This window comes from Streptomyces filamentosus, from assembly GCF_014654895.1.
In the GTDB taxonomy this organism is placed as follows: Bacteria; Actinomycetota; Actinomycetes; order Streptomycetales; family Streptomycetaceae; genus Streptomyces; species Streptomyces filamentosus.
The window spans coordinates 1,991,515-2,214,880 of record NZ_BNBE01000001.1; the positions used below are offsets into that span (position 1 = coordinate 1,991,515).

Genomic DNA, 223,366 nt, shown 5'->3' on the forward strand with positions numbered 1-223,366 from the left:
TTCGGGGTGCCGTCGACGAGGTCCTTGGCCTCCTTGAGGCCCAGGGAGGTGAGCTCGCGCACGACCTTGATGACCTGGATCTTCTTGTCGCCGGCACCCTCGAGGATGACGTCGAACTCGTCCTGCTCCTCGGCGGCACCGGCAGCGTCGCCACCACCGGCGGCGGGGGCGGCAACGGCGACGGCCGCGGCGGCGGTGACGTCGAACTTCTCCTCGAAGGCCTTCACGAACTCGGAGAGCTCGATGAGGGTCATCTCCTCGAACTGGGCGAGGAGGTCGTCCTGAGAGAGCTTCGCCATGATGGGCGATCCTTCCACTAATTCGGCAGGTGCCGATGTGTCTGTAGAGGCGGGCGTAACGGCCCGCTACGACCCGCGCGCTAGGCGGCGCGGATCAATGCGCGAGCCGAATTACTCGGCACCGCCCTGCTCGGCCTGCTTGGCACGGAGCGCGTCCACGGTGCGGACGAGCTTCGACGGCAGAGCCTGGAAGAGCTGAGCAGCCTGAGACTGCTTGCCCTTGAAGGCGCCGGCCAGCTTGCTGAGCAGAACCTCGCGGGACTCGAGGTCCGCAAGCTTCTTGATGTCGTCGGCGGAGAGAGCCTTACCGTCAAGGACACCGGCCTTGATGATGAGGTTCGGGTTCTCCTTGGCGAAGTCACGCAGGGCCTTCGCCGACTCCACCGGGTCACCGGTGACGAAGGCGACCGCGGTCGGACCAGCGAAGTGCTCGTCCAGTGCGGTGATCCCGGCCTCGTTGGCCGCAATCTTGGTCAGCGTGTTCTTCACCACGGCGTACTGGGCGTTCTCACCGAGCGAGCGGCGCAGCGTCTTGAGCTGCGCGACGGTGAGACCCCGGTACTCGGTCAGCACGGCGGCGTTGGAGCTCTGGAACGCGTCCTTGAGCTCGGCCACCGATGCAGCCTTGTTGGGCGTCGGCATAGTGCGTTCGCCTCCTTCCGGGTGATGAGGACCGCTCAGAAGGGGCTGAACAAACAAAACGCCCCGGCGCAGGCGCACGGGGCGTAGCTCGACCGGGCGAGAACGTCCGGGAACTTTCCACAGTCACCTGCGCGGGTCGTCCGTCGTCAACGGATCCTTCGGCCACCGCACCCGGTAAGGGCACAGCAACGACCAGCGGTCTTTGGCTTCTGTGGAAGAGTACGTGATGGCCTGGGCCAGGGGCAAATCAGCCTTCGGCGCCCGCTTCGGACAGGCCCTTCATCATCTCCATGAAGTCCACGGTCTCCCCGGCCGGCGGGGCCTGGACGGCGGCCTTGGAGCCGTAGTCCGAGTAGAAGGCGGTCAGCTTCATCGCGCCCTGGGGCATCTTCATGTCGACGATCATCTTGGCCGGGAAGCCGTTCCCGTCGACCCAGACCTCGGTGTCGTAGCCCTTCACGCCGGTCTTCTCGATGCTCGCGGTGAAGGCCTTGCGCTGCTCCGCCGTCATGCCGGGGAACGACTTCTCGTTCTTGAGCACCTCGTCCATGGAGACGGAGCCCTTGTAGTGCTCGGTGTCGACGCCCTCGACCTTCTCCGGGCCGACGTGCTTGATGCCCGGGGACTCCAGGAGGATCGCGAGCTGCTGCGCGGGGTCCTGGTTGGTGCCGCTCATGCCCTGGGTCAGCTGCTGGAGGGAGGCGTCGCCGGACTCCTCCGCGAGCCCCGCCAGGTCCATCTTCATCCAGCGCTTGCCGTCCATCTGCGCGGCCTGCTTGGCGCCCATGTCCATGTACATGACCTGGTCCAGCATGACCATGCGCATCTCCGAGGGCCCGCCGGCGGCCTCCGCCGCGGCGAAGGCGCCGCCGGACATGGTGACGTCCATGACGGTCGGGTCCCAGCCCTGCACGCCCGTCATGGTGGTGGTCCCGGCGCCGATGCCGGCGCCCGCGCCCTCCACCTCCATCGTCATCCTGAACTTCGCGGACTTCGCGGCGGAGGTCTTCTCGTAGGCCGCCGTGAGGGCCTGGGTGACGTCCCCGACGCCGTCGGCGGCCTTGCCGCCCGCCGCCTTGTCACCGCAGCCGGAGAGGCCCGCGGCGAGGGCCACGGCGGTGAGCGCGACGCCCGCGCGCTTACGGGTCGACTTGTTCATAGGTGTTCCCCACCCTCTGCTCTTCGTCTTTGCGATCCCTTGAACCGTATCGGACGGCCACGACAGCGAGGACGCGAAAAAAGCCGCCCCCCGTTCCTCCGGAGAGGAACGGGGGGCGGCTTCGGGACTGACTGCTACCGAGCCGGAAGGGCTCAGACCGCGGCCGGGTCCTCCTCGACGAGGAGGTTGCGGGTGCGGTTGCCGTCAACCGGGATGCCGGGGCCCATCGTGGTGCTGATGGCGGCCTTCTTGATGTAGCGGCCCTTGGCGGCGGACGGCTTCAGACGGAGGATCTCCTCCAGGGCCGCGCCGTAGTTCTCCACCAGCTGCGCGTCCTCGAACGAGGTCTTGCCGATGATGAAGTGCAGGTTCGAGTGCTTGTCGACGCGGAACTCGATCTTGCCGCCCTTGATGTCGTTGACAGCCTTGGCGACATCGGGGGTGACGGTGCCGGTCTTCGGGTTCGGCATGAGACCACGCGGACCGAGCACGCGGCCGAGGCGGCCGACCTTGCCCATGAGGTCCGGGGTGGCCACGACGGCGTCGAACTCGTTCAGGCGCTGGCCCTTGGCGATCTCGTCGATCAGCTCGTCGGAACCGACGATGTCGGCGCCCGCGGCGACCGCGGCCTCGGCACGCTCACCGGTCGCGAAGACCAGGACCCGGGCGGTCTTGCCGGTGCCGTGCGGGAGGTTCACGGTGCCACGGACCATCTGGTCGGCCTTGCGCGGGTCGACACCCAGGCGGAAGGCGACCTCGACGGTGCCGTCGAACTTCGTGGTGGAGGTCTCCTTGGCGAGACGGACGGCCTCGAGGGGAGCGTAGAGCTTCTCCCGGTCGATCTTGGCGTCCGCAGCGCGGAGGGACTTGCTGCGCTTCACTTCTGCTCCTGGTTGCGTTTTCACCATGCGGCTGTCGCCGCGTGGCGGGTGTGGAGTCGTGGTGCGGACCAGCGCTTGGCCCTACCACTGAGGTCACGAGGGGGGGTGATCAGCCCTCGACCGTGATGCCCATGGAACGGGCGGTGCCGGCGATGATCTTCGACGCGGCGTCCAGGTCGTTCGCGTTGAGGTCGGGCATCTTGGTGGTGGCGATCTCGCGGACCTGCGCCTCGGTGATCTTGGCGACCTTGGTCTTGTGCGGCTCGCCGGAGCCCTTCTCCACGCCCGCGGCCTTGAGGATCATCTTGGCGGCCGGCGGGGTCTTGGTGATGAAGGTGAAGGAACGGTCTTCGTAGACCGTGATCTCCACCGGGATCACCCAGCCACGCTGCGACTCGGTCGCGGCGTTGTAGGCCTTGCAGAACTCCATGATGTTGACGCCGTGCTGGCCGAGCGCGGGGCCGACCGGCGGGGCCGGGTTGGCCGCACCGGCGTTGATCTGGAGCTTGATGAGCCCCGTGACCTTCTTCTTCTTGGGAGGCATTGCTCTCTCCGGGTCCTAGTGAGAGTTTTCAGCCGATCCATCCGGTCATCCGGATGGAGGCATACCGCACAACGATAACGGGTATGGTCGTGCGTCCAAAAACCGAGCAGGTCAGAGGGGCTGTGACAGCCCCTCTGACCTGTTCGGAAACTCGGTGACGATCTAGCGAACGACCGGGGAGTCGGTCAGTTCTTCTGGATCTGGTCGAAGCTGAGCTCGACCGGGGTCTCGCGGCCGAAGATCTCGACGAGGCCCTTGACCTTCTTCGAGTCCGGGTTGATCTCGTTGATCGTGGCCTGGAGGGTGGCGAAGGGGCCGTCGGTGACGGTGACCGAGTCGCCGACCTCGAAGTCGAGGACCTGGACCTCCAGCTTGCGGGCCGGAGCCGGCTTGCCCTCGGCCTCGGCGGCCTCGCGGGCAGCCTTCTCCTCGGCCTCGGGGGCGAGCATCTTGACGATCTCGTCCAGGGTCAGCGGGTACGGGTCGTAGGCGTTGCCCACGAAGCCGGTGACGCCGGGGGTGTTGCGGACGACGCCCCAGGACTCGTTCGTCAGGTCCATGCGGACGAGGACGTAGCCGGGGAGCTTGTTCTGCTTGACGTTCTTCCGCTCGCCGCCCTTGATCTGGACGATCTCTTCCTCGGGCACCTCGGCCTGGTAGATGAAGTCCTCGACGTTGAGCGAGACGGCGCGCTGCTCCAGGTTGGCCTTCACGCGCTTCTCGTAGCCCGCGTAGGTGTGGATGACGTACCACTCGCCGGGCAGGGTGCGCAGTTCCTCGCGGAGGGCGGCGACGGGGTCGACCGGGGCGGCCGGCTCGGCCTCCTCCTCGGTCTCCTCGGCCTCGGCGTCGGTCTCCTCGGCCTCGTCCTCACCGGCCTCGACGTCCTCGTCGTCCGAGAGCTCGGACTCGTCGTCCTCGTCCTCGACGACGGCGTCCTCGTCCGCCGCGGCGTCCGCAGCCTCCGCCTGGTCCTCGTCCTCGTCGGCGGCCTCGACGATGTCCAGCTCGTCCTCGACGGACTCGGACTCGAAGGCGTCGTTCAGGTTCGCGTCAGACACGGTGGCTGCTTCTTCCTGCGATACAGATGGGGTGGAACAAAAAGTCAGCCGAAGACGTACTTGACTGCTTCCTGGAAGCCATAGTCAATCACGGTGACCAGGCCGATCATCACGACCACGAAGACGATCACGACAGTGGTGTACGAGGTGAGCTGGCTGCGCGTGGGCCAGACGACCTTGCGGAGCTCCGCGATGATCTGCCGGTAGAAGAGGGCGAGACGGCCCAGGGGGCCCTTCTTCCCGCGCTTGCCGCCCTTGCGGCCCTTCTTCTTCGACTCGGTCGAAGCGTCTTCGGCATCAGGCATGTCGATGGAGCCAACGGCGTCCGTCACGATCTCTCACCTGATTCCGGGTCGTGGCCGTGCCGCGCCCGGGTGGAGCCGCACGACAATGCAATGAAGACGTACATGCGCACACAACCTGGCGGTGTGTGTAGCAGGGCCGGAGGGACTTGAACCCCCAACCGCCGGTTTTGGAGACCGGTGCTCTACCAATTGAGCTACGACCCTTCGTGGCGTCCCCAACCTACCTCATCGGTGATGCGGTCGGTGCGGGCCAACGAGGAGTGAGTGTACGTGACCTTGGGGCCTCCCGTCGAACACGAACCGTGCCGACCTGCCCGCGGACCGCTCCGCGACCGGTATCGACCGCTCCTGTCCGCTCCCTGAAACCTGTGTGCCGAGCCGGGAAACGGTCTGGGACGATGGCCGCATGAGCGCTGCCACCCCTCCCACCGAGCGTCGGGTCTCCGCCCGGATCGGTGCGATCTCCGAGTCCGCCACCCTCGCCGTCGACGCCAAGGCCAAGGCCCTCAAGGCCGCCGGCCGCCCGGTGATCGGTTTCGGTGCGGGAGAGCCCGACTTCCCGACCCCGGACTACATCGTCGACGCGGCCGTCGAGGCCTGCAAGAACCCCAAGTTCCACCGCTACACCCCGGCCGGCGGCCTGCCCGAGCTGAAGGCCGCGATCGCCGCCAAGACGCTCCGCGACTCCGGCTACGAGGTCGACGCCTCCCAGGTCCTGGTGACCAACGGCGGCAAGCAGGCGATCTACGAGGCGTTCGCCGCGATCCTCGACCCGGGCGACGAGGTCATCGTCCCGGCTCCGTACTGGACCACCTACCCGGAGTCGATCCGCCTCGCCGGCGGCGTCCCGGTGGAGGTCGTGGCGGACGAGACCACCGGCTACCGGGTCTCCGTGGAGCAGCTGGAGGCGGCCCGCACCGAGCGGACCAAGGTCGTCCTCTTCGTCTCCCCCTCGAACCCGACCGGCGCCGTCTACAGCGAGGCCGACGCCGAGGCGATCGGCCGCTGGGCCGTCGAGCACGGCCTGTGGGTCCTCACGGACGAGATCTACGAGCACCTGGTCTACGGCGACGCGAAGTTCACCTCGCTGCCGGCGATCGTGCCCGAGCTGCGCGACAAGTGCATCGTCGTGAACGGCGTCGCGAAGACGTACGCGATGACCGGCTGGCGCGTCGGGTGGATCGTGGGCCCGAAGGACGTGGTGAAGGCCGCGACGAACCTCCAGTCGCACGCCACCTCGAACGTCTCCAACGTGGCGCAGGTCGCCGCGCTGGCCGCCGTCTCCGGGAACCTGGACGCGGTCGCCGAGATGCGCACCGCCTTCGACCGCCGCCGCCAGACGATCGTGCGGATGCTCAACGAGATCGAGGGCGTCTACTGCCCGACCCCCGAGGGCGCGTTCTACGCGTACCCGTCGGTGAAGGGGCTGCTCGGCAAGGAGATCCGCGGCAAGCGCCCGCAGAGCTCCGTCGAGCTGGCCGCGCTGATCCTGGACGAGGCCGAGGTCGCGGTCGTCCCGGGCGAGGCCTTCGGCACGCCGGGCTACCTGCGCCTGTCGTACGCGCTGGGCGACGAGGACCTGGTGGAGGGCGTGTCCCGGATCCAGAAGCTGCTGGCCGAGGCCCGCGACTGATCCCTCCGCGTCCCTTCGCGCAAGAACGGGCCCCGGTTCCGAGGAACCGGGGCCCGTTCTTGCGTTCGGGCGGGTATCGATCGGGGAATCGCCGTGCATACCGCCATTCGGGTAAGGCAGGATCGGGCGATGGAGCACCCCCGCGATCTCACCCTGTTGCCCAAGGCCCATCTGCACCTGCACTTCACCGGTTCGATGCGGCCCTCGACCCTCCTCGAACTGGCCGACAAGTACGGGGTGCACCTGCCGGACGCGCTGAAGGGCGGGACGCCTCCGCAGCTGCGGGCGACCGACGAGCGCGGCTGGTTCCGCTTCCAGCGGCTGTACGACATCGCCCGCTCCTGCCTGCGCGCCCCGGAGGACATCCGGCGGCTGGTGCGGGAGGCGGCGCAGGAGGACGTGCGGGACGGTTCCGGGTGGCTGGAGATCCAGGTCGACCCCACCTCGTACGCGCCGCACCTGGGCGGTCTGATCCCGGCCCTGGAGATCATCCTGGACGCGGTGGACGCGGCCTCCCGGGAGACCGGGCTCGGGATGCGCGTCCTGGTCGCGGCGAACCGCATGAAGCACCCGCTGGAGGCCCGCACGCTGGCCCGGCTCGCCGTGCGGTACGCGGAGCGGGGCGTGGTGGGCTTCGGGCTCTCCAACGACGAGCGCCGGGGCATGGCCCGCGACTTCGACCGGGCCTTCGCGATCGCCCGCGAGGGCGGTCTCCTGGCGGCCCCGCACGGCGGCGAGCTGACCGGCCCCTCCTCGGTCCGGGACTGCCTGGACGACCTGCGGGCGGCCCGCGTGGGGCACGGCGTGCGGGCGGCGGAGGACGAGCGGCTGCTGCGGAAGCTCGCCGAGCGGGGCGTGATCTGCGAGGTGTGCCCCGCGTCGAACGTGGCCCTGGGCGTCTACGAGAAGCACGAGGACGTCCCCCTGCGCACCCTGTTCGAGGCGGGCGTCCCGATGGCCCTGGGCGCCGACGACCCCCTCCTCTTCGGCTCCCGCCTCGCCGCCCAGTACGAGATCGCCCGCCGCCACCACGGCTTCACGGACGCGGAACTGGCGGAGCTGGCCCGGCAGTCGGTCAGGGGCTCCGCGGCCCCGGAGGGCGTACGGGCGAAGCTGCTGTCCGGGATCGACGACTGGCTGGCTAGCTGAGGCCCCTCATCAGGGTGCGGGCGATCGCCTCCGCGAAGGCGTCCGGCGACTGCGGGGGCTCCCCCTCCGGGGTCGTCCCGTAGGCGAAGGCCCGCTGGACGCAGGCGCCGAGGAGGAGGGCGGCGGCGGCCCGCGGGTCGGCGTCGGGGCCGATGCGGCCGCGGTGCTGCTCGGCCGCGAGGTAGGCGGTGAGGCCCTCGATGGGCTTGTGCGGCCCGGCGTCCAGTTCCCGCATGCCGGCGTCGTGGCGCGCCTTGAGCCGGGGTTCGGCGTACAGCGAGGCGGCGATCGGGAAGGTCTGCTCGTAGAAGAGGGCGGCCCGGCGGGCGATCTCGGTGAGGTTCTCCTCGACGGTGCGGTCGCCGGGGTCGTCGGCGAGCGTCTCCAGGAGGCCGCCGAGCCGCGGGAGCCGTTCCGTGAGGACGGTGAGGAAGAGCTGTTCCTTGCTGTCGAAGTGCTTGTAGAGCGCGGCCTCCGAGCAGCCCGCCGCCCTGGCGATCTCCTTGGTGGTGGTGCGGGCGAGGCCCAGGGTGCCCATGAGGTCACGCGCGGCGTCGACGATCCGGGCCCGGGTCGGCTTCTGTTCCATGCACCCTCCACACAGGCTTGACGTGTGAGTGAGTATCCACCCACCCTGGGGTGAGTGAGTACTCACCCACCCGGGAGGCTGCGTCATGAAGCTCACCGTCTTCGGTGCGACCGGCGGCATCGGTCAGGAGATCGTCCGGCAGGCCCTGGGGGCCGGCCACGAGGTGACGGCGGTCGTGCGGGACCCCGCGCGCCTCGCGGTGGCCGGGGAACGCCTGGTGGTCCACCGCGCCGACCTCGGCGACGCCGAGGCCCTGCGCCCCGCGGTCGCCGGCCGGGACGCGGTGCTCTCGGGCCTGGGCGCCCGCAGCAGGGCGGACGCGGCCGGCGGCATCGCCGCCCGGCTGACCCGCCCGGTGCTGGCCGCGATGGAGGCCGAGGGCGTGCGGCGGCTCGTCGTGGTCAGCGCGGCCCCCGTGGGACCGGCCGCGGCCGGCGAGGGGCTGCTCGACAAGGCCGTCCTCGCGGTGGTCGGCAGCGTCCTGAAGGACGTCTACGCCGACCTGCGGGTCATGGAGTCCGAGCTGGCCGCCGGCGCCGCCGACTGGACCTCCGTCCGCCCGCCCAGGCTGACGAACGGGCCGCTCACCGGCCGCTACCGCACGGTCGTCGGCGGCACCCCGCCCCGCGGCCGCACCCTGGCCCGCGCGGACGCGGCCCACGCGATGCTCGCGGCCCTCGACGACCCGTCGACGGTGCGGCAGGGCGTGGGCGTCGCCTACTGAGGGCGGGTCAGAGCCGGACGCCGATCGTCACCGGCTCGTTGACGAGGGTGACGCCGAAGGCGTCCCGGACGCCGGCGACGACCTCGCGGGCGAGGGCGAGGAGGTCCTCGGTGGTGGCCTCGCCGCGGTTCGTCAGGGCGAGGGTGTGCTTGGTGGAGATGCGGGCGGGACCGGAGCCGTACCCCTTGGTGAAGCCGGCCCTGTCGATGAGCCAGGCGGCGGAGGTCTTGGTGCGGCCCTCCCCCGCCGGGTAGGCGGGCGGCGCGACGTCGGGGCCGAGGCGGTCGGCCACGCGCGTGAGGAAGGTCTCGTACTCGGCCGCCGTGAGGATCGGGTTGGTGAAGAAGGAGCCCGCCGACCAGGTGTCGTGGTCCTCGGGGTCCAGGACCATGCCCTTGCCCGCGCGCAGCCGCAGGACGGTCTCGCGGGCCGTCGCGAGCGGCACCCGGTCGCCGGCCTCCACGCCGAGGGCGCGGGCGGTCTCCGGGTACGCGATCGGCGCCGACATCCCGCCCGCGTCCTCCAGCTCGAAGCGGACCCGCAGCACGACGTACCGCTCGGGGTGCTCCTTGAAGAGGCTGTGCCGGTACGAGAAGGCGCACCGGTCGTTCGTGAGGGTGACGGTCTCCTCGGCGCGGCGGTCGTACGCGACGACCTCGCTGATGGTGGCGGAGACGTCCTGCCCGTACGCGCCGACGTTCTGGATCGGGGTGGCACCGGCCGAACCGGGGATGCCGGCCAGGCACTCGACGCCCGCGAGCCCCGCCTCCACGGTCCGCGCGACCGCGTCCGTCCAGACCTCGCCCGCGGCGAGCTCCAGGCGGGTCCCGTCGAGGGAGAAGCCGGTGGTGGCGATGTGCAGGGCGGTGCCCTCGAAGCCCTTGTCCCCGATGACCAGGTTGGAGCCGCCGCCGATGACGAGCAGCGGGGTCCCGGAGGCGTCGGCCTCGCGGACCGCCGCGATCACCTCGTCGTCGGTGGTGGCCGTGACGAGCCGGGTGGCGGGACCGCCGAGCCGGAAGGTGGTCAGGGGGGCGAGGGGGGCGTCCTTGAGCTGCTGCACGGGCCCAAGAATACGTTTCACGCGCCGAACGAGACGTTCAGCGCGTGAAACGAAGCGGCTGTCACGCCAGCCGGACGACCGCCCGGCTCATCCCCAGCACCTTCTGCCCGGCGCTGGTGGCGGTCAGGTCGACGCGGACGAGGTTGTCGTCCAGCTTGGCGGCGACCTTGGCGGAGACCTCGATCACGGCGCCGACGCCGTCGTCCGGGACGACGACGGGCTTGGTGAAGCGGACGCCGTACTCGACGACGGCGGCGGGGTCGCCCGCCCAGTCGGTGACGACGCGGATCGCCTCGGCCATGGTGAACATGCCGTGGGCGATGACGTCGGGGAGACCGACCTCGACGGCGAACTTCTCGTTCCAGTGGATGGGGTTGAAGTCCCCGGAGGCGCCCGCGTACCGGACGAGGGTGGCGCGGGTCACGGGGAAGGTCTGCGCGGGCAGCTCGGTGCCGGCCTCGACCTCGGAGTAGGCGATCTTCGCGGTCATGGTCAGATCCCCTCGGGGGCGCGGGAGACGAGCTTGGTCCAGGCGGTGACGACGTGCTCGCCGGTCTCGTCGTGGACCTCGCCGCGGATGTCCAGGATGTCGTTGCCGGCCAGCGACTTGATCGCCTCGATGGTGGAGGTGACCGAGAGGCGGTCGCCGGCGCGGACGGGCCGGGTGTAGGCGAACTTCTGGTCGCCGTGGACGACGCGGCTGTAGTCGAGGCCGAGCTGCGGGTCCTCGATGACCTGTCCGGCGGCCTTGAACGTGATGGCGAACACGAAAGTCGGCGGGGCGATCACGTCGGGGTGGCCGAGTTCCTTGGCCGCCTCGGGGTCGGTGTACGCGGGATTCGCGTCGCCGACCGCCTCGGCGAATTCGCGGATCTTCTCGCGGCCGACCTCATAGGCCGGGGTGGGCGGATAGGTCCGGCCCACGAAGGACTGGTCGAGCGCCATGGCCTCGATACCTCCTGCTGGATCTTTTGCCGATAGTGCGGGCGTGCCGGGAAACGCCACGAGGCCGCCCCCTGGTGGGGACGGCCTCGTGAACGAGCCTGATTAGCGCGTCTCGCGGTGCGCGGTGTGCGAGTTGCAGCGGGGGCAGTGCTTCTTCATCTCAAGACGGTCCGGGTTGTTACGCCGGTTCTTCTTGGTGATGTAGTTCCGCTCCTTGCACTCCACGCAGGCCAGCGTGATCTTCGGGCGGACGTCGGTGGCAGCCACGTGAGTGCTCCTTGACGGACGGATGGGATGGATGAACGCATGAAAGAGTAGCCGATCGCAGGACCGACCCCACAATCGGCTACCGTGTGTAGCGGTGACCGGACTTGAACCGGTGACACAGCGATTATGAGCCGCTTGCTCTACCGACTGAGCTACACCGCTTTGATGTTGGTAGCCCCGCCCGGAGGCGGGATTCCCTTCACCAGAGCCCCAATACGGAATCGAACCGTAGACCTTCTCCTTACCATGGAGACGCTCTGCCGACTGAGCTATTGGGGCGAGCGAGGAAGACATTACACGGTCTCCGGCCCATCACCCAAATCCGTTTCGCGGGGGCCTCCGCCGGGGCCTCCCCGGGCGCCCCGTACGCCACTCGTGGACTCATCGGTACGACTATTGCGCTCCTCCTCGAAGGCGGCTCCGGGCGCCCCTAGGCTCTGCCCCACGCTGCGTGAACTCGATCTTGGTGAGCCGGTCGGCGAGCCGGTCGCGAGCCAGGAGGAGCACCGATGTCAGCCGACAGCAAGCAGCCCCGACAGCCCTCCGACGACGGCCGGGGCGCGGCCACCGAGGACGCGCACGCGCTCCTGCTGTCGAACGCGCGGCTGACGGACGGGCGGACCGTGGACGTCCGGCTGGGACGGGGCCGGATCGAGGCCGTCGGCACGGCGGGGAGCCTGAGCACCACGGGCGCCCGGGTGGACCTGACCGGCCACCTGCTGCTGCCCGCGCCGGCCGAGCCGCACGCGCACGCCGACACGGCGCTCTCCGCGGACGGCCCCGGCCCCGTCCCGTACGCCCCCGAGGAGGTGCAGCGGCGGGCCACGGAGGCCGCGCTGCTCCAGCTCGGGCACGGGGCGACGGCGCTGCGGGCGCACGTCGGGATCGGCGGGGTGCACGGGCTGGGGCCGCTGGGTGCGGTGCTCCGGGCCCGGCGCTCGCTGCGCGGCCTGGCGGACCTGACGGCGGTGGCGGTGCCGCGGCTGCTCACCGGGGCGGCGGGCGCGGACGGCCTGGCGATGCTGCGGGACGCGGTGAAGATGGGCGCCGGGGTGGTCGGCGGCCGGCCGGACCTGGACCCGGATCCGGCGGGGTACGTGGAGGCGGTCCTGGAGGTGGCGGCCGAGCACGGGGTGCCGGTGGACCTGCACACGGACGGCGGCGATCCGGCGCGCCTCGCGCGGCTCGCGGCGATGGCCGCGGGGCTGCGGCCCGGGGTGGCGGTCGGGCCGTGCGCGGGGCTCGGGCGGCTGCCGGAGGAGGTGGCGGGCCGGGCGGCGGAGCGGCTGGCGGCGGCCGGGGCGACGGTGGTGTGCCTGCCGCAGGGCGGCTGCGCGGGGACGGAGCTGCGGGGCACGGCGCCGGTGCGGCTGCTGCGGTCGGCGGGGGTGCGGCTCGCGGCGGGCGGCGGGGCGCTGCGGGACGCGGCGAATCCGGTGGGGCGGGGCGATCCGCTGGAGGCGGCCTTCCTGCTGGCCTCGCAGGAGGGGCTGGGGCCGGCCGAGGCGTACGGGGCGGTGTCCGCGCGGGCGCGGGAGGCGATGGGCCTTCCGGAGGTGCGGGTGGAGGCGGGTTTCCCGGCGGAGCTGCTGGCGGTGCGCGGGGAGCGCCTCGCGGGCGTGCTGTCGCTGGCGTACAGCCGGATCGTGGTGCACCGGGGGCGGGTGGTGGCGCGGACGAGCGCGGTGCGGGAGTACTGCGACTCGGCGGCGGCGCTGGACCTGCCGCGGCAGGCGCGGACCGATCCGGGAGGCCCGGCGGCCCGCTGAGCCGTACGGTCGGAGCATGCGCATCGTCATCGCTGGAGGACACGGTCGGATCGCCCTGCGCCTGGAGCGGCTGCTCTCGGCGGGCGGACACGAGGCGGTCGGGTTGATCCGCCGCCCGGAGCAGGCGGAGGACCTGCGGACGGCGGGGGCCGAACCCGTCGTGCTGGATCTGGAGTCGGCGTCGGTGGAGGAGGTCGCGGCGGCCCTGGAGGGCGCGGACGCGGCCGTCTTCGCGGCGGGCGCGGGCCCGGACAGCGGAGCGGCCAGGAAGGACACGGTGGACCGCGGGGCGGCGGTCCTGTTCGCGGACGCGGCGGAGCGGGCGGGGGTGCGGCGCTTCGTGGTCGTCTCGTCGATGGGCGCGGACGCGGACCGTCCGGGCGACGAGGTCTTCGACGCGTACCTGCGGGCGAAGGGCGCCGCGGACGACGCGGTGCGGGCCCGTACGGGCCTGGACTGGACGATCCTGCGCCCCGGGACGCTCCTCGACGACGCCGGCACGGGCCTGGTCCGGCTGGAGGCCCGTACGGGCCGCGGCACGGTCCCCCGGGACGACGTGGCGGCGGTCCTCGCCGAGCTGGTGGAGTCCCCGGGCACGGCCGGCCTGACCCTGGAGCTCGTCACGGGCCCGACGCCGGTGATGGTCGCGGCGAAGGACGTGGCCGGGAACTGACCCGCACGGGGAAAGGCCCCCGGAAACGAGTGAAGGTCCCCGGTGAGAACACCGGGGACCTTCTTCACGTGGCGACGCCAGGATTCGAACCTGGGTAGGCTAAGCCGACGGATTTACAGTCCGCTCCCATTGGCCACTCGGGCACATCGCCATGGGTTCGCTGCCCTGGCCCACCACTTTTCCGCGGTGTTCCCCGGCAACGAGGAAAACAATACCTGATCCCGGGGGGTGGTTCGCCACCGGATTGACCGGCGGGTGATCGGAGCCGGGGGCCGGGGCGCACCCCCTAGGCTTTGGGGGTACCCCACAGCATCCGAGCAAGGAGCCACGAGTCATGGCCGACTCCAGTTTCGACATCGTCTCCAAGGTCGAGCGGCAGGAGGTCGACAACGCCCTCAACCAGGCCGTGAAGGAGATCTCCCAGCGCTACGACTTCAAGGGGACCAACGCCTCGATCTCCTGGTCGGGCGAGAAGATCCTGATGCAGGCGAGCGGTGAGGAGCGCGTCAAGGCGATCCTCGACATCTTCCAGTCCAAGCTGATCAAGCGGGGCATCTCGCTGAAGTCGCTGGAGGTCGAGGGCGAGCCGCAGCTGTCCGGCAAGGAGTACAAGCTCTTCGCCTCGGTCCAGGAGGGCATCTCCCAGGAGAACGCCAAGAAGGTCGCGAAGGCCATCCGGGACGAGGGCCCCAAGGGCGTCAAGGCGCAGGTGCAGGGCGACGAGCTGCGGGTCAGCTCGAAGAGCCGGGACGACCTCCAGGCCGTGCAGGCGCTGCTCAAGGGCAAGGACTTCGACTTCGCGATCCAGTTCGTGAACTACCGCTGACCCTTCGCGGTCCGTCCACGCCCGTGTCCGAAAGCCGCCAGCGTCCGCCCCGGTGGGGCTCGCACACTGGGGGCATGGACGACATCACCGTGTACGCGTACGCCGACGGCCCCCTGGGCGAGATGCTGCTGACCGGGCGGCTCTCGGCGGGGGGCCGTGCCGTGCTCCGGTCGCTCTCGCTGCCCGGGCAGAAGGGCGGCGCGGCGGTCGGGGACGGCTGGGTGCGGGACCAGGGGGCCTTCGCGGAGGCCGCGGGGCAGCTGGAGGAGTACTTCGCCGGGCGGCGGGAGCGGTTCGGGCTGCCGCTGGACCGGGAGGCGGGGACGGAGTTCCAGCGGCGGGTGTGGGCGGCCCTGGAGGAGATCCCGTACGGGGCGACCGTCAGCTACGGGGAGATCGGGCGGCGGGTCGGGGTCGCCGGGGCCGGGGTGCGGGCGGTGGGCACCGCGATCGGGCGCAATCCGCTGCTCGTGGTGCGACCCTGTCACCGGGTGATCGGCGCGGACGGGACCCTGCGGGGGTACGCGGCCGGGCCGGAGCGCAAGCGGTCGCTGCTGGACCTGGAGGGGGCCCTGGCGTGACGGAGGGGCTGTTCCCGCGCGAGCGGGCGGAGCCGGCGCCCGGGGCGGTGCACGTGCCGGGCTGGCTGCCGCTCGGCCGGCAGCGGGAACTGGTCGCAGCCTGCCGGGAGTTCGGGCGCGGGCCGCTGGCGTACCGGCACACCGTGCTGCCCGGCGGGGGCGTGATGTCGGTGCGGTCGCTGTGCCTGGGCCGGACGTGGGTGCCGTACCGCTACCTCGACTCGGTCGTCGTCGAACTGCCGGAGTGGCTGGTCGCGTTGGGGCGGGCGGCGGTGGCGGAGGCGTACGGCTCCGACGGCGGTTTCGCGCCCGACACCGCGCTGGTGAACTTCTACGGCGACGGCGCCCGGATGGGCATGCACCAGGACAAGGAGGAGCGGTCCGGGGCGCCCGTGGTGTCGCTGAGCCTCGGCGACCGGTGCGTCTTCCGGCTGGGCAACTCCGAGGGGCGCGGGCGGCCGTGGACCGACGTGGAGCTGGCGTCCGGGGACCTGTTCGTCTTCGGCCGGGAGTCCCGCTGGGTGTACCACGGCGTGCCGAGGGTGTTTCCTGGGACGGCCGATCCGTCGCTCGGGCTCACCGGGCGGCTCAACATCACCCTGCGGGAGACGGGCCGACCGTGACCACACCACTGCGCCGGTCCCTCGGCGTCCCCGACGCCGTCGTCATCGGGCTCGGCGCCATGGTCGGCGCCGGGATCTTCGCCGCCCTCGCCCCGGCGGCGGGCGCGGCCGGGAGCGCCGCGGGGCTGCTGACCGCGCTCGGCGTCGCCGCGGTGGTGGCGTACTGCAACGCGATGGCCTCGGCCCGGCTCGCCGCGCTGTACCCGGAGTCCGGCGGGACCTATGTGTACGGTCGCGAACGCCTCGGTCCCTTCTGGGGGTACCTGGCGGGGTGGGCCTTCGTGGTGGGCAAGACGGCCTCCTGCGCGGCGATGGCGCTGACCGTGGGCGGCTATCTGTGGCCGGAGCGGGCGCACGCGGTGGCGGTGGCCGCGGTGGTGGCCCTGACGGCCGTGAACTACCGGGGCGTCCAGAAGTCGGCGCTGCTGTCCCGGGTGATCGTGGCGGGTGTCCTGGCGGTGCTCGCGGCGGTCGTCACGGTCTCCTTCGCGGGCGTCCCGGAAGGCGGCCCCGGGCTCGGCGGGGAGGTCGCGGCGGGCGGGGTGCTCCAGGCGGCGGGTTTGCTCTTCTTCGCGTTCGCGGGGTACGCGCGGATCGCGACGCTCGGCGAGGAGGTGCGCGATCCGGCCCGGACGATCCCCCGGGCGGTGCCGCTCGCGCTGGGGATCGCGCTCGTCGTCTACGCCCTCGTGGCGGTGGCCGTGCTGCTCGTCCTCGGGCCGCTCGCGCTCGCCCACTCCCCCGCGCCGCTCGCCGACGCGGTCCGGGCGGCGGGCTCATCCCGGCTGGTGCCGGTGGTGGCGGCGGGGGCCGCAGTGGCGGCGCTGGGCTCGCTGCTCTCGCTGGTCCTCGGGGTGTCCCGTACGACGCTGGCGATGGCCAGGGACGGGTACCTGCCCGCCGGTCTGGCCGCCGTCCACCCCCGCTTCCGGGTGCCGCACCGGGCGGAGCTGGCGGTGGGCGCGGTGGTGGCCGTGGCGGCGGCGACGGCGGACGTGCGGGGCGCCATCGGCTTCTCGTCCTTCGGGGTCCTCGTCTACTACGGGATCGCGAACGCCTCGGCGTGGACGCTGGGCCGCCGCCACCGGCCCCTGGCGGTGCTGGGGCTGGCCGGGTGCGGGGCGCTGGCGGCGGCGCTGCCGCTCGCCTCGGTGCTGGCCGGGGCGGGAGTGCTCGCGGTCGGGGTGGTGGCGTACGCGGTCAGTCGAGGACGACCCGCACCCCCGCGGCCCTGAGGCCGTCCACCCATTCCTGGAAGGTGGCCGGGCGGGGTTCGGCGAGGAGCGGGGTGACGCCGAGGCAGGCGCGGGCGACGTCGGCGTGGTGCCAGACGAGGGTGCGGCCGGACAGTTCCGCGCCGAGGGCCCGCGGGGTGTCGAAGGGATAGGCCAGGCCGGGGCCGTGGACGGCCTCGGTGACGGCGCAGACGAGGGCCTGGGCGTCGGTGACGTCCCGGCCGTCGATCTCGTAGGTGGCACCGGGGGCGGGTTCCGGCAGGTCGTGGGAGCGGCGGGCGGCCTGGCGCAGCCACGCGGCGCGGGCGGGGCCGGTGAAGCGGCGCCAGGTGCCGGGCCCGGGGGGCGTCCGGTGGCGGTGGAAGAGGTCCCAGACCTCGCGGGTCCCCGGCGGGATCAGGCCGGTGCGGGGGAAGGCGAGGGTGAGGTCGAGGAGGCCGCGGTGGAAGCGGGAGGCGCCGACGGCGGTGACCCGGCCGGCCTCCGCCTCGTGCTGGGCGCCGCCCGCCCGGTCGAGGACCTCGTAGCGGACGGGGCCGAAGCCCGTCGCGCCGGCGTCCAGGACGTCACGGAGCGCGCCGCGCGGGGAGCAGCCCAGGAAGGTGACCCGGCCGTGGGTGAGCTCCTCGGGGGGCTCGGGGGAGACCCGGACGAGGTTGCCGCAGGGGACCGCGCCCTGCGCGTCGTGGAGGCGGCGGGGCGGGCCCGCGGACTCGACGGTGACGACGTCGCCGCGGGCGCCGAGGACGCGGACGGCGGTGAGCCGCCAGGCGGCGTCGTGGGTGGCGACGTCGAGGGTGCCGAGCGGGGCGGTGCCCTCGACGATCGCCTGGGTGACGGCGCGGGCCAGTTCGCCGCGCGGTTCGCAGCCGCGCAGTTCGTGGCGGACGCGGGGCGGCGGGGCGGCGTCGCCGTAGAGGCCGCGGACGTCGTGGCAGAGGGCTACGGCGTGGCGGCCGTGGAGCAGGGCGTAGCGCGGGTTCTGCACGGGGGCGGCCGGGGTCAGAAGCCGGGCCGGCCGTACGCCTGGTCGGTGGGGACGATGTCCTTGCCGAGCGGCAGCAGCGAGACGGGGATGAGCTTGAAGTTCGCGATGCCGAGCGGGATGCCGATGATCGTGATGCACAGGGCGATGCCGGTGACGATGTGGCCGATGGCGAGCCACCAGCCGGCGAGGACCAGCCAGAGGACGTTGCCGACGCAGGAGGCGGCTCCTGCGCCGGGCTTGTCGACGACGGTGCGGCCGAAGGGCCAGAGGGCGTAGAGGCCGATGCGGAAGGCGGCGAGGCCGAAGGGGATGCCGATGATCGTGATGCAGAGCAGCACTCCGGCGAGGAGGTAGCCGAGGAACAGCCAGAAGCCGGAGAGCACGAGCCATATGACGTTGAGGACGGTCTTCACGGGCGGCGACCTGCCATCTCTTCGAGGCGAGCGATCCGCTCGGCCATGGGCGGGTGGGTCGAGAACATCTTGGAGAGTCCCCTGCCCGGGCGGAAGGGGTTCGCGATCATCATGTGGCTCGCGGTCTCGATCCGGGGCTCGGGCGGCAGCGGGAGCTGCTTGGTGCCGGCTTCGAGCTTCCTGAGGGCGCTCGCGAGGGCGAGCGGGTCGCCGGTGAGCTGGGCGCCGGAGGCGTCGGCCTCGTACTCGCGGGAGCGGGAGATGGCGAGCTGGATGATCGAGGCGGCGATCGGGCCCAGGATGACGATCAGCAGGTAGCCGAGGAGGCCGGGGCCCTCGTCGTCGTTGGAGCGGCCCACGGGGATCAGCCAGGCGAAGTTGACCAGGAACATCACGACGGAGGCGAGGGCTCCGGCGACCGAGGAGATGAGGATGTCCCGGTTGTAGACGTGGCTCAGCTCGTGGCCGATGACGCCGCGGAGCTCGCGCTCGTCGAGGATCGCGAGGATGCCCTCGGTGCAGCAGACGGCCGCGTTGCGCGGGTTGCGTCCGGTGGCGAAGGCGTTGGGCGCCTGGGTCGGCGAGATGTAGAGGCGGGGCATGGGCTGGCGGGCCTGCGTGGAGAGCTCCCGCACCATCCGGTAGAGGGCGGGGGCCTCGAATTCGCTGACGGGGCGGGCCCTCATGGCCCGCAGTGCCAGTTTGTCGCTGTTCCAGTACGCGTACGCGTTGGTGCCGATCGCGACGACGAGGCCGACGATCAGGCCCGTACGCCCGAAGAAGCTGCCGATGACGATGATGAGGGCCGAGAGCCCTCCGAGGAGTACGGCGGTCCTCAGCCCGTTGTGCCGGCGGTGCACGGTACGCCCTCCAAGTGGTGCGGCAGGGGAACCCTTTGCTTGGTCGTCCACGCGTCCAGTGGACCCTTCCGTACTGGTCAACGCCAGGCGGGAGGCTGCGGTTCCCCCGGCCGCACCGGGAGCATGTTGCGCCGTTCGGGTGATTTCCGGCCGGGTCAGCGGGCGGCGGGGACGGAGAGCTTCTCCAGCTCGGTGGCGACCGGCTCGACCTCGCTGGTGCAGTGGGCGCAGCGGGAGGCGATGGCCGGGATCTCGGTGAAGCAGCGGGGGCAGTCGCGCTTCTCGGCCTTGGGGTCGGCGGCCTCCTCCTTCGCGAACCGCGCCTGGACCTTGGCGAGCGGGGCGACGATCAGGAAGTAGAGGACGGCGGCGGTGATGAGGAACGCGATGGTGGCGGAGATCGCCAGGCCGTAGGGGAAGACGGTCTTGCCGACGTGGAACTGCGCGTCGTTGAAGTTGCCCACGGAGCCGGTGGCGAGACCGATGAGCGGGGTGATGAACGCCTTGCTGAAACCGGTGACGACGGCGGTGAACGCGGTGCCGACGGCCAGTCCGATGGCCATCGAGATGACGTTCCCGCGAAGTATGAAGTCCTTGAATCCGTTCAGCACGGGGTGTTGCTCCTAGGTCACGTGGGGGGTCAGAACAGTGCGGTCGTCGCGAAGCGGAGGGCGAACTGCGGGTAGCCCGACAGGACGGCTCCGGCGGCGGCGGTCAGCACGATCGCCAGGGTGACGGGCGCGGGGGCCCGGTGCCCGGCCTCCGGGGCCGCGTGTTCCGGCGTGCGGAACAGCAGGGCCGTCCACCGCAGGTAGTACGCGAGGCCGATGACGACGTTGACGCCCATGACCACGGCCAGCCAGCCGAGGCCCGCGTCGACGGCCGACGAGAAGACGGTCACCTTGGCGAAGAGGCCGATGATACCCGGGGGCAAACCGGCCAGATTCAGGAGGAAGAAGGCGAGCGCGAGGGCGGCGGCGGGGCCGGTCGCGTAGAGCCCGGTGTGGTCGGAGATCCGCTTGCCGGGGTGCGTGCGGGCGACGAGGGCGACGACCGCGAAGGCGCCGAGGTTCACGACGGCGTACATGAGGGCGTAGGCGACGGTGGCGCCGACCTGGCCGTCGCCGGAGTACGCGGCGGCGGCGATCGGCACCAGGAGGTAGCCGGCCTGGGCGACGGAGGACCAGGCGAGCAGCCGGACCGCGCTGCCCTCGCGGGCGGGGTCCTGCCGCAGGGCGGCGGCGTTGCCCGCGGTCATGGTGAGGGCGGCGAGGACGGCGAGGGCGGGGCCCCAGACGTCGGCGTACGAGGGGAAGGCGACGACCGTCACCAGGATGAGGCCGGTGAGGCCGACGGCCTTGCCGACGACCGACAGGTAGGCGGCGACGGGCAGCGGGGCGCCGGTGTAGGTGTCGGGGACCCAGAAGTGGAAGGGGACGGCGGCGATCTTGAAGGCGAAGCCGACGAGGGTGAGGGCGACGCCGGCCTCGGCGAGGGTCTGGAGCTGCCCGGGGACCTCGCCCTGGCGGGCGGCGATCTCGGTGAGGTGGAGGGTGCCGGTGGCGGCGTAGACGAAGCTCGCGCCGAGGAGGGTGACGGCGGTGGCGGTCACCGAGGAGAGGAAGAACTTGAGGGCGGCCTCGCCGGAGCGGCGGTCGCCGCGCTTGAGGCCGACGAGCGCGAAGGCGGGCAGCGAGGCGACCTCCAGGGCGACCACGAGGGTGGCGAGGTCGCGGGAGGCGGGCAGCAGGGCGGCTCCGGCGGCGGAGGACAGCAGCAGGAACCAGTACTCGCCGGCCGGGAGCTCCTTGCGGGTGGCGGGCAGCGAGAGCAGGGCGGTGAGGAGGGCGCCGCCGAGCACGAGGAGCTGGACGACCAGGGTGAAGTGGTCGGCGGTGTAGCTGCACCCGGCGGTCTGCGCGGCGCTGTCGGCCCGGGCGCCCGCGGTGAGGCAGAAGGTGGCGCGGTCTCCGGCGCGCAGCGGGAGGAGCAGGGCGAGGGCGGCGGCGAGGCCGCCGAGGGAGATCCAGCCGAGGAGCTGCTTGCGCTCCTGCGGGACGAAGAGGTCGGCGACGAGGACGCCGAGGGCGACCAGGGCGGTGAGGGTCGGGGGCGCGATCGTCGCCCAGTCGACGGACTGGACGAGCGAGGTGGTGGCCGACATCACTGGGTGCCTCCCGCGAGGAGCTGCTGGACGGCCGGGTCGGTGAGGCCGAGGAGGACCGCGGGCCAGAGTCCGGCGAGGACGGTGAGGGCGACGAGCGGGGTCCAGGCGGCCAGCTCGTACGGCTGGACGTCGGCGAGCTCCGGTTCCCCGGCGGGCCGGGGGCCGCCCATGCAGACGCGGCGGACCACGATCAGCAGGTACGCGGCGGTGAGCAGGGTGCCGAGGCCGCCGAGGGCCATGAAGACGAGGTACGCGGCCCGGTTCAGGCCCTCGGCCGGGTCGAAGGCGGCGAAGAGGGCGAGCATCTCGCCCCAGAAGCCGGCCAGGCCGGGCAGGCCCAGGGAGGCGACGGCGGCGAAGGCGAGGAGGGCGCCGAGGCGGGGGGCGCGGCCGTAGAGGGCGGCGCCGGTGGCCCCGGCGAGGGTGTCGAGGTCGGCGGTGCCGTAGCGGTCCTTGAGGGCGCCGACGAGGAAGAAGAGGAGGCCGGTGATGAGGCCGTGGGCGATGTTGGCGAAGAGCGCGCCGTTGACCCCGGTGGGGGTCAGGGTGGCGATGCCGAGGAGGACGAAGCCCATGTGGCCGACGGAGGAGTACGCGATGAGCCGCTTGAGGTCGCCCTTGGCGCCGGGCCGCGCGAGGGCGAGGCAGGCCAGCGAGCCGTAGACGATGCCGGCGGCGGCGAAGGCGGCCAGGTAGGGGGCGAGGGCGTGCATGCCGTCGGGGGCGACGGGCAGGGCGATGCGGACGAAGCCGTACGTGCCCATCTTGAGGAGCACGCCGGCGAGGAGGACCGAGCCGACCGTGGGGGCGGCGGTGTGGGCGTCCGGCAGCCAGGAGTGCAGCGGCCACATCGGGGTCTTCACGGCGAGCCCGAGGCCGATCGCGAGGACGGCGGTGACCTGGACCGAGGTGGTCAGGCCGCGGCCGCCCCGGTCGGCGAGCGCGACCATGTCGAAGGTGCCCGCCTTGATGCCGATGAGCAGCAGGCCCAGCAGCATGACCACGGAGCCGAGCAGGGTGTAGAGGACGAACTTCCCGGCGGCGGCCGTGCGGCCCTCGCCGCCCCAGCGGGCGATGAGGAAGTACATCGGGACGAGGACCATCTCGAAGGCGAGGAAGAACAGCACCAGGTCGAGGACGGCGAAGGTGGCGAGGGTGCCCGCCTCCAGGACGAGCAGCAGCGCGACGAACGCCTTCGGCGACGGGCCCGCTGGCGTCTTGAAGTAGCTGTACAGGGCGCAGAGGAAGGTCAGCAGCGCCGTCAGCACCAGGAGCGGCAGGGAGATCCCGTCGACGCCGAGGTGGATCCGCACGTCGAGGGCCCGGATCCAGCCGACGTCGGTGGTGGCCTGCATCCGCGAGGGGTGGTCGTGGTCGAAGCCCAGGGCGAGGACGACCGCCGCCAGGAGGACCACGCCGGTGACGGTGACGCCGTGCCGGAGCACGGCCTGCTCCGGGGACTTCCCCTTCAGGCCGGGCGGGGCGGGCAGGAGCGCGGCGGCGGCGCCGAGCAGCGGCCCGGCGACGACGATCACGAGCAGGGTCTGCATCACGGATTCGCTGATGTCGATCACGGCTGTCACGCTCCGGCGAAGGCGTTGGCGAGGGCGACGGCAGCGATCGCCAGGACGACGGAGCCGGCGAGCAGGGCGCTGAGGTAGGTCTGCACGTTGCCGGTCTGGGCGCGGCGGACGAGCCACCCGAGCCCCTTGGCGGTGCCCGCGGCACCGCGCACGTAGGTGTCGACGACCTCGCGGTCCAGGAAGCGGACCAGGGAGGCGGCGGCGAGCACCGGGCGGACGAAGGCCCTGGCGTAGAGGGCGTCCAGGCGGAAGCCGTCGGCGGCCGGGCCGTGCAGCGGCCCGAGGAGGGCGCGGCCGGGGTCGGCCGGGTCCTCGGCGGGGTGCGGCAGGTGCAGCGCCTCGGCCTCGACCAGGCCCGCGTCGGCGTCCGGGTGGGCGACGTGCGGGGCCGGGGCGGCGGGTACGGCCCGGGCGGCGAGGGTGCGCCAGACGGCGTAGGTGACGGCGCCGCCGGCGACGGCGAGGCCGGTGCCGAGGACGGCGGTGGTGAGGGTCGGGGTGAGCGGCTCGCCGTCGAACCAGTCGTCCAGGACGAAGGCGCCGAGGCCGAAGCCGAGGGACGGGACCGCGAGGACCCACAGGACGCTCGTCATGGCGATCGGCTGGCGGCCGTGGTCGGGGGCCTCGGCGCCCCGGCCGCGGAAGGCGCGCAGCCAGAGGCGGAGCGCGTACGCGGCGGTGAGGAGCGCGGTCAGCAGGCCCGCGGCGAGGACGGTCCAGCCGGCCCCGGCGGGGACGCCGGGCCGGTCGCCGAGCGCGGTGTGCTCGGCGGCGACGAGGACGGCCTCCTTGGAGAAGAAGCCGGCGAAGGGCGGGATCGCGGCGAGCGCGAGGAGGGCGACGGTCATCGTCCAGTACGCGTCGGGGATCCGCTTCGCCAGGCCGCCCGTCCGGGACATGGCGGTGAGCGAGTTGGTGCCGGCGGCGTGGATGACCGCGCCCGCGGCGAGGAAGAGCAGCGCCTTGAAGGCGGCGTGGGACAGGAGGTGGAAAAGGGCGGCGCCCCGGTCGCCGACGGCGAGCGCGCCCGCCATGTAGCCGAGCTGGCCGATCGTCGAGTAGGCGAGGACCCGCTTGATGTCGTCCTGGGCGAGCGCGGCGAGCGCCGAGCCGACCATGGTGACCGCCGCCGTCACGGCGAGCACGGTCAGCGCGGCGGCGGAGGCGGCGAACACCGGCAGGAGCCGGGCGACGAAGTAGATGCCGGCGGCGACCATGGTGGCCGCGTGGATGAGCGCGGAGACCGGCGTCGGGCCGGCCATGGCGTCGGGGAGCCAGGTGTGCAGCGGGAACTGCGCGGACTTGCCCGCGACGCCCGCGAGGAGCAGCAGCGCCACCACGGTGGGGTGGTCGAGGCCGCCGCTGGCGACGGTGGCGAGGATGCCGTCGATGCGGAAGGTGCCCGCGTCGGCGGCGAGCGCGAAGAGCCCGAAGAGGAAGGGCACGTCGCCGAGCTTGGTGACGAGGAACGCCTTCAGGGAGGCGGAGCGCGCCTCGGGGGTCTCCCAGTGGTGCCCGACGAGGAAGTACGAGCAGATGCCCATGATCTCCCAGCCGACCAGCAGGACCATCAGGTCGCCGGAGTAGACGACGAGGAGCATCGCGGCGGTGAAGAGGGAGACGAGGGCCGCGTACGAGGGGTAGCGCGGGTCGTCGCGGAGGTAGCCGGTCGAGTAGATCTGCACGCAGCTCGCGACCACGCCGACGAGGACGGCGACGAGCGCCGCGAAGCCGTCGATGTGGAGGCCCAGGGTGAGGGGGACGGAGCCGGTGGGGGTGAGCTCGGTGCTCGCCTCGATCACCGTGTTCCCGCCCTGGCGGACGGCGACGAGGACGGCGAGGACGGCGGCGGCGAGCGTCGGCAGGACGGCGAGCGGACGGACGAAGCCGGGGGCGGTGCGGCCGACCGCCAGGCCGGCGGCGGCACCGAGGAAGGGCAGGAGGGGGACGAGGACGGCGAGGGTCGTGGTGGTCACGCGGCGGCCTCGGCCTTCTCGTCGGTGCCCCGCGGGGCCTCCGCCGTGTCGCGGAGGCGGTCGACGTCGGCCGTGCCCCGGTTGCGGTACACCATCAGGACGATGGCGAGGCCGATGCCGATCTCGGCGGCGGCGACGGCGATGGTGAAGAGGGTGAGGGCCTGGCCGGCGTGGAGGGCGTCGCGGAGCCAGACGTCGAAGGCGACCAGGTTGAGGTTGACGGCGTTGAGCATCAGCTCGAGCGACATCAGGACCAGGATCGCGTTGCGGCGGGCGAGGACGCCGTACAGGCCGACGCAGAACAGGAGCGCGGCGAGGACGGCGGGGTAGGCGAGGTGCATCAGTCCCGCTCCCCTTCCGGCTTCTTGCGGGACAGGACGATGGCGCCGACCAGGGCGGCGAGCAGCAGCACGGAGAGCGCCTCGAAGGGCAGCACCCAGTGCCGGAAGAGGATCTCGCCGGTCACCCCGGTGGTGCCCCGCGCGGGCCCGTCCAGCTCGATCCAGGTGGTGCGGAAGGCGTCGGCGACCACCCAGACGAGGGCCGCGGCGGCGGCGGTCGCCACGGCGAGGGCGACCGGCCGGTTGGCCGAGTCGGCGTCCGGGGAGCGGCCGATGGGGGCCTTGGTGAGCATGAGGCCGAAGAGGAGGAGGACGACGACCGAGCCGACGTAGATCAGGACCTGGACCCAGGCGATGAACTCGGCGGTCAGGAGGAGGTACTCGACGGCCAGTCCGCCGAGCGCGACCACCAGCCACAGGGCGGCGTGCACCAGCTGCTTCGTGGTGACGGAGACGACGGCGGCGCCGAGGGTGACGAGGCCGACGAGGAGGAAGGCGACCTCGACGCCGGAGGGCGAGAGGAAGCCGGGGCTCTGGGCGGTCTGGGCCGCCTGGGCTGCCAGGTTCACTGCGGGCCCTCCTGCTGCTGGGCGGCCTGGGCCGCCGCGGTGGCGGCCTTCTCGGCGGCCTTGCGGGCGGCGGCGATCTCCTTGGGCTCCTCGGCCGCCGGGTCGAGCGCGGGCGGCTCGGGGACGGTCCACATCCACTCGCGGAGCTTGTCGCGCTCGTGGGTCAGCTCGTGGATGTCGGTCTCGGCGTACTCGAACTCCGGCGACCAGAAGAGGGCGTCGAAGGGGCACACCTCGATGCAGATCCCGCAGTACATGCAGAGGGAGAAGTCGATGGCGAAGCGGTCGAGGACGTTGCGGCTGCGCTCGCGGCCGCCGGGGGCGGCGGCCGGGACGGTCTCCTTGTGGGAGTCGATGTAGATGCACCAGTCGGGGCACTCGCGGGCGCACAGCATGCAGACCGTGCAGTTCTCCTCGAACAGCGCGATCACCCCGCGCGAGCGGGGCGGCAGCTCGGGCTGCGCGTCCGGGTACTGCGCGGTGACCGACGTGCGGGTCATCGTGCGGAGGGTGACGGCGAGGCCCTTGGCGAGGCCGGAGCCGGGGATCTTCGGGGACATCTAGCTGATCGCCACCTTCACGATGCCGGTGAGCGCGATCTGCGCGAGGGCGAGCGGGACGAGGGTCGTCCAGGCGAGCTTCTGGAGCTGGTCCTCGCGCAGGCGCGGGTAGGAGACCCGCAGCCAGATCACGACGAAGGCCAGGGCCGCCGTCTTCAGGAGGGTCCAGACCCAGCCGAGGCCGTCCGCGCCCCAGGGGCCGTGCCAGCCGCCGAGGAAGAGGACGGTGGTGAGGCCGCAGAGGACGACGATGCCCGCGTACTCGGCGAGCAGGAAGAGCGCGAAGCGGAGGCCGGTGTACTCGGTGTACGCGCCGAAGATGATCTCCGAGTCGGCCACCGGCATGTCGAACGGGGGCCGCTGGAGCTCGGCGAGGCCCGCGACGAAGAAGACGAGCGCGCCGACGATCTGCCACGGCACCCACCACCACTCGAAGGCGTCGAGGACGCCGGTGAGGGAGACGGTGCCGGCCGCCATCGCGACGGACGCGGCGGCGAGCAGCATCGGCAGCTCGTAGGCGAGCAGCTGGGCGGCCGTGCGCAGACCGCCGAGCAGCGAGAACTTGTTCGCGGACGCCCAGCCGGCCATCAGGCTGCCGAGGACGCCGACGCCCATGACGGCGAGCGCGAAGAAGATCCCCGCGTCGACGACCGCGCCCACGGAGCCGGGTGCGACCGGGATCGCGACGAGGACGAGGAGGTACGGGAGGAGGGCGACGGCCGGCGCGAGCTGGAAGACCCGCCGGTCCGCGTCCTTCGGGACGACGTCCTCCTTCTGCGCGAACTTCACGCCGTCCGCGACGAGCTGGGCCCAGCCGTGGAAGCCGCCGGCGTACATGGGCCCGAGGCGGCCCTGCATGTGGGCCATGACCTTGTGCTCGGTCTGTCCGACGACGAGCGGCAGCACGAGGAACGCGACGAAGACGAGCAGCAACCGGACGGCGACGTCGAGTGCGTCGTTCACGCGGGATCGCCTCCGGCGGGGTCGGGGTGGGTGTCGGGGTCGGGTCCGGGGTGGGTGCCGGGGTCCCGGTCGGGCTCGGCGCCGGGCTCGGGCGCGGCGGGTTTCGCGTCCGGTACGGGGTCGGTGCCGGGTTTCGCGTCCGGCGCGGGGCCGTCCGCCGGGGGCTCGTCCTCGGGCGCGGCCGGTTCCGGGGTCTCGTCGAACGCAGGGCGGGCGTGGTGCCAGGGGGCGTCCGAGCTGCGGGTGCGCGGGGGCGGCGCGGGGGCCGCGGGCGTCCCGCCGTCCGGGGCCGCCTGGCTCGCGGAGCCCTGGCTCGCGGAGCGCATGCGGCGCGGGGCGGCGGGGGCCGCCGACGCCTCGGGGGCCGCCGGGGTCGCCGGGGGCGGCGGGGTCTGGCTCGCGGAGCCTTCCGAGGCGGAGCGGGTGCGGCGGGGCGGGCGGGCGCCGGGGGCCGGGGGCTCCTGGGACGCCGGGGTCTCCGGGGCCGTCTGGCTCGCCGAGCCCTGGGAGGCGGAGCGGGTGCGGCGCGGTGAGGCGGCGGCGGCTTCCGGGGTTCCGGGGGAGGCCGGGGTCTCGGGGGAGGCCGGGGGCGTCTGGCTCGCCGAGCCCTCGGAGACGGAGCGGGTGCGGCGGGGCGGGGCCGCCGGGGCGTCCTGGCCCGCGGAGCCTTCCGCCGCCGTGCGGGTGCGGCGGGGGCGGTCGGCGGCGCCGCGGGTGGGGCGCTCGGGGGCCGGGGGGAGCTGGCCCTTGAGGGGGCCCCACTCGTTGGGGTCGGGGACGCCGGGCGGGAGCATCTGGCGGCGCTTGGGGCCGCCGTCGTGGGACTCGCCCGGCTCCTTCGCGCCGGGCCACGCCTTGGCGACGCGGGCGGCGAGGACGAAGTCCTTGCGGAGGGGGTGGCCCTCGAAGTTCTCGGGGAGGAGCAGGGGGGTGAGGTTCGGGTGGCCCTCGAAGGCCACGCCGAACATCTCGTGCGTCTCGCGCTCGTGCCAGGCCGCGCCCGGGTAGACGGGGATGGCGGTCGGCAGCGACGGGGCCCCGTGGGGGACCGTCGTGCGGAGCAGGAGGCGGCGGGGGGCGCCGTCGCCGACGGCCGCGACGTGGGCGCAGACCAGGAAGCCGGTGCCGGGCTCGTCGACGGCGCTCAGCCAGTCGAAGTAGGTGCACCCGAGGGTGTCGCGGGCCGTGCGGAGCGCGTCGGTCCAGGCGGCCGGCGGGACGTCGACGGTCAGGAGGTCGTACGCGTGCCCGGCGGTGGCCTCCGGGCCGAAGACGTCCGTCACCGCGTCCGGGAGGGTCGCGTACAGGTCGTCGGCGCTCATGCCTCGGCTCCCGGGGGCGTGACGAGGGGGCTGGTCAGCTGGGCGACGGTCGCGCCGGAGCCGTACCGCTCGCCCAGGTTCTCGCGGGCGATCTTCTCCTGGAGCTTGAGGATGCCCTGGAGGAGCGCCTCGGGGCGGGGCGGGCAGCCGGGGACGTACACGTCGACGGGGATGATCTGGTCGACGCCCTTGGTGACGGAGTACGAGTCCCAGTACGGGCCGCCGCAGTTGGAGCAGGCGCCGAAGGAGATCACGTACTTCGGCTCGGGCATCTGCTCGTAGAGCCGCTTCACCGCCGGGGCCATCTTGTCCGTCACCGTGCCGGAGACGATCATCAGGTCGGCCTGGCGGGGGCCGGGCGCGAAGGGGATCACGCCGAGCCGGATGAAGTCGTGGCGGGCCATCGACGCGGCGATGAACTCGATCGCGCAGCAGGCGAGGCCGAAGTTGAAGACCCACAGGCTGTAGCGGCGGCCCCAGTTGAGGACCACCTTCATGGGTTCGGGGGCCAGCCGGGAGAGCGTCCCGAGCTTCGGGGCGGGCAGGGGCACGGCGCCCCCTTCGGGTGTTACGCCCATGTCAGGACGCCCTTCTTGTACGCGTAGAGCAGCCCGACGGCCAGGAAGCCGAGGAAGACGAACATCTCGACGAGGGTGGTGGCGCCGTAGCCGGGCGCGGCGAAGACCGTCGCCCAGGGGAAGAGGAAGACGGAGTCCACGGCGAAGATCACGTAGAGGAAGGCGTAGACGTAGTAGCGGACCTGGGTGTGGGCCCAGCCCTCCCCCACCGGGTCGACGCCGCACTCGTAGGTGAGGAGCTTCTCCGGGGTCGGCACGACGGGCCGGAGCAGCCGCCCGGCTCCGAAGGCGACCGCCACGAAGAGGACGCCGACGACGGCGAGCAGGCCGACGACGGAGTACGTATCGAAATGGTCCGCCGCGATTACGGTCGGTGCGCGCACGTCCGCCCCTCGGTCCCTCGCTGCCGTTTTTACGGACGCGAGTCTAGGCCCTGCCCCAGGCCCGGCTAAAAGGAGCGTAAGCAGGCGCGGGTGGGGTTATCCCCCGGGCCCGACACCCACCTCCCCCATGGCCCCGAGGGGGTGGGGGACGGCAGGCTGGGGACATGACCGCCGATCACCGCCTCGCCCCCTCCTCCCGCACGGGGGAGCCCCGCACGGGCCTCCGTGCGGACCCCCCGGGGGACTCCCCCGACGTGCTCGCGCCCGCTTCGGCTTCCGCTTCGGCTTCGGCTTCCGCGCCCGCGCGGCGGCGGACCGCGTACGGGAAGGAGACCTGGGGGGAGATCGCCTTCCTCCTGCTCGACCTGCCCGCCGCCCTCGTGGGCTTCGTCTACGCGGTGACCACCGTGTCCGTCGGCGCCGCCCTGTCCGTCACCGTGATCGGCCTGCCGCTGCTGGCGGCCGGGCTCGCGGGGGTGCGCGGGATCGGCCGGTCCGAGCGGGCGCGGGCGCGGCGGCTGCTCGACCTGGACGTCGCCGAGCCCTCGCGGCTGCCGCGCGCGGGCGGGGCGCTGCCCTGGCTGTGGACGCGGCTGACGGACCCGGTGGCCTGGCGGACCCAGCTGTACGGGCTGATCCGGCTGCCGTGGGGCGTGTTCGCCTTCTCCGTGACGCTGGTGTCCCTGGTGGCGCTGTGGCCGGTGCTGCCGTTCATCGCGCGGGGCCTGGCGGCGGCCGACCGGGCCATGGTGCGGGGGCTGCTCTCGCCCTCGGACGAGCTGGAGCGGCGGATCGTCGAGCTGGAGTCGGACCGGGGCGTGGTCGTGGACACGGCGGCGGCGGACCTGCGGCGGATCGAGCGGGACCTGCACGACGGGGCGCAGGCGCGGCTCGTGGCGCTCGCGATGGGCCTGGGCCTGGCGAAGGAGAAGCTGCACGAGGACCCGGAGGCGGCGGCGGCGATGGTCGCGGAGGCGCACGGCGAGGTGAAGCTGGCCCTCCAGGAGCTGCGGGACCTGGCGCGGGGCATCCACCCGGCGGTGCTGACCGACCGGGGGCTCGACGCGGCCCTGTCCTCGCTGGCGGGCCGGTGCACGGTGCCGGTGGCGGTGTCGGTGGACCTGGGCGAGCGGCCCGCGGAGGCGATCGAGGGGATCGCGTACTTCACCGTCTCGGAGCTGCTCCAGAACGTGTCCAAGCACGCGCGGGCGCGGACCGCGTCGGTGGAGGTGTGGCGGACGGAGGACCGGCTGCTGCTCCAGGTCCGGGACGACGGGCGGGGCGGGGCGCGGCTCGACGGCTCCGGGACGGGCCTCGCGGGGCTCGCGGAGCGGCTCGGCGCGGTCGACGGACTGCTGGTGGTGGACTCCCCCGAGGGCGGTCCGACGACGATCACGGCGGAGCTGCCGTGGCGGGCGCGGCCGGCCTGAGGCGGGCTGAGGAAAGGCGGGAGGGCCCGTCCCCGGACCTGTGTCCGGGGACGGGCCCTCCGTCGTGCACGGGGGCCCGGGGCGGCGGAGGGCGGGGCGGCGCGCGGGGTGGCGCGGGGCGGGGGCGGGCGCGCTGACGCGGCGCGGGCGCGGGGCGACGCGGCGCGGGCGCGGGGCGACGCGGCGCGGGCGCGGGGCGACGCGGCGCGGGCGCGGGGTGGGGTTATCCCCCCTCGGGAGACGCCGACCCGCCTCATGGTGCCGAGGGGGGTCCGGGCGGAAACCTGGGGTCGTACGCACCGGAACCCCGACCTGCGAAGGACGCCCCCGATGGATTCGCCGCTCGTTCCCTCCGCGCTCCGCGCCCCCTTCCAGGGGCGCACCTGGCGGGCCTTCCTCTTCACGCTGGTGGGGCTGCCGCTGAGCGTGCTCGCGTTCTCGCTCGCCGTGTCGCTGACCTCTCTCGGGGTCGGGCTGCTGATCACCTTCCTGGGGATCCCGGTGCTGGCCGTGTCGCTGGCCGTGTCCCGGGGGCTCGGGGCGGTGGAGCGGGCCCGGGTGCGGGGGCTGCTGGGCGTGGACGTGCCGGCTCCCGCGCCGGTGCGGGGGCGGACCGGCGGGGCGTTCTCGTGGATGACGGCGATGCTGCGGAGCGGGGCCTCGTGGCGGCACCTGCTGTACGCGTTCGCGCACTTCCCGTGGGCGGTGTTCTCGTTCTCGGTGTCGGTGTCCTTCTTCACGTGGGGCTGGGGGCTGTTCACGTATCCGGTGTGGCGGTGGGTCTTCCCGGCGTACCTCGGGCAGGACGGGATCCAGCTGTACGGGGACGAGACCCGCGCCCTGTACGTCGACTCGCCCTTCGAGGTGGGCGCCGCCTGTCTGGTGGGGCTGGTCTTCGTGCTGCTGTGGCCGCCGCTGCTGCGGGGGCTGACGGCGGTGGACCGGCTGCTGGTGACGGGGCTGCTCGGGCCGGGGCGGCTCGCGCGGCGGGTGACGGAGCTGGAGTCGGACCGGGGCGTGGCCGTGGACACGGCGGCGGCGGACCTGCGGCGGATCGAGCGGGAGCTGCACGACGGGCCGCAGGCGCGGCTGGCGTCGCTGGCGATGGACCTGGGGCTCGCGAAGGAGAAGCTGGCCGGGGACCCGGAGGCGGCGGCGGTGCTGGTGGACGAGGCGCACGGCGAGGTGAAGCTGGCACTGAAGGAGCTGCGGGACCTGGCTCGGGGCATCCACCCGGCGGTGCTGACCGACCGGGGGCTCGACGCGGCCCTGTCGTCGGTGGCGGGCCGGTCCGCGGTGCCGGTGGCGGTGACGGTGGACCTGCCGGGGCGGCCGGTGGCGGCGATCGAGGGCCTGGCCTACTTCACGGTGGTGGAGCTGCTGCGGAACGTGTCGGAGCACGCGCGGGCGCGGCGGGCCTCGGTGGACGTGTGGCGGTCGGAGGACCGGCTGATGCTCCAGGTCCGGGACGACGGCGCGGGCGGCGCGGACCCGGCGCGGGGCCGGGGTCTCGCGGGGCTCGCGGAGCGGCTGCGGTCGGTGGACGGGGTGCTGGCGGTGGATTCGCCGGAGGGCGGTCCGACGACGGTGACGGCCGAGCTGCCCTGGCGTGCCTGAGGCGCCCCGTCTCCTCCGGGGGCTTTCCTGCGATGCTGGCCGGGCGCGGCCGGCCGGGTCGCGCGAAGGCCGAGGAGCAGGGACGTGGGGGTCGTGGACGTGGGCGTGGAAGAGGCGGCGGGCCGGGTGCGCGTGGTGATCGCCGAGGATTCGGTGCTGTTGCGGGAGGGGCTGACCCGGCTGCTGACGGACCGGGGGCACGAGGTCGTCGCCGGGGTCGGGGACGGCGAGGCGCTGGTGAAGACGGTGGCCGAGCTGGCGGACGCGGGGGCCCTGCCCGACGTGGTGGTGGCGGACGTGCGGATGCCCCCGACGCACACGGACGAGGGGGTGCGGGCGGCGGTGCGGCTGCGCGCCGACCATCCGGGGCTGGGGGTGCTGGTGCTGTCGCAGTACGTGGAGGAGCAGTACGCCACCGAACTGCTGGCCGGTTCCACGCGGGGCGTGGGGTACCTGCTGAAGGACCGGGTGGCGGAGGTGCGCGAGTTCACCGAGGCGGTGGTCCGGGTGGCCGGGGGCGGTACGGCCCTGGACCCGGAGGTGGTGCAGCAGCTGCTGGGCCGGAGCCGGCAGCAGGACGTGCTGGCCCACCTGACGCCGCGCGAGCGGGAGGTCCTCGGTCTGATGGCCGAGGGGCGGACGAACTCGGCGATCGCGAAGCAGCTGGTGGTGAGCGACGGCGCCGTGGAGAAGCACATCGGCAACATCTTCCTGAAGCTGGGCCTCTCGCCGAGCGAGGGCGACCACCGGCGGGTGCTGGCGGTCCTGACGTATCTGCGCTCCTAGCGGGGGTACCGCCTCACCGACGGGAATCGCGGGCGGGGTCGCGGACCGGCCCGGATTCCGCCCCGGAACCTTGATTTTCTGACACTCTGTCAGATAGAGGCGTCCGGGGCCCCCGGCGGGTCCTAGGCTGGAAGAACGAGACGGAACAAGACATTCCGGAATGATCCAGTTGCGGACAGAACAGGACAGAGAAGGCCATAAGGGCGTCTCATTTCATGGCCCATCATGTGGGATTCCAGGGAAGATCCACCGCCCCGTCGTAGGGTGGGCCCAGAGTCCCGCTTGCCGCTAGGGAGGTCCAGTTCAGTGACCAGCCAGGTCAGTAGCGAGGCCGGCGAGGCCCTCCTCGGGGAGCAGCGCAGCGCCCCCGCGGAGGCCCGCCCCGGCGCCGAGAAGGAGGTCCGCCGCCTGGACCGGGTGATCATCCGGTTCGCGGGGGATTCCGGTGACGGCATGCAGCTCACGGGTGACCGGTTCACCTCGGAGACGGCGTCGTTCGGGAACGATCTGTCGACGCTGCCGAACTTCCCGGCCGAGATCCGGGCCCCCGCGGGCACCCTGCCGGGTGTGTCGTCGTTCCAGCTGCACTTCGCCGACCACGACATCCTGACCCCGGGCGACGCGCCGGACGTGCTGGTCGCGATGAACCCGGCCGCGCTGAAGGCGAACATCGCCGACGTGCCGCGCGGCGGCGAGATCATCGTGAACACCGACGAGTTCGCCAAGCGCGCCATGGCCAAGGTCGGCTACGCCACCTCGCCGCTGGAGGACGGGTCGCTGGACGGCTACCGGGTGCACCCGGTGCCGCTGACGACCCTGACGATCGAGGCGCTGAAGGAGTTCGGGCTGTCGAGGAAGGAGGCCGAGCGGAGCAAGAACATGTTCGCGCTCGGGCTGCTGTCCTGGATGTACCACCGGCCGACGGAGGGCACCGAGGCGTTCCTGCGGTCGAAGTTCGCGAAGAAGCCGCAGATCGCCGAGGCGAACGTGGCCGCTTTCCGGGCCGGCTGGAACTTCGGGGAGACCACCGAGGACTTCGCCGTCTCCTACGAGGTCGCCCCCGCGACCCGCGCCTTCCCCGCCGGCACGTACCGCAACATCTCGGGGAACCTGGCCCTGTCCTACGGCCTGATCGCCGCGGCGACCCAGGCGGGGCTGCCGCTCTACCTGGGCTCGTACCCGATCACCCCGGCCTCGGACATCCTGCACGAGCTCAGCCGGCACAAGAACTTCGGTGTGCGGACCTTCCAGGCCGAGGACGAGATCGCCGGCATCGGCGCGGCGCTCGGCGCGGCCTTCGGCGGCTCGCTGGCCGTGACGACGACCTCCGGCCCGGGTGTGGCGCTGAAGTCCGAGACGATCGGTCTGGCGGTCTCCCTGGAGCTGCCGCTGCTGGTCGTGGACATCCAGCGCGGCGGCCCGTCCACGGGCCTGCCGACCAAGACCGAGCAGGCCGACCTGCTCCAGGCGATGTACGGGCGCAACGGCGAGGCCCCGTTGCCGGTCGTCGCCCCGAAGACGCCGGCGGACTGCTTCGACGCCGCCCTGGAGGCGGCCCGGATCGCGCTGACATACCGCACGCCGGTCTTCCTGCTGTCCGACGGCTACCTCGCCAACGGCTCCGAGCCCTGGCGGATCCCCGAGACCGGCTCCCTGCCCGACCTGACCACCGCCTTCGCCACCGGCCCGAACCACACCCTGGCCGACGGCACCGAGGTCTTCTGGCCCTACAAGCGCGACCCCGAGACCCTCGCCCGCCCCTGGGCCGTCCCGGGCACGCCCGGCCTGGAGCACCGCATCGGCGGCATCGAGAAACAGGACGGCACCGGCAACATCTCCTACGACCCCGCCAACCACGACCTCATGGTCCGCACCCGCCAGGCCAAGATCGACGGCATCACCGTGCCCGACCTGGAGGTCGACGACCCGGACGGCGCGGACACCCTGGTCCTCGGCTGGGGCTCCACCTACGGGCCGATCACCGCCGCCGTGCGCCGCGTCCGCCGCGAGGGCGGCCACATCGCCCAGGCCCACCTGCGCCACCTCAACCCCTTCCCGAAGAACCTCGGCGAGGTCCTGGCGCGGTACGGGAAGGTCGTGGTCCCGGAGATGAACCTCGGCCAGCTCGCCACCCTCGTCCGGGCGCAGTACCTCGTCGACGCCCGCTCCCACACCCAGGTCAACGGCATGCCGTTCAAGGCCGAGCAGCTCGCCGCCGCCCTCAAGGAGGCCATCGATGAGTGAATCGCTCCTGAACCTCGTGCCGAAGGCCGAGGCCGTCCAGACGATGAAAGACTTCAAGTCCGACCAGGAAGTCCGCTGGTGCCCCGGCTGCGGCGACTACGCCGTCCTCGCCGCCGTCCAGGGCTTCATGCCCGAACTCGGCCTGGCGAAGGAGAACATCGTCTTCGTCTCCGGCATCGGCTGCTCCTCCCGCTTCCCGTACTACATGAACACCTACGGGATGCACTCCATCCACGGCCGCGCCCCCGCCATCGCCACCGGCCTCGCCACCTCCCGCCGCGACCTGTCGGTATGGGTGGTCACCGGCGACGGCGACGCCCTGTCCATCGGCGGCAACCACCTCATCCACGCCCTGCGCCGCAACGTCAACCTCAAGATCCTGCTCTTCAACAACCGGATCTACGGCCTCACCAAGGGCCAGTACTCCCCCACCTCCGAGGTCGGCAAGATCACCAAGTCGACCCCGATGGGCTCCCTCGACGCCCCCTTCAACCCCGTCTCCCTCGCGATCGGCGCCGAGGCCACCTTCGTCGCCCGCACGGTCGACTCCGACCGCAAACACCTCACCGAGGTACTGCGCCGGGCCGCCGAACACGACGGCACCGCGCTGGTGGAGATCTACCAGAACTGCAACATCTTCAACGACGGCGCCTTCGAAGCCCTCAAGGACAAGGACCAGGCCAAGGAGGCCGTGATCCGCCTGGAACACGGGCAGCCCATCCGCTTCGGCGCCGAGAACGACAAGGGCGTGGTCCGCGACCCGGCCACCGGCGACCTGGAGGTCGTCACCGTCACCCCCGACAACGAGGACCGGATCCTCGTCCACGACGCCCACACCCCCTCGCCCACGACCGCCTTCGCGCTGTCGCGCCTCGCCGACCCCGACACCCTCCACCACACCCCCATCGGCGTCTTCCGCTCGGTGGAACGCCCGGTCTACGACACGCTGATGGCCGACCAGCTCGACCACGCCGTCGAACAGCAGGGCGAGGGCGACCTCGGCCGGCTGCTCGCGGGCAACGACACCTGGACGGTGGTCGGCTGACCCGGTCGCAGGTCAGGGACGTCCGGGGGCGCGGCTGCTTCAGCCGCGCCCCTCGTCGTAGCGTGCGCGGGCCTCCTCGACGGCGGGGACGCGGGACTCGGTCCAGCGGGCGAGGGCCTCGACGCGCCGGGCGGCCTCCTCGCCGAGGGGGGTGAGGCTGTAGTCGACGCGGGGCGGGATGACGGGCTTGGCGTCGCGGTCGACGAAGCCGTCGCGCTCCAGGGTCTGGAGGGTCTGGGTGAGCATCTTCTCGCTGACGCCGCCGATCCTGCGGCGCAGCTCGCTGAAGCGGTAGCCGCGCTCCAGGAGGGCGATCAGGACGAGGACGCCCCAGCGGCTGGTGACGTGCTCCAGGACGAGGCGGGACGGGCAGAGGGCTCCGTCGGCGCCGGTCCCCGTCAGGAGGGGTTCCGCCGGGATCTCCGCGTTCACCTGGTTGCTTACCTTCACACCAGTACCTTACTTCAAAGTGGGTACTTTCTCCTGGTTAGCGCCCGACGTACGGTGAGTGCGTACCCGCCCCGCCCCCCCAGGGAGAAGGAAAGCCCCATGAGCATCGTCGTCACCGGAGCCACCGGACAGCTCGGCCGTCTCGTCGTCGACGCCCTCCTCGCCGACCCGGCCGTCCCCGCCGGGTCCGTCGCCGCCGTCGTGCGGGACAAGGAGAAGGCCGCCGACCTCGCGGACCGCGGCGTCGAGCTGCGGATCGCCGACTACGACCGGCCCGAGACGCTCGCCGGCGCCTTCGGGGCGGGCGACCGGGTGCTGCTGATCTCCGGCAGCGAGGTCGGACGGCGGGTGCCGCAGCACGCCGCGGTGATCGACGCGGCCAAGGCGGCGGGCGTGGCCCAGCTCGCGTACACCGGCGTCCTGGGCGGCCCGGACGCCGACTTCGACCTGGCCGCGGAGCACAAGGAGACCGAGGCGCTGATCCTCGCCTCCGGCCTGCCGCACACCTTCCTCCGCAACGGCTGGTACAGCGAGAACTACACGGCGAACCTCGCCCCCGTCCTCGCGCACGGCGCCGTCGTCGCCAACGCGGGCGAGGGCCGGGTGGCCTCCGCGACGCGCGCCGACTACGCGGCCGCCGCGGCGGCGGTGCTGACCGGCCCGCTCGACGAGCACACGGGCCGGGCGTACGAGCTGAGCGGCGACGAGGCGTGGTCGCTCGCCGAGTACGCGGCGGAGGTCGCCGCCCGCAGCGGCCGGGAGATCGTCTACACGAACGTGCCGGCCGCGGCCCACCTGGAGATCCTGACGGGCGCCGGGGTCCCGGAGCCCTTCGCCGCGATCCTCGTGGACGTGGACGAGGCGATCGCGCGGGGTTCGCTCGCGGTCCGGACCGGCGACCTGGCGCGGCTGATCGGCCGTCCGACCACCCCGATCGGCACCACGGTCGCCGAGGCCCTCGCCGCGGCCGGGTGACCCCTCCTCCAAGGTCATGACCGTATAGCGGTACACGCATGACAGCCGGCCCTGTGCGGCGCTACCTTCGTCGGGACAGCGCGGCGCAGGGCGGGAGGCTTTCATGGGCGGACGACCAGGGGAAGAGATCGGCACGACGGGGGGCGGCACCGGGGGGAGCGGCGGCGAGGGCCGCGCCGGCCTCCTGTACGGCTTCGCCGCCTACGGCATGTGGGGCCTGGTCCCGCTCTACTGGCCGCTGCTCAAGCCGGCGAGCGCGGGCGAGATCCTGGCCCACCGCATGGTGTGGTCGTTCGTCTTCGTCGGCCTCGCCCTGCTGGTGCTGCGGCGCTGGGGCTGGGTGAAGGAGCTCGCGGCCAGCCCGCGCAAGCTGGGCCTGCTGACCGTCGCCGCCGCCGTGATCACGGTCAACTGGGGCCTGTACATCTGGGCGGTCAACACCGGCCACGTCGTCGAGGCGTCCCTCGGCTACTTCATCAACCCCCTGGTCACGATCGCGCTCGGCGTCCTCGTCCTCAAGGAGCGGCTGCGCCCGGCCCAGTGGACGGCGGTCGGCATCGGCTTCGCGGCCGTGCTGGTCCTGGCCGTCGCCGCCGGCCGCCCGCCGTGGATCTCCCTCACCCTGGCGTTCTCCTTCGCGGTCTACGGCCTGGTGAAGAAGAAGGTGAACCTCGGCGGCCTGGAGTCGCTGGCGGCGGAGACGGCCGTGCAGTTCCTGCCCGCCCTCGCCTACCTGGTCCTGCTCGGCAGCCGGGGCACGCTCGCCTTCGGCACCGAGGGCGCCGGTCACATGGCCCTCCTGGCCTCGACCGGCATCGTCACGGCGATCCCGCTGGTCTGCTTCGGCGCGGCGGCGATCCGGGTGCCGCTCTCCACGCTGGGCCTGCTCCAGTACCTGGCGCCGACCTTCCAGTTCCTGCTGGGCGTCACGTACTTCCACGAGGCGATGCCGCCGGAGCGCTGGGCGGGCTTCTCGCTGGTCTGGCTGGCCCTGACGATCCTCACCTGGGACGCCCTGCGCACGGCCCGCCGCAACCGGACGGCCGTCGCCCGCGCGGCGAGGGAGGCCGCGGACCGGCTGGCGGAGGAGGGCGCCGCCGCCCCCGGGCCCGCTGCCGGATCGGCTGCCGGGCCCGCTTCCGCGCAGGAGCAGCGCGCCTGAGCCGTACCCCCGCGACCCCCGCACGAAAAGGCCGCGCCCGCGTGACGTCGCGGGCGCGGCCTACGTTTCCGGGGCCCCTGGAGTTCCCGGAGTTGACAGACTTCCTCAGGCGGGGCGCTTCCAGGTCTTCTCCACCGTGAACGGTCCGGTGGCGGAGGCCAGGCACGGGTCGATGTCGCTCTCCTCGCCGGCCGCGGTGCCGGTCTCGCAGAGCCGGCCGCCGCTCTCGCGCAGGTCGAGGCGGAAGCTGACGACGGCGCCGTCCTGCGCGAGGTCGTGGATGTGGGCGTCGATGTAGCCGAGGCCGTTCAGGGCCTTGCGGACGGTCGCCGGGGTGGGCTTCGCGACCTTCTGGAGCACTTCGAGGACGCGCTGCTCGTGCTGGACGCTCACGCACCACTCGCGGGTGTCCAGCTCCGTCTCGGGCCCGTCGAGGACGGGCTGGGAGGGCACGGAGCCGTCGGGGGCGACGCTCTGCTCCCCCTTCGGCGGGGCGGCCGGCGACGGCGGGGCGGCGGGCTTCTCGCCGGGCGGGGGACACGTCTGCGCGACCTTCGCGAGCATCGCCTCGTACGCGGCCTGGCCGGGCGGCGTCGTCGGCGCCGCGCTCGTCGGGGCGGCGCTCGTCGCGGCGTTCCCCGCGGACACGGTCGCCGGACCCTTCCCGCCCTGCTCGCCGCAGCCGACGAGGGCCAGGGAGGCGAGGGCGGCGGCCGCGAGGGCGAGGACGGGGCGGGCGAGCGGGCCGCGGAGCGCGGTGGTCTGTGTCATGCGTCCAGCTTCCCGGGAGGGACGGGCCGCCGCATGAGCACGCGTACTCATGCACACGTACTCAAGCACGCGCGGTCCGGTGGGGACGCGTGCGGAACGCACGGGGGAGCCCGCCGCCCGCTCCATGATCACATAAGCAATCTTCGCTGCTCAAAAGGGTACTTGCGCGGGAAGAGGATCTTGCTCTAGCGTCCACGCCGTTCGGTCCGGGGCTCGCATTTCTTCACGAGGGGGGAACTCGTGCGCAGAAGGAATGCGCTGTCCGTTTCGGCCTCGTCGCCCTTATTCCCGCCGTTCTCGCGGGAGTTGGCGTAACACGCACCAAGAACGGTGCTGACAGGGCGAGTTGAGGGCACACGCCCCCCTCCCGCCCGGCGAACCGCCGCGCGCCCACCGGCCCGCTCGCGCCCAGGCACGACGGTACGGGCACGGATCCCCATCCGCGCCCGGCCCCTCTTCCCTCGGCTCCTTCCCCGTCACCCCCTCCGGCCGGCCGCCCCCACACCTCCGGCCGGAGCCCTTACCGGTGCGTTCCCGCACCCGTACCCCTTTCCTGGAGCAGCAAGTGAAGAGACGCACAGGCGGCGTGGTCGCCGCCGTGGCGGCGGCCCTGGTGGCCACCGTCACCCCGATGGGCGCGGGCCCGCTGGCCGGATCGGCCGCCGCCGCGACGGGCACCGGCCCGGTGGCGGCCCCGCTGTTCGACCGGACGCAGGACGGCGGCACCGTCCGCGTCAACGTCGTCACCGACCAGCGGTCCACCCTGGCCTCCGTCGCCGAGGCGGGCCAGACCCTCGTCTCGTACGACGTCCTGCCGATGACCACCCTGCGGGTGGACCAGGCCGGCCTGGAGACGCTGAACACCACGCCGGGCGTCCTCAGCGTCACCGTCGACGAGGTGGCCCTGCCGACCCTGGACGAGTCGACCGTCAGGACCGGCGTCGACCGGACCGTCGCCGCCGGGAAGACCGGTGCGGGCGCCGCGGTCGCCGTCCTCGACACCGGCGTCGCCGTCAACCACCCCTTCCTGTCGGGCCGCGTGAAGGCCCAGGCGTGCTTCTCCGACAACGACCCCGTCGCCGGCACCAGCAGCCTGTGCCCCGACGGCTCCCCCGAGCAGCAGGGCCCGGGCAGCGCCGACGTCGAGAGCGGCCCGTGCGCCGCCGGTGACGTCAACTGCTCCCACGGCACCCACGTCGCCGGCATCGCCGCGGGCAACGGGGCGGGGCTCACGGGCGCGCCCCGGCACGGCGTCGCGCCCGGCGCGGACATCGTCGCCATCCAGGTCTTCTCCAAGTTCGAGACCGAGGCGTTCTGCGGCGTCGACTCGGCCCCCTGCCTGGGCAGCTACACCAGCTCCCAGATCAAGGCCCTGGAGCAGGTCCTCTCCCTGAAGAACTCGGGGATGAACATCGCCGCGGTCAACATGAGCCTCGGCGGCCAGACCACGGCCGTGGCCTGCGACCAGGACATCCGCAAGCCGGTCATCGACGCGCTGCGCTCCGCGGGCGTCGCCACCGTCATCGCCGCCGGCAACAACGGCGCCACCAACGCCGTCAGCAACCCCGGCTGCATCTCCTCCGCGATCACGGTCGGCTCGACCACCGACGAGGACCAGCTCTCCACCTTCTCCAACCGCGGCCCGCTGCTGGACCTCCTCGCCCCGGGCACGACGATCGTGTCCTCGGTGCCCGGCGGCCTCTACGCGCCGAAGAACGGCACCTCGATGGCCGCCCCGCACGTCGCCGGGGCCTTCGCCGTGCTGAAGCAGGCGTACCCGACCCTGACGGTCGACCAGCTGGAGGCGAAGCTGGAGGCCGACGGCACCCCGATCACGTACACGGGCGCCACCACTCCGCGGCTCCAGCTCGACAGGACCCTGCTCCCCTCCACGCCGAAGCCCGCCGTCCCCGGCGACATGACGGGCGACGGGAAGCCCGACATGGTCGCGATCGAGGACACCGGCAAGCTGTGGCTGTACCCCGGCCTGGGCAACGGCGGCCTCGGCGCGCGCATCCTGATCGGCAGCGGCGGCTGGAGCGGCGCCTCGGTGACGCACCGCGGCGACTGGACCGGCGACCGCAAGGAGGACGTCGTCGCGATCGTCGGCGGCGAGCTGTGGGTCTACCCGAACCGCGGTGACGGCACCCTCGGCGCCCGTCTCAAGCTCGCCACCCTGAACACGTCCACCCGCGTCACGGCCCCCGGCGACGTCAACAACGACGGCCACCCCGACCTGCTCACCACCTACGACGAGGGCCTCACCCTCTACACGGGCACGAGCGGCGCCGTGCCGGCCGTCTCCAGGCCGACCTTCGTCGGCTGGGGCTCCTGGTCCTCGATGCACCTCAGCTCCGCGGGCGACGCCGACAAGGACGGCACGATGGACCTGCTGGGCCGCGACCCCCGCGACGGCGAGCTGTGGCTCTTCAGCGGGCAGGGCGGCGGCATGTTCCACCCGGGCGCCCTGGTCGAGTACGGCCGCGGTTACTTCACGGCCAACCGGCCCCTGGTCACCGCCGCCGCCGACGCCGACCTGAACGGGGTCGCCGACTCGTGGGCCACCACGAACACCGGCACCCTGCTGTTCTACAAGGGCGGCAACAACATCCACGGCCCGATCGACGGCCCGTCCGTCGAGGTGGGCAACGGCGGCTGGCAGACGATCAAGTCCATCAGCTGACCCCGTCCCCGCCGACGGCCCAAGGCCGGTCCCGGACCCCGCACCCGGGGTCCGGGACCGGCCTCCCGCGTTCTCGCCCCCTACAGGCCGAGCAGCACCGCGTGGGCCGCGCCGGGCACCCCCGGGTCCCGCAGCGGCCGCAGGGCGAGCCGCATGAGGGCGAGGGCGTTGTCGTCACCGGCGATCCGGTTGGCGCTCAACTCCCCGCAGGACAGGCACTCGTGGACGAGCAGCCATTCGCCGTCGGGGCGGACGGAGACGCTGAGCGGCGCCATCCGTCCCCGGCAGGCGGCGGCCCGGTCGCCGGGCACCCGGCCGTCCACGTGCAGGCTGGCCAGGCAGGTGGGGCAGTGGTTGCGGTGGGCGGTGCCGGGTGCGGCGAGCGGGACGACGAGCCGGCAGCCGACGCACCGGAAGTCCTGCTCCCGGTGCCCGCTGCGCTGCCCGTGCAGCACGTCCTTGGGGCGCTGGGCCCGCCGGCCCCGGTCGTCCGCGCGCGTACGGCGGGCCATGTCACAGGTCCCCGAACGCTTCGAGCGGGAAGGGCGGCTGGGCCAGCGGCCGGACCGCCATCCGCATGAGGATGAGCCGGTTGTCGTCCTCCGCGACGGGGCTGGAGGTCAGTTCGTCGCAGCGCACGCAGCGGTGGACGACCGTCCAGTCGCCGGTGCGGAGCACGGCGATGGAGATCGGCGACATCCGCGCCCCGCACGTGCTGGGGCCGCCCTCGACGTGGTCGTGGACGTGCCGCGAGTGCAGGCAGGACGGGCAGTGGTTGCGCCGCTGTCCGCCGGCGGCGCGGGCGTGGACGGTGAGTCCGCACCACACGCAGGTGAAGGTGTCGATGAGGAAGTTGTCGGTCACCCGGAGGCTCCTTGCCGAGGAAGTGTCACTGGCAGCAGGAGTCGGCCGAGCGGGCCTCGCGGGGTCGGTGCCTAGGCGGCGGGGGCCGTGGAGTGAGGCGCGCTCGGCGCGGGCCGGGTCATAGAACACCCTCTCTGGGCGGGCCGGAGCCCGGAAATCGCATGGGGACGGACGGACGGGAAGGGGACGGGAAGGTCCCCGGGACAGAAGCTAGACATCCGCCCCGGGGCCCCGCCACTCCTTTTTCCCGGCCCCTCCCCCGTGGCGGTCCCGGGCGCCGGGGCTACGGCCGCCGGACCTCGAAGTGGAAGCAGCCGTACTCGACGGCCCGCACGTGCACGAGGGCCACGGCCGGGTCCGCGAAGGCCTCCGTCAGCGCCTCGTCGAAACCCTCCGCCGGGACGTCGGGCAGCTCCAGGAGCCGCCCGCCGACGATCCGGCCGTCCGCGTCGTAGCGGCGTACGGTCCGCAGGGCCCCGGCGCGCTCGAAGGGGTACGTCCCCGGTGCCGCGGGCTCCGGGCCGCCGCAGTCCTCGGCGTGCACGAAGACCGGCCCCACCTCGTCGTACGCCCCCGGCCGCGCGCCCGTGGCGGCGGCCCAGCGCCGCAGCGGGGCGTAGGAGACGAGGGCGATGCGGTCCCCGGCGCGGGCCGCCCGCAGGCAGCAGCGCAGGGGGCCGCCGTCCTCGGTGAGCGTGTACGGGACGCAGGGGCGGCCGGCGTCGTCGGTGCTCCGGAGCTCGGCGAGGGCGGCGGGCTCGATGGGCCGGGCCGTGAAGGCGTGGAGGTTCATGCCCCCACCCTCCGCCCGGCCCCGCCGTCGTGCTGGCGGGATCCGGACGGCGACCTGCCCCGCGTGCCGCGGGGGATCAGTCGAGGCAGAACTCGTTGCCCTCGATGTCCTGCATGTTGATGCAGGACTCGTTCTCCTCGTCGGCGACGAGCACCTCCAGGCACACCGCGCCGAGGGCGACCAGCCGGTCGCACTCGGCCCGGAGGACGGCGAGCCGCTCCTCGCCGACGAGCCCGGTGCCGGTCCGCACGTCGAGGTGGACCCGGTTCTTGACGACCTTGCCCTCGGGGACGCGCTGGAAGAGCAGGCGCGGGCCCTTGCCGGAGGGGTCGGAGCAGGGGAAGTAGCGGACCTGCCGGTCCTCCGGCAGCGACCGGTAGTGCTCCTCCCACGTCTCCGCGCCCTCGGGCACCGGCGGCAGCTCGTAACCGAGCACCTCGCACCAGAAGCGGGCGAGGCGGATCGGGTCCGCGCAGTCGATGGTGACCTGGAATTCCTTGATCGATGCCATCCGGGCACCGTAACAAAGCCCGCCCCGGCCCACCTCTCCTTAAAAAGAGGCGGGTTGGGGCGGGCGGTACGGGCTACCGCAGGCCCTGCACCGCGTAGAGCGCGCCGACGCCGGTGGCGAGGGCCGCGAGGAGGAGGCGGAGGGCGGTCTCGGGCAGGCGGGGCTGGAGGTGCGCGCCGAGGTAGCCGCCGGCGAGTCCCCCGGCGCCGCAGGACAGGCCGAGGAGCCAGTCGGGGGCGACGTCGCCGGCGGTGGTGAGGGACAGCAGGGCGTAGGTGGCGGCGCCCACGACGGAGGTCACGAAGGTGGCGGCGAGGGCGGCGGGCGCGACGGTCGCGACCGGGCTCCCCCGCCCCACGAGCACCGGCCCGAGGAGGGACCCGCCGCCGATCCCGTACACGCCTCCCGCGACGCCGACGGCCAGGGCCAGCGCCCTCGTGGCGCGGGGCGAGGGCGGGCGCGGGGCGCGGGCCGGTGCGGGGCGCAGGGTGCGCAGTCCCAGCCACAGCCCGAGCGGCAGCAGCAACGCGGCGACGAGCAGCCGGAAGACGCGCGGTCCGGGCACGGCGAAGACCCGGATCGCGGCGCCGAGGACGACGCCGGGCACGGTCCCGGCGACGAGCAGCCGGGTCAGCGGCCCGCCGAGCCGCCCGGCCCGCCAGTGCCGGAACAGGGCGCCGGGCCCGGCCACGACGTTGTACAGCAGGTTCGTCGGCGTGACGGCGGGGCTCGGCACGCCCAGCAGGCTGACCTGCACCGGCAGCAGGAAGACGGCGCCGGAGACCCCCACGGGCGCGGTGGCGACCGAGATCAGGAACCCGGCGGCGAACCCGCCCGCACCCGTCGCCCACGACCACTCCACGCCGCCGCCCCCTCGCCTCCGGCGGCCATGCTAGCGAGGGGCCCGCCCTCCGCGGCCGTACCGGCCCCGCGGCCTCCGCCCTCGCCACCGGCCTCTGTCGCCCCCGCCGGTCCCCTGCTAGCCCTGCTTGACGGCCGAGATGTCGAACTCCAGGACGACCTTGTCACCGACGAGGACGCCGCCGCCCTCCAGGGCCGCGTTCCAGGTCACGCCGAACTCCCTGCGGGAGATGGTCGTGGAGCCCTCCAGGCCGACGCGCAGGTTGCCGGAGGGGTCGACGGCGTTGCCGGTGTACTCGAAGTCGATGGAGACCGGCTTGGTGGTGTCCTTGACGGTCAGGTCGCCGGTGACGCGGTACATCTCGCCGGAGAGGGGCTCGACCGAGGTGCTGCGGAAGGTGATGTCGGGGAAGTTCGGGGCGTCGAGGAAGTCGTTGGTGCGCAGGTGCTGGTCGCGCTGCTCGACGCCGGTGGCGATGCTCTCGGTCTTGATGACCACCTGGACGGTGGAACGGGCCGGGTCGGCGCCGTCGAGCCGGGCCGTGCCCTCGAACCGGTGGAAGGCGCCGCGGACCTTCGTCACCATCGCGTGGCGGGCGACGAAGCCGATCCGGGTGTGGGCGGGGTCGAGGACGTAGTCGCCGGTGAGCTCGGCGAGACCGGCGGTCGTGCTCGTGGTCATGGTTCCTCCGGAGGACGGGATCCCGGCGGCGGCCCGCCCGGATCGTTCTTCCCGGCCACGCTAGGAGCCGGGCGCCGCCCGCCCCCGGGGACGCGCGTGGCGGCGCGGGGATTACACCCTGACCGGTGACCGTGGGGTGCCCTCGGGGCCCCGAGGGGACCCGGGGAGGCGCCCCGGGGGAACCTGGGGGGACCCGGGCCCGGCGTCCTTGTCACAGGCGGCGGATAGCCTCCGGGCATGAGCGACGACACGACGACCGGCACGACGTTCGACACGACGACCGAACCGGTGTGGGGGGCCCTGACGGCGACCCCCCTGGCCGAAGTGCGGCGCCGGGCGGCCGTCGTGGACGACCTGACCGGGATCACGCCGGTGACGGTGCCCGGGGCGCAGCGCCTGGCCTGGAACGACGGCGGCGGCCAGTCCGCCGTCTGGTACTTCGCGGAGGACGGCCGCGCGCTGCTGCTGACCTTCGACCACGAAGCGGATCTGAACCTGTACGGCGAGGACGAGTTCGGCCCCCAGGAGTCCTTCTACGGAGGCGTCCCCGACTCCCTCGTCGACCTGGTCCGCGACCGCCCCGAGAACTACGAGTCGCTGAACCTCACGGACCCCGACACCGGCCGGACGATCCACTACGCGGGCGGCGTCTTCTGGTACGACGGCACCCGCTGGCACGTGGCGGACGGCCTCGTCGCGTACTGCCGCGAGGAGGAGGTCGACCTCTTCGGGGAGTCCGGCTTCTCCTACTGCCTGGCCCCCTACCTCTTCGGGGAGGACTTCACCCCGGAGGCCCTGGCGGCGCTCCGCGAGAAGAACGGCCGCTACGAGAGCGACGAGCAGCGGGCCGAGGACCTGGCCGCCCTCCGCGAGGTCTTCGCCCGCCACACCGCCTAGGGAGGCGCCGGGACGGGCGCCGGGACGCCCGAAAACCCCTGTCCCACCCCCTGCCGATCCGTCTACGCTCCCCCCTCCGACCAGCACAGACGTTGAGGGACGCATGACGCAGCAGTTCACCGACCGCCGGGGCCGGGCCGTGGTGCTCGAAGAGATCACGGACGACAACTGGCGCGACGTCGCCGACGTCGCCCCCGCCGACGGGCAGCGCCGGTTCGTCGCCGCGCTCGCGGCGCGCTACCTCCTGCTCTCCCAGCGCGGCGGGGTGTGGACGTCCCTCGGCGTCCGGGCCGGTGAAGCCGTCGTGGGCCACGTCATGTGGGCGCACGACGACGAGGACGGCACGCACTGGATCGGCGGCATGGTGGTGGACGCGGCCGAACAGGGCACCGGGGTGGGCCGCGCCGCCCTGGGCGCGGTGGTCGCGCGCCTCTCGGCCCTGCCGGAGTGCCGGGAGATCCGCCTCTCCTGCCACCCGGACAACGCCTCCGCCGCCGCCCTCTACGCCTCCTTCGGCTTCCGCCCGACCGGCGACCACGAGGACGACGAGACCGTGATGGCACTGCCGGCGGTCTGACGGGCCCCGGCGCCGGTTTTCGTCTTGTCGTCGCCCCCGGCCGTCACTCCCCCGCCGTGAAGACGTGCTCGGCCGGCGGGCCGGTCAGGAGGCCGGGGCCCGCCGCGAGGGCCTCGGCGAGGTGGGGGCTGGAGAGGTGGGCCTCGTAGGCGGGCCGGTCCTCCCACTCCTCGAACACCAGCCACGCGGCGGGGTCCTCGGGGTGGACGTACGCCTGGTAGCTGATGTTGCCCGGCTCGGCCCGCGACGGCGCGACGAGGGACAGGGCCTGCGCGCGGACCTTCTCCTCGGCGCCGGGCGCGGCCTTGAGCAGGGCGATCGCGGTGACCTTGGGCATGTCGTGCTCCGTTCGTCGCGGGGTGGGCGGGGCACGCGTGCCCGTACGTCACAACGTGGCGTCACGCCGTCCCGATTCCCTTTCTCCTAGCCCCTGTTGACTCCCGCCCGCGGCGAGGGGAGCAATCGTGCCGCCGCCCCGCCTCACGCGGACGTGCGCGGAGGGGCGGGGCGGCGGGAGCGGGCCAGGGTCGATCCGCCGAGGAGCGTGGCGGCCAGTCCGAGCAGGAGGGCCATGCCGCCGCCGATCACCCCGTTGCCGGTGCCGGGGCCGCCGTCGGCGACGGCCAGGTTCAGCACGCCGACGACCACGGCGGCGGGCCCCGCCACCAGGGCCGCGAGGGCTCCCCGCCTCCCGTCGGCGCCCCGGCGGGCGCGGCGCAGGGCGATCGTCCCGGCGATCACGCCGGCCAGCGCCACCAGCGCGGCCGTGGTGCCCACGAGCCGCCCCGTGGTCAGTTCGTAGGCGTCGGCGGCGAACGTCTGGACCGACGCGTGCGCGGCCTGCACATGGCGGACGGACATGAGGTGCTCCTTCTCGTCGTACGGCTCCCGTTCCGGGACGTCGCACGATCCTGTCCGCCGGACCCGCCGCCGGTCGTCCCGCACGGGGAGGCACTTCGCGCTGCCGTCGGCGGCGTACCCGGCTACCGCGGACGCGGCAGGAACCGGCCGTGTACCGCGGACGCGGCAGGGGGCCGGTCGTCCTCGGGGCCGACTCGCCCCGGGCGGCGGCTGGTTAGGGTGCGCGCATGGAGAAACGACGGTTCGGCGCACCGGCCTCTGTCGCGGACTGGGGGGTCGCCGCGGGCGTGGCGGCGCTGGCGCTGGGCGACGGGTGGTCCGGGGCGCACCCGGGCGCGGGTCCCGGCCCGCTGGGCTACGCGTTGCTCGCGGCCGGCGGGCTCGCGCTGGCCGCGCGCCGCCGGGTCCCGGTCGTCGTCCTGGTCGTCACCGGCCTGTGCGCGGCGGGCCAACTGGCGGCCGGTGCCGACGTGCTCGCCGTCGCGTACCTGGTCGCGGTGTACGCCGCGGTGCGGGCCGGGCGCCGCGTCCTGGCGGCGGTGGCGTCCGCGGCCTTGCTGGTGGCCCTCCAGCTCACCGCCCTGGCCTTCCGCGACGGGCCCCTGGCCGAGGTCTCGGCGGAGGCGCGCGGCACCCTGGAGATCGCCTGGCTGATCGCCGCCTTCGCGGCGGGGGAGGCGGTGCGGCAGGCGGAGCGGCGGGCGGAGGAGGCGGAGCGCACCCGTGAGGAGACGGCGCGGCGCCGGGCCGACGAGGAGCGGCTGCACATCGCCCGGGAACTGCACGACTCGCTCACCCACCAGATCTCCGTCATCAAGGTGCAGTCCGAGGTCGCCGTGCACGTGGCCCGCCGGCGCGGCGAGCAGGTGCCCGAGGCGCTCCTGGCGATCCAGGAGGCCGGGCGGGAGGCGAGCCGTGAGCTGCGCGCGACCCTGGAGGCGCTGCGGGACGACGACGCGGCCCCGCCGCGCGGGCTCGCCGACGTGCCGGAGCTCGTGGAGCGGGCCGGCCGGGCCGGTCTGGAGGCGACGCTGACGGTCGGGGGGCGGCGGCAGGACGTGCCCGCCGCGGTGGGCCGGACCGCCTACCGGATCGTCCAGGAGTCCTTGACCAACGTCGTCCGGCACGCCGCCGCCACCACGGCCTCGGTCCGGATCGACTACCGTCCCGGCGCCCTCGCCCTCCGCATCGACGACGACGGCAGGGCCACGCCGGAGGCCGCTCCCGTGCCCGGCGTCGGGCTGCTCGGCATGCGCGAACGCGTCACCGCCCTCGGCGGCGTCCTGCGTGCCGAACCGCGTGGCGGGGGCGGCTTCACCGTCCGGGCCGAACTCCCCGTGGAGCGCGTCTCGTGATCCGTGTCCTGCTGGTGGACGACCAGCCCCTCATCCGCAGCGGGTTCCGCGCGCTCCTCGACCTGGAGGACGACATCGAGGTGGTGGCCGAGGCCGGCGACGGCGAGGAGGGCGTGGCGCTCGCCGGGGAGCACCTGCCGGACATCGCGCTCGTCGACATCCGGATGCCGGTCGTCGACGGCGTCGAGGCGACCCGGCGCATCGCCGCGGACCCCGCCCTGGCCGGGGTGCGCGTCGTCATCCTGACCAACCACGGCCTAGACGAGTACGTCTTCGACGCGCTGCGCGCGGGTGCCGCGGGCTTCCTCGTGAAGGACATCGTCCCGGACGACTTCCTGCACGCCGTCCGCGTGGCCGCGCGCGGCGACGCCCTGCTCGCCCCCTCGATCACCCGCAAGCTGATCGACAGGTACGTGTCCCAGCCCCTCTCCCCCGGCTCCGGCACGAGGCTGGAGGAGCTGACCGGCCGCGAACGCGAGGCCGTCGCCCTCGTCGCGCGGGGCCTGTCCAACGACGAGATCGCCGCCCGGATGGTGATCAGCCCGATGACCGCGAAGACCCACGTCAACCGCGCCATGACCAAGCTCCGGGTCCGCGACCGCGCCCAACTCGTGGTCCTCGCCTACGAGTCGGGCCTGGTCGTCCCGGGGGGCGCCTAGGTTCCGCCGCCGGACGTCACGCCCGCGCCGGCCGGACGGGGTCCCGCTCGGCCTCCGGCGGTTCGTGACGGCGCGACACGGCACCACGGTCCGCCGGCGGTGACCGTCCGAAGGCGCTGCCTAGTCGCCGGTCGTGCCGTCGAGGAGTTCGCGGAGGATGTCCAGGTGGCCGTTGTGGCGGGCCGTCTCCTCGGTGAGGTGGAGGAGGATCCAGCGCAGGTCGACGTGGCGGCCGTCGCGGACGGTTCGCACGGCCTTCCGGTCCAGGCCGGTCGCGGCGACCAGTTCGCGGTGGCGGGCGCTCTGCTCGGCGTACTCGTCGAGCAGCTGCGGGAGGGGGAAGTCGACGGCGACGCGCATCTCGCGGTCGGGGTCCTCCTCGGTCCACGGGCCGTGGTCCTCCTCCCCGAGGAAGACGACCCGGAACCAGTAGTACTCGACCCAGCGGAGGTGGTTGATCACCCCGCACAGCGTCATCAGCGGCGAACCCGGCAGGAGCGCCCTGCGCGCGTCCTCCGGGGAGACACCCTCGCACTTGGCGCGCGCGGTGCCCCGCGCGTAGTCGAGGAAGGTGGTGAGCTGGGTGCGCTCGTCCCATGCGGGCGGCGTGTCGTCGATTCTGGTCATCGCGCGCAGCATCCCCACCGGGCGCGTGCGCTGTCGAGGCATTTACCGGCGGCCCCGCGCGGGCGGCCGGCGCGACGCCCTCTGCTGGTCCCCGTGGCCCGGGGACCCCGTGCGCCCGTAACCATCCGAGCGCGGCCACGCCTGACGACCGCCGCGCCGGCCCTTGCGGGGGGGGCGGGCTCGCTACGCCTGGGCGGAGCCGTACGCGACGAATCCGGACCAGGCGGCGGGGCCGAAGGCGAGGCGGGGGCCGTCGGTGTTCTTGGAGTCACGGACGTGGACGGTGCCGGGAGTGGTGGCGATCTCGACGCAATCCGATTCACCGTTGCCGCTGTCGCTGTAGCTGCTCTTGAACCAGTCCAGCTCGGGCTTGCTGCTCATGTCTCTCCCAGCAGTCGTTCGATGAAGTCCCGCGACTCCGCTGGAGTGAGGGCCTTGGAGCGGATGATGCCATAGCGCAGGTCAAGGATTCGGAGTCGCTTGAGGTCAGAGACGGGGCGGCCTCCGAAGTCGCCGTCCATGCGCCCCGCTGCCGTGCCGTCCGCGAACTTCAAGAGCGCGATGCGCCCGCCATTTCCGGGGTGGTCCGCGCGCTCGGTGGGCATCACCTGGATCTCGACGTGGGGCAACTCACCCACCTCCAGCAAATGCTCAAGCTGACGACGTAGCACCATCTTCCCTCCGATAGGGCGTCGTAGCGACACCTCTTCCTGGATGAAGCTGAACTCGGGGGCCGGGTCCTTATCCAGCACCGCACGACGCGCCACTCGCGCAGCCAGGTACCTCTCCAGTTGCTCCGGCCTGAACGCGGGGCGCCACGTCTGCATGATCGCTCGCGCGAACTCGTCGGTCTGCAACAGGCCGTGAACGTTGAAATTCGAGTACATGCAGAACTCCACCGCCCGCCTCTCCATCTGTGCCAGGTCCCGGATCGGCTTCGGGTAACGGACCTCCGAGGTGTCCTCCTTCAGCCCCGCGACGAGTCCGTTCGCGCCCAGGACCTCGTCCGCGCGGTCCAGGAACTCGGGGCGCGGGATGCGGTCGCCCCGTTCCAGCTTGCGGATCATGTCCTCGCCATAGCCGGTCAGCTCGCCGAACTCCGCCGCGCTCAGACCCTTCGCCTCCCGCCAGGTCTTGAGCTGGCGCCCGACCGTGGCGAGGACGGCCCTTCCGGGTTCGTCGCCGGGGTCGACCTCCCAGCCCGCGTCCTCGACGACCACACCATCCACTTCGTCCACGCTCATGCGTGCCCACCTCCTCGTGGCGGCCCTCTACCCGAAGTGCGGTCCGAGACAGTCGAGACATGGCGGGACAGTCGCGAGACAGTAACCGTACGTAAGGGTGCGTTCGATGGGAATCGTAGGCAGACATCGCCACGCTGGTTCCCATGAACCCGGAAACCAGCCAACTGATGGCGACCGCACGCCATTTCAACCTCCAGCTCTCCTCGACGCCCCGTGGCGCGCGGCTCGCCCGGCTGCTCGCCGGGGAGCAGCTGCGTTCGTGGGGGCTGGGGGGCGTGACGGACACGGCGGAGCAGGTCGTGGCCGAGCTGACGAACAACGCGGTGACGCACGGGCACGTGCCGGGGCGTGACTTCCGGTTGCGGGTGATCGCGACGGGGTCGGCCCTGCGGATCGAGGTGACGGACACGCGGGGTGACCGCGAGCCGGTCGCGGGCGGCCGGGGGCGGGACGAGGAGGGCGGGCGGGGGCTCGTGATCGTGGGGGCGCTCGCGCGGAGCTGGGGGGTGCGGCCGGGGCCGGCGCCGCAGAAGACGGTGTGGGCGGAGCTGCCGCTGCCCTGAAGGACGGCGAGGCCGCACCGCGTCGCGGGAAACCGCGGCGCGGATGTCCGCGTCCCGGTTCTCCGCGTCGCGGTTCTCCGCGTCGCGGAATCCCGCGACGTAAAAGAGTGAAGACCTCCGGGAAGACCCCTCCCAACCCCTCCAGCCTCCCCCTCACGGGCCCGTCACCCGCTCGGGTGAATTGGTCCAACTGGGCTGGATTTGGGGGCGGTTGGCTGGCATATGCTCACGCTGAGTGCACGCCGCACTCCCCCAGACACATGTCGGCCCCCAGCCGGGACTCGCAATCCCGATCGGGGGGCCTGACCAACGAGGAAGAGGAACGCTTCCTGATGGCTTCGTCGCAGCTTAGTGCGCCCGCGCCCGCGTCCGGGCTTGTTCACGTCAACGTTCGGCTGACCCGCCGGTTCACCATGGTCTGCAACGATCTCGCCCAGTACCCCGAGATCTCCTACGAAGCCCTCGGCGTCGCCGTCCGCCTCCAGTCGCTGCCCGAGGGCGCCCCCGCCGGGGTCAAGGCCCTCGCGGCGAAGAGCCGAACGAGCGAGCTGAAGGTCGCCTCCGCCATGCGGGAACTGGAGGCCCACGGCCTCCTCCTCCGGACCCGGGAGCGGACGCCGGACGGGCGGTTCGTGTCGCGCACCGCCTCGTACAACCGGCCGAGGGCTGAGGTCGATCCCGTACGGGAGACCCCGCGAGGAGCCCTCCGGGAAGCCCCTCGGAAGCCTGAGCGGCAGCCCGTACGGGAGTCCGTACGGGAGCCTGCGCAGGAGGCTGTGCGGGAGGCCGTTCCGGAGGCCGCGCGGGAAGTCGTCCCGTACAGGGATCCGTACGAGGTCCCCTGCGAGGGCCCTTACGCGGGGCTGTCCGCCGATCCGTACGAGGTCCCCTACGGGGTGCCGTACGTGGACCCGTATCCGTACCCGGACCCTGTCCCGGCCCCGGACCCTGACCCGTACCAGGGCCCTGTCCCGGACCCGGAACCCGCCCCGGCTCCGGACCCGCACCCGGCCCTGGCCCCGGCCCCTGCCCCGTACGAAGTCCCGCAGGAAGCACCCCCCGAGCCCCGGGGAGCCGTGCCCGCCGAAGTCCTGCCGCCCCGGCACCCCATCGCCGTCGAGCTGCTCGCCGGGCTCCGGGTGCACGAACCCCGGCTGCTGCTGTCGGAGGCGGACGTGACGCGGCTGGCCCCCGCCGTGGTGGCGTGGTTCGACCGGGGGGTCGGACCGGAGGCCGTACGGCGGACGCTGTGCGGCTCGCTGCCCGGGGAGCTGACGCATCCGGCGGGACTGCTGGCCCGTCGGCTGAGGGACCTCCTGCCGCCGCAACTCCCGGCCGCACCGGCCGCCGCCGCGACCGCCGCCCCGCATCCGTTCCAGACGTGCGAGAGGTGCGACCGCGCCTTCCGGTCGCCGGAACCGGGGCACTGCGGCGACTGCCGATCGGAGGCGGGGGTGGGGGCGGAGGCAGGGGCGGTGAGAGCGGTGGCGGGAGGCGCCCCGGAGGGCGTAAATGCGTCGACAGCGGGACCCGGCTCCCGGCAGAGTCGCCGTCCATGACGAGCAGCGAGCTGTGGACCCGCGCGACCGCCGACCGCTACGACGCCGAGGAGACCGAGGCGTTCTCGGCCGCCGTCCTCGACCCGACCCTCGACTTTCTCGCGGAACTAGCCGGAGAAGGGCGGGCGTTGGAGTTCGCCATCGGCACCGGGCGGGTGGGCGTGCCGCTCCGGGGGCGTGGGGTGCCGGTGGCCGGCATCGAGCTGTCCGAGCACATGGCGGCGGTGCTGCGGCGCAAGGTCGGAGAGGACGAACTCCCCGTGACCATCGGGGACATGGCCATCACCGTCGTGCCGGGCGAGTTCACCCTGGTCTACCTCGTCTACAACACCATCACGAACCTGCTCACCCAGGACGAGCAGGTCGAGTGCTTCCGCAACGCCGCCCGGCACCTCGCGCCCGGCGGCCGGTTCGTCATCGAACTGCTCGTGCCGCCCCTGCGGTTCCTGCCGCCCGGCCAGGTCGCCGTGCCGTTCGACGTCTCGGACCGGCACCTCGGCTTCGACACCTTCGACCTGGTCGAACAGGTCCTCGTCTCCCACCACTTCACCCGTGTCGACGGGGACGGCGGGGCGGGCGGCGACGTCCGCTACCGGCGCGGGAACTCCCGGCACCGGTACGCCTGGCCCGCCGAGCTCGACCTCATGGCCCGGATCGCCGGGCTGGAGCTGGAACGGCGGGTCGCGGACTGGGACGGCAGCCCCTTCGGCCAGGACTCCCCGAAGCACGTCTCCGTGTGGCGCAAGCCGGTCTGACGCCGGTGACCGCCGGACGACATCCGTCCGGCGTCCGTCCGGCGTCCGTCAGGCGTCCGCCGGGAGCGCGGCGAGGCGGTCCACCAGCAGCTCCGTCCGCCGCGCGGCCTCGGCCCGCGGCAGGCGGCCCGCGCGGGTGAGGGTCGCCAGGCCGTGCAGGGACGCCCAGAAGACCTCGGTGAACAGGCCCGGGTCGACGCCGTCCCCGGCGACCTCCGCCAGGGTCTCCAGGAGGGCGGCGAACCCGTCCTTCAGGGGCTGGGGGGTGTCCTCGTGGGCGAACGGCAGGCCGCCGTCGAGCTGGAACATCGCGTCGTACACCGCCGGATGGCGGCCCGCGAAGTCGAGGTAGGCGTGCGCCAGGGCGGAGACGCGGGCGCGCGGGCCCTCCGCCGCCGGGGCCCCCGAGGTCGCCGCCCGCAGGGTGACGGCCAGCTCGGCGGCACCCTGGAGGGCGACGGCGCCGATGATCTCGCGCTTGCCCCGGAAGTGGCTGTAGAGGACGGGCTGGCTGTACTCGATGCGCTCGGCGAGCCGGCGGGTGGTGACCGCGTCCCAGCCCTGCTGCTCGGCGAGTTCCCGGGCCGTGGCCACGATGAGGCGCTCGCGGTCCGCCCGTTCGCGTTCCTTGCGTTCCTGTACCGACATGACTCGATGCTAGCACCGCTAGACAACCGAGCGGCAGAAGGTCTAGCGTTGCACCATCACCTAGCAACGCTAGATCCCAGGGGGTTCGTCATGGTCCACACGCTTCAGGTCCTCACCGTCGTGGTCGTCGGCGTGATGGTGGGGGTGGAGTTCTCCGTCGCCTTCGTCATGAACCGCATCTTCAAGGCCCTCCCCGAGGACAGCGGCCAGCTCGGCCGCGCCCACGGCGGCCGGATGCTCGGTGCCGTGATGCCCTTCTGGTACGTCGGCTCGCTCGTCCTCGTCGCGGCCTGGGCCGCCACCACCTGGCACGCCCCCGGCACCGGCCTCCTCGTCACCGCCGGCGCCCTCCTGCTCCTCAGCGTCGCCATGTCCGTCCTGCTGCTCGTCCCCATCAACAACCGCAGCAAGACCTGGACCCCCGAGAACCGCCCCGCCGACTGGAAGGACCAGTCCGACCGCTGGGACCGCTACCACTACGCCCGCGTCGCCGTCATCGTCGCCGCCTTCGCCTTCCTGGCGGCCGGACTCGCCGTCGCCTGACGACCCGCCCGGAGATCGTCGCCGAACTGCACGCCGCCGGAATCTCCGTGAACGTCCGGACGGTGAACGACCCCGCCCGCCGGCAGGCACTGACCGACCCCGGCGTCGACGGCATCATCACCGACCGCGCCACGGGGATGGCGGGCGCACCCCCCCTCCGCCGCACACGCGCCTCCGCGCTCGCGCACACGACGTCCCCCCTCGCCACGGCACCCCTCTCAAGTCCCTTGACCTCGACCAAAGTCGAGGTTCTACGGTCGTCACGTCCCCGTAGAAGACGAGCAGCAGGAGGAAGTCATGGCCGTGACGCTCAAGGAGTACCCGCGGGACGAGCTGGCCGCGCAGCCCATCGGCGCGTGGACCGGGCTCGCGCAGCGGCTGGTGGTCGGGGCGCTGCGGGAGCAGCTGGCGGTGGAGGGGCTCACGCAGCCGCACTGGTGGACGCTCAACCACGCCGCCGGGGCCCCGGGGCGGTGGACGCGGGCCGCACTGGTGGAGCGGCTGACGCCGTGGGACGAGCAGGGGACCGACTTCGACGCCGTCTTCGACGACCTCGTCGGCCGGGGCTGGCTCACGGAGGGCGCCGGGGAGACCGGCGGCATGACCTTGACCCCGGAGGGCGAGGCGGGGCGGCTGCGGGCCGCGGAGCGCAACGCGGGCGTGCACCGGAAGGTCCACGAGGGCGTCGACGCCGACGACTTCGTCACCACCGTCAACGTCCTGCGGCGCATCGTCGCCAACATGGGCGGCGACGGCGACCTGCCCCGCTGACACACCCGTCGTCTAACCTCTGCGGGTCGTCCGGAACCGGGCGGCGCGCGCGGAGGGAAGGAAGCCGATGACGGGCGCACGGCGGGCGAGGACCGCGGCACGGATCATGGTGCCGCTCGGGCTGGTGCTGGTGCTGGGCGGCGCCGGAACGTTCCTCGTGACCCACCGGGGGGTCACCGTCGCGGGCTCCTCGATGCAGCCGGCGTACCCGGCGGGCGCACGGCTCTTCGTGGAGCGCGTCGGGGGCGGCGAGGTGCGCGGGGGCGACGTCGTCCTGGTCCGCGTGCCCGAGCACTACGGGGAGCTGCCGGTCCTGCGGCGGGTCGCCGGGACGGGCGGCGACCACGTCGTCTCCGACGGGCACCGGGTCACGGTGAACGGGCGGGTCCTCGACGAGCCCTATGCGAAGGACGACCCCCTGGACCCGTCCGCGGAGCCGTACGACGTGCGGGTGCCGGAGGGGCGCCTCTTCCTCCTCGGGGATGACCGGGCGAACGCCAACGACTCGCGGGCCTTCCTCGACGACCACGCGGGCGGCGCCCCGGCCTCCGCCGTCCTCGGCCGCGTACGGGACGGCCTGCCGCCCTCCACGACGGCGGCCTGCTCCCTGGGAGCCGTCCTGACCGCGGGCGGCCTCGGGCTGGCGTACACGGCCCGGCGGCGGGCCCGGACGGCCGCCGGCCGGTAGGAGCCGCCGGCGGAGGGCCGGGGCAGCCCGCGCGCAGAGGCCTTCCACCCGCAGGGGAAAGGCTCAGGCGGGGGCGACCCGGTGCGCGAGCAGGCAGAAGACGTTGCCCTCCGGGTCCGCCAGGACGTGCCAGGGCTCCTCGCCGGTCTGCCCGACGTCCGCCGGCACCGCGCCGAGCGCCAGCAGCCGGGCCAGCTCCGCCTCCTGGCCTCGGTCGGTGGCGTTCACGTCGAAGTGCAGCCGGACCGGGCCCTTCGGGGGCTCCTGGTGGGGACTCAGGACGAGGACGGGTGACGGGCCGCCCGGCGGGCCGAGTTCGATGCTGCCGTCGACCTCCCGGCCCACCTCGGCGTATCCGAGGACCTCGCTCCAGAAGACGGCGAGCCGTTCCGGATCGGCGCATTCGAGGACCAACTCGCTGATGCGGCATGCCATGCCGGGCAGCGTACGACCCCGTCCCGGGCCCGGCCACCGCTTTCCCGGCGTGGTCCGGAAGACGCGGCCTAGCATCATGCCCATGGCAACTTTCGTGCACCTCGCGCCGGCCGCCCTGGCCGCGCGGATCCGGCGGAGCGGGATCCGGGCCCTCAGCCAGGGACGCGGCAGCGGGCTCGGGAGCGGGCGGGGCGTGTACCTGTTCCCCGTCCTCCCCTCGTACGCCCTGACCCACCAGTGGCTGCGGGAGCTGTCCCGCCGGAGCGGGCCGCGCGGGCTCGTCGCCGTGCACGTGCGGCTGCCGGACGGGGAGCCGGTCACCGCCGGACGGTACAGCGAGCGGGAGCCGGAGGAGAAGACGGCGGCCGACGCCGTGCGGCGCGTCCGGGGGCTCGGGGACAAGGCGCTCGGCTGGGAGGTCTTCCTGCCCCGCGCGGTCGCGCGGAGCGAGGTGCGGCAGGTGAGGGCCGTGCGGCAGGTCAGCGGATGGCGGTACTTCCCCGGGGCCCACGGGGTCACGCCGTGCGTCTGCTGCGTGCTGCCCGGCGAGTACGGCTCCCGGCGGCTGCGGGAGCGGCGGCCCCACCCGGAGGACGGGCCTCCGCCCGCCTCCCCCGTGCTGCTCTCGCGGATCGAGAAGGCCCAGGTCACGGGCGACACCGCGGCACTGGGCGAAGCGCTGCGCTGGTACCGGCTGCGGCGGCGCGGGCCGGTCGCCCGGCTCGCGCCCCTCGCCGGGCACGCCGATCCCGGGGTGCGGCGGCTGCTCGCCGGGGCGGTCGCCCGCTGGTCGACGCCCGGCGCCGACGGGATCCTGCGGGAGCTCGCGGGCGACCCCGTGCCCGGCGTGCGGCAGACCGTGGCCGAGTGCCTCGCCTACCGGCCGACCCCCGAGGCGGGCGACCTCCTCGCGGCCCTCGCCGCCGACCCCGACCCCGGCGTCCGGGAGGCCGTGGTGGAGGGCCTGGTCCACCGCGGGACCGACGAGGTCCGCCCGCTGCTCGCGGCCCTGGCGCGGGACCCCGACGCGGGCGTGCGGGAGGCCGTCGAACTGCTCACCCGGGAGTGACCGCGGGGGCCTCGTGAACCCCTACCGTCCGGTCTCCGAACTCCCGCGTCCTGAATGCGTCTTGACGTGACATCAGGTCTTCACCCACCATTCAGCACGCACTCGCACAGCTCCCCACGCCTCGCGCCACCCACGGCGCGAGGCGTCTCGCACGTTCCGTCCCCATCCCCGTTCGGAATCCGGAGCCCCCACATGAAACTCTCCGCGAGACTCTCCGCCCTGGCCGGATCCTCGGCCCTCGTCCTCGGCGCGCTCGCCGGGGCCGCGCCGGCCAGTGCCGCGCCCTCCGGGGCGGTCGCCGTCCCGGACATCGCGGTGGCCAACGTGAAGCAGCACCTGGCGGACCTCCAGTCCATCGCCACCGCCAACGGCGGCAACCGCGCGCACGGCCGGGCCGGTTACAAGGCGTCGATCGACTTCGTGAAGGCCAAGCTGGACGCGGCCGGGTTCACCACGTCCCTCCAGCAGTTCACCTCCGGCGGCGCCACCGGCTACAACCTGATAGCCGACTGGCCGGGCGGCGACCCGAACCAGGTCATCATGGCCGGCTCGCACCTGGACTCGGTCACCTCCGGCCCCGGCATCAACGACAACGGGTCCGGCTCCGCCGCCGTCCTGGAGGCCGCGCTCACCGTGGCCCGCACCGGCTACCAGCCCACCAAGCACCTGCGCTTCGGCTGGTGGGGCGCGGAGGAGCTGGGCCTCATCGGGTCGAAGTACTACGTGAACAACCTGCCCACCACCGAGCGGGCGAAGGTCAAGGGCTACCTCAACTTCGACATGATCGGCTCGCCGAACCCGGGCTACTTCGTCTACGACGACGACCCCACGATCGAGCAGACCTTCAAGAGCTACTTCGCCGGGCTCGGCATCCCCACCGAGATCGAGACCGAGGGCGACGGCCGCTCCGACCACGCCCCGTTCAAGAACGTCGGCATACCCGTCGGCGGCCTCTTCACCGGCGCCGACTACATCAAGACGGCGGCCCAGGCGCAGAAGTGGGGCGGCACCTCCGGCCAGGCCTTCGACCGCTGCTACCACTCGTCGTGCGACACGACGGCGAACATCAACGACACGGCCCTGGACCGCAACAGCGACGCCGTCGCCCACGCGATCTGGACCCTGTCCGGGACCGGCACGACCCCGCCCACCGGCACGGTCTTCGAGAACACCGCCGACGTCACCATCCCGGACTCCCCCGGCGCCGCGGTCACCTCGACGGTCAACGTCACCGGCATCACCGGCAACGCGCCCAGCAACCTCTCCGTCGGCGTGAACATCGTCCACACCTACATCGGCGACCTGGTCGTCGACCTCGTCGCCCCCGACGGCACGGTCTACAACCTGCACAACCGCACCGGCGGCAGCGCCGACAACATCGTCCAGACCTACACCGTGAACGCCTCCTCCGAGGTCGCCAACGGTGCCTGGAAGCTCCGCGCCCAGGACAAGGCGGGCGCCGACACCGGCTACATCAGCAACTTCAAGCTGACCTTCCCGTAAGCCCGCGGGAACACGAAGACCACCCCGGGTGGGCCGGTGACTTCCTCCCGACCCACCCGGGGTACCAACGCACCCGTTACTTCGCGGAGTTCGCCGCGTCCACCAGCGCCTGCGGGGTGACCGCACCGACGTAGACCTTGCCGTCGTCCGTCATCAGCGCGTTGACGATCTTCGTCTTGAAGACCGTGCCGGAGCCGAACTTCCCGCTGACCCGGTCGCCGAGCGCGTCCATGAAGCCCTGGGCCTCCTTCGGGACGTCCTCCGTCTTCGGCGCCGGGGCGCCGGAGTCGAAGGCGGCGATGGTGGTCCAGCCCTCGCCGATGATCTCGGGGCCGTTCGCGTCGCCGCCGCCGAGGCCGAAGTCGCCGAACGCCTTCTCCAGCTCCTCCGGGGACTTGCCGAACTCCTTCTCCAGGTCCTCCGGCGCGTCCTTCCCCGCCTCGTCGCCCTCGGTGACCTTCGCGCCCTCCGGGACGGTGAAGGCGAACTCGGAGGCGGCCGGCCTGCCGAAGTCGACCTTGGTGAAGCCCGCGTCGACGACCGGCTTGCCGCCGCTCGTGGAGGCGAGGGTGAACTTCAGCGGGGTGCCGGTGGCCGCGTCGACCGCGATGGTGACCGACTCGACCGTGGAGCCCTGCTGCTTCGGGGCGACGACCAGGCGGTACGCGTCGCGGCCCGCGACGTTCGCCGTGCCGTCGACCGTGATCGAGGTGGTGTCGCCGGCGGCCTTCAGGACCTCGTCGGCGAGCGCCTTCGGGGAGGCCGGGAGCTCCTCGTCCGGAGCCGGGACGCCCTTCTCCGCACCCGCGCCCTTCTCGTGGAAGACCTGGTTCGACGCGGAGTCGTACGCCCACACCTCGTCCCCGTCGTGGACGAGGCTGTACTGCTCCGCGCCGTCGAGCAGCGTCAGCTTCTGCCGCTCCGGGCCGTCGACCGCGATCTTGAGGGTGTGGGTGCCGGAGACCAGCTTGGAGAGCTGCGCGGACGGGTCCGCCGAGCCCTCGCCGGAGCCGGAGTCCCCGCCGCCCGTGCCGCCCGCGAGCCCGCCGAGGAGCCCGTCGAGGGCCGGCAGGCCGAGGTCCGTGGAGACCTTGAAGGTGCCGGACAGGGTCTGGGTGTCCGAGGCGGCGATCTTCTCGATGAGCTGCTGGGCCGTGATCTCCGGCAGGTCCGGGTCGCCGGAGGCGGCGAGCGCCGGGACCAGGCCGATGGTCGCGGCGGCGATCCCGGCCACCGCGACCGGGACGACGTACCGGCTCGTCTTTCGCTGTCCTGCCCGCTGTGCTGCCATGGTCTGCGATCCCTCCGTGCCCCTGTGGACTCTTTCCCTTGCGATGTCTCCATCTCACCAGGGCGGCGCCGCGGAATCGTCAGCCCCCGGGATCAACCTCGCGTACCCCTCCGGGATGACGTCCCCTAGGGACGGTCATCCGGGCGGGACCGGGGGGCGGGACTCGGCGGGCGGGGCCCCGGGGGCGGGACTCCGGTGGCGGGACCCCGAGGGGCGGGGCCCCGGGAGGTCGGAGCCCCGGGAGGCCGGGGTCCCGGGGCACGCCTCCCGGGAAGGGCTCAGCCCGCGCGGTGGACCACCGCGTCGCACAGCTCCTGGAGCGCCGACTTCGCGTAGCCGTCGGGCAGCGGCGCCAGCATGGCCCTGGCCTCCTCCGCGTACCGCACGGTGTCCCGGCGGGCCTGCTCCAGGGCGGGGTGGGCGCGGAGCCGGCGGAGCGCCTCGGCGTGCCGGGCGTCGTCGGTGAGGTCGCTGTCGACGAGGGCGACGAGCTCCAGGTCCTCGGGGCGGCCGTGGGCGGCCGCGGCGGCCCGCAGGCGCAGGACGGGGAGGGTGGGGACGCCCTCGCGGAGGTCGGTGCCGGGGGTCTTGCCGGACTCGTGGCCCTCGGAGGCGATGTCGAGGACGTCGTCGGCGAGCTGGAAGGCGACGCCGAGCCGCTCCCCGTACTGGGTGAGGATGTCGACGACGGACTCGTCGGCGCCGGACATCATGGCGCCGAAGCGGCAGGAGACGGCGACGAGGGAGCCGGTCTTGCCGCCGAGGACGTCGAGGTAGTGGTCGACGGGGTCGCGGCCGTCCACGGGACCGGCGGTCTCCAGGATCTGGCCGGTGACGAGCCGCTCGAACGCCTCGGCCTGGATCCGAACGGCCTCGGGGCCGAGGTCCGCGAGGGTGTGCGAGGCGCGGGCGAAGAGGAAGTCACCCGTGAGGACGGCGAGGGAGTTGCCCCAGCGGCTGTTCGCGCTGGGCACGCCCCGGCGCACGGCCGCCTCGTCCATGACGTCGTCGTGGTAGAGCGTGGCCAGGTGGGTGAGCTCCACGACGACGGCCGAGGGCACCACCCCGGGCGAGTAGGGGTCGCCGAACTGGGCGGCGAGCATCACGAGCAGCGGGCGGAACCGCTTGCCGCCGGCGAGCACCAGGTGCTGGGCGGCCTCCGTGATGAAGGGGACATCGCTCTTGGTGGCGTCGAGGAGGCCGGCCTCGACGGCCGCCAACCCGGTCTGGACATCGGCCTCGAGAGCCTGGTCCCGCACGCTAAGCCCGAACGGCCCGACGACGGTCACGAGGGGGTCTCCTGTCTGCTGACGCCTGCGGACGAGCACACGCTTCCGGTGGGGATCACGAGTAACACGTGGTCACGCGGTTTGTCGATGTGTCGCTGGGATTCACTCAAGCCAGCGTATCCGGTCACGTTTCGATCACCGTGGGCGCCTTCCCGTCGCCCCCGGTATGTTCGTGATCAGCTGATACGACATGGAGTGGCCGTTTTGTCTCGAACAGAGATCGACAACGAAGAAAGCGACGACGGAGGACGCGGCGACGGCACGCAGCCGCCCCCCGAGGACGACCGCGCCTTCCTCGGTCATCCGCGCGGCCTCCTCGCCCTCTCCGGCCTGGAGGTCTGGGAGCGGTTCTCCTTCCTCGGCATGCAGGCGATCCTCGTCCTGTACTTCGCCGCCTCCGTCGCCGACGGCGGCCTCGGCATGGACCCCGGGAACGCCGCCTCCGTCTCCGCCGCCTACGGCACCCTCGTCTACCTCGTCTCGGTGGCCGGCGGCTGGCTCGCCGACCGGATCCTCGGCTCCTACCGGGCGGTCCTGTGGGGCGGCGTCCTCATCGCCTGCGGCCACTACTCCATGGCGGTGCCCACCGCCGCCATGACCTGGGTCGGCCTCGGCCTGATCAGCGCCGGCACCGGCCTGCTCAAGCCCAACGTGGCCACCATGGTCGGCAAGCTCTACCGCACCGACGACGAGCGCCGCGACGCCGGCTTCGCGCTCTACTACATGGCGATCAACATCGGCGCCTTCGCCGGCCCCCTGATCACCGGCTGGCTCGCCGACCACAAGGGCTACCACTGGGGCTTCTCGGCCGCCGCCATCGGCATGACCTTCGGCCTGGTCCAGTACGTGGCCGGCCGCCGCCACCTGGCCGGGAAGCGGCACGCCGCCGAGTTCCCGCTCGCCCCCGACGCCCTGCGCCGCGCCGTCCTGTACATGATCGCCGGGGTGGTCGCCGCCGCCGCGCTCGGCGGGATCCTCGCCGCCGCCGGCTGGCTCACCCTGGGCCGCTTCGTCGACCTGCTCACCCTGGTCTCGGTGATCGCCCCGGTCGTCTACTTCTGGGTGATGTTCGCCAGCCCCCGCGTCACCCCCGGGGAACGCGGCCGCCTGAAGCCGTACGCCGTGCTCTTCCTGGCCTCGGTGGCGTTCAACTTCATCCTCTTCCAGGCGTACTCCACGATGATGCTCCTGGCCCAGTCCAACGCCCGGACCACCATCCTCGGCTTCGACTTCCCGCCCAGCTGGTACGCCTCCGCCCTCGGCGCCTTCGAGGTCGCCCTGGCGCCCGTGGTGGCCGCCGTCTGGGCCCGGATGGGCCCCCGCCAGCCGCACGCCTCCAACAAGATCGCCCTCGGCGTGATCCTCGGCGGCCTGTCCTTCCTCCTCATGGTCCTGCCGACCTCGGGCCACGCCGACGACACGTACCGGATGGCCGCCTGGTGGATCGTGGGCTCCTACCTGCTCCTCGGCCTCGGCGACGTGCTCCTGGAGACCTCCGGCATGTCCGCCACCAGCAAGCTCGCCCCCAAGGCATTCTCCAGCCAGACCATGTCGCTCTGGTTCCTCTCCCTCGCCCTCGCCAACGGCATCCAGGCCCAGACCGTGAAGCTCTACGACGACGTCTCCAAGCCCGCCTACTTCGGCGTCAACGGCGCCGTCGCCGTCGCCGTCGGCCTCGCCGTGATGGCCCTGGCGCCCTGGCTGCGCCGCACCATGCACCCCGTCCGCTGAACCACCGGGCCGCCGGACCCCCGGCCCACCCGAGCCCGACCGCACCGCGCCCGCCGTCCACCGAGGTGACCGACCGATGACGAAGATCCGCACCGACTTCCCGTACGAGACCCGCCGCGAGGACGTCCGCATCCCGATGCCGGACGGCACCCTCCTGTACGCGCGGGTGTGGCGGCCGGTCACCGACGAGCCCGTCCCCGCCCTCCTGGAGTACCTGCCCTACCGGCTCACCGACTGGACCGCGCCCCGCGACCAGCAGCGCCACCCCTGGTACGCGGGCCACGGCTACGCCTCCGTACGGGTCGACGTCCGCGGCCACGGCAACAGCGGCGGCCTGCCCGGCGACGAGTACGACGCCACCGAGCTCGCCGACGGCGTCGCCGTCGTCCACTGGCTCGCCGAGCAGCCCTGGTGCACCGGCAGGGTCGGCATGTTCGGCATCTCCTGGGGCGGCTTCAACAGCCTCCAGATCGCCGCCCTCGCCCCCGAACCCCTCAAGGCGGTCGTCACCGTCTGCTCCACCGACGACCGCTACGACAACGACGTCCACTACATGGGCGGCTCCGTCCTCGGCGTCGACATGCACGCCTGGGCCGCCACCATGCTCGCCTTCGTCTGCCGCCCCCCGGACCCCCGGTACGCGGGCGAGGAGTGGCGCGAGCTGTGGACCCGCCGCCTGGAGGCCGTCGAACCCTTCGTCCACACCTGGCTCTCCCACCAGACCCGGGACGACTACTGGAAGCACGGCAGCGTCTGCGAGGACTACTCCGCGATCCGGGCCGCCGTGCTCGCCGTCGGCGGCTGGCACGACCCGTACCGCGACACCGTCCTCCGGCTGGCCGAACACCTCCCCCCGGACCGCGTCCGCGGCATCATCGGCCCCTGGTCCCACCAGTACCCCGACCGCGGCCTGCCCCCGGGACCCGCCATCGGCTTCCTCCAGGAGACCCTGCGCTGGTGGGACCACCACCTGAAGGACGCCGACGACGACGTCATGGCCGAGCCGCTGCTCCGCTCCTGGATCAGCGAGTCCCACCCCCCGGCCACCGTCTACGCGGAGCTGCCCGGCCGCTGGGTCGCCGACCCGTCCTGGCCGTCCCCGAACGTCACCCCCGTCACGTACGGCTTCGGCGGCGAGCCCGTCGTCGTCGACTCGCCCCAGCAGACCGGCATCGACGCCGGCCGCTTCTTCCCCTTCGGCAACGACGCCGACCTGCCGCCCGACCAGCGCGACGAGGACGCCCACTCGGCCTGCTTCGACTTCGCCGTCCCCGAGGACGGCGGCCCGATCGAGATCCTCGGCCGCCCCTCGGTGACCCTCCGGCTGACCGCGGGTGCGCCCACCGGCCAGGTCGTCGCCCGGCTCTGCGACGTCGCCCCCGACGGCTCCTCCACCCTCGTCACCCGCGGCGCCCTGAACCTCTCCGCCCGCCACGGCCGCGACCGGACCGTGCCCGCGCGGACCGGCGAGCCCGAGGAGTGCGCCTTCGAGCTGAACGGCATCGGGCACGCCTTCCCGCCCGGCCACCGCGTCCGGCTCGCCGTGTCCTCCGCGTACTGGCCGTGGATCTGGCCCCAGCCCGACGCCGCCGGCTTCACCCTGGATCCCGCCGGCTCCTCCCTCACCCTCCCGGTCCGCGCCCACACGGACGACGCGATCTCCTTCGGGGAACCCGAGCAGGCCCCGCCGCTCGCCGTGTCCCACCCCGCGCCCCTGGACGAGGCCCGGCCCGAACGGCTCGTCCTCCGCGACGTCGCCAAGGGCGAGTGGACCCTCCAGGTCGACCCGAAGTACGGCGGCACCCGCGTCTACCCGGACGGCCTGGAGTTCACCGAGGACGCCGTCGAGACGTACACGATCGCCGAGGACGACCCGCTGTCGGCCCGCACCCGCTCCGAGTGGCACGTCCGGCTCCACCGGCCCGAGCTCGCCTGGGACGTCCGCGTCGAGACCCGCTCCGAGATCACCTGCGACGCCGACGCCTTCCACACCTCCGACGAGGTGGTGTGCACCGAGGGCGGCGAGGTCGTCTTCCACCGCACCTGGGAAAAGCGGATCCCCCGCACGGCGGGCTGAGCCCGGGCCGTACGGGGGATCACGGTGAGGATCAGGCGTTCGCCCTGCGGCGGCGGGCGGTGAACAGCGCGACCGCGCCGAGCACCAGGGCCGCGCCGGCGGCGGCGCCGATCTTCGGCAGCGCGTCGTTCGAACCGGTCGCGGCGAGCTCACCGCCGGTGCGCACCGCGGTGGCCGACGAGCCGCCCTGCTGGGTGGTCTGCGTGTTGCCGCCGGTGGCGGTGGCCGTGGGCGCCGGGGTGGGCGTGGTGGTCGACGGGGACGGCTCCGCGGTCGGCTCCTCCGTGGGCTCCTCCGACGGCTCCTCCGTGGGCTCGACGACGTCGAACTCGGCCTTGGCGTACTGCTGGCTGATGCCGCAGCTGCCGTCCTCGTTCTCGTACTCCCCGGTGCTGAAGGTGATGCCCTTGCCCGCCGGGGCGTCCTCGTCGACCGTCAGGCGCAGCGTGACCTCGGCCTTGCCGCCCTTGGCGATGCGGCCCAGCTCGACGGCCTCGTCCTGGAAGTCCAGCTCGGTCCACTCCGGGTTGGCGGCGGACTTCCAGTCGATGGAGAAGTACCGCTCGAGGCCCGGGTCCTCCTCGTCGAGGATGTCGTCCCACGACTCCGGCAGGTGCGCGGCGAAGACGTAGGAGCGCACCGAGTCGAGGTCGCGGTCCGAGGTGTTGCGCACGGTGAGCGAGAAGTCGGCGCTGGAGCCGATCGTGATCGTCTTCGGGCCGGTGAGCGTGGAGCGGACGGAGTCGTCCTCGACGCAGGAGCCCTCGTTCTCGTACGCCTCCAGGGCGGCCTCGGCGTCGGCGAGCTCCTGCTCGGCGAGCACGATCTTGGGGTCGAGCAGGCTGATCCGGCGGGCCAGCGCCACCCGGGCGTCGCTGAAGGCCGTGTCGGCGGCGTCGTGGCGCAGCTTGGCGGCGGCCTCGGCGGCGACGGCCTCGTCGGCCTTCGCCTTCGCCTCGGCGACGGCCTGCTCGGCGGCGGCCTTGTCCTCGGCGGTGGCCTCGGGGTCGGCGTTCAGCGCGTCGAGCTCCGCCTGGGCCTCGGCGAGCGTGGTGGCGGCGGCCTCGCGGGCGGCCTTGGCCTCGTCGTACGCCAGCTTGGCGGCGGCGTACTCGGTCTTCACGGCCTCGCCGACGTTGCCGGCCCTGAGGTCCTCGACGAGCGCCGCGCGCTCCTCCTTGAGGGCCTCCAGCTTCTCCTCGGCCGCCACGACGGCCTCGATCAGCTTCTCGTACTCGGCGAAGTCGTCGTCCTCAGGGCCGTCCTTGACGTCCTGGGCCGACGCGTCGGTCCTCGGCTTCGGGGTCTCCGCGAAGGCGGGACCGGCGGAGAGGAACACGACCGGGGTCGTGACGGCGACCGCCACGGCGGTCGCGAGGGTGCGGCGAATCTTCACGTACGGACCTTTTCCTGGTCAGGGAAGAAAAAGTGGGGGTGGCGCGCGCCTGCGGACTCCTTCACGCGGTACGACGCCGCCCTGATCGTATGGCCCGGGAGGAGTCCGTGACAGGGGCGTTTTCCCAGCTCGGACGGGGAGTCGCCGGCGCCCGGCGAACAAACCGCGCACGTCCGGACAGTTGCCCCCTTAGGCCCCGCTTTCTCTGTGATCCATGTCATCCTCGCCCGGCGGCCCGACCCGTAACGTGTCCCTCACCCATCATGTGAAAGCGAGGCACGCACCGATGTCCGAGCACAGCCCGCTCGACCTGGCCGAGGGCGACCCCTTCGGCCCGCACAACCTCCCGTACGGCGCCTTCTCCACCGCCGACGAGCCCGGACGCCGCCGGCTCGGCGTCCGGATCGGCGGGTACGTGCTGGACGCGGGGGCCGCGGCGCACGCGCTCGGCTCCCCCTACGCCTCCCTGCTCGCGCAGCCGGACCTCGGCGCGCTGCTCGCCGCGGGCCGGACCGCCTGGCGGGACGTCCGCCGGGCGCTGACCGCCTGGGTGACGGTCCCGGCACACCGCGCCGAGATCGAGCCGCTGCTGCACCCGCTGGACGCGGTGACGCTGCACCTGCCGTACCAGGTCGCCGACTACGTGGACTTCTACGCGAGCGAGCACCACGCCACCAACGTGGGCCACATCTTCCGCCCCGACGGCGAGCCGCTGACGCCCAACTGGAAGCACCTGCCCATCGGTTACCACGGGCGCGCGGGCACCGTCGTGGTCTCCGGCACCGACGTCGTGCGCCCCTCGGGCCAGCGGAAGGCGCCCGCCGACGCGGCGCCGGTCTTCGGCCCGTCGGTGAAGCTGGACATCGAGGCGGAGGTCGGCTTCCTCGTCGGCACCCCGTCCGAGCGGGGCCGCCCGGTGCCGCTGTCCGCCTACCGCGACCACGTCTTCGGCCTGACGCTGCTGAACGACTGGTCGGCGCGGGACGTGCAGGCGTGGGAGTACGTGCCGCTGGGCCCCTTCCTCGGCAAGTCCTTCCAGACCTCGGTGTCGGCCTGGGTGACGCCGCTGGAGGCCCTGGACGCGGCCCGCACCGCGCCGCCCGCCCGGGACCTCCCCCTGCTGCCGTACCTGGACGACGCGGCGGAGGAGGAGCCCGGCGGCTACGACGTGCGGATCACCGTCGAGATCAACGGCGAGGTCGTCTCCGAGCCGCCGTTCTCCACCATGTACTGGACGGCCGCGCAGCAGCTCGCCCACATGACGGTCAACGGCGCCTCCCTGCGCACCGGCGACCTCTACGGCTCCGGCACGGTCTCCGGCCCCGAGGTGAACCAGCGCGGCTCGCTCCTGGAGCTCACCTGGAACGGCCGCGACCCGCTCGAACTGGCCGGTGGCAAGCGGACGTTCCTGGAGGACGGCGACGAGGTCGTCCTCACGGCGTGGGCACCCGGCCCGGACGGCACCCGCGTGGGGCTCGGCGACGTCCGGGGCCGGATCGTCCCCGCTTCCTAGCCCACCCGCCAGAGGGCGGGGACGTTCGGCGGCTCCCAGCCGGTGATGGAGGTGTGGGCCTGGAGGCACACGTAGCCCACGCCTCCGTAGGTGACCCGGGCCCCCGCGGCGTACGCCCGTCCGGCGGCCCAGGTGCCGCCGGGCGGGGCGGTCGTCGTGGTGGCGGTCGGCGTCGGGCCGGGGTTCTGCGGCACGTCGATGACGAAGTCGAAGGCCGCCTCGCGGGCCCCGCCCGCGTCCCGGACGGTCATGAGGAGCCGCGGGTCGAAGATCGTGTCGGTGTTGTTCCGGGGCTCGTTCGGGAAGTACAGCTGCGTGGTGAGGATCGGCCGGCCCGGCGCCTGCACCTTCACGTGGATGTGGCGGGTCCGGCCCGGGTAGAGGCCGGGGACGATCGTGGAGAGCTTGAACGAGCCGTCGGTGCCGGTGAACTGGTGCCCGCGGAAGGTGTACCCGGCGTTGTCGTAGGCGCCGTTCACATCGGCCTGCCAGAAGTCCAGGAGGACCCCGGAGACCGGCCGGCAGGCCCGCCCGAACACGTACCCGCTGACGGTCAGGCGCGTGCCGGGGCCGTCCACCATGGCGCTGCGGAGCGGTGAGTTGGGCTTGAAGTAGGGGCCCTCCATCTGCGGCAGGGTCAGGTCGTCGCCGTCGTCGCACTCCGGCGTGAGGTCGAGCGGCGTGCCGCCGTCGGTGAGCGTGCGGGCGAGCGCGGGGACGCCCATCAGGGCGATGGGCGCGGCCACGCCGGCCGCGACCGCGGCCCGCAGCACCGTCTTGCGGCTGACGTGCCCCGTGCTGGTGGTGCTCTCGCTGTCCATGTGCCTGGCTCCTCAGGTGGGGTCTGGGATCGGCAACGAACCTAGGCCGGGCGGGAGTTCGGAGCGATGGACGGAGCAGGGCGGTCGTGGTGTTTTCGGAAGTCGCCAGGGCTGCGCCCCACCTCCCGCCGGAAGAAGCGGCAGAAGTACGCCGGGTCCTCGAAGCCCACCCGGGCGGCGACCTGCCGCACCGACAGGTCCGTGGCGACGAGCAGCCGCTGCGCCTCCTGCACCCGGGCCTCGCGCAGCAGCGCGGCCGGGGTGCGGCCGGTGGCGCCCCGCACCACCTCGTTCAGGTGCCCGGCGGACACCCCGAGCCGCCCCGCGCACTCCCGCACGGACAGGCCCTCGGCGGCGGCGGGCCCGGCGATCCGCAGGAACTCCCCGGCGACGCCCCGCACGGCGGGCCGGATCCCGGTCCCGGGCACCCGGGCGGCCCGCACCAGCAGCACGTGCAGCAGCGACCGCAGCACCCCGGCGAAGCCGTCGTCCCCGCTGCGGTACTCCTCGGCGAGCTCCTCCATCAGCGCGGAGGTCCGCGCGTGCGCGTCCGCGCCGAGGTCCGCCCAGGGCCGCTCCCCGAGCCGCCGCAGCAGCTCCTCGTCCCCCGCCCCGCCCACCAGGAACTCCGGCGTGAACAGCACCAGCGATCCTTCGAGCCCGCGCACCCCCTCCCACCGGTGCACCTGCCCCGGCAGGATCACGCCCAGCTGCGGCGGCCGCACCTCGTACCGCTCGGTGTCGATGACGTGGGTCCCCGTCCCCTCCACGACGTGCACGATCTCGTAGAAGGTGTGCCGGTGCGGGTACGAGGCCCGCGACATCGGCCCCATCGCGTCGAACCCCCCGGCCGCGAACGGCACCTGGTCCGGCAGCCGCAGCTCCAGCCGGTGCACCGGCGGCTCCCCGTCCCGCGGCACGGCACAAGGCACCCCCGGTAAGACCGTGCTGCCCCGCATGGAACCACCCTCCCAACTGGTCCAGACCATGAGGAGTGTCCACGATCCCACGCGGACCGCGCCCTGTCAGGAGGCCCACCGGGGCCCCGGCCGCTACAGCTCCCGGAACACCGGCGTGCGGAGGAAGTGCCCCGCCCCCGCCCACTCGTGGACGCAGGCCGCCAGGACCGCCGGGTCCGAGGCGTCCGTCAGGTCCCAGCCGCGCAGCCCCCCGTACAGCGCCGCCCGTTCGCCCCCTTCGACGAGGACCTGGCCGAACCCCCGGTGGACGAAGCGCACGTCGATCCCGTCCCCCTCCAGCACGACGGCCCGCCGCGAGGGCCGGAGCGCCGACCGCCCGGAGTACCGGAACGGCACCCCGTCGAACTCCCCGTCGACGCCGCGCCCCAGGCTCCACCGCGACCCGTACCCGCCGGCGCAGATCCGGAAGAGCACCATCCGGGTCTCCCCGCGCAGGTCGAGGGTCCAGCGCTCCGCGCCGTTGGCGATCTCCTCGGGGTCCCTGCCGACGCCCGGCCCCCGCGTGAGCGTCACCTCGCCCCGCGGGGTGTCCGCCCGCGCGTACACCGCTTCGCGCGCCGCGTACCGGTTCCACTGGTCCCGCGTCACCAGCCGGTGCAGGGTGAGCCCGGCCGTCGTCGCCCCGGCCGCCCGCGCGTCCTCCCGCGCGAGCGCGGCCCGCCGCGTCATCGTCCCGGCCTGTTCCCGGACCCGTGCGTTGGGGCGTCCGCCCCACCCTTCGTACCCGGCCAGCATCAGCAGCGTCATCTCCGTGCCGCCGCGCGTCGTGACGACCGGCACGTTCGCGTTCCACAGCCGGCCGCCCAGGCTTCCGGTCTCGACGGAGGCGACCTCGCTCCACGGCAGGAAGTCCCGCCGGGCGACGCCCCGGTACCGCAGGCCCCGGCCGTCGACCCGGACCCCGGCGAAGGGGGCGGTCAGCACGACCCACCCGCCCGCCGCCAGCAAGATGCCGGACAGGAACCGGTCACCCGTCCCCATCCCGGCCAGTCCCACCAGGGCGGTCCCCAGCCCCAGGACAGAGATCATCCAGTTCCACGGACTCCTCAGGAACACGGAACGTTCCACAGAGCTCCCCCTCCCCCGCTCGCTCCGCCTCCGGCGGACCCGCGCCCCCCGGCACGTCGCGGGCGATCGTAACCGCCACCGGCGCGCGCTCACCCCCCGTAGCCACTCCCCTGGTCGAGTTCCGGGTGCGCGGCGGGGGCGGGCGTTCGATGCTCCTCGCGGCGGGCTTCGGGGAGGAGCCGCCTTCGCAGCGGCGTCGGGGGCGCCTTCCCCTTCCGAAGGAGCAGATCAGTGATGTCCGCACGTCCCCGGGCCCTCAGGGCCGCCCTCGCCCTCGCCGCTTCCGTCGCGCTGTCCCTGGGGGCCGCCGCGCCGGCCGTCTCGGCGGCGCCCCGGACGCCCGCCGCGGGGGGTGAGCACGGGTGGCCGCATCCTGACCTGGCCACGTCGTACGAGGCGACGAAGAAGTACCGGTCCGAGGAGAAGGCGGTCGCCGACGGGTTCGCGCGGACCGAGGTGTGCGTCGAGGACACCAGCGGCGCGAACCTCGGCGGGATGGGCTACCACTACGTGAATCCGGCCAACATCGGGTCGACCGATCCGGCGCGGCCGGCGGCCGTGATCTACGCGGAGGAGCACGGGAGCGGGAAGCGGAGGCTGGTCGCCCTGGAGTGGGTCGTGCCGGACGCCGGGCAGCCGGTGCCGCGGGCCTTCGGCCGGGACTTCGACGGGCCGGAACCGATCCCGGGGCTCGGGGAGGTGTACTCGCTGCACGCCTGGATCCACGAGGAGAACCCGGCGGGGGTGTTCGCGCCGTACAACCCGCGGGTGCACTGCGGGCCCTGCCCGGAGAAGTAGCGGCGGGCACGCGGAAGGGCCCGGCTCGCCCCCGAGCCGGGCCCCGTCCGTGGTGGTTCAGCGCGCGAAGACGCTCGCCTGGCTCGCCAGGTCCAGGAAGTACTGGGGGGCGAGGCCGAGGACGAGGGTGACGACCACGCCCGCCGTGATGGCGAGGGTGGTGAGCGCCGAGGGCACGGCGACCGTGGGGCCGTCCGCCTTCGGCTCGCTGAAGAACATCAGCACGATCACCCGGATGTAGAAGAAGGCCGCCACCGCCGAGGCGATGACGCCGACGACCACGAGCACGCCCGCCCCGCCCTCCGCCGCCGCCTTGAAGACCGCGAACTTGCCGGAGAAGCCGGAGGTCAGCGGGATGCCGGCGAAGGCCAGGAGGAAGACCGCGAAGACGGCCGCGACCAGCGGCGAACGGCGTCCCAGTCCGGCCCACTTGGAGAGGTGGGTGGCCTCGCCGCCCGCGTCCCGGACCAGCGTGACGACGGCGAAGGCGCCGATCGTCACGAAGGAGTAGGCGCCCAGGTAGAAGAGGACGGACGAGATGCCGCTCGGGGTGGCGGCGATGACGCCCGCGAGCAGGAAGCCCGCGTGCGCGATCGACGAGTAGGCGAGCAGCCGCTTGATGTCGGTCTGGGTGATGGCGACGACCGCGCCGCCCAGCATGGTGACGATGGCGACGCCCCACATGACCGGGCGCCAGTCCCAGGTGAGGCCCGGCAGCACCACGTACAGCAGGCGGAGCAGCGCGCCGAAGGCGGCGACCTTGGTGGCGGCGGCCATGAAGCCGGTCACCGGGGTCGGGGCGCCCTGGTAGACGTCGGGGGTCCACATGTGGAAGGGGACGGCGCCGACCTTGAAGAGCAGGCCCATGAGGAGCAGCGCGAAGCCGATGAGCAGCAGCGCGTCGTTGCCCATGGTGCCGGCGAGCGCCGGGTTGACGGTGGTGACGGAGCCGTCGACGACGCCCGCGATCGTGGCGTACGAGACGGAGCCCGCGTAGCCGTAGAGCAGGGCGATCCCGAAGAGCAGGAAGGCCGAGGAGAAGGCGCCGAGCAGGAAGTACTTGACGGCCGCCTCCTGCGAGAGGAGCCGCTTGCGGCGGGCGAGGGCGCAGAGCAGGTACAGCGGGAGGGAGAAGACCTCCAGCGCGATGAAGAGGGTCAGGAGGTCGTTGGCGGCCGGGAAGACCAGCATGCCGGCGATCGCGAAGAGCGCGAGCGGGAAGACCTCGGTGGTGGTGAAGCCCGCCTTGACGGCGGCCTTCTCGTGGTCGCCGCCGGGGACGGCGGCCGCCTCGGCGGCGAAGGAGTCGACCTTGTGGCCGTGGTCGGCCGGGTCGAGCCTGCGCTCGGCGAAGGTGAGGACGGCGACGACCGAGGCGAGCAGGATCGTGCCCTGGAGGAAGAGCGCGGGGCCGTCGACGGCGATGGCGCCCATGGCCGCGATGCGGGCCTTGGTGGTGCCGTAGCCGCCGGCCGCGAGGCCGACGACGGCGGCGAACGCGGCGGCGAGGGCCGCCACGGTGAGGAAGACCTGGCTGAAGTAGCGTCCCTTGCGGGGCACGAAGGCCTCGACGAGGACGCCGACGACGGCCGCGCCGACCACGATCAGGACCGGGGCGAGCTGGGTGTACTCGATCTTCGGCGCCGGGATCTTGTTCAGCGGCTCGGCGGCCGTCGTCCACAGGCTGTGGACAGCGAGGGCGTTCACTTGGCCGCCTCCACCTTCTGGACGGTGACTTCGGGCTGGGGGTCCGTCCGCTGCACGTCCGACATCGTGTGCCGGACGGCCGGGTTCACCACGTCCGTCAGCGGCTTCGGGAAGACGCCGAGGAAGAGCAGGACGGCGATGAGCGGGACGACCACGGCGAGCTCGCGCGGCCGCAGGTCGGGCATCGACCGCACCTCCTCCTTCACCGGGCCGGTCATCGTCCGCTGGTAGAGGACGAGGACGTACAGCGCGGCGAGGACGATGCCGGTGGTGGCGACGACGCCGGCCGCCGGGTAGCGGGCGAAGGTCCCGACCAGGACCAGGAACTCGCTGACGAACGGCGCGAGTCCGGGCAGCGACAGCGTCGCGAGGCCGCCGATCAGGAAGGTGCCGGCGAGGACCGGCGCGACCTTCTGCACGCCGCCGTAGTCGGCGATGAGCCGCGAGCCGCGCCGGGAGATCAGGAAGCCGGCGACGAGCATCAGGGCGGCGGTGGAGATGCCGTGGTTGACCATGTACAGCGTGGCGCCGGACTGGCCCTGGCTGGTCATCGCGAAGATGCCCAGGACGATGAAGCCGAAGTGGGAGATCGACGCGTAGGCGACCAGGCGCTTGATGTCCCGCTGGCCGACCGCGAGCAGCGCCCCGTACACGATGCTGATCAGGGCGAGGACGACGATCGCGGGGGTGGCCCACTTCGACGCCTCGGGGAAGAGCCCGAGGCAGAAGCGGAGCATCGCGAAGGTGCCGACCTTGTCGACCACCGCCGTGATGAGGACGGCGACCGGGGCGGTCGCCTCCCCCATCGCGTTCGGCAGCCAGGTGTGCAGCGGCCACAGCGGCGCCTTCACCGCGAAGGCGAAGAAGAAGCCGAGGAACAGCCACTTCTCCGTCGAGCCCGCCATCTCCAGCGAGCCGTTCGCCCGCGCCTCGGCGATCTCGGTGAGCGAGAAGTTCCCCGCGACCACGTAGAGGCCGATGACGGCGGCCAGCATGATCAGGCCGCCGACCAGGTTGTAGAGCAGGAATTTGACCGCCGCGTATGAGCGCTGCGCCGCCGCGTTCTCGTCGGTGCCGCCGTGCGCGCGGTCGCCGAAGCCGCCGATGAGGAAGTACATCGGGATGAGCATGGCTTCGAAGAGGATGTAGAAGAGGAAGACGTCGGTGGCCTCGAAGGAGAGGATCACCATCGCCTCGACCATGAGGATCAGGGCGAAGAAGCCCTGGGTGGGGCGCCACCGCTTGGACTGCGTCTCCAGCGGGTCGGCGTCGTGCCAGCCGGCCAGGACGATGAAGGGGATCAGCAGCGCGGTCAGCGCGATCAGCGCGACCCCGATGCCGTCGACGCCGAGCTCGTAGCGGACGCCGAAGTCCCTGATCCAGGAGTGGGACTCGACGAGCTGGTAGCGGTCGCCGCCCGGTTCGAAGCGGGCGAAGACGACCGCGGCGAGCACGAGCGTGGCCAGCGAGACGAGCAGCGCCAGCCATTTGGCGGCGGTGCGGCGCCCGGCGGGCACGGCGGCGGTGAGGATCGCACCGACCGCCGGTACCGCTGCCGTCGCCGTAAGGAGCGGGAAGGACATGACAGTTACACCGCCCTCATCAGCAGGGTCGCGGCGATGAGGACCGCCGTACCGCCGAACATGGAGACCGCGTACGAGCGGACGTAGCCGTTCTGGAGCTTGCGGAGCCGGCCGGAGAGGCCGCCGACGCTCGCCGCCGTGCCGTTGACCACGCCGTCCACGAGGGTGTGGTCGACGTAGACCAGCGAGCGGGTCAGGTGGGTGCCGCCGGTGACGAAGACCGCGTGGTTGAAGTCGTCCTGGAGCAGGTCGCGGCGGGCGGCCCGGGTGAGCAGCGAGCCGCGCGGCGCGACCACCGGGACGGGGCGGCGCCCGTACTGGAGGTAGGCGAGGCCGACGCCGATCACCATGACGGCGACGGTGGCGGCGGTGACGGCGGCGGCGCTGATCGGCGCGTGGCCGTGCTCGAAGCCGGTGACGGGCTCCAGCCACTCGACGAAGCCGGTGAACTCGAAGACGGCGCCTCCGGCGACCGAGCCGACGGCGAGCAGCACCATCGGGATCACCATCGACTTCGGCGACTCGTGCGGGTGCGGCGGGTTGCCGTCGGCGTCGTCCTGCCAGCGCTTCTCGCCGAAGAAGGTCATCAGCATCACGCGCGTCATGTAGTACGCGGTGATGGCGGCGCCCAGCAGGGTGACCGCGCCGAGGATCCAGCCCTCGGTGCCGCCCTTCGCGAAGGCCGCCTCGATGATCTTGTCCTTGGAGAAGAAGCCGGACAGGCCCGGGAAGCCGATGATGGCGAGGTAGCCGAGGCCGAAGGTGACGAAGGTGAGCGGCATGTACTTCCGCAGGCCGCCGTACTTGCGCATGTCGACCTCGTCGTTCATGCCGTGCATGACCGAACCGGCGCCGAGGAACAGCCCGGCCTTGAAGAAGCCGTGGGTCACCAGGTGCATGATCGCGAAGACGTAGCCGATCGGGCCGAGGCCCGCCGCCAGGATCATGTAGCCGATCTGCGACATCGTCGACCCGGCGAGGGCCTTCTTGATGTCGTCCTTCGCGCAACCGACGATCGCACCGAAGAGCAGCGTGACCGCGCCGACGATGGTGACGACGAGCTGCGCGTCCGGCGCCGCGTCGAAGATGTCGGCGGAGCGGACGATCAGGTACACGCCGGCGGTGACCATCGTGGCCGCGTGGATGAGGGCCGAGACCGGGGTCGGGCCCTCCATCGCGTCGCCGAGCCAGGACTGGAGCGGCACCTGCGCCGACTTGCCGCAGGCCGCCAGGAGCAGCATCAGGCCGATCGCCGTCAGCTTGCCCTCGGAGGTCTCCCCCGCCGAGGCGAGGACGGGACCGAAGGCGAAGGTGCCGAAGGTGGTGAACATCAGCATGATCGCGATCGACAGGCCGATGTCGCCGACCCGGTTGACCAGGAACGCCTTCTTCGCGGCGGTGGCCGCGCTGGGCTTGTGCTGCCAGAAGCCGATGAGGAGGTACGAGGCGAGGCCGACGCCCTCCCAGCCGAAGTACAGCAGCAGGTAGTTGTCCGCGAGGACCAGCAGCAGCATCGCCGCGACGAACAGGTTCAGGTAGCCGAAGAAGCGGCGGCGCCGCTCGTCGTGCTCCATGTACCCGATCGAGTACACGTGGATGAGCGTGCCCACGCCGGTGATCAGCAGGACGAAGGTCATCGACAGCTGGTCGAGCTGGAAGGCGATGTCCGCCTGGAAGCCCTCCACGGGGATCCAGGAGAACAGGTGCTGGTGCATCGCCCGGTCCTCGGCGTCCTTGCCGAGCATGTCGGCGAAGAGGGCCAGGCCGACGGCGAAGGAGACGGCCGCGAGGAGCGTGCCGAGCCAGTGCCCGGCCCGGTCGAGCCGGCGGCCGCCGCACAGCAGGACGGCCGCGCCGAGCAGGGGTGCCCCGATGAGGAGCGCAATGAGATTTTCCACGGTCAGCCCCTCACAGCTTCATCAGGCTGGCGTCGTCGACCGAGGCCGAGTGGCGGGATCGGAAGACGGACACGATGATCGCGAGCCCGACGACGACCTCCGCGGCGGCGACGACCATCGTGAAGAAGGCGATGATCTGGCCGTCGAGGTTGCCGTGCATGCGGGAGAAGGTGACGAACGCGAGGTTGCAGGCGTTCAGCATGAGCTCCACGCACATGAAGACCACGATCGCGTTCCGCCGGATGAGCACCCCGACCGCGCCGATGGTGAACAACAGGGCGGCGAGGTAGAGGTAGTTGACGGGGTTCACCGGTTGGCCTCCTCTCCGTCACGAGCACCGTCACGAGCGTCGTCCCGGCCGCGGCCCAGCCGCTCCGCGGAACGCTGCTCCAGGGCCTTGAGGTCGGCGAGCGCCTCGCCCGACACGTCCCGCACCTGGCCCCGCTTGCGCAGGGTCGAGATGACGGTGAGCTCGGACGGGGTGCCGTCGGGCAGCAGGCCCGGCACGTCCACGGCGTTGTGCCGGGCGTAGACGCCGGGGGCGGGCAGCGGCGGCAGGTGCCTGCCCTCGCGCACGCGCTGCTCGGCCAGCTCCCGCTGGGTCCTGGCCCGCTCGGTGCGCTCCCGGTGGGTGAGGAGCATCGCGCCGACGGACGCGGTGATCAGCAGGGCGCCGGTGATCTCGAAGGCGAAGACGTACTTGGTGAAGATGAGGGCCGCCAGGCCCTCCACGTTGCCCCCGTGGGCCGTGTTCGCCGCGCCGAGGCCGGCGAACTCGGTCAGCGCCGCGTTCCCGATCCCGGCGAAGAGCAGGACGCCGAAGCCGAGGCCGCAGGCGGCGGCCCACCAGCGCTGGCCCTTGATGGTCTCCTTCAGGGAGTCCGCGGCCGTGACGCCGACCAGCATGACGACGAAGAGGAAGAGCATCATGATCGCGCCGGTGTAGACGACGATCTGCACGATGCCGAGGAAGTACGCGCCGTTGGCCAGGTAGAAGACCGCGAGGACGATCATCGTGCCGGCCAGGCACAGGGCGCTGTGCACGGCCTTCCTCATGAGGATGGTGCACAGCGCGCCGATCACGGCGACGGTGCCGAGCACCCAGAACTGGAACGCCTCGCCGGTGGAGGTGGCGTAGGCCGCGAGCGCGCTCATCGGCCGACCACCTTCCCCGACGCGGGCTCGTCCTCGCCGAAGGTGGACGCGCCCTCCTGCGGCTCCTCGCCCTTGGAGACGGCGACCTGGCGCTCGGTCCCGGGCGCGGCCTCGACGACCAGGCCCCGGTAGTAGTCCTGCTCGGTCATGCCGGGGAAGATCGCGTGCGGGGTGTCGACCATCCGCTCGTCGAGGCCCGCGAGGAGCTGCTCCTTGGTGTAGATCAGGTTCTCGCGGGAGGAGTCGGCCAGTTCGAACTCGTTGGTCATCGTCAGCGCGCGCGTGGGGCACGCCTCGATGCACAGCCCGCACAGGATGCAGCGGGCGTAGTTGATCTGGTAGACGCGGCCGTACCGCTCGCCGGGCGAGTAGCGCTCCTCGTCCGTGTTGTCCGCGCCCTCCACGTAGATGGCGTCGGCGGGACAGGCCCAGGCGCACAGCTCGCAGCCGACGCACTTCTCCAGGCCGTCCGGGTGGCGGTTGAGCTGGTGCCGGCCGTGGAAACGGGGCGCCGTCGTCTTCTTCTGCTCCGGGTACTGCTCGGTCAGCCGCTTCTTGAACATGGCCTTGAAGGTCACGCCGAAGCCGGCCACCGGATTCTGGAAGTCAGACACGATCCGTCCCCCTCTCATCACTCTCGGTAGCAGTATCGGGGCCACCACTGACAACGAGGTCCCGCTGGTGTCGGGGCCTGCGCCGGGGCACGGGCGGCAGGGACTGGCCGGGCTTGGGCGGTACGGGGAAGCCGCCGGCCATCGGGTCGAAGGTCTCCCGCTCGGCCGCGCCCGCCGCCTCCTCCTTCTTCCGGTCGCGGAAGAGGTCGGCGACGAAGGACAGGAGCAGCACCACGAGGACGGCACCGGCCACGTACAGGACGATGTTGGTGAAGGCGATGTTCTCGTTGCGCAGCGCCCGGACGGTGGCGACCAGCATCAGCCAGACCACGGAGACCGGGATGAGGACCTTCCAGCCGAGCTTCATCAGCTGGTCGTAGCGGACGCGGGGCAGGGTGCCGCGGAGCCAGATGAAGAAGAAGAGCAGCAGCTGCACCTTGAGGACGAACCACAGCATCGGCCACCAGCCGTGGTTGGCGCCCTCCCAGAAGGCGGAGACCGGGTACGGGGCCCGCCAGCCGCCCAGGAAGAGGGTCACCGACACCGCGGAGACCGTCACCATGTTCACGTACTCGGCGAGCATGAACATCGCGAACTTGATGGAGGAGTACTCGGTGTTGAAGCCGCCGACGAGGTCGCCCTCGGACTCCGGCATGTCGAAGGGGGCGCGGTTCGTCTCGCCGACCATCGTCACGATGTAGATGAGGAAGGAGACCGGCAGCAGCACGACGAACCAGCGGTCCTGCTGGGCCTCGACGATCGCCGAGGTCGACATCGAGCCGGAGTAGAGGAAGACCGAGGCGAAGGCCGCGCCCATGGCGATCTCGTACGAGATCATCTGCGCGCAGGAGCGCAGGCCGCCGAGGAGCGGGTACGTCGATCCCGAGGACCAGCCGGCGAGGACGATGCCGTAGATGCCGACGGAGGCGACCGCGAGGATGTACAGCATCGCGATCGGCAGGTCGGTGAGCTGCATCGTGGTGCGCTGGCCGAGGATCGACACCTCGTTGCCGGCCGGGCCGAAGGGGATCACCGCGATCGCCATGAAGGCGGGGATCGCGGCGACGATCGGGGCCAGGACGTAGACGACCTTGTCGGCCCGCTTGACGATCACGTCCTCCTTCAGCATCAGCTTGATGCCGTCCGCGAGGGACTGGAGGAGGCCCCAGGGGCCGTGCCGGTTGGGGCCGATGCGCAGCTGCATCCAGGCGACGACCTTGCGCTCCCACACGATGGAGAAGAGCACGGTCACCATCAGGAACGCGAAGCAGAAGACGGCCTTGATCACGACGAGCCACCAGGGGTCCGTCCCGAACATGGACAGGTCCTCGGCTGCGAGGAGCGTGTTCACGCCTGCACCTCCGTCTCCGTCGAGGGGGTCGCCGGGCCGATGCGGACCAGGTCGCCGGGGCGGGCGCCGGTGTCGGCGAGGACGCCCCGGCCGGTCGAGTTCAGCGGGAGCCAGACGACCCGGTCGGGCATCGCGGTGACCTGGAGGGGGAGGGCGACCGCGCCGGCCGGGCCGGTGACTTCGAGCAGGTCGCCGTCCTTGACGCCGGTGTCGGCGGCGGTGGCGGCGGAGAGCCGGGCGACCGCCGCGTGGCGGGTGCCGGCCAGGGCCTCGTCGCCCTCCTGGAGCCGGCCGAGGTCGAGGAGCAGCCGGTGTCCGGCGAGGACGGCCTCGCCGTCGCCGGGCCGGGGCGCCGGGATGGCGTGCGCGGTGGGCTCGGAGGCCCGCTCCTCGGTCCAGCGGCCGAGCCGGTCCAGCTCGCGCCGGGCCGCCTTCAGGTCGGGCAGGGCGAGGTGGGCGTCCATGGCGTCGGCGAGCATGTGGAGGACGCGCGCGTCGGACGGGGCGAGCGGGCGGGTCATCTGCTCGGGCTTGAGCGCGGCCTCGAACATCCGGACCCGGCCCTCCCAGTTGAGGAAGGTGCCCGCCTTCTCGGCGACGGCGGCGACCGGGAGGACGACGTCGGCGCGCTCGGTGACGGCGCCGGGGCGCAGTTCGAGGGAGACGACGAAGGCCGCGTCGAGGGCCTCGCGGGCCCGCACCGGGTCGGGCAGGTCGTCGACGTCGACGCCGCCGACGAGCAGCGCGTCGAGTTCGCCGCCCGCGGCGGCCTGGAGGATCTGGCCGGTGTCGCGGCCGTAGCGGTGCGGGAGTTCGCGGACGCCCCAGGCGGCGGCGACCTCCTCGCGGGCGCGGGGGTCGGTCGCGGGCCGGCCGCCGGGCAGCAGGCTCGGCAGCGCGCCGGCCTCGACCGCGCCGCGCTCGCCGGCCCGGCGCGGGATCCAGACGAGCTTCGCGCCGGTGGCGGCGGAGGCCCGCAGGGCGGCGGTGAGCGCGCCGGGCACCCCGGCGAGCCGTTCGCCGACCGCGAGGACGGCGCCGTCCTGGCGGAGTCCCTCGGCGGCGGCCCAGCCGGTGGAGTCGAGGCCGACGCGGGAGGTGAGGGCGTCGAGCCATTCGGTCTCGGTGCCGGGGGCGGCGGGCAGCAGGGTGCCGCCGGTCTTCTCCAGGCCGCGGGTGGCGTGGGAGGCGACGGCGTACGTCTTCTGCCCGTGCTTGCGCCACGCCTTGCGGAGCCGCAGGAAGACGCCGGGGGCCTCCTCCTCGGACTCCAGGCCGACGAGGAGCACCACCGGGGCGGCTTCGAGCGTCGTGTGCGTGAGCCCGCTGCCGTCGAGGTCGCGGCCGCGTCCGGCGACGTGGGAGGCGAGGAAGTCGGCCTCCTCGCCGGAGTGGACGCGGGCCCGGAAGTCGACGTCGTGGGTGTCGAGGGCGACCCGGGCGAACTTGGCGTACGCGTAGGCGTCCTCGACGGTGAGCCGGCCGCCGGCGAGGACGCCGGTGCGGCCGCGGACCAGGCCGCGGGCGGCGGCCTCCAGGGCCTCGGGCCAGGAGGCCGGTGCGAGGACGCCGTCGGCGCCCCGCACCAGGGGGGTCGTCAGGCGGTCGCGCTGCTGCGCGTACCGGAAGCCGAACCGGCCCTTGTCGCAGACCCACTCCTCGTTGACCTCGGGGTCGTTCTGCGCGAGGCGGCGCATGACCTTGCCGCGCCGGTGGTCGGTGCGGGTGGCGCAGCCGCCGGCGCAGTGCTCGCACACGCTCGGCGAGGACACCAGATCGAAGGGGCGGGAGCGGAAGCGGTACGCGGCCGAGGTCAGCGCGCCGACCGGGCAGATCTGGATGGTGTTGCCGGAGAAGTACGACTCGAAGGGGTCGCCCTCGCCGGTGCCGACCTGCTGGAGGGCGCCGCGCTCGACGAGTTCGATCATCGGGTCGCCGGCGACCTGGTTGGAGAAGCGGGTGCAGCGGGCGCAGAGCACGCACCGCTCGCGGTCGAGCAGCACCTGGGTGGAGATCGGGACCGGCTTCTCGTAGGTCCGCTTGACGCCCTCGAAGCGGGAGTCGGCCTGTCCGTGGGACATGGCCTGGTTCTGGAGCGGGCACTCGCCGCCCTTGTCGCAGACCGGGCAGTCCAGCGGGTGGTTGATGAGCAGCAGCTCCATCACGCCGTGCTGGGCCTTCTCGGCGACCTTCGAGGTCAGCTGCGACCGGACGACCATGCCGTCGGTGCAGGTGATGGTGCAGGAGGCCATCGGCTTGCGCTGGCCCTCGACCTCGACGATGCACTGGCGGCAGGCGCCGGCGGGGTCGAGGAGCGGGTGGTCGCAGAAGCGGGGGATCTCGATGCCGAGCTGTTCGGCGGCCCGGATGACCAGGGTCCCCTTGGGGACGGAGATCTCCGCGCCGTCGATGGTCAGCGTCACGAGGTCTTCCGGCGGCACGGCCGGAGAGCCGCCCCCCGCCGGGGTGGACTCGGTGACGGTCATGCGGTCACCTCCTTGTGGTTGTCCGCCCAGGCGGTCGACTTGGCCGGGTCGAAGGGGCAGCCCTTGCCCGTGATGTGCTGCTCGTACTCCTCGCGGAAGTACTTCAGCGAGGAGAAGATCGGCGAGGCGGCGCCGTCGCCGAGGGCGCAGAACGACTTGCCGTTGATGTTGTCGGCGATGTCGTTCAGCTTGTCGAGGTCGGACATGACGCCCTCGCCGGCCTCGATGTCGCGGAGCAGCTGGACGAGCCAGTAGGTGCCCTCGCGGCAGGGGGTGCACTTGCCGCAGGACTCGTGGGCGTAGAACTCGGTCCAGCGGGTGACGGCCCGGACGACGCAGGTGGTCTCGTCGAAGCACTGGAGGGCCTTGGTGCCGAGCATGGAGCCGGCGGCGCCGACGCCCTCGTAGTCCAGCGGCACGTCGAGGTGCTCGTCGGTGAACATGGGGGTGGAGGAGCCGCCGGGCGTCCAGAACTTGAGCCGGTGCCCGGGGCGCATGCCGCCGCTCATGTCGAGGAGCTGGCGCAGGGTGATGCCGAGGGGCGCCTCGTACTGGCCGGGCGAGGCGACGTGCCCGCTCAGCGAGTAGAGCGTGAAGCCCGGGGACTTCTCGCTGCCCATCGAGGTGAACCATTCCTTGCCGCGCTGGAGGATCGCGGGAACGGACGCGATGGACTCGACGTTGTTCACCACGGTGGGGCAGGCGTAGAGGCCGGCGACCGCGGGGAAGGGGGGCCGCAGCCGGGGCTGGCCGCGGCGGCCTTCGAGGGAGTCGAGGAGGGCGGTCTCCTCGCCGCAGATGTACGCGCCGGCGCCGGCGTGCACGGTGAGTTCGACGTCGAGCCCGCTGCCGAGGACGTTCTTGCCGAGGTAGCCGGCCTGGTACGCCTCGCGGACCGCCTCGTGGAGGCGGCGCAGGACGGGGACGACCTCGCCGCGCAGGTAGATGAAGGCGTGGCTGGAGCGGATCGCGTAGCAGGCGATCACGATGCCCTCGATCAGCGAGTGCGGGTTGGCGAAGAGGAGGGGGATGTCCTTGCAGGTGCCGGGCTCGGACTCGTCGGCGTTGACGACGAGGTAGTGCGGCTTGCCGTCGCCCTGCGGGATGAACTGCCACTTCATGCCGGTGGGGAAGCCGGCGCCGCCGCGTCCGCGGAGGCCGGAGTCCTTCACGTACGCGATGAGGTCGTCGGGGCTCATGGCGAGCGCGCGCCTGAGGCCCTGGTAGCCCTCGTGGCGTTCGTACGTCTCCAGGGTCCAGGAGTCGGGCTGGTCCCAGAAGGCGGAGAGCACCGGTGAGAGGAGCTTCTCGGGACTGCTGGAGTTGATCTCGGCGGCCAACGTCATCACTCTCCCTCCTGGCCGGCTGCCTCGCCGCGCGGGTGGACGATCCGGGTCTGCTGCGGGGTCTCGCCCTTGGCCAGGCGGAGGCCGACGAGGGAGGCGGGGCCCGCGCCGCCGGTGGCGGCGACGGCGCCGGGGCGCTCGTCGGGGAAGCCGGCGAGGATGCGGGCGGTCTCCTTGAAGGTGCACAGGGGGGCGCCGCGGGTGGGTTCGACGGTGCGGCCCTCGCGGAGGTCGTCGACCATCTTCCGGGCCGACTCGGGCGTCTGGTTGTCGAAGAACTCCCAGTTGACCATCACCACGGGGGCGTAGTCGCAGGCCGCGTTGCACTCGATGTGTTCGAGGGTGATCTTGCCGTCCTCGGTGGTGCCGTTGTTGCCGACGCCGAGGTGCTCCTTGAGCTCTTCGAAGATGGCGTCGCCGCCCATGACCGCGCAGAGGGTGTTGGTGCAGACGCCGACCTGGTAGTCGCCGGAGGGCTTGCGGCGGTACATCGTGTAGAAGGTGGCGACGGCGGTGACCTCGGCGGTGGTCAGGCCGAGGAGGTCGGCGCAGAACTGCATGCCGGTGCGGGTCACGTGGCCCTCCTCCGACTGCACGAGGTGCAGCATCGGCAGGAGCGCGGAGCGGGAGCCGGGGTAGCGGTCGATGATCGCCCTGGCATCCGCCTCCAGCCGGGCCCGGACGTCGTCCGGGTAGGCGGGGGCGGGGAGCTGGGGCATCCCGAGGCTGACGTTCCCGCCGGTCGGGGTCTGTGTCATCGGTCGACGCCTCCCATCACGGGGTCGATGGAGGCGACGGCGACGATGACGTCGGCGACCTGGCCGCCCTCGCACATCGCGGCCATGGCCTGGAGGTTGGTGAAGGACGGGTCGCGGAAGTGGACCCGGAAGGGGCGGGTGCCGCCGTCGGAGACCACGTGCACGCCGAGCTCGCCCTTGGGGGACTCGACGGCCGCGTACGCCTGGCCGGCCGGGACCCGGAAGCCCTCGGTGACCAGCTTGAAGTGGTGGATGAGGGCTTCCATCGAGGTGCCCATGATCTTCTTGATGTGGTCGAGGGAGTTGCCGAGGCCGTCGGTGCCGAGGGCGAGCTGCGCGGGCCAGGCGATCTTCTTGTCGCCGACCATGACCGGGCCGGGCTCCAGGCGGTCGAGGCACTGCTCGACGATCCGCAGCGACTGGCGCATCTCCTCCAGGCGGATGAGGAAGCGGCCGTAGGCGTCGCAGGTGTCGGCGGTGGGGACCTCGAAGTCGTAGTCCTCGTAGCCGCAGTACGGGTCGGACTTCCGCAGGTCGTGCGGGAGGCCCGCCGACCGGAGGATCGGTCCGGTGGCGCCGAGGGCCATGCAGCCGGTGAGGTCGAGGTGGCCGACGTCCTGCATGCGGGCCTTGAAGATGGGGTTGCCGGTGGCGAGCTTGTCGTACTCCGGCAGGTTCTTCTTCATGGTCTTCACGAACTCGCGCACGGCGTCGACGCCGCCGGGCGGGAGGTCCTGGGCGAGGCCGCCGGGCCGGATGTACGCGTGGTTCATGCGCAGGCCGGTGATCAGCTCGTACAGGTCCAGGATCATCTCGCGGTCCCGGAAGCCGTAGATCATGATCGTGGTGGCGCCGAGCTCCATGCCGCCGGTGGCGATGCACACCAGGTGCGAGGAGAGGCGGTTGAGCTCCATGAGCATGACCCGGATGACGCTGGCCCGGTCGGGGACGTCGTCGGTGATGCCGAGCAGCTTCTCCACGCCGAGGCAGTACGCCGTCTCGTTGTAGAACGAGGTGAGGTAGTCCATGCGCGTGACGAAGGTGGTGCCCTGCGTCCAGGTCCGGTATTCGAGGTTCTTCTCGATGCCGGTGTGGAGGTAGCCGATGCCGCAGCGGGCCTCGGTGACGGTCTCGCCGTCGATCTCCAGGATGAGCCGGAGCACGCCGTGGGTGGAGGGGTGCTGGGGGCCCATGTTGACGACGATCCGCTCGTCGTCGGCCTTGGCCGCCGACTGGACGACCTCGTCCCAGTCGCCGCCGGTGACCGTGTAGACGGCGCCCTCGGTCGTGTCGCGGGGGCTGGATGCTGTGCTGTTCACGAGTACGACCTCCGCTGGTCCGGAGCCGGGATCTGGGCGCCCTTGTACTCGACGGCGATGCCGCCGAGCGGGTAGTCCTTGCGCTGCGGGTGGCCCTGCCAGTCGTCCGGCATCATGATCCGGGTGAGGGCCTGGTGGCCTTCGAAGACGATCCCGAAGAAGTCGTACGCCTCGCGCTCGTGCCAGTCGTTCGTCGGGTAGACGGCGGTCAGCGACGGGATCCTCGGGTCGGCGTCCGGGGCCGAGACCTCCAGGCGGATCAGCCGGCCGTGGGTGAGCGAGCGCAGGTGGTAGACGGCGTGCAGCTCGCGGCCCTTGTCGCCCGGGTAGTGGACGCCGGAGACGCCGGTGCAGAGCTCGAAGCGGAGCGCCGGGTCGTCGCGCAGGGTGCGGGCCACGCGGACGAGGTGCTCGCGCTCGACGTGGAAGGTGAGCTCGCCGCGGTCGACGACCGTCTTCTCGATGGCGTTCTCGGGGACGAGTCCCTGCTCCTCCAGGGCGCCTTCGAGCTCGTCGGCGACCTCGTCGAACCAGCCGCCGTAGGGGCGGGCGGCGGGGCCGGGGAGGCGGATCGAGCGGACGAGGCCGCCGTAGCCGGAGGTGTCGCCGCCGTTGTTCGCGCCGAACATGCCGCGCTGGAGCCGGACCTCCTCCCCGTGCTCGCCGCGCTGACCGGGCAGGTTCTGCTCGCTCAGCTCCTTCTCGGGGTTCGGGGTTTCGTCGCTCACGGTGCCGTCCCGTTCCCTTCTCCGCCCGCGCGGCGCGATGGCGCGGCTTTCGTCGTCGGCTGCGGCCCGGTGGCCGCGCGTGCGTCGGTCACCGCAGCAGACCCTTCATCTCGATGGTCGGCAGCGCCTTGAGCGCGGCCTCCTCCGCCTCGCGGGCCGCCTCCTCGGCGTTCACGCCGAGCTTGGAGGTCTGGATCTTCTGGTGGAGCTTGAGGATCGCGTCCACCAGCATCTCCGGGCGGGGCGGGCAGCCGGGCAGGTAGATGTCGACCGGCACGATGTGGTCGACGCCCTGCACGATCGCGTAGTTGTTGAACATGCCGCCCGACGAGGCGCAGACGCCCATGGAGATGACCCACTTGGGGTTGGGCATCTGGTCGTAGACCTGCCGCAGGACGGGCGCCATCTTCTGGCTGACCCGGCCGGCGACGATCATGAGGTCGGCCTGCCGCGGCGAGCCGCGGAAGACCTCCATGCCGAAGCGGGCGAGGTCGTAGCGGCCGGCGCCGGTGGTCATCATCTCGATGGCGCAGCAGGCGAGGCCGAAGGTCGCGGGGAAGACGGACGCCTTCCGGACCCAGCCCGCGGCCTGCTCGACGGTGGTCAGCAGGAAGCCGCTGGGCAGCTTCTCTTCGAGTCCCATGGGTGCTCCTCAGCCCCTCAGTCCCATTCCAGGCCGCCGCGCCGCCACACGTACGCGTAGGCGACGAAGACGGTGAGCACGAAGAGCAGCATCTCCACGAGCCCGAAAAGCCCCAGGGCGTCGAAGGTGACGGCCCAGGGGTAGAGGAAGACGATCTCGATGTCGAAGACGATGAAGAGCATCGCCGTCAGGTAGTACTTGATGGGGAAGCGGCCGCCCCCGGCGGGAGTGGGCGTCGGCTCGATGCCGCACTCGTACGCTTCAAGTTTTGCCCTGTTGTACCGCTTTGGCCCGATTAGCGTGGCCATGACCACGGAGAAGATCGCAAACCCCGCACCCAGGGCACCGAGCACGAGGACGGGCGCGTACGCATTCACGCTCCTCGCTCCTTCCAGTCGTCCTTGACCGTTGGACCGCACTGTCGGGTCTCGGAAGATCGCTCTCATGTGAGGCAGTTCACAAGCCCGACGTCCGCGTATCTTAAGCCCGCCCCTCTGTGATCTGCGACACGGGGGTCGCCAACGGATTTGTGATCTCTGCCACCTGACGAAGGATCATGAAGTCGGATGAGCAGTGATCTTGTCGCGTGAAGCGCCCAGGTGATCACCAGGTGTGACATTCGGACCGGAAATCGCTGGTCGGAGAGGGTGTCGCACTATCAAGAGTTGGGCCCTACAAGCAAATTGGCAGTGGACGCGTGTGGGTGATAAAGACCCTCGGGTCGCCCGTCCGGGGGTCGGGCCGGACCGAAGTGGACGCCTCGACTCCGTGTGCACGCATTCACGAGATGGAGATGTGACCTGCGTCACGCTTTCGAGGGCCGAAAACAACCGGGCTTGGCCATCGGGCTCAAGAGGTGGTAAGTGCAGGGCAATTCGGGCATCTCAACGAAAATCCGTGATCAACGGCGGAATGACCCGTGCCCGTTTTGCCCGTTACGGCGTCAATAAGGGCGCCAAGGAAGCGGATTAGACGGTTCCGGTCGTAACTGTGGCGCAACCCACGTTTCTTGAAGGGAACCGCGAACCCCTGATAGCGGTTGTCCCATGTCCCACACCGCTCACATACCCAGCCACCGGAAGCCCCGCCGGAGCGCCTCGAAGCTCGCGCTCCGCGCCGGAGTTGCCGGTGGCGTCCTCGGCACCATCGCGGTGGCCGGTGCCGCCGGCCCGGCGAGCGCCGAACCGGTGACCGAGACCATCGAGATGCCCACGCTGGGCTCGCTCGGCACGGACCTCTCCAGTGCCGTGGCCGCCTCCGCCGAGGCGTCCCAGCAGGAGGCCCTCGACCAGAGCCTGGAGGCCCAGGAGGCCGCCGCCCTGGAGAAGGCCGCCAAGGAGGCCAAGAAGGCCAAGGCCGAGGCCGAGCGCAAGGCCGAGGCCGAGCGCGCCGAGAAGGCCCGCCAGGAGGCCGAGGCCAAGGCGGAGGCCGAGCGCGCCGCCGCCGAGGCCCGCGCCGAGGCCCAGGCCCGCGCCGCCCGCGACAGCGCCCGCACCCAGCTGGCCACCACGTCGGCGTCCTCGGACTCCGGCTCCGGCTCCGACGCGGGCTCCGGCTCGGGCTCCGGTTCCTCGGACGACGGCGGCTCCTCGGCCGGCTCCTCCTCCGAGTCGACCCAGGTCTCCTCCGGCACCGCCGCCTCCATCGTGGCCTTCGCCCGCGCCCAGGTCGGCGACGCGTACGTCACCGGCGGCACCGGCCCCAACTCGTGGGACTGCTCCGGCCTCGTCCAGGCCGCCTACGCCGCCGCGGGCATCGACCTGCCGCGCATCTCGTACCAGCAGTCGAGCATGGGCACCTCGGTCTCCCTGAGCAACCTCCAGCCCGGCGACGTCCTCTACTGGGGCAGCCGCAGCGGCTCGTACCACGTCGCCATCTACGTCGGCGGCGGCAAGTACGTCGGCGCGCAGAACTCCTCCACCGGCGTCGTCGAGCGCTCGCTCGACTGGGACCCGCCGTCGGGCGCCGTCCGGATCCTCTGATCCCGGACCCCGCAGCACCACACGAAGGGCCGTCACTCCTCGGGGGAGCGACGGCCCTTCGGGCGTGTGCGGGGGAGGCCGGTCAGGCCTTCGGGGCGACCTTCGAGAGGCCGTTGATGATGCGGTCCATCGCGTCGCCGCCGGTGGGGTCGGTGAGGTTGGCCAGCATCTTGAGGGTGAACTTCATCAGGACGGGGTGGGTGAGGCCGCGCTGGGTGGCGATCTTCATGACCTTCGGGTTGCCGATGAGCTTCACGAAGGCGCGGCCGAGCGTGTAGTAGCCGCCGTAGGTGTCCTTGAGGATCTTCGGGTAGTTGTGCAGGGCCAGTTCGCGCTGGGCGGGGGTGGCGCGGGCGTGGGCCTGCACGATGACGTCCGCGGCGAGCTGGCCGGACTCCATGGCGTACGCGATGCCCTCGCCGTTGAAGGGGTTCACCAGGCCGCCCGCGTCGCCCACCAGGAGCAGGCCCTTGGTGTAGTGCGGCTGGCGGTTGAACGCCATCGGGAGGGCCGCGCCGCGGATCGGCGTCGTCATGTTGTCCGGGGTGAAGCCCCAGTCCTCCGGCATCGAGGCGCACCACGCCTTCAGCACCTCGCGCCAGTCCAGCTCGCGGAAGGCGGAGGAGGAGTTCAGGATGCCGAGGCCGACGTTGGAGGTGCCGTCGCCCATGCCGAAGATCCAGCCGTAGCCGGGCAGGAGGCGGTCCTCCGCGCCGCGCTTGTCCCACAGCTCCAGCCACGACTCCAGGTAGTCGTCGTCGTGCCGGGGGGTGGTGAAGTACGTGCGGACCGCGACGCCCATCGGGCGGTCCTCGCGGCGGTGCAGGCCCATGGCGAGGGAGAGGCGGGTCGAGTTGCCGTCGGCGGCGACGACCAGCGGGGCGTGGAAGGTGACCTCGGTCTTCTCCTCGCCCAGCTTGGCGTGCACGCCGGTGATGCGGCCGGTGCGCTCGTCGACGACCGGGGCGCCGACGTTGCAGCGCTCGTACAGCCGGGCGCCGGCCTTCTGCGCCTGCCGGGCCAGCATCTCGTCGAAGTCGTCGCGCTTGCGGACCAGGCCGTAGTCCGGGTACGAGGCGAGGTCGGGCCAGTCGAGCTGGAGCCGGACGCCGCCGCCGATGATCCGCAGGCCCTTGTTCCGCAGCCAGCCGGCCTCTTCGGAGATGTCGATGCCCATGGAGACGAGCTGCTTGGTGGCGCGCGGGGTCAGGCCGTCGCCGCAGACCTTCTCGCGCGGGAACGCCGTCTTCTCCAGGAGCAGCACGTCGAGGCCGGCCTTGGCCAGGTAGTACGCGGTGGTGGAGCCGGCCGGACCCGCTCCGACGACGATCACATCAGCGCTGTGCTCGGAGAGGGGCTTCTCGGTCACGGCGAATCTCCCGAAAGGTCGGCGAAGAGGTCGTAGGGAAGTCTAGGGCGGGCGGCGCGGGGGGAGTCGGAGGGGCGCCCCCTGCCGGGCCGCGCCCCCGCCCCGCGGGCCCGCGCCCCCAGCGGGGCCCGCACGCGCTGCCGCCCGTCCCTGCCCGGGCTGCGCACGCGTCCCCGCCCTTTCGGTGCGGGGCCGTCGCCGTCGCCCCCTGCGGGGGCTCGCGCCTGCCTGCGGTGCGGGGCTGCGCCCGTCGTCCCTGTGGGCAGGCGTCCCGCAGGGCGGGACGGGTGGGCACAGGGACGGCGCCCGTAGCCGGGCCGAGGCTTTCCGGGCCTGGACCCGCACCCGATGCACGGTGCACTTGGGGTGCGGGTCCAGGCACATGTGCGGAGGCACCCGCGAAGGGTGCCGTTCCGTCGTGCCCACCCGTTCCGCCCCAGCGGAACGATTGCCCACAACGAAACGGCGGCGGCACCGCACCCGCGCGGGCGCCGGGCCCGGGCCCAGGGGTGGGCACCGCCCCAGCGGAACGATTACCCACAACGAAACGGCGGAGCCGCACCTCGTCGAGCGCGTGCCCACAACGAAACGGCGGCGGCACCGCACCCGCGCGGGCGCCGGGCCCAGGGGCGGGCGCCGCGCCTCGCGGGCGGTCGGCCGCGACGGGGCGGCGGAGGCTACGGCTTGAAGCCCCGGTGGAGGGCGACGATGCCGCCGGTGAGGTTGCGCCAGGCGACCTCGGACCAGCCGGCCTTCTGGAGGAGGGACGCGAGGGTGGGCTGGTCCGGCCAGGACCGAATGGACTCGGCGAGGTAGACGTACGCGTCGGGGTTGGAGGAGACGGCGCGGGCCACGGGGGGCAGCGCGCGCATCAGGTACTCCTCGTACACCGTCCGGAAGGGCGTCCAGGTGGCGTGCGAGAACTCGCAGATCACGACCCGGCCGCCGGGCTTCGTCACCCGGTACAGCTCGCGGAGCGCCCGCTCGGTGTCCTGGATGTTGCGCAGCCCGAAGGAGATGGTGACGGCGTCGAAGACGTCGTCCTTGAAGGGCAGCCGCATGCCGTCGCCCGCGGTGAAGGGCATCCACGGGTGCCGCTGCTTGCCGACCCGCAGCATGCCGAGCGAGAAGTCGCACGGGACGACGTACGCGCCCGCCCGCGCGAAGGGCTGCGAGGAGGTGGCCGTGCCGGCGGCCAGGTCGAGGACCTTCTGCGCGGGCCGCGCGTCCACCGCCTTGGCGACCTCCTTGCGCCAGCGCCGGTCCTGGCCGAGCGAGAGCACGTCGTTGGTCAGGTCGTAGTTGGCCGCCACGTCGTCGAACATGGAGGCGACTTCGTGCGGCTTTTTGTCCAGGTTGGCTCGGGTCACGGGACCCATTCAAGCAGCCGTCCGAATCTCTTCCCGTACCGCTTCAACCTTTCGGGGCCGGGCGTGCTCAAGGACGGTCGAGCACATGTCGTGACGGTGAGGGGAGAAGGGCGCGATGACGGTGACCACCGACGCCGGAACCGGCGGAGGCACGGTCGGCGAGGCCGATGTCGGGACGGATCCGGGGACGGACGCGGGCGGCGGCGCCGGGGGCGGGGCGGAGGGCGGGCCCGGGTTCGAGGAGTTCGCCCGGAGCGCCCAGCAGCGGCTGTACCGCACGGCGTACCTGCTCTGCGGCGACGCCGAGACCGCGCGGGACCTGACCCAGACGACGCTGGCCAAGCTGTACCAGCACTGGCGGCGGGCGGGTGCGGCCGAGCATCCGTACGCGTACGCCAAGACCGTCCTGACCCGTACCTTCCTGGCGGAGCGGCGGCGCCGGCTGCGGGACCTGCTGGTGCTGGGCCGGGCCGGGGGGACGGTCCCCGCGCCGGCCGCCGACCACGCCGACCTGCGGGTGACGCTGCTCGCCGCCCTCGCCGAACTGCCGCCCCGGGCGCGGGCGATGGTCGTGCTGCGCTACTGGGAGGACCAGAGCGTGGCCTCCGTGGCGGCGCTGCTGCGGTGCAGCGAGGCCACCGTCAAGAGCCAGTGCTCGCGCTCTCTCGCCCGACTCCGTACGCGCCTGGCCGACGCCGGGCTCCCGCTCGAAGGAAGCTGAGGTACGCCGTGGACACCGATGAGAACGTCCTGCTCCGCGAGGCCCTGGGCCGCGCCGCCGGGGACCTGCCGCCGCTGCCCGACCTCGTCCCGCTCGCGGTGCGCGAGGGCCGCGGGCGACGGGCCCGGAACCGCCTGGCGGTCGGCGCGGCCGCCTTCTCCGTGGTCACGGCGGGCGCCCTGGGGGTCGCGCTGCTGCCGGACGCCGGGCCGGAGGTCCCCGTGCCCGCGGCCTCCGCCGTCGACGGCGAGGGGGTGTCCCCCGCCGAGCGGGAACGGCGGGCGGACTTCCAGCGGAGGGTGGCGGCGCTGCTCGACGAGACGCTGCCCGCGTCGGTCACCGCCGTCCGGCCGGTGGAGGGGCAGGTGAGCGAGTACCGGATCGAGGCGGGCGGCAGTACCTTCCGCACGGTCGTGTCGGTGCGGAAGCAGAACGAGCGGTTCCTCGCGCACTGCGAGGAGAGCGCGGAGGCGCGGGCCCGCTGCGCGAGCGACGAGCTGCGGATGGGCTCGTACAGCAGCCTGGGCAACCGGGTGACCGTGGGGCACCTGTACCACCGGAGCGTGGTCACGCTGACCGTGTACGGCGGGGGGGCGGAGCCGCCGGTGCGGCTGGAGGACCTGTCCCGCGTCACCGGGGACCCGCGGTTCCTGGAGCTGGTGCGGGAGGCCGACGCACGTCCGATGGAGCCGCAGGAGCCGCCGCTCACCGCGTCCACGGTCGCTCCGGGGGACGTCGTCGACTTCGCCTCGGGGGAGGGTCAGCGCGCCCGGTAGACCAGTCGTCCGTCGATGACCGTGGCCACGCAGGTGGACGCGCCGCGGCGGACGAGGGCGGCCGGGTCGGGGACGTCGAAGACGGCGAAGCGGGCGGGGGCGCCGGGGGCGGGGCGCGGGAGGAGGACCAGGGGGGCCGGGGAGAGGGACGGGGGCCCCGGGAGCACGTCGGGGCGGTGGCCGGTGGCGAGGCCGGCGCGGCGGACGGCGTCCTGGGCGGCGCGGGTGCGGAGTTCGCCGGCGACGGCGACCGTGCCGTGGGCCAGCAGGCGCTGGACGCCGCGGCGGGCGCTCGCGCCGAGGCGGGCGGGGTCGGCGCGGAAGAGCTCGGCCGCGCGTTCGCCGGTGACCGGCGCGGTGCCGTACGTGTCGGCCTCGCGCGGGTCGGGGTGGTAGGTCAGCTCCAAGAGCTCGGGGCCGTACGGGTTGAGGAGGCCGGGCAGGAGGATGCCGGGCCAGCGGCGGAGGCGGGCGTCCTGGTGGGCCGCCGCCAGCTCCTCGTACGGGCCGACGGCGGCGATCCGCGCGCCGTCGACGAGGACGGCGGTCTCCGGCGACCCGTCGGCGGCGTGCAGGGTGAGCAAGGGGGGCCTCAGTTCGCGTCGAGGAGCTTCAGCTCGGGGTGGGCCGTGCCGCCCTCGATGGCGACGGAGGAGATGTGGGAGGCGACGCGGTCGTCGACCGGGTCGTTCGCCGGGTCCTCGTGGACGGCCAGGTGCTCGTAGGTGGTGGAGCGCTGGGCGGGGACGCGGCCGGCCTTGCGGATCAGGTCGATGATCTCCAGGCGGTTGGAGCGGTGCTTCGCTCCGGCGGAGGAGACGACGTTCTCCTCCAGCATGATCGAGCCGAGGTCGTCGGCGCCGTAGTGCAGGGAGAGCTGGCCGACCTCCTTGCCGGTGGTCAGCCAGGAGCCCTGGATGTGGGCGACGTTGTCGAGGAAGATCCGGGAGATCGCGATCATCCGCAGGTACTCGAAGAGGGTGGCCTGCGTGCGGCCCTTGAGGTGGTTGTTCTCGGGCTGGTACGTGTACGGGATGAAGGCCCGGAAGCCGCCCGTCCGGTCCTGGACGTCGCGGATCATGCGCAGGTGCTCGATGCGCTCGGCGTTGGTCTCGCCGGTGCCCATGAGCATGGTGGAGGTCGACTCGACGCCGAGGCCGTGGGCGATCTCCATGATCTCCAGCCAGCGCTCGCCGGACTCCTTGAGGGGGGCGATGGCCTTGCGGGGGCGCTCGGGGAGCAGCTCCGCGCCGGCGCCCGCGAAGGAGTCGAGGCCGGCCGCGTGGATGCGGGTGACGGCCTCCTCGACGGAGACCCCGGAGATGCGCGCCATGTGCTCGACCTCGGAGGCGCCGAGGGAGTGGATGACGAGCTGCGGGAACTCCTTCTTGATGGCCGAGAAGTGCCGCTCGTAGTACTCGACGCCGTAGTCCGGGTGGTGGCCGCCCTGGAACATGATCTGGGTGCCGCCGAGCTCGACGGTCTCCGCGCAGCGGCGCAGGATGTCGTCGAGGTCGCGGGTCCAGCCCTTCTCGGTGTCCTTCGGGGCGGCGTAGAAGGCGCAGAAGCGGCACGCCGTCACGCAGACGTTGGTGTAGTTGATGTTCCGCTCGATGATGTACGTCGCGATGTGCTCGGTACCGGCGTAGCGGCGGCGGCGCACGGCGTCGGCGGCGGCGCCCAGCGCGTGCAGGGGCGCGGAGCGGTACAGGTCGAGCGCCTCCTCGGGGGTGATGCGACCACCTGCGGCGGCACGGTCGAGAACAGACTGGAGGTCGGCCTTCTCGGTCACCGTTTCGTCCCTTTCGGAGGGTTGCTGACAGACCGGCCCAGCGTACGCCAGTGGCGGTGCGGGGCCGGGCCGGGGTCCGGGTCGGCGTGAATTTCCGATGAACGTTCAATTGCGCGATTCGCGCGAGGGGAACGGGACGGGAATGGGAGCGCGCGGCGCGGACCCCGTGGGCCGGGAAATGCGGGAGCGAATTGCCCGGGGCGCCGGCGGAAGGGCGGAAGGACGCCGCCGGGGGCGGCCGGGGGGCCTATTCCGCCGGGGGCAGCAGTTCGACCGTCACGTCCGCGGGAAATCCGGTCGTCGGGCCGGTGCGGCGGGCGAACTCGCGCACTCCGGCGAGTTGCTCGGGGCCGAAGCGGAAGTCGAGCGTGCGGAAGTACCGTTCCAGCAGTTCGGCGTCGAATGCCTCCCAGCGGGCGGCCTGCTCCGCCACCTTCGTGACCTCCTCCAGGGAGACGTCTCGGGAGGCGAGGAAGGCGCGGTGGACGTCGTGGACGGTCTCCGGCTCGCGCGCCAGGTAGTCCTTGCGGGCCGCCCAGACGGCGAAGACGAACGGCAGTCCCGTCCACTCCTTCCACATCAGCCCGAGGTCGTGGACCTGGAGCCCGAGCCGGGGCGCGTCGTGCAGCGAGGCCCGCAGGGCGGCGTCGCCGATGAGGACGGCCGCCTCCGCCTCCTGCATCATCAGGCCCAGGTCGGGCGGGCAGGTGAAGTAGGCCGGCTCGACCCCGTACCGCTCGCTGAGCAGCAGCTGGGCGAGCCGCACCGAGGTGCGGGAGGTGGAGCCGAGCGCGACGCGGGCGCCGTCCAGCTCCTCCAGGGGGCGCTGCGAGACGATCACGCAGGACATGACGGGGCCGTCGCAGCCGACCGCGATGTCGGGGAGGGCGACCAGCCCGTCGGCGTGCCGGAGGTACTCCACGAGGGTGATCGGACCGATGTCGAGGTCGCCGCGGACGAGCCGCTCGCTCAGCTTCTCCGGGGTGTCCTTGGTCAGCTCCAGGTCGAGGAGCGTCCCCGTCCTGGCGAGCCCCCAGTAGAGGGGCAGGCAGTTCAGGAACTGGATGTGGCCGACCCGGGGCCGGCTGCGCTGGTGCTCGTCGTTCGCATTGTCCACATCGCGAGGCTAGACCCGTCTTGCGCCGTGGACATCGCCGGGGCGCGGGTGCGGCGCGCCGTCGCGATAGGGCCGGGATCAAACATGGCGGCGACGTGATCTTTCCCTCTATCGCTGCGCGCGCACTGCGTGCTAGGCTCGTCGCAAGTTGCAGTTTGGTTTCCCTTGCAGTACAGAGCCTGCGGAGCATGTGACCCGCAGGCTTTTGTAGTTTTCAGACTTGTTTGCAGGTCCTGGAGCAGGGCGACCCTTTGGCCCATAGGAGGGCTCATGGCTACCGGAACCGTCAAGTGGTTCAACGCTGAAAAGGGCTTTGGCTTCATCGCCCAGGAAGGCGGCGGCCCGGATGTCTTCGTCCACTACTCCGCGATCAACGCGAACGGCTTCCGTTCCCTCGAGGAGAACCAGGCGGTGAGCTTCGACGTCACGCAGGGCCCGAAGGGTCCGCAGGCGGAGAACGTCACCACGATCTGAACGCCGTAGTGGCGATCGAGATCTTCTAGAGCAGTACCCAAGGAGCCCCGCTCCGTGCCGCCTGCCGGCACGAGCGGGGCTCCTGCCCGTTCCGCCCCGCCCCCGGGGAGGGGGCGGGGCGGCGGGTCAGCAGTTCGGGATCACGGTGCCGTTGTTGTCGCGGGCCTCGTCGTTGCCCCAGCGGGACAGGTAGTAGGCGGAGACGTACGCCCCGTAGCCGTTCTTGCCGGAGTAGACGGTGTCGAGGTCGGTGCGGAGCCACCAGTGGTTGTAGTTGCCGGAGGCGTCGCGGACCTCCTGGCCCCAGACCTTGCAGTAGACGTAGTTGGTGCCGGCGTTCAGGACGCCCTGGGCGTCGTTCGTGTTCGCGCCGGCGTAGCCGGTGGCGTTGGCGAAGGTGTCCACCCAGTACTTTCCGCCGCCTCCGCCCGAGCAGCCGTTGTCGCTGGTCAGGTGCTTGGAGCCGTAGGAGCCGGGGTAGGGCGCGAGGGAGGCGCCGTTGATCACGATGGACTGGCCGACGCCGTTGTAGAGCTGCTCGTAGTGGATGTGGGCGCCGGAGCTGTTGCCGGTGGAGCCGGTGGTGCCGATCTGCTGCCCCTGGGCGACGGCGGCGCCGTTCGCGACGGAGTAGGCGTTCAGGTGGAAGTAGTACGTCTTCCAGCCGCCGCCGTGCTCGATCACGATGTAGTTGCCCGCGCCGCTCGGCTGCGAGTAGCGGTAGGCGGTGCCGGAGGCGGAGGCCAGGACCGGGGTGCCCGCGGTGGCGCCGCCGTCGGAACGGACGAAGTCCAGGGCCTGGCGGACCTCGGCGGAGTGGTGGCTGTAGGTCCATTTCTGGCCACACGGGAACGGGGCCTTGAAGAGCGGCGCGGCGTGGGCGGTGCCGGCCGTCCCGAGGACCGTGAGGAGCCCGGCGAGCAGCGCGAGGAGCGCGCCGAGGGCGGGGACCCTGCGGGCGGCCCCGGCGGGTCCCCGCCCTCGGCGCGAGGAGCGCTTTCCGGCGGGGGTGCGGGGCGCGGGGGGTGTCGTACGCGGGCGGGGCATGCGTCCTCCGTGACGTGGGGGTGACAGGGGTGGCAGGGGTATACGCGCGTTGACCGACCACAGGGTGCCCGAAGAGCGGGCCGGGCAGTAGAGCGCCTTTCCCACACGTCTTCCGGCCCGCTTACGTACGCTGGACACATGACCGAACGGAAACCGCCCGGCGTGAGCTTCGAGTCCTTCGTCGACCGGCAGATCCGGAAGGCGTCCGAACGCGGGGAGTTCCGGAAGCTCTCCGGTTTCGGCAAGCCCCTGCCCGACGACACGGCGCCCTACGACCCGCTGTGGTGGGTCAAGCAGAAGATGCACCGGGAGGGCATGTCGGTGCTGCCGCCCGCCCTCCAGCTGCGCAAGGAGGCCGAGGACGCGGCCGGGGCGGTCGCCGCGGCCGTCTCGGAGAGCCAGGTCCGGCGGATCCTCGGCGAGATCAACACCAAGATCACCGAAGCCCTGCGCCGTCCGCCCGCGGGCCCGCCCCTGGGCCTCGTGCCCTTCGACGTCGAGGCGGAGCTGGCCCGCTGGCGGAAGGCGCGCGACCCCCAGGGGGCGTGATGGACAGCGCCGGACTGCTGCTGGACTCCTTCGGCCGGATCCGCGAGGCCGTGCACGGGGCCGTGGAGGGCCTCGGCGAGGACGCCCTCGCCGCCCGGATCGATCCGGACGCCAACTCGATCGCCTGGCTCGTCTGGCACCTCACCCGCATCCAGGACGACCACCTGGCGGGCGCCTTCGGCACGGAGCAGGTGTGGCGCGCCGGCGGCTGGCAGGCCCGCTTCGGCCTGCCCTTCCCGCCCGCCGCGACCGGCTACGGCCACACGTCCGCCCAGGTCGGGGCCGTACGGGCGGACGCCGGGCTGTTGCTCCGGTACCACGACGCCGTGCACGAGCGGACGGCCGCGCTGCTGGCGTCCGTCACGGACGCCGACCTCGACCGGGTCGTCGACACCTCCTGGGACCCGCCCGTGACGCTGGGCGTCCGGCTGGTGTCGGTGGTCGCGGAGGACCTCCAGCACGCGGGACAGGCGGCGTACGTGCGGGGAGTGCTGGAGCGGAGGGGGACGGCGGGCGGCTGAGCGCCGGCCCTCCTCACACGCGCCCGCCCTTCCCGCACGTGCCCGCCCTCCTCACACGTGCCCGCCCTCCTCACACGTGCCCGCCCCCTCACACGCACCCGTCCTTCCCGCACGTGCTTCCGGTCCTCGCGCAAGCACCCACAACTCGTACAACTGTCGTACCCGATCGGGAGTCTGACGGACGGTGGCCCGGTGGGGAGCCCGGCCGCCTTCGCCTCCGCGCTCCTCACGAACGGGAGAAACGTGAACCACCGCATCTCCGGGCGCCGGCTCGCCGCCGCCCTCCTCACCCTGGCCACGGTCACCGCGGTGACGGGCACGCTCGTCGCCGTCCCGGCCTCCGCCGCCCCCGCGGGCGCGAGCGCCGGGGAGCGGTGCGCACCGGCCGCGGGCAGGTCGCTGCCGGTCGGCGCGGAGGTCGTCGCCGCGGGCTCGTACGGCTTCCTGACGAGCTGCCGGGACGAGAACGGCGAGACGCGCCTGAGCCTGCACCGCACGGACGGCACGGTCACGCCGTACCTCGGGCAGCAGGCGTACGACACCGGTTCCGACTGGATCGTGACGGACAACCAGGGTTCGATCGGGGCCTACAACCCGGCGACCAACCAGTACTCGACCTCCTTCCCCGCCGGCGGCGAGATCGTCGGCGCCGCGCATGACGTCGTGTACGAGAGCCGGTCGGTGGGCGACGGCCCGGAACGCGAGCTGTACCAGGTGCAGCTCAGGAACGGCGTCCTCAACCGGACGAAGCTGACGGACACGTACGGCAGCGAGCGCGAGACCGGCCACAAGGTCCTCGGGTCGGGCACGGACGCGAACGGCCGGCCCGTCGCCTACCTCTCCACCCGCGGCCTCAGGGACGACCCCACGGGCGGGCGGCCGCTGACGTACGGCTGGAGCACCGTGGTCCCGGTCCCCCTGGGGTCGGTCGTCCCGGCGGAGGCCAAGAACCACAACACCGGCACCGACCTGGCGAACCTGTCGGGCGACGTGACCGAGAAGCACCGGGCGCTCGTGCTGCCGGACCAGACGGCCCCCGGCTACCGCCTCTACGCGACGCCGACCACCGGCACCGCCCGCAGGGACGTCCCGCTCACGAACGTCCCCGGCGTCCCCGTCCTCGCGGGCGTCGTCGGCGACACGGCCTTCTACGCCGCCAAGCGCGACCCGTACGGCGACCCGGCCGTCCTGACGCCGCTGTACGCGCTCGACCTGACGCAGGCCGCCCCGGTCCCCCGCAAGGTCATGGAGAACTTCTCCTCCGCCGCCCGCCCGGCCGACGGCACCCTCGTCGTGCGGGGCGCGACGGGCACCGCGGACGGCGTGTTCCGCATCGGCCGCAACGGCGACCTGACGCCCGAGCTCCTCGCCGACACCGGCGCGGTCGTGGCGCTGAAGGTGGTCTCCGCGTCCGTGCCGGGGTCGGTGAGCCTCCAGAAGCCGGGGACGACCGTGCCGTTCGCGGTCGCCCTGAACCGGCCGGGCGCCGCCGTGCAGCTGACCCTCACCCACCAGAGGACCGGGAAGAAGCTCGTCACGCAGATGAGCGCGCCCCTCGGCGGCGACGGCCGCCCCTCGTACTCCTGGAACGGGATCCTGGACGGGATCAGCGCCCCGAACGGCGCCTACTCCTGGCGGATCACCGCCACCGACGGGGCCCAGTCGGACACCGTCTCCGGGTCCCTCACCGTGTCCCGCACGGCCGACCTGCACGACTTCAACGACAACGGCTCCACCGACCTCCTCGCCCGGGACTCCGCGGGCGTGCTGTGGCGGGACGACCTGTACGACTGGCCGGTCGCCGGCCAGGTCAAGCCCGCCAAGCGGACGAGGATCGGCTCCGGCTGGAACGCGTACAAGCAGATCGAGGCCGCCGGAACCCTCGACGGCGGTGCCACCGGCGACCTGATCGCCGTCGACACCCAGGGCGTGCTCTGGTCCTACACCGGCAAGGGCGACGGCACCTTCGGGACCCGGGTGCGGGTCGGCGGCGGCTGGGGCTCCTACACCCAGCTCGCGGCCGGCTCGGACTGGCAGACGGCGGACCGCTCCTCGGACCTGTTCGCCGCCGACACCTCCGGTGTCCTCTGGTACCACCGCGCCACCGGCGACCCGGCCAAGCCGTACTTCCCCCGGGTCCGGGTGGGCGGCGGCTGGAACGCCTACAACCAGATCACCGCGGTCGGGAACATCGTGGGCGACGTGGGCGGCGAGCTGGTCGCCCGCGACAAGGACGGCGTCCTCTGGCTGTACCAGTCCGACGGCTTCCGCTTCCTGCCGCGCGTCCGCGTCGGCGGCGGCTGGAACGCCTTCACCCAGCTCGTCGGCGCCGGCGACCTCACCGGCGACGGCCGCCCCGACCTCGTCGCGTACGGCCCCGGCGGCACGTACGTCTACCGCGCGAACGGCACCGTGACCGGCGCCTTCACCCGGCAGACGACGACGCTGTACGCGGGCGAGGGCGGCAGGTTCACCAGCGTGTCCTGAACCCCGGCCCGACGGACCGGACCCCGACCTGACGAACTGGTTTCCGGACACGGAACTTCCGTACAACCCTGAACGGCCTCCGGGAGTCCTGTGATCGAGCGCGCGCAGACGCCTCGATCACAGGACTTCGGGAGGAATCCCCTTGAAGCATCACAGCCCCGCCCTCCACCGCCCCGCCCGCCGACGCCTCGCCGTGGCCGTCGTGGTCGCCCTCGCGGTGACGGCCGGCACGGCCGCGGCCACCGGGCCGGCGCTCGCCGCTCCGTACGCCCCCGCCTCCGGTGCGGCCACGGCCGCGGAGCAGACGGGGCCCTTCGTCATCGCCGCCGACGCGAACCTGCGCAGCGCGGGTTCGGGCGGTTTCGTGACCTCCGCCTTCCCGGAGACGGGGCCCACCACCTACCAGTGGAACCGGCCCTCCGACGGCACCGTGACCGTCCTGCCGTCCGCGGACCGCGCCCAGCCGGCCCCCATGGCGGCCGCCGAGGGCGAGCGCGTCGCGCGGCGCACGTCGGCCACCACCTACCGGATCCTGGACATGGCGGGCGGCGCGCCCGTCGACCTCGACGTCTCCGCCGGGGGCTCGGGCGGTGAGCTGTGGGAGTTCACCGGCGACACCCTCGTCATGCGGAAGTCCGACGGGAACGGCGCCACCGGCCTGCACCTCTTCTCCAAGCCCGGCGACACGACCGTGCACCGCGTGGTGACGGGCCTGCCCGCCGACACGAGGGTCGCACGGACGGCGTACTCCTCCGGCGAGCTCGCCGTGCAGTACCGGGGCACGGTCGGCGGCAGGACCGAGGAGCGCCTGGCCGTCGTCGACCTCGCGACCGCGAAGGTCGTCGAGGACCGGGCCGTGCCCGGCGTCTACCCGAACGCCACGATCGCGCTCACGCCCACCCACGTGGCCTGGGCCACGGGACGCGAGAACACCGACGTCGTCCTGACGACCGCCCTCCGGGACGGCTCCCAGCCGCCGGTGCGGCGCACCTCCCTGAGGCCCGCCGGCTCCTTCGTGAACCTGCGCCTGGTGGGCGACTGGCTCATGTACAGCAAGATGACGAGCGTGACGGGCCTGTCGGCCGTGTCCCTCAAGGACGGCACGACCCTCGAAGGGCTGCTCAAGAACCCGGGGCACTTCCAGGGCTCCGGCGACGAGCTGATGGTCCAGGGCTCCACGGCGAAGGGCGGTGTAGGCGTCTACCGGATCGCGCCCGGCGCCGACGGCCGGCCCGCCGCGACCCTGGTGGCGAACGTCGGCGCGACGACGCCGACCACGGTCGCGACCCAGCAGGCGCCCGCGACCGCCGACTTCCGCCGGGCCACCTCGACGGCGGCGCTGCGGTGGACGTACGGCCGCAGCGACCTGTGGGTGGACCTGCGGGTGACCCACAAGGCGACGGGCCGGAGCTGGAACACCTACCAGCAGATCCTCGGCACGGACACCGAGGCCGCCTTCGCCTGGGACGGCGCCTACTCCGACCGGTCGGCCGCCCTCAACGGCGACTACACGTGGAAGATGACCGCCTCGCCGCTCAGCGGGCTCGGCGGCACGGTCGAACGGACCGGCACCCTCCGGGTCGACAGCGGCGTGGCCGCGCACGGCTACTCCGACACCGGCACCGCCGACCTGCTCGTGCGGAACGAGTGGGGCCACCTCCTCTCGTACGACGTCCGGCAGTTCCTCGACCCCCGGTACGCCGGCTGGACGCAGCGGCCGCACGGCGCCGGCTGGTACATCTACGACCGGCTGCTGTCCGCCGGAAACCTGGACGCGACCCCGTACTCCGACGTCCTCGCCCGCGAGAAGTCGACCGGCGTGCTGTGGTTCTACTCGGGCAAGGGCACCACGCTCGCCACTCGGACCCAGGTCGGCCGCGGCTGGAACGCGTACACCACGCTGGCGGCGGGCTCGGACCTGACCGGCGACGGCCGTCCCGACCTGGTCGCCACCGACAAGGACGGCGTCCTGTGGCTGTACAAGGCCACCGGCGACGGCGCCAAGCCCTTCGCGGCGCGCAAGCGGATCGGCGGCGGCTGGGGCACGTACAACCTGCTCACCGCCCCCGGTGACATCGGCGGCGCGAAGACCGGCGACCTCCTCGCCCGCGACCGCGACGGCGTCCTGTGGCTCTACCTCGGCAAGGGCGACGGCACCTTCGCACCCCGCACCAAGGTCGGCGGCGGCTGGGGCGCCTTCACCCAGATCGTCAACATCGGCGACGCCGACCGCGACGGCCGCGCCGACCTGATCGCGGAGAGCGGCACGAAGCCGGACCCCTGGATCACCCTCTACAAGGGCACGGGGAACTGGAAGGCCCCCTTCGGCCCCGCCGACAACGTCGGCGTTCCGCCGTACGGGTCCGACGACGCCGTCAAGCCCCGCGCCCTGCCCTTCTGATCCCCTCCCCGCCACGGGGCCCTACCCCGGCCGCGGGACCGGTCCCGTGGGGTCCCCGCCGGTCAGCGGGACGGTCGCCCAGACCGTCTTGCCGACCGTGCGGGCCTTGACGCCCCAGGTGGTGGCGAGGGCGGCCACGAGCAGCAGTCCGTAGCCGCCCTCGTCGGGGCTCGGGACGGGTAACGGACGGCGCTCGGCGCGGGCGTCGGAGAGCTCGACGCGGAGGTGGTCGCCGTCGCACTCCATGCGGAGTTCGAAGTCCCGGCCGGGGACCCGGCCGTGCACGGCCGCGTTGTTCGCCAGTTCGGCCACCACCAGTTCCGCCGCCTCCGCCGCCGGCCCGGCGATCCCCCAGTCGCTCAACTGCTGCGCCGCCAGCAGACGGGCCAGGCGCGCGCCCCGGGGCGTGGGGCTCAGACGGAGCGCGAACTCCGGCGCGCATTCACTTGTCGGGGTGGTGATTTCCGGCTTCATGGCACCGAGAGTGGTGCCCCGGCCCTACGCTGACCAGCAACGACGCGACGACGCAGAGTGACGGTACGGGCACGCCAAAAGGGCGGTACGGATGTCGGGGAAGCAGCAGGAAGCACGGCCGGAGAAGCCTTCCGAGGCGGACGGAACGGCCCATTTGTTCAAGGCTCTGGGCAAGATCATCAAGGTGCTGAGGCAGAACGCCGGACTCAGCCAGGCCCAGCTCGCCGCCGAGACGCATTGCAGTGAGGACCTCATCTCCGCCATGGAGCGGGGGGTGCGGGTTCCGCAGCCGGACTTCCTGGTGCGGGCCGACGGGGTGCTGGAGGCGGGCGGCGTGCTGACCGCCGCCGTGGAGGACATGGAGCGGGCCCTCGCCCGGGCGCGCACCCGTCATCCGGACTGGTTCCAGAACTTCGCGAAGGAGGAGGCCAGGGCGCTCGCCGCGCACTACTACGCGGTGCAGGCGGTGCCGGGCATTCTCCAGACGCCCGCGTACGCACGGACGCTTTTCGAGCACCGTCGCCCCATGCTGGACGAGGCGACGATCGAGACCCGGATCGCCGACCGGATCTCGCGGCAGGCGCTCTTCGAGCGCTGGCCCGCACCGACCCTCACCTTCCTCCTGGAAGCGGCCGTCCTCCTTCGGCCGTTCGGGGGACCGGAGATCCACCGGGAGCAGTTGCGGCGCATCCTGGAGGTCGGCCAGCGCCGGACCGTCGAGCTCCAGATCCTGATGCTCGACAAGGACGATCACCCCTATCTGGACGGGGCTTTCACCCTGCTGACACCGCCGGGGCGGCGGGAGGTCGCATACACCGAGATCTACGGGCACGCGCGGCTCATCACCGACCCTGACGAGGTTCGCCTCTACTCCGAGCGTTATGGAATCCTGCGCTCACAGGCACTCACCAAACGGGAGTCCCTGACCTGGATCGAGAAACTGCTGGGAGAACGATGAGCACCGCGGATCTTGCCTGGTTCAAGAGCAGCTACAGCAGCTCCGAGGGCGGTGAGTGCATCGAGGTCGCTTACAACTGGCGCAAGTCGAGCTACAGCGGCCCCGAAGGCGGCAACTGCGTAGAGGTCGCCGCCCACCCCACCCTCGTCCACGTCCGCGACTCCAAGGTCCCGCACGGTCCCCAGCTCGCCGTCTCGCCCGCCTCCTGGGCGGCGTTCGTCGAGGACACCTCGCGGGCGTAGAAGAAGGATCACCCCCTCCGCAGGGCCTCCCTGAGCGTCGGCCAGGGGGGCTCTCCGGTTTCCAGGACGGTGAGGGCGAGGTCCAGGAGGTCCGGGGGGAGGGCGTCCTTGTGGGCGACCACGTCGAGGACGGGGACGAGGAGGACGGCGCCGGGGTCGAGGGGGGTGTCCAGGGTGCCGCGGGGGACGGGGAGGACCTCGATCCAGTCGTGGCCGTGCTCGTCGGTGACGGAGAGGGGGCCGAGGCGCAGCACGGGGTGCTGGAGGCCCAGGCGGATGCTGAAGGTGCGGCGGGAGGGCGGCCTGGGCTTGCGGTAGGCGTAGACGATGTCGCCGGGGGCGGGTCGCATGCCTTCCAGGGTCGGGCGGCGGGGTGGCGGAGGGAAGAACTCCGGGCGGCTTGCGGGGCCCTTCACGGAACCTTCAACCACAGGCCGGTAACAACGGCTTGACGCCGATTCAGATGTCGGTCGCCCTGGGCTACTGTGTGGCCCATGCAGGGGGAATTGGAAAACCACTCTAATCTCGCCGGCAGCGGGGCGACGCCGCTCGACGCGGACGACCCGCGCCGGATCGGCGCCTTCCGTCTGCTCGGCGTGCTCGGTTCCGGCGGGATGGGGCGCGTCTACCTGGGGGCCGTGCCCGGGACGTACGCCGCCGTGAAGCGGGTGCTGCCGACGCTCGCGGAGGACAGGGACTTCCTGGACCACTTCGGGCACGAGCTGGACAACCTGGCGCGACTGCCCGGCGGGGCCAGCACGAAGCTGCTGGCGAGCGACCGGCTGGCGAAACCGCCGTGGTTCGCGACCGAGTTCATCCCGGGCGTGACGCTCTCCGACGCGCTGCGGCTGACCGGCGGGCCGCTGGAGCCGGACGCGCTGTGGCGGCTGCTGCGGGAGGCGGCGGCGGGGCTGCGGGCCGTGCACGCGGCGGAGATGGTGCACCGGGACCTCAAGCCGTCGAACGTGATGCTGACCGGGAGCGGACTCTCCCTCATCGACTTCGGGGTGGCGCGGGCCGCCGACCAGAGCCGGCTGACGAAGACCGGCATGATCATCGGCACGCCCGCCTACATGGCCCCCGAACAGGCCGTCGCGGACAAGCGTTTGACCGGGGCGGCGGACGTCTTCGCGCTCGGCAGCCTCGTGCTGTACGCGGCGAACGGGCGGCCGCCGTTCGGCGACGGGTCCGGGCACGACCTGCTCTACCGGGTCGTGCACGGCGAGCCCGACTTCGGGCGGCTCACGGAGGCCGACCCCGACCTCGCCGACCTCGTCAGGACCTGCCTCTCCAAGGACCCCGACGACCGGCCGACCGCGACCGAACTCGTCGGCCACGCCGACGCGCGGGCCGCCGGGGTCGCCTGGCCGGAGCCCGTGGCCGCGCGGATCGCCGAACGGGCCGCCTTCGCGGCCGGCGCGCCGACCGCCGAGGCGCTGGCCGAGCTGGAGGCCGCCGACCCCTCGCAGGACGTGGCCACCGCCCCGCTGACCCCGCAGCCGCCCGCCGGGTCGGGGCCCGCGTACGCCCTCACCGGGAAGGCCGGAGGCCCCCCGGAGGAGAAGAAGCGGCGGAACCGGATCGTCGTCATGGCCGTGCCCGTCGTCCTCGCCACCGGCACGACGCTGACGCTGTCCCTGCTGCCCTTCGAGATCGGCAAGGCGAACGCGGGCGACCGGCCCTCCGCGTCCCCGACCGCCGCCCTCTCCCCCGGCGCCCGGCCCCCGTCGTCCGCCTCGGCGTCCCCCTCCCCGTCCACCTCCGGCACCAAGCCCACGACCAGGAAGCCCGCACCCTCGTCCGGCCCGGCCTCCGGCACCGCCGCGCCCCCGCAGGGCGGGCAGCCGCCCGCCGCACCCCCTCGGCCCGGGGACGGCAGCGGAGGCGGTGGCGGTGGCGGTGGCGGGACCGTGACCGGCGGAGGCGGTACGTCGGGCTCCGGCGGCGGCTCGTCGACCACGGGCGGCTCCGACTCGACGTCCGCCGGCGGCTCGTCGACCACCGGCGGTGGCTCGACGTCGACCGGCGGCTCGTCGTCCACCGGAGGCGGCTCGTCCTCCGGCGGCACCGCCCCGCGCCCCACCACGGCCGCCCCCCGCCCCACGACGGCGGCGCCCAAGCCGCCCGCCTCGGGCGGCGGTTCGGCGCCCTCGGGGACGTACGCGCTGGAGAACGGGAACACCGGCAACTGCCTCGTGGAGTACAAGCAGCCCTACGGCGCCGTCACCGTCCTCTCGATGGAGTGCGGCTCCAAACCGGAAGCCTCCGGCTACTCCTGGATCTACCGCGCCAACGCCGACGGCAGCTTCCGCCTGGTCAACAAGAAGTCCGGCAAGTGCCTCCAGCCCGGTCCCGGCGTCGCCGTCGAGACCGCCGCCTGCACCGGCACGAGCGCCCAGTCCTGGAAGGTCCACGCCACCACCTCGTCCGGCCGCCAGTTCGTGAACGTGAGCAGCGGCCAGTGCCTGACCTCCAACCCGGGCGCCGTCATGTCCTTCATGTGCGGAAACGCGTCCCCGTCCCAGCTCTGGCGCAACATCGGGGCGATCTAGCCGCCGGCCGGGGCCGCCGTGAACACCGGGACCGTCACCCCGTCCTCACCCTTCCGGAAGGCCGCCGCCAGGGGCATGCCGATGCGGAGGGCGGGCTCGGGGACGCCGACGACCTCGGTCATCATGCGGGGGCCCTCGGCGAGGTCGACGACGGCCGCGACGTAGGGGACGCGGGGGCCGAAGGGCGGGAGGTCGTTGCGGTGGACGACGGACCAGGTGTGGAGGGTGGCACGGCCGGTGGCCTCGGTCCACTCCACGTCCTCGCTCCAGCAGTGGGGGCAGAACTCGCGGGGGTAGTGGTGGGGGCGGGCGCAGGCCCGGCAGCGGCGGAGGAGGAGGCGGCCCTCGGCCGCCGCGTCCCAGTAGGGGCGGCTGAAGTCGTCGATGTCGGGGGTGGCCGTCACGTGAGGAGTCCGATCGCCGCGTCGAGGGACCAGGTCTGCCAGGACATCGCGAGGAGGGCGACGAGGGAGATCAGCGCCATCATCGCGTTCTGCCCCTGCTCGGCCCAGTCGTGGATCATGAGGACGAGGTAGAGGAGGTTGAGGAGGAGGCCGGCGGCCAGCGCCACGGGGGTGAGGAAGCCGGCGACCAGGCCGAGGCCGAGGGCCAGCTCGGCGTAGACGACGACGTACGCCATCAGCCTGGGGCGGGGGGCGACGATCGCGTCGAAGCCCCTCCTGACCTGGGGCCACCGGTGCCTGCCCGCCACCTCCGCCGCCCAGGCGATGCCGGTGCCGCGTTCGAACCAGCCCTTCTTGTCCTTGTGGCGCCAGCTCTCCAGCCACCACAGGCCGAGGCCGATGCGGAGGACGGCGAGCCATTCGGCGCCGGTGAGCCAGACGGTCTGCATGGGGCGGTCCTCCTCGAAGGAAGCCTGGATCTGACGGTACGTCAGTTCAGCGCACCCGGGGGCACTCCGCAAGGGCCCGCGCGACGTGACCGTTTCGCAACCGAACCCCCTCCCGGCCGAGACCCACTGCGTGTACACGTCATTACGCTCAGCATTCATGGTCACCACCCCCCAAGAGCCGGTGTACGTCATCGGCGCCGGCCCCGGCGGACTCGCGGTCGCCGCCACCCTGCGCGCCCGCGGCGTCCGTGCCGTCGTCCTGGAGAAGTCCGACGCCGTCGGCTCCTCCTGGCGCGGCCACTACGACCGGCTGCGGCTGCACACCACCCGCCGGCTCTCCGCCCTCCCCGGGCTGCGGATCCCCCGCGCGTACGGCCGCTGGGTCGCCCGCGCCGACCTGGTCCGCTACCTGGAGGCGTACGCCGAGAAGCACGAGCTGGACGTGGTCACGGGCGTCGAGGTGCACCGGATCGAGCGCGCGGAGGACGGCACCGGGAGCTGGGTGCTCCACGCCACCGGCGGCCGGCGGCTGACCGGCCGGGCCGTCGTCGTCGCCACCGGCTTCAACCACACCCCGTCCGTGCCCGCCTGGCCGGGACTCGACGGGTACGAGGGGGACCTCGTCCACGCGCGGGAGTACCGCAACCCGGAGCCGTACGCCGGGAAGGACGTGCTCGTCGTCGGCATCGGCAACACCGGCGCCGAGATCGCCGCCGACCTCGCGGAGGGCGGCGCCGCCCGGGTCCGGATCGCCGTCCGCACCGCCCCGCACATCCTGCGCCGCACCACGGCCGGCTGGCCCGCCCAGCGCAGCGGCATCCTCGTGCGGCGCCTCCCGGTCGGACTCGTGGACCTGCTCGGCCGGGGCCTCGCCCGCTTCGCCTCCCCCGACCTCTCCGCACACGGCCTGCCCCGCCCGGACACCGGCCTCGCCAGCCGCGTCCGCGAGGGCGCCATCGCCGTCCAGGACGTCGGCCTCGTCGCCGCCGTACGGGCCGGGAAGGTCGAGGTCGTCGCAGCCGTCGAGGCCCTGGAGGGGCGCGAGGTGGTCCTCGCCGACGGCAGCCGGATCGCCCCGGACGCCGTGATCGCCGCCACCGGCTACCGGCGGGCCCTCGAACCCCTCGTCGGCCACCTCGGCGTCCTCGACGACCGCGGCCGCCCCGCCGTGCGCGGGGCCCGCAGCCCCCGCGAGGCCCCGGGGCTCTACTTCACCGGCTTCACCAATCCGATCAGCGGCATGCTGCGGGAGCTGGCCCTGGACGCGGAGCGGATCGCCCGGCGGATCGCGCGCGCGAAGCCGTAGCCCCCGCGCGAAGCCGTGCCCCCGGGAGCCTTCCCGGCCGTGGACCCCGCCCCTCCCGGCGGGGTCTTCGCGCTTCCTCCGCTCCGCCCCATTCCTGACTGAGCGTCAGTTCTGTAATCTGACTAGGCGTCAGGTCACTTGTCCGGGACGCGTCCTGAACGGAAGGGCGGAGCGGAACGATGCTTGGATCTACTCACGGCACCTTCACCACCGGTCTGCGCGCCCGCGTGGAAGCCTGCGGGGAGCCGCCCCGCACCGCCGTCCACGGGCACGCCGCCGCACCCGGCGACCAGGACGTCAGCGGGCGGGCGCTGTACGCCGGGGTCCCCGACCTCGACCGGTTCTTCCGGCCCCGGTCCGTCGCCGTCGTCGGCGCCTCGGACACCGAGGGGCGGCCCAACACCGGGATCACCCGGCAGCTGCTCGCCTGGGCCGAGCGGGTCGGCGCCCGGCTGGTGCCCGTCCACCCGACCCGCACCGCCGTCTTCGGCACCGCCTGCGCCCGGTCCGTGAAGGAGCTCGGCGAGCCCGTGGACCTCGCCGTCCTGCTCGTCGCCGACCCGCTGCCCGTCATCGAGGAGCTGGGCGAGGCGGGGGTGCGCTTCGCCGTCGCCTTCGCCTCCGGCTTCGCCGAGACCGGCACCGACGGGGCCGCCGCGCAGGAACGCCTCGCCGAGGCCGTGCGCCGCACCGGCGTCCGGCTCCTCGGCCCCAACACCAACCTCAACGCCTTCGAGCGCTTCCGCGACGACCTCGACGGGCCCGCCGTCGCCCTCATCACCCAGTCGGGACACCAGGGCCGGCCCGTCTTCACCCTCCAGGAACTCGGCGTCCGGCTCTCCCACTGGGCGCCCACCGGCAACGAGGCCGACCTGGAGACCGCCGACTTCATCTCGTACTTCGCCTCCCTCCCCGAGGTCGGCGCCATCGCCGCGTACGTGGAGGGGCTCAAGGACGGCCGGTCCTTCCTGCTCGCCGCCGACCGCGCGGCCCGCGAGGGCGTGCCCGTCGTCGCCGTGAAGGTCGGCAGGACCGAGACCGGCGCCCGCACCGCCGCCTCCCACACCGGGAAGCTCACCGGCGCGGACCGGGTCGTGGACGCGGCCATGCGGCAGTTCGGCGTGATCCGCGTCGACGGGCTCGACCAGCTCCAGGACACCGCCGCCCTCCTCGCCCGCGCCCGCAGGCCGCTCGCGGACGGCGTCGTCGTCTACTCGATCTCCGGCGGCACCGGAGCCCACTTCGCCGACCTGGCGACCGCCGCCGGGCTGGACCTGCCCGTGCTCCCGCAGGCCAAGCAGGACGAACTCCACCAGTGGATCCCGGAGTACCTGCGCGTCGCCAACCCCGTCGACAACGGCGGCCACCCGGTCGGCGACTGGCGCGGCCGGAAGATCATCGACGCGATCCTCGCCGACCCGTCCGTCGGCGTCCTCATCTGTCCCATCACCGGCCCCTTCCCGCCCATGAGCGACAGGCTCGCCCAGGACCTGGTGGACGCCGCCGAGGCCACCGACAAGCTGGTGTGCGTGGTGTGGGGCTCCCCCGTCGGCACCGAGGACGCCTACCGCACCACCCTCCTCGGCTCCTCCCGCGTCGCCACCTTCCGGACCTTCGCCAACTGCATCGGCGCCGTGAAGGCGTACCTCGACCACCACCGCTTCACCACCGGCTACCGCTCCCCCTTCGACGAGGCCCCCCGCACCCCCTCCCCGTCCTTCCGCAAGGCCCAGGCGCTGATGCGGCCCGGGCAGCGGCTCAGCGAGCACGCGGCCAAGCAGCTGCTGCGCGCGTACGGCATCCGCGTCCCGCGCGAGCAGCTCGTCACCAGCGCGGCGGCGGCCGTCCGCGCCGCCGGGCTCGTCGGCTACCCCGTGGTGATGAAGGCGTCCGGCGGGCAGCTCGCCCACAAGACCGAGCTGGGCCTGGTCAAGGTCGGGCTGACCTCCGCGAGCCAGGTCCGCGACGCGTACCGCGACCTCACCGACATCGCCCGCTACGAACAGATCGACCTCGACGGGATCCTCGTCTGCCAGATGGTCGGCAGGGGCGTCGAGATGGTCGTCGGCGTGACCCGCGACGAACTCTTCGGCCCGACCGTCACCGTGGGCCTCGGCGGAGTGCTCGTCGAGGTCCTGAACGACACCGCCGTCCGCGTCCCGCCCTTCGGCGAGCGCGAGGCCCGCTCCATGCTGGACGAGCTCCGCGGCCGGGCCCTCCTCGACGGGGTGCGCGGCGCGCCGCCCGCCGACGTCGACGCGCTCGTCGAGGTCGTGCTCCGGGTCCAGCGGATGGCCCTCGAACTCGACGGCGACCTCGCCGAACTCGACATCAACCCGCTGATGGTGCTGCCGCGCGGGCAGGGCGCGGTGGCCCTCGACGCGCTGGCCGTCTGCCGATAGGAGCCCTCCCCGTGCCCGATGTCCTGCACTCCGTCGAGAACGGCGTCTCGTGGATCACCCTCAACCGGCCCGAGGCGATGAACGCGGTCACCTGGGACCAGCGGGAGCGGATCGTCGCCCTGCTGGCGGAGGCGTCCGCCGACGCGGCCGTGCGCTGCGTGGTGATCACCGCCACCGGGCGCGGCTTCTGCGCGGGCGCGGACCTGCGGGGCGCGCCCGCCGGCGGGGAGGGCGAGCGGGTGGCGGGGGACGTCTCCCGGATGATCCGGCGGGGCGCGCAGCGCTTCGTCACCGCCGTCCTGGACTGCGAGAAGCCCGTCGTCGCCGCGGTCAACGGCACGGCGGCGGGCATCGGCGCCCACCTGGCCTTCGCCTGCGACCTGGTGATCGCGGCGGAAGGGGCCCGCTTCGTGGAGGTGTTCGCCCGCCGGGGGCTCGTCCCGGACGGCGGCGGCGCGTACCTCCTGCCCCGGCTGATCGGGCCGCAGCGCGCCAAGGAGCTGATGTTCTTCGGCGACGCGGTCCCGGCGGCGGAGGCGAGGGAGATGGGCCTGGTCAACAGGGTCGTCCCCGCCGACGAGCTGGCGAAGACCGCCCGCGCGTGGGCCGAACGCCTCGCCCAGGGCCCCACCCGCGCCCTCGCCCTCACGAAACAGCTGGTCAACGCCTCCCTGGACGTCGACCGCGCCACCGCCCTCGCGGCCGAGGCCGTCGCCCAGGAGCTCAACATGACCACCCGGGACGCCCAGGAGGGCGTGGCGAGCTTCGTGGAGCGGCGGGAGGCGCGGTACGAGGGGCGGTGACGGGGGCGATATCCGGTCGGCGGCCGTCCTTCCCCGCCCTTAGAGTGTGGCCCGAACATGCCACACCGCTCCGGGGGGAACGGAAAAATGCCGAACTTCGCGCGCTCGCGCGGCAGATCCAGACGTCTGCACTCGATATCCACCAGAAACACGCTCCTCGTCCCCGTCCTGCTGGCGGCCCTCGCGGCCCCGCTGCTGCCGGCGGGAACGGCCCTGGCGGCGACCCCGCCGCCGGCCACGTCCTCGGCCTCCGCCACGCCGGAGGCCGTACGGGACGAGTCGACGTCCGCCGCGCCGCAGGCCGTACAGGACGAGCCGACGCCGGAGCCCACGGCCCCGGCCACGACGGCCCCGACGCCGGAGCCCACGACCGACCCGTCGCCGGAGCCCACGGCCCCGGAACCGACGCCCACCGCGACGGACCCGGCCGCCGGGCCCTGCCCCGTGCTGCCGCTCGCGCCGCTCGGCGACCCGGGCGACGCCGTCCGGGAGGTCTCCATCGAGGCGAACGGCACCGCGTGCTTCACGGTCACCGTCGAGACGGCCGGGACCCACCGCATCCTGATCGACGGCAGCCACGACACCTACCCGGGGCTGTACGCGGGTGAGGAGCGGGTCGCCTGCGAGGACTGGCAGTACAAGGACGCCTGGTGCGACCTGGCCGCCGGCAGCTACACCCTCAGGCTCACCAGCAACTCCTGGCAGCCCGCCACCAACCGGATCGCCGTCGTCCCGCTGACGGCCGGCGTCACGGGCCCCTGCCCCGCCGTCCCCGGCACCGGCTACGACACACCGCTGGTGAACGGCACGGGCGTCGGCCCGATGGGCGTCGTCTGCCACTCCTTCACCGCCGCTCCCGGCGAGCGGATCACGGTGGACCTCAAGCGGCAGACCTACGGCGACTCGTACGCCTGGATCTCCGACGCCACCGGCAAGCGGCTCTGCACGCAGTACAACCAGGACGGCTCCGAGGGCTGCGTGCTGCCCGGGGGCAGCACCGGCCACCGCGTCTACGCGGTCGTCGGCCCCCAGGAGGGCGGCGCCACCGCCGCCCCGTACACCCTGAAGGTCCGCCGCCTGTCGGACCCGGCGGGCTGCGTCACCGTCGCCCCCTCCGTCTACGGCACCCCGCCGGACCGGACCGGGCCCGCGAGCGGCTGCAAGACCTTCACGCCCACCACGACCGGCCGCCACGACGTGCGGTCCGTCTCCGCCGAGGGGTACCGCCAGAACGTCACCGTGTACGCGCAGGACGGCACCCACGCCTGCCGCTCCTACGACGACCTCTGCACGCTCACGGCGGGCACCGCGTACACCGTCCTCACCGACGACGCCGTCCAGTTCTTCACCCGCACCGCCACCGAGGGCTGCGTGGACGGGGTCGTGCCCGGCACCGTCCTGCGCGGCACCTTCTCCGGCCCCGGCGAGGCCGACTGCCTGAACCTGGCCCTGCCGCAGGGCGCGCACGTCGCCGTCCAGTCGGACGGCACCACGGACATCAAGGTGTACGACGCGGCCGGCGCCGAGCAGTGCCTGAACGCGACGAACCTCTGGGACGCCACCTGCGTGCTCGGCGGCACCGCCCCCTACCGGGCGGTCGTCACCGACGAGGACCCGTACGAGGGCGGCGACGGCTACGGCATCGTCGTCCACCGGACCGACGCGCCCTCCGACTGCCCCGTGTTCGGCGCGAGCGACTTCGGCCCGAACCCGGCCCGGACGGCCGTGCGGACCGGCGACGGCGTCTTCGCCGGCTGCCTGACGATCCCCGCGACCGCCCACTCCGCCAGGGAGCTGTTCCAGATCACGAAGGGCGCCGGCGGCCTGTCCGCCGAGGCCGTCGTCGTGGACGCCAAGGGCGAGGTCAGCTGTGAGATCCGCACCTACTACGGCACCTTCTCCACCTGCACGCTGACCCCGGGCCTCGCCCACACGGTCCTCGTCCAGGGCCGTGACCTGCCCGGCGAGACCCTGCTGACCCGGCACGACGTCACCGCCACCGCGCGCGGCTGCGTCACCACCGCGGCCGTGGCCGCGGGCGGCCCGTCCACCGGCGGCGTCCCGGGCGCGCCCGGCACCTTCCAGTGCCGCCGGGTGACCACCTCCGCCGCCGGGGACACCCTGCACCTGAACGTGCGGGACTCGGCGGACGCGGTCCGGGCGATCGCCTACGACGGCGAGGGCGACGCGGTCTGCGACTACTTCGCCAAGGGCTGTGCCGTCACCGGCTCCGCCGCCTACCAGGTGCTCCTCCAGGTCCCGGCGGGCGGCACCGCGCCGGCCGCCTACCGGCTCGACGCCGTCCGCATCGGCACGCCGGCCGGGCCCGCCCCGGAGTGCGCCAAGGTCCCGAACGTGGCCTACGGCACGGGTCCGCTCACCGGCACCCTCAGCGAGCAGCACAGCGCGCTGTGCTGGGCGCTGCCGACCGCCGAGGGCGACCGCTTCGACCTGCCCTTCACCCCCGCGGGCAGCTTCGAGACGATGCCCACCCCCCGGCTGTACGACCGGACCAGCCGGGTGAACCTCTGCTACGGCTCGTACAGCAGCGCGGGCGAGACCTACAACTGCTCGCTGTCCGGCTCCGGTTCCGTGAAGACCGCCAAGCCGACCACGCTCGTGATCGGCCTGCCGGAGAAGCCGGCGACGGCCTCGACGGCGGTGAAGGCCCAGCTCTCCTGCACCGCCGTGGTCTGCGGCACCGACGCCCGCTCGGTCGGCACCGTCGGCCCGGCCACGGTCGGCCGCGGGAAGATCACGATGACCGTCACCGGCAGCGCCCTGCACTCCTCCGCCAAGGTCGTCGTGCGGAGCGGCACCTTCCGGGCCGAGTCCACGACGCTGTCCGTCGCGGCGGACCGGCGCAGCATGACGGTCGCCCTGGACCTGACGAACGCGCCGCTGGGCTCGCTGAGCACGAGCGTGTACGCGTTCGGCGTGCAGTACCAGAAGCCGGACGTCACCGTCGTCGCCGCCCTGCGCAACACCGCCGCCGCGTCGGTCTCCGGGACGGCCGTCGTCGGCGGGAAGGTGACGGCGAAGCCGGGCACCTGGTCGCTGCCGGTGGACTCGCTGACGTACCAGTGGCGGGCGAACGGCACCGCCATCGCGGGGGCCACCGCCTCCACGTACACGATCCCGACCGCCCTCCAGGGCAAGTCGCTCTCCGTCGCGGTGGTCGCGCGGAAGGCCGGGCACCCGACGCTGACCTCGGTCAGCGGGTCCGTGGTCGTGAAGGGCGTCGCGCCGAAGGCGACGAGGGTGCCCGCGATCTCCGGGACCGTGCGGGTGGGGACGAAGGTGACGGCCGCGGTCGGCACCTGGTCGCCGGCCGCGACCTCGTACGCCTACCAGTGGAAGGCGAACAGCGTCGCGATCTCCGGCGCCACCGGCTCGGCGTACACGCCGGCCGCCGCCGTCCGGGGCAAGAAGCTGACCGTCACGGTCACCGCGCACCGCACCGGGCACCTCAGCGGTTCGGCGACGTCGGCCGGGATCACGGTCGCGACCGGGCTCGCCCCCAAGGCGACGACCCTGCCGTCCCTGTCGGGCACGGTCCGGGTCGGGCGGACGCTCACCCTGAACCGGGGCGTGTGGACGCCGGCGCCGACCTCGTACGCCTACCAGTGGTACGCGAACGGGCGGGCGATCAGCGGGGCCACCCGGACCACCTTCGTGATCACCAAGGCCCAGCGCGGGCAGCGGATCACCGTCAAGGTGACCGCCGTCCGGACCGGGCACGCCACCGGCTACGCCTGGACGAGGGCGACCGGCGCCGTCGCCGGTTAGTCCGCGCCGCCGCCTCCCCGGGTGTTCCCATCTGACGAAGCGTCAGTTTCAATGCTTCCATGATGGGACACGCGGGGATGGCGGCCACCGCCGTCCGACACCTGAGAGCGGCCGGAGCGCCCACGGCCGTCGAACCCCTCCCCCGGCCCGCGCTGCGGGCCGTGCAGGAGGACGAACGGGCGCCCGTCGACCCGGCGGAGTTCCGGCGCGTCCTCGGCCACTTCCCGAGCGGCGTCACCCTCGTCACCACCGTCGACGACACCGGCCCGACCGGCTTCGCCTGCCAGTCCTTCGCCTCGCTGTCGCTCGACCCCCCGCTGGTCGCCTTCATGGTCGCCCGCACCTCCACGACCTGGCCCCGCATCGCCGCCGCCGGAACCTTCTGCGTCAACGTCCTCGGCGCCGGACAGGGCCCGCTGTGCCGGGCGTTCGCCGTCAGCGGCGCCGACAAGTTCGCGGGCGTCGACTGGACCCCCGCGCCCGCCACCGGCGCGCCCCGCCTCGCCGGCGTCCCCGCCTGGATCGACTGCGCGATCACCGCCGTCCACACCGGGGGCGACCACCTGATCGTGGTGGGCCGGGTGGAGGCGCTGGGGGCGGAGGAGGAGGACGGCGAACCGCTGCTGTTCCACCGGGGGCGGTTCGGGAGGTTCAGCGACGGATGAGGACGCGGCGGCTGTCGGGGTGGCCCGGGGTGAAGGTCCAGTAGACCAGCTCGGGGGCGGCGGGAGATCCGCCGGCGTCCCAGAGCCAAGGGGTCGGGGACTCGCAGGTCGTGCTCAGGGACACCTGGTCGTGCCAACGGGGGCGGGTCTCCGTGAACGCCCAGTGGACCGCACCGTCCTCACACCGCTTCAGGACGGCGAAGCCGGGCTCCTCCTCCGCGGCGTATTCGATCCCCCGCACCTCCGCCGTCCCGTCCGCCCGCAGCGTCACCTCACCCCCCTGCCCGTCCTCGTAGGACCCCACCAGATCCGCCCTGGACGGCTTCGGCGGGTCCTCGGGCCCCAGCACCCGCGTGTACGTCCCGATTCCCGCCAGCGTCGCCGCCGCGGGCACCATCAGCGCCGCCCACAACAGCCACGGCTTCCCCCGCCCACTCCCCATGGCTCCATCATGCCCGGCGGCGGCGGATGACGAGGGCCATGAGGGCGGCGGCGGCGCAGAGGGCGCCGGAGGCGTACCAGACGGGGTCGTAGGAGCCGAAGACGTCGCGGGCGAGGCCGCCCGCGAAGGCGACGGCGGCGGCGCCGACCTGGTGGGAGGCGAGGACCCAGCCGAAGACGATCGCGGAGTCCTCGCCGTAGTGCTCGCGGCACAGGGCGATCGTGGGCGGGACGGTCGCGACCCAGTCGAGGCCGTAGAAGACGATGAAGAAGATCATCGGCGGGTGGACGGAGGGCGCGAGCAGCATCGGCAGGAAGAGGAGCGAGACGCCGCGCAGGGCGTAGTAGACGGCGAGGAGGCGGCGGGCCTCGAAGCGGTCGGTGAACCAGCCGGAGGCGATCGTGCCGACGACGTCGAAGACGCCGATGACGGCGAGGAGTCCGGCCGCCGCCGTGACGGGCATGCCGTGGTCGTGGGCGGCGGGCACGAAGTGGGTCTTGACCAGGCCGTTCGTGGAGGCGCCGCAGATCGCGAAGGTGCCGGCGAGGAGCCAGAAGGGGCCGGTGCGGGCGGCCTTGAGCAGGACGGTGACCGCGCGGCGGGCCGCGCCCGTGACGGGGGCGGGCTTCTCGGCGTACTCGCCGCCGTACGGGGCGAGGCCGACGTCCGCGGGGTGGTCGCGGAGCAGCAGCCAGACGAAGGGGACGACGGCGAGCGCGGAGAGGGCGACGGTCACCGCCGCCGGGCGCCAGCCGTGGTGCTCGACCAGCCAGGACAGGAGCGGCAGGAAGACGAGCTGGCCGGAGGCCCCGGCGGCCGTCAGGATGCCGGTGACGAGGCCGCGGCGGGCGGTGAACCAGCGGTTGGTGACGGTCGCGGCGAAGGCGAGGGCCATGGAGCCGCTGCCGAGGCCGACGAGGACGCCCCAGAAGAGGACGAGCTGCCAGGCGGCCGTCATCCAGACGGTGAGCAGCGAGCCGAGCGCGATGACGGAGAGGGCGGCGGCGACGACCCGGCGGATGCCGAAGCGGTCCATGAGGGCGGCGGCGAACGGCGCCGTGAGGCCGTAGAGGGCGAGGTTGACGGAGACGGCGAAGCCGATCGTGCCGCGCGACCAGTCGAACTCCTCGTGGAGGGGCTCGATGAGGAGGCCCGGGAGGGAGGCGAAGGCGGCGGCGCCGATGATCGTGACGAAGGTGACCGCGGCGACGGACCAGGCGCGGTGGAAGCGGGGGGTGCGGGCGGTCGGGCGGTCGGGGGCGGAGGGTCGGAGCTCCGTTGTCTGGGCCATGCCGTCGAGGATCCCGGCCGGGCCCCCCGCCCCACCATTGGCCCGAGTGTCAGCTTTCCAACGGATCGGGCCAACGGATCGGGCCAACGGATCGGGTCAGGAGAGGGACCGGATCTCCTGCGGCGCCCTCGGCAGGTCCCTGATCGGCCGGACCGACAGCAGCGCCGCCACCACCAGGACCGCGATCCCCGCCCCCGCGAGCAGCACCGCCTCCGGGCCGACGAGTCCGGCGACCGGGCCGGACAGGGCGCGGCCGACGCCCATCATCAGCAGGGATCCGGCCACGTCGTAGGCGTGCATCCGGTTCAGGGCCTCCTGCGGGACGTGCGTCTGGACCGCCGTGGACCACATGACCAGCCAGTACGCGAAGGCCGTGCCCGCCACGAACTGCCCGGCGGCCAGGGCGGGGACGGGCGCGCCGAGGCCGAGGAGGGCGAGGTTCACGGGGAGGCCGAGGAGGGCGACGGCGCCGGAGGCGAGGGGGCGGCGGGGGCGGATGCGGAGGGCGAGGAGGCCGCCGAGGGCGCTGCCCGCGCCGTTGACGGCCATCAGCGTGCCGTAGACGGCCGAGCCGTGGCCGCCGGTGACCAGGCTCGCGGTCAGCGGCACCATGGGGCCCGCGACCGTCAGGCCGTACACCGTCCAGATGGAGATGACCCCCCACAGCCAGCTCCGGGAGCGGAACTCACGCCAGCCCAGCGCGAGTTCGGATGCGAAGGAGCCGCGCTGCCGGCCGCCGGGCGGAGCGGGCGGGATCCGCATGAGGAGGAAGCAGACGGCGCTGACGGCGAAGGTGGCGGCGTTGGCGGCGAAGGCCGCGCCCGCGTTCCAGAGGGCGACGAGGAGGCCGGCGAGGGCGGGGCCCGCCATCGTCATCAGCGCCTCCACCACCCTGAGGACGGCGTTGGCGCGCTGCACGTCGGGGGCGATGCGGGGGATGGTGGAGGCGACGCCGGGCTGGAAGAGCGCGGCGCCGACGCCCGCGACGACGGAGAGGCCGTAGACGGCCCACAGCGGCGGGCTGCCGACCGCGAAGGCGACGGCGAGCAGGGCGGCGCCGGGGAGCCGCAGCAGGTCGGCGGTGATCATCATGCGGCGGGCGGTGAAGCGGTCGGCGAGGACGCCGCCGAAGAGGACGAAGACGGCGAAGGCGGCCGTCCACAGGCCGAGGGCGTAGCCGACGGCGGAGCCGGGGCGGCCGGCGCCGAGGAGTCCGGCGGCGAAGGCGACGGGGACCGTCCCCTCGCCGAGGACGGCGGCGGCCCGGGCGGTGAAGAAGAGCCGGAAGTTGCGGTTCCACAGGGTGGGGGGCTCGACCGGCACGGGAATCAGCGCCTCGGCCCCGGACTTGTACGTGTTGTCCGTCACGGACAGCCAGTGGTATCACCGGGTGGTCTGGACCACCAGTCATTTTCGCTCCGTCACGGCGGGGCTCCGCCTCGACGGGAGGAACACCGTGCCGCACCGCGTCGCCGTCCTCGCCCTGCCCGGTCTCCTCCCCTTCGAACTGGGCATTCCGCACCGGATCTTCGGCCGGGCCAGGGACGCGGCGGGCCGCCCGCTGTACGAGATCGTCACCTGCGCCGTGGCCGCCGGGCCGGTCCAGACCGACGCCGACTTCGCCGTGCACGTGGAGCACGGCCCGGAGGCGCTGGCCACCGCCGACACGGTCGTCGTCCCCGCCTCGTACGAGCTGGGCCCGGTGCACGAGGAGGGCAGGCTCCCGGACGACCTGGCCGCCGCGCTCGCCCGGATCCGGCCCGGCACCCGGCTGGTCGCGATCTGCACGGGCGGCTACGTGCTGGCCGCCGCCGGCCACCTCGACGGGCGCCCGGCCACCACGCACTGGGCGTCGGCCGAGCACTTCCAGCAGCTCTTCCCGAAGGTGCGGGTCGACGCCGACGTCCTCTTCGTCGACGACGGCGACGTCCTCACCTCGGCGGGCGTCGCCGCCGGGCTCGACCTGTGCCTGCACATCGTGCGCCGCGACCACGGGGCGGCCGTCGCCAACGACGTGGCCCGCCGCACCATCGTCCCGCCGCACCGGGACGGCGGGCAGGCGCAGTACATCGCCCGCCCGGTCCCGGACAGCGCCGCGCACACCACGACCGCCGCCCGCGCGTGGGCGCTGGCCCGGCTGCACGAGCCGATCCAGCTGCGGGACCTGGCCGAGCGGGAGGCGATGAGCGTCCGCACCTTCACCCGGCGCTTCCGCGACGAGGTCGGCATCAGCCCCGGCCAGTGGCTCACCCAGCAGCGGATCGAGCGGGCCCGGCACCTCCTGGAGACCAGCGACCTGCCGGTCGACCGGGTCGCCCAGGACTCCGGCTTCGGCACCGCCCAGTCCCTCCGGGTGCACCTGATGACCGCGATCGGCGTCACCCCGACCGCCTACCGCCGCACCTTCCGCACGGGCCCGCGCGTCTCCTGAACCTCCTGCCCGTCCTTCCCGTCCTCCCCGTGCGGGACGAGGCGCCGCTCGCCGAGGGCCGCGACGGCCACCAGCAGCAGCGTCAGGCCCGCCCCGCACAGGATCGCCGTCGACGGGGCGACCGCCTCCAGGAGGGCGCCCGCGAGGGTGCCGGACGCCGCGTAGCCCGCGCCGACGGCGGCGTACATCACCGAGTAGCCGGCGGCCAGCGCGGACGGCGGCAGCACCTGCCGCAGCGCCAGGTTCCGGGCCAGCATCGCCGGGGCCTGGAGCAGTCCGGCCGCGGCGAGCGCGACGCCGATGGCGGGGGCCCCGGGCAGCAGCGCCACCAGCACGACCCCGGTGGTCACCCCGAGGACGAGCAGGAGCGATTGCGCCGCGAGCGGTCCGGGCCAGGCGGAGCGGAGCCCGTACAGGAAGGATCCGGCGACCGAGCCGAGGGAGAAGCCGGCGAGGAGGGGGCCCGCCCAGCCGATGCCGATGCCGCGCTGTTCGAGGAGGGCGGGCAGGATCAGCTCGGCGAGCGCGAGGAGGCTCAGCGCCGCGGCGCCCAGGACGTACACCGGCCAGGCGGCGAGCAGCGCCCGGCGGGCGCTCGGGCCCCCCTCGCGGTCCTCCGCCGTCCAGCCCTCGGGCAGCAGCCACAGTCCCGTCATGCCGAGCGCCATCAGCCCGCCCGCCAGGAGGAGCGGCACGGCGGGTCCGGCGCCCAGCGCGAGACCGGTGGTGAGGGCGGGCGCGGCGGCCCAGAGGCCGAAGGTCAGCATGGATTCGAGGCTGAGCGCCTGGGTGACGGACCGCTCCGGCACCATGCCGGTGAGCAGCGCCCGCAGCCCGGCGGAGACGGCCACGGGCCCCGCCCCGGCGAGGAACGCGAGCCCGCCGAGGACCACCGGGTGCGCCCCGGACGCGAGGCCGAGCCCGGCGAAGGCCGCCGCCCCCACGGCCAGGCCCGCGACGAGCTGCGGGCGGGCCCGCTCGGCCCGCATCCGCAGGCCGAGGACGGGCGCGGCGACGATCTCCCCCACCACGTACACCCCGGCGAGCACCGCCCCGAGGGTGTAGCCGCCCGGCCGTTCCCGCACCAGGAAGACCAGCGCCAGCGGCGCCATGGCCACCGGCAGCCGGGCCGCGCCGGTGACGGCGCACCAGGTGAGGACGGGGCGGGTGGCCAGCTCGCGGTAGGACATGCGCATGACCGTAGCGGCGTACGGCTGCCGGGGACGAGCGGGTTCTAGAAGGTGAGGACGCCCCGCGCGACCTTCCCCGCCTCCGCGTCCTCGCGGGCGCGTGCGAAGTCCTCCACCGGGTAGGCGGCGGTGACGAGTTCGTCGAGGAGGAGCGCGCCCGTGCGGTACAGCTCGGCGTAGAGCGGGATGTCCTTCTGGGGGCGGGAGGAGCCGTAGCGGCAGCCGAGGATCGCCTTGTCGAGGAACATCGCCGCGGGCGGGAAGCTCGCCTCCGCCTTCGGCGCCGTCATGCCGAGGAGGACGGCCTGGCCGTGCCGGTCGAGGAGGTCGATCGCGGTCCGGACGAGGCCGGTGTGCCCGACGCACTCGAAGACGTGGTCGGCGCCGGTGGGCAGGATCTCCCGCACGCCCTCCGCCGAACCGAGGAAGTGGGTGGCGCCGAAGAGCCGGGCCGTCTCCTCCTTGGCCGGGTTGGTGTCCACGGCGACGATCGTCAGCGCGCCCGCGATCCGGGCGCCCTGGAGGACGTTGAGCCCGATGCCGCCGGTGCCGATGACGACGACGGTGTCGCCGCGGGCCACCTTCGCGCGGTTCAGCACGGCCCCGACGCCGGTGAGGACGCCGCAGCCGAGGAGCGCGGCGGAGGGGAAGGGCACGTCGGCGGGGATCTTCACGGCCTGCACGGCCTTCACGACGGTCCGCTCGGCGAAGGACGAGTTCGAGGCGAACTGGAAGAGCGGCTTCCCCTGCCGGGAGAACGGCCGTCCCGGCATGCCGATCGCCTTGCGGCACATGGTGGGCCGGCCGGCGTCGCAGTCCGCGCAGGCCCCGCAGTTGGCCAGCGTGGACAGGGCCACGTGGTCGCCCGCCGCGACGTGCGTCACGCCCTCCCCGACGGCCTCGACGACCCCGGCGCCCTCGTGCCCGAGCACGACCGGCGGCGGGAAGGGGATCGTCCCGTCGATGACGGACAGGTCGCTGTGGCAGAGCCCGGCGGCCCGGATCCCCACCAGCACCTCGCCGGGACCGGGGTCCCTCACCTCCAGATCCGCGACGACCTCGACGTTCTTCCCGTCGAACACCACACCCCGCACGACGACCCCTCCCTCTGCCTCTGCCTCTGCCGCCGGCCCGGCCTCCGGCCCCGGCTCTGCCTCTGGATCTGGTTCCGGCTCTGGTTCCGGCCCTGCCCCTGCCGCCGGCTCCGTGTCCGGATCTACCGGTTGGGCCGGTCGCCCGCGGCCGCCGCGCGGGCCATCTCCTCCAGGCGCGCCAGCATCGGCATCGGGTCCGTCCCGACCGTCCCCGGCAGGAAGTCCGCGATCCGCTCCGGCGTCCACGCGCCGCCCTCGGCGTAGCCGGCGCGCAGCTCCCGGGGCTGCGCCCAGACGGCGATCTTGGGCCCGGCGATCGTGTAGACCTGCCCGGTGATCGACTCGGCGCGGGCCCGCTCGCTGAGCAGGTAGACGACGAGGGCCGCCACGTCCTCGGGCTCGCCGATCTCCTTGAGCTCCATGGGCACGTTGGCCGACATCCGGGTCCTGGCCACGGGTGCGACCGCGTTGGCGGTGACGCCGTATTTGTGGAGGCCGAGGGCAGCGCTGCGGACGAGGGAGATGATCCCTCCCTTGGCCGCCGAGTAGTTGGCCTGGGCGACGGAGCCCTGGTGGTTGCCGCTGGTGAAGCCGATGAGGGTGCCCGCGCCCTGCTTGCGCATGACGGCGGACGCGGCGCGGAAGACGGTGAAGGTGCCCTTGAGGTGGGTGGCGACGACCGGGTCCCACTCCTCCTCGCCCATGTTGAAGAGCATCCGCTCGCGCAGGATGCCCGCGACGCAGACGACGCCGTCGATCCGGCCGTACGCGGCGAGCGCGGCGTCGACGACCCGCTGTCCGCCCGCCATGGTGGAGATGTCGTCGGCGACGGCGACGGCCTCGCCGCCCGCCGCCTCGATCTCCTTGACCACGGCGACCGCGACCTCGCTCGTCGGCTCGCCGCCCTCGATGGAGACGCCGTAGTCGTTGACGACGACCTTCGCGCCCTCGGCGGCGCAGGCGAGGGCGACGGCGCGGCCGATGCCGCGCCCCGCTCCCGTCACGGCGACGACCTTGCCCGCCAAGAAGTTCCCCATCTCCGGCCCCTTCCCGCAGTTTCTGACGGTCCGTTAGATTCTATGGGTCGTCAGATGCCGGAAGACAAGCCCCCGGAGGCCCCGATGTCCCTCCCCGCCGCTTTCCACGAGATCGCCGAGCGCGTGAACAACTGGGGCCGCTGGGGCCGGGAGGACGAGATCGGGACGCTGAACCTGATCACCGACGAGGTGGTGCGGGAGGCGGCGGCCGGCGTCCGCACCGGCCGCCGCGTGCCCCTCGCCCTGGAGCTGAAGCAGGACGGCGTGCAGACCGGGATGATCCCCGGCCGGGTGAACCCGCTGCACGTGATGGTGCAGGTCAACCAGGAGCTGTTCGGCCCCGGCACGGTCGCCACCAGCGACGACGCCGTGACCCTCGGCCTCCAGGCCGGCACCCACTGGGACGCCCTCACGCACGCCTCGCACTCCGGCCGGATCTACAACGGCCGCCCCGCCGACACCGTCACCCCGCACGGCCGCGCCGCCTTCAGCGGCATCCACACGGCCCGGCACGTCGTCAGCCGGGGCGTTCTGCTCGACGTGGCGGCGGCGAAGGGCGTGGACCGGCTGCCCGGCGGCCACGCGGTGACGCCGGAGGACCTGGACGAGGCGGCGGAGTTCGGGCGGGTGACGGTGCGGGCGGGCGACGTCGTCCTCGTGCGGACCGGGCAGATCGGGCTGTACCTGGCGGGGGACCGGCACGGGTACGCCTTCCCGTCGCCGGGGCTCTCGATCCGCACGCCCGAGTGGTTCCACGCGCGGGACGTCGCGGCCGTCGCCAACGACACGCTCACCTTCGAGATCTTCCCGCCGGAGGTCGAGGACCTGTGGCTGGGCGTGCACGCGCTCGACCTGGTCGAGATGGGGATGCTCCAGGGGCAGAACTGGAACCTGGAGGAGTTGTCCACAGCCTGTGCACAAGAAGGCCGGTACGCCTTCCTGCTGTCGGCGATGCCGGAGCCCTTCGTCGGCGGCACGGGGACGCCGGTGGCGCCGGTGGCGCTGTTCTAGGGCCGGGTTCCGGACTCCCGCCTTCCGGGCTTCGGGTTCCTGACCCCTGGTCCCAGGTCCCAGGTCCCTGGCCCCTGGCCCCCGGTTCCGGCCGGGGAGGGTTCATGGGTGGCGGCGCGCTCGCGCGCGCCCCGAGCACGGCGCGGACCGCCGCCACCCGGGCGCGACCCGCACCTGCCGAGGGCGCACGGCCCTCGGCTCCCCTCGCCGCGAATCGCTCACACCAGAGTGGGCAAAACGGAACGAACCGTCAACAGTGCACCCGGCCGGGTGATCCCAGCCCCTCGCCCGGCACCGGGCCGCCGGGCGCGCGGTCGACCTCGCACCAGATGCTCTTGCCGACCCCCTCGGGCTGCCAGCCCCAGCGGTCGGCGAGGCCGTCCACCAGTTCCAGGCCGCGCCCGTTGGTGTCCTCGCCCGCCGCGTGCCGGGGGCGGGGCGGCACGGCGCTGTTGTCGGCGACCTCGACCCGCACCCCGCCCTCCGCCGCGAAGAGCATCCGCAGGACGGCGGGACAGCCGGTGTGGACCACCGCGTTGGTGACCAGCTCGGAGATGAGCAGCACCAGCGTCTCCGCCAGCGGCTCGTCGGCCCCTATCCCGGAACCGGCCAGCCGTTTCCGGGCCCACCTCCGCGCACGCCCCACCTCCGCCGGGTCCGGCCCGACCTCCAACTGCACCTGAAGCACCTGCACCGTTCACACCATCCGAACCGGCGGACACACCTTTACGGAACGTGATTCCCTTGCGAGACAGCATGGTTGACGTACAGTCACCGCAACAAGCGCTTCGGGCATATTCCAGCGCGAAGGAGTACGCATGGTCCATACTGTGCGACGCACGCGGCGGGGAGTCGAACGCGGGGCGCGATCCGGGCTCACAAGCACTCGCATCCCACGGAGAGTACCGGAGCGGAGGGCCGACTCCGGCCCGTGACGGCCCTCCCAAGGACACAACACGATATCGACATTCCGCCCGTAATCGAACACGCTCAGTCACCAGTTCGGGGCGGCCGCCGTCCCGGTCCGGGCCCGGGACGGGAACTCAGAGTGCCGAAGCCACCTCCTCCGCCGCCTTCGCGCCCGGCAGCACCAGCGCGGCCCGCACCCAGGCCCGCTTCAGGTGCAGATGGACGTCCGCCTCCCAGGTGAAGCCCATCCCGCCGTGCACCTGGAGGCAGTCCCGGGCGTTCGCCACGGCCGCCTCGTCGGCGAGCAGCTTCGCCCCGGCGATCTCGACGCGGTCGGCGGTGACGGCGGCGGCCTGCACGGCGGCCCGCGCCACCTCGGTCCGCACCAGCATCCCCGCGCACAGGTGCTTCACCGCCTGGAACCCCCCGATCACCTGGCCGAACTGCTCCCGCCGCCCGGCGTGGGCGACGGCGGCGTCGGTGCACCAGGCGGCCGTGCCGACCTGCTCGGCGGCGGTGAGCAGCGCGGCTTCCACGGCTCCGGCCGACAACCGCCCGGTGCGGGGCGCCCGGTGCAGGGGCGTCAGCGGATCGACCGACCGCAGCGGTACGGCTCCGGCCGCGTCGCCCCGTACGACGTCGGCCGCGTCCAGCCAGGGGACCAGACCCTCGGGCGAGACCTCGGTCACCACCGTGAGGCCCTCCGCCGCACCCTCCACCGCCCCCGCCGCCAGGTGCGTGGCGACGAGCGGGCCGGGCAGCAGCGCCCGGCCCGCCTCCTCGAAGAGCAGGACCGCCTCCGGGAGGCCGAGCCCCACCCCGCCCTCCTCCTCCGGGAGCCGCAGCGCGAAGAACCCGGCCTCGCCGAGCTCCTTCCACAGTCCCCGGTCGACGCGCCCCGGCCCGTCCACGGCCGCCCGCAGGGCCTCGCGGCCGAAGCGCCCGGCGAGGAGTTCCCGTATCCCCCGCCTCAGGTCCCGCTGGTCCTCGTTCGGTCGGAAGTCCACGGCCCCGGTCACCGTCCCTTCGGGAGGCCGAGGATCCGCTCGGCGACGATGTTGCGCTGGATCTGGCTGGTGCCGGCCGCGATCGTGTACGAGAGGGACGAGAGCCGGTCGAGGTTCCACTCGCGGCCGAGGTCGAGGGCGTCGGGGCCGAGGACGTCGGCGGCGGCGTCGTACAGCTCCTGGCGCGCGTGGGAGTAGTCCAGTTTGAAGACGGAGCCGCCGGTGCCAGGGACGCCGCCGGTGGCCTGCGCCTCGCTGACGTTGCGCTGGGTGAGCCGCCACAGGGCCTGGAAGCGGGCAGCGAGCGCGCCGAGCCTGCGGCGGAGCGCGGGGTCGTCCCAGGTGCCGTTCTCCCGTGCGGTGCGGGCGAGTTCGCCGAGGAGGCGGCGGCAGGCGACGACCTCGCCGACGAAGGCGGTGCCGCGTTCGAACGACAGGGTGACCATGGTGACCCGCCAGCCGTCGTTCTCCTCCCCCACCCGGTGGGAGACCGGCACCCGCACCTCGTCGAGGAAGAGCTCGGCGAACTCGGTGGACCCGGCGAGGGTCCGCAGCGGGCGGACGGTCACCCCGGGGGCGTCCATCCGCAGCGCCAGCCAGCTGATCCCCCGGTGCCTGGGGGCCTCCGGGTCCGTCCGCACGAGGAGTTCGCACCAGTCGGCGACCTCGGCGTGCGAGGTCCAGATCTTCTGCCCGGTGACGACGTACGCGTCCCCGTCCCGCACGGCCCTGGTCCGCAGCGAGGCCAGGTCGGAGCCGGCGTCGGGCTCGCTGAAGCCCTGGCACCACACCTCGTCGCCGCGCAGCACCGGCTCCAGCCACCGCTCGCGCTGCTCCGGCGTGCCCTCGGCGGCGATGGTGGGCCCGGCGTGGAGGAGGCCGACGAAGTTGGCGCCGACGTAGGGCGCCCCCGCCCGCTCGGTCTCCTCCAGGAAGATCAGCCGCTGGGTGGGCGAGGCGTCCCAGTGGACGTGCCCGTACCCGGCGTCGTACAGGCGCCGCTGCCAGCCGCAGTCGTACGCCCGGCGGCCCGGCCAGTCGAGCGGGTCGGGCCTCGGCGGGAGGCCGGGCAGCTCGGCGGCGAGCCACTCCCGCAGCCGGGCCCGGAACTCCTCCTCCTCGGCGGTGTAGGAGAGGTCCATCAGACGATGCCGAGGTCGAGCATGCGGATGGCGTTGCCGCGCATCAGCTTGTAGACGGTCTCGTCGTCGAGGCCCCGGACGTGGTCGAGGGCGACCTCCTTGGTGTGCGGGAAGGTCGAGTCGACGTGCGGGTAGTCGGTCTCGAAGGTGGCGTTGTCCCGGCCGACGACGTCCAGCGAGGCGATGCCGTGCTTGTCGCGGAAGAAGCAGCAGAAGATCTGCCGGTAGTAGTACGTGGACGGCGGCTCGGGGATCAGGTCGCGGACCCCGCCCCAGGCCCGGTGCTCCTCCCAGACGTCGTCGGCGCGCTCCAGGGCGTACGGGATCCACCCCATCTGGCCCTCGCTGTAGGCGAGCTTCAGGCGGGGGAACTTCACCAGGACGCCGGAGAAGAGGAAGTCCATCATCGAGGCCATCGCGTTGTTGAAGCTGAGGCTGGCCTGGACGGCGGGCGGGGCGTCGGGGGACGCGGCGGGCATCTGGGAGCTCGACCCGATGTGCATGTTCACGACCGTGCCGGTCTCCTGGCAGACCGCGAAGAACGGGTCCCAGTGGCCGGAGTGGATCGACGGCAGGCCGAGGTGGGTGGGGATCTCGGAGAAGGTCACGGCCTTCACCCCGCGGGCGGCGTTGCGCCGGATCTCCGCCACCGCCAGGTCGATGTCCCACAGCGGGATGATGCAGAGCGGGATGAGCCGGCCGCCGCTGTCGCCGCACCACTCCTCGACCATCCAGTCGTTGTACGCGCGGACGCACGCGAGGGCGACCTCCTTGTCGTGCGCCTCGGCGAAGGTCTGCCCGCAGAAGCGCGGGAAGGTCGGGAAGCAGAGGGACGCCTCGACGTGGTTGAGGTCCATGTCGGCGAGGCGCGCCCCGGGGTCCCAGCAGCCGCGCCGCATCTCCTCGCGGGTGATGCCCTCCAGGGTCATGTCGTCCCGGTCGAAGCCGACGGCGGCGATGTTCCGCTTGTACGGGAACTTCAGGTCCTCGTAGATCCACCAGTCGGCGGGGGGACCGGCCGGGTCCATGGTGATCTGGTACTTGCCGCCGACGTAGGCGAGCTCCCCGATCCCGGCCGTGAGCGCCTTGGGGCCGCGGTCGCGGTACTTCGCGGGGAGCCAGGTGTCGAACAGGTGGGCGGGTTCGATCACGTGGTCGTCGACGCTGATGATGCGGGGGAGTTCGGTGGTGGCGTGGGCCGGCTCCGCGGTGGTGCGGGCCGGCTCGGGAGCGATCCGGGGCGGTTCGGGAGCGATGCGGGGCGGTTCGGAAGTGATCCGGGGCGGTTCGGTCATGACCCCTCCACGTTTCTGATGGATCGTCAGATCCTGGTGGGGTCAGGCTAACGGCGAGGGTCTGGACCGACAAGGACCGGCCCCCTACGCTCTCCGCACGAACTGACACACCGTCAGCAATGGAGGACCCGGTGACCGCCACCGAAACCGCACAGGCCCTGGCGCTGAGCGAGTCCCGCACCCTCTGGGAGCTCGTCGAACGGCGCGCCGCCCTCACCCCCGACCGGCCCGTCCTCCTCCAGGAGGACCGCGTCCTCACCTTCGGCGGACTGCGCGAGCGCGCCGAGCGCTGCGCCGCCGGGCTGCACGCCATGGGCGTCCGCCCCGGCACCGTCGTCGCCTGGCAGCTCCCGACCCGCATCGAGACGGCGGTGCTGTCCTTCGCGCTCGCCCGCCTCGGAGCCGTACAGACCCCCGTCATCCCCTTCTACCGCGACAAGGAGGTCGGCTTCGCGCTGCGCGAGGCCGGGGCCGAGTTCTTCGCCGTGCCCGGCGTCTGGCGCAGCTTCGACCACACCGCGATGGCCGGACGGCTCGGCGCGCGCGGCGTCTTCCCGGCGTACCTCCCCGAGGACCTCCCCGACGGCGACCCGGCCGTCCTCCCCCCGCCGCCCGCCTCCGGCACCGACGTCCGCTGGATCTACTGGACCTCCGGCACCACCTCCGACCCCAAGGGCGTCCTGCACACCGACCGCTCGCTCCTCGCCGGCGGCGCCTGCCTCGCCCACGCCCTGCGCCTCACCGCCGAGGACGTCGGCTCCATGGCCTTCCCGTACGCGCACATCGCCGGGCCCGACTACACGGTCATGCTGCTGCTGTACGGCTTCCCCGCCGTCATGCTCGAACAGTTCGCGCTGCCCGGCTCGCTCGCCGAGTACCGCCGCCACGGCGTCACCGTCGCCGGCGGCTCCACCGCCTTCTACTCGATGTTCCTCGCCGAACAGCGCAAGAACCCCGGCGAACCCGTCATCCCCACCCTGCGGCTGCTCGCCGGCGGCGGCGCCCCCAAACCGCCCGAGGTCTACCACGCCGTCCGCAAGGAGCTGGGCTGCCAGCTCACCCACGGCTACGGCATGACCGAGGTCCCCATGATCACCATGGGCGACCCCGAGGACACCGCCGAGAACCTCGCCGGCACCGAGGGCCGGCCGCCCGCCGGCATGGAGGTCCGCGTCACCGCCGACGGCGAGATACGGCTCCGCGGCGAAGCCGTCTGCCGCGGCTACCTCGACCCCGCGCAGACCGCCGCTGCCTTCGACGAGGACGGCTTCCTCGTCACCGGCGACCTCGGCCGCCTCACCCCCACCGGCCACCTCGTCCTCACCGGCCGGCTGAAGGACGTCATCATCCGCAAAGGGGAGAACATCTCGGCCAAGGAGATCGAGGACCTCCTCCACGAACACCCGGCCGTCGGCGACGCCGCCGTCATCGGCCTGCCCGACCCCGAACGCGGCGAACGGGTCTGCGCTGTCGTCGAACAGCCCCCGGGCGCCCCGCCGCTCACCCTGGAGGAGCTGACCGGCTTCCTGCGCGCGGCCGGGCTCTCCGTCCACAAGCTGCCGGAACAGCTGGAGGTCGTCGACGCCCTGCCGCGCAACGAGACGCTGCGGAAGGTGCTGAAGTACAAGCTCAGGGAGCGGTTCGGGGCGGGGGGCTGACGGCGGGGGCCAAGGGGGCGGGGGCCGTCGGGGCGGGCGCCACCGGGGCCGGGGCGGGTGCCGTCGTGGCGGGTGCGGGTGCCGTCGGGGCCGACGGCTGGGCGGGGATCGCGGGGCCGCGGCCCGCCAGGGACGAGGGCACGTCCTCGTACACCTCGAAGAGGCGGATCACGCCGAGCGCGGCGAAGACCCGCGTCACGTGGGCGTGGTCCGCGCCCGGCTCGGGGAGGACCAGGCGCAGCCGGCCGCCGCAGGAGCGCAGCAGCCGGCGGGCGGCGACCAGCACGCCGACCCCGCTGGAGTCGCAGAACACGACCCCGGACAGGTCGACGACGAGGTCGTGACGGCCCGCCGCCACGGCGTCGTGGACCCGCCGCCGTATCCGGGGGGAGGTCACCAGGTCGAGCTCACCGCGCAGGCGCAGCACCGTCCATCCGCCGCGGTCGTCCTCGTGGGCCTCGATCGTCGTCACGGACGGGCGCCTTCCCAGGGGCACCGCGGCGAAACCCCTCTCGCGCGGTATGACGCTTTCCTTACCATCCGCCCCCGCGTCAAGGGCGCACTTGTGGCAAACAGACGTGCGCCGCCCGCCCTCGCACTACTTTGGAGTTCCGGACGAGGTTTTCCGGCCGCTCGGAGCTCCGGATTTCCGGTCTTCCGGATCTCCGGCCCCCGGACGGGGACGGACGGCGGGCGGACGGCGACAGCAGGCGGGGCGCGACAGGGAAAGCGAGAGGGTGGGGCTCGGATGGCGAACGACACACCGCCGCGCTGGGACCGCAGGATGCAGCAGCGGCTCGCACGCGGCGAGGCCGCGGCCCTCGGCGAGCTGTACGACCGCTACGCCTCCCTGGTCCACAGCCTCGCCCACCGCGTCCTCGACGACGACCAGGCCGCCGACCAGATCACCCGCGAGGTCTTCGGCTACATCTGGGAGAACCCCGACGCGTACGACCCCCGGCAGGGCAACCTCCGCTCCTGGGTGGCCCGGCTGACCCAGCGGCAGGCCGTGCACCGGCTGCGGCAGACCGAGGCCACGGCCTACGCCGAGACCGGCGTCGGCTCCGCCGAGGAGCTGGAGGCGAAGGTGCGCCGGGCCTCCGCCGCCGCCCGCGCCGACTACATCGTCACCTCCATGCCGGCCCCGCTCCGCAAGGCGCTCGAACTGGCGTACTTCCAGCGGCGGGACTACCGCCAGACCGCCGCGGACCTGTCCATCAGCCCCGAGGAGGCCCGGCGCCGGCTGCGGCTCGGCCTCCAGCTTCTCTCCACGGCCAACACACGCCCCCTCGACGGCCCGCCGGGCGGCTACGGGCGGGCGCTGCGACCGGGGCGAACGGCGAGGACGACCACCTCGCACGCGCCCCCTGGATACCGGGCCCCCGGGAGGCCGCCGACGACCTGCCGGACCCCGCCGGCGCGCCGCCGCCCCCGGAGCTCTCCCACACGGTGCTCAAGTCCCTCCTCGGGGCTTGGGCACTGTCGGCGTGTTCGGGCGCGGAGACCCGGGCCGTCGAGGACCACCTGACGGGGTGCGCGCCCTGCGCCGACGAGGCGCTGCGGCTGCGGGACGCCGTCACGCTGCTCCACGAGGACCGGGACCTGGACCTCGACCCGCTGCTGCGGTCCCGGGTCCTGGAGAACTGCCTCGGCCGCCGCCCCGCCCGCATCCCCGTGCCCGCGTGGGCCGTCCCGTACGACGCCGAGACCGCCCGGCTCGACGCGCTGCTGCGGGACATCGGCGAGGCCGAGTGGCACGCGCCGGTCCGGCTCAAGTGGTACGAGGACGAGCGCACCGTGCGGCGGAAGTCCACCGTCGCCGGGGTGATCGGCCACCTCCTCGCCGTCGACGGCCTCGTGTCCGGCGCGCTCGGCCTGGAGGACCCGCTCGGCCCCGACGTGCCCGAACTGAACCCGACCGAACGCACCGAAGCCTTCTGGGAAGCGCTGGACCGGCCGCCGAACCGGACCCTGCGGGCGCCCTGGCGGGAGCAGAGCCACGCCCTCGTCCGGACCGTGTCCTTCGCCGGACGCGGCATCGCGAACCTCACCGTCACCTACGGCGACTTCGCCCTGCCCCTCAAGGACGCGCTCCTCGAAAGGGCCTTCGAGTGCTGGCTGCACGCGGACGACATCGCGAACGCGGTGGCCTATCCGTACGCCCCGCCGAGCGGACCGCACCTGCACGGCATGATCGACCTCGCCGCGCGGCTCCTGCCGGCCGCCGTCGCCCACCGCCGCCGCGCCGGCCTCGCGGGCCCGCCCCGAGGACTCGTCACCGCGGGCGCGCCCGGCCGCTCCCTGCACCTGGAGGTCGAGGGCGCCGGCGGCGGCCACTGGTACATCGCGCTCGACTCCCCCGCGGCCCTCGGCTCCCCCGACCACAGCGTCGCCCAGGTCGCCATGGACGGCGTCGAGTTCTGCCAGCTCGTCGCCGGCCACATCACCCCCGAAGAAGCCGCCGCCGGCCAGGACGGCGACCGGGAAGCCATCCGGGACGTCCTCGCAGCAGCAGCCTCCCTGAGCCGCCTGTGAGCGCTGCACCCGTCGTCCCTGTGGGCAGGCGTCCCGCAGGGCGGGACGGGTGGGCACAGGGACGGCGCCCCTAGCCGGGCCGAGGCTTTCCGGGCCTGGACCCGCACCCGATGCACGGTGCACTTGGGATGCGGGTCCAGGCACGTAAGCGGAGGCACCCGCAGAAGGTGCCGTTCCGTCGTGCCCACCCGTTCCGCCCCGGCGGAACGACTGCCCACAACGAAACGGCGGAGCCGCCCCTCGCGGAACGAACGCCCGCAGCGGAACGGCGACGGCCCCCGGAAGGGGTTACGCGAAGACGACCGTGCGGCGGCCGTTGAGGAGGATGCGGCGCTCGGCGTGCCACTTGACCGCGCGGGCCAGCGCCTGGCACTCCACGTCGCGCCCGATCGCGACGAGCTGGTCGGGCGTCACCTCGTGGCCCACCCGCTCGACCTCCTGCTCGATGATCGGCCCCTCGTCGAGGTCCGCCGTCACGTAGTGCGCCGTCGCCCCGATGAGCTTCACGCCGCGGGCGTGCGCCTGGTGGTAGGGCTTGGCGCCCTTGAAGCTCGGCAGGAAGGAGTGGTGGATGTTGATGATCCGCCCGGACAGCTGCTTGCAGAGGTCGTCGGAGAGGACCTGCATGTAGCGCGCGAGGACGACCAGCTCGACGTTCTCCCGCTCGACGAGCTCCAGCAGCTCCGCCTCCGCCGCCGCCTTGGTGTCCTTGGTGACGGGGATGTGCCGGAAGGGGATGTCGTACGAGGCGGCGAGCTCGGCGAAGTCGGTGTGGTTGGAGACGACGGCGACGATCTCGACCGGCAGCGCCCCGATGGAGGACCGGAAGAGGAGGTCGTTGAGGCAGTGGCCGAACTTCGAGACCATCAGCACGACCCGCATGCGCTCGTCGGCGCGGTGGATCTGCCAGTCCATCTGGAAGGAGTCGCCCACCGCCGCGAAGCTCGCCCGCAGCTTCTCCACGGTCACCGGCGCCTCGGCCGAGAAGTGGACCCGCATGAAGAAGAGACCCGTGTCACGGTCTCCGAACTGCTGACTGTCCTCGATGTTGCATCCCGTGATGAAGAGGTAGCTCGACACGGCGTGCACGATGCCCTGCTTGTCCGGGCACGAGATGGTGAGGACGTACTGGTCGGTCATCGGAACAGCGTGCCACACCGGGCCGCCCGGCCCGTACCGCCGTCCGTCCACCGGACCCCGCGCCGCACCCCGGCCCGGCCTCCGGCCCGGCCCCGGATCCTCACGCGCGCGTGAGGATCCGCAGGACGTCCAGGGAGCGCGGCGCCGCGTCGGGGTCGTCCCCGTCGGCGACGGCGAGGCGGACGTGCGCCTCGCGGGCCGCGTGGACGGCCTCGGGCCAGCCGGGGTGCTCCAGGTAGGCGGAGACGGGCGCGTCGGGCCCGACCTGGTGGAGGATCCGCAGCACCCGGAGGACGGCGAGGTCGACGAGCTGGGCCTCCGCGGAGTCCCGGAAGATCGCGCCGACGTACTTCTCGGCGGACCAGTTGTCGAGCCAGGTGTCCTCGACGAGCCGGTAGACGGCGTCGGTGACGTCTCCGTACCCCTCCTGTCCGGCGAGCCAGACGGAGTGGTGGAACCCGGGATCGGAGAGCATGTGCAGCGCCGAGCGCACGTTCGCGCGCCAGCGCCACCACGGCATGTCGTTGAGCGGCATGCCGCCCATGGTGGAGGAGCGACGGCCGCGACGGGAAGAGTTCGCGGAACCGGGACCGGGGGCGGGACTGGACATCGTCCGATCGTACGGTTCACCACCGACAAGCGGACCCACACCCTCCCCTTAGGCCCCCGGGCCCCTGTAATTCACCTCCAGGTCACCCTCCGTTGAACGGCACACACTCCCGCGTTACCCGAGTGCCGGAAGTGTTCGTGTCCATGACCGGTAGGCGACTGCTTTCACTCCTCGCGTCCGTCACCGCCGCGGCGGCCGGCGCGTCGCTCCTCACCGGGTGTGGCGTGCTCCCTGGTGCCACGGGGGGCTCCAGGGAGCCCGTCACGGTGATGACCTGGGCACCCGACCAGACCCGCGCGACCAACATGCCCGGCATGCCCGCGATGGCCCAGGCGTACGCCCGCTGGGTGAACGCCCAGGGCGGCATCGACGGCCACGAACTGCGCGTCCTCACCTGCAACGAACAGAACACCCCCGCCGGCGCCGCCGGCTGCGCGCGCCGCGCGGTCCACGAGGGCGCGGTCGCCGTCGTGGGCTCGTACAGCCAGAACGGCCGCGCCTTCATGGCGCCCCTCGAAGCGGCCGGCATCCCGTACATCGGCGGTTACGGCATCACCGAGGACGAGTTCACCAGCCCCCTCTCGTACCCCGTCAACGGCGGTGTGGCCTCGCTCGTCGCCGGGCACGGCATGCAGCTCGCCGAGTCCTGCCGGAAGGTGTCCCTGGTCCGTCCGGACACCCTCGCGGGCGACCAGCTGACCAAGCTCCTCGACTCGGGCCTGAAGCGGGCCAGCAAGCGCGGCGCCGTCGACATCCCGGCCGTCGAGGACGCCACCGAGTACACCGCCCAGGCCGCCCGCGCCAAGGAGAGGGCCGGTTCCGACGGCGGCTGCGTGGCCGCCGTGCTCGGCGAGCGCACCCAGACCTTCTTCGACTCCTTCAGGCGGCTCCCCGGCTCCTCCGGCGGCGCGCAGGCGGCCGACGAAGGCAGCGGTGGCGGCGAGGACGCGAACGGCTCGAAGGGCTCGAAGGCCGCGCGGGGCGTCCGGATCTCGTCCGTCCTCGGCAGTGTCGGCCAGCCCCTCATCGACCGCACCGGCGGCGCCCGCAGCCCCTTCGAGGGCGCGTACGTCACCGGCTGGTACCCGGAGGCCGACGACAAGAGCTGGGCCCCGATGCGGAAGGTCATCCAGGAACAGGCCTTCGCCGACAACCGCGTCGACCCGACCGACGCCGGCGTCCAGACCACCTGGATCGCCTACACGGTCTTCCGCCAGGTCGTCGAGTCCCTCCACACCGACAAGATCACCGCCGCCCGCCTCTCCGAAGCCCTCGACCGGGGCGCCCGCGTCGACACCGGCGGCCTCACCCCGCCGCTGCGCTGGATGTACGAGGACCTGCTCGGCGCCTCGGACTTCCCCCGGATCGTCAACCGCCAGGTGACCTTCCAGGTCGTCAGGAAGGGCCGCCTGGTGGCCCAGAAGCCGGGCTTCGTCGACGTGGGCGCGACGGTCGGCGCCGCCGGCTGACGGGATCCTGGATCCAGGATCCGCCATATCGGATCCAAGATCCGAAATCTTGGATCCCGGATCTTGGATCCCGGATCCAAGACCCGAAATCCTGGATCCCGTCCCCTACAGCTGGGTGGCGGACCGCTTCGACAGCCCGTACTTCTCGGCGGTCGGGTTCCACAACCCGGCCGCCTCCTTCTTCGCCTGGGTCGCCTCGACGCTCTTGTCGTTGGCGGCCTTGAGGCGGTTGGTGGTCTTGGCGTGGCCGCCCTTGCAGGCGTTCTTGGCCTTCATCTGGTCGGCCCAGCCGGCGTAGTGGTCGTCGGCCGCGGCGGACGCCTGCCACGCGCGGGTGAGGGCGGCGGTCAGCCCGCCGTGGTTCGGGAGCTTGTCGACGCCGAGCGACTGGAGCTTGGTCACCAGGCCCCGGCGCTGCTCGGCCGCGCCGCGCAGGTCGGCCGCGGCCTTGTCGAGGTTCTTGCACTGCTTGATCGACTCGACGGAGCTGATCACCGCGTCCCGGCTGTCGTTGCTGGTGGCGAGCAGCTTGTCCAGCTCCTTCGCCTGCGGCTCGGCCGGGTCGTCCTTCTTCTCCGGCGCCTCGGAGGCGCCCTCGCTCGGCGCCGGGGCCTGGGAGCTGGGGGCCGCGCTCGGGCCGGCCTGCTGCTCCTTCTTCTCGTCGCCGCCGCTGAGCAGGCCGCCGACGACGAGGCCGACGACCGCGCAGCCGACGACGACGGCCGCGATCAGCGCGACCGGCGACTTGCGGCGCGGCGCCTCGGGCTCGTCGTCGTAGTAGTAGCCGTCCTGCTGGGCACTGCCGGGCGCCTGGTAGCCGCCGCCCCCGCCCTGGTAGCCGTACTGCTGCGGGGGCTGGGGCTGCTGGTGCTGCGGGGGGTACGGGGCGGGGGCGGGCTGTCGGTACGCCGGCGGCGCGGGCTGCTGCTGGGGCGCCGAGTCCCGGAACAGGCTGTCGAACTCGGCGGGCGGCTGCGTCTGCCCGGGCACCGGACCGCCGGGCATCCCGCCACCGGACATGCCACCGCCGGACATGCCGCCGGGCATCCCACCGCCCGGCACCGGACCGCCGGGCACGGGGCCGCCCGGTACGGGGGCGATGTACTGGGTCGCGTCCGAGGCTCCGGCGGGCGCGGGCTGCTGCGGCAGCCGGCCGGTGCCCAGGAACTGCGTGTGGCCGCCGTCGCCGGGACCGGCCTGCGGCGGCACCGGCGCGATGTGCTGGGTCGCCTGCATGTCCGCGACCGGCGGCGGATAGCCGTACCCGGCGGGCGGGCCCACCGGCGGTATGTGCTGGGTGGCCTGCATGTCGGCAGCCCCGTGGGCGGCGACCGGCGGCGGGTAGCCGTACCCGGCCGGCGGACCGGCCGGCGGCATCGCTCCCGGGGCGGGCTGCGGCGGCACGGGGGGCAGGTACTGCGTGGCCTGGAAGTCACCGGCGGCCGGCGCCTCCGGGGGCAGCGGCTGGGCGGGCGGCAGCGGCTGCCCGCCCGGCTGGGGCTGGGCGCCGCCGGGCCCCCAGGCACCGCCCCACGCCTGCGCGCCCCCCTGCTCCGGACCCTGTCCGTTCTGCGTCACCGGGACTCCCACTGCTCTACCTACGGAACCGTCGGCTCACGCTACCGGGTACGTCCACGGCTCCGCACACACGTGTGAGCCCGCTAACACCCTCGGGCCGCGTCTTCCGGGCGGGTCCGGAAGACGCCGGGCCCTCCGGCCGTCCGCTCAGGCCGCCTGCACCTCCAGGCGCGCCTCGAACTCCCGGACCACCGCCTCGCCCGCGAAGGGCTCCAGGCGGTCCCTCAGGTCCTCCAGGTACTCCGCGCCCCGCGACGACCGCAGGGTGCCGAGCAGTTCCAGCGCGCGCGTGCCCGTCCGGCACGCCTCCTCGATCTCCCGCTGCTGCACCTGTGCCGCCGCGAGCAGCGCGAGTCCGATGGCCCGGCGCCGCACCCGGCCCTCCGGATGTCCCGCCAGGGCCTCCTCGGCCGCGAGGGCCGCCGCCTCCGCGCGCCCCAGGTCCCGGTAGCAGTGGGCCAGTTCGTCCGCGAGGTACGCCCCGTCGAAGTGGGCGATCCACACCGGGTCGTCGCCGGCCTCCGGGTCGGCCGCCTCCAGCGCGCGTACGGCCCGGCCCGCCGCGTACTCGAAGGCGGGCGAGTCCCCGACCAGCGCGTGCCCGCGCGCCTCCGCCGCCAGGAACATCGCCTCGGCCCGCGGCGGCACCCGGCCCCGCGTGCCCTCCTGCGCGGCCCGCGCCAACTGCGCGATCTCCCGCGGGTTCCCGAGCTCCGCCGCGAGGTGGCTCATCGACGCGGCCAGCACGTAGCCCCCGTACCCCCGGTCCCCGGCCGCCTGCGCGAGCCGCAGCGCCTGGATGTAGTACCGCTGGGCCAGGCCCGGTTCGCCGGTGTCCACCGCCATGTAGCCCGCCAGTTCGGTCAGTCGGGCCGCCGCCCCGAACAACTCCCGCCCCACGGCCTCCCGGTAGGAGCCCGACAGCATCCCGGACACCACGCCGTCGAGGTAGTGGACCACCACCGGGCGCACGTGCCCGCTGCCGAAGCGCCGGTCGAGCTCGACGAGGGCCGCCGTCGTCTCCCGTACGGCCGCCACGTCCGAGCGGCCCACCCGGGACCCGGTCGACCGCGCCACCTGCGCGTCCGCGCCGGTGATCAGCCAGTCCCTGGTGGGCTCCACCAGCGCGGAGGCGGCGACCGAGGAGCCGGTCAGGAAGTCGCGGCGCCCCACGTCGCTCCGGTACAGCTCGCAGACCTGCTCGATCGCGCCGGGCACGGTCGGTGCGAAGTGGAGGCCGACGCCCGCCGCCAGGTTCCGGCCGCCGGCCATCCCCACGTCCTCGATGGTCACCGCCCGCCCCAGCTTGCGGCCCAGGGCCTCGGCGATGACGCCGGGCGCCCGGCCGCGCGGCTGCTGGCCGCGCAGCCAGCGCGCCACCGACGTCTTGTCGTACCGCAGGTCGAGGCCGCGCTCCGCGCCGACCATGTTGACCCTGCGGGCGAGGCCCGCGTTGGAACACGCGGCCTCCTGGATGAGCGCCTGGAGCCGTTCGTTGGGCTGTCGTGGCACGAGTGGCCTGGCTGCCATGAGTGGAACCCCCAGACGGGAGAGGTACGGACACGGGTGGATCATTGCCCTGTGAATATCCGGTCAATGCCGATGTGAACACGCGAAACCGGACACGTCTGACCGTGACCGGCGCGCCCGTCCCCCGCCCCTTCCGTACCCCTCCCCGCTCGCCGCACCTCCGCGCGCCCCCGCGCGTGCACCCATGCGCCCCGCATGCAGGATCGATGCCTCACTCCCGGCGCCGCCGCGCCCGTAACCCCAGGTGACGGGCGCAGTTGTCTTGACCGTGGATGAGAGCATCGGAGTCACGACGGAAGCCGCACAGATCCCCAAGCAGCGGGGGGAGCAGCTGCTCGACAGCGCCGTGCGCTATGCGGAAGAGCGGCACTGGGACGTGTTCCCCGGGACCTGGCTGGAAGCCGTCGAAGGGCGGGAGCGGTGCTCCTGCGGCACCGACGACTGCCCCCTGCCGGGCGCTCACGCCATGAAACCCGACTGGGCGACGCTGGCGACCGGGAGCGCGGTCGGCGCCCGGCGCATGTGGTCGAAGCAGCCGAAGTCGTCGATCCTGCTCCCCACCGGCCGCACCTTCGACGCCATCGAGGTGCCCGAGGCGGCCGGTTTCCTCGCGCTGGCCCGCATGGAGCGCATGGAGCTGACGCTGGGTCCCGTGACCTGCACCCCGGACCGCCGGATGTTCTTCTTCGTGCTGCCGGGCGCCTCCGCGAAGGTCCCCGACCTGATCCGCAAGCTCGGCTGGGCCCCGGCCGCGCTCGACCTCGCCACGCGCGGGGAGGGGCATTACGTGGCGGCGCCGCCCACCCGGGTCGGCGGCCGGGGCGCGGTCCAGTGGGCCCGCCGCCCCACGCCCGCCAACCGCTGGCTGCCCGACGCGGAGGAGCTGATCAGCGCCCTGGCGTACGCGTGCGGGCGCGAGGCGGCGGAATCACGGGCCCGGCAGCAGTGAGCCCGGCGCCGCCGGGTCCGGCGTCCGTGGCCCGGGGCTTCGGGAGGTCTCCCCTTTAGGGTGGCCCGAAAGGCGCGAAGAGCGCCGTACGGGGACAACCGAAGGGTTGACGGACCATGCCTGACCAGGCATCTGACGGAATGTTCGACACCGCGGGCGCCGCGCCGGAGGATCCCGGCGCGGCGCCCGCGGTGCGCGTGGAGGGGCTGTGGAAGCGGTTCGGGCAGCAGATCGCGGTCCACGGGATCGATCTGGTGCTGCCCGCGGGGAAGTTCATCGGGCTCGTGGGGCCCAACGGCGCCGGCAAGACCACCACCCTGTCCATGGTGACCGGGCTGCTGCGGCCGGACTCGGGGCGGATCCTCGTCGCCGGGCACGACGTGTGGAGCGATCCGGAGTCGGTCGCCCGGGTGAAGGCGCGGATCGGCATCCTGCCGGAGGGGCTGCGGCTCTTCGAGCGGCTCTCGGGACGTGAACTCCTCGCGTACACCGGAAGGTTGCGGGGGCTGCCGGGGGCTGAGGTCGACAAGCGGGCCACCCAGCTCCTCGACGTGCTGGACCTGGCCGGTTCGCAGCACAAGCTGGTCGTCGACTACTCGACCGGCATGCGGAAGAAGATCGGTCTGGCGGCGGCACTGCTGCACAACCCGGACGTGCTCTTCCTCGACGAGCCCTTCGAGGGCGTCGACCCGGTGTCGGCGCAGACCATCCGGGGCGTCCTGGAGCGGTACACCGGCTCGGGCGCGACGGTCGTCTTCTCCAGCCACGTGATGGAGCTGGTGGAGTCGCTGTGCGACTGGGTCGCGGTGATGGCGGGCGGGCGGATCCGCGCCCAGGGTCCGCTGGCGGAGGTGAAGGGCTCGGCGGCCACCCTCCAGGAGGCGTTCCTGGAGCTGGTGGGCGCGGGCGACCGGGCGGCCGCGGGCGACTCGCTGGACTGGCTGGGCGGCGCCCGGGGTGAGCGCCCGTGAGCGCCGCGGCCGACGGGCCGTCGCTCACGCCGGTCTTCGTGCGCCTGAAGCTGTCGCTGATGCGGAACGGGCTGCGGCAGTCGGGCGGGCGGACGGTCGCCTTCGTCGCCTCCCTGGTCGTCGTGCTGCTGATCGCCGCCCTCATGGTGCTGGGTTTCCTGCTGCTGCGGGGGCACGGGGCGGCCGGGGCGGTGGCGGTGCTCACGGTCGGGGTCTTCGGCCTCGGCTGGGCGGTGATGCCGCTGTTCCTGCCGAGCGGCGACGAGACGATGGACCCCTCGCGGCTCGTGATGCTGCCGCTGCGGCCGCAGCCGCTGGTCCGGGCGCTGCTCGTGGCCTCCCTCGTCGGGATCGGGCCGCTGTTCACGCTCTGCCTCGCGGCCGGCGCCGTCACCGCCGTGGCGCACGGGGCGGCGGCGACGGTCTTCGCGGTGCTCGCGGTGCCGCTGGTGCTGCTGGTGTGCGTGGCGCTGTCGCGGGCCGTCGCGACGGCGAACGTGCGGCTGCTGACCTCCCGCAAGGGCCGGGACATGGCCCTGCTGAGCGGCCTGGTGATCGCGCTGGGCATCCAGGCGGTCAACTTCGGCGCCCAGGCGCTGGGCCGGGCCGAGGACCTGTCGGTGCTCGACACGGTGGCGTCCGTGGTGGGCTGGCTGCCGCCGGCCTCCGCGGTGGCTGCGGTGCGGTCGGCGGCGGACGGTGACGCGGTGGTCGCCGCGGCCCGGCTCGCCGTGTCCGTGGTGGCGCTCGTGGTGCTGCTGTGGTGGTGGCGGCGGAGCCTGGTGCGGCTGATGGTGGAGCCGGACGGTTCCACGGTCGGCGCGGCGCCGGAGTCCGTACGGGACCCGGCCGAGGGGCGCGGCCTGTTGGCCCGGCTGCTGCCCGGGGGCCGTACGGGCGCGGTGATGGAACGTTGCTTCCGCTATATCTGGCGCGACCCTAAGACGAAGGCCGCGTGGGTGTCGGCGCTGGCGGTCGGCGCGCTCGTGCCGATGTTCAACGCCTTCCAGGAAGCCGGTTCGGTCTACTGGGCGTGCTTCGCGTCGGGGATGCTGGGCGTGCAGATGTTCAACCAGTTCGGGCAGGACTCGTCGGCGTTCTGGATGGTGGCGCAGACCATCTCGACCCCGGCGGACGCGTACGCGGAACTGCGCGACCGGGCGTACGTGCTGATCGCGATCACCGTGCCCTTCACGGTCCTGGTGGCCGTGGCCACCGGCCTCGTCACGGGCGGCTGGTCCCAGCTCCCCGAGGTGTTCGGCCTGGCCTTCGCCCTGCTCGGCGCGATGCTGGCGCTGGGCGTCGTCGCGTCGGTGCGCTACCCGTATGCCGTCCCGCAGGACTCCCGGCGGAACGTGGCGCCCGGCCAGGGCGGCATGGCCGTCGCCGCGATCTTCGGCGGCATGTTCGGCGGCCCGCTGCTGTGCGCGCCGCTGATCGCCCTCCTGGTCTGGCTCCGCGTCGCCGGCCACCACGACCTGCTGTGGCTCCTGCTGCCGCTGGGCGTGACGTACGGCGCGCTGCTCCTGTGGGCCGCCCTGAAGGCCATGGCGGGCCCGATGCTGAAGCGGCTCCCGGAGATCCTGGCGGCGGTCAGCAAGGGCTGACCGCCGCCCCGGCCTGCCGGTGGGCCGGTGGGCCGACGAGTCGGCGGGTCGGCGGGTCGGCGGGTCGGGTCAGCGGAACTCGTGGGTGACGGTGATCGGCCCGACGAGGTGGGCGTTGAACGCGTCCAGCTCGTCGGCCGGCACCCACAGCTCCAGGATCGTCCGCCCGCCGGCCTGCCGCACCGGGTAACGGGCGAGGAAGGCGGAGTCGACCTCGAAGCGGGTGACGTAGCCGACGCCGCTGTGCTTCACGTTCCAGTCGCGGGCGATGCGGATCGCGTAGTCCTCGTTCAGGACCGGATAGAAGATCGGCTGCTCCGGCAGCCGCGCCGGCCAGGTCCGCCAGCCCGACTCCCGCACGAGCGCGAGCTCCTCGGGGCCGGTGGGGCGCCAGAGGGTCGTCGTCGCCGTCGCCGTCGGAGAGGTCTCGGTGCTGGTCATGTCGGAGACGGTAACGAGGCCGGCAAGACGGCTGCCAGAGGTTTTCCACAGCCCCTTGTCCACAGGGGTGCGGAGGGCGCGGCGGCAGCCGTAATCTCACGGCATGTCCCACCTCCTTCCTCCCGAAGTGGCCGCCTTCGTCGCCGACGCGGCCCGTCTTCCCCTGGCCGCGCTCCAGGACATCCGGCACGCCACGGCCGTGGCGGTCTCCTCCGGCGCCTACGACCTGAAGGCCGTCCCGAAGCTCGACGCGGCCCGCTTCTCCGCCCTCGACAAGCTGGTCCGGGACGCCTTCCTGCCGCGCGCGGAGGAGCTGAGAACCTCCCGGCCCGGCGGGGCCCTGTCCTCCGCCATCGGCCGGACCACGATGACCGCCCAGGCCGTCTGGAAGCGCGACCGCCTCACCCCCGAGCAGTACGCCATGCTCACCGACGCCTTCCCGCCCCACGGGGTCACCGTGCCGCCCCGGTAGGCGGACCCGCCGTTCAGAGCCGCTGCCGCAGCCAGGACGGAGCGGGGTTGGTGTGGTGGCGGCCGTCGACGAGGACGGTCGGGACGGTCTCGTTGCCGTCGTTCGCGGCGCGTACGGCTGCGGCGGCTTCGGGGTCGCGCCAGATGTCCACCCAGTGCGCCCGGTGCGCGCGGGAGCCGAGCCGGGTCCGCAGCCTCATGCAGTAGGCGCAGCCGGGCCGCCAGTAGACGACCGGCCGGCCGTCGGCGGCGCTGCGGCGCATGGCCTCGGCATGGGTGAGCGAACGGGGGAAGAGGAGAGGGGAGTTGACGAAGGCGAGGAGGAGGAAGGCGGCGAGGACGAGCAGGCCGGTGAGCGGGCTGCCGTCCGCCGCGCGACTCCCCCCGCCGAGCAGGCCGACGAGGATCAGGAGGACGGGGAGGAGCCAGGCTCGTATCACCGGGTCAGGGTAAGGGGTCGTGCCTGGCGGGCGGGCGGTTCGGGGAGGGGCGGGGCGGGGCGGGGCGGGGCGGGGGGGAACAGGCGGGCGGGCCGATCCGAGACGGTTCGGGACGGCCGGAGCCCCTGGTGACGGCCGCGTACGTCGCGCGACCGCAGGCCGAGGGCCGGGGGCGGGGCTTCACGAGGTGGCGGGCGCCGGGCCGTCGAGGGCCGACCAGGTGCGGTCGGGGTGGGCGGCGAAGGCGTCCGCGACGCGGGTGCGCCAGGTCGGGCGTTCGGGGCGCGGCGGCGGCTGGGCCCCCGGGGCGGCCTTCCGGGCGGTCTCGCGGCGGCAGGGAGCGCAATGGGTCTCGTCGCCGAGCGGGCGGAAGGCGTGCGGCTCCCCCGGCCCCGCGCAGTCGACGAGCGCGCCGGGTGCGGGGCGGGGGGCCTCCCCGAGCGGGGGTTCCGTCCGCTCCTGCGGGAGCTTCTCCGTCAGGCGGTGCCGGAGGAACCCCACCGCCGAGTGGACGCCGGTGCGGGGCAGGTGGGCCGTCAGCGCGTGCCGGAGGTCGTCGGGTGTGATCCCGCGCCTGAGCCATTCCGCCGCCATCGCGGCGAGCCCGCGCGCCTCGCGGACCCCGAGGAGCAGGTCGCGGTGTTCGCGGCGGAGGGAGAGCAGGAGGTGTTCGGCCTGGGCGAGCCGGGGGTCTGCGGGAGCGGGTGACTCGGCGGCAGTTGGCTCGGGGGCGGAGGACTCGGGGGCGGGTGATTTGGGGGCGGGTGGCACGGGTGCCTCACCCTCGTCCTCGCCCTCGCTCCCATCCCCGTTCTCCTTTTGCCGGGAGGGCGTTCGCGGGGGTTCTTCGGTGGGTGGGTGGGGGGTGTTCTTCTTCTCCCCGTCTTCTTCCTGGGGAGAGTCACCGGGCTCCGGTGGGGTCGGTCCGCCGACCATCGGTTCGCGCACGGTCGGTGACCGGTCGCCGTCGCGCACCCCCGCCGCCTCCTCGCGCCCGAGGGGGATGTTCGCGAGGAGCTGTTCGGTGATCCAGCGGCCCCTGTCGCCCTGCCACCGCCACTCGTGCAGATATCCGCACGCGGCGAGGCATTCCTTCGCCTTCTGGTACGCCCGGGGCTTCATGCCCAGGTCGACGGCGTGCTCACCCAGGGGTTTGGCGGTGGCCGCGCTCTCGGGGAGTCCCTGGACGTGGAGGACGAGGATCTTCGCGTCGCTCGTCAGCCGGCGGTTCCGGATGACACTGTGCGCGGCCTTCGTGTACGCCGAAACCGGCGCGATAGCATGCCGAAGCATTTCTGGTGGACCTCTGTCTTCCACTGGTGATGAAGGCCCTCGGTTAGGTGTTGGCGCACCGCCGGGGGCCGCTCCTTTTACGGAGCGTGACGTTTCCGTCACCGTAGCGCAGACTCCACCGCCCGATGCAACAACTCTCCCTCCACGAACGGATCTTCGAGCGTCGGGAGAGACCTCCAGCCCAGCGGCCACGTCGTCCCGCCGAACGCGGGGATCCCGACGTACGACTCGCTCCGGCCGCCCCCGTACAGCGCCCGCGTCGGCGCCGGCCACGAGAAGGCGGCGGCCGTGCCCGGTGCCAGCAGGAAGTAGACGTTCCGCTCCCGCGTGGCCTCCCGCACGATCGGCCCCGCCTGGAATCCCGTGAACGCCATGAGGTCGTACGCGACCTCCTCCCCCAGGTACCCGCCGATCCGCACGGCGTCGAAGTGCACGCCCGCGAGCCGTAGGGCGTGACCGGATGCGGGGACCCAGGAGGGGGCGGTGACAAGCGACTTGCTCAGATTCATGCGACCAGCTTTGTGGGCGTGGTCTGCTGTTTCCAGGGACACAGTGAGGTTGTGCAGGACTGTGCACTCGGGAAGGCGGGGTGTGAACGAGAAGACCGAACAGGGCGTCGGTGCCGCGAAAACCTTCGGGATGATGCTGCGGTTCTATCGCGAGCGGGCCAAGCTCTCTCAGGAGGCCGTGGGCAAGGCGACCGGCTATTCCAAGTCCCAGGTGGCCATGATCGAGCGTGGGCTGCGCCATCCGAAGGGCGAATTCGTGCCGATCGTGGATCCACTGCTGGGTGCACAAGGTGCACTGCTGAAGCTTGCGGAGCAAGTCGTCACGAGTGGTGTCGCGGCCTGGTTCGAGGACTATCTGGAGGAGGAGAAGAAAGCCGTCGGCATCCACAAGTACGACTGCCATCTGATCCCTGGGCTGCTCCAGACCCATGAGTATGCCCGGGCCGTCTTCCACAGCGCCGTCCCGCCCATGGAGGACGACGACATAGACGTGCATGTCGCGGCTCGGATCAAGCGACAGGAGTTGTTCTTCCGGAAGCCCGCCCCCTTGGTGACCTTCGTACTGGAGCAATCCGCCCTCACCAAGCCACTCGGCGGCCCCGAGGTGCTGCGGAAGAACCTGCTGCACGTACGCGAGTACGCGGATCTCCGCAACGTGAGCATCCAGGTCATGCCTGGCGGCCAGTGGACCCACGCCGGGCTGAGTGGCTCTTTCACGGTCCTGGAGACCAACGAGCACCGCGGCCGCCTCATCTATGTGGAGGGCCAGGTCGGACGATACTTTGTGACCGAACCGCCGGACGTGGCAGTCGTCGCCGCTCGCTACAGCGAGTTGAGGGCCCAGTCCCTCACCCCGGAGGACTCCGCACGACTCATCGAGAAGATGGCACAGGAACTGTGAGCACTGATCTCAAGTGGTTCAAGAGCAGCTACAGCAGCGAACAGGGCGGTGACTGCGTCGAGGTCGCCACCGGTGTGCACCTTGTGCACGTCCGGGACTCCAAGGACACCGCCCTGCCCTCCCTCTCCGTCTCGCCCTCCGCCTGGGACGCCTTTCTCCAGCGCGTGAAGTAGCCGGCGGGCAGCGCACAGGGCCTCCACCCCAGGTCGGGGTGGAGGCCCTTCTCGTGCGCGGTGGATCAGAAGTTGCCGTTCAGGTCGGCCCAGTCCGCGTAGGGGGCGGCGATGCCGGGCTGGAAGCCGGGCGTGGCCTTGCCGAGGTAGTCGGTCTCGACGCCGGCGCGGGTGATGGCGACGAGGTCGTTGTTGCCGTCCGCGCTGTAGTCGCCGTTCGCGAGGAAGGAGGACATGCCGCTCCAGCCGCCGCCGATGAGGACGCGGCTGCCGAGGGCGCTGGGCTTGCCCGGGTACAGGTACAGGCGGCCGGAGGACGTCTCGCGGCCGAGGAGGTCGGCCTTGCCGTCCTTGTTCATGTCGCCGAAGCCGATCAGGGCGTTCATGCCGTTCCAGCCGCCCGCGCCGATCAGCACGCGGCTGCCGAGGCCGGGGGTGGTGCCGCCCTTGCCCGGGTACATCCACAGCTTGCCGGTGGACTTCTCGACGGCGAGGAGGTCGGAGAGGCTGTCGCCGTTCATGTCGCCGAAGGCGGTGAGCTGGGTCATGGCGTTCCAGCCGCCCGCGCCGATCAGCAGACGGGTGCCGAAGCCGGGGGTGGTGCCCTTGCCCGGGTACAGCCACAGCTTGCCGGTGGCGCCCTCGCGGGCGATCACGTCCTCCTTGCCGTCGCCGGTGAAGTCACCGTGGCGGGTGAGGGCGCTCATGGCGTTCCAGCCGCCGGCGCCGATCAGCTTGCCGGTGCCGTCGCCGGGCAGGAACCACAGGCGGCCGGCCTTGTCGCGGGTGAGGACGTCCGCCGTCCTGTCGGCGTTGAAGTCGCCGAAGGAGGGGGCGGTGGCCTGCGGGTCGGCGTGCCACTCCGGGTACGCGTCGAGGCCGGTGCACTCGCGCTCGGTGGCGACGAGGCGCAGCGAGCTGACCGAGGTGCTGCCGGGGCCGCCCCACTCGGTGCCGGACGGGTTCGGGTCGATCTGCCAGACGTCGCCCGCGTAACCGTAGTTCGGGTCGTTGTGGAGGCAGGCGAACTTGTTGGTGCGGTTGGAGACCGAGCGGAACTGGTTGTCCCAGGCTCCGAGCGTCGCGACGCTCACGTTGGTCTTGTACATGGTGCCGGTGGCGTTGTCCGTCTTCCAGGCACAGAAGTAGCCCGACGGGCAGTCGCTCGCCGCCGCCTGGGCGGGCGCCGCGCCCGCGCCCAGGACGCCGAGCGTGGTGAGGCCGAGGGCCGTGGCCGTGGCGGCCAGGCGTCGGCGCAGAGTGGTGCGCATGTGCTGTGTTCCCTCCGAAATGAACGGCGCGGAGACGTCGGTGGGGGGATCGCTCGACGCGCCGTGGCACGGAAATGTACCCCGTCGCGGAGAGAGGTCCGCCAGGGGGGTGGGGGGAGGGAGGGAAGGGGGCGCCCCCGGTCCCTCCGGGGGCGCGGGGGAGGGAGCCGGGGGCGTCGGGGAGGTGTCAGAAGACGGTGTCCATGTCGTTCCAGGTGCGGTCCCGGCCATCCCAGTACCCGGGGTGGAAGGTGCCGTTCCCCTTGCCCAGGTAGACCATGAGGCAGCCGGAGTAGGAGCAGTCGGTGCTCCGGAAGGCGCTGTTGCTGAGGGCGATGAAGTCGTTGACGCCGTCGAGGCCGCTGTCGCCGACGCCGACGAGGCGCGCCATCGCGTTCCAGCCCCCGCCGAGGAGGACGCGGGAGCCGAGGGCGCCGGTCCTGCCGGGGTACAGGTACAGCTTGCCGGTGGCGGGGTGGCGGGCGAGGAGGTCGGCCTTGCCGTCGCCGGTGACGTCGCCGGGGGCGGTGAGGGCGTCCATGGCGGTCCAGCCGCCCGTGCCGATCAGCTTGCGCGCGCCGAAGGTGCCGGAGGTCGTACCGGTGCCCGGGTACAGCCACAGCTTGCCGGTGGACTTCTCGACGGCGAGGAGGTCGGCGCGGTTGTCGCCGGTCAGGTCGCCGAGGGCGGTGATGCGGGTGAGGGCGTTCCAGCCGCCGGTGCCGACGAGCCTGCGGGTGCCGAGCGTTCCGGAGGCCGTACCGGTGCCGGGGTAGAGCCACAGCTTGCCGGTGGACGCCTCGCGGGCGATCACGTCCTCCTTGCCGTCGCCGGTGAAGTCGCCGTGGCGGGTGAGCGCGTTCATCGCGTTCCAGCCGCCGCCGATCAGCTTGCCGGTGCCGTCGCCGGGCAGGAACCACAGGCGGCCGACCTCGTCGCGGGCGAGGAGGTCGGCCTCGTCGTCGCCATTGAGATTGGCGAAGGACGAACGGCCGGCCGGGTTCGGCTCCGCCTCCCACGTCGGGTACGCGGGGCCGTAGCACTCGCGCTCGGTCGGGACGAACTTCAGCGAGCTGACCGACTTGCCGATGTAGCCCCACTCGGTGCCGGCCGGGTCGGGCGCCTGCGAGCCGATGCTCCAGTACGAGGTTTTGTAGCCGGGCTCGTCGTACGCGCAGACCCACTGGGTGGTGCGGTTGGAGACGGCGTTGATCTGGCCGTCCCAGGCGCCGAGCGTCGACATGCTCCCGGTGAGCTTGAGCATCTCGCCGGTGGCGTGGTCGGTCTTCCAGGCGCAGAAGTAGCCCTTCGGGCAGTCGCTCGGGGCCGCCTGCGCCGGGGCGGCGGCCGGGCCGAGCGCGGTCAGGGCGGTGAGCGCGGTCAGGGCCGTGAGCACGGCGAGCCCGCGCGCGGCGGGCCGGACGGCCTGGGCCGCCGGGGCCCGGCTGTCGGCCTGGGTGTCGGCCTGGGCGTGGGCTCCGGCCCGGACGGTGGCGCGGGGCGCCGGACCGCGGCGGTGCGGTCGGAACAGCAGAGACATGTGTGGATTCCCCTCCGAGTACGGCGCGGAGCCGGGCCCCTGGGCCCTTCCTCTCGACACGCCGTGGGAGGGACCGTACCGCGTGGGGCGCGGGGGGCCCACAGGGGGCCCGCGAGAGGCCCGACCTGCGGCGATCGGCCCGGCCCGATGGCGGTCGGACCGGCCGGCGACGGTCGGGTCAGCCCGCGGTCGGGTCCGCGTCGCGCATGCCGGGGAAGCCGTAGCCCTCCGTCTCGTCCCAGTCGACGTCGAGGTCGTCCATGTGGACGTGCCACCGTGCGTCCGGCAGCGCCCGGCGCAGTTCGGTCACCGCGTCCAGGACGTGGACCATGACGGGCACCACCCGGTCCGGGTCGAAGGGCAGCTTCGTGGAGCCCGCCAGGATCCCGTCCGGTTCGCCGCCGCCGTCCCCGTAGAGGTGGAGGCTCTCCTCGTCCTCGTACGGGAACGCGGCCAGGTGCCCGGCGGCGACGCGCTCGACGGCCGCCGTCTCGGCCTCCGTCAGGGGGTACGGGCGGTGGGCGGAGTAGTACAGGGAGACGCTCATGGGACGGACGGTACGGGAGGGGTACGACAGCGGGCGGGGCGGCGAGGGGCGGCGCTCCGTGGGCGGCCCGGGAGTGTCAGGTGGTCAGGGCGCCGGTCAGGAAGGGGGTGACCGCTTCCGCCCACGCCTCCGGGTGGGTGTAGTGGAGGAGGTGACCGGCATCGGGGATCTCCGCGTACGCCCCGCGGGGGAGGACGCGGACCATCTCCTGGGCCTCGGCGCGGCCCAGTTCGCCGTCGAGGCCGCGGACGACCAGGGTGGGGCAGCGGACCTGGGCGAGGGAGTCCCAGTGGGCGTCGTGCACCCAGGTCTCGCGGGAGGTGAGCATCTGGGCGGGGTCGAAGACGGGGTGCCAGCCGTCCGGGCGCTCGGTCATCACCTCGGCGAAGAAGGCGCCCCGCGCCGGGTTCGGCGTCTCGACCCACGGGTCCTCCGCGCCGAACCAGCGGTGGACGGCCTCCGGCGACGGGAAGGGCGCGGGCCAGCCGGCGAACCAGTCCTGCCAGGCGCGCTGCGAGGCCGCGCCGAGCGCGGACGCCCGCATGTCGCAGATGACCAGGGCGCCGACCAGGTCCGGGCGTTCGGCGGCCAGCTGCCAGGCGGTGAGCGCGCCCATGGAGTGGCCGACGAGGGTGACGGGGGCGAGGCCGAGCCGTTCGACGACGGCCGCCGCGTCGGCCACGTACGCCTCGCGCGTGAACGGGCCGCCGGGCGGCTTCGCGGCGGCGCCGTGGCCGCGCTGGTCGAGCGCGATCACGCGGTGCCGGCCCGGGCCCTCCGCGAGGAGGCGCGCGGCGGGGGCCCAGTGGCCCGCGTGGCCCATCAGGCCGTGGAGCAGTAAGACCGGGGCGGTGTCCGCGGGCGCGGAGGAGTCGGAGGGCACGGAGGAGGGCACGGCGGGCGCGGGGGCCGCCGGGCGGTCCTCCGGGGCGGAGGGCTGGCGGGCGATGGCGACCGGCGGGCGCGCGGGCGTCCGGGCTCCGGGCCCGGCCCCCTCGCGGGGCCCGCCCTCGGCCGTGAAGTCCAAGGCCGCCAGCCGGATGCCGTCGGCTCCGGTGACGTCGAGTCGTCGCGCCATGTTCTGGCACCCCCTCTTTCCCGTCGAACCCCGCCAGACTATCGAACCCACATTCGAAAATGCGCTTCTGCCACCCAACACCCCTCGTTCGAGTGACAGGGCTCAAGGATTGACGAGCGCTGCCGAGGGGAGATCTTCAACGGGAGGCGGACCGCTCGGGGAAAACGGTCCGAGGGGACCGACCTTGAGAGCTCGGGGCTCCAGGTCGGAACAGGGGAGGACAGGCCCCGGCGCCACAGAGCGCCGGGGCCCTCTGTCTTCCGGGACGGCAACGGCCCACCGGGCGCCGCCGACTGACGGCCCGTCCGTCGGAGCGTCCGCCCCTCCGGACGAGTCGCCGCCGGACAAGTCGCCGCCGGAGTCGGATCCTGACGGGCCGTCGAAGCCGGATCCGGGCGGGTCGCCGGAGCCGGACCCCGGCGGCCGTCCGGGCGGGCTCCGGCCGGGTTCGTCCGTCGCATGCCCCTCCCCTCGCCGCCGCGTTCCGCCTCAGCGTGGCACGCCAAGGGCGCGGCCGTGGCCATTCCGGCGTAAATCGGGTCCCCCGGCGGACAGTCGAAGCGGTTCCGTGACCTTCCGGCCCTCCGGCCCTCCGGCCCCCGGGCCCATGCGGGGGCCCCGGGGGGCCCGAGGCGACCCGGGGGGGGTCGAGGCGACCCGGGGAGCCCGGGTCGCGGAGGGCCTGCACGAGCGCCCTCGCGCCCTACGCGCGGCGGTACGGGGCGGGGTACGGGCGCCGGCGCGCCTGCGGGGACAGGTGCGGGGGCGGGGGCAGGGACGGGCACGCACGCGGGTACGGGTCCGGGCGCGCCCGCAGGGACGGGCACGGGCACACCCGCAGGGACGGGCACGGTCGCGGCCGCAGTGGGACGCGTGGGGGCGGGGGCGCGTGCGATACGCCCCCGCCCCCACTCGTCCTACTGTCCGCCCGTATCGCCCTCAGCGCTTCGCGACGAAGACGTGCGCCGCGACCTCCGCGTCCAGCTCCGCCGCCTCGCCGCTGCTGCCGACGAGCACGCCGCCCGCCGACTCCGACACCGAGACGACCGAGCCGGGCTGCACGCCCGCGCGGCGCAGCGTGTACATGAGCTGGGCGTCCGTCTGGATCGGCTCGCCGATGCGGCGGACGACCACCGTCTTGCCCTCGCTCGCGTCCAGGTCCGCCAGCGACACCATCGAATCGTCGAGGAAGGACTCGGCCTCGGCCTTCTCGCCCAGCTCCTCAAGGCCCGGGATCGGGTTGCCGTACGGCGACTCCGTGGGGTGGCGCAGCAGCTCCAGGACGCGGCGCTCCACGGCCTCGCTCATCACGTGCTCCCAGCGGCACGCCTCCGCGTGGACCTGCTCCCACTCCAGGCCGATCACGTCGACGAGCAGGCACTCGGCGAGGCGGTGCTTGCGCATCACGCGGGTCGCGAGGCGGCGGCCCTCCTCGGTCAGCTCCAGGTGGCGGTCGCTCGCCACGGCGACCAGGCCGTCCCGCTCCATGCGGGCGACCGTCTGGCTCACCGTCGGGCCGCTCTGGTCGAGCCGCTCGGCGATGCGGGCGCGCATCGGGACCACGCCTTCCTCTTCCAGCTCCAGGATGGTGCGGAGATACATCTCCGTGGTGTCGATCAGTCCGGACATCCGTGCCCCTCGATGAAAGTCGTGCGCTGGCCCTGCACCAATTCTTGCGCATCGGGCCGACAAGCGGGCTTTCCCCGCCCCAGAGCGGGAGAAGTGAGGACACGGAGGCGGCGGGGGCAGTATTGACAGAGCAATGGTCCAGACCGCACCGTGATCGGCGACCTCGACGAGAAGGAGCTTCCTCACATGGGCGAGAACGCGGGCGAGAACACGGCCGGGAACGCCGGGAACACCGCCGCGAGCGCGGCGGAGAGCAAGCTGGCGGGACAGTTCTTCGACGCGGCGATCGGCCTGCTCCAGCAGGTCCGCGACGAGGACGCCGCCGAGATCGCCGCCGCGGGGACCGCCGTCGCGGAGGCCGTCGCGAACGGCAACCGGATCTTCACCTTCGGTGCCGGACACTCCTCGCTGCCCGCCCAGGACGTCGTCTACCGGGCCGGCGGCCTCGCCCTGATGAACCTGCTCGTCGTCCCCGGGGTCGTCGGCGTCGACGTCATGCCGGCGACGCTCGGCTCCGCCCTGGAGCGCGTCGACGGGCTCGCCGGGGCCGTCCTCGACTCCTCCCCCGCCGCCGCCGGGGACGTCCTCTTCGTCATCTCCCTCTCCGGCCGCAACGCCCTGCCGGTGGAGATGGCGATGAACGCCCGCGCGCTCGGCCTCACCGTCATCGGCGTCACCTCCGTGGCGTACGGGACGGAGACGAAGTCGCGGCACGTCTCGGGGACGTACCTGAAGGACCACTGCGACATCGTCCTCGACTCGAAGATCGCGGTCGGCGACGCGGAGCTCACCCACGAGGGCATCGAGGCGCCCTTCGCCCCCGCCTCCACCGTCGTCACCAGCGCCCTCATGCAGGCCACCATGGCCGCCGCCGCCGAGGAGCTGGTCCGGCGCGGGATCGAGCCGCCGCTGCTGCGCTCGGGGAACGTCGACGGCGGGCACGAGTGGAACGGCCGCGTGATGACCGAGTACGCGGACCGGATCTTCTACAAGCACTGACCCGCGCGGAGCACCGGCCCGCCCGGAGCACCGGCCCACGCGCGGGGGCCTGAAGAACGGGCCCCACGCGCGCGTGGAGGCCGGGCGCCGCTTTCCGGCCCTCACGCGCGTGGAGCGGGCCTTCCCCGGTCGCTCACGGGAGCGGCGGTACGTCCAGTGCCGCCGCCACGCGGGACGCGACCGTCTCCGCGTAGACGGCGTCCTGGCGGTCGAAGCCGCCGCGGGCCGCCGTCCGCAGGAAGGTGAGGACGCCGACCGTACGGCCCCGGGACCGCAGGGCCGTGCACAGGGCGTGCGCCGTGTCCACGGGCCAGTGCCGGGCCCCCGCCCACTCCGCCGCGTCCCGGCCCGCGCTCACCCGCACCGAGGCCGCCCGGTCCCACGCCTGGAGCGCCGGGTGCTCGGAGCCGTACCGCTGCGGGAAACCGCCGCCGAGGCCGCCGCCGTCCGGGGCGCCCGCCGGGGACGCGACCGCGCGGGACAGCCGCCGGTCGCCCGCCACCCGGTCCACCAGGCCGTGGTCCGCGAACCCGGCCAGCGCGAAGTCGAGCAGCACCGCCACCGCCTCCGCCGGATCCGCGTACTCCGCCGCCGCCAGGCCCGCCCGGTGCAGCTGGCTCCAGCGGAACCGGGTCCGGTCCGCCTCCCGCGCCGCCAGCCGCTCCGCCGTCACGTCCTGGAAGAGCCAGGCCACGCCCAGCGGCACCGGCTCCTCCGTCATCGGCGAGGCCAGCCGGACGAAACCGCTGCGCCAGCACCGGCGCCGCTCCCCCGCGCCCGGGGCGCCAGGAGGCGGCGGCAGCGTCACCCACAGGTCCGCCGGCTCCGGCGGGGCGCCCTCCGCGAGCACGTGCTGGAGCGCGCCCTCCAGCTCGTCCACGCCCCCGGCGACCACCTCGCCCAGCGGGCGGCCCAGCGGCGTCGTGCGGCCCGTGCCGATGGCCCTGGCGGCGTAGCCGTTGACCACCGCGGGGCGCAGGTCCGCGTCGATCAGGACGACGCCCCACGGGGCCTCGTCGAACAGGGCCTCGCTCAGGGCGATCGACCGCTCCAGGTCGATCTGCGCGTGCACCTCGCTGAAGGCGCAGTACACCCCGGCCGGGCGGCCGTCCGCGCCCCGCACCCCCGCCGACTGGCTGCGCACCAGGACCCGGCCGCCGTCCTTGCGGAGCAGCGCCAGCTCGTGCACCTGCCGTCCCGGCGTCCGCATCGCCGCCATGACACGGGCGAGGATCCCCTCCGCGTCGGCGCTCCGCGCCGCCCACCCGTCGAACCCCCGCCGCCCCACGGCCTCCGCCGCCGGCCAGCCGAGGATCCGCTCGGCCTCCCGGTTCCAGTGCGTGACCGTCCCGTCCGCGTCCAGCGCGCACAGCGCCGCGTCCATCCCGTCGAGCAGCGCGGCCAGCAGATCACCCCCCGGCACGGAAGCGGTGTCGCGCGCGGACCCCGTGAAGGCACTCACCTGGCACTCCCCCCGGTAACCCCCCTGTTGCAGGCCATTCAACTGGAACGTGACCCAGAACACACCACGTTCGGCGAAACGTTTTCAGGAAGGCCGGAGGACACCGGCTCCGGCCACGACGATGACGGAATGACGACCGCCCCCGCCGCCTTACGAGGTCTGGCCGCGAACCCGTCCCTCCCCTCCGACCTGCTGCCCGCACTCCTGGCCCGGACCCGGCGGGCCGCCCGCCACCCCGGCCTCCCCCGCCCGCTGATGGAGTCGGTCCTCCACGAGGCGGACGGGCGCACGGGCATCGAACTGGCCCGGAACCCCGCCCTCCACGACGATTTCCGGCCACGGCTCGCCACCCACCCCGACCCGTGGGTCCGCGCCGCGCCGGTCGACTTCTCCGGTCGGGACAATCGGGCCGGGGGACCCGTCAGGCCGGGGAGACGAAGCCCGATTCGTAGGCGGCGATGACGGCTTGGGTGCGGTCCCGGGCGCCGAGTTTGGCGAGGATGGCGCTGACGTGGGACTTCACGGTCTCCGTGCCGACGATGAGGCGGGAGGCGATCTCGGCGTTGGAGAGGCCGCGGGCCATCAGGCGGAGGACGTCCTCCTCGCGGTCGGTGAGGGCGGCGCGGGTGAGGGCCTCGCGGGCCTCGTTGGCGGGGCGGTCCTGGCCGTAGGCGGCGGCGAGGTCGCGTACGGCGGCGGGGAAGAGGAGCGAGTCGCCCTCGGCGACGAGGCGGACGGCGTGGACGATCTCGGCGGGGCGGGCGCGCTTGAGGAGGAAGCCGTCGGCGCCGGCGCGGAGGGCGCCGTAGACGTACTCGTCGTTCTCGAAGGTGGTGACGACGAGGATCTTGGGCGGGGAGTCGACCGTGCGGAGGACCGCCGACGTCGCCTCGATGCCGTCCATGAGGGGCATGCGGACGTCCATGGCCACCACGTCGGGGCGGAGGCTGCGGACGAGGGGGACGACGGCCGCGCCGTCCGCGGCCTCGCCGACCACCTCGATGTCCGGCTGGGCCTCCAGGACGGCGCGCAGACCGGCCCGGACGAGGGGTTCGTCGTCCACGAGAAGGATCTTGATCGGCATCGGGTCAGCGTAGTCAGCGCAGGGGGAGGGTCACGTCCACCCTCCACGCGCCGTCCTTCACGCCCGATCTGGCCTCGCCGCCGAGCAGGGCGGCGCGCTCGCGGATGCCGCGCAGGCCGCTGCCCGAGCCGGGGACGGCGGGCGGACGGCCCTCGGGCAGCGGGTTGACGACCAGGAGGCGGAGGCGGGAGCGGGCCGCCGTCACCCGGACGGTGACGGGGACCTGGCCCGCGTGCCGCAGCGCGTTCGTCAGGGCCTCCTGGAGCATGCGGTACGCCTCCCGGGAGACGGGGCCCGGCAGGTCCTCCACGGGGCCGGTGACCTCGGCCTCCACCTGCGCGCCGGAGGAGCGGGCGGAGTCGAGGAGGCGGGCCGCCTCGTCGAGGCCGGGGCTCGCGCCGCGCGGGCGGCCGGTCTCGCGGAGCAGCAGCAGGACCCGCTCCAGGTCCTCCAGGGCCGCCCGGCCGGTCTCCTCGATGACCGAGAGCGCCCGGTCGGTGAACTCGGGGTCCTTCGCCGCCCGCGCGGCGCCCGCCTGCACCACGGCCAGGGTGAGGGCGTGGCCCAGGGAGTCGTGGAGCTCGCGGGCGATCCTGTTCCGTTCGAGGAGGCGCTCCGTCTTCTCCTCCAGGGCCGTCATGCGCTCCTTCACCGAGGGCCCGAGGAGCCGGCGGGCGACCTTCTCGTCCAGCCGGCCGCCCGCGACGACCAGGGCGAGGAGGACGAGGAGCGGCAGCGGGGCCAGGAACGCCGTGCCCGGCCCCGCGGGCGGGGTCAGGGACCCCACCACGGGCTCCTCCACGGCCGTGTCGACGAGCACCAGCGCGCACTGGAGCAGCCAGATCGACACGATCCAGGCGACGAGGCCCGCCTCCATCCGGAAGACCAGCCACAGGGCCGTCCTGCCCCGGTCCGCCCAGGAGGCGGACGGGGCCGCCGAGACGCCGGTGACCGCGTCGACCAGGACCTTCCCGCCGCGCGCGCGGGCGTGCTTGCCGGGGAAGAGCATCAGGCGCGCCTGGAGGCCCTCGGCGCGGCGGGCCGAGGGGACCAGGGCGAGCGCCGCGACGACCGGGACGGGCAGCGCGGCCGCGATCAGCCAGTCGCCGAGCGTCGGCGAGGACAGTCCCGGATAGATCAGTCCGGCGGCGAGCGGCACGATCGCGCCGATCACCAGGTGCAGCCAGCGGGTGTACGTGACCGCCCTGACGAGGGGACGCAGGGAGCGCAGGAGCATCCCGTCATCCTCGCAGCGGGCGTCCTCGGGCGGCTCCCCCGCACGGGGGAGACGGTCCCCTCCCGCAGGGGATGGCCCGGGGCCGTCCGGCGGCCAGGCTTGAGCCATGACCAGCATCGACGTCAAGAACCTCACCAAGGAGTACGGCGGCAGGCGCCCGGCCCGGGCCGTGGACGAGCTGTCGTTCCGCGTCGAGCCGGGCCGCGTCACCGGCTTCCTCGGCCCCAACGGGGCGGGCAAGTCGACCACCATGCGGCTCGTCCTCGACCTCGACCGGCCGACGTCGGGCACCGCCACCGTCGGCGGCCGCCCGTACGTGACGCTGGACGATCCGCTGCGCACGGTCGGCGCCCTCCTCGACGCCCAGGCCGCGCACCCCTCGCGCACCGGCCGCGACCACCTCCGCGTCCTCGCGGCGAGCAACGGGCTGCCGGAGCGCCGGGTGGGCGAGGTGCTGGCGGAGACGGGCCTGGAGCCGGCCGCCCGCCGCCGGATCAAGGGCTATTCGCTGGGCATGCGGCAGCGGCTGGGCATCGCCGCGGCGCTCCTGGGCGACCCGGAGGTGCTGATGCTGGACGAGCCGGCGAACGGCCTGGACCCGGAGGGCATCGTCTGGATCCGGGGGCTGCTGCGCCGGCTGGCCGCCGAGGGGCGGACGGTCCTGGTCTCCAGCCACCTCATGAACGAGACGGCGACCTTCGCCGACCACCTGGTGGTCCTGGGCCGGGGCCGGCTCCTCGCGGACGTGCCGACGCGGGACTTCATCGAGGCCCACAGCAAGGCGCGGGTGCGGGTGCGCACCGGCGACCCGGTGCGGCTGCGGGCCACGCTCCTGGCGAAGGGGTGGTCGGTCGGCGACGCCGCGGACGCGGACGGCCGGTGGGTGGTGGAGGGCGCCCGTGCCGAGGAGATCGGCGCGGTCACCGCCCGCGAGGGCATCCCCGTCTTCGAGCTCGTCGACGAGCGCGCCTCGCTGGAGCAGGCGTATCTGGCCCTCACCGCGGAGGCCGCCGAGTTCACCGCCGCCGCTTCCCCCCTGGAGGTCTGACCGTGTCCACCACCGCCGTGCTCCGCTCCGAGTGGATCAAGATCCGGTCGATCCGGTCGGGCTTCGGCTCGCTGCTCGCCGTCCTCGTGGCCTCCGTGGCCGTCGCCCTGGCGGTCTTCCCCTCCATCGGGCAGCCGGAGGCGGCGACCGGCGAGATCGACCGCCTCTTCTGGCTCTACTACCCGATGAACTTCGTGCAGATCGCGGCGATCTCCTTCGGCGCCACCGCGGCCTCCTCCGAGTTCCTGAACGGCGCCCTGCGGAACTCCCTGGCGGCCGTGCCGAGACGGAACCTGCTCTTCGGGGCGAAGACGGCGGTCGTGGGGGCGGCGGCGCTCGCGGTGGGCGTGGTGGCGGGGTTCGTCATGTTCTTCACGGCGAACGCCTTCCTGGGGCCGTACGCCGTCGGGATCGGCGAGCCGGGCGCGCTGCGGTCCTGCTTCGGGGCCGGGCTCTACCTCGCGCTGATCACGCTGTTCTCGATGGGGCTGACCTTCCTGCTGCGCAGCGCGGTGGCGGTGCTGAGCATCCTGATCCCGTTCATCCTCATCGTGTCCTTCGTCATCGGCGGGGTCAGCGAGGGTGCCGCGACCTGGCTCCCGGACCGGGCCGGCCAGCAGATCCTCTTCCAGGAGCCGCTGGGGACCCTGGGCGCCTGGACGGGCATCGGGGTGACCGCGCTGTGGGCGGCGGCGGCGCTGCTCGCCGGGTGGTGGTCGCTGCGGCGGCGGGACGCCTGAGGGGCGCCGATTAAATCGCTTGTGGCGCTCCCGGGAGGTTCGTAGGGTGGGGATACACGCGAAAGGAGGTGATCCGAAAAAATGATTTCTTTTCGGACTCGTGAGGTGACTGCGGGCTAAGGCCTGCCGTCGCACGATGTGCACCTCGGCAGGCCCTCTGCCGAAACCCGAGCAGTCACCCGACCCGTGGGCCGCCGGCAAGTCCGGCCGGCTCCCGTCCGAACCTAGGCGGACGGGACCAGAGGCCCACGGGTCGTCTGCGTGTCGGGGCCCGGCGGCCGGCCGGGAGCTACGGCGCCAGCCGCTCCACCCGCCAGCCCGCGCCCGCGCCTCCACCGCCCCCACCGCCGGCTTCGCCCGCGCCTTCGCCGCCGCCCGCGTCTCCGTCCTCGCGGACGTACCGCAGCCGGTCGTGGAGGCGGTTCTCGTGGCCCTGCCAGAACTCGACCGTCTCGGGGACGACCCGGAAGCCGCCCCACTGCGGCGGCACCGGGACCTGCCCGGGGTCGGGGTGGCGGGCCGCCAGCTCCTCGTAGCGGGCCAGGAGCTCCTCGCGGGAGGCGATCACCGAGGACTGCTCGCTCGCCCAGGCGCCCAGCTGGGAGCCGTGGGGGCGGGTGCGGAAGTAGGCGGCGGTCTCCTCGCGGGAGGTGCGGGAGGCGCGGCCGGTGACGATGACCTGGCGGGCCAGCGGGTGCCAGGGGAAGAGCAGCGAGACGTACGGGTTCGCGGCCAGTTCGGTGCCCTTGCGGGAGCCGTAGTTGGTGAAGAAGACGAAACCGGCGCCGTCGTAGTGCTTGAGCAGGACCGTCCGGGACGAGGGGCGTCCGTCGGGGGTCGCGGTCGAGACGACCATCGCGTTCGGCTCGTGGATCGCCGGGCTGGCGGCGGTCTCCTTGAACCAGGACGCGAACTGCCGGATCGGATCGGGTGCGAGGTCGGCCGCGGTCAGTTCCTCGGTGCGGTACTGCTCGCGCATGTCGGCGGGGTCCAGGGCTTCGGTCACGGGGGCCATCCTGCCGCAGTGCCCCAGTGTGCCCGCGGCGGCGGGGCGCCAATCCTTCGTCGCCGGATCGGCGCAGTGTGCCGGATGTCACGCTTCCCCGCATCATCGGAACCGTACAGACTCATCGGCTGGATGGCTGTTGAGTCTCTCCAGCCCGCCGTTCGGTTGATCGATCATCGATAGAAGGAGCCGCCTGATGTCCGACTTCGTACCGGGCCTCGAAGGAGTCGTCGCGTTCGAGACCGAGATCGCCGAGCCCGACAAGGAAGGCGGCGCGCTGCGCTACCGCGGGGTCGACATCGAGGACCTCGTGGGTCACGTCTCCTTCGGCAACGTGTGGGGTCTGCTCGTCGACGGCGCCTTCAACCCGGGCCTGCCGGCCGCCGAGCCCTTCCCGATCCCGGTGCACTCCGGCGACATCCGGGTCGACGTGCAGTCCGCGCTCGCCATGCTCGCGCCGGTCTGGGGCCTCAAACCGCTCCTCGACATCTCCGCCGAGCAGGCCCGCGACGACCTGGCGCGCGCCGCCGTCATGGCCCTGTCGTACGTCGCGCAGTCGGCGCGCGGCCAGGGGCTGCCGATGGTGCCGCAGAGCGAGATCGACAAGGCCGACTCGGTCGTCGAGCGGTTCATGGTCCGCTGGCGCGGCGAGCCGGACCCGAAGCACGTCAAGGCCGTCGACGCCTACTGGACCTCGGCCGCCGAGCACGGCATGAACGCCTCCACCTTCACCGCCCGCGTCATCGCCTCCACCGGCGCCGACGTGGCCGCCTCGCTCTCCGGCGCGGTCGGCGCGATGTCCGGCCCGCTGCACGGCGGCGCGCCCTCCCGCGTCCTCGGCATGATCGAGGAGATCGAGCGGACCGGCGACGCCGTCGCGTACGTCAAGCAGGCCCTCGACAAGGGCGAGCGCCTGATGGGCTTCGGCCACCGCGTCTACCGCGCCGAGGACCCGCGCGCCCGCGTGCTGCGCCGCACCGCGAAGGAGCTGGACGCGCCGCGCTACGAGGTGGCCGCCGCGCTGGAGAAGGCCGCCCTGGAGGAGCTGCACAGCCGCCGCCCGGACCGGATCCTCGCGACGAACGTCGAGTTCTGGGCCGCCATCGTGCTGGACTTCGCCGAGGTCCCGGCGCACATGTTCACGTCGATGTTCAGCTGTGCCCGCACGGCCGGCTGGTCGGCGCACATCCTGGAGCAGAAGCGCACCGGCCGCCTGGTGCGCCCCTCCGCCCGCTACACGGGCCCCGGCCGCCGGGACCCGCGCGACATCGAGGGCTACGCCGACATCGTCGGCTGATCCCGCCGCAGCAGCAGGTCCGCGTGGTGGCGCGCCGCCACCAGCGGGTGGGCGCGGAGCTTGCCCTTCAGGGCGTTGCGGCCGTACTCGGCGAACAGCGGGTTCGCCGGGTCGGTCGTGACGCCGGGGGCGGTGGAGGCGTACGGGAAGTCCAGCGGGGCGATCCGGGCGTCGAGCCGCGGGTTGTAGAAGAACGGGACGGAGTAGCGCTCCGTCGCGCCGGGCGGGGAGACCACCCGGTGGTTGGTGGCGACGAGGTAGCCGTCGGTCGCGACTTCGAGGAGTTCGCCGAGGTTGACGACGAAGGCGCCGGGCAGCGGCGGCACGTCGTGGAAGTTCCCGTCCTCGCGCTGCACCTGGAGGCCGCCCACCTGGTCCTGGAGGAGCAGGGTGAGGAAGCCGTAGTCCTTGTGGGCGCCGACGCCCTGGTCGTCGCCCTCGCCGCTGCTGCCGGGGTAGCGGACCAGCTTGAGCTGCGGGTGGGCGCGGGGGCCGAAGATGTCGTCGTAGAAGTCGGGGGCCGCGCCGATGGAGGCGAGCAGTTCGTGGAGCAGCCGCTCGGCGACGCCGCTCAGCCGGTCGATCCAGTGCAGGGCGGCGGTGCGCAGCCCGGGGAGGGCCTCGGGCCACTGGTTGGGGCCGTCGAGCCACCAGTACGCGGGCTCCCAGGGGGCGGGGACGCGGGCGGGCAGCTCGGCGCCGATGTCGAGCTGGTCGCGCCAGTCGCGGGCACCCTGCGTGCGCTCGTCGCCGACCCGGGTGTAGCCGCGGAAGTGCGGCGAGTTCAGGTTGTCGAGGGCGCGCCGGTCCGCCTCGGGCAGGGCGAAGAAGGCCCGCATGGCGTCGGTGAGGGCCCGGGTCTCGGCCTCGGTCACGCCGTGCCCGACGAGCTGGAAGAAGCCGACGTCGTGGGCGGCGGAGTGCAGCTGGGCGTGGAGCAGCCGGCGGGCGTCGGGGCCGCGGTCGGCGGCGGAGAGGTCGACGATCGGGAGCTGCGAGGCGTACGAGGAGGAGACGGCGGGGGTGAGGGTGGGTGCGCTGAGGCTCATGGGTGCGTCCGCGGGTGTACGGGTCCCGGGGCGGCCGCCAGGGGTGGGGCGGGGGCCGCGGGTGCCGGTCGACGGGGGTCGTTGAGGGGACCCTGCGGGGCGTGGAAGGTGGCGCCTCGGGGGTCAGGCGGCGCGGCGACAGCTCATGCTCGTGACGCGGACGAAGTCCACGTGGCGGCGGCGTACGAGCAGGGGCATGGCACCAGAGTACTGCGGCCTCCCGACTTCGCCTGTGGTCCGCGTCACAGCGGATCGAGGGGGCCCGGGTCTGGTGGGCGGGGCGTCCGGTACGCGAAGATCGCCGCCTCGCATGTCGAGCACATGCCAATCATCTCGTCGCCGCGTCCCCGCGCAGGAGGATGTCCATGACCACCCGCAGCCTCACGGCCGCCGCAGCCGTCGCCCTGGCCGCCGCCGGAGCCCTCCTCCCCGCCCCCGGCGCCACCGCCGCCACCGGCCCCGCCGCCCCGCAGGGCCGGATCTTCATGGTCAACCCCGTGCAGTCCACCGGCGACCAGACCCTCGCCGACCACAAGGACGCGGCGGGCGACGTCCCCGCCTCCGCCTACGCCCTCGCCCCGCTGCGCAACCTCGACGGCAGCGGCGCCCTGTCCGGGAAGTGGGCCGTCGTCCGCTCCGAGACCGGCAAGCCCGCCACGGTCGCGCAGGCCGCCTCGTACGACCGCTCCCAGGACGGCTTCGAGCAGGTCATGGCGTACTTCTGGGTCAACGAGGGCCAGGAGTACCTCCAGGGCCTCGGCTTCGGCACCGAGCTGCCCGGCGCCAACGACCGCGTCCAGCCCGTCCGGCTCAACCAGTGGGGCTCCGACAACTCCTTCTTCACCGACAAGAAGGACGAGATCCGCTTCGGCAAGGGCGGCGTGGACGACGCCGAGGACGCCGAGGTGATCCTCCACGAGTACGGCCACGCCGTGCACGAGGCCCAGGTCCCCGGCTTCGGCTCCTCCGCCGAGGCCGGCTCGATCGGCGAGGCCTTCGGCGACTACCTCGCCGTCGCCGTCGGCGACCACGCGGCCCGGAAGTACGGCTGGCCCGTGAAGGCCGAGCAGGCGTGCGTCGGCGACTGGGACGCCACCTCCTACAGCGCCGCCCCGCACTGCCTGCGCCGCCTCGACGGCACCAAGACCTACGCCGACCGCGAGGGCGAGGTGCACGCCGACGGCGAGATCTGGTCCCGCGCCCTCTTCGACATCCGCGGCGCGCTCGGCGCCCGCACCGCCGACCGGATCATCGTCAACGCCCAGTTCGGCTTCGCCCCCGACACCTCCTTCGAGGCCGCCGCCCGCACCACCGCCGAGACCGCCCGCCGGATGTACGGCGCCGCCGCCGAGGCCGCCGTGCGGGACGCCTTCCGGGCCCGGGAGATCCCCGGCGTCTGACCCGAACTCCCCCGCCCGCCGGGGCCGTACGGCACAGTGGAAGGCGTGCTGATCACCGTCGCGGACGTCGAAGCCGCAGCCTCAAGCCTCACCGGACACGTCGTACGGACCCCGACCCTGCCCAGTCCCGGACTGACCGCGCTCCTCGGCGCCGACGTCACCGTCAAGCTGGAACTCCTCCAGCGCACCGGCTCCTTCAAGGCGCGCGGGGCGGTCGCAAAGCTGCTGGCCCTGGACGGGGCCGAGCGGGCGGCGGGGGTCGTCGCCGTCAGCGGCGGCAACCACGGCATCGCCCTCGCCGTCATGGCGGGGGCGCTCGGCGTGCGGGCGACCGTCGTCATGCCCCGCTCCGCCCCGGCCCGCGCCGTCGACACGGCGAAGGCCGCCGGGGCGGAGGTCCTCCTCGCCGACACCATGCCCGGCGCGTTCGCCCTCATGGAGGAGCTGCGGGCGGGCGGCCTCACCCTCGTCCACCCCTTCGACGACCCGCTCGTCATCGCCGCCCAGGGCACGGTCGGCCTGGAGCTCGCCGAGGACGCGGGCGAGCTGACCGACGTCCTCGTCAGCATCGGCGGCGGCGGTCTCGCCGCCGGCGTCGCCGCCGTCCTGCGCGCCCGCCGCCCCGGCGTCCGCGTCTGGGGCGTCGAGACGGAGGGCGCCCGGGCCATGACGGCGGCCCTCGCCGCGGGCGGGCCGGTGCCGGTCGAGCTGTCCTCCGTGGTGTCCACGCTGAGCGCGCCCACCGTCTCCGCGCTCACCCACGCGCACGTGGCGGAGCTGGTCGAGGACGTGCTGACGGTCACCGACGCGGAGGCCGTCCAGGGCACCCTGGACCTGGCCGAGCACGCCAAGGTGTGGGCCGAGCCCGCCGCCGGCTGCCTCCTGCCGGCCGCCCGCCGCGTCCTGGAACGGGTCGGCCCCGGCGCCCGGCTCGGCCTCGTCGTCTGCGGCGGCAACACCACCGTCGCCGACGTCACCGCCTGGGCGGACCGCTTCGGGCTGCGGACCTGACCCTCCCGGCCCCGGGTGCCCCGGCCGTCAGTCCTCCGCGAGGGCCTCGTCGATCAGCCGGGACCACTGGGCGACCACGCGGTCGCGGCGGGTGGTGTCGTCGGTGAGGAGGGTGGCGAGGCCCAGCCCGCGGGCCATGTCCAGGAGGCCCTGGACGGTCTCGCGGACACCGGGGCGGGACTCGTCGGCGCCGAGGAGCTCGACCGCGATGCGGTGCGACTCGCGGCCGACCCGGGCCTCCAGCTCGGTGACCCGGGCGCGGAGCTGCTCCTCGTTCGAGGCCGCCACCCACAGCTGGAGGGCGGCCCGGAAGAGGGGGCCGGTGAAGAGGCCGACGAGGGCGGCGACGGTCTGGGCCCGGTCGTCGGTGGGCAGCGCCCGCAGCGCCTGCGAGCGCTCCTCCGCCACGTACTCGACCGCCGCCGTGAACAGGTCCTCCCGGGTCGGGAAGTGGTGCTGGGCGGCGCCCCGCGACACCCCCGCCCGCTCCGCGACGACCGCCACCGTGGAGCCCGCCCAGCCGCGCTCGGCCAGGCAGGCCACGGCGGCCTCCAGGAGCCGCTGCCGGGTGGCGCGGCTCCTGTCCTGCTTGGGTGCGGTCACAACCGCCATTCGGGGTCCCGTCGTTCGAGGAAGGCCGTCATGCCCTCGCGCGCCTCGGCGGAGGCGAACAGGGTGGCCGATCGCCGGACCAGCTCCTCCGCGTCGCGCTCGAAGGTCTCCAGGACTCTAGCGGTGACCAGCCGTTTAGCCTCGCGCAGCCCCTGCGGCGAGCCCGCCCGCAGCCCGTCGAGGATCGCGTCGAGCTCGTCGTCGCCGGCCGTGACCAGGCCCATCGCGCGGGCCTCGGGGACGCCGAACCGCTCGCCCGTCAGGTAGTGGCGGGCCGCCGCGCGCGGCTCCAGGCGCGGCAGCAGCGTCAGCGAGATCACCGCGGGCGCCACCCCGATCCGCACCTCGGTGAGCGCGAAGTCCGCGCCCTCCCCCGCCACCACCACGTCACAGGCGCCGAGCAGCCCGAGCCCGCCCGCGCGGGCCCTGCCGCCCGCCCTGACGTGCCCGACCACCGGCTTCGGCAGCTCCACGACCTGCCGGAGCAGGTCGACGAAGGCGTACGGGCTCGGCGGGGCCTTCAGATCCGCGCCCGCGCTGAAGGTGGAGCCGGTGTGCGTCAGCACCACCGCCCGCACGGCCGGGTCCTTCCCCGCCCCGGCCAGCGCCTCCGACAGACCGGCGACGAGTCCGGCCGACAGGGCGTTGCGGGTGGCCGGGGAGTCGAGGGCCAGGGTGACGACCCCGCGTTCCTCGGTGACGGCGATCGGGCCGCCGTCCACGTGCGGTCCGCTGTTCATGCGTGGTCCCCCGCTCTGTCGTCCATGTGCCGTTCCTCAGCTCTCTCGCAGCTCGCGCCGCAGGATCTTTCCGGAGGCGGCCCGGGGCACCGCGTCGATGAACTCGACGGCCCGGACCTTCTTGTACGGGGACACCCGGGCGGCCACGTGCGCCATGACGTCCTCGGCGGTGAGGCCGGGCGCGTCCGGCCGGCGCACCACGTACGCCTTGGGGACCTCCGCGCCGTCGGCGTCCGTCACCCCGATGACGGCGGCGTCGGCGACGCCCTCGTGGGTGAGGAGCAGGGCCTCCAGCTCGGCCGGGGCCACCTGGAAGCCCTTGTACTTGATCAGTTCCTTCACCCGGTCGACGACGTACAGCCAGCCGTCCCCGTCGACCCGCCCGACGTCGCCCGTGTGGACCCAGCCGTCCGCGTCGATCATGGCGGCGGTGGCGTCGGGCCGCCCCAGGTACCCCTTCATGACCTGCGGGCCCCGGATGGCGATCTCGCCCTCCTCGCCGGGGGCGGCGTCCTTCGACGGGTCGTCCAGGGAGAGGATCCGCAGCTCGGTGGAGGGCAGCAGCCTGCCCACCGTGCCGGGCGGCGGGTCCGCCACGTCGAGCGGGGTGACGTGGGTGCCCGGCGACAGCTCCGTCATGCCGTACGCCTGCCGCACCGGGGGCAGTCCGAGCCGGGCCGAGCACGCCTCCGCGAGGGCGGCGTCGAGCGGGGCGGCGGCGGAGACGACGTACTCCAGCGACGACAGGTCGTAGTCGGCGACGGTCGGGTGCTTGGCGAGCGCGAGGACGATCGGCGGAGCCACGTACAGGCCGTTGATGCGGTGCTTCTGGATCGCGCCGAGGAAGGCGTCGAGCTCGAAGCGCGGCAGGACGACGACGGTGGCGCCCTGCCGCAGCGGCGCGTTCATCAGGGCGGTGAGGCCGTAGATGTGGAAGAAGGGGAGCACGGCGAGGATGCGGTCCCCGGGGCCCATCGGGATGAACGGCTCCAGCTGCGCCAGGTTGGTGGCGATGGAGGCGTGGGTGAGCATCACGCCCTTGGGGACGCCGGTGGTGCCGGAGGAGTACGGGAGGGCGGCGACGTCCTCGCCGGGGTCGAAGTCGATCTCCGGCTCGGGGGCGGTCGAGCCGAGGAACGCCTGGAGCGAGCGGACGCCCGCCCCCTCGGGGGCCGCGTCGCAGACGAATATCTCCCGTACGCCGCCCGCGAGTTCGGCGGCGGCACGGGCGGCGGGCAGCAGCGGCGAGACGGTCACGATCCAGCGGGCGGCCGAGTCCCGCAGCTGCTTGGCGAACTCCTCGGGGGTGGCGAGCGGGTGGACGGTGGTGACGGAGGCGCCGGCGCGGGTGGCGGCGTAGAAGGCGACCGGGAACAGCACCGTGTTGGGGCTGTGCAGCGCGAGCACGTCGCCCTTGCGCACCCCGGCCTCGTCGAGCCCGGCCGCCACCCGCCGGTGGAAGGCGTCGACCTGGCCGTACGACAGCGACAGCTCTCCGGTCCCGTCGATCAGCGCGGGCGCGTCCCCGAAGGCGGCGGCGCCGCCGAGGACGGCGTCGTGGATGGGGAGGGACAGGGTGGAAACCGGCTCGTACGCGCTGTGGAACACCATGCGTGGCCCCCTGGAGAGGTGGAAGGTGGTCGCCAGGATCGCTGCTGCGGGCACTGCTTGGGGAGACCTTGGCAGCCGCCTTCGAAACAATCAAGCGTGCATGCATGGTTTAGCCGGGGGGTCCGGGCTCCGGAGGGAAGACACGGCTCCGGAGGGACGGCCCGGCTCCGGCGGGAAGACCCGGGCCCAGGCGGCCGGGGCTCACCGGAAGGCGGGCGGGAGCTCGGACGGCCGGGGCTCACCGGAAGGCCGGCCGGAGTTCCGACGGGCGGGTGTCGTGGACCCGCTTCAGGGCGGCGCTCAGCGCGAAGGGCGTGCGGTAGCCGACCTGGCGGGCGACCGCCGCGACCGTGGCGTCGGTACGGGCCAGCAGGTCGGCGGCCAGCGCCAGCCGCCAGTCCGTGAGGTACGCCATCGGCGGGCGCCCCACCAGCGCGGTGAAGCGGCGGGCCAGGGTCGCCCGGGAGACCCCGGCCTCCGCCGCCAGGGCGTCCACCGTCCACGGCCGCTCGGGCCGGTCGTGGATCAGCCGCAGCGCCCGGCCCGCCACCGGGTCGCCCAGCGCCCGGTACCAGCCGGGCGGACCGGCCTCCGGGCGGTCGAACCACTCGCGCAGGGTCGACAGCAGCAGGAGGTCCAGCAGGCGGTCCAGCACGGCCTGCTGGCCCGGCGCGTCCCGGCCGGTCTCCACGGCGGCCAGCTCCAGGACCGGGTCCGGCGCGTCGCGCGGGACCAGCAGGACGTGCGGCAGGGCGCCGAGCAGCCGCTCCGAGACCCGGCCGGTGGCCTGGTAGGAGGCGGTGAGCAGCACGGTCGGGCCGTCCTCGCTGTTGCCGCAGGTGCGCAGGCCCAGGACGACGTCCTCGCCGATGTCGCGGCCGTCGGCCGTCGTGCAGCGGTCGGGGTGGACGACGAAGAGCGGCGGGAAGGCGGCGCACGGGTCGTCCGCGATCGAGAACGGCGCGGGCCCCGTCACGACCGCCACGTCCCCGGCACCGAGCCGCACCGGCGCCGCGCCGTCCTCCGGCACGATCCAGCCGTCCCCGCGCAGCAGCGTCACCAGGGTCAGCGCACCCTCGTCGGCGAAGCGCACCGCCCACGGCGGCTCCAGCAGGTTCCGGCCGAACAGGGCGCCGCAGGAACGGACTTCCTGGAGGAGGCTGGTGAGCGGGTCCATGGGGCCAGTCTAGGAAGGGCCGTGCGGGGGCGGGCGTCCGTCGTGAGACGGATGCGCATCCCCCTGAGCTCCTGGACCATTCCGGCGCCCGCCCGCCCCCGGTTTGACTGAACGCATGACGAACAGCACCCCGAAGAACCCGAATCCGATCCCGAACACGACCCCGGTCCCGAATCCGACCCCGAACCCGAACCCGATCCCGGGCCGGCACCCGGTCCTGGTCCTCGGCGGCACCGGCAAGACCGGCCGCCGCGTGGTCTCCCGGCTGCGGCAGCGCGGCCAGGAGGTCCGCGTCGCCGCCCGCAAGGGCCCCGTCCGCTTCGACTGGACCGACGAGAACACCTGGGAGCCCGTCCTCGACGGCGTCCGCGCGGCCTATCTCGTCGACTCGATGACCGCCGACGCCGGGGACCTCATGCGGGAGTTCGCGAAGCTCGCGGCGGCCCGTGGGGTCGAGCGGCTGGTGCTGCTCTCGCACCGCGACTGGGTCGCCGCCGAGGGCGAGGAGAAGCTGCCCTGCGAGCGGGCCGTGCGCGAGTCCGGCGCCGCCTGGACCCTCCTCAAGCCCTCCTGGTTCTCCCAGAACTTCAGCGAGGACGCCTTCTTCCGGGGCCAGGTCCTCGACGGCGAGCTGGGGTGGGCGACCGGCTCCGGCACCGAGGCGTTCGTCGACGCCGACGACATCGCGGACGTGGCGGTGGCCGCCCTCACCGAGGACGGCCACGCCGGGGCGGAGTACCCGCTCACCGGGCCGCGCCTGCTCTCCCTGGCCCAGGTGGCGGAGGAGATCTCCCGCGCCACCGGCCGGGAGGTCTCCCACCGGGCCGACACCCCCGAGGAGTTCGCGGCCCGCGCCGCCCGCGCGGGCGTGCCGGACGACTTCACCGCCCTGCTGAACCTGCTCTTCGGCTGGATCGCCGAGAACCGTTTCGCGGAGCTCGCGGACGGCGTCCAGCGGGCGCTCGGCCGCGAGCCCCGCGACTTCGCGGAGTACGTCAGGTCCACGGCCGTGACGGGGGTGTGGACGCCCTGAGCCGACGGGCCCGGCCGGGTCACTCGCAGGCGACGCCGTCGCCGTCGCGGTCGAGGTGACGGCCGTAGCCCGGCTCGCCCACGTGGATGGGGTCGGCGCCCGCGGCACGGACGGCCGTGCAGTTGGCGTAGTACGGCGCGGGGTCCGGCTCCGGCTCGGCCGTCTCCGCCGGCCGGGTCGTCGGGGCCGGCGGCTTCGGCTTGGGCGTGGCCGGCTTCGGGGTGGTGGGCGCGGGCTTCGGCGCCTCGGTCGTGGGCTCGGGCGTCGTCGGGTCGGGCGTCGGGGCCTCGGTCGTCGGCTCCGGGGTGGGCGTGGGCGCCTCGGTGGTGGGGGCCTCGGTGGTCGGCTCGGGCGTCGGGGCCGGCGCCTCGGTCGACGGCTCCTCCGTGGGGGTCGGGGTGGCCGGGGCCGTCACGGCGGGCTTCGGGTCGCCCGCGCCCGGCTCCTCCGGCGGGTCCATGACCATCACCACCACGAACCACAGGGCGGACAGGACGGTCGCCACGGTCTTCGTCCGGTTCGTCCACCGCCCGAGCCAGGCCAGGACGATGCCCACGGGCGGGAGGAGGACGAGCAGGGTGACGATCAGCGCCGGGTGCTGCCACCAGCGTCTGGGCGGCTGCCACGCCGGGGCGGGCTGGTACGGGTTCTGCTGGGGGTGCACGCGCGGCTCCGGGGACGGGAAGGGGGACGGCGGCGCCGTACGGGGCACCGTGGCCGTGGATCGTACACACGACCTTCACAACCGGGGACCCGTACGGCACGGCCTTCACGGCCCGGTGGCTCCGAACCGCCGTTTCAGTACGACTTGGGCAGCCCCAGGGAGTGGATCGAGACGTAGTTCAGGATCATCTCCCGGCTGACGGGGGCGATCCGGGCCACCCGGGAGGCCGTCACCAGCCGGGCCAGGCCGAACTCCTTGGTGAGGCCGTTGCCGCCGAGGGTGTGGACGGCGGTGTCGACCGCCTTCACGCACGCCTCGGCCGCCGCGTACTTCGCCATGTTGGCGGCCTCGCCCGCGCCGAGGTCGTCGCCCGCGTCGTACAGCTTCGCCGCCTTCTGCATCATCAGGCGGGCGAGTTCGAGCTCGATGTGGGCCTGGGCGAGCGGGTGCGCGACGGCCTGGTGGGAGCCGATGGGCGCCTTCCAGACCTGTCGCTCCTTGGCGTAGCCGACGGCCCGGTCGAGGGCGTAGCGGCCCATGCCGATCGCGAAGGCGGCCGTCATGATCCGCTCCGGGTTGAGGCCCGCGAAGAGCTGGAGCAGTCCCGCGTCCTCGTCGCCGACGAGCGCGTCCGCCGGCAGGTGCACGTCGTCGAGGGTCAGCTCGAACTGCTTCTCGTCCGCGTCGAGTTCCATCTCGATGTGCCGGCGGCCGAAGCCCGGGGTGTCGCGCGGGACGATGAAGAGGCACGCCTTGAGGCTGCCGGTGCGGGCGTCCGAGGTGCGGCCGACGATCAGGGTCGCGTCGGCGATGTCGACGCCGGAGACGAAGACCTTCCGGCCGTTCAGGACCCAGCCGTCCTCGGTGCGGGTGGCGGTGGTGGTGATGCGGTGCGAGTTGGAGCCCGCGTCGGGTTCGGTGATGCCGAAGGCCATCGTCCGCGTGCCGTCCGCGAGGCCGGGCAGCCAGGCCGCCTTCTGCCCGTCCGTGCCGAAGCGGGAGATGACCGTGCCGCAGATCGCGGGCGAGACGACCATCATCAGGAGCGGTGCCCCGGCCGCGCCCGCCTCCTCCAGGACGATGGACAGTTCGGCCATGCCGCCGCCCCCGCCGCCGTACTCCTCCGGCAGGTTCACCCCGAGGTAGCCGAGCTTGCCGGCCTCGGCCCACAGGGCCGCCCGGTCGAAGCCGGGTCCGTGGCGGCGGCCGAGCGCGGCGACGGCGGCGCGGAGTTCGGTGTGCTCCCGGGGCTCGATGTCGGTGCTCATGCTGTCTGGTCCTCCTGTGCGTCGGTGTGCACGGCTGCTTCGGTCTGTACGACGGCGAGCAGGGCGCCGACCTCGACCTGGTGGCCGGGGGCGGCGTGGAGCGCGGTGAGCGTGCCGGAGGCGGGGGCGGTGACCTTGTGCTCCATCTTCATCGCCTCCAGCCAGAGCAGGGGCCGTCCGGCCTCGACGCGGTCGCCGACGGCCAGGCCGTCCGCGAGCCGGACGACGGTGCCGGGCATGGGCGCGAGGAGGGAGCCGGGGAGGGTCCGCTCGCGCGGGTCGGTGAAGCGGGGGCGGGCGGCGAGCCGGTGGGGGCCGACGTGGACGACCCCGGGGCCGTACGAGCGCGGCTCGAAGTCCCGTACCACTCCAGCCACTTCGAGCCGTACGCGGTCGGGCGCCGCGCTCACGACGCGGACCCCCTCGGGGGCGAGGACCTCGAAGCCGCCGTCCCTCAGGGGGCGGTAGCGGACCTCGTGGCCGCCATACTCCCTGACCTCGTCCTGCGAGCGGACGTTCCGCCAGCCCCCGCCGAAGCGGCCGGAGTTGCGGGAGGCTTCGGCGAGGGCGGCGGCGACCGCCGCGCAGGGTCCGCCGTCCGGGGGGACGGCGAGGGCGGTCAGGTTCCGTCCGTAGAAGCCGGTGTCGAGCCGCCGCACCTCCCGGAACTCCTCGTGCCGCAGCGAGGCGACGAGGAGGTCGCGGTTGGTGGCCGGGCCGTGGATCACGGCCCGCTCCAGGGCGTGGACGAGCCGGCGGACGGCCTCCGCGCGGGTCGGCGCGTGGGCGACGACCTTGGCGAGCATGGCGTCGTAGTGCACCGGCACGGTGTCCCCGGAGGCGTACCCGGTGTCGACGCGCACGCCCGGCACACCGAAGGCGTGCAGCCGGCCCGTCTGCGGGGCCCAGTCCGCCGCCGGGTCCTCCGCGTACAGCCGGGCCTCGACCGCGTGGCCCCGGGGGGCGGGCGGCTCCGGCGGCAGCGGGGCGCCCTCGGCGACGGCGATCTGGAGGGCGACGAGGTCGGTGCCGTACACCTCCTCGGTCACCGGGTGCTCGACCTGGAGGCGGGTGTTCATCTCCAGGAAGTGCGCCCGGCCGTCCGCGACCAGGAACTCCACGGTGCCCGCGCCGACGTAGCCGACGGCCTTCGCCGCCGCCGCCGACCGCTCGTACAGCTCCTCCGCCAGCGCGGGCGGCAGACCGGGCGCCGGGGCCTCCTCGATCACCTTCTGGTGGCGGCGCTGGAGGGAGCAGTCGCGGGTGCCGAGCGTCCACACCGTGCCGTGGGCGTCGGCGAGGACCTGCACCTCGACGTGCCGGCCGTCCTCCACGTACGGCTCGACGAACACCTCGCCGTCCCCGAAGGCGCTCTCCGCCTCCGCCGACGCCGCCCGCAACGCCCCTTCCAGATCGGCGAGTTCGCGGACGATCCGCATGCCGCGACCGCCGCCGCCCGCCGCCGCCTTCACCAGCACGGGCAGGTCGGCCGCCGTGACGTCGCGCAGGGGCTCGATCCCCAGCAGCTCCTTGGCCCGGGTCTTCGACGCCATCGCCTCGATGGCCTCCGGCGGCGGCCCGATCCAGCGCAGGCCCGCCTCCGTCACGGCCCGCGCGAAGGCGGCGTTCTCGGAGAGGAAGCCGTAGCCGGGGTGGACGGCGTCCGCGCCCGCCGCGAGCGCCGCCGCCACCACCAGGTCCCCGCGCAGGTACGTCTCCGAGGGCGACGCCCCCGGCAGCCGTACCGCCGTGTCCGCCTCCCGCACGTGCAGGGCTCCGGCGTCGGCGTCGGAGAAGACGGCGACGGTCGCGATGCCCAGCTCGCGGCAGGTGCGGAAGACGCGGCAGGCGATCTCGCCGCGGTTCGCGACCAGGACGGTCGAAATCATCAGGGCCTCACATTCGGAAGACGCCGAAGCCGCCGCGCGCGCCCTCGACCGGTGCCGTGTGGATCGCGGACAGGCACAGCCCGAGGACCGTGCGGGTGTCGCGGGGGTCGATGACCCCGTCGTCGTAGAGCAGGCCGGAGAGGAAGTGCGGCAGCGACTCGGACTCGATCTGCGCCTCGACCAGGGCCCGCAGCCCGGCGTCCGCCTCCTCGTCGTACGGCCGCCCCTTCGCCGCCGCCGACGCCCGCGCCACGATCGACAGGACGCCCGCGAGCTGCTGCGGCCCCATGACGGCGGACTTGGCGCTGGGCCAGGCGAAGAGGAACCGGGGGTCGTACGCCCGCCCGCACATGCCGTAGTGCCCGGCGCCGTAGCTCGCCCCCATGAGGACGGACAGGTGCGGGACCTTCGAGTTCGACACCGCGTTGATCATCATCGCGCCGTGCTTGATGATGCCGCCCTGCTCGTACTCCTTGCCCACCATGTAGCCGGTGGTGTTGTGGAGGAACAGCAGCGGGATGTCCCGCTGGTTCGCCAGCTGGATGAACTGGGCGGCCTTCTGCGACTCGGCGGAGAACAGCACTCCCTGCGCGTTCGCGAGGATCCCCACCGGATAGCCGTGCAGCCGCGCCCAGCCGGTGGTGAGGCTGGGCCCGTACAGCGGCTTGAACTCGTCGAAGTCGGAGCCGTCGACGATCCGAGCGATCACCTCGCGCGGGTCGAACGGCTTCTTGAGGTCGCCGGGCACGATCCCCAGCAGTTCCTCGGCGTCGTACTTCGGCGGCTCGACCGCCGACGGGTCCGGATCCGGGTGCGCCTTGCGGTGGTTGAGCCGGGCGACGATCCGGCGGGCCTGCCGGATCGCGTCGGCCTCGTCCACCGCGTAGTGGTCGGCGAGCCCGGACACCCGCGCGTGCATCGCCGCGCCGCCCAGCGACTCGTCGTCGCTCTCCTCGCCCGTCGCCATCTTCACCAGCGGCGGCCCGCCGAGGAAGACCTTCGACCGCTCCTCGATCATCACCGTGTGGTCGGACATGCCCGGCACGTACGCCCCGCCGGCCGTCGAGTTGCCGAAGACGACCGCGACCGTCGGGATGCCGGCGGCGGAGAGCCGGGTGAGGTCGCGGAAGAGCGCCCCGCCCGGGATGAAGATCTCCTTCTGCGAGGGCAGGTCGGCGCCGCCGGACTCGACCAGCGAGATCACCGGGAGCCGGTTGGCGTACGCGATCTCGTTGGCCCGCAGCGCCTTCTTCAGCGTCCACGGGTTGGAGGCGCCGCCGCGCACGGTCGGGTCGTTGGCCGTGACCAGGCACTCGACGCCCTCCACCACCCCGATGCCGGTGACGAGCGACGCCCCCACCTGGTAGGAGCTGCCCCAGCCGGCGAGCGGCGACAGCTCCAGGAACGGCGAGTCCGGGTCGAGCAGCAGCTCGATCCGCTCCCGGGCCAGCAGCTTGCCCCGCTCCCGGTGCCGGGCCGTGTACTTCTCGCCGCCGCCCGCGAGGGCCTTGGCGTGCTCCGCGTCGAGGGCGGCGAGCTTCTCCAGCATGGCGGCGCGGTGGTCCGCGTGGTCGGGCCCGGTGGGGTCGAGGGCGGAGGCGAGGACGGTCACGGGGTTTCCTCCCGAGGGCCGGGGCGGACGGTCGCGGAGTCGGTCGGTGAAGCCGGTGAAGCCGGGGAAGCGGTCGCGGGGGTCAGCAGTTCCTCCGGTACGTCCAGGTGCCGGGAGCGGAGCCATTCGCCGAGGGCTTTGGCCTGCGGGTCGAAGCGGGCCTGCGAGGCGACGCCCTCGCCGAGCAGTCCGGCGACGGTGAAGTTCAGCGCCCGCAGGTGGGGCAGCACGTGCCGGGTGACGTCCGACCCGGCCGTCTCCGGCAGGAGTTCGCGGAAGCGGTCGACGGTGAGGGCGTGCGCGAGCCACCGCCACTCCGCGTCCGTCCGCACCCACACGCCGACGTTCGCGTCCCCGCCCTTGTCGCCGCTGCGGGCGCCCGCGACCCGCCCCAGCGGGGCACGGACCACGGGCCCCCCGGGCAGCGGCGGCGGCAGGTCCGGCTCGGGCACGGGCTCCAGGACCCGCGTCGCGGGCGGTACGGGGACGGGCAGGCGGGTCCCGTCGGGCAGCACGGCCGTGTGCGGGACGTCGGCGGCGGGCACGTACGCCGTCTCGAAGACGCCGTAGGGGGCGCCCCGGCCGGGCGGCGCGGTGACGTGGAAGCCGGGATAGCTCGCGAGGGCCAGCTCGATCGCGGCCCCCGTCAGGGCCCGGCCCACCTTCTCCGGGTCCTGGTCGCGGACGACGAGCCGGAGCAGGGCGCTCGCGGTCTCCTCGGTCGCCGCGTCCTCGCGGTCGGTGCGGGCCAGCTCCCAGCGGACCTCGGCGGGCGGGTCCTGCGCCAGGGCCTCGTGGAGCTGCGCCCGGACGAGCGCGGCCTTGGCGTCGACGTCGAGGCCGGTGAGGACGAAGACGACCTCGTTGCGGTGCCCGCCGAGCCGGCAGCGGCCCGCCTTGAGCACGGGCGGCGGCGCCTCGCCCCGCACCCCGTGGATCCGCACCCGGTCGGGCCCCTCCTGCGCGAGCCGCACGGTGTCGAGCCGGGCGGTCACGTCGGGCCCGGCGTAACGGGCGCCGGAGGTCTCGTAGAGGAGCTGTGCGGTGACGGTCCCGACGTCGACGAAACCGCCGGTGCCGGGGTGCTTGGTGACGACCGCCGACCCGTCCTCGTACAGCTCGGCGAGGGGGAAGCCGGGGCGCAGGACGTCGGCGGGACGGTCCGTGAAGAAGGCGTAGTTGCCGCCGGTGGCCTGGGTGCCGCACTCCAGGACGTGGCCGGCGACGACGGCCCCGGCGAGCCGGTCGTACTCCTCCGGGCCCCAGCCGAAGTGCCACTGCGCGGGCCCGGTGACGAGCGCCGCGTCCGTGACCCGGCCGGTGACGACGACGTCCGCGCCGGCCGCGAGGCAGGCGGCGATCCCGGCTCCGCCCAGGTAGGCGTTGGCCGTCAGGACGCCGGGCCCCGGCGGCAGCGCGTCGCCCTCGACGTGCGCCACGCGGGTCGGCAGCCCGAGCTTCGCGGCCAGCTCGCGCAGGGCGTCCGCGAGCCCGGCCGGGTTGAGCCCGCCGGCGTTGGCGACGATCCGGGTGCCGCGCTCGTGGGCGAGCCCCAGCCCCTCCTCCATCTGCCGCAGGAAGGTCTTCGCGTACCCCCCGGCGGGGTCCTTGAGGAGGTCCCGGCCGAGGATCAGCATGGTCAGCTCGGCGAGGTAGTCGCCGGTGAGGACGTCGAGCCGGCCGCCGGTCAGCATCTCGCGGACGGCGGAGAAACGGTCGCCGTAGAAGCCGGAGGCGTTCCCGATGCGGAGCACCGCGCCCTCCCCCGGCATCACGCCCCTCCCCCGGTCCCGGCGGGCCGCCCGGCCCCGGCGGGCCTTCCGGCCCCGACGGGTCCGGCGAAGGCCTGGGCGATGCGGAGCCAGTGCTCGGCGCCGGCGCCCTCGGCGCGGAGCGCGGTGTCGTCGCGGTGCACCCGCTGGGTGACGAGGAGGCAGAACTCGAGCGCGTCGCCGGTGACGCGCTGGGCGGCGTCCTCGGGGCCGTACGCCCACAACTCGCCCTCCGGCGATACGAGTTCCACCCGCACCGGCTCCCCCGGCGGCTGTTCGCCCCGCACCAGGTAGGCGTAGTCGCGGGCCCGGTGCCCGATCCAGGCGACGTGCCGCAGCCGGGCGGTGGGCTTCCGTACGACTCCGAGGGCGTCGGCCACGTCCTGCCCGTGCGCCCAGGTCTCCATCAGCCGGGCGGTGGCCATCGCCGGCGCGCTCATCGGCGGCCCGTACCAGGGGAACCGCCCGCCGGCCGGCACCCCCCGCAGCGCCTCCTCCAGCCGCTCCCGCCCCTCCCGCCAGCGGGCCAGCAGCTCGCCGGGCGGCAGCGCGGCCCCCTCCTCGGCCCCGCCGTCCACGAACCGCTCGGGCGCGGCGAGCGCTTTCTCCACCTCCGCCGCGAAGCCGTCGCCGTCGGTGATCGCGAGCAGCGCGGCCCGGTCCGTCCAGGCGAGGTGGGCGATCTGGTGCGCCACGCTCCACCCCGGCGCGGGCGTCGCCCGCCTCCACTGCTCCTCGCTCAACTCGCTGACGATCGCGTCGAGTTCGCCGCCTTCGGCACGCAGGTCGACGAGGACGTCTGCGGGGTCGGACACGGTGCGCTCCCCTCGGGAGGACGGGCCTGAGGAGTGGGAGCATGGCAGCGATCCGGGAAACAATCAAGCGTGCTTGCTTGGATTGGGGCGGACGGGCCCGTCAGCAGTTGGGGAGGGCGACGTCCTCCAGGACGTCGAGGACGGAGGCGGGAAAGAGGTAGCCCACCGTGGAGTCGTCGGATGTCACGATCTGGAAGCCCGCCACGCCGCCCCGCTCCGAAAAGAAAGGGGCACCCGTGAGCGACCGGTCGAAGCCGCCCTCCACACGCAGGAGGCCGTTCGTGCGCCCTTTGAGATCCACCAGGCACGAGTAGGGCCCATGGGGGTTCCGCGTGCTCACGAGGAGGCGGGAGCCGATCGGGGGCTTCCGGTCGAGGCGCACCGGACTCGCGGGCGGCGGCACAGGGACCATGAGCTCCAGCACGAGCAGGCTGGCGCCACCTCTCTCCAGACCAGTCGCCTCGTAGACGTGCCGCACCGATGCCGCCACGGTCCGCTCGCCCACCGAGACGGTCCGGAACAAACCCATCGCATCCACCCGCACGTGCCGGGGGACCACCGCGACCACTGTCCGCTCGTCGACCAGCAGGCCGTTGAAGAACCCATCGGCCCCGTGGGTGACCTGCACGCTGAGCGCCGCAGCGGCCTCCTCGTCCATCGGCGCCGGACCCTGGTGGACGTTCACCACGTTGCCCTCGCCGCCGACCCGGAAGTTGTACGTACGGGAGGCGCCCCGCTCCACAGGCGCAGCCGACACCCCCTCGGCCTCCGCCACCTCCGTCCCACCCCCCTCCACGGACGCCGCCTCCGCCTCCGCCAGCCGCCGCTCCAGCCCCTCGCACCGCTCCTCCGCCAGGCGGTGCAGCTCGCGGACCCGGGCCAGCTCCTCCTCCAGGTCCCGGATCTCCGCGCGCAGGCGGGCGTACTCGCCGGAGTCGGCGGACGGCTCCGCGCGCAGCTCCCGCACCTGGAGCGCGAGGTCGCGGATGCGCCGCTCGCGGTCGTCCAGGGCCTCCTCAAGGCGCCGCGCGCTCCTGGCCGCGCGCTGCGCCTCGTCGTCGGCCTCCGCCAACTGCACTTCCAGGAGCCGGACCTTGTGGACGGGGCCCTTGGCCGCGTACAGGGCGGCCCGGTGCAGCGCGCGGAGCATCGCCACGGTCTCCTCCGTCGGGGCCTCGGCGCCCCGCGCCTCCGCCACGTCGCCCAGCAGGTTCCGGACGAAGTCCCAGTGCGGGACGCGCAGCCCGCTGAAGTAACGGGAGACGGCGCCGGAGTCGTACGACCTCCGGATCGCGTACCGGCGCATCGACAGCGGTGCGAGGCCCTCGAAGAGCTGCCGCAGCGCCGTGGCCAACTCCCGTGCCTCCGGAGGCACTTCCTGCCCGAACGGCTTCAGCCCGGTCATCCGCCCACCCCTCTCCCGGCGGGTGCTGCCGATGCCTCCGCAGCACCGCTGCACCTCCCGCAGCGCCCCGCTCCCCCGCGAGTCTGGCCCAGGAGACAGCCTCCGCACACCGGAACCGGACAACCGGACAGGAGCCACCATGGCCACGCCCCGCACGCCCCGCGCCCTCGATCCCGTCGTCTTCCTCGCCGTGCTCGGCACGGCCGTCCTCCTGGTCCTGCGCGGGACCGATCCCGCGACCCTGACCACGGTCACGGTGGCCGTGTCGGGGCTGTACGCGGCCTGGCGGGGGCAGGCCGGACCGCCGCGGAAGGACGACACGGCCGGGACCGATGAGTTTCCGCCGGAGCAGCGGTCCTAGATCATGAACGCGACACCGCGAACCGTTTCAGCAGAGGAACCGAGGAACCGACATGCGCACTCTCATCAGCTCCGCCTTCGTCTCCCTCGACGGTGTCGTCGAGGCCCCCGGAGGCGAGGAGGGCTACCGGAACGCCGGCTGGACCTTCAAGGACGTCGAGTTCCTGCCGGAGGCGTACGAGCTCAAGGGCCGCGAACAGCAGGAGGCGACGGCGATGCTCCTCGGCCGGGTCAGCTACGAGGCGTTCAGCCCCGTGTGGCCGGGCATGGCGGACTTCGCCGACTACAAGGAGATGCCGAAGTACGTCGTCTCCACCACCCTCACCGACGACGGCCTCGTCTCCGACTGGGGGCCGACGACGATCCTGCGCACCCTGGACGAGGTCGCCGCCCTGAAGGAGACCGAGGGCGGCCCGATCATCGTGCACGGCAGCGCGTCCCTGAACCGCGCCCTCTCCGACGCCGGCCTGATCGACCGCTACCACCTGCTGGTCTTCCCGCTGCTCCTCGGCGCCGGCAAGCGCCTCTTCAGCACCACGGACAAGGACGCCCAGAAGCTGAAGGTCGTCGAGCACGAGACGTACGCGAACGGCGTCCAGAAGCAGGTCCTCGACGTCGTCCGCTAGGCCGCGTCCTCACCCCGCGCGGCGCGGGCGGGGGACCAGCTCGCCGCCACAGTTGGGGCAGGTCCCGGACATCTCCTCCGTACAGGGCACGCAGAAGGTGCACTCGTAGGAGCAGATCCGGGCGGGGCCGTCGGCCGGCAGGGCCGTCGTCTCGCAGCGTTCGCAGCGTTCGCGCATCTCAAGAGCCATGGCTCCATGATCGACGGGGTCCGGGACCGCCGAAACAGGGCGTCGGCCAGAGATCGACAGGATCGGGCCGGGGCGGTGGGGGCGGGAGGGTGTCGTTCCGGCGGCCCGGCGGCGGCGGACGGATGACGGCCACCCCGGAATCCCGCCCCCGCGTTGCGTGCGGCCGCCGCCGCGACCCTGGGCAGTCACGCGGTCGGCGTACGGGCGGGGGCGGGGGAAACGGCATGGCCTGGTGGGAGTACCTGATCGCGCCCCTCGGGCTGCTCCCGGGGGCTCCCCTCCTGTCCCGGTCCGCGCACGCCCGCGCCGACCGGCGACCCGGCCGCCCGGTTCGCCGGCCTGTCGTTCCTCCCGGGCGGGGCGCACTCCCTCGTCCACACCCTGGTCCGCGAGCGGCGGGCCCGGCCGGAGGCGTACGCGTGACGGCCGCCCGCCCCGCCGGGGGACGGCCGGCGGGGCGGGCGGGGTTCGTCGTGCCGGACGGCTCGCCGGCACGGGTGAAGCGGGTTCGTTCCCTGCACAGTCGCCGGCTCGGTTCCTGGCTCCGTCACCGGGTCAGTTGCTGTGGGCGGTGATGTCGCCGTGGGAGGTGGTGGCGCGGATGGTGAGGCCCGCGCCCTTGCCCTCGGCGTTCTGGAGGGAGTTGGCGATGCGGCCGTAGGCGGTGCCGGCGTCGAGGACGGCGGAGGTGCCGCGGGCGGCGCCGACCGTGATGGAGCCGGACTGGGTGGCGAGGACGACCGTCCCTGCGGTGGCCTCGGCGACGCGCAGGTCGCCGCGGGCGGTGGCGAGTTCGGCCGAGCCGCCCAGGCGGCCGACGGAGATGTCGCCGTCCTGGAGCGTGAGGCGCGCGGTGGCGGCCTCGTCCAACTTGACGGGCCCCTGGGCGCTGTCGAAGGCGACGTCCCCGAGCCGGCCGACGCCCCGCAGCTCCCCGGCGGCGGTCTTCGCCACGACGGAGGACCCGGCGGGCAGCTGGACGGTGATCTCGACGACGCCCGAGGCACCGAAGAGCCGGTTCTCGCCCTCCGGGGCGGTGATCTCCAGGACCCCTCCGGCGAAGGAGACCGCGACCTCGCCGGCGGCCTTCACGTCCCGGGACTTGGAGGCGTCGGCGGGGCGGACGTCGACGGTGGTGTCGGCCCGGTCGGCCGCGATCAGGCGGAGGTGGCCGGCGGGGACGGCGATGCGGGCGGCGATCGGGGCGGTGGTGGCGAAGGTCTGCATGATGTCTGCTCCTCTGAAGCGGCGCCGGCGTTTCCGACACGGGAAAAGCTACGTTGCTTTCCAAGGTGCTGCAACTACTTCGTTGCATCACGATGGCATTTATGCAGCTCAAGCAAGCAATTTCATTGCAATGGGCTCAGAATTGACGCAACGGCATATGCCGGAGCGTTGCAATAGGAAGAGAGTGAACGCTATGCCGGGGGCCCGGCGGGGCCCCGGCGGCGGAAACGCGTCGGCCGGCACCCGGAGTGATCCGGGTGCCGGCCGAGGAGAGGTCGCGGAAAGGAAGCCGGGGGCTACGGGGTGGGGGCGGCCGCCCTCTGGCTGCGCACCGCGCCGACGCTCGCGCCGATCACCAGGGCGATGGCGAGGCCGTCCGTGAGGGACAGCGCCTGGTGCAGGACGAAGAAGCCCGCGCCCGCCGCGATGGCCGGTTCCAGGCTCATCAGGACGGCGAAGGTGGGGGCGGGCAGGCGGCGCAGGGCGAGGAGTTCGAGGGTGTACGGCAGCACCGACGAGAGCAGTGCGACGCCGAGGCCCAGCGCGATCGTCGACGGCACCAGCAGCGCGCCGCCCGCGTCGGCGATGCCCAGCGGCAGGCTGAGGACCGCGCCGAAGGCCATCGCGAGCGCCAGGCCGTCCGCCTGCGGGAAGCGGCGGCCCGTACGCGCGCTGAAGACGATGTACGCGGCCCACATGGCGCCCGCCGCGAGCGCGAAGCCCGCACCGAGCGGGTCCATCCGGTCGAAGTCCCCGCCGAGCAGGGCGACCCCGCCGAAGGCGAGGCCCGCCCAGAGGAGGCTGACGAGCCGGCGCGAGGCGATGACGGACAGGACCAGCGGCCCGAGCACCTCCAGGGTGACGGCGGCGCCGAGCGGGATCCGGTCGATCGACTGGTAGAAGAGGACGTTCATGCCCGCCATGGCGGTGCCGAAGGCGACGACCGTCCCCCAGTCGGCCCGGCCGTACCCCCGCACCTTGGGCCGGCAGACCAGCAGCAGGACGAGCGCGGCGAGCACGAGCCGCAGCGTGACCACGCCGAGCGCGCCCGCCCGGGGCATCAGCAGCACGGCGACGGCCGACCCGAACTGGACGGAGAGCCCGCCGGCCACGACGAGCGCGACGGGACCGAGACGGCGGGCCCCCCGGGGGGCGGACGCTCGCGGAGCGGACGCCTGCGGGGGCGCGGCGGGGGCCGGGGCAGGGCCCGTACGCGCGTCCGCGCCCGCAGCCGCACCCGCACCCGTGCTCGCGACCGCGACCGCCGCCGCCGCCGGGGCCGATGCCACTCCCGCCGCTCCCGCCGCCTGGCTGTCCACGACCACCACCACTCCTCCCCGGCCCTTCCCCGGGCCGGACCGCAAGTTCACTCCACTAAACCCTCAGTCCAGAGTAGTGCACTGTTTCGCATCCTGACGAACGGATTCCGCTTCCACGCTACGGAGCCCCGCGCGGCAGCGGAAATGCCGATCTTCCTGCGGTTATGCTCCACAGACATGACCGTGAGCATCGAGCTGCGCCACCTCCGCTGCTTCCTCGCCATCGCCGAGGAGGAGAACCTCACCCGCGCGGCGGCCCGCCTCCACCTCACCCAGCCGGCCGTCTCCCGCACCCTCGCCGCGCTCGAACGGCACCTCGGCGCGCGGCTCGTCGACCGTTCCACGCACCACCTCGCCCTCACCGCCGAGGGCCGGGCCTTCCGGGAACGGGCCGCCGCCGCCCTCGCCGCCTTCGACGCCGCCGTCGACCCGGCCCGGCTGCGCCGCCGCCCCCTGCGCCTCGGGCACGCGTGGTCGGCCTTCGGCCCGTACACCACCCCGCTCCTGCGGCGCTGGCAGCGCGAACACCCCGAGACCCCGCTCGAACTCCTCCGCGTCGACGACCGCACCGCCGGCCTCGCGCGCGGCCAGGTCGACGCGGCGCTGCTGCGCGGCGCCGTGGAGGCGCCGGGCCTGGTCACCGCCGAACTCACCACGGAGGCGAGGGTCGCCGCGCTCCCCGCCGACAGCCCCCTCGCGGACCGCCCCGGCCCCCTCTCCCTCCTCGACCTCGCGGACGAGACCGTCGTCCTCAACACCGTCTCCGGCACGACCGCCCTCACCCTGTGGCCGCCGCCCGCCCGCCCCACCCGCACCCTCACGGTCGCCAACACCGACGACTGGCTCACCGCCATCGCCGCCGCCCGTGGCGTGGGCGTCTCCTCCGCCTCCACCGCCGCCCTCCACCCCCACCCCGGCGTCACCTACCGCCCCCTCCCCGGCGCCCCGCCCCTCCCGGTCCTCCTCGCCTGGCGCGACGCCTTCCCCCACCCGGCCACGGAGGCGCTGATCGCCATGGCGCGGGAGATCGTGCGGGGTTCCTGAAGCGTGCCCGCCGGCCGGTGGAGCGGGGCCCGGCTCGCGGCGCGCGAGAGCGGACCTGACGGCGTGAAACCGGACCACGGCGTGAAGCCGCACCGGACCGGGAGGCCCCGGCCACCGCACGCTTCAGGAGCCCCCGCTCAGGCCGCGTCCTCCCCGCGCCGCCGCTGCAAGGAGCGCCAGACGTGCCGGGCCCAGGCGTGGTGCCCGGGGGTCTCGTAGGAGCAGAAGAGGCCGGCTGCGGCGCCGTCCGGTTCCACGGCGTACGCGGTCAGTTCGTGGCGGGTACGGCCGGTGTCCTCCGGCGTCTGCCAGAAGGCGTACCGTACGCCTCCGCCCGGCAGCCGCTCCGTGTGCCGCTGCCCCTCCGGCACCTCGGGCGCACCCTCCAGCAGCGCCGCGAGGAAGTCCTCGGCGGTGCGGCCCGGCTCGTCGTCCTGGAACAGCCCCACGGCCACGCTGCGGTCCTGCGCCACGAACTGGTCCGCGCCGTTCTCGAAGCGCGCGGAGAAGCCCGCCGTCCGCTCCACCCACCAGCCCTCGTCCAGATCCGTCCGCACCGCGACCGGCAGCGGGTGCGGGAAGCGCGCCAGGACGTCGTCACGGTCCCACGTCTCCCCCAGCAGCCGTACGGCCTCCGGGTCGCGCCCCTCCGCGAAGTACGGCAGCTCCTCGGCCTCCCGGACCCGCGCCGTGAACTCCGCCCCCAGCACCGCCTCGCCCCACGGCCGCACCGCGTTCGCGAGGCGCCCGCGCACGACCAGCTCCGGGTACGCCGCCTCGTCCTCCCAGACCTCGGCGGCCCGCAGGAACGTCTCCTCGTCTGTTTCCAGCCATGCGCCGAGCATCAGCTCGGTCTCCCCCGTCAACTGCACCGGCAGCAGGCAGCGCACGAAGAACCCCGCCCCCTCCAGCGCCAGCAACGCACTGGGCCCCGGCGACCGCCGAGCCTCTTCGGGCAGGTCAAAGGCAATGTCCGGCAGACCGAAGCGAACGTCGATCCGCTTCTCCTCAGCGAGCGCGTCACCGCAGCAGGCGCAGGCGGCGGGGGCGGAAAGTGGTGCGGGGTTGTTCATCCCCGCACCTTAAACCGCTCAGATCCGGCCGCACGCCGCCGCCTTCGCGAAGGCCGCGAGGACGACGGGGCCGCCCGGATCGGGGCGCGGGAGGTGTCCTTGGAGTCGCGGACGGCGACGTGGGAGACGCGTTCCGATCAGAACAGACGGCCGTACGTTCCCCGGCCCTTGCCGGTGCCTCACGGCCCGTCACGGACCCGTCAGCCACGCCCCGTACCAGGCGCGGAAGCCGGGGCTGACCGGCGTGAAGCCGCCCCAGTCCGGGTCCAGCGTCCAGATCTCGCCCGCGTGGGGGCCGTTCAGGACCAGGCGGTCGTACGTGCCGCAGCCGTGCTCGGCGAGGGTGAGCGTGCCGGGGGTGACGTCCTCGGGGCGGGCGAGCGGGCCGGGAAGGGGTCCGGCGAGGGGGAACGGGGCGGCGAGGCGGCCGGGGAGGCGGTCCTCCCGCCACTCGTCGTCCACGGCCCACCCGTCGTCCGCGTCGCCGGTCTCCGAAGCGGCCTCCGGGCGGGGGGCCGTCAGCGGCAGCAGGCCGTGGGCGGGGCCCGCCGGGCCGTCGCCGGCCGCCGCGACGAAGGAGCGGTACTCCGGGGGCAGGGCGATGCCGTGGGCCTCCTCGAAGGCCCGGATCGCGGCCTCCGGCAGCGGGGGCGTCAGCGCGTACCGGTGGGTGCGCGCGCCGAAGCGTGCGAGGGCGGGGTCCCCGGCAGCCTTCTCCCGCACCCGCGCGCGGACGGCGGGGCCGTCCCAGCCCACACCGCTCCCGGCCCCGCTCCCGCTCCGGGTCGTGCTCAAGGCGTCTCCCTCCCGTCGAAGCCCTCCTCCAGGGCCTCCGCCAGTGTCTCCGCCAGGTGGCGGGCCCTCCTGCCGGTGAGTTCCTCGATCTGGGTGCGGCAGGAGAAGCCGTCGGCCAGGAGCTCCGCCGTGGCCGGGGCCGTGCGGAGGGCGGGGAGGAGCTGGTCCTCGGCGCAGGCCAGGGAGACCTCGTGGTGGCCGGGTTCGAAGCCGAAGTTGCCGGCCAGGCCGCAGCAGCCGCCCGCCAGGGGGCCGGTCAGTCCGGCGGCCTCCCGGAGGCGGCGGTCGGGCGCGTCGCCGAGGACGGCGTGCTGGTGGCAGTGGGTCTGGCCGGCGGCCGGGCGGTCGAGGAGGGGCGGGGTCCAGTCGGGGGCCAGGGTCTCCAGGGCCTCGGCGAAGGTGAGGACCGACGCCGCCAGGCGGGCCGCCCTCGGGTCGTCGGGGAGCAGTTCGGGGAGGTCGGTGCGGAGGGTCGCCGCGCAGGAGGGTTCGAGGACGACCACGGGCAGCCCCGCGACCGTCCTCACCCCCTCCGCCCCCTCCATCACGTCCAGTGTCCTCCGCATCACCCGCCGCGCCGCCCCCAGCTGTCCCGTCGACACGTACGTGAGGCCGCAGCAGACGCGGCCCTCGGGGAGCCGTACGCCCAGGCCGGCGTCCTCCAGGACGCGGACGGCGGCGCGGCCGGTGCGGGGGGAGAGGTGGTCGGTGAAGGTGTCCGGCCAGAGGGTGAGGTCCGGGGTGCGGGCGGAGGCGCGGTCGGCGAACCAGGAGGTGAAGGTGCGGTCCGCGACCCTCGGGAGGGTCCGCTCCGGGGCGACCCCGGCGAGGCGGGCGGCGAACGGCAGCCGCAGGGCCGCGTTCAGGCCGCGCCCGAAGAGGTCGAGCCAGTGCGGCAGCCGGCCCATGGTCCAGTGGGAGCGGGGGCGGCGCAGCAGTCCGCCGATCCCCGCGTGGTGGCGGTCCAGGAACTCCGCCTTGTACGCGGCCATGTCGACGCCCACCGGGCAGTCGCTGCGGCAGCCCTTGCAGGACAGGCAGAGGTCCAGCGCCTCCCGGACCTCCTCCGAGCGCCAGCCGTCGGTGATCACCTCGCCGAGGGCCATCTCGTGGAGGAGGCGGGCCCGGCCCCGGGTGGAGTGCTTCTCCTCGCCCGTCGCCCGGAAGGACGGGCACATGACCGCGTCGCCCGTGCCCGGGCCCTCGGCCCGGCACTTGGCGACCCCCACGCACCGGGCCGCCTCCCGCCCCAGCGCCACCAGCGGCAGCCCGGCGGAGCCCGGCCCCCCGGAGCCACGACCCCCGGAGCCCGGCCCCTCGAAGCCCAGCCCCTCGAAGCGCAGCCCGGAGTCCAGGGGCTCGGGGCGGACCAGCATGCCGGGGTTGAGGCCGCCGTCCGGGTCCCACAGGTCCTTCACCTCACCGAAGAGGGCGACCAGTTCGTCCCCGTACATCTTCGGCAGCAGCTCCGCCCGCGCCTTGCCGTCGCCGTGTTCGCCGGAGAGGGAGCCGCCGTGGGCGACCACCAGGGCGGCGACGGCCTCCGAGAAGCGGCGGAAGTCGCGTACGCCTGCGGGCGTCCACAGGTCGAAGTCGACGCGGACGTGGACGCAGCCGTCGCCGAAGTGCCCGTACGGGGTCCCCCGCAGGCCGTGGTCGGCGAGCAGCGCGCGGAAGTCCCGGAGGTACGCGCCGAGCCGGGCGGGCGGCACCGCGCAGTCCTCCCAGCCGGGCCACGCCTCCCCTCCGCCGGGGACGCGGGTGGCGGTCCCGGCGGCGTCCTCGCGGATCCGCCACAGGGCCCGCTGCCCGGCCGGGTCGCGGACGACCGCCGCGTCGAGCGCGTCGGCGGCCCGCACGAGGTCCCGGGCCGCGTCCTCCCCGTCGACCTCGCAGAACAGCCACGCGCCGCCCCTCGGCAGGTCCTTCGCCGCCGGTCCGACGAGGTCGGCGGCCATGCCCTCGACGGTCAGCGGGCCGTACGCCAGGAGGCCCGCCGCCGCGTCGGCCGCCGCCGTCTCGTCGGGGTGGCCGAGGACGACGAGGACGGGGTCGGCGGGGAGCGGGACGAGGCGGACCGTCGCCTCCGTCACCACGCCGAGGGTGCCCTCGCTGCCGACGAAGGAGCGGACGACGTCGCGGCCGTTCTCGGGGAGCAGCGCGTCGAGGGCGTAGCCGGAGATGCGGCGGGGCAGGCCGGGCGGGTAGCCGGTGCGGAGGAGGGCGAGGTTCCGGTCGACCAGGTCGAGGAGGCCGGGCGGCGCGCCCCGTCCGTCCTTCCCCAGCGTCAGCCTCCCGCCTCCGTGGGTCATCACTTCCAGTGAGCGGACGTTGTCGGCGGTGGTGCCCCAGGCGACCGAGTGCGCCCCGCACGCGTTGTTGCCGATCATGCCGCCGAGGGTGCAGCGGCTGTGGGTGGACGGGTCGGGGCCGAAGGTCAGCCCGTGCGGGCGGGCGGCGTCCCGCAGGCGGCCGAGGACGAGGCCGGGGCGGACGACGGCGGTGCGCTCGCGGGGGTCGAGGGAGACGATTCCGGCCATGTGCCGTGTGAGGTCGAGCACGACGCCGGTGCCGGTGGCCTGGCCGCCGATGGAGGTGCCGGCGCCGCGCGGGACGACGGGGACGCCGTGCGCCCGGCAGACCTCCAGGACCGCGGCGACGTCGTCGGCGTCGCGCGGCGCGACCGTACCGGCGGGCACGCGGCGGTAGTTGGAGGCGTCCATGGTCGCGAGGGCCCGCGCGGAGGCGCCGAAGTCGACGTCCCCCGCGACGGCGGACCTGAGGTCGGCGGCGAGTTCCCGGTGTGTGCCTTCGTCTGTTCCCACGACGCAAGGATGTCTCGTCGCTCGTCCTTTTCGTCTCATCCGGCGGACATCCCGAGACCGGGCCCTTCCCGAACCGATACCCTCCGGCTCGTGGCCGACATCCAGATTCCCGCTGACATCAAGCCCGCAGACGGTCGTTTCGGCGCGGGCCCCTCCAAGGTGCGTACGGAGGCGCTGGACGCCCTGGCCGCCACCGGCACCTCCCTCCTCGGCACGTCCCACCGCCAGGCTCCGGTCAAGAACCTGGTCGGCGAGGTGCGTGCCGGCATCTCCGAACTCTTCTCGCTGCCCGAGGGCTACGAGGTGATCCTGGGCAACGGCGGCTCCACCGCCTTCTGGGACATCGCGACCCACGGCCTGATCGAGAACAAGTCGCAGCACCTCACCTTCGGCGAGTTCTCCTCCAAGTTCGCGAAGGCCGCGAAGCTGGCCCCGTGGCTGGCCGAGCCGACCGTGATCTCCTCCGACCCGGGCACCCACCCGGAGCCGGTGGCCGAGGCGGGCGTCGACGTCTACGCGTACACCCACAACGAGACCTCGACCGGTGTCGCCGCCCCGGTCAAGCGGGTCGCGGGCGCCGACGAGGGCGCGCTCGTCCTCGTGGACGCGACCTCCGGCGCGGGCGGCCTCCCGGTCGACATCGCCGAGACGGACGTCTACTACTTCGCCCCCCAGAAGTCCTTCGCCGCCGAGGGCGGCCTGTGGCTGGCGGCGTTCTCCCCGGCCGCCCTGGAGCGCGCGCAGCGGATCCACGCCTCGGGTCGGCACGTCCCGGAGTTCTTCTCGCTGCCGACGGCGATCGACAACTCGCTGAAGAACCAGACGTACAACACCCCCGCCCTCTCGACCCTCTTCCTGCTCAACGAGCAGCTGAAGTGGATCAACGGCCAGGGCGGTCTGGACTGGGCGGTGGCGCGCACCAAGGAGTCCTCGGACGCGCTGTACACGTGGGCGGAGGAGTCCAAGCACGCCTCCCCGTTCGTGACGGACCCGGCGAAGCGCTCGCAGGTCATCGGCACGATCGACTTCTCCGACGAGGTCGACGCGGCGGCGGTCGCGAAGGTGCTCCGCGCCAACGGCATCGTGGACACCGAGCCCTACCGCAAGCTGGGCCGCAACCAGCTGCGGATCGCGATGTTCCCGGCGGTCGACCCGGCGGACGTGCGGGCCCTGACGGCCTGCGTCGACCACGTCATCGAGCGCCTCTGATCACGCACCCGTGACGGGAGGAGGAGGGTCCGGCGTCGCGCCGGGCCCTCCTTCCGTCGTACGGGGCCGCCCCGCGAGGCGCCGGTACTCCCCCGGCGGCAGCCCGTACGCGCGGCGGAAGGCGCGGTTGAAGTCGGCGGGGTGGCGGTAGCCCCGGCGGGCCGCGAGGGCGGCGACGGTGTGCCGGGCGAGGCGGGGGTCGGCGAGGTCGGCGCGGACGCGTTCGAGGCGGAGCCGGCGGATGCGGGCGGCGACGGTCTCCGGCTGGTCCTCGAAGAGCCGGTGCAGCAGCCGCACCGAGATGTGGTGGTGGGCCGCGACCGTGGCCGGATCCAGGCCGGGATCGGAGAGCCGGGCGTCGATGAAGGCCCGGATCCGGGCCACCAGGACCTCCCGGCGGGTCTCCTCGGGCAGCGGCGCGGTGCTGTCGGTGGCGGTCGCGAGGTAGGCGGAGGCCAGGGCGAGGGTGGCCGCGCCCAGCCGGTGCAGCTCGGCCGCGTCGGCCCGGCCCGCCAGGGCCCGCAGTCCGGAGACGTACGAGGCGAGCAGGGTGCCGGAGACGGTGCCGGCGGGCAGTGCGGTGCCGAGCAGGGCGTCCGCCCGGTCCCGCGGCACCGGCAGCAGGTCCCGGCGCAGCGGGATCAGGCTCACCCGGGACAGCCGGTCCTCCCCCTCGTCGAAGAACTCGCAGGCGAGCGGGTGCGAGGTGTCGAAGAGCCCCATGCTCCCCGCGGCGAGCAGGGCCGTGTTGCGGCGCTGCTCGATGCCGACGGCGGTGCCGTGGACGAGGAAGAGGAAGTACCGCTCCGGGTCGCCCCGCCGGATGTGGGCCGCCGCCCGGCGCGCCGACATCGGGGAGAAGGAGAAGCCCGACAGGCCGGTGTCACCCAGCGGGACGGAGGTGGCGGTGGCGCGGAACCGGTCGTCGGCGTACGGGGTGCTGAGCGAGACGGGCATGACCAGCTCGCCGACCATGTGGGTCCACTGGTCGAAGCCCTCCCGGGCGCGGAGACGGACGGTGGCGGGCACGGAGGCATTGTCCGCGCGGGGGCACGGGGACGGACAGTGCCCCTTCGGCCAACCCCCCGGGAATATGACGATCGGTCAGTCACCGCGCCGCAGAAGCCTCTTGATGCCGAGGACGAGGACGATGCCGCCCGCGAGGACGAGGAAGCCGGTGGTGGCGCTGCCGCCCTGGGGGCCGGTGGCGGCGGGGGACTCGCCCGCGCCGGAGGGCCTGGGCGCGCCCGGGGTGTCGCCGGAGGCCGCCGGGGCGTCGGGGCGGTCCACGCGGACGACGCCGCTGTTCGCGCCCTCGCTGCCGAACATGAACGCCGAACCGTCGCGGGTGTACGTCACCGACTCCGCCTGCCCCTGGAGCGGGGCGCCCGCGGAGACGCCGTCGCCGTCGATGCGGCCGTCCTTCCAGACGTACTCGCGGGCGCTGAAGTAACTGCGCAGGACCAGCCGTTCGCCGTCCGGGGAGAAGGCGCCGTCCGTCACCCACGGGACCTCGCCGATCGGGCGGAAGGTGTTCGTGCCGGAGGAGGAGAGCTTCTCCGGGCCCGCGTAGAGGGAGCCGCCGCCCTCCCGCTTGCTGGCGATGTACACGCGGCCCGTCTTCGGGTGCACCATCAGGGCCTCGGCGTTGCGGGGCCCGTCCGCGTACTTCACGACGTACTGCTTCGCCCGGACCGTCTGGTCCTTCAGCGCCTTCGGCTCCGGGAAGCGGTAGATCCAGACGTGGTCCCAGGACCCGTCCAGGTTGTCCCCGATGTCGCCGACGTAGATGTCGCCGTCCGGGCCGACCGCGATCGCCTCCATGTCCCGGGGCGTGCCCACCCCCTCCATCGTGAGCGTCGCGACGGTCTCCCCCGTCCGGGAGTCGACGCCGTAGATCAGCGGCTTGTCCTGGTCGTTGTGCGTCCAGTACACCCCCGGGTGCGCGGCGCTCGCCGCGAGCCCGCTGGACTCCGTGATCCGCGGATCCGCGATCGTGAAGTCCCCGTCCGCGGGGCGTTCCCCGGCGTGGGCCGGTGCCACGGGCAGGACGAGGGCCGCGGCGGCCACGGCGATGACGGCACGGATTCCGGTACGCATGCCCCCAGCCTGCCACGGAGCAGGAGCCCGCGCGGGCCCGCCGTACCCGTCGTCCCCGTGCCCGCCCGTTCCGCCCCGGCGGAACGACCGCCCACGACGGAACGGCGGTGGTTGTCCGCCGGGAGCGGGGGTGACAGGGTGCGGGGATGATCACGTTCAGGGCGGACGACGGGACTCTGCTGGCGCGGTACGGCGGCGGGGGCGAGGGGGTGCCGCTGGTGTGCGTGGCCGGGGGGCCGTTCCAGGACTCTCGGTACCTCGGCGGGCTCGGGGGGCTGGACGGGCGGCGGGAGGTCGTGCGGTTCGACCTGCGCGGGAGCGGCGCCTCGGCGGTGCCGGAGGACCGGCCGGGGTCGTACCGGTGCGACCGGCTCGTCGCGGACGTGGAGGCGCTGCGGCGGGACCTGGGCGTGGAGCGCCTCGACCTGCTGGGGCACTCCGCCGGGGCGAACCTCGCGGCGCTGTACACGGCCCGGCACCCGGAGCGGGTCCGGCGGCTGGTGCTGGTGACGCCGGGCGTCGCGGCGGTGGGGATCGACACGGCGCCGGAGGAGCGGCTGGCGGCGGCACGCCTGCGGGCGGGCGAGCCGTGGTTCGCGGAGGCGTACGCGGCGCTGGAGGAGGTGACGGCGGGCCGGGGCGGTCCGGAGTCGTTCGGCCGGGTCGCGCCCTTCTTCCACGGCACGTGGGACGGGGCGGCGCGCGAGCGGCACGCGGCCTCGCAGCGGGAGCGCAACGGCGAGGCGGCCGCCGCGTACGCCGCCGAGGGCGCCTTCGATCCGGCGGCGACCCGGGCCGCGCTCGCCGCCTTCCCCGGCCGGGTCCTGGTCGTCGCCGGGGAGGGCGACGCGAACACCCCGCCCCCGTCGGCCGCCGCGTACGCGGACCTGTTCCCGCGCGGCGGGCTCGCGGTGCTGCCCGGCGGCGGGCACTTCCCGTGGCACGACGACGCGGAGTGGTTCGCGGGGACGGTCGGCGCCTTCCTGGAGTGAGGCCCGGCGGGTGTCCGCGGGTCCCCCGGTGGCCCGGATCACGTCGTCCGGCGGGGAGGGCGTCCGGGATGATGGGGGCATGCGTTTTCTGTTCGTCGGCGACAGCATGACCATCGGACGCGCCGGCGACTGGACCTGGCGGTACCGGATGTGGCGGCACCTGGAGGCGGTGCTGCCCGGCGGGTACGCGATCGTGGGGCCCCGGGACGGGCTGTACGTCGCCGAGGGCGAGGCGGCCGACCCGCAGGCGTACGCCGATCCGGGGTTCCCGGCGGCGGCGCGGCGGCACCTCGCGGGCTGGGGCGAGGGGTGGCTGCACATGGCGCCGGTCGTGGGCGACGCCGTCGCGGCGGGGCGGGCCGACGTGCTGCTGGTGTCGCTCGGCCTCATCGACCTGGGCTTCTACACGAACAGCGACCAGACGGAGGAGAACGTCCGGGCGTTCCTCGCGGCGGCCCGCGCGGCGAACCCGCGGGTGCGGGTCGTGCTCCTGCCGGTGATCCCGAACGTCCGCGCCTCGTACGACGCCGCCTTCGCCGCCGAGTGCGCCCGCTTCAACGAGCTGCTGGCGAAGGCGGTGGCCGACCTGGACTCGCCGGCCTCGCCGCTGCTCCTCGCGACCGTCCCGGAGGCGTACGACCTGCGGACGGACACGTACGACGGCACGCATCCGGGTCCGAGCGGCGAGCACCGGCTGGCCGCCGCCTTCGCGGACGCGATGCACCAGGCGTGGGGGCTGGGCGGCCCCTACCGGGAGCGGTAGCGGCCGCCGAGCCGGACGGCGAGGAAGACCACCACCGGGCCGGTCAGGCGGGTCAGGCCGTGCGGATGAGGCGGTTGGCGAAGGTGGAGAGGGTGTAGGCGCCGATGCCGAGGACGACCTCCAGGGCGTTCTGCCGGGTGTACCCGGCGGCTTCGAAGGCGGCCAGTTCGGCGTCCGTCACCGCACCCGAGGAGGCGAGGACCTGGAGGGTGAACCTCCGCACCGCGTCGAGGCGTTCGGGCGAGGGCGCGGGGCCGAGGGCGGCGCACTTCGCCTCGTGGACGTCGACGCAGAGGTGGCACTGGTTGCGGGAGGCGACGGTGAGGATCACGGTCTCGCGGGAGTGCGGGTCGAGGGTGGTGGACTCGAAGGCCCTGGAGATCGCGAGGAAGGCGTCGAGGACGTGGGGGGCCTGCGCCCTGAGGGCGGCGGCGCCGGCGGCGATGCGGGCGGCAGGATCGGCGGTGGCGGTGGCGATGGCGGTGGCGGTGGCGGTGGACGGCATGGTGGTTCCCCCGGGATGCATAGGATGGACAACATGGTTGACCATGTCGCTGGAGAAAAAGTAAACCAGGTTGTCGATTCGGGCAAGGGGGTTCCCCCGGCGCCCCTTCCCGACGCCCCCGGTCACGAGCTGCCCCTGCTGCTCTTCGGCGGCTTCCGCACCCTCATCGACCGGCTGCACGAGCGGCTCGCCGCCGAGGGGCACCCCGACGTGCGGCCCGCCCACGGCTTCGTCATGCAGGCGATCGGCCTGCGGGGCGCCACCGCCAGCGAGATCGGGCGCCGCCTCGGCGTCTCCAAGCAGGCCGCGGGCAAGACCGTCGACCGGCTGGTCGCCCTCGGATACGCGGAACGCGCCGACGATCCCGCCGACGCGCGCCGCAAACTCGTCCGCCTCACCCCCCGCGGCCTCGACGCGCTGGCCCGCTCCGCCGCCGGCTTCGACGCGCTGCGGGCCGAGTGGTGCGCCGCCCTCGGCGCCGACCGCGTCCGCGCCCTGGAGGCGGACCTGCGGAAGGTCGTCCCCGAGGAGACGGCGTTCCGCCTCGACGCCGGCAGCTGGCTCGGCGGCGCGTGACCGTACGGACGCGGCCCGTACGGGACGTCCGTACGGGCCGCGCGGGGAAGTCCGCACGAGAAGTCCGTACGGGCCGCGCGGGAGAGGCCCGGGCGACTACCAGGCGAAGGCCTCCGGGGAGGGGCCCGGGCCGGGGAAGATCGCGTCCAGCTCGGCCAGGAGCTCGTCCGGGAGGTCCAGCTCCAGCGCGCGCAGGGCGCCCGCGAGCTGCTCCGGGGTGCGCGGGCCGACGATCGGGCCCGTCACGCCGGGGCGGGTGAGGAGCCAGGCGAGACCGACCTCACCGGGGGCGAGGCCGTGCTTGTCGAGCAGGTCCTCGTACGCCTGGAACCGCGCGCGCTTCGCCGGGTCCGCCAGCGTCTCCGCCGCGCGGCCCTCGGTGCGGCGCCTGCCCTCGGTCTCCTTCTTGAGGACGCCGCCGAGCAGGCCGCCGTGCAGCGGCGACCAGGGGATGACCCCGAGGCCGTACTCCTGCGCGGCGGGGATGACCTCCATCTCGGCTCGGCGCTCGAAGAGGTTGTAGAGGCACTGCTCGCTGACCAGGCCGACCATGCCGCGCCGGGCGGCGGCCTCGTTGGCCTGGGCGATCTTGTAGCCGGGGAAGTTGGACGAGCCGGCGTAGAGGATCTTGCCCTGCCGGATCAGGACGTCGATCGCCTGCCAGACCTCGTCGAAGGGGGTCGAGCGGTCGACGTGGTGGAACTGGTAGAGGTCGATGTAGTCGGTGCCGAGGCGCTTGAGGCTGGCGTCCACCGCGCGGCGGATGTTCAGCGCGGAGATCTTGTCGTGGTTCGGCCACGCCTCGCCGTCGGGCCCCATGTTCCCGTACACCTTGGTGGCGAGGACGGTCCTGTCGCGGCGGCCGTCGCCCTTCGCGAACCAGGAGCCGATGATCTCCTCGGTGCGGCCCTTGTTCTCACCCCAACCATAGACATTGGCCGTGTCGAAGAAGTTCAGACCGGCGTCGAGCGCCGCGTCCATGATGTCGTGGCTGGTGGCCTCGTCGGTCTGCGGGCCGAAGTTCATCGTGCCGAGGACGAGGCGGCTGACCTTGAGTCCGGTGCGTCCGAGCTGCGTGTACTCCATGGGAGACAAGCCAACTGCTTCGAGTCGACTCGAAGCAAGGGGAATGTGCGGGGGTACTACTGCCCGACCACCGACGCCACCGCGATGATCGCGAACATCAGTACGAGCACGCCGGCCATGATCTGGTTACGAGTCTTCGGATCCACCCTCCGAGGTTAACCCGTGGGCCCTCCCGCCCCCTCCCCCCGCCCCTCCAGCGGCCACGCCTCCAGCGTCTCGTACCGCGGCTGCTCGCCCCGCACGCCGCCCACCGGCAGGTTCGAGCGGACCAGGGCCAGCTCCCCGACCCGCCAGCGGGCGCCCTCGAAGGGGGCGAGGGCGTCGAGGAAGGGGTCCAGGGGGACGCCCTCGCCGCGGGCGCGGGCGAGGGTGAGGTGGGCCCGGTAGCGGCGGTGCTCCTCCATCGGGATCCCGGCCCGGCGGGCCGCGGCGTCGGCGCGCTCGGCGAGCAGCCGCAGGACGTCCAGGTCCCCGGCGGCGCCGGTCCACAGGGCGCGGCGGCCGAAGTGCCCGCCGCCGTGCAGCCGGAGCGCGAAGGGCGGGGTGCGGCGGGCGGCGCGGGCCAGCCGGGGCGGGAGGTCCAGCGCAGGGCGCCGGCGCCGGGCAGGGCGTGCAGGGCGTCGACGACCCCGCCGAGCTCGGCGGCCACCGCGGCGGGCGGCAGGACGGCGGCGAAAAGCCTCATGCCCGCCAGTGTGGCAGTCGCTAGCCTCGGCCGGATGGAGAACGTGATCACCATCAGGGAGGGCGGGGCGGCCGATCTGCCGGCCGTCCTCGGGATACTCGACAGTGCCGTGGTGTGGCTCAACGGCAAGGGGATCGCCGACCAGTGGGGCACCGAGCCCTTCACCGGCAACCCGGAGCGGGTGGCGCACGTCGGGCGGGTGATGGGCGAGGGCAGCCCGTGGATCGCGGAGGTGGACGGCGTCCCGGCCGGCACCCTCACGCTGACCCCGCACCCCGGGGCGTACGTGCCGCCGGCCGGCGAGCCGGAGCGGTACGTGCGCTACCTGGCCACCGGCGGGCGGTTCCACGGCCTCGGGGTCGGGGCGGCGCTGCTCGCCCGCGCGGTGGAGGAGACCCGCCGCGCGGGCGTCCCGCTGCTCCGCGTGGACTGCTTCGCGGGCAGCGGGGGGCGGCTCGTGGAGTACTACGAGCGGCGGGGCTTCACCCGCACCGATCCGTTCACCGTCGGCGACTGGCCGGGACAGGTCCTGGAGATGCGGATGTGAGCCGGGGGCCGGCCTCCGGTCAGTGGAAGGCGATGTAGCCGTTGCCGTCGCGGTCGTTCGCGCTCTTGGTGTAGGAGTGCGTGTCCGCGGCGGCGCCGCCGGGCTTGATCAGCTTGATCGTGTCCTTGTCGTTGTTCCAGATGAAGTTGCAGTTGTTGCGGTAGGCCACGTTGCCCGAGTCGGACTCGGTGCCCCGGCCGCCGCGCAGCTTCACGTAGTCGCCCGGCTCCAGGTAGTGGTTGGCGCGGAAGGTGTAGCTGTTGCCGACCGCGTCCTTGACCACGTAGCCCTTGAGGTTCACCCGGCCGGTGCGGGCGTAGTTCTTGATCGTGACGAACTCGGCCTTGGTGTTGCCGGTGGTGCAGCTGTTGTTGTCGCGGCCCGGGGCGTCGTACTGCACGCCGGTGATCTTCAGGGCCGAGGAGTACTCGGCGGCCTGGGCCGGGGTGGCGACGAGGGCGCCGGTCAGGGCGCCGGCGGCGAGGGCCGCGGCTATGACGGGACGGACGGAACGGGTGCGCAAGGGAACCCCCCAGGTGGTGCCTGTGATTGACGGCTCAACATACACAGGATCCCCACAAGTCGGTGCCGGATCGTCCGGATCCGGACAGGAACGGGACATCCGCCCGACGACGACGGAGGGGCGGGCGGGAGTCCGTGACTCCCGCCCGCCCCTCGGGTCCGCTCCGGACCGGGCCGCCGCGGCCGTCCGCTCCCGGTGCGGTCCGGATCAGGCCGCCGTGGCCAGCCGCTCCGGCGCGGCGCGCGGCACGAACCGTACGCTCGGGTGGCCGCCGCGCCAGCCCATGGCCACCCGCAGGTTGCCGATCCGGGCCAGGACGAGGCCGATGACGGCCGCCGCCGCGAGCGAGACCAGGCCGCCGGTGGCGAAGCCGACGCGGGGCCCGTACGTGTCGGTGACCCAGCCCAGCAGCGGTGCGCCGATCGGCGTGCCGCCCGCGAAGACCATCATGTAGAGGCTCATCACGCGGCCCCGCATGGCGGGGTCCGTCGCCATCTGGACGGCCGAGTTCGCGGTGATGTTCACCGTGAGGCCGATCATGCCGATCGGGACCAGCAGCAGCGCGAAGAGCCAGAACGACGGCGAGAGCGCCGCCGCGATCTCCAGGGCGCCGAAGACGCCCGCGGCGATCACCAGCATCCGCAGCCGGGTCGAGCCGCGCCGGGCCGCGAGCAGGGCGCCCGCGAGGGAGCCGGCCGCCATCAGGGTGTTGAGGAAGCCGTAGGTGCCGGCGCCGACGTGGAAGACCTCCTCGGAGAAGGCCGTCAGCCAGATCGGGAAGTTGAAGCCGAAGGTGCCGACGAAGCCGACCAGGACGATCGGCCAGATCAGATCCGGCCGGCCCGCCACGTACCGCAGGCCCTCCCGGAGCTGGCCCTTGCCGCGCGGGGCACGCTCCACCCGGTGGAGCTCGCCCGTCCGCATCAGCCACAGGGCGGCCAGCGGGGCGAGGAAGGAGAGGCCGTTGATGAGGAAGGCCCAGCCGCTGCCGACCCCGGCGATCAGCACGCCGGCGACGGCGGGGCCGACGAGCCGGGCGGACTGGAAGTTGGCCGAGTTCAGCGAGACCGCGTTGCGGAGCTGGTCGGGGCCGACCATCTCGGAGACGAAGGACTGCCGGGCCGGGTTGTCGACGACCGTCACCATGCCGAGGAGGAAGGCGATCAGGTAGACGTGCCAGACCTGCACCTGTCCGGAGAGGGTGAGCGCGGCGAGCGCGAGCCCGCACAGGCCGAGTGCGGCCTGGCTGACGAGCAGCAGGCGCCGCTTGGGGTAGCGGTCGGCGATCACTCCGCCGTAGAGGCCGAAGAGGAGCATCGGCAGGAACTGGAGGGCCGTGGTGATGCCGACGGCGGCGGCCGAGCCGGTGAGGCTCAGGACCAGCCAGTCCTGGGTGATCCGGGCCATCCACGTACCGGTGTTGGAGACGATCGCCCCGGTGAAGAACAGCCGGTAGTTCCGGATCGAGAGCGAGGAGAAGGTTCCCTTGGGGGACCCTCCGCCCCGACGGGTCGAGGTGGGTTTGTGGACGGGGGCGGAGTCTGCTCCGGGTCCCGTGCTCAAAGTGCGTCGCCTCCTTGGCGCTCGGTTCACAGATGGGCGAGCTTCTCCAGGACCGGGGCGGCCGCGCGCAGTACCGCCCACTCGTCCTCGTCCAGGCCCTCGGCGAGCGAGGCCAGCCAGGCGTTCCGCTTGCGGCGGGCGTCCTCCAGCATGGTCTCGGCCCGCTCGGTCTGGCTGACCACCTTCTGCCGGCGGTCGTCGGGATGAGGCTCCAGCCTGACCAGTCCCTTGGCTTCGAGCAGGGCGACGATGCGGGTCATCGACGGCGGCTGTACGTGCTCCTTGCGGGCCAGCTCACCGGGGGTGGCGGAGCCGCAGAGGGCCAGGGTGCCGAGCACCGACATCTCGGTCGGGCTCAGCGACTCGTCGACGCGCTGGTGCTTGAGGCGCCGGCTCAGCCGCATGACGGACGAGCGGATCGCGTTCACGGCCGCGGCGTCGTCGGCGGTGCCGTGGGACAGGTCAGGCATGTAGTTAGCCTAACTCATTACTCTCCCTAAAGACCAACCGGGAGATCACGTGTCGCGCACATCACGCACCCGATTGCCCGTTTTGGGGGATGCGTCATACCGCTCCAGGTCACGGGAGGGTATCCATGTATCACCCAAATGAGTGAGCTGGATCCGGAAAGTGACGCAAACAAGCATCGACAGCCCCGACCCTGAGCGCATGGGATCGACAGTGCTCAGCCTGCGCATCGACAGTGAGCTGCTCGACCGGCTCAAGAGTCACGCCGCGAAAAGAGGAATGAGCGTCCAGGACTATGTCGTCCGGACGCTCATTCGAGAAGACTTCGACGAGCGGTTCAAGACCGCCGTCGAGGAGACGGAGAAGTTCTACGGGACGGCGCCGGACCCCTCCGGCACCGTCCCCGGCGATCAGGTCAGGCCCAGCGCCGGCATCGCGTAGTAGAAGACGAAGATCGCCGACACCACGTACATGGCCACCGGGACCTCACGGCCCCGGCCGGCGGCGAGCCGCAGCACGCTGAAGCTGATGAAGCCGATGCCGATGCCGTTCGTGATCGAGTACGTGAACGGCATCATCGTCATGGCCAGGAACGCCGGCACCGCGATGGTGAAGTCGCTCCAGTCGATCTCCTTGATCGACCCGGCCAGGATCAGGAAGCCCACCGCGAGCAGCGCGGGGGTCGCCGCCTGCGACGGCACCATGGTCGCGAGCGGCGTGAGGAACAGCGCCACCGAGAACAGACCGCCCGTGACGACCGAGGCGAGACCCGTACGGGCGCCCTCGCCGACGCCCGCCGTGGACTCCACGAAGCAGGTGGTGGCCGACGAAGAGGTCGCGCCGCCGGAGGCGACGGCGAGGCCGTCGACGAGCAGGACCTTGTTGATGCCCGGGAAGTTGCCGTCCTTGTCCGTCAGCTTGGCCTCGTCGCCGACGCCCAGGATCGTGCCCATGGCGTCGAAGAAGCAGGACAGCAGGACGGTGAAGACGAAGAGGACGCCGGTGAGGACGCCGACCTTCTCGAAGCCGCCGAAGAGGCTGAAGCTGCCGAAGAGGCCGAAGTCCGGGGAGGCCACCGGATTGCCGGGCCACTCCGGGGTGGTCAGGCCCCAGGACGGGATGTCGGCCACCGCGTTGATCACCATCGCCACGATCGTCATGACGACGATCGAGATGAGGATCGCGCCCGGCACCTTGCGGATGATCAGGGCGAGGGTCAGCAGCGTGCCCAGGATGAAGACGAGCACCGGCCAGCCGTTGAGGTGGCCGTCCGCGCCGAGCTGGAGCGGGACCGTGGTGTGCGCGGCGTCGGGGATGCGGGAGACGAAGCCCGAGTCCACGAGGCCGATCAGCATGATGAAGAGGCCGATGCCGATCGCGATGCCCTTGCGCAGGCCGGTCGGGACGGCGTTCATGACGCGCTCGCGCAGACCGGTCGCCACCAGCAGCATCACGACGATGCCCGCGAGGACGACCATGCCCATGGCGTCCGGCCAGGACATCTTGGGCGCGAGCTGGAGGGCGACGACCGTGTTGACGCCCAGGCCGGCGGCGAGGGCGATCGGGACGTTGCCGATGACGCCCATGAGGAGCGTCGAGAAGGCCGCCGTCAGGACGGTGGCGGTGACGAGCTGGCCGCCGTCGAGCTGGTGCCCGTACATGTCCTTGGCGCTGCCGAGGATGATCGGGTTCAGCACGATGATGTAGGCCATCGCGAAGAAGGTGGCGAAACCGCCCCGGACCTCGCGGGCGACGGTGGAACCGCGCTCGGAGATCTTGAAGTAGCGGTCGAGGGCCGAGGTGGGTTCCTGCGGAACCCCCGGCTCGGGGGCGGGGGCCTTGGCGGCGGCCGTGGTGCTCATGGAAGTGGGTTCCTCTTCGGAAAGGTCCAGAAGTCCTTTTGGCGGTTCATACGAAGGAAACCCGCCATAGGCAAACCGTTTCAGTATGAACACATGAACGAGGACGAGTCCATCTCCGCGCGTAGACACGAAAAGCGGCCACCTAGACTGAGCCGCATGGCGAAGTGGACACCCCAGCACGAGGCACCCGCACCCCTGGAGGGGCCGGTCGTCGGCACCATCACCGGCGGCACGATCATCTGGTTCGTCCTCTTCCTCGTGCAGCTCCCCTTCTACGGCTGGTTCGCCGACCGCGACCTCACCTCCTGGGTGTGGACCTGCCTCGCCGGCGGCGGCCTCGGCCTCCTGGGCATCTGGTACGTGCGCAAGCGCGACGCGGCCATCAAGCGGCACGAAGCGGCACGGGCGGCGGACGAGGCGTAGCGGGGGCCCTTCCCCGTAGCGGCGGGGGCCCTCCCCGTGGGGACGGGACCTCCCCCCGTGGCGAGCGGGACCTTCCCCTGTGGCGAGCAGGACCTTTCCCGTACCCGGACGGGCCCGTACCCCGCCTCGTAGCCCCGGAGGACCCGTCCCTGGCACCAGGGGAGGATTCCGGTCCTCCCCCGGTCGGATCTTCGCCTTCCTCGGCAGGTGAACGGCCGAATCCGGTCGTACCGTCGAAAACATGGATCAGCGGGCGAAGATCGACACGGACGGCGACGGACCCCCGGGCACCCCGGGGAGCCAGAGGAGCCCGGGGGCAGCCGCGGAGGCGGGGACCGAGCCGCGCGTCGTCCACCGGCCCGCCGGCCTGACCTCCGCCGAGGTCGCCGAGCGCGTCGCCCGCGGCGAGGTCAACGACGTCCCCGTCCGCAGCTCCCGCTCCGCCGCCGACATCGTCCGGGCGAACGTCTTCACCCGCTTCAATGCGATCATCGGCGTCCTGTGGGTGATCATGCTGGTCGTCGCCCCGATCCAGGACAGCCTCTTCGGCTTCGTGATCGTCGCCAACACCGGCATCGGCATCATCCAGGAGCTCCGCTCCAAGAAGACCCTCGACGGCCTCGCCGTCATCGGCGAGGCGAAACCCACCGTCCGCCGCGACGGACGCGCCGCCGAGCTCTCCACCTCCGAGATCGTCCTCGGCGACCTCATCGAGCTCGGCCCCGGCGACAAGGTCGTCGTCGACGGCGTCGTCGCCGAGGCCGACGCCATGGAGATCGACGAGTCCCTCCTCACCGGCGAGGCCGACCCCGTCGTCAAACGCCCCGGCGACCCCGTCATGTCCGGCTCCTTCGTCGTCGCCGGCGGCGGCGCCTTCACCGCCACCAAGGTCGGCCGGGAGGCCTACGCCGCCCAGCTCGCCGAAGAGGCGTCCCGCTTCACCCTCGTCCACTCCGAGCTGCGCAGCGGCATCTCCACCATCCTCAAGTACGTCACCTGGATGATGGTCCCCACCGCGATCGGCCTGGTCATCAGCCAGCTCGTCGTCCAGGACAACGACCTCAAGGGCTCCATCGCCCGCACCGTCGGCGGCATCGTCCCGATGATCCCCGAGGGCCTCGTCCTCCTCACCTCCGTCGCCTTCGCCGTCGGCGTCATCCGGCTCGGCCGCAAGCAGTGCCTCGTCCAGGAGCTCCCCGCCATCGAGGGCCTCGCCCGCGTCGACGTCGTCTGCCTCGACAAGACCGGCACCCTCACCGAGGGCGGCATGGACGTCACCGGGCTCCACGTCCTCGGCGGCGCCGACGAGGCGTACGTACGGAAGGTGCTCGGCGCCCTCGGCGAGTCCGACCCCCGGCCCAACGCCTCCCTCCAGGCCGTCGTCGCCGCCTACCCCGACGCCGAGGAGTGGCGCTGCACCGAGTCCCTGCCCTTCTCCTCCGCCCGCAAGTACAGCGGCGCCGCGTTCAGCGAGGGCGACGGCGAGGAGTCGACCTGGCTGCTCGGCGCCCCCGACGTCCTCCTCCCGCCCGGCGACCCGGCCCTCGCCGACGTCGACCACCTCAACGAACAGGGCCTGCGGGTCCTCCTCCTCGCCCGCGCCGTCCACGAGCTCGACTCCCCCGACGTCGCGAAGGACGCCCGCGCCACCGCCCTCGTCGTCCTCGAACAGCGGCTGCGACCCGACGCCGCCGACACCCTCGCCTACTTCGCCGACCAGGACGTCGCCGCCAAGGTCATCTCCGGCGACAACGCCGTCTCCGTCGGCGCCGTCGCCGGAAAGCTCGGCCTGCCCGGCGCCTCGAACACCGTCGACGCCCGCACCCTCCCCGCCGACCGGGAGGAGATGGCGGAGGTCCTCGACCACAACGCCGTCTTCGGCCGGGTCACCCCCCAGCAGAAGCGGGACATGGTCGCCGCCCTCCAGTCCCACGGGCACACCGTCGCCATGACCGGCGACGGCGTCAACGACGTCCTCGCCCTCAAGGACGCCGACATCGGCGTCTCCATGGGCTCCGGCTCCGAGGCGACCAGGGCCGTCGCCCAGATCGTCCTCCTGGACAACTCCTTCGCCACCCTCCCGTCCGTGGTCGCCGAGGGCCGCCGCGTCATCGGCAACATCACCCGCGTGGCGACCCTCTTCCTCACGAAGACGGTCTACTCGGTCCTGCTGGCGATCCTGGTGGTGGTCAGCCGGATCGAGTACCCCTTCCTCCCGAGGCACCTCACGCTGCTCTCCACCCTGACCATCGGCGTCCCCGCCTTCTTCCTCGCCCTCGCCCCCAACAAGGAACGCGCCAGACCGAACTTCGTCCGGCGGGTCATGCGGTACGCGATCCCCGGCGGCGTCGTCGCCGCGACCGCCACCTTCACCACGTACCTCCTCGCCCGGCACCACTACACCGGCGCGGACGCCCTCGGCGCCGAGACCAGCGCCGCCACCCTCACCCTGTTCCTCGTCTCCATGTGGGTCCTCGCGATCATCGCCCGCCCCTACACCCTCGGCCGCGTCGTCCTCGTCGCCGCCATGGGCGGTGCCTTCCTCCTCGTCCTCGCCGTCCCCTGGCTCCAGGACTTCTTCGCCCTCAGGCTCGTCGGCACCACCATGCCCTGGACGGCCGTCGCCGTCGCCGCCGCCGGCGCGGCGGTCCTGGAAGCCGCCTGGCGCTGGGTGGACCGCCGCTTCCCCGCGTGAGAGGGAAGGGGGACGAGGGACCCGGAGGAAGGACCGGCTTCCCGGCGGGAGGGACGCCCCGCGCGGTCCCGCCGCCCCTCGTCCCGGGCGACACCGTCGTCGTCCCCCTCGCCGACGGCCGGGTCCGCGCCTTCGCCACCCCCCGGATAGCCTCCCCGTATGACCGCCACCGCCCCCTCCCGGTTCCTGCGCCTCGTCCTGCGCGCGGACGCCTTCGCCGTCTCCAGGACCGGGACCATGACGCTGATCCCGGTCCTGACCGTGCTGGTCGGCACCGACACCGCCGGGGGCTGCACGGCCGCGGGTGTCCTCTTCACCGCCGTCGTGGCGGCCGGGGTGGCGGCCCGCCGCCACGAGCGGGCCGCCCGGCCCCGGAGCTGAGGCTCCGGGGCCGGGCGGCCGGGTCCTAGTCGAACCAGCGGTCGCGGGCCAGTTCGGTGGTGCGCGTGGGGTCCTCCAGGAGGGCGGCCACCTCGAAGCGGCGGGGCCACTGGCGGGTGGCCCAGGCGAGGGCGGCGGCGACGCCTTCCAGGGTGGCGGCGTGGAGGGTGCCGTCGGGGGTGCGGCGCCAGTCGAGTTCGGTGCCGCCCGCGCGGAGCTCCTCGTGTTCGAGGTACGTCGCGGGGGTGGAGGGGCCGAGGAGGGCGTGGACGGCGGCGGGGACCTCGTGCTCCTCGCCCTCCGTGGTGACCTCCGCGTCGATCGCCTCGCTCAGACGGCGGACCTGGAGGAGTTCCGCCAGGTCGGCGGCCCGGGACGGGGAGACCGGGAGGAGGGGGACGCCCGCGGTGAGCGGGAGGAGGTCGGGCGCGTCGGCGACCAGCGCGTCCGCCGCGTCGACGACGACCGGTTCGCCGTCGACGACCGCCCGCAGCTCGTCGGGCAGGGTGACCTGCTCGGGGTCGAGGTCGGCGAGCGCCGTGTACAGGGCGTGCAGCTGCGCGCCGGTGACCTCGCGGTCCGGGTCGGCGAGGCGCGCGAGGAGCTCCGCCGCGCCGCCCGGCTCGTCGAGGAGCGCGGCGACGGAGGTGCGGACGCCGAGCGCGCGCAGGACCTGCTCGTCGTCGAAGCCGGTCGCGTCGACGGAGTCGTACAGGCCGGCGAGGAGCGGGTCGGTGCCCGCCGCCCGCAGGCCCGCGGGGCGGCGCCCGGCGAGGACCGGGTGGTCGCGCAGCCACCAGGCCGTGTACGAGCGGACGTTCTCCGTCGTGCCGTCCGGGAGGAGGACCCGTACGGGCTGGGTGAGGGCGTCCCGCAGCGGCGGCCGCGCCAGCAGGGCCAGCGCCTGCGGCCAGGCGTCGTCGTCGACCAGGTCCAGGTCCCGTACGGCGACGATCTCGGTCGCCACCGGCGGCACCACGGCCTCCGGCAGCCGGTCCAGGACGTCCTCGCACCACACGTCGACCGCGTCGAGGAGGCCCGCGTCGTCCGGCTCCGGGTAGTCGCCCTCGCGGGGCTCCAGGTCGTCGGGGTCGAGGACCAGGTCGGTGGCGCGGACCAGCGCGAAGTTCGCGAGGACGCCGCAGGCCGCGAGCGGGGCCTCGCCCCAGCGTTCGGCCAGCTCGGCGTCCACGAAGGGCAGTTCGTCCTCGCGGACGATCGCGGCGAACGGCGAGCCGGGCAGCAGGAGTTCACCGGCCGGCGCGAGTTCGCCGTCCTCGTCGGGCAGGGCGAGCGCGCCCAGCCACGGCTCGTCGCCCGGGGCGAGGTCCGCGTCCCGGACCAACCCGAGGACGGTCTCGGCGAGTTCGTCCGCGTCGAGCGCGTCCTCGTCCCAGACCTCCCCCGCGTCCAGCGAGGCCGCGACCGCCGCCCGCACCTGAGGAGTCGTCAGGACCGCGCGAGGGGTGGCCGGGAGGGCCCCCAGCTTCTCCAGGAGCGGGTGCGCGGCCTCCGGGTGCGCCACCTTCAGGCCCAGCCGGGCCAGTTCGGCCGGCGTACCCTCCTGCGGCAGCAGCACCTGCCGGGGGCCGATCGCCGTACGGCCCGAGTCCAGCGGCACCGGCAGGCCGGTGAGCCGGTCCGGGTCGACGCCGGCGAGGGAGTCGTACAGCCGCCGCCACCAGCCCGGCGCCCGCTCCACGCCCGCGAGCCGGTCCACCGCCTCCGTCAGCGGCACCCGGCCCACGCCGAGCGTCCGCAGCTCCGGGCGGCGCTCCAGGCCCGCCGGGAGGAGCGTCGGGAACACCTCGGCGAGCACGGCGACCGTCTCCGCGCCCGCGCCCTCCACGACCTCCGCCTCGATCGGGCGGAGCGCCGGAACGTCCTCCGACGCCACCGCCGGGGGGAGGAACGCGACCCGCGGCAGCAGGTCGAGGACCGCCTCGCGCAGCGCCCCGTCGAGCGGTCCCTTGCCGAGCGGGCCCGGCACGAGGTCGAGCGCGCCGGTCGTCACCGGCCGCCAGTCGGCGAGGAGTTCGGCGTACGCCTCGGCCGCCCGCCGCACCAGGAAGTCCGTCAGCGGCCCCGGCGCCGGGTGGCGGCGGGCCGTGTCCAGCGGCAGCGAGGCGATGAGCAGCGCGGGCAGGCCGAGCGGCTCGTCGGTGGGGGTCGGCGCGTGCACCACGGGGGCGGTGCGGGGGTGGCGGGGGGCGCCGTCGCCGTCCACCGGCACGGCCCAGGTGACCGACCAGTGCGGGCGCAGCCGCTCCTCGACCGGGCGGTCCCTGAGGAGGTCCGCGTCGAGCGCGCCGGTGCGGGTGACGGTCCGCCAGCGGTGCGGGCCGTCGTCGGCGGCGGAGTCCTCGATCCGGACGTACCCCTCGTCCTCGGACCGGGTGAGGGTACGGGTGCCGTCCGCCGTCTCCACGACGACCTCGGCCAGGCCCGGGAGGGTCAGCAGCAGCGCGTCGTCCACGGACCCCAGCAGCCGCTCCGCGAGGGCCTGCGCGGCGGCGTCCCGCAGCGGCAGGACGACGACGGTGTCGTACCCGTCGGGCGCGGTGCCCTCGGCGGGCAGCGGCAGCCGGAGGAGGGGTACGTGGCCGTCCCTGCGGCGCAGTTCGTCGCCGAGGCCCGGCGCGTGGCGGGCCACGTCGGCGGCCAGTCCGCGGGCCTCCGCGAGGGACCAGCGGACGCCGCCGTGCCGGCCCAGGACCGCCGGCTCGTCCGAGACGGCGAGGACCGCGGCGAAACCGACGCCGAAGCGGCCCACGGCCGTCGTCGCGTCCCGCTCGGTCCGCTTCGCCGACGCGCGGAGCGTGGACAGCGACTCGACGCCGGTCGCGTCGAGCGGGGCGCCCGTGTTCGCGGCGGCCAGCACCGCGGGGCTGTCCGCGTCGGCCGGGTGCAGGGTGAGCCGGAGCCGGCCCGTCACGCCCGCGCGGGCGGCGGCGTCGGCGGCGTTCTGCGCGAGCTCCACGACGAGCCGGTCCCGGTAGCCGCCGAGCGCCAGGTCCTCCTCGGCGTTCGCGTCCTCCCGGAAGCGGGCCGGCGAGGCGGTCCAGGCGTCCAGGACGCCTCTGCGGAGCCGGGCGGTGCCGAAGGGGTCGCTTCCGTCGGTCGTCGTCCGGACGGTGACGCTCACGTCGTTACTCCACTCTGATGGGCCGCACCTTCGGTACCGCGACGAAGGTACCGCGCCCTGCCACCGCGCCCCCGCCACGGCTGGCCGAATCCCCCCGGGCCCGCGCGGGCTGCGCCCGCGTCCCCGTCGCACCTGCGGGCTGCGCCCGGCGGCCCTGTGGGCAGGCGTCCCGCAGGGCGGGACGGGTGGGCACGGGGACGGCGCCCTCTGCCGCGCCCAGGCTTACGCGCCTGGACCCGCACCCCGTGCACGAGGCACTTGGGGTGCGGGTCCAGGCCCGGAAGCGGAGGCACCCGCGAGGGGTGCCGTTCCGTCGTGCCCACCCGTTCCGCCCCGGCGCAACGACTGCCCACGACGGAACGGCGGCGCCCGCAACGAAACGGCGGCGGCGTGGGTCAGGAGTGGCCCAGGTCCTCCGAGGTGGTGTCGGGGGTGGGGACGGAGCCGGAGTCGGCGGGGGGGCGGAGGGGGAAGGGGTCGACGGCGGTGGAGTCGAGGACGGGTTCCGCGAGGGCCGGCGGGGCCGGCATGACGGCGGCTTCCGAGTGGCCGCCGCAGCCGTACGCGAGGGAGACCACGCGGCCGTCCGCCGGGGACAGTTCGTTGGCGCAGAGGCCGAAGGACTGGCGCAGGGAGCCGGCCAGCGGGACCAGGAAGGCGCAGGACTGGCAGGTGGCGGGCGCCGCCTGGGCCATGGGGGTGCGGGGGCCGAAGGACTCGTCCCAGCGGTCGGCCGCGAGCCGGAGGCCGTACCGGGAGAGGACCCGGGCGCGGCCCATGCCGAGCTCGTCGGCGACGGCCGCGATCGCGCCGCGGGTCGGCGCCCGGTCGGTGATCTCCGCGTCCTCGGCGTCGAGGTGGTCGGCCAGTTCGGGGGAGAGCACGGAGTTCGGCGGCGGGGCGTCCTCGCCGGTGTAGCCGGGCTCCAGACGCGGGTCGTCCTCGGCGGTCGGCAGGAGGTCGCCGGGGCCGAGGTCGCCGGGCCGCAGCCGCTCGCTCCACGGCACCCATTCGGGTGCGAGGAGGGCGTCGGCGCCGGGCAGCAGGACGGTTTCGTCGAGGGTGACGTTCTTCGCCCGGGAGGCACGGGTGACCGTCACGGCCCAGCGCCAGCCGCGGTAGCCGGGCTCCTTGCACTCGAAGAAGTGCGTGACGACCCGGTCACCCTCCGCGAGGACGCCGGAGTGCTCGCCGACGACGCCCGGCGCGGCCGCCTCTTCGGCGGCCTCCCGGGCGAGGTCTACGGCCTCGGCGCAGAGGCGGTCGGGGGCCGGGGTACGCGTGGCTCGCGGGGTACGGTCTCGCGTCGTCGCAGCACTCACAGGTCTCGCTTCTCTCCTACGCCGTCTCACGGGTGCGCCGGCCGAGGAACGGGAGCGAGGCTCCGGGAGCGGGGCGGGCGGAGCGGACCTGGGGGCCGCATCGACGTCCGCACCCGACCGGTCTCACACGTCTCGGGCGCACCTATTCGTCATCCATTCTGCGGGATGCCGAAGGGGCGCGCGGCCGAGAGGAACCGCCGGTGGCGCGCTACGCACGCTACCCCGTTCGCGGGCCTGGGCCCACCTGCGCGCCCCAAGTGACCCGGATCGGGCCCCGGCCGGCCCCGGAACCACGCGGTTCCCCGCCCGTGCTTTTTCCTTGCCGCCCGGGGCTTTCCCGCCGCTCCTCCCCCGTTTTCCCCGCTTCCGACGGAGTCTTCGCCCTGAGTCCCCGTCCGGGGCCCCCTCCGAAGTCCGCCCCGGCTCACGCCCCGCCTCACGACCCGGATTCCGCCCCGGATCCCGCCCCTGATCCGGAGGGGGCTCCGGACCTCCTCCGGCGCTTCTCCACCGTTTCCCGTGCTCCCGGCGGTTCCGCCCGCCTTCCGGCGTGTCCCGGGCGGTCCGACACCCCCGGGGGCGGCGGGCTCGGTTCGGGCGGGGGGCCGGTGGGGCACTATGAGGTGGTGGCAGCCGCGCGGTCAGGTCCATCCCCCGACCGGCCCGGGCCGCTCCGCCGAGCGGGCCGGGCGGTGGGGCGTGTCCTGCACCTGCCGTTCACGGGGACCGCGAAGGGGATCCGGCGGGCGACGCACGCCCACGGGGCGGGCGAGTCGGGGCTCGGGAAGCTGATCGAGCTGCACGCGGTGAACGGCGCCGGGGACGTGATGATCACGGTGGCGCTCGCGTCGACCGTGTTCTTCTCGGTGCCGACCGACGAGGCCCGCGGCCGGGTGGCGCTCTACCTGGCCATCACCATGGCCCCGTTCACGCTCCTCGCGCCCGTCATCGGGCCCCTGCTGGACCGGCTGCCGCACGGGCGGCGGGCGGCGATGGCGGCGGCGATGCTGGCCCGGGCGGTCCTGGCGGTGCTGATGTCGGGCGCGGTCGCGACGGGCGGGATCGAGCTGTATCCGGCGGCGCTCGGGGTGCTGGTGACGTCGAAGGCGTACGGGGTGGTGCGCAGCGCCGTGGTGCCCCGGCTGCTGCCGCCGGGCTTCTCGCTGGTGAAGGCGAACTCGCGGGTGACGCTCGCGGGGCTGCTCGCGACGGGCATCGCCGCCCCGGTGGGGGCGGGGCTCCAGCTGGTCGGGCCGCGCTGGCCGCTGTTCGGGGCGTGCGCGCTGTTCCTGCTCGGGACGTACTGGGCAGTGCGGATGCCGCCCAAGGTGGACTCGGCGAAGGGCGAGCGGCGGGCGCACCTGCTGACGCACGGGGAGCGGAAGCCGAGCCTGCGGACGGTGGGCCCGGCGGTGCTGCACGGGCTCCAGGCGAACGCGGCGCAGCGGATGCTCTCCGGCTTCCTGATCTTCTTCCTGGCGTTCCTGCTGCGCGAGCATCCGCTGTCGGGGCAGTCGGCGGCGGTGTCGCTGGGGATCGTCGGGGTCGCGGCGGGAGTGGGGAACGCGTGCGGGACGGCGGCGGGGTCGCTGCTGCGGGACCGGGGGCACCGGCCCGAGGTGATCATCGCCACCATGATCTCGACGGTCCTCGCCGCCGCCGTCTGCGCGGCCGTCTTCTTCGGCGGGGTGATGGTCGCGGTCCTCGGCGCGGTCGCCGGGCTGACGCAGGCCCTGTCGAAGCTGTCGCTGGACGCGCTGATCCAGCGGGACGTGCCGGAGGCCGTGCGGACCTCCGCCTTCGCCCGCTCCGAGACGGCGCTCCAGATGGCCTGGGTGGTGGGCGGCGCCCTCGGGATCGCGATGCCGCTGAACGGGACGGTGGGGATGGCCGTGGCGGCCGGCTTCCTGGCGATCGGCGCCCTCCTCGCCGTACGGGGCCTGCTGTCGTCGCGCGGGCCCGGCGCCTCCGACCGCCCGCAGCGCGCGAAGGTCGCCTGAGCGGTCCCCGTACGGAAGCCGCACGGGAGCCGCGGAGGGGCCGTACGGGCGCACGGGGTGGCGGGTGCGCGCCGCGCCGTACCCCCGCGTGGCAGCGGCGCGGCGGCCCGATAGCCTTCGGCTCATGACCGTTGCGTTCTTCTCCGGCTCGCGCCGCCGGGCCGCCGTCGCCCTCGGGGCCGTCTCCGCCGGGCTCCTCGTCCTCTCCGCCTGCGATAAGCCGACCCCGATCGCGACCCTCACGGTCGGGACCGAATCGGTCAACTCCGAGGCCGCCTGCTACAACGACGGCGACCCCATCAAGGAGTCCGACGTCCAGAAGTGCCTGAACAAGAAGGCCGAGAAGTCGATCACCGTCGCCATGGACGACAAGATCCGCTTCGGCGTGGACCCGTCGGTCGCCGACAACGGCTGGACCATCTTCCTGGGCGGCCAGCAGGCCGAGCAGGAGCCGTACAAGAAGACGTACCGGACCATTCCGGCCAGCGCCTTCTTCTCCAGCCAGACCGGCGAGGTCCCGGACGAGACCCAGGTGACGATCGTCGAGAACACCGGGAAGACGCTCACCGGCATCTGGCACTTCAAGCTGAAGAAGGAATCCTGATCCTCCGGTGCCGCACCGGATCCTGATCGTGACGGCCGTGGCGGCGGAGGCAGACTCCGTCGCCGGCGGTCTCGCGGACCTGGCCCGCCCGGCCGGGGAGCTCCCCGTCCCGGGCGGTCTCCTGCTGCGCCGTTACGGGACCACCGGCCCCGCGGACGTCTCCGTGGACGTCCTCGTGGGCGGGGTCGGACCCGCCGCCGTCGCCGCCTCGACCGGGGCCGCGCTCGCCCGGGCCGCACTCGCCGGCGAGCCGTACCACCTCGTCGTCTCCGCCGGGATCGCCGGCGGTTTCCCGGGCCGCGCCCCGCTCGGCTCGCTCGTCGTGTCGGACGCGGTCGTCGCCGCCGACCTGGGCGCCGACACCCCCGAGGGCTATCTGCCCGTGGAGGAGCTGGGCTTCGGCCGCTCCGTCCACGCCGTGCCCGCCGCCCTCACCGGACCCGTCGCCGCCGCCCTCGCGGCCGCCGGGCTCCCGCACACCACCGGCGGCGTGCTGACCGTCTCCACCGTCACCGGCACCGCCGTCCGCGCCGCCGAGCTGGCCGCCCGGCACCCGGGGGCCGCCGCCGAGGCGATGGAGGGCTTCGGCGTCGCCGAGGCCGCCGCCGCGCACGGCGCCGCCGTCCTGGAACTGCGGGCCGTGTCGAACGCCGTGGGACCCCGCGACCGCGCCGCCTGGCGGATCGGCGAGGCCCTCACCGCGCTCCGGGCCGCCACCGCGGCCCTCGTACCCGCCCTCGGCACCCTGGAGGCCCGGCCGTGCAGCTGAAGATCGCCTACTCGCCCTGCCCGAACGACACCTTCGTCTTCGACGCCTGGGCCCACGGCCGCGTCCCCGGCGCCCCGCGCCTCGACGTCACCTTCGCCGACATCGACGTCACCAACGGCTGGGCGGAGGGCGGCGCCGACGACCACGACGTCCTGAAGGTGTCGTACGCGGTCCTGCCGTGGATCCTCGACGAGTACGCGCTGCTGCCCTGCGGCGGGGCGCTCGGCCGGGGCTGCGGCCCGCTGGTCCTCACCCGGGAGCCCGGGAGCGGGGCCGACCTGGCGGGGAAGACCGTCGCCGTGCCGAGCGAGCGCTCGACCGCGTACCTGCTCTTCCGGCTGTGGGCGGCCGAGACCGTGCCCGGCGGGGTCGGCGAGGTCGTCGTGCTGCCGTTCCACGAGATCATGCCCGCCGTCCGGGACGGGAAGGTCGACGCGGGGCTCGTCATCCACGAGGCCCGCTTCACCTACGCGTCGTACGGGCTGCACCGCCTCGCCGACATGGGCGAGCACTGGGAGTCCACCACCGGCCTCCCGATCCCGCTCGGCGCGATCGTCGCCCGCCGCTCCCTGGGCGAGGAGGCGCTGCGGCTGCTCGCCGACTCCGCCCGGCGCTCGGTGCGCATGGCGTGGGACGACCCGGAGGTCTCCCGGCCGTACGTCATGGAGCACGCGCAGGAGATGGACCCGAAGGTCGCCGACCAGCACATCGGGCTGTACGTGAACGAGTTCACCGCCGACCTCGGCGAGGACGGCTACGCGGCGGTCCGGGGCCTGCTCACCCGGGCCGCGGCCGAGGGCCTCGTGCCGCCCCTCGGCCCGGACGCGCTGGCCTTCCCGTAGGACCCCGGGGCCTCCTCGCGGGCCCCGGGTCCTCCCCTGAGGGGCGCTCAGACGTCGAGCTGGTCCGCGACCGCCCGCAGCAGGCCCGCGATCTTCTTGCCGGCCGCCTTGTCGGGGTAGCGGCCGCGCTCCAGCATCGGGGTGATGTTCTCCAGGAGCGTCGTCAGGTCCTGCACGATCGACGCCAGCTCGTCGGGCTTGCGGCGCTGGGCCGCGGCGACCGACGGCGTCGGGTCGAGGACCGTCACCGACAGCGCCTGGTCGCCCCGCTGCCCCGCGACGACGCCGAACTCCACCCGCTGGCCCGGCTTCAGTGCGTCGACTCCGTCAGGGAGCACCGACGAGTGGACGAAGACGTCACCGCCGTCGTCGCGGGAGAGAAAGCCGAAGCCCTTCTCGCTGTTGAACCATTTGACTTTGCCGGTAGGCACGCCTGTCCTCGTCCTCGTTGACTCGTCGGGGTAAAAGAAACAGCGGGTCGAAAGCGGCCCGCCGGCACCAAGGCTAATGGCCGGGGCGCCGGTGACAAGACGCCGCCGGGCTGTTCCTGTGGCCGAGGAACTACCCTGACCGGATGAGCAGCGAAACCCGTACAGGACCGGCGGACGACTCCGCGCCCGGTGACGGCCTCGTCAAGGCGGGGGTCGTCGTCTTCGCGATCGGCGCGGTCGCGACGCTGGTCACCGTGGCCCCGCTCCTCCTCGGGACGGATCCCTTCCCGACCGTCGCCTACCTGGTGTCGATGCTGATGGGCGTCGGTTTCGTGCTGGCCGCGGCCGGGGTGCTGCGGTCGATCGCGGCCCAGCGGCGGCAGGCCCGGCGGGTGCGGCCGACCGCCTAGCGGGCGGTCCGCGCGACGTACGCCTCCCACCAGGCGCGGAAGTCCGTCAGGTCCTCCAGGACCACGTCGGCGCCCGCCTCGCGGAGTTCGTCGGGGGCGCAGGGGCCGGTCGCGACGGCGACCGAGAGGGCTCCGGCGGCCTTCGCGCCGCGGACGTCGCCGACGTGGTCGCCGACGTAGACCGAGGCGCCGTGGGCGCGCAGCGCCTCCGCCTTGGCCTCGGCGAAGAGGCGGCCGACGACGGCGTCGGGCTCGATGCCCAGGTGGGCGAAGTGGCGGCGGGCGTCGGGGGCGTTCTTGGCGGTGACGACGATCGTCCGGCCGCCGGCCTCGCGGACCGCGTCGAGGGCGTCGCGGGCGCCCGGCATGGGCACGGTGGGCTCGATGGCGTGCTCGGGGTAGAGGGCGCGGTAGCGGGCGGTCATCTCGGTGACCTGCTCGGCGGGCACCCAGTGGGCCATCTCCTGCTCCAGCGGCGGACCGAGGCGGCTGACGACGAGGTCGGCGTCGACCTCGACGCCGTACGTCTCCGAGAAGACCGTGAAGGCGGCCTTGATGCCGGGGCGGGTGTCGAGGAGCGTCAGGTCCAGGTCGAAGCCGACGGTGAGCGGGTCCGCGGGGGCGTTTCCGGCCGCGAGCGGGGCCGCGGGGGCGTTTCCGGCCGGGAGGGGGGCCTCGGGCGTGTTCGTCGTCATGGGGGACATTGTGCCCGGGTGTTCGAATACGGGTGCTGTTTACACTAAGCCAAGCCTTACCGAACCTCCTCTCGCCCGGATGGGTGCCCTCATGACAGCCGCTTTCCGTTCCAGACGGGTCCTCGCGACCTCGGCGGCCGTCGTCGCCCTGCTCCTCGCCGTCCTCCTCAGCCTCGCCGTCGGCGCCCGGGCCATCGCCCCCGGCACCGTGTTCGACGCGCTCCTGCACGGGGCGACCGGCGACGACGCGGAGGTGGTGCGGCAGCTCCGCGTCCCCCGCACCGTCATCGGGCTGATGGTCGGCGTGGCCCTCGCGCTCGCCGGAACCGCCCTCCAGGGCATCACCCGCAACCCGATCGCCGACCCCGGCATCCTCGGCATCAGCCAGGGCTCCTCGGTCGCCGTCGTCCTCGCCATCGCCTTCCTCGGCGTGCACAGCCTCTCCGGCTACGTGTGGTTCGCCTTCGTCGGCGCCGCGCTCGCCTCGGTCGCCGTCTACGCCATCGCGTCCAGCGGCCGGGGCGGCGCCACGCCCGTGAAACTGGCGCTCGGCGGCGCGGCGATCAACGCGCTGCTGCTGTCGGTGACGACCGGCGTACTGACGACGAAGGCGGCGGCGCTCGACGAGTTCCGCTTCTGGCAGACCGGCTCCCTCGACGGGCGCGACGCGGCGACGATCGAGCAGATCTGGCCGTTCCTGCTGGTCGGAGCCGTCCTCGTGCTGTCCGTGGCGCGCGGCCTGGACGCGCTCGCGCTCGGCGAGGACGTCGCCAAGGGCCTCGGGCAGAACGTCGCCACCGTCCGGATCGTCGGCGGCCTCGGTGCGACCGTCCTCACCGGCGCGGCCGTCGCCGCCGCCGGACCGATCGCCTTCGTCGGCCTCGCCGTCCCGCACATCGCCCGTGCCGTCGTCGGCTCCGACCACCGGTGGGTGCTGCCGATGGCCGCCCTGACCGGCCCCGTCATGGTCCTCGTCGCGGACGTCGCCGGCCGGGTCGTCTTCCCGCCGGGCGAGATACCCGCCGGCGTCATGACGGCCCTCATCGGCGTGCCGTTCCTGGTGACGCTGGTGCGCCGGAAGGCGGTGCCGGCGTGAGCACCCCCGTGAAGAACCCCGGGAGCCCGGAGGCCGCGGCCCCGGCCCGGTCCGTGCGGCCCGCCGGCCACGCCCTGCTCCGCACCGGCCCCGTCTCCTTCCTCGTCCACCGCCGCTCGCTGCTCGCCGTCTCGGTGCTGCTCCCGCTGCTGGCCGCGGTCTGCGTCGCGTACCTCTGCGTCGGCGAGAGGACCATCGCCCCCGGCGAGGTCCTGACGATCCTCACCGGCGGCGACTCCCCCGCCGCGTTCGTCGTCGAGGAGCTGCGCGAGCCCCGGCTCGTCACCGCGCTCTGCGTCGGCGCCGCCTTCGGCGTCGCGGGCGCGCTCATCCAGACCGTGGCCCGCAACCCGCTGGCCTCGCCCGACATCATCGGCATCAGCCAGGGCGCGGGCGCGCTCACCGTGGGCGCGATGACCTTCGGCCTCGCGTCGTACGCGGTCCTGCCGTACCTGTCGGTCCTCGGCGGCGTCCTCGCCGCCGCGCTCGTCTACGCCTTCGCCTGGCGCGGCGGCCTGCACGCCACCCGCTTCGTCCTCATCGGCATCGGCATCGCCATCGCGCTGCGGTCCCTCATCACCCTCTTCATGACCAAGGGCGACTACCTCGTCGCCCAGCAGGCGCAGATCTGGATGACCGGCTCCCTCAACGGGCGCGGCTGGGAGGAGTCCGCGCCGATCCGGTGGACGCTCCTGCTGATGCTGCCCGCCGTGCTGTGGGCGGCCCGCGCGCAGCGGACCGTCTCCCTCGACGACTCCACGGCGACGGCGCTCGGCGTCCGGCTCGGGCGGGTACGGCTGGGGCTCGTCGCGGTCGGCGTGGTGCTGGCGTCGGTGGCGACCGGGGTCGCCGGGCCGGTCGACTTCGTGGCGCTGCTCGCCCCGCAGATCGCCCGCCGGGTGACGCGCACGGCGCAGATCCCGCTCTTCTGCTCGGCGCTGGTCGGCGCGCTGGTCGTCGTCTCCGCCGACCTCGCCGGGCGGCGGCTCTTCTCGCCGGTGGAACTTCCGGTGGGCGTCCTCACGGCGGCGGTCGGCGCCCCGTATCTGATCTGGCTCATCATCCGGAGCCGCACGGGAGAGAAGGCATGAGCGAAGGCACGAAGACGGGCGCGGCGGCCGGCAGCAGGCTGACCGCCCGGGGGCTGACCCTCGCCTACGAGAGCCGGACGGTCGTCGAGGAGCTGGACCTGGCGATCCCCGACGGCCGGGTGACCGTCATCGTCGGCCCCAACGCCTGCGGCAAGTCGACGACCCTGCGGGCCCTCGGGCGGCTGCTCAAGCCCGCCGGGGGCGCCGTCCTGCTCGACGGGGAGGAGCTGGCGAAGCTGCCGACGAAGCGGATCGCCCGCTCGATCGGCCTGCTGCCGCAGACGCCCGTGGCGCCCGAGGCCATCACCGTCGCCGACCTCGTCGCCCGGGGCCGGCAGCCGCACCAGGCGTGGTGGAAGCAGTGGTCCGAGGAGGACGAGCGGGCGGTCGTGGAGGCCATGACCCGCACGGACGTCGCCGCGCTCGCCGACCGTTCGGTGGACGAGCTCTCCGGCGGCCAGCGCCAGCGCGTCTGGATCGCGATGGCCCTCGCCCAGGAGACGG

At 73.6% G+C, this 223,366-nt stretch carries 217 protein-coding genes, 4 tRNA genes and 3 pseudogenes (2 of these 224 running past the window's edge); 90 read left to right on the forward strand and 134 right to left on the reverse strand.

Going from position 1 to position 223,366, the window contains the following annotated elements; translation table 11 throughout:
* The 8 genes from rplL to IE326_RS08800 all read right to left on the reverse strand — a co-directional run.
* Positions 1 to 299: the 5' portion of a 50S ribosomal protein L7/L12 gene (gene rplL / locus IE326_RS08765; protein ID WP_150230718.1), read on the reverse strand. Its footprint begins 88 nt before the window's first position; the window shows 299 of its 387 coding nt (coding positions 1–299); the start codon lies at positions 297 to 299; its stop codon lies off the left edge, out of view.
* Positions 300 to 410: 111 nt separating this feature from the next.
* Positions 411 to 941 carry a 50S ribosomal protein L10 gene (gene rplJ / locus IE326_RS08770; protein WP_030757401.1) on the reverse strand — a complete coding sequence of 177 codons (531 nt, stop codon included), beginning with the start codon at positions 939 to 941 and terminating at the stop codon, positions 411 to 413.
* Between the two features lie 247 nt (positions 942 to 1,188).
* Positions 1,189 to 2,100: an SCO4651 family lipoprotein gene (locus tag IE326_RS08775; RefSeq protein ID WP_190041209.1), complete on the reverse strand. Its 912-nt coding sequence runs from the start codon at positions 2,098 to 2,100 to the stop codon at positions 1,189 to 1,191.
* A 152-nt stretch (positions 2,101 to 2,252) separates the two neighbouring features.
* Positions 2,253 to 2,981: a 50S ribosomal protein L1 gene (rplA, locus tag IE326_RS08780; RefSeq protein WP_190041210.1), complete on the reverse strand. Its 729-nt coding sequence runs from the start codon at positions 2,979 to 2,981 to the stop codon at positions 2,253 to 2,255.
* A 109-nt stretch (positions 2,982 to 3,090) separates the two neighbouring features.
* Positions 3,091 to 3,525: a 50S ribosomal protein L11 gene (gene rplK, locus IE326_RS08785; protein WP_030494213.1), complete on the reverse strand. Its 435-nt coding sequence runs from the start codon at positions 3,523 to 3,525 to the stop codon at positions 3,091 to 3,093.
* A gap of 185 nt (positions 3,526 to 3,710) precedes the next feature.
* Positions 3,711 to 4,586: a transcription termination/antitermination protein NusG gene (nusG, locus tag IE326_RS08790; RefSeq protein WP_190041211.1), complete on the reverse strand. Its 876-nt coding sequence runs from the start codon at positions 4,584 to 4,586 to the stop codon at positions 3,711 to 3,713.
* 44 nt (positions 4,587 to 4,630) lie between these two features.
* Entirely contained in the window at positions 4,631 to 4,918 is a 288-nt protein-coding gene (gene secE / locus IE326_RS08795; protein WP_150230709.1) for a preprotein translocase subunit SecE, read from the reverse strand.
* Positions 4,919 to 5,022: 104 nt separating this feature from the next.
* A tRNA-Trp gene (locus tag IE326_RS08800) sits at positions 5,023 to 5,095 on the reverse strand.
* Between the two features lie 202 nt (positions 5,096 to 5,297).
* Between IE326_RS08800 and IE326_RS08805 the strand changes: the two genes are divergently transcribed.
* Complete coding sequence (locus IE326_RS08805; RefSeq protein ID WP_150230707.1) at positions 5,298 to 6,524, forward strand: pyridoxal phosphate-dependent aminotransferase; 1,227 nt, start codon at positions 5,298 to 5,300, stop codon at positions 6,522 to 6,524.
* Positions 6,525 to 6,653: 129 nt separating this feature from the next.
* On the forward strand, positions 6,654 to 7,673 hold the full coding sequence (locus IE326_RS08810; RefSeq protein WP_190041212.1) for an adenosine deaminase: 1,020 nt from the start codon (positions 6,654 to 6,656) through the stop codon (positions 7,671 to 7,673).
* Here IE326_RS08810 and IE326_RS08815 read toward each other — a convergent pair.
* A complete protein-coding gene (locus IE326_RS08815; RefSeq protein ID WP_190041213.1) occupies positions 7,666 to 8,262 on the reverse strand; it encodes a TetR/AcrR family transcriptional regulator in 597 nt (198 codons plus the stop codon). The two genes, IE326_RS08810 and IE326_RS08815, sit on opposite strands and share 8 nt — an antisense overlap.
* Positions 8,263 to 8,347: 85 nt before the next feature.
* Here IE326_RS08815 and IE326_RS08820 point away from each other — a divergent pair, with 85 nt between their 5' ends.
* The gene (locus tag IE326_RS08820) at positions 8,348 to 8,986 is read left to right on the forward strand and encodes an NAD(P)-dependent oxidoreductase (protein WP_190041214.1); all 639 of its coding nucleotides are present in this window, start codon (positions 8,348 to 8,350) and stop codon (positions 8,984 to 8,986) included.
* 7 nt (positions 8,987 to 8,993) lie between these two features.
* Here IE326_RS08820 and IE326_RS08825 read toward each other — a convergent pair whose 3' ends face one another.
* The 6 genes from IE326_RS08825 to IE326_RS08850 form a co-directional block, all read right to left on the reverse strand.
* Positions 8,994 to 10,049 carry a UDP-N-acetylmuramate dehydrogenase gene (locus IE326_RS08825; protein WP_190041215.1) on the reverse strand — a complete coding sequence of 352 codons (1,056 nt, stop codon included), beginning with the start codon at positions 10,047 to 10,049 and terminating at the stop codon, positions 8,994 to 8,996.
* A 61-nt stretch (positions 10,050 to 10,110) separates the two neighbouring features.
* Positions 10,111 to 10,539: a MaoC family dehydratase gene (locus IE326_RS08830; protein ID WP_190041216.1), complete on the reverse strand. Its 429-nt coding sequence runs from the start codon at positions 10,537 to 10,539 to the stop codon at positions 10,111 to 10,113.
* A gap of 2 nt (positions 10,540 to 10,541) precedes the next feature.
* Positions 10,542 to 10,994: a MaoC family dehydratase N-terminal domain-containing protein gene (locus IE326_RS08835; protein ID WP_150230695.1), complete on the reverse strand. Its 453-nt coding sequence runs from the start codon at positions 10,992 to 10,994 to the stop codon at positions 10,542 to 10,544.
* A 102-nt stretch (positions 10,995 to 11,096) separates the two neighbouring features.
* Positions 11,097 to 11,261, reverse strand: coding sequence for a 50S ribosomal protein L33 (gene rpmG / locus IE326_RS08840; RefSeq protein ID WP_003956487.1), 165 nt, complete (start codon positions 11,259 to 11,261; stop codon positions 11,097 to 11,099).
* 89 nt (positions 11,262 to 11,350) lie between these two features.
* Positions 11,351 to 11,423: transfer RNA gene (locus IE326_RS08845), tRNA-Met, on the reverse strand.
* A gap of 44 nt (positions 11,424 to 11,467) precedes the next feature.
* A tRNA-Thr gene (locus IE326_RS08850) sits at positions 11,468 to 11,540 on the reverse strand.
* Between the two features lie 230 nt (positions 11,541 to 11,770).
* Here IE326_RS08850 and IE326_RS08855 point away from each other — a divergent pair.
* Together IE326_RS08855 and IE326_RS08860 are read left to right on the forward strand one after the other, a co-directional pair.
* Complete coding sequence (locus IE326_RS08855) at positions 11,771 to 13,030, forward strand: amidohydrolase family protein (protein WP_190041217.1); 1,260 nt, start codon at positions 11,771 to 11,773, stop codon at positions 13,028 to 13,030.
* Positions 13,031 to 13,046: 16 nt separating this feature from the next.
* Positions 13,047 to 13,703, forward strand: coding sequence for an SDR family oxidoreductase (locus IE326_RS08860; RefSeq protein ID WP_150230692.1), 657 nt, complete (start codon positions 13,047 to 13,049; stop codon positions 13,701 to 13,703).
* 69 nt (positions 13,704 to 13,772) lie between these two features.
* Here IE326_RS08860 and IE326_RS08865 read toward each other — a convergent pair.
* Positions 13,773 to 13,854: transfer RNA gene (locus IE326_RS08865), tRNA-Tyr, on the reverse strand.
* Positions 13,855 to 14,037: 183 nt separating this feature from the next.
* On the opposite strand from IE326_RS08865, the gene IE326_RS08870 reads away from it, so the two are divergent.
* From IE326_RS08870 to IE326_RS08885, 4 genes are all read left to right on the forward strand, one after another.
* A complete protein-coding gene (locus IE326_RS08870; RefSeq protein ID WP_030757368.1) occupies positions 14,038 to 14,529 on the forward strand; it encodes a YajQ family cyclic di-GMP-binding protein in 492 nt (163 codons plus the stop codon).
* Positions 14,530 to 14,603: 74 nt separating this feature from the next.
* Positions 14,604 to 15,110: a methylated-DNA--[protein]-cysteine S-methyltransferase gene (locus tag IE326_RS08875; RefSeq protein ID WP_190041218.1), complete on the forward strand. Its 507-nt coding sequence runs from the start codon at positions 14,604 to 14,606 to the stop codon at positions 15,108 to 15,110.
* A complete protein-coding gene (locus IE326_RS08880) occupies positions 15,107 to 15,733 on the forward strand; it encodes an alpha-ketoglutarate-dependent dioxygenase AlkB family protein (RefSeq protein ID WP_190041219.1) in 627 nt (208 codons plus the stop codon). Before IE326_RS08875 ends, IE326_RS08880 begins: the two co-directional genes overlap by 4 nt.
* Entirely contained in the window at positions 15,730 to 16,968 is a 1,239-nt protein-coding gene (locus tag IE326_RS08885) for an APC family permease (RefSeq protein WP_190041220.1), read from the forward strand. Before IE326_RS08880 ends, IE326_RS08885 begins: the two co-directional genes overlap by 4 nt.
* On the opposite strand, the gene IE326_RS08890 is transcribed toward IE326_RS08885, so the two are convergent.
* From IE326_RS08890 to IE326_RS08955, 14 genes are all read right to left on the reverse strand, one after another.
* Positions 16,934 to 17,956, reverse strand: coding sequence for a hypothetical protein (locus tag IE326_RS08890; RefSeq protein ID WP_190041221.1), 1,023 nt, complete (start codon positions 17,954 to 17,956; stop codon positions 16,934 to 16,936). The two genes, IE326_RS08885 and IE326_RS08890, sit on opposite strands and share 35 nt — an antisense overlap.
* 14 nt (positions 17,957 to 17,970) lie before the next feature.
* Entirely contained in the window at positions 17,971 to 18,369 is a 399-nt protein-coding gene (locus tag IE326_RS08895) for a YccF domain-containing protein (RefSeq protein ID WP_150230684.1), read from the reverse strand.
* Positions 18,366 to 19,229, reverse strand: coding sequence for a zinc metalloprotease HtpX (gene htpX, locus IE326_RS08900; protein WP_190041222.1), 864 nt, complete (start codon positions 19,227 to 19,229; stop codon positions 18,366 to 18,368). Before htpX ends, IE326_RS08895 begins: the two co-directional genes overlap by 4 nt.
* A gap of 155 nt (positions 19,230 to 19,384) precedes the next feature.
* Positions 19,385 to 19,840: a large conductance mechanosensitive channel protein MscL gene (gene mscL / locus IE326_RS08905; RefSeq protein WP_150230681.1), complete on the reverse strand. Its 456-nt coding sequence runs from the start codon at positions 19,838 to 19,840 to the stop codon at positions 19,385 to 19,387.
* 29 nt (positions 19,841 to 19,869) lie between these two features.
* The gene (locus IE326_RS08910) at positions 19,870 to 21,393 is read right to left on the reverse strand and encodes an NADH-quinone oxidoreductase subunit N (protein ID WP_150230678.1); all 1,524 of its coding nucleotides are present in this window, start codon (positions 21,391 to 21,393) and stop codon (positions 19,870 to 19,872) included.
* Entirely contained in the window at positions 21,393 to 22,946 is a 1,554-nt protein-coding gene (locus IE326_RS08915; RefSeq protein ID WP_190042186.1) for a complex I subunit 4 family protein, read from the reverse strand. The genes IE326_RS08910 and IE326_RS08915 overlap by 1 nt, the downstream gene beginning before the upstream one ends.
* A gap of 29 nt (positions 22,947 to 22,975) precedes the next feature.
* On the reverse strand, positions 22,976 to 24,955 hold the full coding sequence (locus IE326_RS08920) for an NADH-quinone oxidoreductase subunit 5 family protein (protein ID WP_190041223.1): 1,980 nt from the start codon (positions 24,953 to 24,955) through the stop codon (positions 22,976 to 22,978).
* Complete coding sequence (gene nuoK, locus IE326_RS08925; protein ID WP_190041224.1) at positions 24,952 to 25,296, reverse strand: NADH-quinone oxidoreductase subunit NuoK; 345 nt, start codon at positions 25,294 to 25,296, stop codon at positions 24,952 to 24,954. The genes IE326_RS08920 and nuoK (IE326_RS08925) overlap by 4 nt, the downstream gene beginning before the upstream one ends.
* Complete coding sequence (locus IE326_RS08930) at positions 25,296 to 25,865, reverse strand: NADH-quinone oxidoreductase subunit J family protein (RefSeq protein ID WP_229915253.1); 570 nt, start codon at positions 25,863 to 25,865, stop codon at positions 25,296 to 25,298. The genes nuoK (IE326_RS08925) and IE326_RS08930 overlap by 1 nt, the downstream gene beginning before the upstream one ends.
* Positions 25,862 to 26,425, reverse strand: a complete 564-nt coding sequence (locus IE326_RS08935; RefSeq protein WP_150230672.1) for a NuoI/complex I 23 kDa subunit family protein — start codon at positions 26,423 to 26,425, stop codon at positions 25,862 to 25,864. Before IE326_RS08935 ends, IE326_RS08930 begins: the two co-directional genes overlap by 4 nt.
* Entirely contained in the window at positions 26,426 to 27,388 is a 963-nt protein-coding gene (locus tag IE326_RS08940) for a complex I subunit 1/NuoH family protein (RefSeq protein ID WP_150230669.1), read from the reverse strand. It abuts the gene before it with no gap.
* Positions 27,385 to 28,710 carry an NADH-quinone oxidoreductase subunit C gene (locus IE326_RS08945; protein WP_190041225.1) on the reverse strand — a complete coding sequence of 442 codons (1,326 nt, stop codon included), beginning with the start codon at positions 28,708 to 28,710 and terminating at the stop codon, positions 27,385 to 27,387. The genes IE326_RS08940 and IE326_RS08945 overlap by 4 nt, the downstream gene beginning before the upstream one ends.
* Positions 28,707 to 29,288 (reverse strand): NADH-quinone oxidoreductase subunit B, encoded by a 582-nt coding sequence (locus tag IE326_RS08950; protein WP_030761508.1) that lies wholly within the window; start codon positions 29,286 to 29,288, stop codon positions 28,707 to 28,709. Before IE326_RS08950 ends, IE326_RS08945 begins: the two co-directional genes overlap by 4 nt.
* Positions 29,279 to 29,671, reverse strand: a complete 393-nt coding sequence (locus IE326_RS08955; protein ID WP_030761505.1) for an NADH-quinone oxidoreductase subunit A — start codon at positions 29,669 to 29,671, stop codon at positions 29,279 to 29,281. Before IE326_RS08955 ends, IE326_RS08950 begins: the two co-directional genes overlap by 10 nt.
* Before the next feature lie 164 nt (positions 29,672 to 29,835).
* Between IE326_RS08955 and IE326_RS08960 the strand changes: the two genes are divergently transcribed.
* The 5 genes from IE326_RS08960 (at position 29,836) to IE326_RS08980 (ending at position 36,793) form a co-directional block, all read left to right on the forward strand.
* Positions 29,836 to 31,101 (forward strand): sensor histidine kinase, encoded by a 1,266-nt coding sequence (locus IE326_RS08960; RefSeq protein WP_190041226.1) that lies wholly within the window; start codon positions 29,836 to 29,838, stop codon positions 31,099 to 31,101.
* Positions 31,102 to 31,431: 330 nt separating this feature from the next.
* Entirely contained in the window at positions 31,432 to 32,718 is a 1,287-nt protein-coding gene (locus IE326_RS08965; RefSeq protein ID WP_150230664.1) for a sensor histidine kinase, read from the forward strand.
* A 126-nt stretch (positions 32,719 to 32,844) separates the two neighbouring features.
* Complete coding sequence (locus IE326_RS08970; protein WP_030761496.1) at positions 32,845 to 33,504, forward strand: response regulator transcription factor; 660 nt, start codon at positions 32,845 to 32,847, stop codon at positions 33,502 to 33,504.
* 306 nt (positions 33,505 to 33,810) lie between these two features.
* On the forward strand, positions 33,811 to 35,748 hold the full coding sequence (locus tag IE326_RS08975) for a 2-oxoacid:acceptor oxidoreductase subunit alpha (RefSeq protein WP_190041227.1): 1,938 nt from the start codon (positions 33,811 to 33,813) through the stop codon (positions 35,746 to 35,748).
* Complete coding sequence (locus IE326_RS08980) at positions 35,741 to 36,793, forward strand: 2-oxoacid:ferredoxin oxidoreductase subunit beta (protein ID WP_190041228.1); 1,053 nt, start codon at positions 35,741 to 35,743, stop codon at positions 36,791 to 36,793. The genes IE326_RS08975 and IE326_RS08980 overlap by 8 nt, the downstream gene beginning before the upstream one ends.
* A 39-nt stretch (positions 36,794 to 36,832) precedes the next feature.
* Here IE326_RS08980 and IE326_RS08985 read toward each other — a convergent pair whose 3' ends face one another.
* A complete protein-coding gene (locus IE326_RS08985) occupies positions 36,833 to 37,213 on the reverse strand; it encodes a winged helix-turn-helix transcriptional regulator (protein ID WP_211821888.1) in 381 nt (126 codons plus the stop codon).
* A 129-nt stretch (positions 37,214 to 37,342) separates the two neighbouring features.
* Here IE326_RS08985 and IE326_RS08990 point away from each other — a divergent pair, with 129 nt between their 5' ends.
* The gene (locus IE326_RS08990) at positions 37,343 to 38,218 is read left to right on the forward strand and encodes an NmrA family NAD(P)-binding protein (RefSeq protein ID WP_150230660.1); all 876 of its coding nucleotides are present in this window, start codon (positions 37,343 to 37,345) and stop codon (positions 38,216 to 38,218) included.
* Positions 38,219 to 38,321: 103 nt separating this feature from the next.
* Positions 38,322 to 39,380 carry an EamA family transporter RarD gene (rarD, locus tag IE326_RS08995; protein ID WP_190041229.1) on the forward strand — a complete coding sequence of 353 codons (1,059 nt, stop codon included), beginning with the start codon at positions 38,322 to 38,324 and terminating at the stop codon, positions 39,378 to 39,380.
* 105 nt (positions 39,381 to 39,485) lie between these two features.
* Here the strand turns inward: rarD and IE326_RS09000 are convergent, their stop codons facing one another.
* Complete coding sequence (locus IE326_RS09000) at positions 39,486 to 40,151, reverse strand: hypothetical protein (RefSeq protein ID WP_150230656.1); 666 nt, start codon at positions 40,149 to 40,151, stop codon at positions 39,486 to 39,488.
* A 565-nt stretch (positions 40,152 to 40,716) separates the two neighbouring features.
* Here IE326_RS09000 and IE326_RS40595 point away from each other — a divergent pair.
* Positions 40,717 to 42,834: a S8 family serine peptidase gene (locus tag IE326_RS40595; protein WP_229915255.1), complete on the forward strand. Its 2,118-nt coding sequence runs from the start codon at positions 40,717 to 40,719 to the stop codon at positions 42,832 to 42,834.
* An 80-nt stretch (positions 42,835 to 42,914) separates the two neighbouring features.
* Here the strand turns inward: IE326_RS40595 and IE326_RS09015 are convergent, their stop codons facing one another.
* From IE326_RS09015 to IE326_RS09040, 6 genes are all read right to left on the reverse strand, one after another.
* On the reverse strand, positions 42,915 to 43,346 hold the full coding sequence (locus IE326_RS09015; protein WP_150230654.1) for an RNHCP domain-containing protein: 432 nt from the start codon (positions 43,344 to 43,346) through the stop codon (positions 42,915 to 42,917).
* A 1-nt stretch (position 43,347) separates the two neighbouring features.
* Positions 43,348 to 43,698, reverse strand: a complete 351-nt coding sequence (locus IE326_RS09020) for an RNHCP domain-containing protein (protein WP_150230652.1) — start codon at positions 43,696 to 43,698, stop codon at positions 43,348 to 43,350.
* A 283-nt stretch (positions 43,699 to 43,981) separates the two neighbouring features.
* Positions 43,982 to 44,491, reverse strand: a complete 510-nt coding sequence (locus IE326_RS09025; RefSeq protein WP_190041230.1) for a DUF1203 domain-containing protein — start codon at positions 44,489 to 44,491, stop codon at positions 43,982 to 43,984.
* A 76-nt stretch (positions 44,492 to 44,567) separates the two neighbouring features.
* On the reverse strand, positions 44,568 to 45,002 hold the full coding sequence (locus IE326_RS09030; RefSeq protein WP_190041231.1) for a VOC family protein: 435 nt from the start codon (positions 45,000 to 45,002) through the stop codon (positions 44,568 to 44,570).
* Between the two features lie 73 nt (positions 45,003 to 45,075).
* Positions 45,076 to 45,864 (reverse strand): TSUP family transporter, encoded by a 789-nt coding sequence (locus IE326_RS09035; RefSeq protein WP_190041232.1) that lies wholly within the window; start codon positions 45,862 to 45,864, stop codon positions 45,076 to 45,078.
* Positions 45,865 to 45,981: 117 nt separating this feature from the next.
* Positions 45,982 to 46,545, reverse strand: coding sequence for a YceI family protein (locus IE326_RS09040; RefSeq protein ID WP_150230640.1), 564 nt, complete (start codon positions 46,543 to 46,545; stop codon positions 45,982 to 45,984).
* A 237-nt stretch (positions 46,546 to 46,782) separates the two neighbouring features.
* Here IE326_RS09040 and IE326_RS09045 point away from each other — a divergent pair, with 237 nt between their 5' ends.
* Both IE326_RS09045 and IE326_RS09050 read left to right on the forward strand, forming a co-directional pair.
* Positions 46,783 to 47,442, forward strand: a complete 660-nt coding sequence (locus IE326_RS09045) for a hypothetical protein (protein ID WP_150230638.1) — start codon at positions 46,783 to 46,785, stop codon at positions 47,440 to 47,442.
* Positions 47,443 to 47,545: 103 nt separating this feature from the next.
* Complete coding sequence (locus IE326_RS09050) at positions 47,546 to 48,019, forward strand: GNAT family N-acetyltransferase (RefSeq protein ID WP_190041233.1); 474 nt, start codon at positions 47,546 to 47,548, stop codon at positions 48,017 to 48,019.
* Between the two features lie 43 nt (positions 48,020 to 48,062).
* Here the strand turns inward: IE326_RS09050 and IE326_RS09055 are convergent, their stop codons facing one another.
* Both IE326_RS09055 and IE326_RS09060 read right to left on the reverse strand, forming a co-directional pair.
* Positions 48,063 to 48,356 carry a putative quinol monooxygenase gene (locus IE326_RS09055; protein ID WP_150230633.1) on the reverse strand — a complete coding sequence of 98 codons (294 nt, stop codon included), beginning with the start codon at positions 48,354 to 48,356 and terminating at the stop codon, positions 48,063 to 48,065.
* 143 nt (positions 48,357 to 48,499) lie between these two features.
* On the reverse strand, positions 48,500 to 48,880 hold the full coding sequence (locus IE326_RS09060; RefSeq protein WP_150230631.1) for a DUF6223 family protein: 381 nt from the start codon (positions 48,878 to 48,880) through the stop codon (positions 48,500 to 48,502).
* A gap of 227 nt (positions 48,881 to 49,107) precedes the next feature.
* On the opposite strand from IE326_RS09060, the gene IE326_RS09065 reads away from it, so the two are divergent.
* Positions 49,108 to 50,235 (forward strand): sensor histidine kinase, encoded by a 1,128-nt coding sequence (locus tag IE326_RS09065; RefSeq protein WP_190041234.1) that lies wholly within the window; start codon positions 49,108 to 49,110, stop codon positions 50,233 to 50,235.
* On the forward strand, positions 50,232 to 50,894 hold the full coding sequence (locus IE326_RS09070; protein WP_190041235.1) for a response regulator: 663 nt from the start codon (positions 50,232 to 50,234) through the stop codon (positions 50,892 to 50,894). The genes IE326_RS09065 and IE326_RS09070 overlap by 4 nt, the downstream gene beginning before the upstream one ends.
* Before the next feature lie 120 nt (positions 50,895 to 51,014).
* On the opposite strand, the gene IE326_RS09075 is transcribed toward IE326_RS09070, so the two are convergent.
* From IE326_RS09075 to IE326_RS09085, 3 genes are all read right to left on the reverse strand, one after another.
* The gene (locus IE326_RS09075) at positions 51,015 to 51,521 is read right to left on the reverse strand and encodes a DinB family protein (RefSeq protein WP_190041236.1); all 507 of its coding nucleotides are present in this window, start codon (positions 51,519 to 51,521) and stop codon (positions 51,015 to 51,017) included.
* 183 nt (positions 51,522 to 51,704) lie between these two features.
* Positions 51,705 to 51,902: a DUF397 domain-containing protein gene (locus IE326_RS09080; protein ID WP_190041237.1), complete on the reverse strand. Its 198-nt coding sequence runs from the start codon at positions 51,900 to 51,902 to the stop codon at positions 51,705 to 51,707.
* Complete coding sequence (locus tag IE326_RS09085) at positions 51,899 to 52,765, reverse strand: helix-turn-helix domain-containing protein (RefSeq protein WP_190041238.1); 867 nt, start codon at positions 52,763 to 52,765, stop codon at positions 51,899 to 51,901. Before IE326_RS09085 ends, IE326_RS09080 begins: the two co-directional genes overlap by 4 nt.
* 143 nt (positions 52,766 to 52,908) lie before the next feature.
* Here IE326_RS09085 and IE326_RS09090 point away from each other — a divergent pair, with 143 nt between their 5' ends.
* From IE326_RS09090 to IE326_RS09100, 3 genes are all read left to right on the forward strand, one after another.
* Positions 52,909 to 53,328 (forward strand): ATP-binding protein, encoded by a 420-nt coding sequence (locus IE326_RS09090; RefSeq protein WP_190041239.1) that lies wholly within the window; start codon positions 52,909 to 52,911, stop codon positions 53,326 to 53,328.
* 332 nt (positions 53,329 to 53,660) lie between these two features.
* Positions 53,661 to 54,887 carry a hypothetical protein gene (locus tag IE326_RS09095; protein ID WP_190041240.1) on the forward strand — a complete coding sequence of 409 codons (1,227 nt, stop codon included), beginning with the start codon at positions 53,661 to 53,663 and terminating at the stop codon, positions 54,885 to 54,887.
* Positions 54,884 to 55,642, forward strand: a complete 759-nt coding sequence (locus IE326_RS09100; RefSeq protein WP_190041241.1) for a class I SAM-dependent DNA methyltransferase — start codon at positions 54,884 to 54,886, stop codon at positions 55,640 to 55,642. Before IE326_RS09095 ends, IE326_RS09100 begins: the two co-directional genes overlap by 4 nt.
* Before the next feature lie 48 nt (positions 55,643 to 55,690).
* Here the strand turns inward: IE326_RS09100 and IE326_RS09105 are convergent, their stop codons facing one another.
* Positions 55,691 to 56,290, reverse strand: a complete 600-nt coding sequence (locus IE326_RS09105; protein ID WP_150230614.1) for a TetR/AcrR family transcriptional regulator — start codon at positions 56,288 to 56,290, stop codon at positions 55,691 to 55,693.
* A 90-nt stretch (positions 56,291 to 56,380) separates the two neighbouring features.
* Here IE326_RS09105 and IE326_RS09110 point away from each other — a divergent pair, with 90 nt between their 5' ends.
* From IE326_RS09110 to lepB, 4 genes and pseudogenes are all read left to right on the forward strand, one after another.
* Positions 56,381 to 56,833 carry an anthrone oxygenase family protein gene (locus IE326_RS09110; RefSeq protein WP_190041242.1) on the forward strand — a complete coding sequence of 151 codons (453 nt, stop codon included), beginning with the start codon at positions 56,381 to 56,383 and terminating at the stop codon, positions 56,831 to 56,833.
* A gap of 14 nt (positions 56,834 to 56,847) precedes the next feature.
* A pseudogene (locus tag IE326_RS41835) lies at positions 56,848 to 56,949 on the forward strand (glycerophosphodiester phosphodiesterase); the annotation flags it as partial.
* A gap of 181 nt (positions 56,950 to 57,130) precedes the next feature.
* Entirely contained in the window at positions 57,131 to 57,604 is a 474-nt protein-coding gene (locus IE326_RS09115) for a winged helix DNA-binding protein (RefSeq protein WP_150230610.1), read from the forward strand.
* A gap of 67 nt (positions 57,605 to 57,671) precedes the next feature.
* On the forward strand, positions 57,672 to 58,292 hold the full coding sequence (gene lepB, locus IE326_RS09120; RefSeq protein WP_190041243.1) for a signal peptidase I: 621 nt from the start codon (positions 57,672 to 57,674) through the stop codon (positions 58,290 to 58,292).
* A 63-nt stretch (positions 58,293 to 58,355) separates the two neighbouring features.
* Here the strand turns inward: lepB and IE326_RS09125 are convergent, their stop codons facing one another.
* Positions 58,356 to 58,727, reverse strand: coding sequence for a VOC family protein (locus IE326_RS09125; protein WP_190041244.1), 372 nt, complete (start codon positions 58,725 to 58,727; stop codon positions 58,356 to 58,358).
* Between the two features lie 82 nt (positions 58,728 to 58,809).
* Between IE326_RS09125 and IE326_RS09130 the strand changes: the two genes are divergently transcribed.
* Entirely contained in the window at positions 58,810 to 59,796 is a 987-nt protein-coding gene (locus IE326_RS09130) for a HEAT repeat domain-containing protein (RefSeq protein ID WP_190041245.1), read from the forward strand.
* 192 nt (positions 59,797 to 59,988) lie between these two features.
* Positions 59,989 to 61,299 carry a M28 family metallopeptidase gene (locus IE326_RS09135; protein ID WP_190041246.1) on the forward strand — a complete coding sequence of 437 codons (1,311 nt, stop codon included), beginning with the start codon at positions 59,989 to 59,991 and terminating at the stop codon, positions 61,297 to 61,299.
* A 76-nt stretch (positions 61,300 to 61,375) separates the two neighbouring features.
* Here IE326_RS09135 and IE326_RS09140 read toward each other — a convergent pair whose 3' ends face one another.
* Both IE326_RS09140 and IE326_RS09145 read right to left on the reverse strand, forming a co-directional pair.
* Entirely contained in the window at positions 61,376 to 62,590 is a 1,215-nt protein-coding gene (locus IE326_RS09140) for a LolA family protein (protein WP_190041247.1), read from the reverse strand.
* Between the two features lie 278 nt (positions 62,591 to 62,868).
* A complete protein-coding gene (locus IE326_RS09145; RefSeq protein WP_150230596.1) occupies positions 62,869 to 63,879 on the reverse strand; it encodes a polyprenyl synthetase family protein in 1,011 nt (336 codons plus the stop codon).
* 219 nt (positions 63,880 to 64,098) lie between these two features.
* Here IE326_RS09145 and IE326_RS09150 point away from each other — a divergent pair, with 219 nt between their 5' ends.
* Positions 64,099 to 65,610 carry a peptide MFS transporter gene (locus IE326_RS09150; RefSeq protein WP_444545376.1) on the forward strand — a complete coding sequence of 504 codons (1,512 nt, stop codon included), beginning with the start codon at positions 64,099 to 64,101 and terminating at the stop codon, positions 65,608 to 65,610.
* Positions 65,611 to 65,686: 76 nt separating this feature from the next.
* Entirely contained in the window at positions 65,687 to 67,687 is a 2,001-nt protein-coding gene (locus IE326_RS09155; protein WP_190041249.1) for a CocE/NonD family hydrolase, read from the forward strand.
* Between the two features lie 31 nt (positions 67,688 to 67,718).
* Here IE326_RS09155 and IE326_RS09160 read toward each other — a convergent pair whose 3' ends face one another.
* Positions 67,719 to 69,083 (reverse strand): COG1361 family protein, encoded by a 1,365-nt coding sequence (locus IE326_RS09160; protein ID WP_190041250.1) that lies wholly within the window; start codon positions 69,081 to 69,083, stop codon positions 67,719 to 67,721.
* A 286-nt stretch (positions 69,084 to 69,369) separates the two neighbouring features.
* On the opposite strand from IE326_RS09160, the gene fahA reads away from it, so the two are divergent.
* Positions 69,370 to 70,596: a fumarylacetoacetase gene (gene fahA / locus IE326_RS09165; RefSeq protein WP_150230588.1), complete on the forward strand. Its 1,227-nt coding sequence runs from the start codon at positions 69,370 to 69,372 to the stop codon at positions 70,594 to 70,596.
* Here the strand turns inward: fahA and IE326_RS09170 are convergent.
* From IE326_RS09170 to IE326_RS09180, 3 genes are all read right to left on the reverse strand, one after another.
* The gene (locus IE326_RS09170) at positions 70,593 to 71,417 is read right to left on the reverse strand and encodes a dioxygenase family protein (protein WP_150230586.1); all 825 of its coding nucleotides are present in this window, start codon (positions 71,415 to 71,417) and stop codon (positions 70,593 to 70,595) included. The genes fahA and IE326_RS09170 overlap by 4 nt on opposite strands.
* Positions 71,418 to 71,458: 41 nt before the next feature.
* Positions 71,459 to 72,313 (reverse strand): helix-turn-helix domain-containing protein, encoded by an 855-nt coding sequence (locus IE326_RS09175; RefSeq protein WP_308440305.1) that lies wholly within the window; start codon positions 72,311 to 72,313, stop codon positions 71,459 to 71,461.
* Between the two features lie 156 nt (positions 72,314 to 72,469).
* Positions 72,470 to 73,426: a PH domain-containing protein gene (locus IE326_RS09180; RefSeq protein ID WP_190041252.1), complete on the reverse strand. Its 957-nt coding sequence runs from the start codon at positions 73,424 to 73,426 to the stop codon at positions 72,470 to 72,472.
* Between the two features lie 273 nt (positions 73,427 to 73,699).
* Between IE326_RS09180 and IE326_RS09185 the strand changes: the two genes are divergently transcribed.
* A complete protein-coding gene (locus IE326_RS09185; protein WP_190041253.1) occupies positions 73,700 to 74,263 on the forward strand; it encodes a hypothetical protein in 564 nt (187 codons plus the stop codon).
* Positions 74,264 to 74,320: 57 nt separating this feature from the next.
* Here IE326_RS09185 and nuoN read toward each other — a convergent pair whose 3' ends face one another.
* From nuoN to IE326_RS09255, 14 genes are all read right to left on the reverse strand, one after another.
* On the reverse strand, positions 74,321 to 75,970 hold the full coding sequence (gene nuoN / locus IE326_RS09190) for an NADH-quinone oxidoreductase subunit NuoN (protein ID WP_150230580.1): 1,650 nt from the start codon (positions 75,968 to 75,970) through the stop codon (positions 74,321 to 74,323).
* On the reverse strand, positions 75,967 to 77,553 hold the full coding sequence (locus IE326_RS09195) for an NADH-quinone oxidoreductase subunit M (protein WP_150230578.1): 1,587 nt from the start codon (positions 77,551 to 77,553) through the stop codon (positions 75,967 to 75,969). The genes nuoN and IE326_RS09195 overlap by 4 nt, the downstream gene beginning before the upstream one ends.
* Before the next feature lie 5 nt (positions 77,554 to 77,558).
* Positions 77,559 to 79,451, reverse strand: a complete 1,893-nt coding sequence (nuoL, locus tag IE326_RS09200) for an NADH-quinone oxidoreductase subunit L (protein ID WP_190041254.1) — start codon at positions 79,449 to 79,451, stop codon at positions 77,559 to 77,561.
* Positions 79,452 to 79,461: 10 nt separating this feature from the next.
* Positions 79,462 to 79,761 (reverse strand): NADH-quinone oxidoreductase subunit NuoK, encoded by a 300-nt coding sequence (gene nuoK, locus IE326_RS09205; protein ID WP_043227770.1) that lies wholly within the window; start codon positions 79,759 to 79,761, stop codon positions 79,462 to 79,464.
* A complete protein-coding gene (locus tag IE326_RS09210) occupies positions 79,758 to 80,606 on the reverse strand; it encodes an NADH-quinone oxidoreductase subunit J (protein ID WP_190041255.1) in 849 nt (282 codons plus the stop codon). The genes nuoK (IE326_RS09205) and IE326_RS09210 overlap by 4 nt, the downstream gene beginning before the upstream one ends.
* On the reverse strand, positions 80,603 to 81,220 hold the full coding sequence (nuoI, locus tag IE326_RS09215) for an NADH-quinone oxidoreductase subunit NuoI (RefSeq protein WP_268982956.1): 618 nt from the start codon (positions 81,218 to 81,220) through the stop codon (positions 80,603 to 80,605). The genes IE326_RS09210 and nuoI overlap by 4 nt, the downstream gene beginning before the upstream one ends.
* Positions 81,213 to 82,571 carry an NADH-quinone oxidoreductase subunit NuoH gene (gene nuoH / locus IE326_RS09220; RefSeq protein ID WP_150230570.1) on the reverse strand — a complete coding sequence of 453 codons (1,359 nt, stop codon included), beginning with the start codon at positions 82,569 to 82,571 and terminating at the stop codon, positions 81,213 to 81,215. The genes nuoI and nuoH overlap by 8 nt, the downstream gene beginning before the upstream one ends.
* Positions 82,568 to 85,057 (reverse strand): NADH-quinone oxidoreductase subunit G, encoded by a 2,490-nt coding sequence (locus IE326_RS09225; protein WP_150230566.1) that lies wholly within the window; start codon positions 85,055 to 85,057, stop codon positions 82,568 to 82,570. Before IE326_RS09225 ends, nuoH begins: the two co-directional genes overlap by 4 nt.
* Positions 85,054 to 86,403: an NADH-quinone oxidoreductase subunit NuoF gene (nuoF, locus tag IE326_RS09230; RefSeq protein ID WP_150230564.1), complete on the reverse strand. Its 1,350-nt coding sequence runs from the start codon at positions 86,401 to 86,403 to the stop codon at positions 85,054 to 85,056. The genes IE326_RS09225 and nuoF overlap by 4 nt, the downstream gene beginning before the upstream one ends.
* Entirely contained in the window at positions 86,403 to 87,161 is a 759-nt protein-coding gene (gene nuoE, locus IE326_RS09235; protein WP_150230562.1) for an NADH-quinone oxidoreductase subunit NuoE, read from the reverse strand. Before nuoE ends, nuoF begins: the two co-directional genes overlap by 1 nt.
* Entirely contained in the window at positions 87,158 to 88,480 is a 1,323-nt protein-coding gene (locus IE326_RS09240; RefSeq protein WP_150230560.1) for an NADH-quinone oxidoreductase subunit D, read from the reverse strand. Before IE326_RS09240 ends, nuoE begins: the two co-directional genes overlap by 4 nt.
* The gene (locus tag IE326_RS09245; RefSeq protein ID WP_150230559.1) at positions 88,477 to 89,208 is read right to left on the reverse strand and encodes an NADH-quinone oxidoreductase subunit C; all 732 of its coding nucleotides are present in this window, start codon (positions 89,206 to 89,208) and stop codon (positions 88,477 to 88,479) included. Before IE326_RS09245 ends, IE326_RS09240 begins: the two co-directional genes overlap by 4 nt.
* Positions 89,209 to 89,296: 88 nt before the next feature.
* The gene (locus tag IE326_RS09250) at positions 89,297 to 89,851 is read right to left on the reverse strand and encodes a NuoB/complex I 20 kDa subunit family protein (RefSeq protein ID WP_043227783.1); all 555 of its coding nucleotides are present in this window, start codon (positions 89,849 to 89,851) and stop codon (positions 89,297 to 89,299) included.
* Positions 89,852 to 89,868: 17 nt separating this feature from the next.
* On the reverse strand, positions 89,869 to 90,228 hold the full coding sequence (locus IE326_RS09255; RefSeq protein ID WP_019888619.1) for an NADH-quinone oxidoreductase subunit A: 360 nt from the start codon (positions 90,226 to 90,228) through the stop codon (positions 89,869 to 89,871).
* 669 nt (positions 90,229 to 90,897) lie between these two features.
* Between IE326_RS09255 and IE326_RS09260 the strand changes: the two genes are divergently transcribed.
* On the forward strand, positions 90,898 to 91,833 hold the full coding sequence (locus tag IE326_RS09260) for a C40 family peptidase (protein ID WP_190041257.1): 936 nt from the start codon (positions 90,898 to 90,900) through the stop codon (positions 91,831 to 91,833).
* Positions 91,834 to 91,915: 82 nt separating this feature from the next.
* On the opposite strand, the gene IE326_RS09265 is transcribed toward IE326_RS09260, so the two are convergent.
* Together IE326_RS09265 and IE326_RS09270 are read right to left on the reverse strand one after the other, a co-directional pair.
* Entirely contained in the window at positions 91,916 to 93,202 is a 1,287-nt protein-coding gene (locus IE326_RS09265) for a geranylgeranyl reductase family protein (RefSeq protein WP_150230556.1), read from the reverse strand.
* Positions 93,203 to 93,879: 677 nt separating this feature from the next.
* The gene (locus IE326_RS09270; RefSeq protein ID WP_190041258.1) at positions 93,880 to 94,572 is read right to left on the reverse strand and encodes a demethylmenaquinone methyltransferase; all 693 of its coding nucleotides are present in this window, start codon (positions 94,570 to 94,572) and stop codon (positions 93,880 to 93,882) included.
* 115 nt (positions 94,573 to 94,687) lie between these two features.
* Between IE326_RS09270 and IE326_RS09275 the strand changes: the two genes are divergently transcribed.
* Complete coding sequence (locus IE326_RS09275; RefSeq protein ID WP_190041259.1) at positions 94,688 to 95,293, forward strand: SigE family RNA polymerase sigma factor; 606 nt, start codon at positions 94,688 to 94,690, stop codon at positions 95,291 to 95,293.
* A gap of 8 nt (positions 95,294 to 95,301) precedes the next feature.
* A complete protein-coding gene (locus IE326_RS09280; RefSeq protein ID WP_190041260.1) occupies positions 95,302 to 96,069 on the forward strand; it encodes a hypothetical protein in 768 nt (255 codons plus the stop codon).
* Here IE326_RS09280 and IE326_RS09285 read toward each other — a convergent pair.
* The 3 genes from IE326_RS09285 to IE326_RS09295 form a co-directional block, all read right to left on the reverse strand.
* Entirely contained in the window at positions 96,054 to 96,653 is a 600-nt protein-coding gene (locus IE326_RS09285) for an imidazolonepropionase-like domain-containing protein (RefSeq protein WP_190041261.1), read from the reverse strand. The two genes, IE326_RS09280 and IE326_RS09285, sit on opposite strands and share 16 nt — an antisense overlap.
* A gap of 8 nt (positions 96,654 to 96,661) precedes the next feature.
* Positions 96,662 to 97,861, reverse strand: a complete 1,200-nt coding sequence (mqnC, locus tag IE326_RS09290; protein WP_150230551.1) for a cyclic dehypoxanthinyl futalosine synthase — start codon at positions 97,859 to 97,861, stop codon at positions 96,662 to 96,664.
* A 247-nt stretch (positions 97,862 to 98,108) separates the two neighbouring features.
* Entirely contained in the window at positions 98,109 to 98,978 is an 870-nt protein-coding gene (locus IE326_RS09295; protein ID WP_150230550.1) for a menaquinone biosynthetic enzyme MqnA/MqnD family protein, read from the reverse strand.
* Positions 98,979 to 99,248: 270 nt separating this feature from the next.
* On the opposite strand from IE326_RS09295, the gene IE326_RS09300 reads away from it, so the two are divergent.
* Positions 99,249 to 99,452 carry a cold-shock protein gene (locus IE326_RS09300; protein WP_030758451.1) on the forward strand — a complete coding sequence of 68 codons (204 nt, stop codon included), beginning with the start codon at positions 99,249 to 99,251 and terminating at the stop codon, positions 99,450 to 99,452.
* A gap of 126 nt (positions 99,453 to 99,578) precedes the next feature.
* On the opposite strand, the gene IE326_RS09305 is transcribed toward IE326_RS09300, so the two are convergent.
* Positions 99,579 to 100,499 carry a M23 family metallopeptidase gene (locus IE326_RS09305; RefSeq protein ID WP_229915257.1) on the reverse strand — a complete coding sequence of 307 codons (921 nt, stop codon included), beginning with the start codon at positions 100,497 to 100,499 and terminating at the stop codon, positions 99,579 to 99,581.
* Between the two features lie 138 nt (positions 100,500 to 100,637).
* On the opposite strand from IE326_RS09305, the gene IE326_RS09310 reads away from it, so the two are divergent.
* The 4 genes from IE326_RS09310 to IE326_RS09325 all read left to right on the forward strand — a co-directional run bounded on the left by IE326_RS09310 (position 100,638) and on the right by IE326_RS09325 (position 106,457).
* Positions 100,638 to 101,048: a DnaJ family domain-containing protein gene (locus tag IE326_RS09310; protein ID WP_190041262.1), complete on the forward strand. Its 411-nt coding sequence runs from the start codon at positions 100,638 to 100,640 to the stop codon at positions 101,046 to 101,048.
* Positions 101,048 to 101,569: a mycothiol transferase gene (locus IE326_RS09315; RefSeq protein ID WP_150233009.1), complete on the forward strand. Its 522-nt coding sequence runs from the start codon at positions 101,048 to 101,050 to the stop codon at positions 101,567 to 101,569. Before IE326_RS09310 ends, IE326_RS09315 begins: the two co-directional genes overlap by 1 nt.
* A gap of 243 nt (positions 101,570 to 101,812) precedes the next feature.
* Complete coding sequence (locus IE326_RS09320) at positions 101,813 to 104,056, forward strand: FG-GAP-like repeat-containing protein (RefSeq protein ID WP_190041263.1); 2,244 nt, start codon at positions 101,813 to 101,815, stop codon at positions 104,054 to 104,056.
* Positions 104,057 to 104,198: 142 nt separating this feature from the next.
* The gene (locus IE326_RS09325; RefSeq protein WP_190041264.1) at positions 104,199 to 106,457 is read left to right on the forward strand and encodes an FG-GAP repeat domain-containing protein; all 2,259 of its coding nucleotides are present in this window, start codon (positions 104,199 to 104,201) and stop codon (positions 106,455 to 106,457) included.
* 21 nt (positions 106,458 to 106,478) lie between these two features.
* On the opposite strand, the gene IE326_RS09330 is transcribed toward IE326_RS09325, so the two are convergent.
* Positions 106,479 to 106,931: an ATP-binding protein gene (locus IE326_RS09330; RefSeq protein ID WP_190041265.1), complete on the reverse strand. Its 453-nt coding sequence runs from the start codon at positions 106,929 to 106,931 to the stop codon at positions 106,479 to 106,481.
* A gap of 91 nt (positions 106,932 to 107,022) precedes the next feature.
* On the opposite strand from IE326_RS09330, the gene IE326_RS09335 reads away from it, so the two are divergent.
* Both IE326_RS09335 and IE326_RS09340 read left to right on the forward strand, forming a co-directional pair.
* Positions 107,023 to 107,889, forward strand: coding sequence for a helix-turn-helix domain-containing protein (locus IE326_RS09335; RefSeq protein ID WP_190041266.1), 867 nt, complete (start codon positions 107,023 to 107,025; stop codon positions 107,887 to 107,889).
* Positions 107,886 to 108,131, forward strand: coding sequence for a DUF397 domain-containing protein (locus tag IE326_RS09340; RefSeq protein ID WP_190041267.1), 246 nt, complete (start codon positions 107,886 to 107,888; stop codon positions 108,129 to 108,131). Before IE326_RS09335 ends, IE326_RS09340 begins: the two co-directional genes overlap by 4 nt.
* Before the next feature lie 8 nt (positions 108,132 to 108,139).
* Here IE326_RS09340 and IE326_RS09345 read toward each other — a convergent pair whose 3' ends face one another.
* Positions 108,140 to 108,481 (reverse strand): hypothetical protein, encoded by a 342-nt coding sequence (locus IE326_RS09345; RefSeq protein WP_150230541.1) that lies wholly within the window; start codon positions 108,479 to 108,481, stop codon positions 108,140 to 108,142.
* 144 nt (positions 108,482 to 108,625) lie between these two features.
* Between IE326_RS09345 and IE326_RS09350 the strand changes: the two genes are divergently transcribed.
* The gene (locus IE326_RS09350) at positions 108,626 to 110,683 is read left to right on the forward strand and encodes a serine/threonine-protein kinase (RefSeq protein WP_190041268.1); all 2,058 of its coding nucleotides are present in this window, start codon (positions 108,626 to 108,628) and stop codon (positions 110,681 to 110,683) included.
* Here the strand turns inward: IE326_RS09350 and IE326_RS09355 are convergent.
* Complete coding sequence (locus tag IE326_RS09355) at positions 110,680 to 111,087, reverse strand: Zn-ribbon domain-containing OB-fold protein (RefSeq protein ID WP_190041269.1); 408 nt, start codon at positions 111,085 to 111,087, stop codon at positions 110,680 to 110,682. The two genes, IE326_RS09350 and IE326_RS09355, sit on opposite strands and share 4 nt — an antisense overlap.
* Positions 111,084 to 111,536, reverse strand: a complete 453-nt coding sequence (locus IE326_RS09360; protein WP_150230537.1) for a DoxX family membrane protein — start codon at positions 111,534 to 111,536, stop codon at positions 111,084 to 111,086. Before IE326_RS09360 ends, IE326_RS09355 begins: the two co-directional genes overlap by 4 nt.
* A gap of 157 nt (positions 111,537 to 111,693) precedes the next feature.
* On the opposite strand from IE326_RS09360, the gene IE326_RS09365 reads away from it, so the two are divergent.
* The 5 genes from IE326_RS09365 to IE326_RS09385 all read left to right on the forward strand — a co-directional run bounded on the left by IE326_RS09365 (position 111,694) and on the right by IE326_RS09385 (position 120,501).
* Positions 111,694 to 112,842 carry a flavin-containing monooxygenase gene (locus tag IE326_RS09365; RefSeq protein WP_150230535.1) on the forward strand — a complete coding sequence of 383 codons (1,149 nt, stop codon included), beginning with the start codon at positions 111,694 to 111,696 and terminating at the stop codon, positions 112,840 to 112,842.
* Positions 112,843 to 113,021: 179 nt separating this feature from the next.
* Complete coding sequence (locus IE326_RS09370; protein WP_190041270.1) at positions 113,022 to 115,244, forward strand: acetate--CoA ligase family protein; 2,223 nt, start codon at positions 113,022 to 113,024, stop codon at positions 115,242 to 115,244.
* Entirely contained in the window at positions 115,235 to 116,047 is an 813-nt protein-coding gene (locus tag IE326_RS09375; protein ID WP_150233005.1) for an enoyl-CoA hydratase/isomerase family protein, read from the forward strand. The genes IE326_RS09370 and IE326_RS09375 overlap by 10 nt, the downstream gene beginning before the upstream one ends.
* Positions 116,048 to 116,134: 87 nt before the next feature.
* A complete protein-coding gene (locus IE326_RS09380; protein WP_190041271.1) occupies positions 116,135 to 119,836 on the forward strand; it encodes a hypothetical protein in 3,702 nt (1,233 codons plus the stop codon).
* 59 nt (positions 119,837 to 119,895) lie between these two features.
* Entirely contained in the window at positions 119,896 to 120,501 is a 606-nt protein-coding gene (locus tag IE326_RS09385; protein ID WP_229915258.1) for a flavin reductase family protein, read from the forward strand.
* On the opposite strand, the gene IE326_RS09390 is transcribed toward IE326_RS09385, so the two are convergent.
* The 3 genes from IE326_RS09390 to IE326_RS09400 all read right to left on the reverse strand — a co-directional run bounded on the left by IE326_RS09390 (position 120,488) and on the right by IE326_RS09400 (position 123,602).
* Positions 120,488 to 120,943, reverse strand: a complete 456-nt coding sequence (locus IE326_RS09390) for a hypothetical protein (RefSeq protein ID WP_190041272.1) — start codon at positions 120,941 to 120,943, stop codon at positions 120,488 to 120,490. The two genes, IE326_RS09385 and IE326_RS09390, sit on opposite strands and share 14 nt — an antisense overlap.
* A gap of 7 nt (positions 120,944 to 120,950) precedes the next feature.
* Complete coding sequence (locus IE326_RS09395; protein WP_150230529.1) at positions 120,951 to 122,234, reverse strand: MFS transporter; 1,284 nt, start codon at positions 122,232 to 122,234, stop codon at positions 120,951 to 120,953.
* A gap of 96 nt (positions 122,235 to 122,330) precedes the next feature.
* Positions 122,331 to 123,602: an MFS transporter gene (locus tag IE326_RS09400; RefSeq protein ID WP_373310173.1), complete on the reverse strand. Its 1,272-nt coding sequence runs from the start codon at positions 123,600 to 123,602 to the stop codon at positions 122,331 to 122,333.
* Positions 123,603 to 123,690: 88 nt separating this feature from the next.
* On the opposite strand from IE326_RS09400, the gene IE326_RS09405 reads away from it, so the two are divergent.
* Positions 123,691 to 124,665, forward strand: a complete 975-nt coding sequence (locus IE326_RS09405) for a GlxA family transcriptional regulator (protein ID WP_150233001.1) — start codon at positions 123,691 to 123,693, stop codon at positions 124,663 to 124,665.
* Here IE326_RS09405 and IE326_RS09410 read toward each other — a convergent pair.
* From IE326_RS09410 to IE326_RS09420, 3 genes are all read right to left on the reverse strand, one after another.
* On the reverse strand, positions 124,626 to 125,855 hold the full coding sequence (locus tag IE326_RS09410; protein WP_229915259.1) for an MFS transporter: 1,230 nt from the start codon (positions 125,853 to 125,855) through the stop codon (positions 124,626 to 124,628). The two genes, IE326_RS09405 and IE326_RS09410, sit on opposite strands and share 40 nt — an antisense overlap.
* Positions 125,856 to 125,899: 44 nt before the next feature.
* Positions 125,900 to 126,949 (reverse strand): Zn-dependent alcohol dehydrogenase, encoded by a 1,050-nt coding sequence (locus IE326_RS09415; RefSeq protein WP_150230526.1) that lies wholly within the window; start codon positions 126,947 to 126,949, stop codon positions 125,900 to 125,902.
* A gap of 122 nt (positions 126,950 to 127,071) precedes the next feature.
* Positions 127,072 to 127,986 (reverse strand): SDR family NAD(P)-dependent oxidoreductase, encoded by a 915-nt coding sequence (locus IE326_RS09420; protein WP_190041273.1) that lies wholly within the window; start codon positions 127,984 to 127,986, stop codon positions 127,072 to 127,074.
* A gap of 84 nt (positions 127,987 to 128,070) precedes the next feature.
* Between IE326_RS09420 and IE326_RS09425 the strand changes: the two genes are divergently transcribed.
* Positions 128,071 to 128,997, forward strand: a complete 927-nt coding sequence (locus tag IE326_RS09425; RefSeq protein ID WP_150232999.1) for a cyclase family protein — start codon at positions 128,071 to 128,073, stop codon at positions 128,995 to 128,997.
* Positions 128,998 to 129,247: 250 nt separating this feature from the next.
* On the opposite strand, the gene IE326_RS09430 is transcribed toward IE326_RS09425, so the two are convergent.
* The 4 genes from IE326_RS09430 to IE326_RS09445 all read right to left on the reverse strand — a co-directional run bounded on the left by IE326_RS09430 (position 129,248) and on the right by IE326_RS09445 (position 133,350).
* Positions 129,248 to 129,691, reverse strand: coding sequence for an ATP-binding protein (locus tag IE326_RS09430; protein ID WP_150230522.1), 444 nt, complete (start codon positions 129,689 to 129,691; stop codon positions 129,248 to 129,250).
* A gap of 349 nt (positions 129,692 to 130,040) precedes the next feature.
* Positions 130,041 to 130,913, reverse strand: coding sequence for an acyl-CoA dehydrogenase family protein (locus tag IE326_RS09435; protein WP_150230520.1), 873 nt, complete (start codon positions 130,911 to 130,913; stop codon positions 130,041 to 130,043).
* Positions 130,914 to 130,921: 8 nt separating this feature from the next.
* Positions 130,922 to 132,055: an acyl-CoA dehydrogenase gene (locus tag IE326_RS09440; protein WP_190041274.1), complete on the reverse strand. Its 1,134-nt coding sequence runs from the start codon at positions 132,053 to 132,055 to the stop codon at positions 130,922 to 130,924.
* A complete protein-coding gene (locus tag IE326_RS09445; protein WP_229915260.1) occupies positions 132,055 to 133,350 on the reverse strand; it encodes an amidohydrolase family protein in 1,296 nt (431 codons plus the stop codon). Before IE326_RS09445 ends, IE326_RS09440 begins: the two co-directional genes overlap by 1 nt.
* Before the next feature lie 119 nt (positions 133,351 to 133,469).
* On the opposite strand from IE326_RS09445, the gene IE326_RS09450 reads away from it, so the two are divergent.
* On the forward strand, positions 133,470 to 135,008 hold the full coding sequence (locus IE326_RS09450; RefSeq protein ID WP_190041275.1) for a class I adenylate-forming enzyme family protein: 1,539 nt from the start codon (positions 133,470 to 133,472) through the stop codon (positions 135,006 to 135,008).
* Here the strand turns inward: IE326_RS09450 and IE326_RS09455 are convergent.
* Complete coding sequence (locus IE326_RS09455) at positions 134,980 to 135,480, reverse strand: STAS domain-containing protein (RefSeq protein WP_190041276.1); 501 nt, start codon at positions 135,478 to 135,480, stop codon at positions 134,980 to 134,982. The genes IE326_RS09450 and IE326_RS09455 overlap by 29 nt on opposite strands.
* Before the next feature lie 276 nt (positions 135,481 to 135,756).
* On the opposite strand from IE326_RS09455, the pseudogene IE326_RS09460 reads away from it, so the two are divergent.
* Positions 135,757 to 136,326 (forward strand): annotated as a pseudogene (locus IE326_RS09460) (sigma-70 family RNA polymerase sigma factor); the annotation flags it as partial.
* A gap of 53 nt (positions 136,327 to 136,379) precedes the next feature.
* Positions 136,380 to 137,543, forward strand: coding sequence for a maleylpyruvate isomerase N-terminal domain-containing protein (locus tag IE326_RS09465; RefSeq protein WP_229915437.1), 1,164 nt, complete (start codon positions 136,380 to 136,382; stop codon positions 137,541 to 137,543).
* A 288-nt stretch (positions 137,544 to 137,831) separates the two neighbouring features.
* Here IE326_RS09465 and purU read toward each other — a convergent pair whose 3' ends face one another.
* Entirely contained in the window at positions 137,832 to 138,683 is an 852-nt protein-coding gene (purU, locus tag IE326_RS09470; protein ID WP_150230507.1) for a formyltetrahydrofolate deformylase, read from the reverse strand.
* 100 nt (positions 138,684 to 138,783) lie between these two features.
* Positions 138,784 to 139,293 carry an SCO4402 family protein gene (locus tag IE326_RS09475; protein ID WP_150230504.1) on the reverse strand — a complete coding sequence of 170 codons (510 nt, stop codon included), beginning with the start codon at positions 139,291 to 139,293 and terminating at the stop codon, positions 138,784 to 138,786.
* A 143-nt stretch (positions 139,294 to 139,436) separates the two neighbouring features.
* On the opposite strand from IE326_RS09475, the gene IE326_RS09480 reads away from it, so the two are divergent.
* Positions 139,437 to 140,762: an ABC transporter substrate-binding protein gene (locus IE326_RS09480; protein ID WP_190041279.1), complete on the forward strand. Its 1,326-nt coding sequence runs from the start codon at positions 139,437 to 139,439 to the stop codon at positions 140,760 to 140,762.
* Positions 140,763 to 140,867: 105 nt separating this feature from the next.
* Here IE326_RS09480 and IE326_RS09485 read toward each other — a convergent pair whose 3' ends face one another.
* Both IE326_RS09485 and IE326_RS09490 read right to left on the reverse strand, forming a co-directional pair.
* Entirely contained in the window at positions 140,868 to 142,340 is a 1,473-nt protein-coding gene (locus IE326_RS09485) for a hypothetical protein (protein ID WP_229915262.1), read from the reverse strand.
* Positions 142,341 to 142,487: 147 nt separating this feature from the next.
* Positions 142,488 to 143,870, reverse strand: a complete 1,383-nt coding sequence (locus IE326_RS09490) for an NsdA family TPR-like regulatory protein (protein ID WP_190041280.1) — start codon at positions 143,868 to 143,870, stop codon at positions 142,488 to 142,490.
* Positions 143,871 to 144,138: 268 nt separating this feature from the next.
* Here IE326_RS09490 and IE326_RS09495 point away from each other — a divergent pair, with 268 nt between their 5' ends.
* The 3 genes from IE326_RS09495 (at position 144,139) to IE326_RS09505 (ending at position 147,397) form a co-directional block, all read left to right on the forward strand.
* Positions 144,139 to 144,819 carry a bifunctional DNA primase/polymerase gene (locus tag IE326_RS09495; RefSeq protein WP_150230498.1) on the forward strand — a complete coding sequence of 227 codons (681 nt, stop codon included), beginning with the start codon at positions 144,139 to 144,141 and terminating at the stop codon, positions 144,817 to 144,819.
* 116 nt (positions 144,820 to 144,935) lie between these two features.
* A complete protein-coding gene (locus tag IE326_RS09500; protein ID WP_190041281.1) occupies positions 144,936 to 145,790 on the forward strand; it encodes an ABC transporter ATP-binding protein in 855 nt (284 codons plus the stop codon).
* Positions 145,787 to 147,397 (forward strand): transporter, encoded by a 1,611-nt coding sequence (locus IE326_RS09505; protein WP_190041282.1) that lies wholly within the window; start codon positions 145,787 to 145,789, stop codon positions 147,395 to 147,397. The genes IE326_RS09500 and IE326_RS09505 overlap by 4 nt, the downstream gene beginning before the upstream one ends.
* A 69-nt stretch (positions 147,398 to 147,466) precedes the next feature.
* On the opposite strand, the gene IE326_RS09510 is transcribed toward IE326_RS09505, so the two are convergent.
* The gene (locus IE326_RS09510; RefSeq protein ID WP_150230493.1) at positions 147,467 to 147,838 is read right to left on the reverse strand and encodes a hypothetical protein; all 372 of its coding nucleotides are present in this window, start codon (positions 147,836 to 147,838) and stop codon (positions 147,467 to 147,469) included.
* A gap of 103 nt (positions 147,839 to 147,941) precedes the next feature.
* Here IE326_RS09510 and IE326_RS09515 point away from each other — a divergent pair, with 103 nt between their 5' ends.
* Positions 147,942 to 148,310, forward strand: a complete 369-nt coding sequence (locus IE326_RS09515; protein WP_150230491.1) for a hypothetical protein — start codon at positions 147,942 to 147,944, stop codon at positions 148,308 to 148,310.
* A 13-nt stretch (positions 148,311 to 148,323) separates the two neighbouring features.
* Here IE326_RS09515 and IE326_RS09520 read toward each other — a convergent pair whose 3' ends face one another.
* The 3 genes from IE326_RS09520 to IE326_RS09530 form a co-directional block, all read right to left on the reverse strand.
* Positions 148,324 to 148,749, reverse strand: a complete 426-nt coding sequence (locus IE326_RS09520) for a glutaredoxin domain-containing protein (RefSeq protein WP_190041283.1) — start codon at positions 148,747 to 148,749, stop codon at positions 148,324 to 148,326.
* 180 nt (positions 148,750 to 148,929) lie between these two features.
* Positions 148,930 to 150,042, reverse strand: a complete 1,113-nt coding sequence (locus IE326_RS09525) for an ICP22 family protein (protein WP_190041284.1) — start codon at positions 150,040 to 150,042, stop codon at positions 148,930 to 148,932.
* Between the two features lie 98 nt (positions 150,043 to 150,140).
* Positions 150,141 to 150,551 (reverse strand): hypothetical protein, encoded by a 411-nt coding sequence (locus IE326_RS09530; RefSeq protein ID WP_030749439.1) that lies wholly within the window; start codon positions 150,549 to 150,551, stop codon positions 150,141 to 150,143.
* An 82-nt stretch (positions 150,552 to 150,633) separates the two neighbouring features.
* Between IE326_RS09530 and IE326_RS09535 the strand changes: the two genes are divergently transcribed.
* Positions 150,634 to 151,452 (forward strand): helix-turn-helix domain-containing protein, encoded by an 819-nt coding sequence (locus IE326_RS09535; protein ID WP_030749443.1) that lies wholly within the window; start codon positions 150,634 to 150,636, stop codon positions 151,450 to 151,452.
* Entirely contained in the window at positions 151,449 to 151,625 is a 177-nt protein-coding gene (locus tag IE326_RS09540) for a DUF397 domain-containing protein (RefSeq protein WP_030749446.1), read from the forward strand. The genes IE326_RS09535 and IE326_RS09540 overlap by 4 nt, the downstream gene beginning before the upstream one ends.
* A gap of 65 nt (positions 151,626 to 151,690) precedes the next feature.
* Here IE326_RS09540 and IE326_RS09545 read toward each other — a convergent pair whose 3' ends face one another.
* From IE326_RS09545 to IE326_RS09565, 5 genes are all read right to left on the reverse strand, one after another.
* A complete protein-coding gene (locus tag IE326_RS09545) occupies positions 151,691 to 152,896 on the reverse strand; it encodes a peptidase inhibitor family I36 protein (RefSeq protein ID WP_150230483.1) in 1,206 nt (401 codons plus the stop codon).
* A 187-nt stretch (positions 152,897 to 153,083) separates the two neighbouring features.
* Positions 153,084 to 154,436, reverse strand: coding sequence for an FG-GAP-like repeat-containing protein (locus IE326_RS09550; RefSeq protein WP_190041285.1), 1,353 nt, complete (start codon positions 154,434 to 154,436; stop codon positions 153,084 to 153,086).
* A 178-nt stretch (positions 154,437 to 154,614) separates the two neighbouring features.
* Positions 154,615 to 154,983: a hypothetical protein gene (locus tag IE326_RS09555; RefSeq protein WP_190041286.1), complete on the reverse strand. Its 369-nt coding sequence runs from the start codon at positions 154,981 to 154,983 to the stop codon at positions 154,615 to 154,617.
* A 76-nt stretch (positions 154,984 to 155,059) separates the two neighbouring features.
* Positions 155,060 to 156,061, reverse strand: coding sequence for an alpha/beta fold hydrolase (locus IE326_RS09560; RefSeq protein WP_190041287.1), 1,002 nt, complete (start codon positions 156,059 to 156,061; stop codon positions 155,060 to 155,062).
* Between the two features lie 939 nt (positions 156,062 to 157,000).
* Positions 157,001 to 157,690: an iron-dependent transcriptional repressor DtxR gene (locus IE326_RS09565; RefSeq protein ID WP_030749462.1), complete on the reverse strand. Its 690-nt coding sequence runs from the start codon at positions 157,688 to 157,690 to the stop codon at positions 157,001 to 157,003.
* A 186-nt stretch (positions 157,691 to 157,876) separates the two neighbouring features.
* Between IE326_RS09565 and IE326_RS09570 the strand changes: the two genes are divergently transcribed.
* Positions 157,877 to 158,689, forward strand: a complete 813-nt coding sequence (locus IE326_RS09570) for an SIS domain-containing protein (RefSeq protein ID WP_190041288.1) — start codon at positions 157,877 to 157,879, stop codon at positions 158,687 to 158,689.
* 133 nt (positions 158,690 to 158,822) lie between these two features.
* Here the strand turns inward: IE326_RS09570 and IE326_RS09575 are convergent, their stop codons facing one another.
* Positions 158,823 to 160,151: a PAS domain-containing protein gene (locus tag IE326_RS09575; protein ID WP_150230473.1), complete on the reverse strand. Its 1,329-nt coding sequence runs from the start codon at positions 160,149 to 160,151 to the stop codon at positions 158,823 to 158,825.
* Between the two features lie 129 nt (positions 160,152 to 160,280).
* Between IE326_RS09575 and IE326_RS09580 the strand changes: the two genes are divergently transcribed.
* Entirely contained in the window at positions 160,281 to 160,613 is a 333-nt protein-coding gene (locus tag IE326_RS09580) for a hypothetical protein (protein ID WP_190041289.1), read from the forward strand.
* Here the strand turns inward: IE326_RS09580 and IE326_RS09585 are convergent.
* Together IE326_RS09585 and IE326_RS09590 are read right to left on the reverse strand one after the other, a co-directional pair.
* Positions 160,573 to 161,235, reverse strand: coding sequence for a response regulator (locus tag IE326_RS09585; protein ID WP_150230468.1), 663 nt, complete (start codon positions 161,233 to 161,235; stop codon positions 160,573 to 160,575). The two genes, IE326_RS09580 and IE326_RS09585, sit on opposite strands and share 41 nt — an antisense overlap.
* A 13-nt stretch (positions 161,236 to 161,248) precedes the next feature.
* The gene (locus IE326_RS09590; protein WP_150230466.1) at positions 161,249 to 162,472 is read right to left on the reverse strand and encodes a sensor histidine kinase; all 1,224 of its coding nucleotides are present in this window, start codon (positions 162,470 to 162,472) and stop codon (positions 161,249 to 161,251) included.
* 106 nt (positions 162,473 to 162,578) lie between these two features.
* On the opposite strand from IE326_RS09590, the gene IE326_RS09595 reads away from it, so the two are divergent.
* Both IE326_RS09595 and IE326_RS09600 read left to right on the forward strand, forming a co-directional pair.
* On the forward strand, positions 162,579 to 163,520 hold the full coding sequence (locus IE326_RS09595; RefSeq protein ID WP_190041290.1) for an ATP-binding cassette domain-containing protein: 942 nt from the start codon (positions 162,579 to 162,581) through the stop codon (positions 163,518 to 163,520).
* Positions 163,517 to 164,260, forward strand: a complete 744-nt coding sequence (locus IE326_RS09600; protein ID WP_190042190.1) for an ABC transporter permease — start codon at positions 163,517 to 163,519, stop codon at positions 164,258 to 164,260. Before IE326_RS09595 ends, IE326_RS09600 begins: the two co-directional genes overlap by 4 nt.
* 289 nt (positions 164,261 to 164,549) lie before the next feature.
* Here the strand turns inward: IE326_RS09600 and pdxH are convergent, their stop codons facing one another.
* Complete coding sequence (pdxH, locus tag IE326_RS09605; protein ID WP_150230462.1) at positions 164,550 to 165,275, reverse strand: pyridoxamine 5'-phosphate oxidase; 726 nt, start codon at positions 165,273 to 165,275, stop codon at positions 164,550 to 164,552.
* Between the two features lie 187 nt (positions 165,276 to 165,462).
* Here pdxH and IE326_RS09610 point away from each other — a divergent pair, with 187 nt between their 5' ends.
* Positions 165,463 to 166,563 carry a citrate synthase 2 gene (locus tag IE326_RS09610; RefSeq protein ID WP_150230459.1) on the forward strand — a complete coding sequence of 367 codons (1,101 nt, stop codon included), beginning with the start codon at positions 165,463 to 165,465 and terminating at the stop codon, positions 166,561 to 166,563.
* Here IE326_RS09610 and IE326_RS09615 read toward each other — a convergent pair.
* Complete coding sequence (locus IE326_RS09615) at positions 166,542 to 167,612, reverse strand: isopenicillin N synthase family dioxygenase (protein ID WP_150230457.1); 1,071 nt, start codon at positions 167,610 to 167,612, stop codon at positions 166,542 to 166,544. The genes IE326_RS09610 and IE326_RS09615 overlap by 22 nt on opposite strands.
* A 365-nt stretch (positions 167,613 to 167,977) precedes the next feature.
* Here IE326_RS09615 and IE326_RS09620 point away from each other — a divergent pair, with 365 nt between their 5' ends.
* Both IE326_RS09620 and IE326_RS09625 read left to right on the forward strand, forming a co-directional pair.
* Complete coding sequence (locus IE326_RS09620; protein WP_229915263.1) at positions 167,978 to 169,012, forward strand: M4 family metallopeptidase; 1,035 nt, start codon at positions 167,978 to 167,980, stop codon at positions 169,010 to 169,012.
* 48 nt (positions 169,013 to 169,060) lie between these two features.
* On the forward strand, positions 169,061 to 170,023 hold the full coding sequence (locus IE326_RS09625) for a threonine ammonia-lyase (protein WP_190042192.1): 963 nt from the start codon (positions 169,061 to 169,063) through the stop codon (positions 170,021 to 170,023).
* A gap of 27 nt (positions 170,024 to 170,050) precedes the next feature.
* Here IE326_RS09625 and IE326_RS09630 read toward each other — a convergent pair whose 3' ends face one another.
* The 4 genes from IE326_RS09630 to IE326_RS09645 form a co-directional block, all read right to left on the reverse strand.
* A complete protein-coding gene (locus IE326_RS09630) occupies positions 170,051 to 170,635 on the reverse strand; it encodes a TetR/AcrR family transcriptional regulator (RefSeq protein WP_150230453.1) in 585 nt (194 codons plus the stop codon).
* A complete protein-coding gene (locus tag IE326_RS09635; RefSeq protein WP_150230451.1) occupies positions 170,623 to 171,375 on the reverse strand; it encodes an enoyl-CoA hydratase family protein in 753 nt (250 codons plus the stop codon). The genes IE326_RS09630 and IE326_RS09635 overlap by 13 nt, the downstream gene beginning before the upstream one ends.
* A 36-nt stretch (positions 171,376 to 171,411) precedes the next feature.
* Entirely contained in the window at positions 171,412 to 172,986 is a 1,575-nt protein-coding gene (locus tag IE326_RS09640; RefSeq protein ID WP_190041292.1) for an AMP-binding protein, read from the reverse strand.
* A gap of 238 nt (positions 172,987 to 173,224) precedes the next feature.
* A complete protein-coding gene (locus IE326_RS09645; protein WP_150230447.1) occupies positions 173,225 to 174,163 on the reverse strand; it encodes an AraC family transcriptional regulator in 939 nt (312 codons plus the stop codon).
* Between the two features lie 115 nt (positions 174,164 to 174,278).
* On the opposite strand from IE326_RS09645, the gene IE326_RS09650 reads away from it, so the two are divergent.
* Entirely contained in the window at positions 174,279 to 175,196 is a 918-nt protein-coding gene (locus tag IE326_RS09650) for an NAD(P)H-binding protein (RefSeq protein ID WP_190041293.1), read from the forward strand.
* Positions 175,197 to 175,215: 19 nt separating this feature from the next.
* On the opposite strand, the gene IE326_RS40600 is transcribed toward IE326_RS09650, so the two are convergent.
* The 7 genes from IE326_RS40600 to IE326_RS09685 all read right to left on the reverse strand — a co-directional run bounded on the left by IE326_RS40600 (position 175,216) and on the right by IE326_RS09685 (position 184,621).
* Positions 175,216 to 175,860 (reverse strand): excalibur calcium-binding domain-containing protein, encoded by a 645-nt coding sequence (locus IE326_RS40600; protein WP_229915264.1) that lies wholly within the window; start codon positions 175,858 to 175,860, stop codon positions 175,216 to 175,218.
* Between the two features lie 134 nt (positions 175,861 to 175,994).
* Entirely contained in the window at positions 175,995 to 177,128 is a 1,134-nt protein-coding gene (locus IE326_RS09660) for an acyl-CoA dehydrogenase family protein (RefSeq protein WP_150230443.1), read from the reverse strand.
* The gene (locus tag IE326_RS09665; RefSeq protein ID WP_190041294.1) at positions 177,125 to 179,017 is read right to left on the reverse strand and encodes an acetyl/propionyl/methylcrotonyl-CoA carboxylase subunit alpha; all 1,893 of its coding nucleotides are present in this window, start codon (positions 179,015 to 179,017) and stop codon (positions 177,125 to 177,127) included. The genes IE326_RS09660 and IE326_RS09665 overlap by 4 nt, the downstream gene beginning before the upstream one ends.
* Before the next feature lie 7 nt (positions 179,018 to 179,024).
* Positions 179,025 to 180,629: an acyl-CoA carboxylase subunit beta gene (locus tag IE326_RS09670; RefSeq protein ID WP_150230439.1), complete on the reverse strand. Its 1,605-nt coding sequence runs from the start codon at positions 180,627 to 180,629 to the stop codon at positions 179,025 to 179,027.
* Complete coding sequence (locus IE326_RS09675; RefSeq protein WP_190041295.1) at positions 180,626 to 182,401, reverse strand: acyclic terpene utilization AtuA family protein; 1,776 nt, start codon at positions 182,399 to 182,401, stop codon at positions 180,626 to 180,628. Before IE326_RS09675 ends, IE326_RS09670 begins: the two co-directional genes overlap by 4 nt.
* Positions 182,401 to 183,216 carry a TIGR03084 family metal-binding protein gene (locus IE326_RS09680; protein WP_190041296.1) on the reverse strand — a complete coding sequence of 272 codons (816 nt, stop codon included), beginning with the start codon at positions 183,214 to 183,216 and terminating at the stop codon, positions 182,401 to 182,403. Before IE326_RS09680 ends, IE326_RS09675 begins: the two co-directional genes overlap by 1 nt.
* A 100-nt stretch (positions 183,217 to 183,316) precedes the next feature.
* Positions 183,317 to 184,621: a coiled-coil domain-containing protein gene (locus tag IE326_RS09685; RefSeq protein ID WP_190041297.1), complete on the reverse strand. Its 1,305-nt coding sequence runs from the start codon at positions 184,619 to 184,621 to the stop codon at positions 183,317 to 183,319.
* A 139-nt stretch (positions 184,622 to 184,760) separates the two neighbouring features.
* Here IE326_RS09685 and IE326_RS09690 point away from each other — a divergent pair, with 139 nt between their 5' ends.
* Together IE326_RS09690 and IE326_RS09695 are read left to right on the forward strand one after the other, a co-directional pair.
* Positions 184,761 to 184,982, forward strand: a complete 222-nt coding sequence (locus IE326_RS09690) for a hypothetical protein (protein WP_150230431.1) — start codon at positions 184,761 to 184,763, stop codon at positions 184,980 to 184,982.
* A 52-nt stretch (positions 184,983 to 185,034) separates the two neighbouring features.
* Positions 185,035 to 185,607 carry a dihydrofolate reductase family protein gene (locus IE326_RS09695; RefSeq protein WP_150230429.1) on the forward strand — a complete coding sequence of 191 codons (573 nt, stop codon included), beginning with the start codon at positions 185,035 to 185,037 and terminating at the stop codon, positions 185,605 to 185,607.
* A gap of 9 nt (positions 185,608 to 185,616) precedes the next feature.
* On the opposite strand, the gene IE326_RS09700 is transcribed toward IE326_RS09695, so the two are convergent.
* The 3 genes from IE326_RS09700 to IE326_RS09710 form a co-directional block, all read right to left on the reverse strand.
* A complete protein-coding gene (locus tag IE326_RS09700) occupies positions 185,617 to 185,796 on the reverse strand; it encodes a DUF1272 domain-containing protein (protein WP_150230427.1) in 180 nt (59 codons plus the stop codon).
* Positions 185,797 to 186,351: 555 nt separating this feature from the next.
* Positions 186,352 to 187,023 (reverse strand): DUF4097 family beta strand repeat-containing protein, encoded by a 672-nt coding sequence (locus IE326_RS09705; RefSeq protein ID WP_190041298.1) that lies wholly within the window; start codon positions 187,021 to 187,023, stop codon positions 186,352 to 186,354.
* A 296-nt stretch (positions 187,024 to 187,319) separates the two neighbouring features.
* Positions 187,320 to 188,348 (reverse strand): EamA family transporter, encoded by a 1,029-nt coding sequence (locus IE326_RS09710; protein ID WP_229915265.1) that lies wholly within the window; start codon positions 188,346 to 188,348, stop codon positions 187,320 to 187,322.
* Between the two features lie 138 nt (positions 188,349 to 188,486).
* On the opposite strand from IE326_RS09710, the gene IE326_RS09715 reads away from it, so the two are divergent.
* A complete protein-coding gene (locus IE326_RS09715; protein ID WP_190041299.1) occupies positions 188,487 to 189,386 on the forward strand; it encodes a LysR family transcriptional regulator in 900 nt (299 codons plus the stop codon).
* A 137-nt stretch (positions 189,387 to 189,523) separates the two neighbouring features.
* On the opposite strand, the gene IE326_RS09720 is transcribed toward IE326_RS09715, so the two are convergent.
* The 3 genes from IE326_RS09720 to IE326_RS09730 all read right to left on the reverse strand — a co-directional run bounded on the left by IE326_RS09720 (position 189,524) and on the right by IE326_RS09730 (position 194,118).
* A complete protein-coding gene (locus IE326_RS09720) occupies positions 189,524 to 190,459 on the reverse strand; it encodes a DUF2199 domain-containing protein (protein WP_190041300.1) in 936 nt (311 codons plus the stop codon).
* A gap of 189 nt (positions 190,460 to 190,648) precedes the next feature.
* Positions 190,649 to 191,254, reverse strand: coding sequence for an SMI1/KNR4 family protein (locus IE326_RS09725; RefSeq protein ID WP_229915266.1), 606 nt, complete (start codon positions 191,252 to 191,254; stop codon positions 190,649 to 190,651).
* Complete coding sequence (locus tag IE326_RS09730; protein WP_190041301.1) at positions 191,251 to 194,118, reverse strand: FAD-binding and (Fe-S)-binding domain-containing protein; 2,868 nt, start codon at positions 194,116 to 194,118, stop codon at positions 191,251 to 191,253. The genes IE326_RS09725 and IE326_RS09730 overlap by 4 nt, the downstream gene beginning before the upstream one ends.
* Positions 194,119 to 194,169: 51 nt before the next feature.
* Between IE326_RS09730 and serC the strand changes: the two genes are divergently transcribed.
* Positions 194,170 to 195,288 (forward strand): phosphoserine transaminase, encoded by a 1,119-nt coding sequence (gene serC, locus IE326_RS09735; protein ID WP_150230417.1) that lies wholly within the window; start codon positions 194,170 to 194,172, stop codon positions 195,286 to 195,288.
* On the opposite strand, the gene IE326_RS09740 is transcribed toward serC, so the two are convergent.
* Positions 195,289 to 196,317, reverse strand: a complete 1,029-nt coding sequence (locus tag IE326_RS09740) for a helix-turn-helix domain-containing protein (protein WP_229915267.1) — start codon at positions 196,315 to 196,317, stop codon at positions 195,289 to 195,291.
* 75 nt (positions 196,318 to 196,392) lie between these two features.
* Positions 196,393 to 197,388, reverse strand: a complete 996-nt coding sequence (locus IE326_RS09745) for a WD40 repeat domain-containing protein (RefSeq protein WP_190041302.1) — start codon at positions 197,386 to 197,388, stop codon at positions 196,393 to 196,395.
* Positions 197,389 to 197,534: 146 nt separating this feature from the next.
* On the opposite strand from IE326_RS09745, the gene IE326_RS09750 reads away from it, so the two are divergent.
* Both IE326_RS09750 and IE326_RS09755 read left to right on the forward strand, forming a co-directional pair.
* Positions 197,535 to 198,380 (forward strand): alpha/beta fold hydrolase, encoded by an 846-nt coding sequence (locus IE326_RS09750; RefSeq protein ID WP_190041303.1) that lies wholly within the window; start codon positions 197,535 to 197,537, stop codon positions 198,378 to 198,380.
* Between the two features lie 79 nt (positions 198,381 to 198,459).
* Positions 198,460 to 199,143, forward strand: a complete 684-nt coding sequence (locus IE326_RS09755; protein ID WP_190041304.1) for a GDSL-type esterase/lipase family protein — start codon at positions 198,460 to 198,462, stop codon at positions 199,141 to 199,143.
* A gap of 52 nt (positions 199,144 to 199,195) precedes the next feature.
* Here the strand turns inward: IE326_RS09755 and IE326_RS09760 are convergent, their stop codons facing one another.
* Positions 199,196 to 199,648, reverse strand: a complete 453-nt coding sequence (locus tag IE326_RS09760; RefSeq protein ID WP_229915268.1) for a carboxymuconolactone decarboxylase family protein — start codon at positions 199,646 to 199,648, stop codon at positions 199,196 to 199,198.
* A 33-nt stretch (positions 199,649 to 199,681) separates the two neighbouring features.
* Between IE326_RS09760 and IE326_RS09765 the strand changes: the two genes are divergently transcribed.
* The gene (locus IE326_RS09765) at positions 199,682 to 200,224 is read left to right on the forward strand and encodes a MarR family winged helix-turn-helix transcriptional regulator (protein ID WP_229915269.1); all 543 of its coding nucleotides are present in this window, start codon (positions 199,682 to 199,684) and stop codon (positions 200,222 to 200,224) included.
* A 96-nt stretch (positions 200,225 to 200,320) separates the two neighbouring features.
* On the opposite strand, the gene IE326_RS09770 is transcribed toward IE326_RS09765, so the two are convergent.
* Positions 200,321 to 201,310, reverse strand: coding sequence for an aldo/keto reductase (locus IE326_RS09770; protein WP_150230404.1), 990 nt, complete (start codon positions 201,308 to 201,310; stop codon positions 200,321 to 200,323).
* A 155-nt stretch (positions 201,311 to 201,465) separates the two neighbouring features.
* Positions 201,466 to 201,995, reverse strand: a pseudogene (locus IE326_RS09775) (2'-5' RNA ligase family protein).
* Between the two features lie 34 nt (positions 201,996 to 202,029).
* On the opposite strand from IE326_RS09775, the gene IE326_RS09780 reads away from it, so the two are divergent.
* On the forward strand, positions 202,030 to 202,542 hold the full coding sequence (locus IE326_RS09780) for a GNAT family N-acetyltransferase (protein ID WP_190041306.1): 513 nt from the start codon (positions 202,030 to 202,032) through the stop codon (positions 202,540 to 202,542).
* A gap of 19 nt (positions 202,543 to 202,561) precedes the next feature.
* On the opposite strand, the gene IE326_RS09785 is transcribed toward IE326_RS09780, so the two are convergent.
* The 3 genes from IE326_RS09785 to IE326_RS09795 form a co-directional block, all read right to left on the reverse strand.
* Positions 202,562 to 203,065, reverse strand: coding sequence for a lamin tail domain-containing protein (locus IE326_RS09785; RefSeq protein ID WP_229915270.1), 504 nt, complete (start codon positions 203,063 to 203,065; stop codon positions 202,562 to 202,564).
* Between the two features lie 207 nt (positions 203,066 to 203,272).
* A complete protein-coding gene (locus IE326_RS09790; RefSeq protein ID WP_150230395.1) occupies positions 203,273 to 204,628 on the reverse strand; it encodes an MFS transporter in 1,356 nt (451 codons plus the stop codon).
* A gap of 26 nt (positions 204,629 to 204,654) precedes the next feature.
* Complete coding sequence (locus IE326_RS09795; protein WP_030749604.1) at positions 204,655 to 205,098, reverse strand: MarR family winged helix-turn-helix transcriptional regulator; 444 nt, start codon at positions 205,096 to 205,098, stop codon at positions 204,655 to 204,657.
* 199 nt (positions 205,099 to 205,297) lie between these two features.
* Here IE326_RS09795 and IE326_RS09800 point away from each other — a divergent pair, with 199 nt between their 5' ends.
* On the forward strand, positions 205,298 to 205,537 hold the full coding sequence (locus tag IE326_RS09800; protein ID WP_150230393.1) for a hypothetical protein: 240 nt from the start codon (positions 205,298 to 205,300) through the stop codon (positions 205,535 to 205,537).
* Here IE326_RS09800 and IE326_RS09805 read toward each other — a convergent pair.
* On the reverse strand, positions 205,507 to 206,958 hold the full coding sequence (locus IE326_RS09805; RefSeq protein WP_150230391.1) for an NCS2 family permease: 1,452 nt from the start codon (positions 206,956 to 206,958) through the stop codon (positions 205,507 to 205,509). The genes IE326_RS09800 and IE326_RS09805 overlap by 31 nt on opposite strands.
* Before the next feature lie 156 nt (positions 206,959 to 207,114).
* Here IE326_RS09805 and IE326_RS09810 point away from each other — a divergent pair, with 156 nt between their 5' ends.
* The 3 genes from IE326_RS09810 (at position 207,115) to IE326_RS09820 (ending at position 210,457) form a co-directional block, all read left to right on the forward strand.
* A complete protein-coding gene (locus IE326_RS09810; RefSeq protein ID WP_190041307.1) occupies positions 207,115 to 207,381 on the forward strand; it encodes a DUF2530 domain-containing protein in 267 nt (88 codons plus the stop codon).
* 241 nt (positions 207,382 to 207,622) lie between these two features.
* Entirely contained in the window at positions 207,623 to 210,076 is a 2,454-nt protein-coding gene (locus tag IE326_RS09815) for an HAD-IC family P-type ATPase (protein WP_190041308.1), read from the forward strand.
* Between the two features lie 159 nt (positions 210,077 to 210,235).
* A complete protein-coding gene (locus IE326_RS09820; protein ID WP_190041309.1) occupies positions 210,236 to 210,457 on the forward strand; it encodes a hypothetical protein in 222 nt (73 codons plus the stop codon).
* Between the two features lie 25 nt (positions 210,458 to 210,482).
* Here IE326_RS09820 and IE326_RS09825 read toward each other — a convergent pair whose 3' ends face one another.
* On the reverse strand, positions 210,483 to 213,602 hold the full coding sequence (locus IE326_RS09825; RefSeq protein ID WP_190041310.1) for a sacsin N-terminal ATP-binding-like domain-containing protein: 3,120 nt from the start codon (positions 213,600 to 213,602) through the stop codon (positions 210,483 to 210,485).
* 395 nt (positions 213,603 to 213,997) lie between these two features.
* Entirely contained in the window at positions 213,998 to 214,924 is a 927-nt protein-coding gene (locus IE326_RS09830; protein WP_190041311.1) for a DUF3027 domain-containing protein, read from the reverse strand.
* A 626-nt stretch (positions 214,925 to 215,550) separates the two neighbouring features.
* Between IE326_RS09830 and IE326_RS09835 the strand changes: the two genes are divergently transcribed.
* The 4 genes from IE326_RS09835 to IE326_RS09850 all read left to right on the forward strand — a co-directional run bounded on the left by IE326_RS09835 (position 215,551) and on the right by IE326_RS09850 (position 219,139).
* Positions 215,551 to 216,924: an MFS transporter gene (locus tag IE326_RS09835; protein ID WP_150230379.1), complete on the forward strand. Its 1,374-nt coding sequence runs from the start codon at positions 215,551 to 215,553 to the stop codon at positions 216,922 to 216,924.
* A 124-nt stretch (positions 216,925 to 217,048) separates the two neighbouring features.
* Positions 217,049 to 217,528 (forward strand): hypothetical protein, encoded by a 480-nt coding sequence (locus IE326_RS09840; protein ID WP_030749628.1) that lies wholly within the window; start codon positions 217,049 to 217,051, stop codon positions 217,526 to 217,528.
* 7 nt (positions 217,529 to 217,535) lie between these two features.
* Positions 217,536 to 218,297 carry a futalosine hydrolase gene (locus IE326_RS09845; RefSeq protein ID WP_190041312.1) on the forward strand — a complete coding sequence of 254 codons (762 nt, stop codon included), beginning with the start codon at positions 217,536 to 217,538 and terminating at the stop codon, positions 218,295 to 218,297.
* Positions 218,288 to 219,139, forward strand: a complete 852-nt coding sequence (locus IE326_RS09850) for a 1,4-dihydroxy-6-naphtoate synthase (RefSeq protein WP_190041313.1) — start codon at positions 218,288 to 218,290, stop codon at positions 219,137 to 219,139. The genes IE326_RS09845 and IE326_RS09850 overlap by 10 nt, the downstream gene beginning before the upstream one ends.
* A gap of 47 nt (positions 219,140 to 219,186) precedes the next feature.
* On the opposite strand, the gene IE326_RS41700 is transcribed toward IE326_RS09850, so the two are convergent.
* Positions 219,187 to 219,570, reverse strand: a complete 384-nt coding sequence (locus IE326_RS41700; protein ID WP_030749636.1) for a cold-shock protein — start codon at positions 219,568 to 219,570, stop codon at positions 219,187 to 219,189.
* A gap of 143 nt (positions 219,571 to 219,713) precedes the next feature.
* Between IE326_RS41700 and IE326_RS09860 the strand changes: the two genes are divergently transcribed.
* Positions 219,714 to 219,980, forward strand: coding sequence for a hypothetical protein (locus IE326_RS09860; protein ID WP_150230374.1), 267 nt, complete (start codon positions 219,714 to 219,716; stop codon positions 219,978 to 219,980).
* Here the strand turns inward: IE326_RS09860 and IE326_RS09865 are convergent.
* Entirely contained in the window at positions 219,977 to 220,675 is a 699-nt protein-coding gene (locus IE326_RS09865; RefSeq protein ID WP_229915271.1) for an HAD family hydrolase, read from the reverse strand. The two genes, IE326_RS09860 and IE326_RS09865, sit on opposite strands and share 4 nt — an antisense overlap.
* A gap of 91 nt (positions 220,676 to 220,766) precedes the next feature.
* On the opposite strand from IE326_RS09865, the gene IE326_RS09870 reads away from it, so the two are divergent.
* The 3 genes in view from IE326_RS09870 to IE326_RS09880 are tightly spaced (each overlapping or abutting the next) and all read left to right on the forward strand, a layout consistent with a single transcriptional unit that may run on beyond the window.
* A complete protein-coding gene (locus IE326_RS09870) occupies positions 220,767 to 221,771 on the forward strand; it encodes a FecCD family ABC transporter permease (protein WP_190041315.1) in 1,005 nt (334 codons plus the stop codon).
* Positions 221,768 to 222,862 carry a FecCD family ABC transporter permease gene (locus tag IE326_RS09875; RefSeq protein WP_229915272.1) on the forward strand — a complete coding sequence of 365 codons (1,095 nt, stop codon included), beginning with the start codon at positions 221,768 to 221,770 and terminating at the stop codon, positions 222,860 to 222,862. The genes IE326_RS09870 and IE326_RS09875 overlap by 4 nt, the downstream gene beginning before the upstream one ends.
* Positions 222,859 to 223,366: the 5' portion of an ABC transporter ATP-binding protein gene (locus IE326_RS09880; protein WP_190041316.1), read on the forward strand. Its footprint extends 332 nt past the window's final position; the window shows 508 of its 840 coding nt (coding positions 1–508); it begins with the start codon at positions 222,859 to 222,861; the stop codon falls past the right edge of the window. Before IE326_RS09875 ends, IE326_RS09880 begins: the two co-directional genes overlap by 4 nt.

Coding starts and splice junctions, on each gene's coding strand:
- rplJ (WP_030757401.1), bottom strand. CDS start 941: ATGCCGACGCCCAACAAGGCTGCATCGGTGGCCGAGCTCAAGGACGCG.
- IE326_RS08775 (WP_190041209.1), bottom strand. CDS start 2,100: ATGAACAAGTCGACCCGTAAGCGCGCGGGCGTCGCGCTCACCGCCGTG.
- rplK (WP_030494213.1), bottom strand. CDS start 3,525: ATGCCTCCCAAGAAGAAGAAGGTCACGGGGCTCATCAAGCTCCAGATC.
- IE326_RS08805 (WP_150230707.1), top strand. CDS start 5,298: ATGAGCGCTGCCACCCCTCCCACCGAGCGTCGGGTCTCCGCCCGGATC.
- IE326_RS08810 (WP_190041212.1), top strand. CDS start 6,654: ATGGAGCACCCCCGCGATCTCACCCTGTTGCCCAAGGCCCATCTGCAC.
- IE326_RS08815 (WP_190041213.1), bottom strand. CDS start 8,262: ATGGAACAGAAGCCGACCCGGGCCCGGATCGTCGACGCCGCGCGTGAC.
- IE326_RS08820 (WP_190041214.1), top strand. CDS start 8,348: ATGAAGCTCACCGTCTTCGGTGCGACCGGCGGCATCGGTCAGGAGATC.
- IE326_RS08830 (WP_190041216.1), bottom strand. CDS start 10,539: ATGACCGCGAAGATCGCCTACTCCGAGGTCGAGGCCGGCACCGAGCTG.
- IE326_RS08835 (WP_150230695.1), bottom strand. CDS start 10,994: ATGGCGCTCGACCAGTCCTTCGTGGGCCGGACCTATCCGCCCACCCCG.
- IE326_RS08855 (WP_190041217.1), top strand. CDS start 11,771: ATGTCAGCCGACAGCAAGCAGCCCCGACAGCCCTCCGACGACGGCCGG.
- IE326_RS08860 (WP_150230692.1), top strand. CDS start 13,047: ATGCGCATCGTCATCGCTGGAGGACACGGTCGGATCGCCCTGCGCCTG.
- IE326_RS08870 (WP_030757368.1), top strand. CDS start 14,038: ATGGCCGACTCCAGTTTCGACATCGTCTCCAAGGTCGAGCGGCAGGAG.
- IE326_RS08875 (WP_190041218.1), top strand. CDS start 14,604: ATGGACGACATCACCGTGTACGCGTACGCCGACGGCCCCCTGGGCGAG.
- IE326_RS08910 (WP_150230678.1), bottom strand. CDS start 21,393: ATGTCGGCCACCACCTCGCTCGTCCAGTCCGTCGACTGGGCGACGATC.
- IE326_RS08915 (WP_190042186.1), bottom strand. CDS start 22,946: ATGCAGACCCTGCTCGTGATCGTCGTCGCCGGGCCGCTGCTCGGCGCC.
- nuoK (WP_190041224.1), bottom strand. CDS start 25,296: ATGCACCTCGCCTACCCCGCCGTCCTCGCCGCGCTCCTGTTCTGCGTC.
- IE326_RS08935 (WP_150230672.1), bottom strand. CDS start 26,425: ATGTCCCCGAAGATCCCCGGCTCCGGCCTCGCCAAGGGCCTCGCCGTC.
- IE326_RS08945 (WP_190041225.1), bottom strand. CDS start 28,710: ATGAGCGCCGACGACCTGTACGCGACCCTCCCGGACGCGGTGACGGAC.
- IE326_RS08950 (WP_030761508.1), bottom strand. CDS start 29,288: ATGGGCGTAACACCCGAAGGGGGCGCCGTGCCCCTGCCCGCCCCGAAG.
- IE326_RS08960 (WP_190041226.1), top strand. CDS start 29,836: ATGACCGCCGATCACCGCCTCGCCCCCTCCTCCCGCACGGGGGAGCCC.
- IE326_RS08965 (WP_150230664.1), top strand. CDS start 31,432: ATGGATTCGCCGCTCGTTCCCTCCGCGCTCCGCGCCCCCTTCCAGGGG.
- IE326_RS08980 (WP_190041228.1), top strand. CDS start 35,741: ATGAGTGAATCGCTCCTGAACCTCGTGCCGAAGGCCGAGGCCGTCCAG.
- IE326_RS08990 (WP_150230660.1), top strand. CDS start 37,343: ATGAGCATCGTCGTCACCGGAGCCACCGGACAGCTCGGCCGTCTCGTC.
- rarD (WP_190041229.1), top strand. CDS start 38,322: ATGGGCGGACGACCAGGGGAAGAGATCGGCACGACGGGGGGCGGCACC.
- IE326_RS09000 (WP_150230656.1), bottom strand. CDS start 40,151: ATGACACAGACCACCGCGCTCCGCGGCCCGCTCGCCCGCCCCGTCCTC.
- IE326_RS09015 (WP_150230654.1), bottom strand. CDS start 43,346: ATGGCCCGCCGTACGCGCGCGGACGACCGGGGCCGGCGGGCCCAGCGC.
- IE326_RS09025 (WP_190041230.1), bottom strand. CDS start 44,491: ATGAACCTCCACGCCTTCACGGCCCGGCCCATCGAGCCCGCCGCCCTC.
- IE326_RS09030 (WP_190041231.1), bottom strand. CDS start 45,002: ATGGCATCGATCAAGGAATTCCAGGTCACCATCGACTGCGCGGACCCG.
- IE326_RS09040 (WP_150230640.1), bottom strand. CDS start 46,545: ATGACCACGAGCACGACCGCCGGTCTCGCCGAGCTCACCGGCGACTAC.
- IE326_RS09045 (WP_150230638.1), top strand. CDS start 46,783: ATGAGCGACGACACGACGACCGGCACGACGTTCGACACGACGACCGAA.
- IE326_RS09050 (WP_190041233.1), top strand. CDS start 47,546: ATGACGCAGCAGTTCACCGACCGCCGGGGCCGGGCCGTGGTGCTCGAA.
- IE326_RS09055 (WP_150230633.1), bottom strand. CDS start 48,356: ATGCCCAAGGTCACCGCGATCGCCCTGCTCAAGGCCGCGCCCGGCGCC.
- IE326_RS09060 (WP_150230631.1), bottom strand. CDS start 48,880: ATGTCCGTCCGCCATGTGCAGGCCGCGCACGCGTCGGTCCAGACGTTC.
- IE326_RS09065 (WP_190041234.1), top strand. CDS start 49,108: ATGGAGAAACGACGGTTCGGCGCACCGGCCTCTGTCGCGGACTGGGGG.
- IE326_RS09075 (WP_190041236.1), bottom strand. CDS start 51,521: ATGACCAGAATCGACGACACGCCGCCCGCATGGGACGAGCGCACCCAG.
- IE326_RS09080 (WP_190041237.1), bottom strand. CDS start 51,902: ATGAGCAGCAAGCCCGAGCTGGACTGGTTCAAGAGCAGCTACAGCGAC.
- IE326_RS09085 (WP_190041238.1), bottom strand. CDS start 52,765: ATGAGCGTGGACGAAGTGGATGGTGTGGTCGTCGAGGACGCGGGCTGG.
- IE326_RS09090 (WP_190041239.1), top strand. CDS start 52,909: ATGAACCCGGAAACCAGCCAACTGATGGCGACCGCACGCCATTTCAAC.
- IE326_RS09095 (WP_190041240.1), top strand. CDS start 53,661: ATGGCTTCGTCGCAGCTTAGTGCGCCCGCGCCCGCGTCCGGGCTTGTT.
- IE326_RS09100 (WP_190041241.1), top strand. CDS start 54,884: ATGACGAGCAGCGAGCTGTGGACCCGCGCGACCGCCGACCGCTACGAC.
- IE326_RS09105 (WP_150230614.1), bottom strand. CDS start 56,290: ATGTCGGTACAGGAACGCAAGGAACGCGAACGGGCGGACCGCGAGCGC.
- IE326_RS09110 (WP_190041242.1), top strand. CDS start 56,381: ATGGTCCACACGCTTCAGGTCCTCACCGTCGTGGTCGTCGGCGTGATG.
- IE326_RS09115 (WP_150230610.1), top strand. CDS start 57,131: ATGGCCGTGACGCTCAAGGAGTACCCGCGGGACGAGCTGGCCGCGCAG.
- lepB (WP_190041243.1), top strand. CDS start 57,672: ATGACGGGCGCACGGCGGGCGAGGACCGCGGCACGGATCATGGTGCCG.
- IE326_RS09125 (WP_190041244.1), bottom strand. CDS start 58,727: ATGGCATGCCGCATCAGCGAGTTGGTCCTCGAATGCGCCGATCCGGAA.
- IE326_RS09130 (WP_190041245.1), top strand. CDS start 58,810: ATGGCAACTTTCGTGCACCTCGCGCCGGCCGCCCTGGCCGCGCGGATC.
- IE326_RS09135 (WP_190041246.1), top strand. CDS start 59,989: ATGAAACTCTCCGCGAGACTCTCCGCCCTGGCCGGATCCTCGGCCCTC.
- IE326_RS09140 (WP_190041247.1), bottom strand. CDS start 62,590: ATGGCAGCACAGCGGGCAGGACAGCGAAAGACGAGCCGGTACGTCGTC.
- IE326_RS09155 (WP_190041249.1), top strand. CDS start 65,687: ATGACGAAGATCCGCACCGACTTCCCGTACGAGACCCGCCGCGAGGAC.
- fahA (WP_150230588.1), top strand. CDS start 69,370: ATGTCCGAGCACAGCCCGCTCGACCTGGCCGAGGGCGACCCCTTCGGC.
- IE326_RS09170 (WP_150230586.1), bottom strand. CDS start 71,417: ATGGACAGCGAGAGCACCACCAGCACGGGGCACGTCAGCCGCAAGACG.
- IE326_RS09180 (WP_190041252.1), bottom strand. CDS start 73,426: ATGATCTCTGTCCTGGGGCTGGGGACCGCCCTGGTGGGACTGGCCGGG.
- IE326_RS09185 (WP_190041253.1), top strand. CDS start 73,700: ATGTCCGCACGTCCCCGGGCCCTCAGGGCCGCCCTCGCCCTCGCCGCT.
- IE326_RS09195 (WP_150230578.1), bottom strand. CDS start 77,553: ATGTCCTTCCCGCTCCTTACGGCGACGGCAGCGGTACCGGCGGTCGGT.
- IE326_RS09210 (WP_190041255.1), bottom strand. CDS start 80,606: ATGAGCGCGCTCGCGGCCTACGCCACCTCCACCGGCGAGGCGTTCCAG.
- IE326_RS09225 (WP_150230566.1), bottom strand. CDS start 85,057: ATGACCGTCACCGAGTCCACCCCGGCGGGGGGCGGCTCTCCGGCCGTG.
- nuoF (WP_150230564.1), bottom strand. CDS start 86,403: ATGACGTTGGCCGCCGAGATCAACTCCAGCAGTCCCGAGAAGCTCCTC.
- nuoE (WP_150230562.1), bottom strand. CDS start 87,161: ATGACACAGACCCCGACCGGCGGGAACGTCAGCCTCGGGATGCCCCAG.
- IE326_RS09250 (WP_043227783.1), bottom strand. CDS start 89,851: ATGGGACTCGAAGAGAAGCTGCCCAGCGGCTTCCTGCTGACCACCGTC.
- IE326_RS09260 (WP_190041257.1), top strand. CDS start 90,898: ATGTCCCACACCGCTCACATACCCAGCCACCGGAAGCCCCGCCGGAGC.
- IE326_RS09275 (WP_190041259.1), top strand. CDS start 94,688: ATGACGGTGACCACCGACGCCGGAACCGGCGGAGGCACGGTCGGCGAG.
- IE326_RS09300 (WP_030758451.1), top strand. CDS start 99,249: ATGGCTACCGGAACCGTCAAGTGGTTCAACGCTGAAAAGGGCTTTGGC.
- IE326_RS09305 (WP_229915257.1), bottom strand. CDS start 100,499: ATGCCCCGCCCGCGTACGACACCCCCCGCGCCCCGCACCCCCGCCGGA.
- IE326_RS09310 (WP_190041262.1), top strand. CDS start 100,638: ATGACCGAACGGAAACCGCCCGGCGTGAGCTTCGAGTCCTTCGTCGAC.
- IE326_RS09315 (WP_150233009.1), top strand. CDS start 101,048: ATGGACAGCGCCGGACTGCTGCTGGACTCCTTCGGCCGGATCCGCGAG.
- IE326_RS09330 (WP_190041265.1), bottom strand. CDS start 106,931: ATGAAGCCGGAAATCACCACCCCGACAAGTGAATGCGCGCCGGAGTTC.
- IE326_RS09335 (WP_190041266.1), top strand. CDS start 107,023: ATGTCGGGGAAGCAGCAGGAAGCACGGCCGGAGAAGCCTTCCGAGGCG.
- IE326_RS09340 (WP_190041267.1), top strand. CDS start 107,886: ATGAGCACCGCGGATCTTGCCTGGTTCAAGAGCAGCTACAGCAGCTCC.
- IE326_RS09345 (WP_150230541.1), bottom strand. CDS start 108,481: ATGCGACCCGCCCCCGGCGACATCGTCTACGCCTACCGCAAGCCCAGG.
- IE326_RS09350 (WP_190041268.1), top strand. CDS start 108,626: ATGCAGGGGGAATTGGAAAACCACTCTAATCTCGCCGGCAGCGGGGCG.
- IE326_RS09360 (WP_150230537.1), bottom strand. CDS start 111,536: ATGCAGACCGTCTGGCTCACCGGCGCCGAATGGCTCGCCGTCCTCCGC.
- IE326_RS09365 (WP_150230535.1), top strand. CDS start 111,694: ATGGTCACCACCCCCCAAGAGCCGGTGTACGTCATCGGCGCCGGCCCC.
- IE326_RS09370 (WP_190041270.1), top strand. CDS start 113,022: ATGCTTGGATCTACTCACGGCACCTTCACCACCGGTCTGCGCGCCCGC.
- IE326_RS09380 (WP_190041271.1), top strand. CDS start 116,135: ATGCCGAACTTCGCGCGCTCGCGCGGCAGATCCAGACGTCTGCACTCG.
- IE326_RS09385 (WP_229915258.1), top strand. CDS start 119,896: ATGATGGGACACGCGGGGATGGCGGCCACCGCCGTCCGACACCTGAGA.
- IE326_RS09390 (WP_190041272.1), bottom strand. CDS start 120,943: ATGGGGAGTGGGCGGGGGAAGCCGTGGCTGTTGTGGGCGGCGCTGATG.
- IE326_RS09395 (WP_150230529.1), bottom strand. CDS start 122,234: ATGGCCCAGACAACGGAGCTCCGACCCTCCGCCCCCGACCGCCCGACC.
- IE326_RS09410 (WP_229915259.1), bottom strand. CDS start 125,855: ATGTCCTACCGCGAGCTGGCCACCCGCCCCGTCCTCACCTGGTGCGCC.
- IE326_RS09420 (WP_190041273.1), bottom strand. CDS start 127,986: ATGGGGAACTTCTTGGCGGGCAAGGTCGTCGCCGTGACGGGAGCGGGG.
- IE326_RS09425 (WP_150232999.1), top strand. CDS start 128,071: ATGTCCCTCCCCGCCGCTTTCCACGAGATCGCCGAGCGCGTGAACAAC.
- IE326_RS09440 (WP_190041274.1), bottom strand. CDS start 132,055: ATGGACCTCTCCTACACCGCCGAGGAGGAGGAGTTCCGGGCCCGGCTG.
- IE326_RS09445 (WP_229915260.1), bottom strand. CDS start 133,350: ATGACCGAACCGCCCCGGATCACTTCCGAACCGCCCCGCATCGCTCCC.
- IE326_RS09450 (WP_190041275.1), top strand. CDS start 133,470: ATGGAGGACCCGGTGACCGCCACCGAAACCGCACAGGCCCTGGCGCTG.
- purU (WP_150230507.1), bottom strand. CDS start 138,683: ATGACCGACCAGTACGTCCTCACCATCTCGTGCCCGGACAAGCAGGGC.
- IE326_RS09475 (WP_150230504.1), bottom strand. CDS start 139,293: ATGTCCAGTCCCGCCCCCGGTCCCGGTTCCGCGAACTCTTCCCGTCGC.
- IE326_RS09480 (WP_190041279.1), top strand. CDS start 139,437: ATGACCGGTAGGCGACTGCTTTCACTCCTCGCGTCCGTCACCGCCGCG.
- IE326_RS09490 (WP_190041280.1), bottom strand. CDS start 143,870: ATGGCAGCCAGGCCACTCGTGCCACGACAGCCCAACGAACGGCTCCAG.
- IE326_RS09500 (WP_190041281.1), top strand. CDS start 144,936: ATGCCTGACCAGGCATCTGACGGAATGTTCGACACCGCGGGCGCCGCG.
- IE326_RS09510 (WP_150230493.1), bottom strand. CDS start 147,838: ATGACCAGCACCGAGACCTCTCCGACGGCGACGGCGACGACGACCCTC.
- IE326_RS09515 (WP_150230491.1), top strand. CDS start 147,942: ATGTCCCACCTCCTTCCTCCCGAAGTGGCCGCCTTCGTCGCCGACGCG.
- IE326_RS09525 (WP_190041284.1), bottom strand. CDS start 150,042: ATGCTTCGGCATGCTATCGCGCCGGTTTCGGCGTACACGAAGGCCGCG.
- IE326_RS09530 (WP_030749439.1), bottom strand. CDS start 150,551: ATGAATCTGAGCAAGTCGCTTGTCACCGCCCCCTCCTGGGTCCCCGCA.
- IE326_RS09545 (WP_150230483.1), bottom strand. CDS start 152,896: ATGCGCACCACTCTGCGCCGACGCCTGGCCGCCACGGCCACGGCCCTC.
- IE326_RS09550 (WP_190041285.1), bottom strand. CDS start 154,436: ATGTCTCTGCTGTTCCGACCGCACCGCCGCGGTCCGGCGCCCCGCGCC.
- IE326_RS09555 (WP_190041286.1), bottom strand. CDS start 154,983: ATGAGCGTCTCCCTGTACTACTCCGCCCACCGCCCGTACCCCCTGACG.
- IE326_RS09560 (WP_190041287.1), bottom strand. CDS start 156,061: ATGGCGCGACGACTCGACGTCACCGGAGCCGACGGCATCCGGCTGGCG.
- IE326_RS09565 (WP_030749462.1), bottom strand. CDS start 157,690: ATGTCCGGACTGATCGACACCACGGAGATGTATCTCCGCACCATCCTG.
- IE326_RS09570 (WP_190041288.1), top strand. CDS start 157,877: ATGGGCGAGAACGCGGGCGAGAACACGGCCGGGAACGCCGGGAACACC.
- IE326_RS09580 (WP_190041289.1), top strand. CDS start 160,281: ATGACGACCGCCCCCGCCGCCTTACGAGGTCTGGCCGCGAACCCGTCC.
- IE326_RS09585 (WP_150230468.1), bottom strand. CDS start 161,235: ATGCCGATCAAGATCCTTCTCGTGGACGACGAACCCCTCGTCCGGGCC.
- IE326_RS09590 (WP_150230466.1), bottom strand. CDS start 162,472: ATGCTCCTGCGCTCCCTGCGTCCCCTCGTCAGGGCGGTCACGTACACC.
- IE326_RS09595 (WP_190041290.1), top strand. CDS start 162,579: ATGACCAGCATCGACGTCAAGAACCTCACCAAGGAGTACGGCGGCAGG.
- pdxH (WP_150230462.1), bottom strand. CDS start 165,275: ATGGCCCCCGTGACCGAAGCCCTGGACCCCGCCGACATGCGCGAGCAG.
- IE326_RS09610 (WP_150230459.1), top strand. CDS start 165,463: ATGTCCGACTTCGTACCGGGCCTCGAAGGAGTCGTCGCGTTCGAGACC.
- IE326_RS09615 (WP_150230457.1), bottom strand. CDS start 167,612: ATGAGCCTCAGCGCACCCACCCTCACCCCCGCCGTCTCCTCCTCGTAC.
- IE326_RS09620 (WP_229915263.1), top strand. CDS start 167,978: ATGACCACCCGCAGCCTCACGGCCGCCGCAGCCGTCGCCCTGGCCGCC.
- IE326_RS09630 (WP_150230453.1), bottom strand. CDS start 170,635: ATGGCGGTTGTGACCGCACCCAAGCAGGACAGGAGCCGCGCCACCCGG.
- IE326_RS09635 (WP_150230451.1), bottom strand. CDS start 171,375: ATGAACAGCGGACCGCACGTGGACGGCGGCCCGATCGCCGTCACCGAG.
- IE326_RS09640 (WP_190041292.1), bottom strand. CDS start 172,986: ATGGTGTTCCACAGCGCGTACGAGCCGGTTTCCACCCTGTCCCTCCCC.
- IE326_RS09645 (WP_150230447.1), bottom strand. CDS start 174,163: ATGGACCCGCTCACCAGCCTCCTCCAGGAAGTCCGTTCCTGCGGCGCC.
- IE326_RS09650 (WP_190041293.1), top strand. CDS start 174,279: ATGACGAACAGCACCCCGAAGAACCCGAATCCGATCCCGAACACGACC.
- IE326_RS09660 (WP_150230443.1), bottom strand. CDS start 177,128: ATGAGCACCGACATCGAGCCCCGGGAGCACACCGAACTCCGCGCCGCC.
- IE326_RS09665 (WP_190041294.1), bottom strand. CDS start 179,017: ATGATTTCGACCGTCCTGGTCGCGAACCGCGGCGAGATCGCCTGCCGC.
- IE326_RS09675 (WP_190041295.1), bottom strand. CDS start 182,401: ATGCCGGGGGAGGGCGCGGTGCTCCGCATCGGGAACGCCTCCGGCTTC.
- IE326_RS09685 (WP_190041297.1), bottom strand. CDS start 184,621: ATGACCGGGCTGAAGCCGTTCGGGCAGGAAGTGCCTCCGGAGGCACGG.
- IE326_RS09690 (WP_150230431.1), top strand. CDS start 184,761: ATGGCCACGCCCCGCACGCCCCGCGCCCTCGATCCCGTCGTCTTCCTC.
- IE326_RS09695 (WP_150230429.1), top strand. CDS start 185,035: ATGCGCACTCTCATCAGCTCCGCCTTCGTCTCCCTCGACGGTGTCGTC.
- IE326_RS09700 (WP_150230427.1), bottom strand. CDS start 185,796: ATGGCTCTTGAGATGCGCGAACGCTGCGAACGCTGCGAGACGACGGCC.
- IE326_RS09705 (WP_190041298.1), bottom strand. CDS start 187,023: ATGCAGACCTTCGCCACCACCGCCCCGATCGCCGCCCGCATCGCCGTC.
- IE326_RS09715 (WP_190041299.1), top strand. CDS start 188,487: ATGCCGATCTTCCTGCGGTTATGCTCCACAGACATGACCGTGAGCATC.
- IE326_RS09720 (WP_190041300.1), bottom strand. CDS start 190,459: ATGAACAACCCCGCACCACTTTCCGCCCCCGCCGCCTGCGCCTGCTGC.
- IE326_RS09730 (WP_190041301.1), bottom strand. CDS start 194,118: ATGAGACGAAAAGGACGAGCGACGAGACATCCTTGCGTCGTGGGAACA.
- IE326_RS09745 (WP_190041302.1), bottom strand. CDS start 197,388: ATGCGTACCGGAATCCGTGCCGTCATCGCCGTGGCCGCCGCGGCCCTC.
- IE326_RS09750 (WP_190041303.1), top strand. CDS start 197,535: ATGATCACGTTCAGGGCGGACGACGGGACTCTGCTGGCGCGGTACGGC.
- IE326_RS09755 (WP_190041304.1), top strand. CDS start 198,460: ATGCGTTTTCTGTTCGTCGGCGACAGCATGACCATCGGACGCGCCGGC.
- IE326_RS09760 (WP_229915268.1), bottom strand. CDS start 199,648: ATGCCGTCCACCGCCACCGCCACCGCCATCGCCACCGCCACCGCCGAT.
- IE326_RS09765 (WP_229915269.1), top strand. CDS start 199,682: ATGGTTGACCATGTCGCTGGAGAAAAAGTAAACCAGGTTGTCGATTCG.
- IE326_RS09770 (WP_150230404.1), bottom strand. CDS start 201,310: ATGGAGTACACGCAGCTCGGACGCACCGGACTCAAGGTCAGCCGCCTC.
- IE326_RS09780 (WP_190041306.1), top strand. CDS start 202,030: ATGGAGAACGTGATCACCATCAGGGAGGGCGGGGCGGCCGATCTGCCG.
- IE326_RS09795 (WP_030749604.1), bottom strand. CDS start 205,098: ATGCCTGACCTGTCCCACGGCACCGCCGACGACGCCGCGGCCGTGAAC.
- IE326_RS09800 (WP_150230393.1), top strand. CDS start 205,298: ATGGGATCGACAGTGCTCAGCCTGCGCATCGACAGTGAGCTGCTCGAC.
- IE326_RS09805 (WP_150230391.1), bottom strand. CDS start 206,958: ATGAGCACCACGGCCGCCGCCAAGGCCCCCGCCCCCGAGCCGGGGGTT.
- IE326_RS09810 (WP_190041307.1), top strand. CDS start 207,115: ATGGCGAAGTGGACACCCCAGCACGAGGCACCCGCACCCCTGGAGGGG.
- IE326_RS09815 (WP_190041308.1), top strand. CDS start 207,623: ATGGATCAGCGGGCGAAGATCGACACGGACGGCGACGGACCCCCGGGC.
- IE326_RS09820 (WP_190041309.1), top strand. CDS start 210,236: ATGACCGCCACCGCCCCCTCCCGGTTCCTGCGCCTCGTCCTGCGCGCG.
- IE326_RS09840 (WP_030749628.1), top strand. CDS start 217,049: ATGACCGTTGCGTTCTTCTCCGGCTCGCGCCGCCGGGCCGCCGTCGCC.
- IE326_RS09860 (WP_150230374.1), top strand. CDS start 219,714: ATGAGCAGCGAAACCCGTACAGGACCGGCGGACGACTCCGCGCCCGGT.
- IE326_RS09865 (WP_229915271.1), bottom strand. CDS start 220,675: ATGACGACGAACACGCCCGAGGCCCCCCTCCCGGCCGGAAACGCCCCC.
- IE326_RS09870 (WP_190041315.1), top strand. CDS start 220,767: ATGACAGCCGCTTTCCGTTCCAGACGGGTCCTCGCGACCTCGGCGGCC.